The following is a 230,686-nucleotide window of genomic DNA, read 5'->3' on the forward strand; positions in this document are numbered from 1 at the left end:
GAGCGATAACGAAGACACACCGAAGCGCGAACGCAAGCCCCTTGGGCTGAAGCGCTCGGTCGAAGCGGGCGAGGTCAAGCAGACCTTCAGCCACGGGCGCACCAACAAGGTGGTGGTCGAGGTAAAGCAGCGCCGTAAGCTCGTGAAGCCCGGCGAGGCCGCACCGCCGCCTCCGCCTCCGCCGCCCCCTCCGCCGCCAGCCCCCAAGGCCGAGCCCGCGCCTAAGCCCGCGCCGCGCCGTCCGGCTGTGCCCGCTGGCGAGACCCCGCAGGAACGCGTGGCCCGCCTTCAGCGTGAGGCCGAGGAAGACCGTCTGCGGCAGGCCGAGGAAGCCCGCAAGCGCGAGGAAGAGCAGGCCCGTCAAGCAGCCGAAGATGAAAAGCGCCGCGCCGAGGAGAAGCGCAAGGCCGAGGAAGAGGCCGCCAAGCAGCGTGCCGCCGACGAAGCCGCGGCGAAGGAAGCGGCTGCCAATGCGCCGGCCGAACCCGAGGCAGAGCCCGAAGCTGAGTCCGCTGCTTCGACGAGCGATGCTCCGGCTACGCCGAGCCCGCGCCGGTTCACCCCGGTCAAGCGGCCCGAGATCAAGAAACCCGAGAAGCCCGAGCGCAAGGGGGCTGACAAGCCCAAGCGTGGCGGTGCCGCGCCTGCGCCCGCCGATCGTGGCGGCAGCAATGTCGGCGGCGGTGCGGACAAGCGCCGCTCGGGCAAGCTCACTGTCAACAAGGCGCTGAACGAGGACGAGGGCCGCCGCGCGCGCAGCCTCGCCGCGCTCAAGCGTGCGCGTGAGAAGGAACGCCGTATGCATGGTGGCGGCTCGTCCGCCCCGCGTGAGAAGCAGGTGCGCGATGTGATCGTGCCCGAGGCGATAACCGTGCAGGAACTCGCCAACCGCATGGCCGAGAAGGGCGCCGACCTCGTGAAGTCGCTGTTCAACATGGGCATGATGGTGACGGTCAATCAGACGATCGACGCCGATACCGCCGAGCTGCTGGTCGAGGAATTTGGCCACCGCATCGAGCGCGTGTCGGAAAGCGATGTCGATATCGACACCTCGACCGACACCGATCCGGAAGAGACGCTGCAACCGCGTCCGCCGGTGGTTACGATCATGGGCCACGTCGATCACGGTAAGACCAGCCTGCTCGATGCCCTGCGCGGCACCGACGTGGTGAAGGGTGAGGCCGGCGGCATCACCCAGCACATCGGCGCCTATCAGATCACCACCAAGGGCAAGGACAAGGTTACCTTCCTCGATACGCCAGGCCACGCCGCCTTCACCGAGATGCGCGCACGTGGTGCCAATGTCACCGATATCGTGGTGCTGGTGGTGTCAGGCGACGATGCGATCATGCCGCAGACGATCGAGGCGATCAGCCACACCAAGGCGGCTGGCGTGCCGATGATCGTGGCGATCACCAAGGCCGACAAGCCCGAGTACAACGCCCAGAAGATCCGCGAACGCCTGCTTGAACACGAGGTGATCGTGGAAGCCATGTCGGGCGACGTGCAGGATGTGGAAGTCTCGTCCAAGACCGGTGCCGGTCTCGACGAGCTGATCGACAAGATCCTGCTGCAGGCCGAACTGCTCGAACTCAAGGCGCGTCCCGACCGGATGGCCGAGGCGACCGTGGTCGAAGCCCAGCTCGACAAGGGCCGTGGCCCCGTGGCGACCGTGTTGGTCAACCGCGGTACGCTCAAGCGTGGCGACACCTTCGTGGTCGGCACCGAAAGCGGGCGTGTGCGCGCGCTGATCGACGACAAGGGCAAGCAGATCAAGGAAGCTGGCCCGGGTATGCCGGTCGAGGTGCTTGGCCTGGGCGGCGTTCCGTCGGCGGGCGACATGATGACCGTGGTCGAGAACGAACAGCGGGCCCGCGAAGTGGCGCAGTATCGCAAGGAAAAGGAAACCGAGAAGCGCACGGCCCTCGCGCCGACCAGCTTCGACACGATGTTCAACAAGAGCGACGTGATCGAATGGCCGGTGGTGGTGAAGGCCGACGTGCAGGGCTCGGTCGAGGCGATCGTCAACGCGCTGCACAACATCTCGAACGATCTCATCAAGGTCCGCGTGCTGCACGCCGGTGTGGGTGCGATCACCGAGAGCGACGTGTCGCTGGCCGTGGCCTCAAAGGCGCCGATCGTGGGCTTCAACGTCCGCCCGAACGCCAAGGCGCGCGAGCTGGTGAAGCGCGACGGTGCGCGGATGATGTATCACGACGTGATCTATCACCTCACCGAAGAGGTCGCGAAGGAACTGGCCGGCGAGCTGGGTCCCGAGAAGATCGAACACGTGGTGGGCCGCGCCGAGGTCAAGCAGGTGTTCCCGGCGGGCAAAAAGGACAAGGCTGCCGGTCTGCTGGTCATCGACGGTGTCATCAAGAAGGGCCTCTTCGCCCGTCTTACCCGCGACGATGTCATCGTTTCGGCCACCGTCATCCAGTCGCTGCGTCGGTTCAAGGACGATGTCGACGAGGTCCGCACGGGTCTCGAATGCGGTGTCGTGCTGGCCGACACCAACGACATCAAGCCGGGCGACAATCTCGAAGTGTTCGAGATTGAAGAGCGCGAGCGCGTGTTGTGATCGGATACCCCTCCCGTTCGCGGGAGGGGGCACTTGGCTATGGCAAAACACTCGAACCCTGATGATCCCTCGGTCCGCCTGCTGAAGGTGGGCGAGCGCGTGCGCCATATCCTGAGCGAGCTGCTCGCCCGCGGAGAGGCGCATGACGAAGTGCTCAGCGCACACAATATCGCTGTCACCGAGGTGCGGATGTCGCCCGACCTCAGGCAGGCCAAGGTCTACGTAAAACCCTTGCTCGGCGAGGATGAGAAGACCGTGGTGAAGGCCTTGCAGGTCAACACTGCGTTCTTCCAGCGCGAGGTGGCCCAGCGGCTGGGCCTGAAGTTCGCGCCCAAGCTGCGCTTCCAGGCTGACGAGACCTTCGACGAGGCGAGCCGGATTGACCAGTTGCTCGACGATCCGCGCGTCCGCCGCGATCTTGACGAGGAAGACGGCGGGGAATGAGCGTCGATCTAGCGCTTCTTGGCCAGCCCATGCTGGATCATGAATGGGAGCGCGGCCTGATCGATCTGTTGCCCTTGGCCGAAGCACATCGCGAGGCCATGCGCGCCATTTGCCTGCCCGACGATCCGGTCTGGCCGATCTATCCGGCCGATCTTTCGGGGGCCGGGTTCGATCCCTATTTCGATATCTTGCTGGCCGATCCTGCCCGCCGCGCCTTTGCGATCGTGCGGGACGGCTTGTTTGCAGGCACGACCAGCTTCCTGAACATCGCGCCGGGGCGTGAGACGCTGGAGCTGGGCGGCACCTTCATGGCGCAGGCCGAACGGGGCAGCGGCCTCAATTCGCGGGTCAAGCCGCTGGTGCTGGCGCGGGCCTTTGCCGCCGGTTTCCGCCGGGTGGAATTCCGCATCGACCAGCGCAACGAGCGCTCGCTGGCGGCGGTGCGCAAGCTGGGCGCGGTGCGCGAAGGTTTGTTGCGGGCCGAGCGGATCACCTGGACCGGCCATGTGCGCGATACCGTGATGCTTTCGATCCTCGCCGAGGAATGGGCGGAGCGCGACAAATCGCGACAGTGATGAACGCGTAAACTCCTGAAAGTTCATGATATGTTCAAGGCGTTTGCGATAGAACACAGTCATGAACGAAAGGAGTCCGATGACATGAAAAACCGCATTCTTGCCGCGCCGCTGCTCGCGCTTGGCCTCTTTGCGACTCCGGCGTTGGCCGAAACGCCCGCGCAGTCCACTGTGGCTGAGCAGCCCGAAGCGCGGATCAATTTCGTGAATCACGGCGGCATCCGAAACTGGCATGCCGAGGATCGCGATACGCTTTACATTCAGGATCGTCGCCGCAACTGGTACAAGGCGGAGCTGATGATCCCCTCGCACGAGTTGCCTTTTGCCTGGGCAATCGGTTTCGATACCGGTCCGATCGATCGGCTCGACAAGTTCTCTCAGATCGTGGTCGACGGGCGCAGCTATCCGATTGCTTCGCTGACCCAGGTCGACGGTCTGCCCGAACGGGACGGCTGAGGCTATCGCGCTCCGGCTGGGGTGTTCTGGGATAGCGCTCCTGGCGCTTCGATGAACACCCCGGCACCGGGGCCGAGCGGAAGGTCAAGCACCACCCAGCCTATCGTCAGCAGCAGGCCCGATGCCATCAGGCCCACCGAATAGGGCAGCATGGTGGCCGCCAGCGAACCAAGGCCGAAGTCTGCCTGCCAGCGCTGGCAGAAGATCAGGATCAGCGGGAAGTAGACCATCAGCGGGGTGATGATGTTGGTTGCCCCGTCGCCCACGCGGTAGGCAGCCGTTGCCATCTCTGGCGAGAGGCCGAGCAGCATCAGCATCGGCACCAGCACCGGCGCAAGCAGCGCCCACTTGGCGCTTGCCGAACCGACGAACAGGTTCAGCAGCGCGGATACTAGGATGATCGCGGTCAGCAGCGCCCAGGCGGGCAGGCCGAGGCCACTCAGGAAGTCCGCCCCGTTGACCGCGAGGATCAGCCCGAGGTTGGACCAGGCAAACATGGCCACGAAGTGTGCCGCCACGAAGGCGAGCACGAGATAGTAGGCCAAATCCTCCATCGCGCCCGCCATCATCTTCACGAGGTCGCGGTGGTCGTTGATGGCCCCCGCCGCCTTGCCGTAGGCCCAGCCTGCCAGCAGGAACAGCAGGAAGAAACCGGCCACAAGGCTCTGATAAAACGGGGTGAGCCGCGCCTCGGCGCTGGCGTCCTCGTCGATCAGCGGGGTGTCTGGGCCGAAGGTGAAGAAGGCCCACATCGCACAGACCGCCAGCACCGCGAGGCCTGCCATCTTAAGGCCTTTGCGCTCGGCCGGTGTCAGCTCCTTGTCGGGATTGCCGCCTGTGGGTGCATTGCCCGCGCGGGATGGGTCGAAGGTGCCGAGGCGCGGTTCGATCATGCGGTCGGTGACGAACCAGATCACCGGCAGGAACACGAAGGTCATGGCGGCGATGAAATACCAGTTACCTGCGATGTTGGCGGTGAAGTCGCCGAACACGGTTTCCACCGCCGCTTCGGTGATGCCGAACAGCAGCGCGTCGAGCTGGCCAGGCAGCAGGTTTGCCGAAAACCCGCCCGAAGTACCCGCGAAGGCGGCGGCTATGCCTGCCACCGGATGGCGCCCCGCAGCGTGGAACACGATCCCTGCCAGCGGAATGAGCACCACATAGGCGGCATCGGCGGCGAGGTTGCCCAACATCCCCACCAGCGTCACGAAAGGCGTGAGCAGGGCCTTGGGCGCATGGCGAACCGCGCCGCGCATCGCTGCCCCGAACAGGCCGGAGCGTTCCGCGACGCCCGCGCCCAGCATCACCACCAACACATATCCCAAGGGATGAAAGTGGGTGAAGGTGGTGGGCATATCGACCCACAAGCGACGGATGTTGTCGCCTGAAAGCAGGCTGGTGGCGGAGATCAGGCGGCTGGTGCCGGTCGCTTCGTCGATCTCGGTCGGGTGGAGCGCCTGCCACCCTACGAGCGAGGCGATCACGGAGAGAGCGACCAGCCCCACGATCAGCCAGAGGAACAGGAATACCGGATCGGGCAGGGCATTGCCGGCACGTTCGATCCGCCCAAGGATGCCCTTCTGGGTACCTGCTTGCTTCATCTGTCGTCCCTCGTCCTGCGAAATCAAGCCAAGCAACAAGGCTTACGGTCTTTACCGCAGGCCCGCAAACCCCCATGTGAGCCGTCCATGAGCGAAACCATCCTGCTGGCCCTGCTGCTGATCCCGTGCCTTGTCGTGGCCATCGTCTTTCACGAGGTGGCGCACGGCTATGTCGCGCTGCTGCTGGGCGATCCCACCGCAAAGGAGCAGCGGCGGCTGAGCCTCAACCCGCTGCGCCATGTCGATCCGGTGGGAACGCTGGTGGTTCCGGGGCTGTTGGCGCTGACCGGCGGGCCGATCTTCGGCTGGGCCAAGCCGGTGCCCGTTCTGAAGCAGCGGCTCGACAATCCGCGCTATGGAATGATGGCCGTGGCCGCCGCCGGACCGGGCACGAACTTCGTGCTGGCGCTGGTTGGAGCCGTTGTGCTTGGCCTTTCGCTGTCGCTGGGGATGTCGCTCGGCTATTCCGACGGGGGCACTCCGATCATCGTCAACGCCGATGGCAGCCTGAGCCTGCTCGCCACATTCGGCTTCTTCATGGTGCTGGTGAATGTGTTCCTCGCCGTGTTCAACCTGCTGCCGATCCCGCCGTTCGATGGTTCGCACATCGTGGAGGGCCTTCTGCCGCCGCGCGCCGCGCGCGCTTACGAGCGGTTGCGCCCGTTCGGAATGCTGCTGTTCGTGGGGCTGATCGCGCTCACCTGGCTGGCGCCGGGGCTGAACCTGCTCGGCAACACCATTGGCCTTCCGGTAGCCTGGGCTGTGGACCAGTACCTTGCTTTCGCTGACCTGATCGCCCGATGAGCCCGCACGGCTGGATTATCCTCGACAAGCCCGTGGGGCTGGGCTCGACGCAGGCCGTGTCGGCGGTGAAGCGCAACCTGCGCGAGGCGGGCTACGGCAAGGTGAAGGTGGGCCATGGCGGCACGCTTGATCCGCTGGCCGAGGGCGTGCTTCCCATCGCGCTGGGCGAGGCGACCAAGCTCGCCGGGCGCATGCTCGACAGCGACAAGGCCTATGCCTTCACCATCCAGTTCGGCAGTATGACCGACACGCTCGATGCCGAGGGCGAAGTGATCGAAACCAGCGATCACCGCCCGCCGCGCGCGGCCGTGGCGGCGATCTGCGACCATTTCACCGGCCCGATAGAGCAAGTTCCGCCCAAGTATTCCGCGCTCAAGATCGATGGCAAGCGCGCTTACGACCTCGCACGGGCGGGCGAGGAGGTGGAGATGAAGACCCGCGCGGTCACGATCCACTCGCTCCGGCCAGCTACGGGGGAGGGGGACGAGAGCGCGGAGGTGCCGCCGTCAGCCTTTGCCACCACCGTGGGACGGCCCGACCCCTACGATCCGCAGGCTCCTCTCGAATTGGCGGACAGCGTCACGCTCGTCGCCAATGTCTCGAAGGGCACCTATATCAGAAGCTTGGCACGCGACATCGCCCATGCCCTTGGCACCTGCGGCCATGTCACCTATCTGCGCCGCATCAAGGCTGGCCCGTTCACCGAGTCTCAAGCGATTTCGCTGGACAAATTGAACACAATCGGTAAGGGCGCGCCTCTTGAAGACATTATCCTGCCGCTTGAGGCGGGGCTGGACGGTATCCCGGCCCTGATCCTCGATCCCGAGAGTGCGCAGGCGGTCCGTCAGGGCCGGGTCATTTCGGGATTGCCCCATTCCGACGGGCTTTACTTCGCGAAACTGGCTAACGAGCCGGTGGCGCTGATGGAGCTTACGGAAGGTTCGGCCAAGGTCGTCCGGGGGTTCAATTGTAGCTGATACCGCGGAGTAGAATGAATGACTGTTACCGCCGAAAAGAAGCAGGAAATCATTGCTGACAATGCTGTCGCCTCGGGTGACACCGGCAGCCCCGAAGTGCAGGTCGCGATCCTCACCGAGCGTATCCGCAACCTCACCGAGCACTTCAAGGAGCACCACAAGGACAACCACTCGCGTCGTGGCCTGCTCAAGATGGTCAACAAGCGTCGCAGTCTGTTGGCCTACCTCAAGAAGAAGGATCTGGCGCGTTACAACAGCCTGATCCAGAAGCTGGGTCTGCGTAAGTAAGAGTTTCTCGAAGGGCGGCTCAAAAGGCCGCCCTTCGCACATTTGCCGGTCACAAACCTCCGGCAATAGAAAGCGGCCATCCCTTGCAATCCGGCGAGGGGGCCAGGGGCGTGAAATAGCCCCACACCGGACCGGGACGGAATCCCCGGCAGGAAACCCCGCCAAGCAATCTGGCTGGCGGGTATGATTGGATAATCCATGTTCGACACCAAAACCGTATCGATTGAGTGGGGCGGAAAGACCCTCACCCTCGAAACCGGCCGCATCGCCCGTCAGGCTGACGGCGCCGTGCTGGCCACCTATGGCGAAACCGTGGTGCTTTGTGCCGTGACCGCCGCCAAGTCCGTGAAGGAAGGGCAGGACTTCTTCCCGCTCACCGTTCACTATCAGGAAAAATTCTCCTCGGCTGGCCGCATCCCCGGCGGCTTCTTCAAGCGCGAACGCGGCGCCACCGAGAAGGAAACCCTCACCAGCCGCCTGATCGACCGTCCGATCCGCCCGCTGTTCCCCGAAGGGTTCTACAACGAAATCAACGTGATCTGCCAGGTTCTTTCCTATGACGGTGAGACCGAGGCTGACGTGCTGGCGATGATCGCGGCCTCGGCTGCGCTGACCATCTCGGGCGTGCCCTTCATGGGCCCGATCTCGGGCTGCCGCGTGGGCATGATCGACGGCGAATATGTGCTGAACCCGAAGCAGGAAACTGCGCTGGCCGATGGCACGCTCGACCTCGTCGTGGCCGGAACACACGATGCCGTGATGATGGTGGAATCGGAAGCCAAGGAGCTGACCGAGGAAGACATGCTCGGCGCGGTGATGTTCGCGCACGAAGCCAACCAGCAGGTGGTCAAGCTGATCGTCGAGCTGGCTGAGCAGGCTGCCAAGGAGCCGTGGCAGATCGACCAGTCGGACGACAAGGCTGCCATGAAGGAAGAGCTGCGCGGGATCGTCGGCGACGACATCGCCGCTGCCTATAAGCTGACCGACAAGTCAGCCCGTGCCAACGCCCTCAACGAGGCGCGCGCGAAGGCCAAGGCGCACTATGCCGAGGCCGATGGCCAGACGCAGATGACCGCCGGCAAGCTGGTCAAGAAGCTCGAAGCCGAGATCGTTCGCGGTGCCATCCTCAAGGACGGCCAGCGCATCGACGGCCGCAAGCTCGATCAGGTTCGCCCGATCGAGAGCATGGTGGGCTTCCTGCCGCGCACGCACGGTTCGGCGCTGTTCACGCGCGGTGAGACGCAGGCGATCTGCACCACCACGCTGGGCACCAAGGATGCCGAGCAGATGATCGACGGGCTTGATGGCCTGACCTATTCGAACTTCATGCTGCACTACAACTTCCCGCCCTATTCGGTTGGCGAAGTTGGTCGTTTCGGTGCTCCGGGTCGTCGCGAGATCGGCCATGGCAAGCTCGCCTGGCGCGCGCTGCACCCGGTGCTGCCGAGCAAGGAAGATTTCCCCTACACGATCCGCATCCTGTCGGACATTACCGAGTCGAACGGCTCGTCGTCGATGGCCACGATCTGCGGCGGCTGTCTGTCGATGATGGATGCCGGCGTTCCGATCGAGCGTCCGGTGTCGGGCATCGCCATGGGCCTGATCCTCGAAGGTGACGAATTCGCTGTGCTGTCCGACATCCTGGGTGACGAAGATCACCTCGGCGACATGGACTTTAAGGTGGCCGGCACCGAGGCTGGCATCACCACCATGCAGATGGACATCAAGGTCGCCGGCATCACGCAGGAGATCATGGGCAAGGCGCTCGAGCAGGCCAAGGCCGGCCGTGCGCACATCCTGGGCGAAATGCAGAAGGCGCTGGGCACCGCCCGCACCGAGCTTTCGGCTCACGCTCCGCGTATCGAGACGATGCAGATCGACAAGTCGAAGATCCGCGAAGTGATCGGCACCGGCGGCAAGGTGATCCGCGAGATCGTCGCCGAGACCGGCGCCAAGGTCGACATCGACGACGAGGGTCTGATCAAGATCTCGTCGAGCGACGTGACCCAGATCGAAGCTGCCAAGAAGTGGATTCAGGGCATCGTAGAGGAAGCGGAAGTCGGCAAGATTTACGACGGCAAGGTCGTCAACATCGTCGACTTCGGTGCCTTCGTGAACTTCATGGGCGGCAAGGACGGCCTCGTCCACGTCTCCGAAATGAAGAACGAGCGCGTCGAGAAGCCGACCGATGTCGTGTCTGAAGGGCAGGACGTTAAGGTCAAGGTGCTCGAGATCGACCAGCGCGGCAAGGTGCGCCTGTCGATGCGCGTCGTCGATCAGGAAACTGGCGAAGAGCTGGAAGACACCCGCCCGCCGCGCGAGCCGCGCGGTGACAGAGGCGACAAGCCGCGTGGGGACCGTCGTGGTCCGCGTAGTGGCGGCGGCGGCCGTGGTGGCGACCGTGGCCCGCGTCGCGATCGTGACGGCGGCGGCAACGGTGGCGGTGGTGAAGACCACATGCCCGCCTTCCTCAAGGACGACTGAGCTTAAGCCAGCTTAGCAGGCAAACACAGCAGGGGCCGCGTGGTGCGAACCGCGCGGCCCCTTTGCTTTTGGGCGATGCAGGTACTGATCGATGGAAACCGGGTTCGGATTGGCCGCTTACTTCTTGCTCACCGCCAGACGCGGAGTGTTCGTCGGGGGCGAGCTGGGATGTCGCCGGCTGGCTGCCTTCACGCAGTTGCGCCCGGCTTCCTTGGCAACATAGAGTGCTGCGTCAGCCATGGGCACCAGATCGCGCATGGTGCTCGATGTCTCGGGTACGCAGGCTACGCCGAACGAGGCGGTGACCGGGGTGCCGTGCAACTCGGACAGGCTCTCGATCCGGCTACGCAGGAGTTCGGCCTTCTTCAGGGCCTGGTCGAGACCGCAACCGGGCATGATCACCATCATCTCCTCGCCGCCGTAGCGCGACACGATATCGGTCGGCCGGACCGAGGCCGTGAGCTGCGCCGCGACATCGCGCAGCACCGCATCGCCCTTGCCGTGGCCGTGCGAATCGTTGATCTTCTTGAAGTGGTCGAGATCGATCATGATTACCGAGGTGGCGCTGCCGTTGCGCTCGGCGATCTGGAGGTGGCGTTCCAGCGCATCTTCCATGTACCGGCGGTTATAGAGCCCCGTCAGAGGATCTCGCAGCGACTGCGTACGCAGCTTCTCCTGCAGCGATATGTTGGCGAGCGCGAGGCTCATCGAATCGGCCAGTGCTTGTGCAATGCGCGCGATCTCGCGCAGCCGCTTGGCACCATCCTGGTCGTCGGACGCGAGCATAAGGAGCCCGTGAACCTTGCCGCGGGCGATCATTGGCACTTCGATGGTGGCGTTGCGGCCGCCGTTGTGTTTGCAGCACAGCTGGCTTTGCGAGTGCGGGTCGTTGATCTGAACCTTGCCGCGCTTCAATGCCCAGCAAGTGGCCGGCACCAGGGTCTTGATGGGATTTGAGATGCCATCTTCGGGCCACATCGAGGCAAGGTCGAGCCGGTCCTGCGAATTGTTGAAGATGTAAAGCGCGCCGCGCAAATCGGGGAGCAGTCGGCTGGCGGTGGCGGCAAGCACCTCGCCCGCATCCTCGCGGCTGAGTGCGCTTTGCAGCATGTCGGTCATGCCGAACAGTTGCTCGATCTGAGCGCGCTGTTCGTCAACCTTCATCGCAAGATCCTCCAGGTTTGCGATGCGCTTTTCGCTGATCGCACCAAGAAGAATGGAGATCGCAGCCTGTGCCAGCATGAACATCAGGCTGATTACAGCAGCGTAAGGCAGGTAGTCGCCACCTTCGATCAGCGCGGCAAGCAGAATTGCCGCCGACATGAGGTGCGAGCCACGCAGCATCCTGCGCAGCCAGGTCGGAGAGGCGCTCTCGATCACAATAGAGGTACGCTGACGAATCATTGCTTCCTTTTCGATCGCACGAATTAACTGGGTCTGGCCGAGTGAGCAGATGGCCTCGCCAGCCCCAGGGCACGATTCACGAGTACCCGGGCATTCGCTTGCCGGTTGACCGATGGTACAATCCAAATGCGAACATAATCTTACGAGGATTGGGAGAATGATGACACAAGGCGCTGATTCGATTGACTTTGAAAAGGTCCAGCAGGTGGCAGGCGGGGTGATGGCGCATGTCGCCGGTGCGGTCAGCCTGATGATGGCTTACATCGGTGACCAGGCTGGTGTGTTCGCGGCGATGGACGGAGAAGGCCCGATGACGCTCGACCAGCTTGCCGAAAAGACCGGGCTTAACGCCAAATATCTGCGAGAATGGCTCGGGTCGGTCTCCGCCGCGGGATATCTGGTGTTCGATCCCGTCGCACAGACCTTCGAACTCCCGGCCGAACACGCGATGGTCTTCGCGCGCGAAGGTCAGCCCGCCTGCATGCAAGGCTTTATCCAGGCCATCGTGGCGCAATACGACATGCACGAGAAGGCGGTCGAGGTGTTCAAGTCGGGCGAGGGGCGTGCCTGGTCCGAGCACTCGCCATGCCTGTTCTGCGGCACTGATCGCTTCTTCCGCCCAGTCTACGCCGCGCACCTGTTGACCGAATGGCTGCCCGCGCTTGATGGCGTGGTCGAACGGCTGGAGGCCGGGGGCAAGGTGGCAGACATCGGCTGCGGATATGGCACCTCGACAATCCTGATGGCGCAGGCCTTTCCGAACTCAACCTTCATCGGCTTCGACTTCCACCAGCCGAGCATCGACAAGGCGCGCGAACGCGCGGCCGACGCAGGGCTGGCGAATGTCAGCTTCGAACTGGCCACGGCGCAGGACTTCCCGGGACATGACTTCGACTTCGCCTGCATCTTCGACGCGCTTCACGACATGGGGGATCCCGTGGGCGCGGCGCGGCATGTGCGCAAGGTGCTGAAAGACGACGGCGTGTTCATGGTGGTCGAGCCGATGGCGGGCGACTCGATGGCCGAAAACATGCATCTGATGGGACAGATTTTCTACGGGTTCTCCTGCATGGCCTGCGTTCCGGCCAGCCTGGCGCAGCCGGTCGGTTATGGCCTGGGCGCGCAGGCGGGGCAGGCGAAGCTCGCCCGCGTGCTCGGCGATGGGGGCTTTACAATTATCCGCCGCGCCGCTGAAACGCCCAGTAACATGGTGCTGGAAGCGAAGCCCTAGGCTTGGCTCGTACGCATCACACCCAGATAGTCGAACTTGCCCAACGGCACACCGCCTGCGCGCAGGATGCCGTAGGCGGTGGTGGCGTGGAAGAAGAAGTTCGGCTGGCTGAAGCTGAGCAGAAAGTCCGTGGTGGTGAAGGGCACCTTGAGTTCCTTGAACTCGAACCGCATCGGGTCGTCGACGAGGCTGTCCAGCTCCTCGGGATCCAGCGCGCGCAGGAACTCCTCGGCTTCGGTGAGCTTGGCGTGAAGCCCTTCATAGCTGGTTGGCGGATCGGCCATGTCAGGCCCGAACACCCCTGCGCGCAAGCCCTCGATCGCGCCCTTTGAATGGTGCGCCATGCTTTTGATCTGATAGGCAAAGGGCAGCATGTCCTCGATCAGGCAGCCGCTGGCCAGCGCCTCTTCGCTCAACCCGTGAGCCTTGGCCTTGTCGATCCAGCCATGCCCCGCGCCCAGCACCTGAAGCATGGTCGGAACGACGGCTGAGTGAAGTGAAATTGGCATGGGAAACCCTTTCTCAAGAAAACAATTTTCGATCTGAAGCGAATGTCCGTGACATTTGCGGGAGGCTCGGCATGATTGCGATCACGCATAACAGAAAATACGCGAGGGAGTAGGACCCGCAATGGCAAGAAGTTTTACCGAGGCGCTTGACGCACAGCCGACCCGGGCATTCCAGTGGATGATCGCAGGGGTCTGTATGCTGGTGCTGGTCTGCGATGGGATCGACCTGCAATTGCTGGGCATCGTGGCTCCTCTGGTGATTGAGAGCTTCGGCACCGATGCCAGCACTTTCGGCATCGCCGCAGGCGCGGCGCTGGTTGGATTCGGGCTCGGTTCCTTTGCCGGGGGTGTGCTGGGCGATGCCATCGGGCGGCGCTGGACGCTTGTCATCGCCGCGCTGGTCTTCTCGCTGGCGACGGTCGGCGCGGCGACCGCTGGTGATGTCACTCAGATGGCCTTGTGGCGCTTGGCTGGGGGGCTCGGCTTCGGCGGGGCCTATGCCAATGCGCTGGCGCTGGCTGGCGAGTGGCTGCCAGAGCGTTGGCGTGGGGTAACAGTCAGCACCTTGTCGGTCGGCACTCCGATCGGCGGCACTATCGTGGGCCTGATCGGACCGGGCATGGCGGCGGATTACGGCTGGGACGGCACTTTCCTGCGCATCGGGCTGGCTACCGTGCTGGTGGCGGTTTTGATTCTCGTTGCCCTGCGCGATAGCCCGGCCTTTCTGCTCGCCCTGGGCAGGCGCGAGCAGGCGCAGAAAAATGCGCGCTTCGTGCTCGATACGGACGAAGAGCTGGCTCCCGAACGGCATGAGGCTGATGGTGTCGAAGGCCAGCGCACCAGCGTGTTCGATAAGCGCAACCTGCGGCTCAACATCGGGATCGGACTCGCCTTCACCGCCGCCGCAATGGTCGCTTACTCGATCCTGACCTGGACCACGACGATGCTAACCGCGCGCGGGTTTACGCTGGAGGCCGCGGGCGGGGCGGTTGCTCTGGCAGGCATTACCTCGATGATCGGTTCGGTTCTTGTTGGCCTTGCCATGCGGCGGTTCGGGTCACACCGGGTGCTGCTCGCGATCAGCATCGCGTTGACCTGTGTTTTGGTGGCGTTGGCGGTTCAGGTGGAAGCCCTTCCTGCCGCGCCCGATGCCATGGAACAGCAAGTGGTGACCTGGCTGGTCGGCGCGGCAGGCGGCTTTTTCAGCGCCGCTATTGCGGGGATGTATGTGCTGATGACCTTCGGCTACCCGCAGAGTTGCCGCTCGTCAGGCATTGGTTTCGGCATTTTCATGAGTCGAATCGGCGCGATCGGAGGCAGTGCGCTGGGAGGGGCGCTGCTGGAGATGGGCGGCGCAAGTACATGGCCGTTTTTTGCCATCCTGTTTGTCTGCGCGCTCATCATTTCGGGAGCTTCGCTCGTGATCGACCGTCACGTTCCTCCTCTGACGCGCAACTGAGCATGGTGAGGCGGTTGATCGGAGTGAAGATTCCCGATAGATATTGAGCAAAGGCAATAGTTTAGATTTTGCTTCTGTAACGGAATAATATTTACGGGCGCATATGTTCCGATCTTAGGGGACGTAGTATGCCCAGTATTGATGCTGCCTATTCGCGTGCACTTGGCGAAATCTCTGGCGCGAACGATGTGTTCGCTGTCCGGACGGCGCTTTCGGCAGCCTTGGCGCTTGAGGGTATGCCGGCGGCCTACTTTCTGGCGCCGCTGACGTCCGATGTGCGGCTAGGGCGAGTGCTCTCGTCTCTGGGGAACCCGCGCATATGGGAGCGCCACTACCGCAACACCCTGCATCGGTTCGATCCGCTGCCCAGCTTTGCCTTGTCAGTATCGGGCGCTTTCTTCTGGCTCGATGCGCTGGACGGCGTAGCGCTCACCAATCGCCAGCGGCGATATCTGAAGATCGCTGGCAGGTTCGGTCTCGGCCGTGGGATCGGCGTTGCCTGTTATGGACCGCAGGGGCGCAGCGGCTTTCTCGGCGCGGCCTGGCAGCGCAAGGAAAAACCTGCGGTGAGCGCGCTGCAGTGGGTCAACAACGTAGGGCAGACCTCTTTCCAGCGCTATTGCCAGGTGGTGCGCATGGATGACACCGTTCCGGCCTTGTCGAACCGCGAGCTCGAGGTGCTTAGCTGGATGTGCGAAGGCAAGAGCAATTCCGTGATCGCGCAGATTCTCGATATTTCGCGATCAAGCGTCGATATGTATGTGCGACGACTGTTCAGCAAGCTCAACGTGACGGATCGTACGGCCGCCTGCCTCCGTGGCCTCAGGCTGGGGCTTGCGCTCGGTCGTGACCATCAGGCGCTAGTCGAGCAGGCCCGCAGGCGCGAGCAGAGCAATATGGTCTGACTTCGGCCACACCTATGCAGTCAATCTGTCACGCAATTGCGTGACGTGCACGGGCGGGCGAGGGCCCCTAGTTGCCGCTGCGAAACATCGGCAAGCCATTCGGGTCGCTATTCGGATGAGCGGATGTTTTGTCAGTCCATACCCCACAATTGGACTTGGAACGTCCCGCGTCCGCCATCGCGGCGAATGAAGGGTCTTCCATGCGATTGGCCTCCGACACCCCCCGTCGGAGGCCAGTTTCCTTTTTTGGGCTATGGCATTGAAAACGCCGGGACACCAATGGTGCCCCGGCGTTTTCTTTGTTTCGCGATGCGTTGAGTTCAGCGAACGCGCGGCCCGCCGAACGGTAGTGGCGGCGGGGGACGGCGCGCGCCACGCGGCAGCTGCGCCTGATAGGCCCGCCCACAGTGCTCCACACAATAGGGGAAACCGGGATTCACCTTTTCGCCGCAGAAGTGGAAATCGGGCTCGCCGGGGTGGCCCATCGGCCAGCGGCACACGCGGTCGCTGAGGTCGAGCAGGCTCGTCTTGTCGGCGATCTCGGGGCTTGGCTTGGCCGGCACCAGCCGGCGCGGCGGTGCGGGTGGAATGGGGGCTTGCTGATCGCCGGGACCTTGCCGCAGGAAGCCACCGGGGCCGTATGACACGATCTTCGGCAAGTCTTCCTGCCGATCGGGAAGCGGCTGGCTCGGAGTTGCGTTTGCAGGAGCAGCGGGGCTGTCCTGCACTTGCGGAGCCGCCTGTTTCGCAGGAGCTGCAGGAGCCGAAGTCGTGCGGGGCTTGCTCTTCGGCGCGGAGGCCTCGGCTGCCGGCTTGCTTGCCGGGGCCTTCTTCTTCGCTTCCTTCTTGTCGCTTGCCTTTACCGGGCTGGGGCGCGCCTTGAGGCCGAGCCGGTGCGCTTTGCCGATCACGGCGTTGCGCGAGACATCGCCCAGTTCCTCGGCGATCTGGCTGGCGGTGGCGCCACCTTCCCACATCTTGGTCAGTTGCGCGATCCGTTCGTCGGTCCAGCTCATCGAATACCTTCGTTCATTGCCTTGTGCGGGAACAGGGTTTGCCGCCCCGAACCGCAGGTGATCTTGCCAGCCCGCCCGCTGACGGATAATCGCAGCTCATGCCCCAGACCGAACCTGCATCCGCAAACAGCAACGCTGCGCTTTCCGGCACCATCGCCGCGACGAGATTCCCGCCAAAGGGGGAGCCACAGATCACCGGGTTCAACCGGATTGGGCTGTGGAGCCTCTATATTAAGGAGATCAGGCGATTTCTCAAGGTGCAGACGCAAACTGTCTGGGCACCGGCGATCACCACGCTGCTGTTCCTGATCATTTTCACCGTCGCACTGGGGCGGGGCGGGCGCGAAGTGCTGGGCGTTTCGTTCGGAACCTTCGTGGCGCCGGGCCTCATCATGATGGGCATGATGCAGAACGCCTTTGCCAATGCCAGCTTCTCGCTGCTTTCGGGCAAGCTACAAGGTACGATCATCGACTTGCTGATGCCCCCACTGTCGTGGGGTGAGCTGATGCTCGGCATCGTTGCGGCCGCGATGACTCGGGCGGTGATGGTTGGAGCCACGGTGGCTTTCGCCATGTGGCTTTATCCGGGTGTCGAGGTCGGAGCGGCGCATGTCTGGGCGATTGTGTGGTTCGGTCTGAACGGAGCCGCGCTGCTCTCGATCGTGGGGCTGCTGGCGAGCTTGTGGGCCGAGAAGTTCGATCACAACGCGGCTGTCACCAACTTCGTGGTTGCTCCGCTGTCGCTGCTGTCGGGCACCTTCTACGTGATCGACAACTTGTCTCCTGCTTTCGAGGCGATCAGCCGGGTAAACCCGTTTTTCTATCTTATCTCGGGCTTCCGCTACGGCTTCCTTGGTGAAAGCGACATCGGAAACACCGACCACGCGGTTATGGGCGCGGCGCTGGGCGTGTTTGCACTCAACCTCGTGCTCGGCTTCTTCACCTACCGGGTGCTGGCCAGCGGTTGGAAGATCAAGAGCTAGGGGCACGGCCGGGCGGCCGCACTTTCCGTGGCCGGAACTGATTAGTGAGTTAGGCTGGCGCGCAGGCGATAGCGCCCACCCGCGAACTGTTCGAACAGCTGGTCAACGCCAGGATGGTCAACCGGGCCGCCATCTGTGTCGATCAGCAAATTTTGCTGGCTGACATAGGCGACGTAGCTCGTATCTTCGCTGTCGGCGAGAAGGTGATAATAGGGTTGGTCCCGGCTGGGGCGCAGATCGAGCGGGATCTGTTCATACCATTCGTCGGAATTGGCGAACACCGGATCGATATCGAAGATGACCCCGCGGAAATCGTGATTCTTGTGCTTCACGACATCACCAATGGCGAAGCGTGCGCGAGCATGACGAGGAGCCTGGATGCGCTTTCCGGCTTGAGCCGAATAGAACTCTGTATGTTCCATATAGCGGGAATATAGGCTGTTTGTGTGTGCGAACAAGGCGCTACGAGAGATAATCACCGGTGCTGGTGTGCGATGGGTCTTGGCAAGGCCGATTTCATGGGCTAACGGGCGCGCTTCTCAGAGCGACCGGGGCCTACGGCCTCTCACCTGACCGTGCGGAGAGGTGGCAGAGTGGTCGAATGCGCTGCACTCGAAATGCAGTATACGGGCAACCGTATCGAGGGTTCGAATCCCTCCCTCTCCGCCACGGCCTGATCCTCCCACAGCCACGATGAGCCGATAAAACCCAAAGGTTTCCATGGGTTATGGGTGATTCGCATCCTCTCACGTCCACGCTGGATCACCGGCGTCCGAATTGGAAATGTGGGAACGGGTGTGGGAAAATCGGGCTATGGGAAAGCTATCCAAGACGGCTGTCGCGGCAGCCACGCGGCCAGGTCGACTCTGTGATGGAGATGGCCTGATGTTGGTCATCCAGCCGAGCGGAACGAAGAGCTGGGTCTGTCGGGTACAGAAAAATGGCAACCGTCGGGACTTCGGGCTCGGCAGCGCCAAGACTGTGTCGCTGAAGCTCGCGCGTGAGCGCGCGCATGAAATCCGCACCTGGGTCGAGATGGGCCTCGATCCTGTCTTCGAGCGACGCAAGGCTGCTGGCATTCCGACTTTTCGCGAGGCGGCGGCCAAAGTGCTCTCGCAGCACCGCAAGACCTGGCGCAACGAGAAGCACGAGCATCAGTGGCTGCGGACGCTTGAAACGTATGTCTTCCCGCACATCGGCAATCAGCAGGTGAACGACATCACCGGGCCGATGATCCGCAATGTCCTGGCCGAGATCTGGCTCAGCAAGCCCGAGACGGCACGACGCGTACGCCAGCGGATCGGGACGGTGCTCGATTGGGCTTATGCCTCGGGCTATCGCGACAGCGAGGCGCCGATGCGGGCGATCAGCAAGGGCTTGCCGCGTCAGCCGAAGAAGGACGGGCACTTTGCAGCCATGCCCTACAGCGATGTGCCAGCCTTTATGGTCAAGCTGCGCAAGCGCGAGAGCTTCAGCAGGTTCGCACTTGCGTTCGCGATTTTGACCGCAGCGCGCTCAGGCGAGGTTAGAGGAGCAACCTGGGATGAGATCGATCTTGAGGCCAGGCTGTGGACGATCCCCAAGGAGCGGATGAAGGCTGCGCGCGAACACATTGTCCCGCTGACGCGTCCGGCAATCCGAATCCTGGAGCGCTGCGAAGAACTGCGCATCGCCGGCTGCTCGCTCGTCTTTCCGGGTATTCGCCGCAACACACAGCTCTCGGATATGACGCTGACCAAACTGCTCAAGGAGATGAAGGAGCCATATACAGCTCATGGCTTCCGCTCGGCTTTCCGTGATTGGGTCAGCGAGGAGACCGAGCATCAAGGCGAGGTGGCAGAAGCGGCACTTGCGCACGTAGTCGCCAACAAGACCGAGGCGGCCTACCGGCGCGGCAACCTGCTCGAAAAGCGCCGCCTGCTCATGGATGACTGGGCCAAGTTCTGCTCGAAGGCATGATCTGACTTCGATCGTGCTGGGCGGCCCGTCGTCATGTAGCAATGCGTAAGCGCAAGAGCACCTTCAGGTCGGCGGCTCGCCGGATGGGAGCATATCATTCGCGCTTGGCCACATACCGCGTCCGAAGAGGTTCGGGGGGCTGGCGGTACGACGCGGTTCCGGAAATCCGAACATGGGACGCTGCACCTTCCAATCGAGAGGGATGGGTGCCGATGCCAAGCGCTTATCTTCACGGGTGCATTCATGGCTTCGGCTTTCGACTTCCGATCTGTCAAAAACTGGTAGGTTTCGGGTGGTGAGGGATTTTAGAGTTACCCATCGGCACTACGTTGACACCGGTGCTTTGAGCGACACACATAGCGGCATGTGCAATCTTTACCGAACTCGCAGCTCTACCGCCGAGATTGCGCAGCTCTTTCGCGTCGAAGCTGACACCGGTGCGAACTTTGCCGTCGAGGTTTATCCGGGCTATTCCGGTGCAGTGATCCTTGAGGGGCAATTGCGCTCAATGGTCTGGGGCTTTCCTCTGGTCCTAAAGAGCAAGAAAACAGGCCAGCCCCTAAAACCCAAGCCGGTGAACAATGCGCGCACCGACAAGCTGGACAGCTTCATGTGGCGTTACAGTTTTGCCGAGCGGCGTTGTCTGATCCCCCTAACCGCCTGGGCCGAGGCGCAGGGGCAGAAGGGAGGCATGACCCGCACGTGGCTGAGCCTGCCCGATCAGGAGCTATTCGCCATCGCGGGAATCTGGCGAGACAGCGACGAATGGGGCGAATGCTACTCGATGGTGATGACCGATGCCGCAGGGGATGCCGCCCAAGTGCATAGCCGGATGCCTGTAATCCTCCATCCGTCCAACTACGCTGCGTGGCAATGCGGTTCACTCAACGAGGCGATGGCGCTTTGCGTGTCCTTCGACGGACCATTGGCGATCGACCGAACCGCGGAGCCGTGGGTGAAAGGCCGGTAGTTCGATCATCGCACGAACGTTTCGGATGGCACATTGAGCAAGAAGCGGCACGCCAATCACGCTTGCAGCGAATCGCTGTTCCTTTTACGTTCCAAAAGATGGCTCGTCGCTCAACACAACAATCCAAGCTGGACGACCTTGCTTTCCCGGTGCGCATAAAGGTTGCCATTCCGCGGCATGGCTTAGGTCCCTTGCTTGACCGAATGCACCAATGGCTCAATCTAGAGTTAGAGCCTGGCGAGTTTTCGTCAGGAAGCTCGCCGGGAATTGGGGCGTCAACTGCTGCTTTCCACTTTCGTGCATTGGAGCAAGCGCGACAATTTCTGACGGCATTCCCTGAAGCTGAATTGGCAGATGGCACCCTGTCGCCTGCTTTTACTTCGCCCACAAAGCGCAAGGTCTGATTGTGTTCGGGGCGACCGATGATCACTTACCATAGGCAGCATTAGCGCCACGATCCGTAAACCGCTCTCCCTCTCAGCGCCCGGATCGCGATCCATAGGAGCGATTGTAGCGGTTTCGGCATGAAGAAAAGCGCAGGTCTTCCCTGTGAGGTTGAGCGGAGGTAAGCGCATCGGGACCGCATTTTTCCTTCTGAAGCGACCACTTGGCATTGGAGCGGTTAGATGTTCCGGCTCCATGGCGGACTGGCGCCTAGGCAAGAAGTGGGCCGTAAGCCGAAGGTCGGCTTTGCATTCGGAGTTGTCTAAAACGGACCCTCCGCCCTGAGTTGACTTTCGATTAGTCAGACCTAGCCCTCGGATAGCATCACCTTGATATGCCGCAGCTTATCTGGGTTGCGCACGATGTAAATGGCAGTGATCTTTCCGTCGCGAACCTCGAGCGCCGTGGTCTGCAAAGCAGCACCCCGGTCGATGCTGACGAACCCGGGAAGTCCGTCGATCATCACGACGCGAAGCAATCGGGGCCGGTACGCGGCCTTGCGCGCCAGCCCGCGAAAAAGGCGCAGGACCCGGTCGACACCGCGCACGATATTGCGGAAGGCGAGGACTTTTCCGCCACCGTCGGAGTAGACCGCGACTTCGTCGGCAAGGATTCCGCTCAAGGCCTGGATGTCGCCTTTCGTACTGGCATCATGGAACGCTCGCACGAGATCGGCGGCGCTTTCCGGCGATAATGCAAAACGCGGGCGCGCATCCCTGACGTGGCGGCGGGCGCGGGATGCGAGCTGGCGAACCGCGGCAGGCTCGCGTTGCAGTACAGATGCCACCTCGATAGGCGGCGTGTCGAAAATGTCATGGAGCAGGAAGGCAGCCCGCTCCAGCGGTGACAGCCGCTCCATCGCCATCATCAGCGTCAGGGTTACGTCGTCGGCGATGGTCTCTTCATCAGACTGCTGCACCAGCGGCTCCGGCAGCCACGCCCCGACATACTCCTCGCGTCGCGCCCGGGCCGACTTCAACTGGTCAAGGCAGAGGCGCGTAACGATCCGGGTCAGGTAGGCCCCCGGTGCCTCAACTTCGTCCTCTACGGCCGCCCAGCGCGGCCAGGCGTCCTGGACGACATCCTCGGCCTCGCTCAGCGAGCCCAGCATACGGTAAGCGAGGCGCAGCAACCGCGGCCGCTGCGCCTCGAAACTGGACAGGCGCGTCTCACGCCGCATCGGCGCGCATCGCTGCACCACGCGGCGGGTGGGCAACGCGAAAGCCCACCTGAAGCCGGTTCCAGACGTTGATCGCGCCGATGGCGAAGGTCAATTGCACCCGCTCCTCCTCGTTGAAATGTGCAGCGAGCGCATCGTAGGCTTCGTCGCTCGCCCCGTCATCTGCCACGCGGGTCAGCGCCTCCGTCCAGCCCAACGCCGCCCGTTCACGGTCGGAATAGAGATAGGAGTCGTGCCAGGCGTTCAGAAGGTAAAGCTTCATCTCGTCCACGCCGCGCTTCCGCAAGTCGGATGTGTGCATGTAAATGCAGAAAGCGCAGCCATTGATTTGCGACGCGCGCAGCTTGATCAGTTCCAGCAGTTCCGGGTCGATAGCGCTGGCGAGCGCCTGCTCAAGCGCGACCATCGCCTTGAAACCGGCGGGAAAGAGTGCGGAGGGATTGTCGAGGCGGGGGGTCATTTTCGGTCTCCTGGTGACGAGCTTTGAAGGGCTCGAAACCAAGACGACTTAGCGCTGCCAGATGGGACATCGATCGGATATTTTTGCGCCAAAGGGGCCACCACAGGGAGCTTAAAGGGCTGCAAATGGGCCGATAGCCGACTGGCAGCTCTTTGAGCCAGAAGTCCGAAAAGCTGACGTCTGAGCGATGCCTCACGGTGGTCAATGATCGACAAGATAGCGGACCTTCGCGAGCGAGGGACCGGGCAACTCAGTATTTTGAATGACCGTTAGCGCCTTGTGAAAATGGTCCTCTACGCCCGCGACAACGCGCTTCCGGAGGTCTTCGAATATGTATGTCGTAGGTTAGAGAATCTGAGAAAAGCGAAGTGGCGGACACCGACGGATTCGATCCCCACAAATCGGAGAGTGAATATCAACCACTCTAATGCGTGAACTTGCCGCATTCACCACATAGATACGCGGGCTTTATCGACTAATTTTCGTGTAGAGTATCGGCCACTGATCACACGACTGCTAGCGCTTTCCGGACGCTCGGGTCCTCGGAGAGGTATCCGCGCAACTTTGTTCATACTGTGCAAGGAAGGTCAGTACTTGGGCGAAGCGCAGTCGGACGGGTGCTGTCTCCAGGGGTGCATATGCACTCACGGGCAAGCCTTCACTGTCCCTCACCGTCAGGTTGAGTCGTTGCCCCTGACGCGCTTGCAGCTGCTGCCAGGCAAACAGTTCGGCCAAATCCTCCGACGCGGCCGCCGTGGAGTAAAAGGACACGAAAGGACTGTCGCTCAACGACTGGTAGTAGGCTGGAGCATGGCGGGCCGGGACAGGGGGATGCCGCCGGAGGGGCGTGTGTACTGCCAGGCTGTCCGCGTGCGGCTTGGCTAGTGTCTGTTGGTTCTCCCAGATGCCCGCTCCGAAGCGATATGCCGGGTTGGCTGATAACTGAAGGACCTGGTCGACGACATGGCTGGTCTCGTGCAGCAATATGTAAGTCAGCGCATCGCGGTCACCGGCGTCGAACCCGACCGAGAACCCCGAGCCGTCGTCTTCGAAAAGCCGGCGTTCCTTGGTGTTGAGGAAGTCCGTCAGGCTATCGTGAAGCAGACTTGCCTTCAGGGTGATGTCGAATTGCAGACTTGCGTCGCCAGGATTCACTACCCGGGTTAACGCCGAACCTGAGCCGGGCTGCAGATCGAGGAAGCTCAGCCGCCGCAAGTGGCGGTGCAGGATGTCACGGTGCAATTGCGGGAGGCCCGCCAATGCTTCGCGCAGAACCGCGCTTTCCGACGGTGTAAGCCGATGATCGGTAATGTCCGATGCGCCGACACCCGCGAAGATATCCACCACTGGCTGATCAGCCGGGGCGATCCGTCCCATTAGCGCATCGACCCCTGCGCCTCGCACGGTGAGACAGGCTACTGGTTGCGGCGCAGGCTGCGTTAGTTGCGCAGGCGCCTGTCCCGATAAAGCCAAGGCGAATAGCGCGGCAGAGTCTGCGAACAAATCCATATCTCCAGCGATAGGCGCCCATCGAAGAAACCGATGGTGTTGCCAAGATTGATTGCACCCAGGTGTTTCAAGCGGTGGGCACCGTGCCCCCGTCGATGACGTATTCTGTGCCGGTGATCGTCCCGGCAAGGTCAGAAGAAAGGAACGCGATCAGGTTGGCGATTTCCGCGGGCTTGGATGGGCGCCCGATGGGAATTCCCCCTAGCGAATCCATGATCATCTGCTTTCCTTGTTCAACGTCCATATCGTGCTCCGCCGCCAGACGCTGGGCGAGCTCGACGGAGGCTTCGGTTTCGATCCAGCCAGGCGACACGCGGATGACGCGAACACCTTTGGGCGAGACCTGCTTTGACAGACTTTTGCTGTAGGTGGACAGGGCCGCCTTGGCAGCCGCATAGGCTGTCGTCGCTTCCGGGAGCGGCAGCTCGCGCTGGATCGAGGTGACATGGATCACCACGCCAGCCCCTTGCGCTTCCATTGCCGGCAGCAAATGCCGGTCGAGGCGCACGGCAGGGAAAAGGTTGAGGTCGAACTCCTTCCGCCACTCGTCGTCATCCAGCGCGGCATAGCCTCCCGCAGGTGCCGACGATCCTCCGAGCATGTGCACCACGATATCAACACCGCCGAGCCGTTCCTGCACGGCGGAAGCGACCGTCTCGCATCCGACCGTGGTGGTGAGGTCTCCTGCGACGAAAATCTCGTCCGGCATGGCCGCGGGCTGCGAGCGCGCCGTCGTCAGCACTCTGGCTCCGAGCTGCTGGAACAGGGCGACCGTAGCCGCTCCGGCACCACGGGTTCCGGAAGTGATGAGCGCGCGTTTCCCATTTAGTGTCAGCAGTTCCGTCATGGCACGATTTCCAGTTCGGCAATCTCGTCCCCGTCGAGGACGAAAAGATAGCGCAGGTCGACAGGGCTGCCGGGGAAATTGCCGACCAGGTGACTGGTTACCACCGTGCGGTCGCCATCCTGCGCGATTGCGAAAGGCTCCACCGTATAGGTGTACTGGGTGGAAGCATTCGCCATCCATTGGCGGATTGCGTCGCGTCCGGTGTAGGTATTGCCCTCGTCGATCACCTCGGCGTCTTGCGTGAAGCACTCGGAGATCGCTTGGGCATTGCCTCCCTTATCGGCGGAAAAATAGGCCGCGATCGGTGCAGGCAGTTCGATGGACATTTCGTGTCTCCTTGTTCTGGATTTGCAAATTACGCGCATGCCGGGGTCACCGGCGGCTGCTGATGGCGCCGCTTAAGCTCTTGGTCCGACTGGAAATCTCAGCCTTTGGCACGAAGGTCAGCGCAGCCACGGCGTCGACTTCCTCGGGCGGCAGGCCGGCGCCGCGGCCTTCGAAGGATGCGTCGAGCGGGATTCGCAGCGAGCGGTTGGGTTCCATCGGCAGGAACGAGATCATGCAAACCTCTTCGAGGGCAGCCGATTCAGCCACCTTGACCAGCTCTTCCTTCAGGTCCTCGCGGGTGTAGCTAATGATGTAGTTATAATCCTGTTCCAGCGTGAACAGCTTGTGTTCGCGCATGCCTTCAGGAACGTCACTATCTTTGAAGTTCCATAGGAATTTGGCCGGACCACCGACCACGGGGCCGCCGAAGACGAGTTGCTTGGCAATCAGCGCGTCGAGGATGCGGTGAGCCTGAACGGTCTGTTCGGCACTTATGAACACCTGATAATATTGCATTCGCTCTACTCCATTGCCCCTCCGCCAGAGATTTAGGCCATTGCCTTGGTCCCGATAAGCGGGATAAATCTGGACGTGATGTTCGGAGAAACAGGATAATGCGGAATTACAACCTCACCGACTTCGATGCAGTGCTGGCGATCAGTCGCAAGGGATCGTTCCGCGCCGCCGCACTGGAACTGGGCATGTCGACCAGCGCATTGAGCAACGCGATTGCCAAACTGGAAGGGCAGCTGGGTGTTCGGCTGTTCAACCGCACCACGCGCAGCGTCTCGCTGACGGGAGCCGGGAGAAGGTTTGTCGATCAGGTGACACCCGCGCTGACAGACATTCACCAAGCTCTCGACACGGTCCGCTCGCAGCAGGAGACGCCTTCGGGAACCCTGCGCATCAATACCTTTGCTACAGCGGGGCGCGAAATTCTGGCACCGTTGTTGATCGAATACACACGCCGCTTTCCAGCAGTGCACATCGACCTTGTTACCGAGGGAAATCTGGTCGACGTCGTGGCTGAGGGCTTCGATTTTGGCGTGCGCACCCAATCGCTCGTGCCTTCGGACATGATCGCGATTCCGCTTGGCCCACCCCGGCGCATTGCTGTCGTAGCCACGCCGGAATACGTAATGGCGCGCAACAAACCCGCCGTCCCTTCCGACTTGCTTGCCCATGCCTGCATTCGCACACGCCTGCCTAACGGTGCGCTCTATCGGTGGCAGTTCGAAGCCGAAGGGCAGGCGGTGCAGGTGGATGTTCAAGGACCAATCACCTTGGACGAGGCCAGCCTTGCGCGCATCGCAGTGCTGGAGTCCGTGGGTATCGGATATTTCATGGAATCCGACGTGCGGCGGGACCTTGAGGAGGGGCGGTTGGTGCGCATGCTGGAAGACTGGACACCCCCGCTATCGCCTCTGTGCCTCTATTATCCCAGCAGGCGCAATCCGCCTGCCGCCTTCAAGGTGTTCGTGGACCTGGCGCGCGAGCTCGCCAGAGCGTCGAAGCTCGGATAACCGACAGTACCTAGACTAGCTCGCGGCGGAAGCAGTCTTGCGCGTGATCATTGACGATGCCCACAGCCTGCAGCCAGGCATAGACGATCTTCGGCCCGACGAACTTGAAGCCGCGTCCTTTCAGCTCTTTCGACACGGCTTCGGACAGCGGCGAGCTTGCGATCCAGTCCATGCCCGGGTTCGTGATCACCTTGCCGTCGGTGAACGACCAGCAGAACTCGTCGAAGGCTTCGCCCCGATCGCGCATATCGCAGTAGATTTGTGCACCTGCGATCGTAGCGCGGATCTTTGCCTGGGCGCGCACAATGCCCGGATTGGCCATCAGTCTTGCGACATCAGCTTCATCGAAAGCAGCGACCTTCGCCGGGTCAAACCCGGCGAAGGCCTCGCGGAATGCATCGCGCTTGCGCAGGATGATAACCCATGCCAGCCCCGCCTGAAATCCTTCGAGCATGAGCGTCTCCCACAAGATGCGGGGATCATGCTGGGGGACGCCCCATTCATTGTCGTGATAACGGCGCAGATCTGCATCGCTGGTGGCCCATTCACATCGAACCACGTGTTCGCTTTCAGTCATCCGCCACGCCTCAGGTTGTCGCCTCCGCAAATCATCCTTGGATGAACGCCAGCAGATCGGCATTGATGACGTCTGCATTTACAGTCGCCATGCCGTGTGAAAAGTCCGGATAGATTTTCAGTTCGCCGCTGCTCAGAAGGTCGATCGCAAGCTTGGCGCTGTTCTCGATGGGGACGATCTGATCATCGTCTCCATGCATTATCAGCGTCGGCACTTCGATTGCCTTGAGATCCTCGGTGAAGTCGGTTTCGGAAAAAGCTCTGATCCCGTCGTAGTGGGCTTTCGCACCGCCCATCATGCCTTGCCGCCACCAATTGTCGATTACCGCTTGAAGCGGCGTCACGCCGGGGCGGTTGAAGCCATAGAAGGGCCCTGCGGCGACTTCGCGATAGAAGCTGGCGCGATCGGAGGCGAGCGAGGTGCGAAACCCATCGAACACCTCCATCGGCAGTCCGTTGGGATAATCGTCCGTCTTGACCATGATCGGGGGGACCGCACCGATCAGAACTGCCTTGCTCACTCGGGCTCGGTCAGCGCGTGCCACATAGCGGGCGACTTCACCGCCGCCGGTCGAATGGCCGACATGGATCACGTTGGTCAGATCGAGCGCATTGATGACGGCGGCAACGTCCGCCGAATAATGATCCATGTCGTGGCCGTGAGAAACTTGCGAGGACCGCCCATGGCCGCGCCGGTCATGAGCGATGACGCGGAACCCCTTGTTTGTGAAGAAGATGAGTTGCGCATCCCAGTCGTCTGAACTGAGCGGCCACCCGTGATGAAACATGATCGCCTGGGCGTCCTTCGGTCCCCAGTCCTTGTAGAAGATTTCGACGCCGTCATCGGTTGTTACGAAAGCCATGATGTTTGCTCCAATTGTAAAAGAATACGTCTGCGGCATTCAATTTATACGGGGTGCTCGCTGTAAGAGGCTGTCACGCCGGCGATGGCCGTTGGCTGGCTCGTTCCGGCTCGACCTCAGGTTCTCTTCAAAATCTGCCGACGTGCTTCATCCGCGATCGGGTGCAGGGCGTCGGCGACGTTGAGACCGCCGACAAGACTGTAGCCCATGCCGTCGTCTGCCCAGGCATATCCGACCACGTCGCCTTCGCGATGTTCTGCCATGGGGGCATTCTCGTCACGGCGCACCATAGGTCGCATCAGAATGGCGATCCGTGTGCCAGCCGCATCATCATACATCAGCAAGCCAGCAGGCCCATTCTGGGTGGCAACGACACGACCGCCGATGAACTGGTAACCGGCCCCGGAAAGGTCCGGCAACGAAATTGGTTCAGAGAGACGCTTCTCAAACCAGCCCAATAACGCGTCGCTGTCCGTCGCCGCAATCTCGACAGGACGACGGCTATCCGAACCGAAGACCGCATAGGCATAGGAGGCCTCCTGAGCGAGCGCGTTAACGCCAACCGGTTGCTCCATCGCCATTCCGCGAAGCATCCACCCACCACCTCCTCCGGCCAGCAAGAGGAGGCAGGCTGCTGCAGCCGCCTGCCAAGCCGACCGGTTCGGTCGGTGGTTGGAGACCATCAGGTGGCCCAGATTGAGGTTTGGCGGCACCGGTTCATCAGCAATGGGCCCAAGCGCCGAACGAAGTGCTTCGCGCTGCGCGCCGAACCGCGCAAAACGTTCGGCCACTTCGGGATTACTTTCGAGATAGGCTTCAACCTCCGCGCGGCGGCTGTCGGACAATGCCCCGTCGACGAATGCGTGAAGATCTTCCTCTGAGATTGGACGGCTCATTTAACCCTCCTCAGTACAGCACCAGCCGTTGCCGATCTGTCTGGGCCTTCGTCAATCAACTGCGCCAACCGATGACGGGCGCGGGAAAGCCGGGACATTACCGTCCCTATCGGAATGTCGAGCACCGATGCCGTCTCGGCATATGATAGGTCTTCGACCGAGACGAGTAGCAACACGCTGCGCTGGTCTTCGGGCAGCCACGAAAGCGCATCCACGATCGCTCGATGATGTAACCGGTCCTCCTGAGCCGGTGCCGTCGCGAATGCTGCCTCATCGACGTGCTCTACCGTGACGTGGACTCCGCGGCGAGCCGCCTGCTTAACCCGGTTGATCGCGAGATTGTGCAGAATGGTGAAGACCCACGTTCGTGTGTTGCCGTCAATTCGGCGTTGGTGCCAACGGCTAATTACGCGCTCGAGGCAATCTTGCACCAGATCGTCGGCAGCATTTTGATCCCGCAGCAAACTGCGCGCATAGCGCCGAAGCGACGGGATCAGCGGTTCGACAAGAGCCATCATATCCTGCACGGCCTTCTCCCTATCGTGTCGCTGTCACGACGCGCGCGATTGCACCTGAACGGGCGGCCCGTGTTCGGTCATAGAGCCTGGTACGATGACAAGGAAGCGCGATCGATCACCCGATGCATCACGCATGACCTGCCGGATCGGCCCGACGGCGTTGACCACGGCAGAGCCTGCCGGGTTTGTTACGAAGCTGGCAAGCGGCTCAATCGGGCCGCTGCCGTCTGGCTGCTCTGTCAGCGCAAGGACATAAGGCTTGCCCTGGTCCAATCCGGAGACTGCCGCTTGCAGCACCTGCGTCAACCCTTGGTCAAAGAGCGTCACGCTCGTCGACGAACTCGATGATGAGGCAACGGACTCAAGCGTGAGCTGAACGGCATGCGCTGCGAGGCCGAGAGGGGTCAGCCCTCCGGTTCCAGTGCCTGCGGGCACTGCATCGGGCACGTAGACGACAGCTTGGGGCGCTTGGCCGACCGGAATTTCCGCGACAACGCGATTGCTCGAGGTGTCAATCGCGGCGATCATGTCCGAGTTCTCCAGACCGACATAGATGCGACTGCCATCGCCTGAAGGCCAAAGGCCATGCGGCAGCTTGCCGACCGGGATCGTCGCCGTTTCCTCGAAGCTGGCGGTGCTGAACACCCTGACGGCATTCAGCCCGCCGACCGTGACATAGGCGAATATCCCCGCCGCGGTCTGCGCGAAGTTGACGTGGTTGGTGAGCGGGCCAGTGTCGATCGTGCGGATTACTTTGAAGGGTGGCCGCGCATCGAAGATCATGACGCGCCCGACGTCCTTCAGTGTCAGCCAGACCTGCGTCCCGTCCGGGCTTGCCGCGATATTCGGACAGAACGGCGAGTCCTGCCGGATCCGGCCGACGATCTGGTGATCGGCGAGCCTGATTGCTACCGTCTCGGCGGTGAACGATGAGCAGACATAGCCATAGTCGCCATCCGGAGAGAAAATCTGCATTCCGGGGCCCGCCGGCACGCGAATGCGCTTCGTTTCGGCAAAGGTCGTGGTGTCGATAACCGCGATATAGTCTTCGCCCCGGATCGTGACCCACAGCTCGCGTCCGTCGGGCGTAAAGAAGGCCTCATGCGGAGAGCGTCCGACATAGGTGGTGGCTTTCACCGCGTTGGTGGCGGTGTCGATGAAGGTGACCGAGTTGGAACCGATCGACACGACCGCGAGTGTCTTTCCGTCGGGTGAAAAGCCGAGACCGTGGACGAGAAGCTGGCCGCGATAGAGCGGGCTGAGATTGGCGGGCTGCGGATCGCCCAGCCGGATCACACCAAGCAGGCCGTTAGTCGCCGGATCGATAACCGATACGGTATTCGAGAATTGGTCGGCCGCATAAATCCGATCCCTCGCACTGATCGCAACATCCGGCGCTGTGTCGGAACGCGGCGGTTGTCCCGCGGTCGCCACCGACAAGGGCGCGAGGGCGGAGCCAGCCAAAAGAAGAAGGGCGTAAAAGGGGCGATTCATGGTCAGCGGCCCTGCCTTGTTGTGCTGCCGGTTGGCGACGCTGCCGGCATTGCGTGAATTCCGATCGCCAGCCGCATCGCCCGGATTTCGTCTTCCTGAGTGACGATGATTTCCTGCGCGAGACGCCTGACCGCCTCATTGCGGCTCGACCGCAGCACGGCGCGCGCCATGTCGATGGCACCCTGATGATGGGGGATCATCATGGTGACGAAGTCCTTGTCGATGTCCCCGGTCGGTGCCGCGTGCATCAACTCCATCATGCGCTCCATCGCCTGCGCGTTTTCGGCGAGGAAAGCGGTGGCTTCCGGCGATATCCGACTGGTCCATTCATCCGCTATCGCGGAATGATGACCGGCTTCCTTTGCCGAGGCCGGGGTGGACGCGGCAGCCATAATGCAGATGGCCAGTACGGCGCTGGCACCTCTTTCGAACGTCATGTCATGATCACCCCATGTTTAGCCATGGTGAGTAGACAGCGAAGGAGATCGATTATTCCAGGTGCCTGACAATTTTCTTTCGGTCGGCGAAACCGCGCGATTAAATTCGGGCCGAGGGAATAATTTCGCGCCTTGCTTGTCTCTCGTGGATCGCAACTACGAGAGACGTGACCTATGACTACCAGACCAATCATCGCGGCCATGCTTGCGCTTTCGGTGTCCACCGCTGCGCAATCGACAGAGAAATCCACTCCCGACGAGCCCCATAGTCAATCGCGCAACGTGGTTCTCGTGCATGGTGCCTTCGCAGATGGATCGGGCTGGCGCGGTGTCTATGACGAGCTGACCGCCCGGGGATACCGCGTGACAATCGTACAGAACCCGCTGACCTCGCTGGCCGACGACGTCGCTGCGACCAAGAGGGCACTGGACCGGCAGGACGGACCGACCGTGCTGGTCGGGCACAGCTGGGGCGGAACGGTGATCACCGAAGCAGGCGTACACCCGAAAGTCAGCGCTCTCGTTTACGTTTCCGCACTTTCGCCCGATGCTGGAGAAACGACCGCGCAGCAATATGACGGCTACACCACGCCGCCCGAATTCGTCATCGACACGCAGGCAGACGGCTTCGGTTACATCAAGGCCGAGAACTTCCGCGCCGGTTTCGCCGCCGATGCTACCGAAGCCGACGCCGCGTTCCTGCGGGATTCGCAGATTCCCATCAACATGTCGGTGTTCGGCACCGTGCTCGAAAATGCCGCCTGGCGCAGCAAGCCGAGCTGGGCGGTCATCGCCACCGATGATCGCGCGTTCGACCAGCGCATGCTGCACGACATGGCGGACCGCATCGGTGCGAAGGTGACCGAGGTCGCGGCCAGCCATGCGGTCTTCATGACCCAGCCAAGGGTGGTCGCCGACGTGATCGACGAAGCAGCCCGCCAAGCCCCGGCTGAAGCCAACTAACTTCCCCTGCCCCACGAACCATAATCCGGATTTCCGATGTGCGTCGGCGGGCTGTGCCGCCTTGCGCGCAATGGCGGAGCTTTGTCCGGTCGAAGGATAGTATCATGACCCATCAAGCCACCCCTACCGACATCGCCGATTTCGAACGCCGCGCTCGCGAGAACCAGCAACGGCTCAATGCCAGTTTGAAGCCGTCCTACGATTTCATCGTCTGCGGCGGCGGGTCTTCCGGCTCCGTCATCGCCCGGCGCCTCGCCGAGAACGCCGACTGCCAGGTACTCCTCATCGAAGCCGGCGGCGATGACGAGGATGAGAGCGTGCTCGACCCGGCGATGTGGCCGACCAATCTGGGCAGCAAGCGCGACTGGGGCTTTCAGGCCGAGCCCAACCCGCATCTCGATGGCCGCGCGCTGTCGATGTCGATGGGTAAGGGCCTCGGCGGTGGATCCAGCGTCAACGTCATGGTCTGGGCGCACGGCCATCGTAGCGACTGGGACGATTATGCAGCCGTATCCGGTGACCTCGAGTGGGGTGCCGACGCGGTCCAGGCGATCTATCGCCGGATCGAGAATTGGCAGGGGGCGCCCGACCCGCGCTACCGGGGCACCGATGGCCCCGTCTGGGTCCAGCCCGCTGCCGATCCCAGTCCCATTGCCGGTGCGCTCCTGGACGCCGCTCAGGAACTTGGCATCCCGCGGTTCAACAGCCCTAACGGCCGCATGATGGAGGGCGAAGGTGGTGCCGCAATTTCCGACATGCTGGTGCGCGACGGCCGCCGCCATTCGCTTTACCGTGCGTACCTTCGGCCTTTCGCGGACCGTCCCAACCTGACCATTCTCACGAATACGCTAGTCCGGCGAATTCTCTTCGACGGGCGCCGGGCATCGGGTGTCGAGATTGAGCGAGAAGGAAAGATTCGATCGATCGGCGTCGGCAACGAGGTGATCGTCTCTACCGGTGCAATAAACACGCCAAAGCTGCTCATGCTTTCAGGCCTGGGCGAGCGCGGCGAACTCGCCCGGCTCGGTATTCCTCTGGTTGAGCACATCCCTGGTGTCGGCCAGAACCTGCAGGATCACGTCGCCTTCTGCTGCACTTGGGAATACCGTGAGCCGCTGGCCCCGCGCAACAGCGGGAGCGAGGCCAAGCTGTACTGGAAATCACGGCCCGAGCTGGCCGCCCCCGACCTGCTACTGTGTCAGGTGGAGTTCCCCGTACCGAGTGAGCGCACCGCTGCCTTGGGTGTCCCAGAGCATGGCTGGACAATGTTCGGCGGGCTCGCCCATCCGAAAAGCCGAGGCCACGTGCGGCTTGCTTCGAGCGATCTCCACGCGCCACCGATCGTCGATCCCAACATGCTGTCTGATCCTGCCGATGTCGAGGCCGCGAGAGCATGCGTCCAACTTTGCCGCGATCTGGGCGCAGCGACTTCATTCGCGCCATTCGTCAAGCGAGAGGCGATTCCTGGCGAGGGTAACCCGACCGACTATCGCTTCCTGCGGGACGCCGCGGTCACTTACTGGCACCAGAGCGGCACAGCACGGATGGGCCGCGACGACTTGGCGGTTGTCGACGCGGCACTAAAGGTTCGGGGCGTGGAAGGCTTGCGGGTGGCTGACGCCTCGGTTTTCCCCAAAGTCCCGACGGGTAATATCCAAGCGCCCTGTGCCATCGTCGGGGAAAGGGCAGCGCAGTTCATTCGCAACACCTATCGACTGTGACGTCGGCGGGCTGTGGGGACCGGGCAGCCGGCCATCCTCCAGCCTGCGGGGGGCCAACGTTCGCCGGCGGGCCTAAACGTCGAGAGCATGTGCGCAGCCTCCCGATAAGGACCTCATCAGCTACGATTCTGATCCATCAATGCCCTTGATTGGAAGGCCCGTATGCCTGAGCGATGCTGTCGAATTGGTACTCGGGTGCATAATCGACCACAAAGGTCGGGGCAGCCGAAACAGCTCCGTATGAAGGGCAAACCTCCGCATTTGCTACCAATCAGGACGGTCCTGAATCATGGACGATGGTTCGCTGCTCCCGCACATTGGTGAACGAATACCAGCGATGGCAAATCTGCGGACCGAAGGAGACTTTTCGGACCGTCCACCAGTGCTGATGCTCGGAGATGATCGAACTGATGTCCGCTTTCAGGCGTTCTCCGTTCCGGGCGGAACGGCCGAAAAGGGCGCATTCCTGCCTGTCCGCTTAACAGCGTTCCATCCGCAGCACCGCTGCGGAGCGGCGTATATAGGTCGGCACCCGCCAACAATGCCGACGTTCAGCGCCTCAGATTGACCGCTGAAAGCTGCCGTTGGTTCAGGCCCACGGTGGCGCCAAAAATTGGGCCGTAGGCGGACCGTCCCCTTTCAGGGCGTTTTCCGCGAAAGTGGACGGTTCTGCTGCGACACCTATGTCTGCACGAGTTGGTATCCAGCCATCATGGGATGTCCATCAGCCCGCGTTGCTCGTCGGTAGTCATGGTCAGACGCAGGCGATCCCACCACTTCTCGCGCCAGCTACGCTCATCGTCCGATCGATTGAGCACGAGCCGCGCGATCGCGGGCAGGACGAAGAGCGTGAGCGCGGTCGCGGTGATCAACCCGCCGATCACGACAGTGGCCAGCGGACGCTGGACTTCCGCGCCAGTGCCGGTTGCAAGGGCCATCGGCACGAAGCCGAGCGAGGCCACCAAAGCTGTCATCAGCACCGGTCGCAACCTCGCCAATGCACCATCGGTGATCGCCTCATCGAGAGGCACTCCCTTGTCGAGCCGCTGGCGTATCGCGGTCATCATCACGAGCCCGTTCAATACCGCGACACCCGATAGGGCGATGAAGCCCACGGCGGCGGACACCGAGAACGGCATCCCCCGTAGGGCAAGCGCGAAGACCCCGCCTGCCAGCGCCATCGGGATCGCGCTGAACACCGCCAGCGCTGGCACCCATCCGCCGAGCGCCATGAACAGGAGCAGCAGCACCAGCGCGAAGCAGACCGGAACGACCAGGGCGAGCCTCGCCTGCGCCGCCTGGAGGTTCTGGTATTGTCCGCCCCATTCGATGAAGGAGGCGGCCGGCAATCCGACGTTCTCGGAGACGCCTGCGCGAGCCTCCTCGACGAACGAGCCGAGATCGCGCTCGCGCACGTTCGCCGACACGATCACCAGTCGGCGACCCTGCTCCCGGCGAACCTCCGCGAGACCATCTACCACTTGGAAATCCGCCAGTGTGCGAAGCGGAACCGTGACCCCGCTTTCGAGGACTATGGGAAGAGCTCCGAGCTGATCGAAATCGTCCCGGGTCGCATCCTCGAGCCGCACGACGACATCGAACCGGCGGTCACCCTCGAATACCAGCCCCGCTGGCCGACCACCCAGCGCGATGGCAACGGATTGCGCGACCTCCTCCACGGTCAGACCGTATCGGGCGATCGTCGGACGATCGAAGGCGATGTCCAGCGTAGGAAAGCCAGTGACCTGCTGGACCTTGACGTCTGCAGCACCCTCGACGCCGCGCAGCACCTTGGCCACTTCTCCGGCTGACCGGGTCAGCGCGGTCAGGTCGTCTCCGTAGAGCTTGACCGCCACGTCGCCGCGAACACCCGCGATCAGCTCGTTGAAGCGCAGTTCGATGGGCTGGCTGAACTCGTAGAGGTTGCCGACCAGACCGCTGAGCGATTTCTCCATCTGTGCGACGAGTTCTTCCTTCGACAGGTCGGAATCGGGCCACTCCTCGCGAGGTTTCAGGATCACGTAGGCGTCGGATGCGTTCGGCGGCATCGGATCGCTCGCGACCTCGGCCGTGCCGGTGCGCGAGAAAACCAGCTCGACTTGCGGGAAGGTCTCGAGCCTGTCCTCCACCTGTCTCTGCATGGCGAGCGATCGCTCGAGCGAGGTCGACGGTATCCGCAGTGACTGAACCGCGATGTCGCGCTCATCCAGCTGCGGTGTGAACTCGCTGCCGAGGAAGGTGAACACGGAGGCCGCTACGGCGAAGAGCCCGGCGCCCACACCGATCACCGGCCAGGGACGTGCGATGGCGCGGCGCACCGCCGAGCCATAGCGTTCCTTCGCCATCCGAACGGGCTTGACCTCCTTCTCGGTCAGCTTGCGATTGAGAAGAACCGCGATCATCGCTGGCACGAAGGTCAGGGACAGCACGAAGGCGGACGCGAGCGCCAGCATGACCGTGATGGCCATGGGCGAGAACGTCTTGCCCTCGACACCCGTGAAGGTGAGAAGCGGCGCATAGACCAAGAGGATGATCGCCTGACCGTATACGGTCGGCTTGATCATCTCCTGCGCAGCCAGCCGTGTCTCGGTCAGCCGCTCGCCGAGGCTGAGCAGCCTGCCTTCGTGGTGCTGCCTGGTAACGAGCCGCGCGACGCTGTTCTCAACGATGATGACCGCGCCATCGACGATGAGGCCGAAGTCCAGTGCGCCCAGGCTCATCAGGTTGCCGGAGACACCAAGCCTGTTCATTCCCACCGCTGCCATCAGCATGGATATCGGGATGACCAGTGCGGCGATGATCGCTGCCCGGATATTGCCGAGCATCAGGAACAGGACTGCGATCACCAGAAGCGCGCCCTCGACGAGGTTCTTCTCGACCGTGGCGATGGTCGCATCGACAAGCGACGAGCGGTTGTAGACGATCTCGGCGACGACACCGGCAGGGAGCGAGGCGCGGACTTCTTCCAGTCGCTCGGCCGAGGCGGCAGCCACGGTGCGGCTGTTCTCGCCGCTGCGCATCAGGACCGTGCCGACGACCGCTTCCTCGCCATTGAGCGAGGCAGCACCGGTTCTGAGATCGCCGCCGATGCGCACCGAGGCGACATCCCCGATCCGGATCGGAACGCCCTCGCGGGTCGCGACCACCGCCTGTTCGATGTCCTGGGTGCCCCCAAGCCGCGCATCGACGCGGACGAGCAGAGCCTCTCCGGCACGATCGACAAAGTTGGCGCCTTCGGCGAGGTTCGCCGCTTCCAAGGCCTCGATCAGGGAGTCGAACGACAGGCCGTAGCCGGTGAGACGAGCAGGATCGGGCTGAACGAGGAACTGTTTCTCATAGCCGCCGATCGAATCCACCCCGGCAACGCCATCAATGGAGCGCATGAGCGGAGCAACGACCCAGTCCTGCACCGTGCGAAGATAGGCTGTCTTGGCGACCTCGGTGTCGAGGCGATCACCGCGTTCGGTGATGAAGGTCCCGTCCGACTGCCAGCCTGTCCGACCACCCTTCGGCGCACCGCGACCTCCCGGATACTCGTATTCGATCGTATACATGAGCACCTCGCCCAGGCCGGTCGAGATCGGTCCCATCGTGGGCTCCGCTCCTTCCGGCAGCGACGCACCGATCGGGGCTAGCCGTTCGTTCACCTGCTGACGCGCGAAGTAGATGTCGGTGCCTTCTTCGAATATCGCGGTGACCTGGCTGAAGCCGTTACGCGAGATCGAGCGGGTCATCTCCAGCCCCTCGATCCCGGCAAGCCCGGTCTCGATGGGGAAGGTCACCTGCGTCTCCACCTGTGAGGGAGAGAGGGCAGGCGCGCTGGTGTTGATCTGCACCTGCGTGTTGGTGATGTCCGGCACCGCATCGATCGGAAGGCGCAAAAGGTTCATGGCGCCGTAGATGGCTGCGAAGACGGTGAGGACGATGACCGCCCAGCGGAACCGCACGGCGATGTCGAGGATGGCCCCGATCAAACCGTGTCGATGGCTGGTCGTATCGGTGTGGGTAGCCACGGCGGGCGCGTTCTGAGTCTCAGTGACCATGGGTCGCGCCCTCCTTCCCGAGTTCGGCCTTGAGCAGGAAGGCGTTGGCGACAGCGATCCGCCATCCCTCCTGAAGACCGGAAAGGATCGTCACGTTGCCAGCGGACCGTGTCCCAAGCTCAACGTCGTGAGTCTGGAAGCCGGTCTTCGTCCGGACGAAGACCACGTCGCGTCCTTCGACCACCTGGATAGCGTCTTCCGGCACTGCAATGCGCTCGCGGTCGATTTCGCCCGACGGCCTGATCCGTGCCTGAAGGAAGGCACCCGGCTGAAGCCCCGGAATGCCGCGTGATAATGACAGGACCGCAGTCGCACTGCGGCTCTCCGGATCGAGCGAAGGCGTCACCGAACGAACCCGGGCGCCGATTTCCCGACCGTCGCCGACCACCAGCACGGCCTCGTCACCAGGTTGGATACGAGAGGCTTCGGCCGAAGGCAGCGCCACCTCGATCTGGAGACCATTGGGATCGACCACGCGGTAGAGTTCCTCGCCGGCCTCCACGAAGGCACCCAGCACGATCGGTGCCGCGGTGATCCTGCCAGCCAGGGGAGATGAGACTGACAGCGAACGCCCGTCGCCACTGACGCCGGCAGCCGCTACCGCGGCCTGCGCCCGCTGAAGTTCCGAACGTGCCACGCTGAGGTTTGCCTGCGCGGCTTCCAGATCCTGGCGGGCGGTGACATTTTCCTCGAAAAGACGTCGTTCGCGCTCGTAGGCGGCAGACAGCTCGCTCACCCGCGCGCGCGCTGCGCTCACCTGGGAGGCGAGAGCAGCGGCATCCGCGCTTTCGATGCGGGCGACGGTCTCGCCGCGTGCCACATAATCGCCCAGCGTCTTGCCGACGGAGCGGACGACCCCCGAGGCCCGGGCATCGATACGAGCGGATGCAGTGGGGCTCGCCGCGACAGTCGCTGGGAAGACGAGCTCGATAGCGGCCCCAGACCGGACGGTGGCCAGCTCTATCCCGGCCTCGCTGATCTGCTCTTCGCTAAGGGTGATCACCCCTTCGGGTGTCTCGGCCGCCGATTCCTCCTGTGCATGGTCGTCGACTTCGGAGGTTGGCCAGAATATCAGCGCCATAGCGCCAACCGCGATCACGATACCGACGAGGATCGCCAGTTTTCTGCGTGTCATTGATATATCCTTCATTGCGCGGCCAGCCCGATCAGTTCGGCTGCGGCCAGGCCCCTCTGCTCGCGTGCGGCGATGAGCGCCTCGCGGATCGTGTCACGTGCCTCTGCGGCCGCGAGAACTTCGATCAGGGGAAAACGTCCGTTGCGATATCCGATGCGAACGAGGCGCAATGCCTCCTCCGCCTGCGGGAGCGATGTCTGCGACAGGGTTTCGACGCGCGCTTCGGCACCAAGATACCTTGCCCGGGCCGTGGCGACCGCCTGCTCGTAATCCGCGCGAGCCACCGCTTCACGGGCATTCGCTGCCCGCAACCGAGCCTCGGCAGCGGCGATGTTGCCCTGGTTCCGGTCGCGAAAAGGAAGGGGGATCGATACGCCGACGAGGAAGGCATTGTCGCCGCTCTCCCAGAAGCGCCGCACTCCCGCAGAGACCGTCGGATCGGGAATCCGCAGGCTCCGCTGTCGCTCGATCTCCGCTGCCGCAACATTGCTCTCGGCTTGCGCGACCCTGTAGGTAAGGCTTTCCTGCGCCTCGGACATAAGCGAATCGGGCGGAAGGATATCCGGAAATTCCGCCGGAACGAGCGGCGCTTCACCGCCGGCCCATAGAGCCGCGAGCGCTGTTCTAGCCGACAGGCTCTCCGCCTCTGCCTCGACCAGATGCGCGCGCGCTTCGGCAAGGGCCGCATCCGCCCTCAATGCGCGCAAAGGCGGCTCGCGGCCGACCTCCACAAGGACACCAGCAATGCGAGCCAGTTCCTCGTTACGCGCCACGACATCTTCAGCAAGTTCGACCCGCGCAGCCGCTGCAGCAGCTGCGAGATATCGCTCGCGCACCAGCTGTCCCAGTTCGACCGTGGTAAGGTCGGCCCTGAGAGATGCCAGTTCGGCCTGGGCTTCTGCCGCACCGATCCGCGCGGATCGCTTGCCGCCGAGTTCGAGACGCTGGCCGACGGAGAGCGTATATTCGGTAGACTGGAGACCCGAGAATGCGCCGCTGCCGGCGACGTTCTCGACGTCGAACGAGATCTCGGGGTTGGGGCTCAGACGAGCCTGATCGACAAGCGCGACCGCCGCGTCGGTTTCAGCGCGGGGCCCCACGAGGCGGGGGTTGGTGGTGGCGGTATCGGCCTCAGCGGCGACCCCGCTGAGTTCAAGGGCGTCGTCGAGCGTGACAACACGCGGGTCCTGCGCACTGGCAGGTCCCGTGGACAGGGCGAGTATCAGCCCCCAGAAGGGGGCTGCTCGCCACAATATGGCGAACATGGATGGGTATTCCTCTGCTGACGTTCAGTTCGGCGTCGGAAAACAGGTCCGACGCGCGGCGAACGTCAGGCGCGAGGAGGGGGTGTTGCCAGTTCGGTCAGGTTGGAAGCGAAAGAGGGCTGAGCACTAGCGCGCAGGACATCTGTGACCGTTCCGAAGGCAGAGGCTTCACACGACCGGCCGACGGCCTGCGAAGCATGATGGCAATGGCCATGAGCACAGGCGCCGTGCTTCTCCGGGCCACGGTCATCATCACCGGGCTCGTCGTGCTGCTCGAGCTGAGATGCTATCGGAGGCTCTCCCCCGCATTCGGCCGCTTCCGCTACCGGAGCCCACAGGACACCGAATGCAGTGCACAGCGTGATTAGCTGAAGCAAGAGGGAGCGGGCGAAGAGCCGGGTCATAGCCTGTCCGGTAGCATTAGCAGCTTGGCTGCGAAAGAACTATCGCGCGAAACGGAATGTGATTTCATAACAAAACCATCGATCTACTTCGAGCCATGAACATCTTGAGCTGGCGATTGACCAAGCACACGACTGATCTCCGGTTCTATTTCCATCCGAGCGAATGCGCTTACATTCGAACGACCACTGTTTCCTATTGGAAGTCTCCCGGTGATGTTGCCTATGGGGGCAAGGGAAAGTCGGAATATCTGACCTAAAAGTTCGCGCCAATCACGCGTTCTCCACGCAAGCTCCAGCATACGCCAATGCGAGACGCAGTGCGGTCCCAAGCGGTCCTGAGCAACTACGTGGGCCCGTTCGAGATGGTGCCAGGCTTCCTCGAAATTCTGCTCGTCCGAAGCCTCGGCTGCGCGTCGGTATTCTTCTGCGAGAAATGCATCCCTGCTGGGAATGGTATTGCTATCCATGGGAAAGCTCCCGGCGTGCCTGGCCGAACACCTCCGCACTGCCCCACAGGGCTAGTCCGGCCATGATCGAGGCGACGAGCAGGTCGGGCCACGCGTCGCCCGTTCCAAACACGCCGAGGGCGGCGCCAAGAACCGCAACGTTTCCGATCGCGTCGTTGCGAGAGCAGATCCATACCGATCGCATGTTCGAATCGCCTTCGCGGAACCGGAAGAGCATGAGCGCGACGATCACGTTCGTCGCCAAAGCCAGCGTGCCGACCACTCCCATTGTCTGGGGCTCCGGGTCCGAACCAGCGACGAGGCCGTAGATCGCGTAGCCGATTACCCACACGCCGAAAGCGAGCATGGTCGCGGCCTTCACTAGAGCGGCCTTGGCGCGCCATGCGAGCGCCATCCCGGCAACGCCAAGACTGATCGCGTAGTTCGCGGCATCCCCGAAGAAATCAAGCGCATCGGCCTGGAGCGAACGGGAATCAGCAGCTACACCAGCCATCATCTCCACCACGAACATGACTGCATTAGCGATGAGTGCGATCCACAGGACGCGGCGCCAGCGCGGATCGTTGTGCGCGGCGGTGTCAGGCTCCGGTGTCTGGCAGCAGGACTTCGCCATGCCACTCTCCTTGCAACGTTCGAGTCGCACGGACATATGCGCCTTATAGCAACTACAAGGTCAAGCGATGCGTATAGGCGAACTGGCAAGGGCCACCGGCACGAAGCCGGAGACGATCCGCTACTACGAGCGCGAAGGCATCCTGCCAGCAGCCGACCGGACGGACAGCAACTATCGCGACTACTCCACCGACCATTTGGCGACACTCACCTTCGTGCGCCGGGCGCGCGAGCTCGGGTTCAGCATAGCACAGGTTCGCGAACTGCTCGCCCTGTCCGATCACGACGAAAAGCCGTGCCTGGATGTCGACCTGCTGGTCCAGCAACAACTGGCCGAGGTCGAGCGCAGGATCGCCGATCTCTCCGCGCTGCGTGACGAGCTGAGACAGATGTTACGGTCCTGCCAGGCGGACAAGATCGGCGAGTGTCAGATCATCGGGAGCCTGGGGCGCCATGCCAGAACGTGAGGGCCCAACGGACGTCCGGTTTCGGGCGTTAAAGGGAAGGAGTAGAACGGCCTAAATTGGGGCGCGAAGCTGACACGCCGGTTCACCTTCCGGAACGTCGGCTATTCCAATCAGCGCTCCTGAAAGCCGTCATTCCGGATCGTCCGTCGTAGCGGTCGTTTGTCAGCCTTAAAAGAGCCCTCCTGAACCAACCGCAGCTTCGGGTCATTCAGCGCCGCATATGAGCCGTTCCGGACTTTCCAACATTGGCGACGTTCGATCGTCAGTCTAGGGATCGTTATCTCGGCCAAGATAGGCATTCCAAGACATCGCGATCATCGCCGTCAGTGTCGCGATCGAGGAGACCTTCCTTCATCCTCTCACCAACCCCGTTCCCGCCACAAACCGGAAGGTCTCTGCCTAAGCGCTCAGCTGCTATCGCGCGTTTTCCGAGAGCGTTACGACAGCAGGTGTAATGACGGCGCGAACCAAGCGGAGATGCAGGTCATTTCTCATCGCCCTGGCGCCCGCGCTCGATCAGCTTCCTGAGGCTGTCTGTAGGGACAAGCGTCATCGCTCCGATCTTGACGATCTCGACCTCGCCAGTGGCGATCAGTTCGTAGAATTTAGATCGGCCAATGCCGGTCATTCGGCAGGCATCCTTGATGCGAACGCTGATGACATCGGGGGAGGGATTGTTGCTCATGGTGGGGCTCCTTTGACGGGCTGTGTCTGCCCATCGACTATCGGTCTGCTGGAGCCACCAGCACAGCCACCTGACGACCCCTGATAGCCCCGTCCGTTCCCGTCCGCCCGTCGTGGCTGTCTCGCTCCTGTAAACGTGTCGGGCGCAATTCGATGATTGAGGTTCGCACGAAGTCATGAAGCTGCTTCCCAGATGTGCGCGTGAGAGCACTATCGAAGCCATGAATTTCCCGTGCCAGGTGATGCACACGGCTGCCACAGACAAAGTATCTGGCACGCACAGTCACACAGAATTTTGCAGACCTGAGATTTGAACGGACAGGCGCATCAGAACTGCGAGGGTTGCCGAACTGGCTCGGCCATTCGTCCAGCGCCAATCACGTCACGATTGCGGGCCTGACCACCGTTGGCGCCGTCAGAAAGCCCAGTTTTCTGCGGGTTTGAGCAAGGCATGGCGCTATGGCCGCACACATGGCGCCATCGCGGCTACAGAGGAAAAAGATGTGCAGACAATAGGTTCTGGCCCATCGACCGCAGGGCATGGTGCCATTTCTTTAATCTTGCCTGTGCCCCGGCCCCTTCCTGCGCTCTCAACCCTTGGCCATGTTCCTTCTATGTTCTATACAGCGATACGTTCGATTCTCCCCCCAAGGGCCAGCTTATGCCGATCACTATCCAGCCCAACAACAAAGCCGGATTGCAGCTGTCGAGCGATGTCGAAACGGTGATTGCGCTGCCTTCACGAGCGCTTCGCGAAGGGTTTGTGGTGGCACTTTCTGACGGCACATTGCTGCGCAGACACTACGATCCAAAACTGCGCGAGTGCAATTTTGTGGTTGCTGTTGAGGGCTCGGGAAGCATCTCGATCGTGCGCGGCTCGGGCGGCGATACGGTAAGATTGTCAGCGCAGATCGACTGGATCGTCATCGCTGCCGGTGACCACGCGCTGCACCCCGCAGACGATTGTGACAACGATTTGCAGCAGGAATTCCGCTTCGCGGATAAAGACAGAAGGGCGGCTTAAGCCGCCTTTGCGAGCGTCTCAATCCGCAGCTCGCACGCCTCGCGAACGCGGCTTTGCAGCAGTGCCACGCGCTCGGAAATCCACGCCAGTTCCTCAGGGCTGATGCGGTACGAACGCGAGTAGCGCGCCTTCACATAGGCGTCGCGCAGCAGCGAATAGCTGCGCTTCTGAAACCGGTTCTCTCGCGTCCAGATGTCACGCAATGACGGCTCCAGGTCCTCGGCCATCTCGCGCAGCCGATTCAGATTATGGGTCTTCGGGCTATACAAAGTGCGGACGAGAAACAGACAATGATAGAAGCGTTCGGTCGCCTGATGGAAGTCGAACGCAGCTTCGTTGAGATATCCCTTCGCCAGATCTTCTTGGGCAATTTCGAGGCGACGACGAGAGCTCTCGAACCACTCTTCGAAATACTCTCGCGTCTCCTGCAACGCCTGCTCGGGTGACAGCGGTTTCGGCTCGACAAACGGATAACCGTCCTCCTCAAACAGCACGATCCCGTCACGCAAAATGTCCATGAAGAAGTAGCGCCCGAGGCGCAGCTTCTCGTTCACATCGTCGAGACTGTGATAAATGAGGCTGACCGGCGTGCGCAGATGATGTCCCGCCGAAAGCTCTTCGAGCAGCCGCGCTTCGGCCTTGTCCCAATATTCCGAAACGTCGGTAAATTCCTCGCGATTGACGACAACGAGCAGGTCATAATCCGAGAAATAGCGCCCGACCGGGTCCTCGACCCAGTCGCCGCGCGCATAGCTGCCGAACAGGATGATCTTGAGGATTTTCCCGCCGCGCGTGTGCTCCTGGGTGCGGCGGCTCGTCGCAAATGCGAACCGGTCGCGCAGCAGTTCGACCACGTGCGCCAGCTCGCGGCGCTTTCCTTCGGGCAGATGATCGAGGCTGGTCTTCATGGGGTCAGGTTCGCGTCTTCGGCTGCAAATGCCAAGCAAATAGATGACCTGGCGGTGGGCTCAAGGCCCGCCGACCGGATCGGTGTGGTTCACAATATGCAGCATGGCGGCAGTAAAATGCTGCTCGACTTCGGCGACGGTGATGCCGAGTTCGTCGGCAATTTGCACATAGTCGAGGTTCTCAAGCCGCGCCCGTTCGAACACGGCGCGAGGCAGTTCGTCCATCGTCCTAAGCGCCTGTTCAATGCGGCGCAGAGCACGGCGGTGACGCAAGCGCATGAGCAGCCGCGCGATCATGACACGCATCCCTGCGCTGGCACCTCGACATAGCGAAGCAGCCAATCGGCGGCTTTGCTGGCAGCACTGGCGGCCCGGAAGATCGCCCGCTCATCCTCGCGCAGCACCGCGAGCCATGCGCCGACATAGTCGGCATGGCGAACACTCGGATCGATCGACAGCGCGGCACAGGTAAACGCGCTCGCCATCTCAGCAACCAGTTCCTCCCGGGCATAGGCGGCGCTGCCAAAGCTGCCCGATTGGTCACGATCAAGCCTGCTGTGATGTCCGGTCCAATGGCCTAGCTCATGCAGCGCAGTGCGATACCAGTTGATGGGATCGGGAAAGGCTTGCTGCTCTGGCACCGCGACAAAGTCACCCGCCGGAGCATAATAGGCTTCAACACCGCCCACGCGAAACTCGGCACCGCTGGCCCGAATAAGCGCATGTGCTGCGGGAACTGCCTCCACCTCCGGTAGCTGTTCGGGCACCTCGGTCAGTGCCTCAGGCAGCCCCTCGCACTGCTCCACATTGAACACCGTGAAGCGCTTGAGGAACGCGATCTGCCGTGCCTCGCGATCCTCGTCCCGCGCGCGCTCGGCCTCTTCTTTCGGGGTGAAGCGATCCGCATAGCAGATGCAAATACCTTTCTCACCCTTGCGGACATTGCCGCCCAGGGTTTGGGCTTGGCGAAAGGTAAGCCAGCGCTGCACGCCAAATCCACGCTCCATGACAGCCGCCCAAAGGATCAGGATATTGATCCCTGAATAGCGTCTTCCGGTCGCGCCATTCTCGGGCAGGGCACATCCGCATGCACTCGCATCCCAAGGCTGCACCCAGGGCAGTCGCCCCGCTTCAAGCTCTGCAATCACGCGATTGGTTACCTCGGCATAGAGGCTCTGCCGTACATGCCCGTTGCTCTGTTTCATGTCCTCACTCCTTCCTCAAACACCACACCGGCCCCGGAAGGGGGGGGGCGGCGAGGAGCGAACCGGCAGTCCCGCTTGAGCGGCGGGCTGCACCCGAAGGGCTGAAACGGAGTGGAGGACCCGCCAAAGGCGGGTTGCGGCACGTCGCGACGGGACTAGAGGGGAGCGTCGCCTACCCCCCTTCGCGCGGCCGGAAAGCCAGCGCCAGCGCGCGAGCGCTGACCGCATATTTTCGCTGCGCGCAGCGCTGCGCTGGCTCCGAAGGAGCCCTTCCAGCTTCGTGCTGGATACGTTGGAGCGGGCTCTCCACGACCGACGGCCAGTTCACCGGGGCGACTTAGTTCATCATAACGACCGTGGGTCGCAACACGTCTCCCCCAAGCACATCCAGCACCTCACTGGACCCGGCATCGAGCCGTCCATCGGCAGTATCGGCGATAGTTATGGCAACGCTTTGGCCGAGCCTATCAAAGGTCCCGTAAAGACCCTTTCGCGGGACTGCTCTGTCACAGCCAGAGGCATATTCGCCTGTGGTAACATCCGGACGTCTTAATTTGGGAGTGGACAGAAAATCTAGCGGAATCTATCGTATAAAAAGCAGATCAAACAGTGTGTTATTGAACGAGAGTGGTAATGCCTGTGGGAAATGATCAAGGCGCCTTACAAGAGTAGAGTGATTTCAGGTCGATATCATCGAACTTACAAATCCCTCCCTCTCCGCCACCGGGCCTTCCAACGCAGTCCGGCATTGTCCAGAAATCCCTGAAAAGCTTTACAATATCGTCGCTTGCGACTCTTGTGGTGTCCAACCCTGACCACCCCTAGCCAAGAAGCATGCGGGGGTAATTTGGGGGTAAGCTCTCCTGCGGTTTGGGGGTATTGGATGCTGACGGATAAAGCAGCGCGAGCGGCTAGCGCATAAGACAAGGCCTACAAACTGACGGATGCGCGGGGCCTCCACCTTTACGTGTCGACCAGCGGGCACAAAAGCTGGCGCTACAAATACCGGTTCGAAAACAAGGAGCGGTTGCTGACAATCGGCGCATCCCCCGAAATATCGCTCGCCGATGCCCGGGAACGCCGGGATGAAGCGAAGAAGCTCCTGCGCGAAGGTCGCGACCCTCGCCATGTAGCAAAGCGTGCACAGATGCTCGGCTTCGGAGATAAGGCGAGAACGCTCGAAGAGGTCGCGCGCGAGTGGCACAAGTTGCAGCTCGACCGGTGGAAGCCGGTGCATGCTGCCGATGTCGTCACGAGCCTTGAGCGCGACGTGTTTCCTCATATCGGCACCATGCCGCTGGCGGAGATCGACAAGCCGCTGCTGTTGTCGGTTCTTCGTAAAGTCGAGGCGCGGGGGCCATAGAAACCGCCCGGCGCATCAAGCAGCGGGTGGCCGCGATCTATCGCTTTGCCAATGCCGAGGGTGCGGGCCTCGCCAACCCGGCGACCGATATCACAACGATGCGCCAAAGCCGTTGCCACCCTCTCGCCGCTATCCTGCGCTAACAGATGTGGCGTCCATCAGAATGATGATCGGCGACATCGAGCGCGCAGGCGCGTCCCCCATAAATCGGCTGGCAGGACGGTCAATGCACTCAATAGGGGTATCAATGACGTAATCCTGTGCCGACAGGCGAGCCAGTCTTGGGAGGATGGCAACCACGTCTTCGCCACGATAACTGAACCGCGGATCGATCACCGGCGATAGCGGGGAGAACGTGTCCACTACGGTCAGGATGCGCAGCTTGCGACCGGTGGCCAACTGGTCGTGCACGAAGTCCATCGCCCAGACATCGTTCGGTCTGATAGCCGGTGCACGATCCTCCCGCAGCTTCGCCTTGACCCGCCGTTTGGGCGTCTTGTTGCGCAGTTGCAGGCCCAACTTCCTGTAAAGCCTGTAGGCCTTCTTCAGGTTCACATGCCAACCATCACGGCGCAGGATGTAACAAACCCGCCGGTAGCCGTAGCGGACATGCGTCTCGCAGATCTCCTTGATGCGCTTCTTCAGAAAGGCCGGATCGGTTTGGCGGGACTGATAGTGATAGGTCGAACGATCAAGCTGCAAATCCGCACATGCCCTGCGGATCGTCACCTGCCAGTCCTGCCGAACAGCGTCGATAATCTCGCGCTTGCGATCCGGCCCCAGAGCGTTGTCTCCGCTTCGCTCCGCCGTCTGATGACATCCTGCAGCATCTCGCGGTCCAGTGTCAGGTCAGCGAGGATCCGCTTCAACCGCCCGTTCTCATCTTCCAGATCGCGCAGTCGCCGCATCTCCGATGGCATCAGCCCCGCGTACTTCTTCTTCCAATTGAAGTAGGTCGCTTGGCTGATGCCTGCCTTGCGGCAGATCTCCGCTACCGGCGTCCCTTCCTCACCCTGCTTGATGACGAACGCCGTCTGCGTGTCCGTGAACTTCGATGCGTTGGCTACGCCTGCCTTCGGCTCATGCCGTAACTCCTTGCCCAGCCAGGAATATCTACGGCGGAAAACTCTAACCCGAAACGATCCAAAAGTCAGGTGGCAGAGCACAATCAGTTCAATGCCCTTGTTGTGAGTCTGGCCTCAAACTCCTTCAGCGCGCGCGCACAAGTCTTGAACGGAGGAATAATCTCTTCGTGATCGCCCCCGCACAACATGTCCTCGACGATGTAAACGTTCGCTTTCCTCTTGCGGTAAGGCCAATTGTATGAAATGACCTAACCAATAAATAAAAACCTATCATAACGGAGGATGTTGATGAGTTGGGGGAAAGAACCTAGGCTACTTTCTGGTGCATCGCGGATTTCCGCAGCAGCAGTCATCGGTTTTTGGCTGGCCGCTGTTCCGGCCTTTGCTCAGAGTGAGGCAGAATCGAGCGCTGTCAAAGCGGAGCAGGATAACGGCGCGTTTGATAGAGGCGTTATCGTGGTGACGGCCCAGAAGCGTGCGCAAGCTATCGACGAGATCACGACGGCTATTACGGCTGTCAGCGGCGAAGAGCTCGTAGCAAGAGACATCACCGATTTTGCCGACCTGCAGGAAATATCGCCAAGCCTTAGAATCACGGGCACGGGGGCTAACGGTAATATTTCCATTCGCGGTATTGGTACATCTGTCTTCAGCACGAGTGCCGAATCGGCAGTTTTGCCGGTCATTGATGACCTGGCAACTCTACAGTCCGGACAGGCGCTGGACGCTTTGAGCGATGTCGAGCGGGTTGAAGTTCTTCGAGGTCCCCAAGGCACTTTGTTCGGGAAGGGCGCTTCTGCAGGCGTCATCAACATCGTCACTCGCGGGCCGACGGATCGATTTCAGGCCAATTTCAACGGCCAGTATGTCGATGACGGTCGTCTTAACATCCAGCTTGGTGCTGGCGGTTATCTGACCGAAGGTGTGGGTATCCGGGTCGCTGGCTATTACAACGACAACAGTGGCCTCGTCCGCAATCGCGCTACCGGTACGATGCTCGGGGGGCTCCAAGGTTTCGGCTTCCGGACGAAACTTCGTCTGGAGCCCGTCGATAACCTCTCCCTCGACATCAATTACAGTCATGCCGAGACAGACGAAACTGTTGCGCCCTCTACCTATCGTTTGCTGCCCCCGAACACGAGGCTTCCATTCAACGTTGTGGCAAACGACTATCTCGGCGGAGTTCAGCCTGGTCCGAACAACCGCGAGGTCAATGCGAACTTCGATTCAACTCGTACAAGTAATACGGATGTTGTCAGTTTGCGGGGTGAGTACGATCTCGGCTTCGCATCCGTCCTGAGTATCACCGGCTGGCAGGACTGGCGGAACGTCACGTTTAACGATTTCGACGGAACTACTGCGCCGGTTTTTGGAAGCCCAACGGGCATCACCCAGGGCGGACCATACAAGGCGCAGTTGTTCTCGCAGGAATTCCGGTTGGTTTCGAACGGCCCCGGTCCGTTCCAATATATCATCGGAGCATATTATGCCGATGGCGAGACAGACCGGTCGTTCGAGCGGACTCTCGGTACGCCATTGGCTAGCCAATGGGATTCGACAGCAGGAACCACTACCAAGGCGGTTTACGCGAACGCATCCTACATGCTGCCGAGTCGCACTGAGATTTCTGGAGGAATTCGTTACAACAATGAAACCATCAGCGTCGAATTCCAGAATCTTCTGCCTTCCAACAATCCGCCGCCCAACAACCAAACCTGTCTGGACCTTTGCGTAGGCGAATCTTCTGATGACGTCGTGACGTACAAGCTGGCAGTTCGCCAGGAGCTGGATCCTGATAATTCCGTCTATGCCTCCTATTCGACCGGATACAAGGGAGGGGCATATGACATCACCAGCGGCTTCTCTCCGTCAAGAGCAGCAAACCCCGCGGCACCGGAGACAGTAAAGTCTTACGAGCTTGGGTATCGCGGCGTCATTATCGATGGACGCGCTACGGTTGCCCTGACGGGATTTTGGACGGACTATGACGACTTCCAGCGTCAAGCCGCAGTCGTTCCTGCTGATCCGGCCGATCCGCCTGAATTCCGGCTGACAAACGTCGGTGCATTGCGAACCAAGGGTGTCGAGCTCGAATTGCGCACGAACCCGTTCGATAATCTCCAGCTGAACGGCTTCCTCGCTTATATTGATGCCGTCATTCAGGAATACCCTGACGCGCCGTGCTACAACGGCCAGACCGAGGCGGAGGGTTGTGTAGATCCGGATGGTCCGGGCGGAAGCGATCCAATTCAGGATCTGGCTGGGACGCGACTGAATGGTGTGCCCGAGTGGAGCTATAATATCTTCGCTCGATATGATTTTGACACACCGTCAGCTCCGTTCGATCCGTTCATCCAGGCGGACTGGTCGTACCGGTCGAGCATCCTGAACGACTTCCTGGGAAATCCGGATGCGACCACAGAAGCACGTAGCATTCTGGATGCTGCGTTCGGTGCGAGCTTCCGCGATTCCAATCTGACCGTGACAGTATTCGTGAACAACGTTTTCGACAAATTCTACAACTCTACGGCCGGTGCTCCGACCTTCCACCCCACCACGGTGGAGGCGAACAATATCTCTCGTGAACAAGGCCGGTCGTTCGGGGCGCGGTTGAGCGTTCGGTATTGAATCATGGCCTTCAGCGGGGAGGAGCATTTTCGCTCCTCCCCGCTGAAACCGCTAAGCAAGGCGCAACAGCGCCGGCTATGTTCAAAGTGGAGAGTTAGATGACCTTGCGCTCATGGCGAGCTGCCTCCCGGCGTGCTGCCTCATTACCATCGATCGCGGCAGGATTGGCGGTGCTTCTTTCAGTCGGATGCACAACCGTGCCTCAAGAAAGCAGCTTTGCTGGGCAGGATCGAGTCCAGACCCAATCTGGTCTGGTTTCAGGCGTGCCGACCGATAGCGGGATGGTATACAAGGGTCTGCCTTACGCGGCGCCGCCTGTGGGGCAAATGCGGTGGCGTTCGCCTGAAGCGCCGAAACCTTGGTCAGGTGTTCGTGTCGCATCGGAATTTGGCGCACCTTGCGCCCAGGGTTCTCTTCGCGGCCGCACGCAAATTTCATCGATCAGTCGTGAGGACTGCCTTTATCTGAACGTCTGGACGCCAGAAAATTCGGCTGCCGGAAGGTTGCCGGTCATGGTCTGGATCCATGGTGGCGCGTTCGAAAACGGTATGGGCACCAGTCCGACTTATGATGGAACCGGGCTTGCGGGAAAAGGCGTGATCGTGGTTACGATCAATTATCGCCTGGGCGTCTTCGGCTTCCTCGCGCATCCCGATCTCGCCGCAGAATCGGCGCATGGTTCGTCGGGCAACTATGGACTGGAGGACCAACTGGCAGCCCTAAGGTGGGTCCAGTCCAATATCGCTGCCTTTGGCGGTGACCCCGATAACGTGACTCTCTTCGGACAGAGCGCGGGCGGTGCCAGCGTGAGGACGTTGATTTCCTCACCGCAATCGATGGGCCTCTTCGCCCGGGCCATTATTCAAAGTGGGGCTTCTGTCTCGGGGCTTTCTGCCATTCCCACTTCGCAAGCCGAGCAGCAGGGTGTGGCTCTCGCCGGAGACATGTCAATTGCGCAGATGCGGGCGCTCGACGTTGAGGATGTGATCGAGCGTTCGACTGCCGCGAAAGGCCGTGGCATCCGCTTTGCCCCCGCCGTTGACAACTATGTGGTCGCCGCTTCGGAGCCGACAGATGGGTTGCAGTTGCCTGGGGGAAACATTGAGCTTCTGGTGGGGAGCAACTCCAGAGAAGGTCTTTCGGCTCCATCAGATCAAGAGTTGGACGATGCCCTCGAGCGGGCATTCGGACCGAATGTCGCGCGGGCGAGGCAAGCCTATGGCCTTGACGGCTCTCCCCCGACCGCTGACCGGGTGCTCGGGACTGTTGCGCAGCAATTTGGCACCGACATCAGTTTCCGTTGCGGAGCTGTGGCTTTGGCAGAGGCGGCAGCGCAAGCCGACGTTCCAATCTGGCAATACCAGTTTGAGCATTTTGTGCCTGGGCGAGAAGCGCAGGGAGCGGGCCATTCCTTCGAGGTGCCGTATGTTTTCGGTAACCTTTCCTCGACTGGCTTTTCTGCAGCCGATTACGACGAAGACGATCATCGCCTTGCAGAGCTGATGATGAGCTATTGGACGAATTTCGCGAAGCAGGGCGACCCCAATGGCCCTGGACTGCCCGAGTGGCCGCGGTTCTCCAATGCCGACAAAGAATACCTTCGGTTAACTGCCGACCTGCCTGGCGATGCAGAAAGCGCCTTTGCCCTTAGCGGCGATATCTGCCCGCTTATTGTCGCACAAGAACGTCCCTGAAAGGAGAATGTCCGTGAAGAAAGCTACACGACTACGTAAACTTCTATCCGTTGCTGCCTTATCGCTGGTTGCAGTGGTTAATACCGGCGCCGCCCCTGCCGCTGCCCAGGATCGGTCCACCACTGCCGACCAATCGAGCAACGAAGCGGTGCCGGAGATGCGGACCCGCATGATGACATCGCTTACAGGCTGGGAAGTGAGCCAGTACCTCGAGAGAAACGACGTGATCTTCGTCCCGGTGGGGCCAACGGAAGTGAACGGGGGATCGCCGATCGACATCGAGTACGTCATTCCCCTGGCCTATGCGCAGGAGCTTGCGGAGAAAGGGGACGGTCTCGTTCTGCCGCATCTGACCTATTTCTATCCGGGTGGCACCACTACCAGCCCGGCCACGGTTTATGTCTCGACCTCGGAAAGCCTGCCTTATCTCAAGGCTCTGACACGGTCTCTGATACGCCAGGGCTTTCGCCGGATTGTTTTCCTGACCGCTCATGGACCGTCGGGGAATACGATGCTTCCGCTCGTACGCGAGATCTATGACGAGTATCATGTGCCAGTTCTGTGGATGGACACCGGAATGGTGCGCGAGCATATTCCAGGCGAAGGCCCCCCGGCTTTTGGCGATGGCCCCCCGAACGCTCGCCAACTTGTTACCTTCGGCTCGTACGAATTGGTCGGGCGCTTGGAGGATATTCCTGTCGGGCTGAGCCAGCCCCAGCATGAGATCGAACGGGACCCGAGCCAGCTTTCTCGGTACGTCCCGCCCTTTAATGGGACGCCGGCGGGCAGCTTCTTCTCCGACCCGGTGCTGCACGGTGGGTTCGTGCGGCCTATTACTGAGGAGCAGCGTGAGGAATGGGGCACCGATGGCGCCGAATACATCCGATCGCAGGTCGCTTCGTTTGATGTGAAGGGGATGCTCGAAGAGCTGCACAAACGCGACGAATATACCCGCGTACTCGAAGAACGTTACGGTGATCTCCTGCCTCGGTTTGACCGCTAGCTCCACAGCTCGAAAACGCCCTGAGGGTTTTCTCCCAACCAATTGCTCGGGGCGTTTTTCGCACGGAACACGGCAAGCCCTTCGGCAGGATGGGGGCGAGGGGTGACATGGTCGATGACTGCGTCATCTCTCCCCTCTTTCATTGAATATGTCAGTCTCCGCTCCAGCCTTGGAAGGCACCGGTTTGCCGTGCTGCCCGGGATATTCAACCCACCGAGCGCGCGGCAACCGGGCGTGCCTTAGACTTCGATGATCAGCACTCTGGCCTGCCCAGATCTCGATCTCCATCTCAACGGTCTTCATAATTGCAACGGCGTCGCTGTGGCGTTGTCGGATCCCACCGGCGCGACGCCTGTCGTAAAACGCCCCGTTGATGACCGTGGCTACCTCATCCCCGCGGCAACTTAGCGGGTGCGTGTGCAGAAAAGGACATTCAATCCAAGCGTAACGCTGCAACGGCTCTGAAAGGAATAAACAGACCCGCGAGCGAGAACGCCCGCCGTACCGAGAGGCTCAAGCTAAATGCATCAATTTGATTGATGATGCGCGATCACTCGAACTCATTTCTCTTGCGAACCAAGGGCGTCTAAGATTGGTCTGTCCGATCTGGCGATCGACATAATACATAAACTTGGGAGAGTTAGAGTGAATAAGGCCTGCCGCATGGTCATTGCTGGAGCTTTGGCCATGGCATCTGCATCACCTGCGATAGCGCAAAGCCACTCGGCTGACAAAGTAGAGACCGTCAGTGGTCCAGTCGACGGCGTAGCCCTTGCGACTGGTGTTGATGCCTATCTAGGGATTCCCTACGCAGCTCCCCCGGTGCGCGAACTGCGATGGCGCCACCCTGTTCTGCCAGAGAGCTGGTCCGAGCTTCGGCACGCGGATCGGTTCGGGCCGCAATGCATGCAGCCCCTGCGCGGCCCCATGACAAATCAGTACTCGGGCGCCGAAGTCATGAGCGAGGATTGCCTCTATCTCAACGTCTGGACGAAACCCGATCTGAGCGATGCGCCGGTCATCGTCTATATTCACGGCGGAGCATTTTTCGTGGGCGCCGCGAGCATGCCTCTCTACAGCGGCGAACACCTGGCCGAGCACGGCGTTGTCGCCGTCAACCTGAATTATCGGCTCGGCGCGCTGGGTTTTCTCGCACATCCCGAGCTTTCTGCGGAATCGGATCAGCGATCATCAGGCAACTACGGCCTTCTTGACCAGATCGCTGCTCTGGAATGGGTGCGCGATAACATCGAGAACTTCGGAGGCGACCCGGATAACGTGACGATAGTCGGCCAGTCGGCAGGTTCAATGTCGGTGCTCGCACTGCAAGCTAGCCCATTGGCGAAGGGTCTGTTCGATCGCGCGGTGGGCATGAGCGGTGCGTTGATCGGTGATACCGGCCCGATGGCTATGTCCTCGCTGACTGAGGCGGAGGCCGACGGCGTCCGTCTTCAGGAACTCTGGAATGCATCTTCAATAGACGAGATGCGCGGTCTGGCTGCCGATCGGATGCTCGATCTGCCCCGTTCACCCGGTTCGCCGCGGGTCGGGGTGATCCAGGACGGCTATTTCCTACCAAAATCGATCGATGAGGTGTTTGCGGCTGGCGAGCAGACCGATGTTCCGCTCATCGTCGGGTTCACGAAGGATGAGTCGTTTGGTGGACTTGGCCGCGTCACTGGTCTCGCGGACTACCGTGCGAAGGTGCAAGACAAATTTGGGGCAAGGGCGCAGGAATTTCTTTCGCTCTATCCGGCTTCCACTGACGCAGAAGCCGTCGCGCAAGCCAGACTGGCGGACCGTGACGGCACTATGGCGCTGGGAATGTACGAGTGGGCAACGTCGCAGCAAGAAACCGGATCGGCCGCAGTATTCGGCTACGAGTTTGCCCAAGCTCATCGCTATCCCGAAGGCTTGCAGATCGCAGGCCATGATGTCCAGAATGCCGGTGCCTATCACACGTCCGAGGTTCCGTTCTGGCTCGGCACGTTAGAGAGCTTCAACAAGTTCAGGCCTACGCGTTCATGGCAGGATGAGGACAGAGTGCTTAGCCTGGCAATGCAAGCCGCGCTCGTATCCTTTGCGAGGACCGGTACGCCGGACATTGCAGGATTGGACTGGCCAAGGTTCGACGAGAACGATCCGCTGCTGATCTCACTTGCATCCGATGATCTGAGCATAACGTCGTGGCCCTCGCCCGAGCGGCTCGACTTCTTTCATGCCGTCAATTCTGGCCAGTGACACTCGTCTTTATCTCAAGCGAACTATCAACCGGGGTGTCGCCGTAGGGCTTCGAGCATGTGGCGTTCAGAATGGTATGACCATGGTTGCGTCGAACCAATAACATGCAGTCGGATTGCAATTTACGAGAAACTCTGAATCTGAGATATTGAAAATAAAACATTGTTTAATCAATGTGATGGATGAATCGGATTGACAAGTCCAATTCAATCTTGTGGTAAGACCAATATTGTGGCAAGTGAAGCCAAAATCCGGACATCCGAAGATGACGGATATCACCAAGGGAGAGATTTCATGATTCGTACGGTTCGTCCAAATTTGAAGAATGCTGGATCGGCAATTGCCACGGCAGGCGTTCTTGCTCTTGCGGCAATGGCGGCCCCGGCTCACGCGCAAGATCAGGCCGCGGAAGCGGATGATAGCGTCATCCTCGTCACGGCCCAGAAGCGCGAGCAGAACATTCTTGAGGTTCCGGTTGCGGTCAGCGCAATCAGCGAGGATGTCCTTGATGCGGCCCAGGTCAATGAGTTCGAGGACCTGACCCTTGTCTCGCCGTCTCTCACCATCACCTCCGGCGGCAGCCAGGCTGGGCACTCGATCGCTCTTCGCGGTGTCGGTACCGTCAGCTTCTCGACCGCTGTGGAGTCTTCCGTTCTGGTGGTGGTCGACGATGTTGCCCTGCTTCAGGCCGGGCAGGCGTTTTCGAGCATCAGCGATCCTCAGCGCGTGGAAGTGTTGCGCGGCCCGCAGGGTACGCTGTTCGGGAAGAATGCATCTGCCGGTGTCGTCAACATCGTGACGCAAGACCCGACCGACTATTTTACCGGCTATGGCCAGTTTTCGCTCACCGATGATCAGCAGTACCGGGCTGAAGGCGCTATTTCCGGCCCGCTGAACGACAATGGCGGCTTCCGCGTGAGCGGCTATTTCTCCGATTTTGATGGCTATATCGACAACCTTACCACGGGTTCCACGCTCGGTGGCGAGAACACCTGGGGTATGCGCGGCAAGGTCCGTCAGGAGCTTGGTGATGTGACCTTCACGCTGATCGCCGACTACGGAGAGGCAACCGACAGCATGTTGCCCGACACCTATCTGCGGGTCGACACCACCGATGCCGGTGGCAACCCGGCGAACGAGGATTATGCCCTTGCCGGTATAACGCCGGGCTTCGGCAACAACGTAGTCCGTAACGACACCGACCGTTTCGGCGAGAGCAACCAGCTGATCACCGCCTTGAAGGCGGATATCGATCTGGGTTTCGCAACCCTGTCTTCCGTCACGAGTTTTCAGGACTGGACTTACAACTCGACCAACGATCAGGATGGCGAACCCGTACCCACGATCCGTCAGGACACCACTTACAACGCCAAGCAGTTCTCGCAGGAACTGCGCCTGACGTCGCCCACGGATGGTGTGTTCGACTACATTGTGGGCCTGTACTTCGCTGACGGTAGCACCGACCGCACCTTTATCCGGACCACTACGATTCCTCCCATTCGGCAGAACTGGGATTCGACGGCAGAGACGACCAGTTACGCGGCCTTCGCGCAGCTTGGCTACGACATCACTCCGGACACGCTCATCACTCTGGGCGGTCGTGTGAATCATGAAGAGATCGGGGTCTTCTTCAGAGACAATCGGTCGGCTACACCTATCGAATACACCGGCGACGACTCCGAGACAGCTGTTACGGGCAAACTGGCTTTGCAGCACTTCTTCGGTGGCGGCCTCATGGCCTTTGCTTCGGTAGCCACCGGCTACAAGGGGCAGGCCTATGACATTTCGTCGGGCTTCGATCAGCGCCGCGCCGATAATCCGATCGCTTCCGAAAGCAGCATGAATTACGAAATCGGCCTCTCCGGAAGCGCCCTTGGCGGCGATGCGCAGTTCCAGCTGGTCGGCTTCTGGACAGACTACGACGATTTCCAGGCGCAGGGCGTGAACGCGCAGCTTCTTGTCCCGCAGTTCGAGCTCACCAATGTCGGCAGCCTTCGTACTCGGGGCGTCGAGTTCGAAGGCGCTTACAGCCCTTCGGACAACCTGACGCTGTTTGCATCGGCTGCTTATGTCGATGCGCGGATCAGGGAATTCCCCGATGCGCAGTGCTACTTCGGGCAGACGGAGGAGCAGGGTTGCGTCGTGGATCCGGAGACCAACCAGCCGGTGCAGGATATCGCGGGCGAGAAACTCGGCAACTCGCCGGACTTCAAGTTCAACGTCGGGTTCAATTTTGATCAGCCGATCACGCCGAGCCTCGCACTGTTCTTGCAGGGTAACTATACCTGGCAGAGCGATGTGAATTTCTCGCTCTCGCAGAACCCGCGCACGGTGCAGGACTCCTATGGGATCGCCAATGCTGCGATTGGCATCCAGGATCCGGACGAGAACTGGCGCCTGTCGCTTTTCGTCAACAACCTGTTTGACAAGGCATATGCTTCGCGGATCATCGATGACACCAATCCGCGTAACGATCCCTTTGTCCTCACCCAGCAGTTGCCGCGAAATTACACGCGCTACATTGGCGTAAGGGCCCGCTTCGGCTTCTGATCTCTCCCTGGCGCTCTGCATCTGCTTCCATGATGCAGAGCGCCAAACATATGCGGGCCTGGTCATGTGGTAAACACGGCCAGGCCCGTAATGGCGAAAGAACTAACGGATAGGATGGCAACATGGTCGGCATGATCGCGCGCAACGCTCTCATCGGGGTGTCCATTATCGGCTTGGCGATTCCGTCATTGGCCGCTTCGCAAGAAAGCAGGCCCTCGCTACCGGCAGCGTCAGCCGACGAGAGCATTGCATCGCCGCAGCGCCAGCGGATCGAACTGTCGGACGGCTGGCAGTTCAATCTTGTTGGCCCTTATAGCGACGATGGTGCGCTGGATTCCCCGCAGGCAGACGAGTGGGAAACCGTTTCGATACCCCACTCCTGGAACCGCGTGGGCTATTATCTCTCAGACCCCGAAACCCATATCAACACTCCCGAGAACATCGAGAAGACACAGGGCGTAGGTTATTATTACAAGACCTTCGACGCACCGCAGCTGAATGACGGCCAGCGCATGTTCCTCGAATTCGATGCCGTGAGCCGGACCGGCGAGGTCTGGCTGAACGGGGAATATCTTGGCGGTCATCGCAACCCGTTCGGGCGTTTCAGGCTGGATGCGACAGCGCTCGTGAAACCGGGCGAAGCGAACGAGCTTTACGTCAAGGTCGACAACACCCAGCCAGCCGAAGGCAACAGCACGGCTGATGTCTTGCCCATGACCGGAGATTTCTTCGTGCGCGGCGGCATCTATCGTCCCGTCACCGTTGTGGTGACCGAACCGGTTCATTTTGACATGCTCGATTATGGTGGGCCGGGCGTTTACGCCGCTACTACGGACATTGTCGGTGGCGACGCCGAGATCAGCCTGAGCGGGCGCGTCACCAATTCAAGCGACTCCGATGCTGCCGTAACCGTGGTTGCAAGCTTGCTGGACGATCAGGGCGCGGTCGTCGGAAGCTGGCGGGATGAGGCCGTCATCGCGCCGGGCGCGACGAGCGAGCTGGAAGGATCGATGCGCGCCCGATCCCCGCGCCTGTGGGACGGGCTGTCGGATCCTTATCTCCACACGCTTCGTTACGAGTTGCGTGCCGCGGATGGCACTGTCCTCGACACGATCGAGCAGGCCTTCGGCATCCGCAAGATGGGGCTCGATCCTGAACGCGGGTTCCTGTTGAATGGCAGGCCTTATAGGCTGGTTGGTGCCGGTTTCCATCAGGACACCGAGGAATCCGATTGGGCCGTTTCGCCCGAGCAAGTGGATGAATCGCTGCGCATCATGCTCGATATGGGCGCCAACTCGCTGCGTCTCTCACACTATCAGCACGGCAGCCCCGTGCACGATCTGGCAGACAAGTACGGCATCGTCCTTTGGAGCGAAATCGGGTTGGTTACCGCCTGGACGAATGCGCGCGATCAGGTGGAAGCGCCGCAGGGCATCGTCGATAACGCCCGCCAGCAATTGCTCGACCTCGTTCATCAGAATTACAACCACGCTTCCGTTGCCGCCTGGGGCATTGCCAACGAAGTGGACTTCGGCCCCGGACGCCCCGATTTCCTCGGTCGCCCGCCCGAGGTGGTTGCCGACCCGATGCCATTGCTGAACGAGTTAGCCGACCTGTCGCGTGATCTCGACCCTCATCGGCCGGTAGTGCTGGCCAATTGCTGCGAGGATCGGGGCATGGTCGACGTGCCCGTAGTAGCCGAGGCGGTGGATGCCGTTGGTGCCAACCGCTATTACGGGTGGTATTATGGCGAGCCCGGCGAACTTGGTGAGCATCTCGACGGCCTGCGCCTGAAGCACCCCGATATCTCGCTTTCGGTGAGCGAATACGGAGCAGGCGGCGCGCCCAACATGCACACCGACGATCCGCTGGGCGGGCCGATCGATATGGCCGGGCGCACGCAGCCGGAAGAGTTCCTGACGTGGTTCCATGAGGAAAACTGGCGCGAACTTGCGGACCGCGACTACCTTTGGGGGATCTGGCTGTGGAATGCATTTGATTTCGGCACCACTGTTCGTGCCGAAGGCGATGCGCAGGACATCAATACCAAGGGGCTGGTGACCTATGATCGCGACATTCGTAAGGATGCGTTCTATTTTTACCGTGCCATCTGGTCTGACCAGCCGACCGTGCATGTGCAAGGTCGGCGTTATGTTGATCGTGCCTATCCCGTCACCGATGTGCGCGTGAATTCCAACGCTCCTTCGACGACCCTCATTGTCAACGGTTCCGAACTGGCCTCGCTGAGTGACTGCGACCAGAATGTCTGCGTGTGGCAAGACGTGCGCCTTGCTGCTGGCGAGAATGCCATCGTTGCACGCGGCAGTTTTGCCGGTGGACCGGTCGAGGATGCCATCACCTGGCAGTTGGATGAAGAGCAGCACGATGCCTTCCGCATCGACAGCGGCGCGGTGGTCGCGGCGTCGGCAGAGGTGCAGTTCGGCTCGGACGATTTCTTCGTTGGCGGAACTGCCGGCAGCACCGACCAGCGTGGCGGACGCGGGCGGCAGGCGGTTTTCGCGGATATCGAGAACACCGACCGCCGCGATATCGTCTCCAGCTTCCGCCAGGGCGACTTCAGCTATCGCATTCCCGCGGCCCCTGGGCGTTACCGCGTCACCCTGACCTTCGTAGAACCCGACCAGCCTGCTGGCGCGCGCATATTCAACGTGTCAGCGAACGGCCAGACCGTCCTTCCATCGTATGACATCAATCAGCGGGCGGGTGGCACGTTGAAGGCTGTCAGCGAAACCTTCGACATCGCAATTGACGACAGTGGTATCGAGCTAGGCTTCTCTCCGGTCGAAGGTCAGGCGCTAGTCTCGGCCATTGAGATCGTTCCTCAGGATTAGGACCGATCGTGATCCCGACGAGACTTAGCAGGCGCAAGTTCATCGTCGGGATCGCCGGGCTTGCGGCGGCGGGGTGCACACGGGATGCCCTGCCTCCCCGACTTGCGCGCCAGCCGCTGGGGCTGGCCCATCTCACCGTGGCAAGGGAACTGGGGCTCAATTACGCCGGGACGCTTCGCCGTGCGAGAGAGCTCGGATATACGCACTTCGGTTTCCCGCTCGGCGCGCAATCGCCGCGCCATGATGCGCCGCGCGATCCGGTAGAGGTTGCCGAACTTTGTAGGCATGCCGGGCTGGCCGTGGGCACCGTCCGCCTCGCCTACGCGCCGGATTATGGGCGGCAGATGCAGCTTGCGCGAAGTCTTGGCGCGCGCATCGTCGCACAGTCCGCGGCTGACGTGTTCTTCACCGGACCGACACCCGGTGAGACGACGCGCGCCGCATTCGAAGACTGGATGCTGCGCCTGGAATCGATGGCACAAGCAGCACGGGACGAGGGCGTTCGCCTCGTCTATCACAGTCACGACTGGGATCACGTGCCGCTGGACGGCAAGACGCCCCTGGAACTGATTGCGGAGGATTTCGCACCTGGAGAAGTCGACTTTGAAATCGATATCGGATGGGCGGCCGTTGCCGGTGTCGATCCGCTTGCATTGGTACGAGACCTTGGACCGCGGGTGCTGTCGCTTCACCTGAAGGATGTGGATCGAAGTTGCCTCGCAAACCATTGCAGGCGCTTTGTCGCTCCTGGCGAGGGTGACCTCAGCTACTCCGAACTCATGCCTCAGATTCGCGAGCTATCTCATGCCATAGGCTATGTCGAAGTAGACGATCCCGTCGACGGCTTGCGATCGGCCGCCCGCGCGGCGCAAACCCTTCGCTCGTCTCTTGCCACGCGATAGTGGGTCTGCTGTGCGCAGCAGCGGCCTTATCGATTATTACGCGCCAGTATAAGGCGCAGCGGAATCCAGCGGCGGAATGGCTCCTGCGCGCATGATCGTCCAGGCCGCCAGGGTATTGCCTCTGCGTGCAGCCTCGTGAGGATCGGCACCGCTGAGCCGGGCCGAAAGGTAGCCAGCATTAAAGGCATCGCCTGCGCCGCTGGTGTCTACAGGGCTAAGGATTGCATCGGGAGCTAGCAGTTCGCCATCGGGCAGTCTGCACCCCCTTGCTCCCAGCTTGACCACGACCTCCGTGCATCCGAGACCAACCCAATGCGCGGCGACCTTTTGCTCGTCGGTAGGGCCGCAGATCAGCGCTTCATCGTCCAGGGTGGGCAGGCCATGTGTCGCAACGGTGATGGCCTTGTCTCGCCAATTCGCAGCAGTCTGCGAATTGGCCCAGAGACTAGGTCGATAATTAGCATCGAAGACAACATTGGATCCGTTCTGTCGCATCCGCCTGGCAAGTGAGATGAGCGCTTCCTTCCCGGCATCAGGCAGAATGGCGAGCGAGATCAGCGAGAAGGCCAGCGTTGCGGACGCTTCGATCTGCTCAACCAAATCTGCAGTGCCGGGTAGGGCGAACACCTGACGCGCGGCGCTGTCGCTTCTCCAGTAGGTGAAGCTGCGTTCTCCCGCATCATCAACTGAAATTGCATAAAGACCGGGCTGGCGCGCAGAGTCGGTAAGGATGGCAGAGCAGTCGAGGCCTTCTTTCCGCCATGCGCACCGAAGACGCTCGCTGAAATTGTCCCCGCCCAGCGCGGTGGCGAACGCCACGTCATGGCCGGACCGTGCCATGTGAATAGCCGTGTTCAGCGTATCCCCGCCGTAGCCAAGCCGGTATTCATCGCCGTCGGCCTGGCGCAGTTCAACCATGCCTTCGCCGACGAAAGTGACGCGGCCCGTTGCCACCTTACCAGTTCCACATGCTGCCGTCTTCCAGCCGGGCGACCGGAAGGTAGGCAGGCTTGTAGGGATACTTCGCGGCCAGCTCCTCGTCTATGTCCACACCGTGGCCGGGCTTTTCGCCGCAGTACAGATGTCCGTCAGCGAAGCTGTAGTCGTGCGGGAAGACCTCGTCCGTCTCCTCGGTATGGCGCATGTATTCCTGAATACCGAAATTGGGCACCCAGGTGTCGAAGTGCAGCGCACAGCCCATCGTGATAGGCGAGAGGTCGGTCGCCCCGTGGCAGCCGGTGCGAACCTGGTACATGCTGGCAAGATCGGCGATGCGACGCAGATGCGTGAGGCCGCCAGCGCCGACCACCGTGGTGCGGATATAGTCGATCAGCTGGTTCTGGATGAGATCCTTGCAGTCCCAGATCGTATTGAAAATTTCGCCAACCGCGAGCGGGGTGGTGGTGTGCTGGCGCACCAGCTTGAACGCTTCCTGGTTTTCCGCCGGGGTGCAGTCCTCAAACCAGAACAGCTGGAACGGTTCGAGCATCTTGCCGAGATTTGCGGCTTCCTGCGGCGTGTAGCGGTGATGCCCGTCATGCAGCAGGTGATGGTCGTAGCCAAATGTGTCGCGCAATTTCTCGAACAGCTTTGGCGTGTGGTTAAGCGCCTTACGCGTGTCCCATCCGGTGACCGAAGGCAACTGCGCATCGGCCGGCTCGTAATGCAGGGTGCCGCGGCCTACGCCATAGGCGTCCTTGATGCCCGGCACCCCCGTCTGGGCGCGGATCGCCTTGTAGCCCATATCGATATACTTGCCGACGGCATCCACCGTAGCCTCGATGTCGGCACCGTTAGCGTGGCCGTAGACCATCACTCGGTCGCGGCTGCGGCCGCCCAGAAGCTGATAGAGGGGCATGCCGGCCATCTTGGCCTTGATGTCCCACAAGGCCATGTCCACTGCCGCGATGGCGCGCATCGTCACCGGGCCCCGGCGCCAGTAGGCACCGCGATAGAGATATTGCCAGATATCCTCGATGCGTTGCGGGTCGAGGCCGATTAGGCACGGGATTACATGGTCCTCGAGATAGGACACTACGGCAAGCTCGCGGCCGTTCATGGTCGCATCGCCGATGCCGTAGACGCCCTGGTCGGTCTCGATCTTGAGCGTGACGAAATTTCGTCCCGGACAAGTGACAATGACTTTTGCAGCGACAATTTTCATGCAAGACCCCGGAAGTTCGCGACAGACTGTAGGCAATCCTTGACGCTGCTGATTTGGTCTGTCAAGTTTCCAAAATCGGTAAGTCCAAAAGGTAGAGCTCAATATGAAGGCGCAAGCGAGTCCCCGTCTCTACAAGGAAGTGGCTGCGAAGCTGCTGCAGGAAATCCAGTCGGGCAATTATGCTGTAGGCGCCCGCCTTCCTGCGGAGAGGGACTTGGCCGTCGCGTATGATGTTAGTCGCCCGGTAATTCGGGAGGCCATTATCGCGCTCGAAGTGCAGGGCCTTGTCGACGTGCGCGTCGGCTCGGGCGTTTATGTGCACTCCGTCAGCGGTCAGAAAACGATCCCTGCCGGCGATGTTTCGGCAATCGAGCTTACCGAAGCGCGGCTCCTTGTCGAAAGTGAAGTGGCTGCGCTTGCCGCTTCACAAATTACCGGCGACGAACTGGCCGAACTGGAGGCGCTTGTTCGCCAGATCGAACAGGAGAATAAAACGCCGGGTGGAAAAGAAGAAGCCGATGCGGACTTCCACCTCGCCATTGCCAAGGCCACGAAGAACAGCGCTCTTGTCGAGTCCGTTGAGCGTTTGTGGGAGTTGCGCAATACGTCGCGCGAAGCGGTGTTGCTTCACGAAAAGGCGCGCCACGCGAATATCAAGCCAGTCGTGGACGAGCATACGGCTATCCTGAACGCGTTGCGGGAGAACGACCCCGCCGCGGCGCGCGCAGCGATGCGCGCCCACCTGCTCAAGGTTCTCGACAGCCTCCTCTTCGCGACCGAGCAGCGCGCCGTGGACGAAGCCCGCCGCAACGTGCAGGCCAAACGCGAACGCTATTCTCAGCTAACGGCCTGAATAATGTCGAGAGAGATTACCTGAATCATGCATGAGCTCAGTCTCCACCCTGACCGGCTATTGCCGGCGCACGATGCAACTCGCGCCATCGCCCGTGAACTGTACAAAAGCGTGCAGGGCTTGCCGATCATCAGCCCGCACGGACATACCGATCCCTCCTGGTTCGCCGACAACGCAAACTTCGGCAATGCGACTGATCTCCTGCTCGTCCCCGATCATTACCTGCTGCGCATGCTCTATTCGCAGGGCATCCCGATCGAGGCGCTCGGTGTGGCCGACGCATCGGGTGCGCCTCGTGCCGACCCACGCGAGGCATGGCGATTGTTCGCCAACAACTATCACCTGTTTCGCGGAACCCCGTCGCGTATCTGGCTGGACTGGGTGTTCAGTGAGGTGTTCGATCTCGACACATTGTTGTCCGGCGAGACGGCGGACAGCTATTTCGACACGATTACCGATGCCCTCCAGCGCGACGACTTCCGGCCACGCGCCCTGTTCGATCGTTTCGGGATCGAGGTGATCGCTACGACTGAAAACCCTCTCGACACCCTTGAAAGTCACGCGAAGATAAGGGCGAGCGGGTGGAGCGGGCGGGTGATCACCGCCTACCGCCCGGACCCGGTGATCGATCCTGAATTCGAGGGTTTCCGCAAGAATCTCGATGCTCTGAGCGATCTCACGAATACAGACTGCACATCCTGGGATGGTTACCTTGCCGCGCACCGAAAGCGCCGGGAATTCTTCCGTGAGATGGGTGCGACGTCCACCGATCACGGCCACCCCACACCGGCAACGGCAGATCTGTCGAAAGCACAATGTGAGGACCTGTTCCGCAAAGTCCAGGCAGACAAGGTCGATCCGGCAGATGCCGAACTGTTCCGCGCCCAGATGCTGACGGAAATGGCGACGATGAGCCTGGATGACGGGCTGGTCATGCAGATCCATCCCGGGTCTTTCCGCAATCACAATCCGGCTCTGTTCGATCGCTTTGGCAGGGACAAGGGAGCAGATATCCCGGTGCGCACCGAATATGTGCGAGCCTTGCAACCGCTGCTGGCAAAGCATGGCAACGATCCACGCCTGTCGGTGATTGTCTTCACGCTGGACGAATCCACCTATGCACGGGAACTCGCGCCGCTTGCCGGGCATTATCCCGCGCTGAAGCTGGGGCCTGCCTGGTGGTTCCATGACAGCCCCGAAGGAATGCGCCGCTATCGCCGAATGGTCACCGAGACCGCGGGCTTTTACAACACCGTTGGTTTCAACGATGATACGCGGGCGTTCCTCTCGATCCCGGCCCGGCATGATCTGGCAAGGCGGATCGACTGCGGCTTCCTTGCGGAGCTGGTGGTCGAACATCGGCTGGAAGAATGGGAGGCTGCCGAGCTGGCGAAGGACCTCGCGTACAATTTCGCCAAGACGGCCTACAAGCTGTGAGGCTCTCTGCAGAGAATGCCGGCCAGTTGCCCGGCGACGTTTCGCGTCCGGGCTACGACCGGGCCCAGCCCGTCGGTATCGTGCATTTCGGCATCGGGGCGTTTCATCGTGCACACCAGGCTGCCTTTACCGATGCCTGTATGGAGGCTGGCGAACCGGGGTGGATGATTGCCGGGGTATCAATGCGCTCGGCTGCCGTCGCGGAACAACTCAATCCGCAGGACGGGCTCTATACACTGACTGTGCGGTCCGCAGGTGAGAGCCGCACGCGCCTCGTCGGTTCGGTTGCGCAAGTTCTCGTCGCTGGATCCGACCGCGAGGAAATCGTCGCATGCCTTGCGTCCCCCGATTGCCATGTCGCGAGCTTCACCGTTACCGAAAAGGGCTATTGCCGGAAGCCGGACGGATCGCTCGATCTGGCAAAAGCGAAGGATGGGTTCTACCCGATCCTGAGCGACGCGCTGGTCATGCGGCGTGATGCAGGCCTGCCAGGCCTTTCGCTTCTCAGCTGCGACAACCTCTCGGGCAACGGCAAGCAACTCCGGCGTCTGATGCTGGAGTGGATCGATTCCGATGCGGCCGATCTGTGCGACTGGTTTCTCGGCAACTGCACAACGCCAGACAGTATGGTGGACCGGATCGTGCCTGCATCTTCCGGTGCCGATCTAGACGGTCTTGAGCAGCGCATCGGGATGCGCGACGAAGGTGCGGTGTTCACGGAAGCCTTTACCCAATGGGTAATCGAGGACGATTTCGCGGGGCGGCGGCCGTCGTGGCAGGATCACGGCGTCCAGATCGTTTCGGATGTCGCGCCTTTCGAGACAGCCAAGTTGCGAATGCTGAACGGCGCGCACTCGCTGCTCGCCTATGCCGGGCAGGACCGCGGCCATACTTTCGTCCACGAGGCGATTGCGGACGATCAGCTCCGCCGCCTCGTGCAGCGGCTCATGATCGAGGAAGCAGCGCCTACTATCGCGGCAGGCGATGGGCAGGATCTGGAAGCCTATGCCGAGGACTTGGTCGCGCGTTTCGAGAACCCTGCGCTGAATCACCGGCTGGCACAGATCGCGATGGACGGCAGCCAGAAGATCGGCCAGCGCTGGCTCGAGACGCTCGCGATCCAGCAGCAGCGCGGCAGCTCCTGTGAAGCGATCCTGACTGCGATTGCGCACTGGCTGAACCATATCAGCGGCGATGCGCGCGAGGTCGAGGATCCGCAGGCGGACGCCTTGCGCGAAGTGTGGCAGCGGCCAGGGCTTGATGGCATCGTCCATGCAATATTTGGCACGGGCGGCCCCTTGCAGTCCGACTGGACGCCGAGCCAATCTGACCTCGCATACATCAACGCGCAGTTGCAGAGCCTGCGATGACCATTGTCAGGAGGCATTCTTTGGCGGGTGCGACAACGTGCTTCGCCTGAACCGACGCACGGCTTTGCTGGCTGGAGGGGCTTTCGGCGCGTCCGCTTTGCTTGGCGGGTGCGGGCAGGCCAGTCGTGCCCTCCTGGCCGCGGACAGCCAGCCGGAAAACTATCCGACCGTCGCAGCACTGCGCTTCTTCGCGGCTGAGCTATCCAGACTTACGGGGGGCAGGCTCAATGTCGATGTCTATCCTTCCGAACAGCTGGGCAGCCAGAACGACACGCTGGAACTGGCGCAACTTGGCGGCATCGACTTCGTGCGCATCAATTCTGCGCCGTTGAATGTGCTGGTGCCCGAAACCCTTGTTCCCTCGCTGCCCTTCCTGTTCCGCTCCATCGACCACATGCGCGAAGCTATGGACGGCGAACCGGGGCGCGCGATCCTTGGCGCGCTGGAGGAGCACGGTCTGATCGGCCTGGCATTCTACGAAAGCGGCGCGCGCTCGATCTATACCGCCGACCGGCCTGTTCGCGAACCGCAGGACATGGCCGGCCTGAAGATCAGAGTGCAGACCTCGGACCTGTTCGTTTCCATGATCGAGGCCATGGGCGGCAATGCCACTCCGATGGCCTATGGCGAAGTGTATCAGGGCATGGTCCAAGGCGTTATCGACGGCGCGGAGAACAACTTTCCCTCCTACGAGAGTTCGCGCCATTTCGAAGTGGCTCCGATCTACAGCCTGACCCGGCACGTGATGGCCCCTGAGATTTTCGCCATGTCGAAACGGAGCTGGGACAAGCTTTCACCGGCGGACCGCGAAGCGGTGCTGCAGGCGGCGCGCGCTTCCGTTCCGGTCATGCGCGAGATCTGGGACCGGCGCGTTATCGAATCCCGCGAGATAATCACCTCGGCCGGAGTGCAGTTTATCGAAGACGTCGACCGGAACGCGTTCAGCGAACGGATGCAGCCTGTCTGGGATTTCTATGCCGATACGCCAAGGCTGAACAGGCTGGTGGAAGATATCCGCAACATGGGCGCAACCAATGATTGACCGAGCAATCCGCTGGGTGAGCCATTCGCTACTCCTAGCCTCCGCGCTATCACTGGCACTGATGGTGAGCATTCTCACCTGGCAGGTGTTCTCCCGTTATGTGCTGGATACCAGTCCGGCCTGGGCTGAACAAATGGCGCTCTTGCTGATGATCTGGATGACCTTTCTCGGCACGGCATCGGGCATTGCCGAAGGCTTCCATATCCGCATCGTTGAAGGTGTGACCAGCCTCGCCCAGCCATGGCGAGGGCGCGCCGTGGGTATCGCGAACCTCCTGATCATACTAGCCGGCATCCTGTTCCTCGTGCTCGGAGGCCAGCTTGTCGATGCGACTTGGAACAACGCGGTTCCCACCCTGCCGCTGACGCGCGGGATGGTCTATCTTGTCATTCCGCTTTCCGGCGCACTGATGGCCCTCTTCGCATTAGAAAAGCTGGTTAGAGGTGAGGAGATCACCGGAAGTGCAGGCAGCGCATGACACTGATCCTGCTGCTACTGCTGCTGCTGGCGGTGATGCTCTATCTGGGCGTGCCGGTGGCTGTATCGCTGTTTCTCTCAGCGTCGGCGATCCTGCTCGCGCTTGATATCCCGCTCGTCGTCGCTGCCCAGCGCATGTCGGCAGGGGTCAACGTCTTCACCTTGATGGCGATTCCCTTGTTCATCCTCGCGGGCGAATTGATGACCCAGGCGGGCATAGCCCGTCGTCTGGTGAACCTGTCGGAATCTACGCTCGGTTCAGCGCCGGGCGGGTTGGGGCAGGTCACGATCCTCTCCTCGATGCTGTTCGGGGCAGTCTCGGGCTCGGCGCTTGCCAGCGCATCTGCCATGGGTTCGGCAATCGGGCCTGAAATGCGCAAGCGTGGGTTCGACGCCGATTACACGGTGAACGTCTCTACCACCGCATCTATCACCGGCTTGCTGATCCCCCCGTCGCACAACATGATTATCTATGCCACGGCAGCCGGGACCGGAATTTCCATCGGCGATCTCTTTCTTGGGGGCGTCGTGCCGGGCATCCTGACGGGCCTGGCATTGATGGTGGTGGCGGCTATCGTGGCCATCCGCCGCGGTTATCCGCGCGGGACCTTTCCCGGCCTGCGACCGCTGATCCGCGCAGCGATCACGGCGACACCCGGTATCCTGACTGCCGTCATCATTCTGGTCGGAATTTTGGCCGGGATATTCACCCCCACCGAAAGCGCAGCAATCGCCTGTGCCTACACCTTGCTGATCGGCATCTTGGTCTACCGCGATCTCGATCTCAATGGTCTGCGTGCCGCCTTCATGAACAGCGCGCGAACCACCATCATGGTGATGTTCATCATCGCCACGGCGTCGCTGTTCGGCTGGGTGCTGGCGGTGCTCCAAGCGCCAACGCAGCTTGCCGAGCTGCTCGCGCCGGCAATGGCCAGCCCGTTGCTTACCCTGATCCTGATCGCCGTCATGCTGCTCGTGCTGGGCACTTTCATGGACATGGCCCCGCTGATCCTGATTACCACGCCGATCTTCCTGCCGATCGCCACCGAGGTTGGGATGGACCCGGTACAGTTCGGCGTCATGCTGATGCTGGCTCTGGGTATCGGGCTGCTGACCCCGCCGGTCGGTTCGGTGCTGTTCGTGGGTTGCGCGGCGCAGGGCATACAGATCGGTCAGGCGTTGAAGACCATCTGGCCGTTCTACATTGCTCTTCTGGTCGCGCTCCTGCTCGTGATTTGTGTGCCAGGGCTTTCGCTCTGGCTGCCCGCAGCGGTAGGCTAGGGCAGGGAGTTTGCCGAGGGTCGCGCACGTCAGAGCGTTGCGGCGGCCCTGCCAATCCTCTCACGCAGCCACAGAAGGCCGGGATCTGCTTCCCGCGTGGCATGGAACTGCATCATCTCGCGCATCGGTGGCATCGCAAAAGGCATCTCGAGCACGCGCAGCGGAAGGCGCGTGGCCATCAGCCGCGCCAATCTTTCGTGCATCACGCACAGCAGCTTCGTCTCCGGGACCAGGTGAGGCGCTTGGATGAACGAGGGGGCACGCACCACGATACGCCGCTCGATGCCCTGGCTCCTGAACCATTGCTCCGCGAATGTGAACTGACGGCCGACGCTGACCGCCACGTGGCCGGCGTCTTCGAAAGCCTGTTTCGAAAGAGGGGCATCGGTCGTGGGATTACCGGTCCAGCCCACGGTCACGTGCTGCTCCTCGAAAACCAGCTCGCACGGGTGATCGGGGTGCACGAACGCTTCCGGCGTCAGCAGCAGGTCCAGCTCTCCATTGGCAAGCGCAACTTGCTGAGCCGGGCTCGGTAGTTCGAAGCTGAAGGCAATGCCCGGCGCTTCCGACAGGAGCGTGTTCACCAGTGGTGCAAGCAGCACAGTCGTTACGTAATCGGACGCGGCAACACGGAAATGGCGTTCGGAGCGACCGGGATCGAACCGGCCCTGGCGGGCGATCAGGGCGCGCAGTTCGAAAATTGTCTCCGCGATCTCCGGCTGCAAGGCCAGCGCGAACGGCGTGGGGATCAGCTTTTTGCCGTATTGCGACAGAATGTCGTCCTGAAAGCTCTCCCGCAGACGTTTCAGCGAAGCGCTCATCGCCGACTGCGTGACGTTCAGCCGATTGGCAGCCCGTGTCACGCTCTGCTCCTGCATGAGGACATCGAACGCGACGAGCAAGTTCAGGTCGAAATTGTCGAGCCGCATAAACCATCGATATCAGTGATGGATTTCGATGAAAACAAAAAATTGGACTAAATAACCGCTCGGGTGAGAAACGTGGGCGACGAGGTGCTTCGAAGCAGCCTCACCGGGAGAGAGTCATGCAGAAATTTCTAGTCGCCACATCGGCGATAGCGATAGCGTTAACGAGCCAGATGGCCCTGGCTCAAGACACGCAGGCTGAAAGCGCAGGGGCGGAGCGCTCAGCCGGGCTTAACGTCATCACCGTGACCGCGCAGCGCCGTGAAGAGAGTCTGCAGGATGCGGCAATTCCAATCAACGCTGTAAGCGGCGATGAGCTGCAGCGGACCGGCGTCGTCGACGCGACCCAGCTGAACAAGGTCGCGCCCGCGCTTTACGTGCCCGAGGCGGGCGGCGCCAACGTCGGCTACTTCATCCGCGGCGTCGGCAACTTTGCCAACAACGGCTACACGAACCCGGCGGTCGCCTTCAATCTGGACGGTGTCTATATTGGGCGCCCGTCATCGACCGTGGCCTCGTTTCTCGACGTAAACAGGGTCGAAGTGCTCAAGGGGCCGCAGGGCACGCTCTACGGTCGCAACGCGACCGGCGGTGCGGTCAATGTCATTCCCAACGCGCCGCGCCTCGGTGTGCTGGAAGGTAGCCTGAGTGCGCAATACGGCAATTACGAAGCGATAGAGACGACCGGTGTCGTCAACCTGCCCGTGAGCGACCGGGTGGCCGTAAGGATGGCGACCACCTATTCGGAGCGGGACGGATATTACGACGACGGAACGGGCGAGAAGGAAGACTTCGCCTTGCGCGGACAGATATTCTTCGAAATCTCGCCGGCCGCCGATATCCGCCTGTCGGCCGACTATTCGACGCAGAAAGGCACCGGCCCCGGCGTCGATGTCGATGGCGTCTACACATTCGCCCCATTCACGCCCGATGCCACTGTGCCGAACTGGCAGTTCATCGCTGCCCCGCCTTCGGTGCGCGAGCCGTTCACTGGTCTTTTCTCACCGGAAACGCTTGAATTTATCGAGGACAACGCCACCGCTGCGCCGCTGTACTCGCCGGTGGAGGGGTATGATTACCCTTATCGGGACGATAAATACTGGGGCGTCAACGCCGAGTTCAACCTCGATCTCGGCGGGGTCGACCTGGTCGTCATACCGGCCTATCGTCAGTCGGAGCTCGACAACCAGTTCAACGGCGCGCCGTTCAAGTCTGGTCTCAACAAAGACAAGGCCGAACAGTTCAGCATCGAAGGGCGGCTTTCGGGCGATACCGGTCCGCTCGAATGGCTACTGGGTGCCTACTACTTCGACGAAAGCGTCGAGGGGCTGAATTCCTACAACCAGTTCTCGACCGTTTCCTTCCAGGATTTCGCCAGCACGACCGAATCCGCCGCCGTATTCGCGCGCGCGAGTTATAGCGTCACCGACGATTTCCGCGTCGTCGGCGGAATACGCTACACCGACGAAAGCCGTTCGATCGACGCGCTTTCTATCAGCACGACCGGCGTTTGCCTGAGGGAATCCGCGTTCGGACCGCCCAGTTGCCAGCAAGTGCCCACCATCCCGGTCGGCCTGACCTTGCGCGACAGTCTGGAGCAGCTCGATCCGGCGCTCTTCCCTGCGGGTTCTCCGCTAGACCGCCCCGTGCCCTACGGCGCTTTTCCCTACGGGCCGTTCGGCCCTACGGGTCCGCAGGCGCTGCTCATCAACACGCCGACCGAGATCGAGCGCACTTCGGGCGACGACGAGATCACCTGGCGCGCTGCGCTGGAATATGACGCGACGCCCGATAACCTCATCTACGCCAGCTTCGAAACGGGCTTCCGCGCCGGCGGGTTCAACCTCACTTTCGGGCAGGAAGAGTACGATCCGGAATATATCGATGCCTACACCATCGGATCGAAGAACAGCTTCTTCGACAATCGCCTGCAACTGAACTTCGAGGCGTTCTATTGGGATTATCGCGGACAGCAGCTTGCGGCCCTGGGCGTCGATGATCGCGGCAACAATTCGTTCTACACTCGCAATGTGGGGCAATCCTCGATCAAGGGGGCGGAGGTCGATTTCCAGGCCTTGCTGACGGAAACGACCCTGCTGCGCGGCGGTGTCCAATACCTCGACGCGACGTATGATACATTCGTCTATGATCAGGTAGATCTTTCCGACGATACCGATCCACCCAACTTCCTGACGCCGATCACCGGTTGTGACTACACCCAGAACCTGGGAGCGCAGCGCAGCTTCACCATCGATTGTTCGGGCAGGCCCGCTCTCAATGCGCCCGACTGGACGATCAACCTTGGAGTGCAGCAGACCTTCGAGATGCGCGATTTCGAGGTGATTGCCACGCTCGACGGGCGCTATCGCAGCGAGAGGGTGATCGGCTTCAACTATCTGCCCACGGGCAATGCGGGCGAAGACGTGACGATCGACGCGAGTATCTCGCTGGTGCCATACGACAAGGGCTTCACGGCCAGCGTGTTCGTGCGCAACCTCACCGACGAGGCCATGCGCTCGCTTTACCAGCTTGGTGCCGCCAATGTGGCCTCGCCGAAGTTTGAGCCGCCGCGCACCTTCGGTGTCCGGGTCGGGTACGATTTCTGATGATGAAAGGATTTACGCAACTCCTGGCGGCAACCGCGGCCCTGTCGCTGTCTCTCACTCCGGCGACAGCACAGGATGCGGTGCAGGATGGCGACGGCATCTGGATCACGCTCGGTACGGCGGCAGGACCGGTGACCAGTTCGACCCGCTCCCAGCCCGCGAACCTGCTTCGTTTCGGCGGGCGAGATTATCTCGTCGATGTCGGCGACGGGGCGGCCGGGCAGAGCGGCAAGGCTGGCGTGCAGACCAAGATGATCGACGGGATATTCATCTCCCACCTGCACTTCGACCACACGGCTGGTTTGATGGGGATTTTGGGATTGCGGTTCCAGACCAATGGCAGCGATCCGCTGACGATATACGGCCCGCCCGGAACGCAGCATTTGGTCGACGGCATCCTAACCGCAATGGAACCGGGCGCGACGGCGAATTATGGTGTTGCGGGTGCGGCGCCGGTCGATCACCGCGCTGGTATCCGCGTGGTCGAACTGCGGGACGGGGACAGTATCGAGACAGGCGGCATGACCGTGAACGTCCGGCAGAACACGCATTACAGTTTCCCCGAAGGGAGCGAGCTTGCAGATCGCTTCGAGTCGCTGTCCTATCGCTTCGACCTGCCGGACCGATCCATCGTTTACACCGGCGATACCGGGCCGAGCGATGCGGTGGAGCAGCTGGCAAGCGGCGCCGATCTTCTGGTCGTGGAAATGATGGACATCCCGCTTACGATCGAACGGATGCTGGAGGCCAATCCCGGCATTCCTGCAGCCGTTTCGCGTGCCATGCAATCGCACCTTGCCGATCATCACCTTTCGCCCACGCAGGTGGGCGATCTCGCCGCTCGTGCCGACGTCGGTTCGGTCGTCGTCACGCACTTCTCGGGCTGGGAAAAGAACCAGCCCGCACACATGCGCTATCTCGAGGAAATCGCAGAAACCTATGATGGGGCCTTCCTGATAGCCGATGACATGGATGCATTCTGAGTTATGAAAAACCTCGACGTACTAATTATTGGCGGCGGCATCGGCGGGTTGACCTCGGCGATTGCGCTGCGCCGCGATGGCCATTCGGTCACTGTGATCGAGAAGGATCCTGCGTGGGCCGTATACGGCGTGGGGATCATCCAGCAGAGCAATGTCTTGCGTGCCATGAAGGCGCTCGACTTGCTCGACGATTACATGGATGCAGCGGTCGGCTTCGATTTCGTTGCCATCCACGCGCCAGACGGAACGCAGGTCGCCAAGGTGCCGAGCCCGCGGCTGGTGGAGGGCTATCCCGCCAATGTCGGCATCGGTCGCCCTGCGCTGCACAAGGTGCTGGGCGCTCGCACGATCGCAGCAGGGGCGGACGTTCGCCTCGGTGTAACCGCCGAGAGTATCGATGACGATGGCGAGGGCGTCACGGTCCGCTTCTCCGACGGCAGCGAGGGGCGTTATGACATCGTGATCGGCGCCGATGGCGTCTATTCGGATACCCGGCACAAGGTCATGCCCGACGCCGAAAAGCCGGAATACACAGGGCAGGCTGTGTGGCGCTACAATTTGCCGCGCCCGGCCGATCTCGATTCACTGCATGTCTATAACGGTCCGACCGGGATTGGCCTCGTGCCGATCAGTTCGGAACTCATGTACATGTACGTGACAACGCCGGAGCCCGGCAATCCGTGGTACGACAAGCAGGGGCTGGCAAAGGTCATGCGCGAGAAGCTGGCAAATACTGCGCCCACGATCCGCGAAATGGCAGAAGCGATTACCGACGATGAGGGCGTGGTCTATCGCCCGCTCGAAGGCATGATGCTTTATGGCCCATGGAGCAAGGGCCGGGTGGTGCTGCTCGGCGATGCCGTCCACGCCACGACACCACATCTGGGCCAGGGCGCCGGCATGGCAATCGAGGACAGCATCGTGCTGGCCGAAGAGCTGGCAAAGGCGGACACGCCGCAACAGGCCTTCGAAGCCTACCGCGAGCGCCGTTTCGAGCGCTGCAAGTACATCGTCGAGAGCTCGCTTGCCATCTGTCACGGACAGCTGGGCAAGGGCCCGGCAGTCGATAACCACAAGGCCACCGCGGAGATGTTCGAAATCACCGCGGAGCCGATCTGAACTTCATTCTATCGAGGGACTTAGTAATGAGCCGAGTAACTGAAATCCGCTACGTCGGATATGGCGTCGAGAACTTCGACGCGGAGCGGAAGTTCTATGCCGAGGACTGGGGCCTCGTTGAGGTCGCCGACGCCGAGGGCATGGCCTGGTTCAAGACCCATGGGCATGATGAGCACCACGTCGTGCGCCTGCACGACACCGGCACCAATTGCATCGAGGTGATCGCGCTGGCGGCGGACAGCCGGGAAGATGTCGACAACCTGCACACCAAGGTTTCCGAAGCAGGCTGCAAGATCGTTCACGAGCCGCGCGCAATCGATGGGCCGGGCGGCGGCTATGGCTTCCGCTTCTTCTCCCACGACGGCCTTCCCTTCGAGATTTCGGCCGATGTCGAGAAGCTCGACAAGCGGGCGATGGAGCGGTGGGAAGGGCTGCCGGTGAAGATCAGCCACATCGTGCTGCATTCGCCCGATCATCAGGCGGCGGTGAAGTTCTTCACCGATGTTCTGGGTTTCAAGGTCAGCGACTGGCTGGGCGACTTCATGTGCTTCCTGCGCTGCAACAGCGCGCACCACCGCGTCGCTCTGCTGCCGGGGCCACCCTGCCTGAACCACGTTGCCTACGATATGCTGGGCGCGGATGACATGCTGCGCGGGGTCTCGCGCCTCAAGCAGCGCGACATCGACATCAAGTGGGGGCCGGGACGCCATACCGCGGGCGACAACACCTTCAGCTATTTCTGCACGCCGGGCGGGTTCGCAGTGGAATACACCGCCGAGCTGGAGGAGGTCGATTTCGAGACTTGGGAGCCGACCGTATACAAGCCGGAGCCGCGGGTCATGGACCAGTGGGGCATCGGCGTAGGTGGCCCGCAGACTATGCCCAAAGCGGCGCCCGATCCCTGTCTCTTCAAGCCGGCGGAGGTTTGATCGCGTGGCACTTTACTCTCCTTTCAAGAACTATATCTGGAACCTCAGCGTCGCCATCGCGATGGAAAGCGGCGGGCGCATCGGCGAGATCGTCGACATGTGCCAGCCGATCCTCGATGCGGCTGACAACGGCGCCGATGCCGGCACGCCCGAATTCATGCGGGCCTGGGCCGCAATGGGCCACAAGCTGCTCGAACTGGCGAAGGAGGACGAGGAGAAGGGCCGCGCCTTCTCTGCTTCCGACAAGATGGAACGCGCCTCGCTTTACCTGCTCGTGGCCGAGCGGATGCAGGGCCACGGCACCAAGGGCCGCGAGGAAACCTACGCGCTCGCTCGCGAGACTTTCGATCGCTCGACCCAATTAGGCAACATCAATCGCGAGCGCGTGGAAATTCCGCTCGAGAAGGGGACGATGTCGGCGCTGTTCACCCGCGCGCCGGGCGAGGGGGAGCGGCCCTGCGTGGTCTATTGCAACGGCCTCGATAGCTCCAAGGAGTTGCTTTACTGGTCTCGCTTGCCAGAAGCGCTGGCGCGCCGCGGTATTTCGACACTCTGCGTCGATCAGCCCGGCACTGGCGAGGCGCTGCGCCTGCAGAACCTGCCCGTCGATCCGCATTCCGAAAGCTGGGCCAGCAAGGCGGTCGACTGGCTGGAACAGCAGCCGGAAGTCGACAACGCCCGCATCGGTATGACCGGTATCTCGCTAGGCGGGCACTTTGCTCCGCGTGCGGTTGCCTACGAACCGCGATTTGCCAGCGGCGCCGTATGGGGCGCGAACCACAACTGGCGTGAGGTGCAGGACAAGCGGATGGAGCGCGAAGGCGAGAATCCCGTCCCGCATTACTGGGCGCACGTCCACTGGGCATTTGGCGCGAAGGATCAGGATGATTTCCTGGAGAAGTCGACCGACATGAACCTCAACGGTCACATGGACCGGATCAAGGTGCCCTTCCTCGTCACTCACGGCGCGCACGACCGGCAGATCAGGCCCAAATATGCCGATGATCTCTACGACCAGCTCGTCAATTCCCCGCGCCGCGAGAAGGTGATCTTCACCGAACGCGAGGGCGGGGTGGAGCATGTCGGCGCCGACAATATGAGCTATGGCTGCAGCCTGATTGCGGACTGGTTCGCCGAAACGCTGGGCGGCCATACCGCATAGCGCAATGGCTGGGAGAGGACCTAACGCCATGATCGACAAACACGAGGCGCGCGAGGCAGGAAAGCGCCAAGGCTTCATCCTGCTGGCAACCGCTGTGTTGCCGATCATGGCGATCGTGTCGCTGATCCCGGTCCTGCCGCTGTTGCTTGGCGAATTCGCGGGCGTGCCGGGGAATGAGTTCCTGGTGCCGATGGCGCTAACCATACCCGCGCTGTGCGTCGCCTTGTTCTCGCCTGTGGCAGGCTGGCTCAGCGACAGGATCGGGCGCAAACAGATGATGATCTGGTCACTGCTGCTTTACGCCGCGTTCGGCATCCTGCCGTGGTTTCTCGACGATCTGTTCCAGATCATCGCGGCCCGCTTCGCGCTGGGCATGGTGGAAGCTGTCATCATGACTCTCGCGACCGTCCTCATCGGCGATTATTTTGCCGGGGAGCGCCGGGAACGATGGATCGCACTGCAGATCGCAGTTGGCAGCGTCGCCGCGATCGTCTTGATCGCCCTCGGTGGCTTGCTCGGCGAACTGCTGGGATCGAGAGGACCGTTCCTGCTCTATCTGCTGGCCCTGCCGATTGCGTTGGTCGCGGCGATTGGCCTTTTCGAACCGGCGAAGGCGGCGATCGGACCCGCAGACGCACGGCAAGCCTTTCCTTACCGCGTGATCCTGCCGCTGGCCGTGATCACGTTCGGGGTCGGGATAATCTTCTACACCGTAAGCGTGCAGCTCGGACCCATCCTCGAGGCCTCCCGGCCAGTGTCCCCGGCGCAGATCGGCTTGTTCGGAGCCCTTTGCAATGTCGCGGTCGCGATTGGATCGTTTGCCTTTCACCGAAGCAGCAAGCGCGCCGGGCCGAAGTTGCTGTCGTTCGGGCTGGCGGTTGCGAGCGTGGGTTACGCGGGTGTCGTTCTTGCACCCGATCTGTTCCTCATGGCTGCCTTTGCCGCGCTTGTCTGCTTTGGCAGCGGCCTGATGCTGCCCAACATGCTCGCCTGGACTATGCGTTCACTTCCGGCAGCGATGCGTGGCCGGGGGATGGGACTGTGGACGGGATCCTTCTTTCTGGCACAGTTCCTTGCTCCACTGCTTCTCGCTGCCTTTTCGGGTCTCGCCGGTAGCCTGACGCAAGCGTTGATGATCTATGCCTTCGTCGCCGGCATCGGTGCGGTGCTGGCGATGTTCTCGGCCAAGTCGAAAGCAAGGCTGGCGACGTGAGCAGCAGCCCCCTTCTCTGGTTCGCCCCGCACACATGCGCGCGCGTAACGCTCACAGCGCTGGAAGAAATCGGTGAGCCTTTCGAGACACGGCTGATCGCTTTCATGGCGGGTGAGCATCGGCAGCCCGAGTTTCTCTCCCTCAATCCTTCAGGCAAGGTTCCGGCGCTGGAAACGGCGGACGGTGTGATCGTCCAGAACGGAGCCGTCCTGAGCTATCTGGCGGATACCCATCCCCACGCTAATTTATTGCCGCGGCCTGGCGATGCCCTCGGGCGCGCAAGGATATTGGCCGAGCTGTTCCGCTGTTCCAGCGACCTGCATCCCTTGGTGACGCGCTTCGTCATGGCGCCGATGATTTCCACTTCAGCCGAAGATTCGCCGCGTGTACGCGCAAAGGCCGCCGAAGGACTGGCGCTGCAACTCGCTCCGCTCGAAAAGCGACTGGACGTGCAGCCCTGGATGTTGGGGCATGATTGGTCGATCATCGACGCCTATCTCGCCTGGATATGGTTCCGTATCACCGGTGTCGGTTTCGACCATAGCGATTATCCGGGGTTGCAGCGGCATTATGCCAAGGCTTGCGAGCGCCCGAGCGCGCTCGCTGCGCTGAGGCGCGAGGAGAAGGCGCAAGACGAACTCAAGGCGCGCGGGTTGTTTTTCCAGCCGCGGGTGCCCGGCAAGACAGAGTGAGGAAGACTCAATGACAAAACTGACAGGACCAACCCGGCGCATCGTCACCGGACACAATTCCAGCGGCCAGGCGATCATCCAGGAAGATGGACCGGTGCGCCGCTACCAAAGGATCGGCGGCGAGAGCGGCCCGATGTTCCACGAGGTTTGGAACACGACCGACACGCCCGCGCATATCGATGCAGCCAGTGGCGAACCAGCGGAAGAGGGCATCAAGCTGGCTCCGCCGAAGAACGGCACGCGCATCCGTGTGCTCGATATCCCGCCAGACGATCCGAACATGGCGAACAAGACGCCGGAAGAAGCGCGTGCGCATTTTGAAGAAATCGGCGCCGCCGACGCATCGTCTCACACAGGTGCCGGTTCACGACACGCGCACATGCACCGCACGCAGACCGTCGACTATGGCATCGTGCTGGAGGGTGAACTCGTGCTGATCGTTGACGAAGGCGAAACTGTCTGCCGCGCAGGCGACATCATAATCCAGCGCGGCACCAATCACGGCTGGGCAAACCGGACCGACAAGAACTGCCGCATCGCATTCATCCTTATCGACGGCGCTTTCGAGGAGGGACTCGCATGAGGCTGGCCACGCGCGAAAACGGCAAACCTGACGGAGAGTTGGTGGTCATATCTGCCGATGGCTCGCGCTGTCTTGCGGCTGCCCCGCAGCTGCCGAGCCTGCTTGCCGCGATGGAGGATTGGAAAGCCGCTGAACCAACGCTCGCCATGCTGGCGCAGCGACTGGAGCAGGGGGAGGGCGAAACTCTCGATCCGGTGCAATTGCTGGCACCCATGCCGCGCACCTGGCAGTGGCTGGACGGCTCTGCCTTCCAGAACCACGCCGACCTGATGCAGATCGCTCTCGGTCACGATCCCATCGAGAACGACAAACCACTGATGTATCAGGGGATGTCTCACCGTTTCCTTGGTCCTACCGAGGATGTGCCCTTACCTAGCACCGATCACGGCATCGACTTCGAGGGGGAATTCGGGGTCATCGTCGACCATGTGCCGATGGGCACGACGCCAGCCGAGGCGATGAAGCACATCAAGCTGATCGTGCAGATCAACGATTGGTCGCTTCGCACTATCGCGCCTGTAGAGATGAAGACAGGCTTCGGCTGGGTGCAGGCCAAACCGGCCTGTTCGATGGCACCCTTCGCCATAACGCCCGAACACCTCGGGGCAGGATGGAAGGATGGCCGGGTCTGCCTCGATCTCGAGATCGACTGGAACGGCAAATGGTTTGGCAGGGCAAACGGCCGGGAGATGAGCGTGGGCTTCCACGATCTCGTCGCGCACGCCGCTTACACCCGTGATCTTGCCGCCGGCACGATTATCGGATCGGGCACGGTCTCCAACGCAAACTACGCCGAAGTCGGCTCCAGCTGCATTTCCGAAGTGCGCGCGATCGAGATGATCCGTGACAAGGGACCTGCTTCCACCTCCTTCATGACGTATGGAGACAAAGTTCGCATGGAAGGCCGCGGCGTGGACGGCAATTCCCCGTTCGGTGCGATAGAGCAGCAGGTCGTTGACGGCTCGGCTCGGTGAGCGCCGTTTTCGATCACGCGGTCGCATGATGCCAAACGGGGATCAGAGCCTAGATCCGAAGTATCGTATGCCGCGACACTTCGGTCCCGCGCCGGGTCCTCGCAATCTGCCGGCCGACCAGCGTCACAGACGGTACGAGAAGGAGGTCGTCTCATATACGATTTCCGCGCGCACAAAGGCGGAGCGGTTGGGTGCTTTCTTGCCTGATGGCCTGAGGCTGGATGGCGAGCCTCGCATCGAGGTCTGTATCATGAGCTTCTTCAAGATCGGCTGGCTCGCCGGTCGTGGCTACGACATTCTTATGGTCCGCATCCCCGCGAGGTGGATTGAGACAGAGACGCAATGCGCCGGTCATTTCGTACCGGTTGTCTGGGAGAATATGGCTGACCCCATCATCACTGGACGGGAAGAACTGGGCTGGCCCAAACTGTTCGCTGACATTTCGGTTTCGGATCCCTCAGATAGAAGCGCGAAGGTCACCTCGTCGTGGGATGGGCACTGCTTCTTCGACTTCCGCGCGTCCGGCTTCGAGACTTTGGCGCAGGCACCTGCGCCAGAGCCGATGGTGTTCGAAAAGTATATTCCTGCGACAGGTAAGCCCGACTACTCGGACGCGCATTACCTCACCATCACTGTTCCGGACGGTCCCGAACCGCAAGTCCAGTCAACCGAAATCGGGGAGGGGCAATTCGCCTTCACGCAGGCGAGCTGGGAGCAGATGCCAACCCAGTATCCGATTGTAAACGCTCTCTATGACCTTCCGCTGGACGATTTCAGCCCCGTTATAAAGACCGCTTCGATCTTTGGCGGAGACGGTAGCGCGCAGCGGAAACTGAGGATGTGAAGTTGGCGTGAGCGGGTTGTTGATTAGCCAAGATCAACAAAGCTTGGTGCAACTTAACGCAGACGCTGATCAAAACATACTTCTAGCCAAGGACAACTTCGCCGGAAACCTCTGCTGCGAATGGTCCAGTGGTCACATGTCTGTGCGAACTGGTAGCGATTGCCATGGCAGACAAGAATGTTGAGCGAAGACAATCATGACAGCGAGGTTAAAGAGAGCGACCACCGCCAAATTTTTGTCCTTTTGAGATCTCTCTAGTTAGAGTGAGGGTACTCGTGGAGGTACATGAAGTGACCTGGTCCCAAGAAAGTGCTCCATTTTGAGAGTTAGAGCCCTGGCTATAGAAGCTGGGCGTGGACGTTTGCTTGTGCCTTGGCCGAAACGTGCGACGACTTCGCGATGCGAAAAGGTTGGAGCCAGGAAGAGTATACCGACCGAGCGGCGATACACCGCACCTATGTCAGTGACATTGAGCGCTGGGCCCGAGTTAACTCGCATCAACCACCAGCCCGGTAACGAGCTCCGAACAGCTTGCGCTTGACCGGCATGCGCAGCGAGGCGCCATTCCCTTCCGCTTTCAGGAACACTTCCCAGATCCAGATAACTTGCAAACATCTCGCACACGATCCGACCATGATCCTCAGCGATCGCGAGGCTGCAGCCTTCGGGCCGGTATCCCACTAGCGGGATATGGCATAGGGGGGCACACTTTGCTGCACAAGCGCTCCCAAGCCATATTTGAATTTGACTCGCATTATCGAAGTTCATAGAGGCCCTCCCGTCCAGACCTCAGGGGGGAAAATGAACACAAATTGGTTGCTAACGTCGTCGCTACTCGCCGTCATGGCCTTCGCTCCCGCAGCGCTTGCGCAGGAAGTTGCGGCTCCTGAACAGCCAACGGAAATTATCGTCACGGGTGAGAAGGCTTCGCGCAGCCTGCAGGAAACGACGGCATCTGTAGCCGTTTTTACCGATGAGCGGATTGCCGATGAGAATATCCTGACCATCCAGGAAGTCTATCAGCGCATGGCCAATGTGTCCGAGACCTATGGCGCCTCAGGTTTCTCCATTCGCGGCATTGACCAGAACGGTGTTTCTGGCGGCGGTTATGCTGCGACGGCCACGGTGTTCGTCGACGGCGCACCAATCCAGCCGGATGTGCTCGCTCAAGGTCCGACCGATATGTGGGACGTCGCGCAGGTCGAAATCTTCCGCGGCCCGCAATCCACGATTCAAGGTCTCAATGCGTTGGCCGGCGCGGTGCATATCCGCACGCAGGACCCGACATTCTACTGGGACGCGAAGGGCCGCGCGCTCGTTTCTTCCTTCGACACAACCCAGTTTGCCGTCGCAGGCGGCGGGCCGCTCGTATCGGACGAACTGGCTTTCCGCGTCTCGGCGGAAAAGCGGGATTCCGATGGCTATATCTACAACACGACGCGCGAGGTGCCGGAAAATCCGGTGGATTCGATCTCGCTGCGAGGCAAGCTGCTGTGGAGCCCCTCGGCGCTGCCGGGGTTCGAGGCGCGGCTTAACTATCATCATTTCGAGACCCGGAGCGGCTATCTGTTCGCCTACGTCGATCGGTCGAACGGCGACTATTTCGATACGCGATCGAACCCGTCCGACTATCCCAACAGCAGCGATGTCAATAACGATCAGGTGACGCTGGACCTGCGCTACGATCTGGGTGGCGGCCTCTCGCTCAGCGCGCTCGGCACGTGGACCGACACCGATTTCATCCGCAAGTTTGACGGCGATTACTCGGCCGCCAGCAGGGCTTATAGCGACATCGCCGGAGGGAGCGAGACGGTCACGCAGGAATTGCGCCTCAATTATGAGGGCGATCGGCTGAGCGGTCTTGTCGGGCTGTTCTACTATAATCGCGATGAATATCGGCAGGCGCATCAGGTCACCCTGGTGCCGACACCCGAAGCAACGATCGCCAACCTGCTGGCCGGCAACCTGGGTGCAGAGACGGCAGCGCAGGTGGCTTCGCTCTATGTTGCCGCGCTGCCTTATATTCCGGTCGATTATACCTCAGACCTCCCCACCAGCGTCGAGACTATGGCCGTCTTTGCCGATGCGCGCTATCGCCTCACCGACCGGCTCTCGCTGCTCGGCGGCTTCCGTTACGACCATGAGCGCAACACAATCGGCGGTGACGCGATCGCGACCTTTGTCGGCTCCCTGCCGGATCCGGCGGCATTCGGCGCGAGTCTCGCTCCAGTCATCACAGCCGTGAACGGCGCCGTACTCGGGTTCGTTGCGGATGCCAACGGTTCCGCTCCGGCGGGCACGCGAAATTTCGATGCCTTCCTGCCCAAGGCCGGTATCGAAATGGCATGGACGCCCGATCTCGCCACTGCCTTCGTCGTGCAGCGCGGCTATCGCTCGGGCGGGAGCAGCTTCAACACGGCCCGCTCCGAACTGTTCGCGTACGATCCGGAATTTACCTGGAACTACGAACTGTCCCTGCGTTCGACCTGGCTGGATGGCCGGCTGACGCTCAACGCCAATGCCTTTTACATCGACTGGACCGACCAGCAGACCCTCGCCAACTTCGGTAACGGCACTTATGACCAGCACACGGTCAACGCCGGCAAGTCGCATGTCTACGGTTTCGAGCTGGAACTGGCGCATCGTGTCTCGTCCGCATTCGACTGGTATGCGAGCGTCGGAAACACGCACACGAAGTTCGACGAATTCGTGACCGATGTCGGCTCGATCACCGACCTCTCCGGCCTGGAATTCACCTATGCGCCCGAATGGACGCTGTCGGGCGGTGCCAATGTCCGGCTGGGCGGCGGACTCAACGCCAATGTCAACGCCAGCTATCGCAGCGCGGTGATGACGAACGTCCTGGTCCCGCAAACGAACAGCCGTGTCGGGGCGCGCACGCTCGTCAATGCGCGGATCGGCTATGAAGCGGATCACTGGAGTCTGTCGTTGTTCGCCAACAACCTGTTCGACGAGAAATACGATCAATACGTCAACGACTCAATCAACTTCGCCATAATCGGTGCGCCACGCAGCATCGGTGTGGTGCTGGAGGCCGGATTTTGAGTGACGCGGTTTTCCTTGGCGTGACGGCAGCAATCGCGGTCGGCAGCCTCGTTGGCATCTGGTCGCTGCGGCGCGCATGGCGCTTGAAGGGGGGCGAGGCCAAGGGTCGCTGGCGCTGGATCGGGCTCGCCCTGCTTGGCGCTACCCTGTTGTGGCCGGCATGGGTGCTGGGTGAGGCGCGCGGTCCCTTCATTGCCGTGACGCTTGTGTCCGTTGTGGCACTGGGCCTCGTTGCTTCGGGCTATACGCTTCGCCCGGCTCGGGCACGCCGTACCGGGCGGGAAGGGCTGGCCCCGGAACCGGCCGAACGGGCGTCAAGCAAATGGCGTACCGCGCTGCGCTGGTCGCTTGCTGGCCCCATCGGCATGGTGGCGGCGATGGGATTGGGGATCAGCTATGCCGTCTGGGCGCCCGGCGAAATACAGACGCGGCTGCTGATCGGCGGACTGATCGTGCCTCTGGCCTGGGGCAGCGCAATGGCGTGGACCCTGGCCGACAGCCGCATCCTGCGCGCGACGGCCGTGCTTGTAGGAACGGCCATCATCGGCTTCGGGACGGCCATGCTGAAAGGGCTGACATGACGAAGAGCAAAAAGCGGGCGGGCTTCCCGTCACCGGACCTCGTGCGTGCCGTGCTCAAGGGACATAGCGGGCTGGGCCTCGCCTTTGCCGCGCTGCTCTATCTCGTGTGCCTTACGGGGGCGACGGTCGTCTTCGCCAACGAGTTCTATCGCTGGGAAAATCCGGGCGTCGAGCGGATGGAGAACCTCTCCGCCGAGGCCGCTCAGTCGGCTTATCGCGAGGCTTTGACGCGCACCGAAGGGGCCGTTGAGCAGGTGTTCATCCTGATGCCGAGCGAGGACCGCCCCTGGCCGTCCGTGCGGGTGACTGCCGAGGATGGCACGCGGACAAACTGGATCGTCGACAGCGCGGGACGCATCACCGGAAAGCTGCGCGAGAGCTGGACGCATTTTCTTACCCGCCTGCACATCAACCTGCACTTGCCGCAAAGCTGGGGCATCCTGATCGTCGGGCTGAGCGGCGTTGCGCTGCTCTCCTCGCTGATCTCCGGCGTGCTCGCGCATCCGCGCATTTTCCGTGACGCCTTTCACCTGCGGATTGGCGGTTCGCGGCGGCTGCAGGAAGCTGATCTGCATAATCGCCTCGGCATCTGGGCGCTGCCCTTCCATGTCACGATTTCGCTGACAGGTGCGCTGCTCGGGCTCAGCACCATCATCATCGGAGCCGTCGGCATTGCCGTGTTCCAGGGCGATACGGCCAAGGTTTATGCCATCTTCACGCCGCCGCATCCGGCAGATGATATGCGGTCCGCTCCGCCGATCGACCTGCGGCCGCTTTTCGCCACTGTGGCCGAACGAGCGCCGGACGGCCGCATCAGCTACGTCATGGTCGAGCATCCGACCGAGCAAGGTGCAGCAGCGATGTTCGACATCGAGAGCAGCACATCCCGGATCGCCAATAGCGACACATATGCTTTCGACCGCGCCGGAACTATCTACTATGAACAGCAGGCGGCACAGAACAATGTCGGCCAACAGATTTTAGGATCGCTCGGCCAGCTGCATTTCGGCTGGTTCGGCGGCGGTGTCGTCAAGATCGCCTATGCGCTGCTGGGCTTCGGCCTGACTTATCTCGCGGCGGGTGGCGTAACCATCTGGCTTGCACGCCGACGCGACAAGGGCAGGCCCGCGCCGGGCTGGGAACGTATCTGGACGGCGACCGTGTGGGGGCAACCCTTGGCGCTGTCGACTGCTGCCCTCGTCGCTTTGTTCACCACATCGCTGATTGCCCCGATCTGGACGTGGGTCGCAGTCAGCCTCGCAGCGCTTGGGATGGCAGCTGTATGGTCACCCTCCGCGCTATCGCAAATTGGCCGGGCCGGAACGGGTGCACTGCTGATCGCCCTTGCCCTCGCGCATCCTATCGTGGTTGGCACCGGCGACGGCATGGCCTTGATCGTCGATGGTGCCATCGGGCTGATCGGCTTTGGCCTGCTGGCGAGCTCGGCGCCTTGGCGAAGGGCGACGACGGCGGCGGTGCAGACAGCGTAAACGGTTGTGTCTGGATCGACTAGAATCGCTGCTCGACAGTGCGAAACCGACCGTTTCTGCCAGCTTGCCGATCGGCTGGCCGTCGAACGGTAGCTTGCGGTGGTCGCCGCTGCGGGAGATATTCGCGTGGCGGAAGCAGCCTGGCTATGCCTGCAGGTGCTAATCTCGGTGCGATGGTGCCGCATCGAATGGTCATTTAGCCCAGACCGGCTCAAGGATGCTACAAGCGGTGCCCATCTCGCCTTTCGTTCGGATACGATAGCGAAGCACCGAGGCGTGCGGCATTGTCCCCCTCATTGAACGCAACCGCGCTTGCTTTCGGAATGCCGGGCTGAGTTGGCTCGAGCATCCTCTAGAGGAGTGGCCTTTGGGGCCAAGCGCCGCGTGTATTCCTTATCGAGCTTTTCGGCCCCGTGTGCGTCTGGATTATCGCGCAAAGTAGAAGTCTTCACTGGACCACTCAGGATTCGCTGCAGCACCAGTGACCGATAACCATGGGTGATTGTTCACCCACAGCAGCCACTCGAAAAGTTCCTTTCTCTGTTTGTCCGTCACGTGGCAGGTCTCACCAGCTTCGCGCCAGGCAGGCGTGCTGTGTTTGCATGTCGCCGGTCGAGGTTCAAAAGTTTAACCCCAAGTCGCGAGGAGATCGACATGGTGCGCTCTGCCTTTATAATGCTCTCTAGATGATACACTTGCGTGCGGCTTATGCACTTTGCTGATCGGCGATCGCCCGGTTGTTGGCCGCTTCGGCCATGCTTGCATTCTATAAAGCGTGTATTTGGTAAGTCGATTTCCATGGAGAGGAGCTAAATCGAGGATGTCCTTCCGCAAGTCCTTAATTGCCCTGGTGGCGATTTCTATCATGGGTTCTGCTCCGGCGACGAAATCTCAGGAGGTGGCCGCGCCGCAAAACGAAGCATTGGCCGCGCAACACGACAATGCTTTGCCGCTCACGCCTTTTTACGATCTTCAAGGCGCGGATATTTCGCATGCAGGCGATCTTGTCCGCTCCGAGCCCGGGACGGGCTACGAACTGCCCGGTGGCGTAACCGCAACCCGGATTGCCTATGCCTCGCGAAATGAAAGCGGCGAACCGGTCCTTACAACCGGCGTGGTGCTGGTTCCGCCGGGCGAGGCACCGGAAGGCGGCTGGCCCATCGTGGCATGGGCGCACGGCACTGCCGGAGTTGCGCGTGTTTGCGGGCCTTCGATGATGAAGGACGTTTACTACGGCTGGGAAGGTCTCTTCCTTTACCCACTGGCGGGTTACGCCGTGGTCGCAACGGATTACGCCGGTCTCGGTGGCCCCGGTCCGCATCAATATATGTGGGGCAGGGCGAACGGCAACGATGTCGCCTATTCGGTCCCGGCCGCGCGTGAAGCTGTTCCTTCGCTGGGGGAGAAATGGGTTGCGATCGGCCATTCTCAGGGAGGCTATGCCGCGCTGAGAGTGCAGCATATGGACGAAGAGGCAAAGGCGGGTTTCCTCGGCAGCATCCCGTTGGGCAGTGGTGCCAACGTTGGTGACATCTGGGCAGCTAGCGACCCGATGATGCGGACTGTCGGGGCGACTATCCCGATGATGGCACTGAGCATCAAGTCGGTGTACCCCGATTTCGATCTGACCAAGATGCTCGGGCCCGCAGCTCTCGAACGTCTCCCGACGATCCAGAACGAAACCTGCTACTTCGCAGCAGAAGAAGCGATGCGCGGCGTTACCCGCGAACGGGGCCGGGTGGAAGGCTGGACGGATGTATCCGAAGCGGTAGCGTTTACGGACAAGAACCGGATTTTCGATGCGCCTTATGATGATCCGATCCTGCTGATTGTCAGTGCAGGCGATTATTTCATGCCGATGCAGCTGCGCGAGAATATCTTTGTGGAACTGTGTCAGGTTGCCAGCCGCGCAAGCTATCTCGAACTGTCCGGGGTCGACCATGAAGGCACCATAAACGGTTCCTTTCATCAGCAACTCGACTGGTTAGCGGACCGCTTTGCTGGGCGTGAAGTGCCGCAAGGTTGCACCGCCGCGAAATAGTCATCAGGCCGATCAAACGGAGCCAAGACATCATGAAAAAAACGGGTTTGTTGACCTCCTTCGCCCTGGTGCTTGCGACGACCATGCCGGCAACGGCGCAAGAAAGCGTCGCTCCGCAAGGCTCGGCGCTGGAGGCGCAGCGCGCCAATGGCCTGCCGCTGACATCGTTCTACGACCCTGACGGGGCTGACCTGTCGGTGCCGGGAACGCTGGTCCGCACCGAAGCCGGCATGGGTTACGACCTGCCTCACGGGATTGTGGCGACACGCATTGCCTATGCCTCCCGCGATGCCAACGGCATTCCGGTGATGACCACCGGCGTGGTGCTGCAACCGCCCGGCGAGGCTCCCGAAGGTGGCTGGCCGCTCATCGCCTGGGGCCACGGAACGGCCGGCGTCGCGCGCCCCTGTGCGCCTTCGCTGATGAAAGACCTGTATTATGGTTGGGACGGCATCTTCATATACCCGCTGATGGGCTATGCGGTCGTCGCCACCGACTATTCCGGGTTGGGAACGCCTGGCCCGCATCAGTTGCTGTCTCTCGAAGCACAGGGACAGGATGTCATCAATTCGGTGCCAGCCGCGCGCGCCGCAGTGCCAACGCTCAGCGATGATTGGGTGATGGTCGGTCATTCACAGGGCGGGGCAACCGCCATCCAGGTGTCTGCCATGGAGCACGGGATCGACGACCCGACCTATCTTGGTGCCATCTCGATTGCGCCGGCGACGGATTATCACGCGATGTGGAAGCTGTTCCCGGATGGAATGGCAAGCGGCGGCATGGCGCTGGTCGCTGCGGGCATCAGGGCCGCCGATCCTTCCTTCGATCCAGAAACGATGGTGGGGCCACAGATTGCGGAAGTGCTGCCGGAGCTTGAGCAGGAAGCCTGCTTCGGCGCGGCGATGGAGCTTGTCGCCAGCCTGCCCGGTGCCCGCCAGCCCAGCAATTGGCCCGATGCGCCCGGCGTGCGGCGCTTCACCGACGCAAACCGCCCTTATCTGCAGCCGGGACGGGGGCCGCTGCTGGTGTTGCTGGGCGAAAACGACCCCGCAATCCCGCTGGACATCACCAAACGCGCAATCGGTGAGCGCTGCAAGCTTCAGGACGAGGTCTCGCTCGAGACCTATCCCGGCATGGATCATGCTCAGGTGATCCATGCCTCCTTCCCGCGCCAACTGGAGTGGATCGCTGATCGGTTTGCAGGGCGCCCGGCCGAGCGTAACTGTCCGGGCTGATCCGGGAAATCTTAGCAAGATCGTCCCCCTGTGCCTTTAACGGGTGGGACGATCTTGCTTCGCCTCAGCCTTCGACGGAGGAGCGGTGAAGGGCGTGGTTTATTGCAAGGACGAAGTATAGCGCTGTCTCGTCCTCGAACTGCTTTTCGGAGAGATCGGTCCCGGAATACGCGTGCGCGAGGCTCGTTGTCAGATGGCCATGTAGCCAGAGGAACACGAACTCAAGCCGCGATATCTCATCTCGTGATAGCGGGGTCTGCCGCTCGGCTGCGAGCCGCTCGAAATAACGACCGGATACATAGCGACCAAACGCGATGATGGGCTTCCAGATATCTTTGCCGGCGAGATGGTAGCGCATCGCCGTTCTTAATAGTCCAGCATGTTCGCGATAGTTGGCCAGCGCACCGCGGGCCATCGCTTCCGGTAAATCGGCCGTCGCGGTTTCTGCGAATGTTCGGTCCACCCCTTCGCGTCTTTTCTCCAGCATGTTGTAGATCAATGCTGCAAACAGCACGTCCTTGCTGCCGAAGCGGTGATAAAAGGAACCGATAGAGCATCCTGCCGCGTCGCTCAGTTCGCGGATAGAGATGTCGTCGAAATCCTTCGTCCGGGCTAATTGCGTGGCAGCAGACATGAAACGATCATGCGTTCGCAATCCGCGCTTTTGCACTGGCGGGCGAACGCAGAGCGCGCCTGCAGAGTCTGCGGAAAGCCGGGAAATTTCCATCGTGCTTTTGTAGACCATGGCAATCCGCAGCCGCAAGGTTCAGCGATTTGCGGCCGACTGGACGGGCAGATCAAGGCGCCCCCTTGTTACCGGGAACGGGGCTGAGGGATAGCTTCGGGAGCACGGCAGGCGCGCCCGCTATGGGTGTTTCAGTCATTCTTTTTCGCTCATGGAGGCGGCGGGACAGCGGCCTGACGGATTAGCTCATGACCGTCCTCGGGTTCGATCCATCGCTCGGCTACCAGAGATTCTACACTCTCCCGGAAACGTGAAAGATAAGCCTCTTGCGTGGGATAGAGCGCTTCGAGAACATCAGCACTGAATGGTTCCCTGTAACCCCAAAGCTCGCAAATGCCGGGGCCTGTCATCCGGTGATAATAACGAGCAACCGGCACGTCGAGCTGCGGTGTGCGCAAGCCGCCGAGGGCATTGCCAAATTCATCTGTCAGCACCTTCGCATCGCGCGTGCCGGGTTTCTCGACCTGCAGAGGTTCGGCGCGAGGCGGGGGCACGCCTTCGCGCGACCAGCGATCAAGGTTGCGGAACGCTCCGCTCAGCAGCATGGCGAAGGGTACATCGTTGCCGGGCATGTCCTGCTCTTCACACGCATTGGCGTTGTCGAAGGCGGCACCGCTGGTTTTCGCGGCATCAATAGGCGAGGGGCTTCCTGCTTCGCCGCCTTCGTGAATGTGCGAGGCGCCAGCCACCTCGTATCCGCGGAACAGATCGGGCGCCAGGTCGCTGTCAGGCCGACGACGCAAGGAACCGATTTCGGATTCAGACACCATCACGATGACCGGCACGCCCAGGTCAGCTACCTCCATTCGCGGGTCGTCGGTAGGCAACGGCGTTGCACACTGGTTCAGGGGAGTCCCCGGGTCACTGGCAACTGCTGCGAGATAACCATCGTAAAGTGGGGTTCGATTTTGATCGAGCGCATATTGATGGATGAAATTCGCATAGGTCAGAACAAAAGCACCCGACTGAGAATCGCCCGCCATGTAGACGCGCGAGACATCGAAACCGGATAGCGGCCCGCCCTGCTTTCCATCTCTTGCCAAGGCCGCCACCTGGCTAAGGATATCCCAGATGAGCCCGTTCTCCGTCGCAGGCGAGGATTCCGGCGGCAATCCGCCGCGTGGCAAAGGCAACCGATCCTGTGAGCATGTGAGCGCCGGAGGAAGAGGATTGGGAAACTCGAGCGCGCCATAGCGTTGGGAATCAAATTCTTTCAGCGTGGCAACCGCAATCGGCTTTACCGTAACGCCGATCCAGATATCGCCATTGCGCATGTAACTGGCATGAGATTCGCCCCACATGATCGGCAAGTCATAGCGGATCGATGGATTCAAAGGCTCCACCACCACGGAGCCGCTGAAATCTGCCGGGCGCGCGGGCCGACGCACCAGAATGCGTGTTGTGTAGGGGCCTTGGGCAAAGGTTGTCAGCGTGCCGGAATCGGGCATGTCGAAGACACGCGCCGTTCCCGTGACGAAAAATTCTTCCTCCACATAGCCGTGGGCCGCTAGGTCGATCGGAGCGAGCGCGCGATCCGCAGCGGCCCAGGGCCATGAACTTTCGGTGACGGGGATAGCATCGGTCACTGCGGGGAGCGGGGCGACAGCGGGAGCGACGCGGACCACCTCCTGCGCTGCGGGAGGCGAGCCTATGGCAGGCGTGGCGACTGCACATGCAATAGCTGCCGAAAGGGCCGGGCGCTTCAGGCCGCCTTTTGCTCGCTTGAAGATTTCCGCAAAATCCATCTTGTCCCCTTCCTGCTTCATTCCGCAGTCCGCCGGTCATTAGCGAGCTTGGTTGACGGATAACTAGAACATCGTACTAGTATTGCAATTGGATCTTGGTTTCCAGCGTCTGTTGCCGTGGCGTGGGGCAGGCGCGAGCAATCGGGGAGGAACACTGATGGCGAACCGTCGAGATTTTTTGGCCTTGGGGGTTGCGGCCGCAGCGTTGCCGGCCTTTTCAGCAGCCCGCGCTAATGGCTCCCTTGGCGCTCCGGTAGAAACAGCGACCGGCAAAATCCGCGGCTTCCTCGATGAGGGCGTGCATGTTTTTCGCGGCATTCCCTATGGTGTTGCGGAACGTTTCAAGGCGGCCGTTCCTGCACAGCCATGGACCGGGGTGCGCGACATGCTCGGCTGGGGCTTCGATGCGCCGCAAGGTCGGTCTGCGCCACATCAAAACGCCTTTTCGCTCGTCGCCTCGGACAAGTCGCTGCAAAGAGCGCAATCGGAGGATTGCTTAGCTCTGAACGTCTGGACATCCAGCCTCGATGCGAATGCCAAGCGCCCGGTGATGGTATGGCTGCACGGAGGCGGGTTTGTATCCGGTTCGGCTTCGACCGCCGTTCATGACGGGCGCAATCTGGCCCGCGATGCCGAAGTTGTGGTGGTGAGCCTCAATCATCGCTTGAATGTCTTGGGTTTCACCCACCTCGACGACCCCGAGTTTGCCGATTCAGGCAATGCCGGGGTGCTCGACATCGCTTTGGCACTGCGATGGGTACGGGAAAATATTGCCCGGTTTGGCGGCGATCCGGATAACGTCACCCTGTTCGGCTATTCCGGCGGCGGGCAGAAGGTTTCCACTTTGATGGCGATGCCCGATGCGCGCGGTCTGTTTCACAAGGCGATTGTGCAAAGCGGCCAGAATCCGCTGCTCTTGTCGCCTGACCAGGCCGCGGCAAACACCCGTGCCTTACACGCAGAACTTGGCCTTACCCAAGGCGATGCCCGAGGCCTGCAATCGGTGCCCCTGGCGTCGCTGATGGCCGCCTTTTCCCGTGTCTGGACCGCGCCGCCCCGGCAGGTGTGGGGCTTTCCGGCCCGCTTTTCGCCGGTGGTGGATGGCCACAACGTTCCGGCGCATCCCTATGATGCCTTGCATCTTTCGGCAGATGTTCCGCTCATCATTGGCAGCATGCGAGAGGAGATGGCTGGCTTCACGCTTATGGGAGATCCTGACGCCTACCGAATGAGCTTGTCCGATCTCACCGCAAGGCTGGCGCCATATATGGGTTCGGACACTAAAGAGATCATAGATGGCTATCGAGCGATCCACCCAGATTTTTCTCCCTGGGATCTGTACACACTGATCTCCGCTGACGCGCCGACCCGGATCAATTCGATACTCATCGCTGAAAAGCGTCATGCCTTAGGGCTCGCGCCTACATTCATGTATCGCGTCGATTGGCAGACGCGGGTTTTCGATGGCCTCATGAAGGCCCCCCATGGATTGGAAGTTCCTCTGATTTTCAGAAATGTTGTGGAGGATAGCGGCCTGAACGGAGGCGGCGAGGATGCGTTTGCTCTATCGCAGGACCTGAGCGATGCCTGGGTGAGCTTCGCGCATTCCGGTCGCCCCGACACGCCGCGCCATGCATGGCCAGCGTATAATTCCTCAACCCGGTCGACGATGCTGTTCGACCGGCAAACACGCGTTGAAGATGATCCAGGAGCGGTAGAGCGACGGATGCTTGACGGGTTTGCCCGGCGCCAGCTTGCCAAACGGTAGCCGCGCAACTTGATGTTCAAGCTTGCCAGTGTGGAATATCCACGAGAGCGGTATGAGTGGAGCATGCGATGATTTCCAAGGAAAACGAACAGCCGATCTACTATCAGACCGCCACGGACTTGCTGGAAAGGTTGGGAAGTGGCGCGATCAGCAGCGTCGAACTGACCGAGCAATTCATCGCGCGTATCGAGGCCTTGAACCCGGTTATCAACGCCGTCGTCGTGCAAACCTTCGATGATGCCCGAACCGAAGCTTGTGCGGCGGATGCCGCAAGGCATGAGGGCCGCCCGCTCGGCGCACTGCACGGTCTGCCGATGACCATAAAGGAGAGTTTCGGCCTTGCCGGGACGCCGACCACATTCGGCATCCCCGACTTTGCGCAGAACATCGCAGCCGCCGACTCCGAAGCCGTTGCTCGCTTGCGTGCGGCAGGGGCGATCATTCTTGGAAAAACCAATGTTCCTCCTGCTCTGATGGACGGCCAGAGCGTCAACCCGATCTATGGTCGCACGGTCAACCCTTGGGACATTGAACGCACGCCGGGCGGCTCTTCAGGTGGTTCGGCGGCCGCGCTCGCGACTGGCTTTTCAGCGCTCGACTATGGCAGCGACATCGCATCTTCGATCCGCAATCCGGCGCACTATTGCGGGCTTTATGGGCACAAACCAAGCTTTGGGGTGTCGCCTTCCCGGGGGCATACGCTGGCGGAACACGACCTTACGCCAGATATCGGCGTAACTGGCCCCCTGGCGCGCAGTGCCTTCGACCTGGAGTTGGCGCTCAGCGTGGTGGCGGGGCCCGAAGACCCCATGTCCACTGCCTACCGGCTTGAGCTTCCCGCCCCGCGTCGCGCCCGGCTCGAAGACTATCGGGTGGCGCTCGTGAGCAACGACGAATTTGCCGAAGTCGATCGGGAAGTTGGAAGCCAGATCGAGGCGTTGGGTGACTTCCTGGAGAAGGAAGGGGTCCACGTTTCCCGGAAGGCTCGTCCCGCATTCGATAGCCGGGAGCTCCATGCGCTCTATCTTGTCCTGCTTCGCGCCGCGACGGCCGATACCGTAAGCGATGAAGAGTTTGCTGCTGCGCAATCGGCTGCGGGCGGGGCAGGGCTGTATGCGCAGGATATGGCGACGCTGAACGCATATGGGGTATCGCTATCCCACCGTGATTGGTTGCGTCTGCATGCGGAGCGGGAGCGGCTGCGGCGCGCATGGCGTGAATTCTTTGCCGACCACGACCTGATGCTGTGTCCGCCGCTATCGACGGCGGCCTTTCCGCACAGTGATGTCGCTCCACAGGCGCGCACATTGCAGGTGAACGGGCGTGACCTCCCGTTCGAGAACCAGCTGTTCTGGGCTGCCTATGCCGGTCTGCCCTATCTGCCCGCCACCGTTGCGCCCATCGGCCTAACCCAATCCGGCCTTCCGGTCGGGGTGCAAATCATCGGCGCAGATTTCCGCGACCTCGAATGCATCCACTTCGCGCAGTTGCTTGAGACTCGCTATCGAAGCTTCGTCGCTCCACCGCGCTTTCCCTAGGCATGGTTGAAACGCGCGGTCGCGTTCGGCCTGATGCCAACTCGACGGTATTTTTGCCGTTAGGTCCGCTACGTCCGCGCTGCGGCGGGCTGGGTCATCGCGAAATTCCCAAATTGGCCTAAGATGCCAAGCTGCTAAAAATTTATGTACACAGGATGCTCATCGAGAAGTTCTTGGTCTCAAGTCCAAGACGTCGTTCGCAATCTGTGGACGATATTTGCGGCACGGCAAGGCTGGTTAGTTCCTTGCCTCATTGAACCAGGTTCTTCAGCTGCTCGGCTGGTCGAGATTATTCGATCGCCGAAGGGACTAACTTGAGGGGCTGGACCATGCATTTCAAAAGACTTCTTCTCGCTGGAATTGTGCCGCTGCTGGCGGTTCCCGCGCATGCACAATTCAACCAGCCCAATGACTATCCTCCCCCAAGCGCGGATTTGGTGATCGAGGATGCCAAGATCTACACGCCCGATGGCTGGGCCACTACAATGGCTATCGCGGATGGTGTGATCGTGGCTGTCGGAAGCGATGGCGATATCGCTCCGTTCCGCACTGTTTCTACGATGGTTCTGGACCTTGACGGCCGAATGGTCATGCCTGGTTTGCACGATATGCATGTGCATCCGATGGGTGCTGGCATGGCACAATCGGCCTGCGATATTCCTCACGGATCAGACGCTGAAGCCGCGCTTGCCGTGGTGCGCGAGTGTGCGGAAGCGGCGGAGCCCGGCGCATGGATAACCGGCGGCGGTTACGACAATAATTCCCTTGGGGTGCCGCCCACCCGGGAGTTGCTGGATCAGGTCTCGCCTGACAATCCGGTTTTGTTGCGGGATATCAGTGGTCACACAGCCTGGGCAAATTCTCCAGCATTGGCGATCGCCGGAATCGACAGCAGTACCCGTGATCCCGAGGGTGGGATCATCGAGCGCAATGCGAGCGGCGAGCCGACGGGGGTGCTGCGTGAATCGGCGGGCTCGCTGGTTTCCGGGCGCATCCCTGAGCCTTCGGTGGAGGAAGGTGCCGCAGCGCTGGCCTGGTCGCTCGGCGAGATGGCCTCTTTCGGGATCACGGCTTTCGACGACGCAGGCGTATCGGAGACGACGGCGAGGGCATACGATCTCCTTGCCGACAGAGGTGATCTGGACTTGCGGGTCCGCGGCTGCCTTTGGGGTGGCGATCAAAGCCTGCTTGGCCGACACATGGAGTTCGCGCGCGAGAACTTCTCGCCCACTTGCGTCAAGCTGGTGCTCGATGGCGTCCCGACCGATGGTCATACTGCGGCCATGGTGGAACCCTATGTCGATGCGGGGCATGCTCAACATGATCAAACCGCACGCGAACGCGGGCTGCTGCTGGTCCCGCAGGATGAACTCAACAACCAGGTGGCCGAGCTCGACCGGCGCGGCTTCACGGTGAAGTTCCATGCCGCAGGCGATGCGGCGGTTCGCGCCGGGCTGGATGCGATTGAGCATACGCGCGAGGTAAACGGCTTTTCCGGCCAGTATCACAATGTTGGCCACAACAGCTTCGTGCAGATGAGCGATATCGGTCGCGCCCGCGACATGTTCGCGAGCTTCGAGTTCTCGCCGTACATCTGGTATCCGTCTCCCATCATCGGAGACATCCGGCGCGCGGTTGGCGAGGAGCGTATGGAGCGCTGGATTCCGGTAAAGGATGCGCTCGATGCCGGGGCGCTGGTTGTGCCGGGCTCGGACTGGAGCGTGGTTCCATCAGTCAATCCCTGGATCGCAATCGAGACGCTGGTTACGCGTCAGGTGCCTGGCGGCGGGGGTGAGATGCTCGGCGCTCAGGAGCGGATCACGCTCGATCAGGCAGTCGACATCTTCACGCGCACGTCGGCGCAACAGATGAATTTCGGGCACGCGACCGGGACGATCGAAACCGGGAAGCTTGCGGATATTATCGTCTTGGATCAAAACATCTTCGACGTGCCCATTACCGAAGTGCACGAGACAAAGGTGCTCATGACGTTCGTCGGTGGGGAGATGGTTTATAAGGCCGAATAAAGGAGGCGCTTTGCCGCAATAGCGAGTGATTTTGACTGGCATTCAAGTTTGTGAAGGAAGCCCCGGCCGTGAAACTTAATAAGCTTTCCCTACTCGCTGCGACTGTAACTCCGCTCGCTTTCATGCCCCAGCTGGCGCTGGCGCAGTCTGCTTCGCAGGCTGACGCAAGCCGCCCTGATGCCAATGCAGGGCCGGGCAGCTCCGGTGCTCTTGGGCAGATCATCGTCACCGCAAACAAACGTGACGAGGACGTGCAAGATGTTCCAATCTCCATCACTGCTTACTCGGGAGATCAACTGAATGCCTTGGGCATAACCGATACAACAGGGATTACCGAGCAAATCCCAGCCCTGCGCGTAAATCAATGGTCGCCCAGCCTCACGATCTTCAGCTTGCGCGGCGTCTCGCAAAGCAACTTCACGGACAACCTGGAAGCGCCCGTAGCGGTCTATTTTGACAATGCCTATATGGGCTCGATCAACGGCGTAAGCGGACAGCTATTCGACATCGAACGTGTTGAGGTTCTGCGAGGTCCTCAGGGGACGCTGTTCGGTCGCAACGCGACGGGCGGGCTTATTCACTATCTGTCTCGCAAGGCGGATCGCGACGCAGCCAACGGATATGTCGAGGCTGGCTACGGTTCATACAATGACGTTTTCGTCGAGGCCGCTTTCGGTGGTGCGATCGCGGAGGGGCTGCGTGTGCGCGCCGCCGGGCGCTTTGAGCAGGCCGATGGCTACGTTGTTTCGACCGACACCGATGCGAGCGCGGGCCTTGTTGCGAGCGGGCAGGATCTGGGCGGCAAGGACGGCTGGGCCGGACGCGTCACGGCCCAGTGGGATGTCTCTCCGGATGTTCAGCTAAACCTGTGGTACAAGCACGCTGAAGACAACCGCGTCGATACGGGTGGCTATGTATTCGATAACTGCGAATTTCTTGCCAACGGCTATTGTTCGGTGGACCGTACAGGCCTGACCAATAGCCAGAACGGAGTGATCAACGGCATTACCGGAGAGCCGGCGTCGCCATTCCAGAATTTTTCCGATCGGGCGGGCTTTCTGGATCGGACCGTCGATATCTATCAGGCGGATCTGGAGGCCGGTCTGGGAGATGTGACTATCACGTCGATCACCAACTTTACGGATTTGTATAAAGCCTATGGCGAGGATGGCGATGCTATCCCTGCTCTCGTTATCAATTTTGACAATACCAACTCCTTCGAACAGTTCTCGCAAGAGTTGCGCTTGTCGGGCTCTGCGGACTTCATGAATTGGCAGGTCGGGGCATACTATCTCGACATGGACATGCTGGGCACGATCACCTTGCAGGGCGTGCCGGTTCTCGGTCTTGCGCTCGACGTCAATGGTGACGCGGTCGATCCGATTATTAATCAGACCTATGGCATTAATTCTGAAAACTGGTCGGTATTCGGTCAGGCTGATTTTTTCATTTCCGATGAACTGACTTTTACAGCCGGCCTGCGCTATTCAGAAGATAGCAAAAACCTCGATTACATGGCGGTGCTCAGCGACCCGACCGTCGCTGCCGATCTGATTACCGGGTCGAGCGCAATGTTCGAAGCCACCGTTCCCGGGGTCAATGATATCGCTTATGGCGATTGGGCTGCACGCGCGGTGCTGAGCTATGAACCAAGCGAGGATCTACTGCTGTTCGCATCCTGGAACCGCGGGATAAAGGGAGGCAACTGGTCTCTCGGCGCCGACGTGACAGCCACGGAAATCAAGCATGGTGCAGAGACGTTGAACAGTTTCGAAGCGGGCTTCAAGAGCACGCTTGCGAACGGCACTTTGCGGCTCAACGGCACGCTGTATCACTATATCTACGATGACTACCAGGCGTTCGCCCTCACAAGCGCCGTGCCATTTGTCAGCAATTCGGATGCACACTCGACGGGCGCCGAACTGGAAGCTTTCTGGTCGCCTTCACCGAGGTTTGATGCTGTGCTCGGCGCTACCTGGCAAACATCCTCTATCGATGAAGTAAGAGGGGTGGGGGAACAGGTCGGCCCTGAATTCTTCCCTGGGGCACCCGACGCCGAGTTCTGCACCAATCAGGGCGGTTTCTTCTATTGCGACTATCCGGACGACATCATCACGGACGCCGAATTTGCGAATGCACCCCGCTTCAGCTTCAATTATCTCCTACGCTACAATGTTGATGTTGCGGGCGGAAACCTCGCTGCGCAAGTCGATGGGGCGTGGTACGATGACCAATATCTCGAGGTGACAAACGGCCTCTCATCACTGCAGCCTGCACACAACGTCACCAACGCCTCGCTTGCATTTGAGGAGTCTTCCACCGGAATATCGGTAAAAGGATGGGTGAAGAACCTGTTTGACAAGGAGTACCGGGCTTACACGCTGAATCTCGGTATTCTCGGCACCACATCATTCTTCGCGCCGCCGAGGACCTATGGGGTGACAGTTAGAGTGCCTTTCGGGATCTGAAGCAAGATCGTTCGCACAGCCGATGACACCTCGCGTAGGCAACTCTGCGGGCTTTGCGGCTGCAAATCGATCGACCCTGCGGCAAAATAAGAGCCAATAACCGTTCGTTGGCCAAGGGCAGGATTGCTGGCAAATTTTGAATGCCACATGCAGATTGCCTAAGCGGTCATTCGAAACGAATTTTCACTGGCCATCTGGCCGCGATTGCAAAGCATGCAACGTATTTACGCGAAAAAGCGCATGGGAAAGATGGCGAAGGAACCAATCAATGCCTGAGAATGCAAGTCCGTCTGCAGCAATCGACTTTATCTATCTGAATGAAGCGCAGATGATTGAGGCTGGCGTGACCGATATGGCCAGCTGTGTGGATACGATGGAAGAGATGTTCGCCCTCTTGCACAGGGGCGATTATCGAATGCCTGGCGCGAACAACTCATCGCATGGCTCGATGATTACGTTCCCCGACGATAGCCCGTTTCCCGACATGCCCAAGAACACTGCCGATCGGCGCTTTATGGCCATGCCCGCTTATCTTGGCGGCAATTTCGGGACGGCAGGCGTCAAATGGTATGGCTCAAATATCGCCAACCGGGAGAGAGGCCTTCCCCGGTCGATCCTCATGTTCATTCTGAACGACACCGACACCGGTGCGCCGCTTGCGTTCATGTCGGCGAACCTGCTTTCCGCCTATCGGACTGGCGCAATTCCCGGCGTCGGCGCGCGCCATTTGGCGAGGCACGATTCGCGGGTAGTGGGTATATGCGGTCCGGGCGTCATGGCCCGCACGTCGCTCTCGGCCTTCATGGCAACCTGTCCGGCAATCGATACTCTCAAGGTGAAGGGCCGCGGGCAGAAGAGCCTCCAGGCCTTCCTCGAATGGGTCGGCGAAACCTTCCCTCAGATCACAACCGTGGAAACCGTCACCACCGATGAAGAGGTGGTGCGCGGCAGCGACATCGTGAGCTTCTGTCAGGCAAGCCAAACGGGCGATGTTTCCTTCTATCCCCGGATCGAACGCGAATGGGTGAAGCCCGGGACGTTTTTCGCGATGCCCGCAGCGGTCAACTTTGCCGACGAATTCCTCGAACCAGACGTCCGCAAGGTGTTCGATAACACCGGGCTTTATGAAGCGTGGATGGAAGAGGTGCCGCGCCCGGCGCACAACATCATCCCGCTGGCCGGTGTTCAGTGGCTCGATCAAGTGGAGCAGGGCAAGCTCGATCCGACCAGCCTCGAGGATCTCGGCGCGATCGTCGCCGGGGACAGCGTGGCACGTCGCAACGAGGACGAGATCATTATCCTTTCGGTGGGCGGAATGCCGGTTGAAGATGTCGCTTGGGGAACTCAGATTTATCGCAATGCGATCAAGCTCGGGATCGGCACCAAGCTCAACCTTTGGGATCAGCCCGCACTTAGGTGATGGAAAATCGTCCCAACACAAGCATTCATGGAAAATTTCACATGACGAAGATTACCAAGGTCAAGACCGGTTCTCCCACCGAACAGCACGGGAGCTATTCTCGCCTTGTTGCGGTGGATGACTGGATCTTTGTGTCCAACACTGCGGGCCGAAATCCGGAGACAAAGCAGATACCCGAAGATCTCGCGGAACAGACCAATCAGGTGCTCGACAACATTAGCAAGGCGCTTGAGGCTGTCGGTGCGTCCCTGGCCGACGTTGTATCCGCAAAGGTGTTTATCCAGGATCCCGACGACCTTCAGGAAGTGGTGACAGCATACGGAGCAAGGATGCGGGGCATTGACCCGACATTGACGCTTACATGTCCGCCACTGGGGTTGCCCGAATACAAGGTGGAGATCGAGGTGACAGCCTATCGTGGCGCGTCTGAGGCCGAGATCGTGAAGATCGATCTCAGCGCCAAATAGCGTGGCGCTTGAAGCGTTCCAAATCTATCTGAGGGGTTTTTGTGATTAGCCAGCCTCCTGCGATCGATCCGATCGAAACAAGCACGGCCATGCCAAAAGCCACGGAAGTCGTCGTGATTGGAGGGGGAATTATCGGCCTGACTGCCGCGCTCACTCTGGCTGAGCGCGGCATACCGGTAACGGTGGTGGAAAAGGGGAGATTGGCGGGCGAACAGTCCTCCCGCAACCTGGGCTGGGTGCGCAAGACAAACCGTGCTGCCTTGGACCTTCCCTTATCAATCGCAGCCGACCGCCTCTGGGCGGAGATGCCGCAGCGTACTGGCAGGGATGTCGGGTTTCGCCAATCGGGCATCATGTTCACTGCCCGGACGGAGGCAGAGCTTTCGCTCTATTCCCAATGGTATGAAAACGTGGGCCGCGAGAATACCGATGCGCGGATGGTGAGCGCGAAGGAGATCGCATCTCTGGTGCCGGGCGGCCGTGAAAACTGGCTCGGGGGCATCTACACCGCGTCGGATGCTTGCGCAGAGCCGACCATGGCGGCCAGCGCGATTGCCAATGCTGCTATCGCCAAGGGTGCCGTTATCCTTGAAAACTGCGCCGCCCGCGCGCTCTCGACGAGCGGAGGGAAGGTCTCGGGGGTCGTGACCGAACATGGCGAGATTGCCTGTCAGCAGGTTATCCTGGCCAGCGGCCTTTGGAGCCGACGGTTCCTTGGCAATATGGGAATTGATTTCCCGATGCTGCCCTTGTCCGTTTCCGTCTTGCGTACCGCGCCGATGACGGGGCCTACGGACATTGCCGTGGGAGGCCCGAACTTCTCGTTCCGCAAGGACTATACCGGCGGCTATACAATCATGCATCGCGCAGCGCTCGTGGCGCCGATCACGCTGGATAGCCTGTTGCTGGGCACAAAATACGTTTCTTCGCTCAAGGCCTTCTGGAAGGCGATGCGTCTGGAGCTTGGGTCTGAGCTTTGGAACGACATCCGTACGCCCCGGAAATGGCGAAATGATGCAGTGACGCCCTTTGAGGCGACACGCACGAAGAACCCGGACTATAATCCGAAGATCAACGCCGAAGCCATGCAGAATGTGGCGGCAGCCTGGCCGGTTTTTTCTGGCGCATCGATCGCGATGAACTGGGCTGGCATGATGGACATGACGCCAGACTCGCTTCCGGTGATCGACAACGTGGATTCCGTTCCCGGCCTTAGCCTGGCGACCGGATTTTCCGGTCATGGCTTCGGATGTTCGCCCGCCGCAGGGCAACTGGCGGCGGAAATCGCAACGGGGGTCAAGCCGATCGTCGATCCGTCCCCATATCGGTGGAACCGTTTCACCTGATCGATCGGCGCTAATGGCATAGCCCCGAAGCGCGCAAGGCTCCTTCGCTTGCATGTTTGATTGACGCGACGCCGCCGATGAAGCGTCGCGTCAATCGCCCCGCTATTTTGCGGCAACCACGGTCTGGTCGATGGTGCCGAAGATGGAATTGCCCTCGGCGTCATTCATGCTCACGCGGACCTTGTCGCCGACAGTCATGAACGGGGTCTTGGCCTCGCCGTCATAGATCGTCTCGATGGTGCGGATTTCGGCAATACAGCTGTAACCCGCTCCTCCTTCGGATACGGGTTTGCCTGGCCCCCCGTCTTCGCCCTTGTTGCTGATGGTGCCGCTGCCGATGATCGTGCCGGCACCAAGCTTGCGAGTTTTGGCCGCGTGGGCTACCAGATCGGCGAGGTTGAAGGTGGCGTCCTGGCCGACCTCAGCCCTGCCGAAAGGCTCGTCGTTGTAATCGACCATGAGCGGGTGATGGATGACATTATCACGCCAGGCATCACCCAGTTCATCGGGTGTCACCGCAACGGGGCTGAACGCACTCGCGGGCTTCGACTGAAAGAAGCCGAAACCCTTGGCAAGCTCGCCGGGTATCAGGCCGCGCAACGATACATCGTTCACGAGCATGAGCAGCTTGATGTGATCGGCGGCGTCGGCGGGAGAGCTGCCCATCGGCACGTCGTCGGTTATGCAAGCGACCTCGCCTTCCATATCGCAGCCCCAGGTGGGGTCGCCCAATGGGATGTCTTCATGCGGAGCAAGGAAGCCGTCGCTGCCGCCCTGATACATCAACGGGTCGCTATAGAAGCTCTCCGGAACTTCGGCATTGCGCGCCTGCCTCACCAGCTCGACGTGATTGATATACGCCGAGCCATCAGCCCATTGGAAAGCGCGGGGAAGGGGTGAAAGCGCCTGAGCTTCGTCGAACGGCTGGCACGCGGCGCTGCCGTTCTCGATCTCGGCGTACAGCGCTTCGAGCCGGGGGGATATCCTGTCCCAGTCGTCGAGCGCAATCTGAAGCGTTCTTGCGATATTGTCGGCCGCGATGCAGCGGCTGAGGTCCTTCGACACGACCACGAGTTTGCCGTCCCGAGTTCCGTCGTTGAGAGTGGCGAGTTTCATGGCGATCAGTTTTCCTTTGGGGTATCGGGTTGGTTGTCAGGATGTGCGGCAATGAATGCCGGCAATTGCATGCATGCGGCTTCGATGCGCATGATGTGCGGGGATTGGGAAAGGTCGTAGGCAAAGCGCCGCGCATTATAGACTTGTGGGATGAGCACAGTTTCGAACATCCCAGGGCGATCCAGCAGGAAGTCTCCCGTTTCGAGCTGCGCTAGTCGCTGTTCGACCGGGCCGAGCGTCAGGCCCAGCCAATGCCGATACCACGCATCGACCGCGTTCTGATCCTGTTCGAACTGCGTCTTGATGTATTGCAGCACCTTGAGATTGAGCGGCGCGTGCAGCTCCGTGGCGATCGCGCTGGTGAGTTCGCGCACCGTAAAGCGGGTTTCAGCGTCTTCAGGCAAAAGGGGGGCGGCGGGAAACCGATCCTCCAGCCACTCGAGAATCGCCATGCTTTGCGCCCTATCGCGCCCTTCGACCTCCAGCATGGGAACGCCCCCAAACGGGTTGCGCGCGCGATATTGATCCTCCTTCTGCTCGGAACGAAGGAGATTAACGGGCACAATATCGTAATCCAGCCCCTTGAGATTCAGCGCAATTCTAAGGCGGTAGGAAGTCGAGCTGCGGTAGTAACCGTAGAGCTTCAATGTCCGTGTTCCTTGCGGGCAAGTTCGTGCAGCCAGTCGGCATGGCGCGGCGCCTTCTTCGTCTGGCTCCATTCCTCCAGCATCAAGGGGGCTACACGTTTCAGCTCCGCATATTGTTCGTCGGTGCCTATGTCAGCCGCCAGCTCGATGCGGTGCCCATTCGGGTCGAAGAAGTAGATCGACTTGAAAATGCCGTGATGGGTGGGGCCGAGCACAGAGACGCCCTGGGCTTCGATATGCGCCTTGGCAGCCACCAATTCCTCTTCCGAGCCGACCTTGAAGGCAAGGTGCTGCACCCAAGCGGGCGTATTTGTATCACGGCCCATTTCGGGCTGGTTCGGCAATTCGAAAAAAGCCAGCACGTTGCCGTTTCCGGCATCGAGGAAGACGTGCATGTACGGATCGTATTCCCCTGTCGAGGGGACGTGATCTTCGGCAAAGGCAGTGGTGTAATCCATGCCGAGGACTTTCGCGTACCATTCGACAGTCTGCTTGGCATCCTTGCAGCGGTAAGCGGTGTGGTGAACCCCGGCGAGCTTTATAGGGGTGTCGGTTGTCTCGGTGGTCATCTCATGCCTCCGTCAAAAGCGCAGCGCGCTCTATTGCTTCGTCGATGACTTTCCTGTCACCGATATGGTTGATCAGCAGCAGGACGAGCCGCGCGCTGGCGCGCAGGGCCTTTTCCGGCTCATGGCTTTCCAGCATTGCGATCAATTTCTCATAGATTGCGTCAGGATCTTCTAGGTTGGCTTCCAGTGTCAGGCTCATGCCCGTTCTCCCCTTGCACGTGCGAGACCGTCTGCAATCGCAGCCCCGGTTGGCTGACGAAAACGCGCCGCGACATACTGATCGGGCCGCACGAGATAGGCACCGCCGCCCTGCAGATCATACCGTTCGCGCAGCAGACTGTTGGCGGGCTCCTGTGCGATGTCGAGCACGTCGAGCTCGGGGGGAAGGTCTGCGACAGGTGTGGTTGTCAGCAATACGAACCGACCTCCCAGCTTTTCCAAAAGCCAGCCATTGCCCAGAGGGGCATCCACCGCCGGTGAACCGGGTGCGATTCCGCCGCTCCATGCATCCGTGTCGGCCGTGCTGAGCAAACTGTCAGGGTAGCTGATGGCTGTCGAGAGCCGCCCGGAATTCACGAGAGCACGGGCGAACGGATGGTCTTCCGAAAGATCGAGCACTGCGTCGCGGAACGCGCGGCTGATCTCGCTCTTGGGGGTCAGGAAATCCGTCGAGCGGGTCGAATTAAGGATGTTTTCGTCGGCGGTGGTGATGGCTTCACGGTTGTAGCTCTCCAGCATATCGAGGGAAGCCTTGCCCTCAAACACCGCGTCGAGCTTCCAGCCGAGGTTATCGATGTCGGCGAAACCGCCGTTGCATCCGCGCGCACCGAACGGCGACACGAGATGCGCGCTGTCGCCCGCGAAGATGACCCTACCGTGGACGAAACGCTCCATCCTGCGGCATTGGAACGTATAGACGCTATACCATTCTTCCTCGAACTCGACGTCGTCTCCGAGCATCGCGCGCACGAGCGGGTTTACGTTTTCAGGCTTGATGCAGGCCTCTCGATCGATGTTCCAGCCCAGCTGGAAGTCGATCCGCCAAACATCGTCAGGCTGCTTATGGAGCAGAACGGACTGCCCGGGATTGAACGGCGGATCGAACCAGAACCAGCGTTCCGAGGGGCGATCCTCCTTCATCTTCACATCGGCGATGAGAAAATTGTCTTCGAAGATCCTGCCTTCGAAATCGAGCCCCATGAGGTCGCGTACGGTCGACTTGTTGCCGTCGCAAGCGATCAGCCATTCGGCTTCGATCCGATAGGCACCATCCGCACAGTCGACCGACATGGTTGCCGACTTTTCGCTTGTGTCGAGCGCCGTCACCTCGTGACCCCAGCGGATCTGGACGTTCGGAAGCTGCTTCAGCCGATCGAGGAGGATATCCTCCATGTGGTACTGCTGGATATTGATGAAGCCAGGCATCTTCTGGTTCTTCACCGGCAGCAAGTCGAACTGGTAGACCGGATCGCTGCGGTCCTTCCAGAACACCTTGCCGATGTTCCAGCTTACCCCCTTTTCCACCGCTTGCTCGCCGCAGCCTAGTCGATCGAGAATGTCGAGCGATCGCTTCGAAAAGCAAATCGCCTTCGATCCGGCGGGGACGAAATCGAAGCGACCCAGCACGATCACGTCGTGGCCGCGCTGGCCCAGATCGATGGCCATGGCCAGACCCACCGGACCAGTGCCAACTACGACGACCCTGGCTTGCTCGAAATCCGTTTCCGGCTTCGGGCTTGGCTCAAACGTACGCCAGACAGGTATTGTCTCGCGCCAGGCTGCTTTGCCAGTTTCGACATTCATGCCGTCTTCCCCCTCCGGGCCCCGCTCAGTCCTGCAACTGGTCCCAGACCTGACGGTCGAGTTCCATGGTCCAGATTTCGGGCCAGTCCTTGCCGTTAAACTCGTCCCACAGGCGCTTGACGTCGAAGGGGAGGCAATGCTCGAAGATCGGCCAGCGGCCATATTTCGGTTCGAGCGTGCGGTGGCAGGCTTCGAACGCTTCCTTCAGCGTCCCTCCGCGCTCGTGCACGGCCTGCGTTTCGCGGATCATTGTCTTGAGGAAATCGCGCGATTGTTCGATTGCCTTGTCGGTCGCCTCAACGCCCTTGGCGACTGCGCCGCGCCCACCAACGAGGTTTTCCGAACGGAATGCCTTGACGTTGTCGAGGGTGTGCTTGCTCCAGTCGAAGTGGAAGGCATCGCCTGTATAAAGCGCGGCTTCTGCCTCGACGAGGTCGCCGGTAAAGAGGGTTTTGGACTTCTCGTGCCACACCACGATATCGCCTGCGGTATGGCCGCGGCCGCAGAACTTAAGTTCGAGATGGCCACGGTCGCCGCCAAGTTCGATCCGCATTTCGTCCTTGAACGTGATGGTCGGTCGCGTCAGGCCGGGAATGCCGTCAGGCTCCTTGAACAGCCGCGGCATGCGACCGTATTCGCTATCCCAATCCTGCTTCCCGCGCTCCTCGACCAACTGGCGCGACACGTCCGACATAATGATGTTCTCTGCCTCGAAAGCAGCGGCCCCGAGAACGCGCACGGCGTGATAGTGCGTAAGAATAAGGTGCTTGATCGGCTTATCGGTCTTTTCGCGCAGCTTGGCGAGCCAGTCGCGCGCCGCAGCAGGCGTTGCGCGTGCTTCGATGCAGACGACAAAATCCTCGCCTTCGATCGCGCCGACATTCGGATCACCCTCTGCGGTGAGGGCGTAGACACCGTCGGCCAGTGTTTCGAGGGTCTCTGACTTTTCCGTCAGGTCGGCAGATGATGCGAAAGGCTTTGCCACACTGTTTCTCCAAGGCTCTATTTCGCGCACCAGGGGCGCCGAATCCGTTTCCGCACAGCGACGGTGGGACGTTCCCGGCATGGTGGCGACTCTCGCGATCTTTCTATGCGATCATCTTCTCATTTGCAACCGTTGCAAATGAGAAGATGATGCTCTTAGAGGTTATAGGGTAGTCGGTCGGGCAAAGTTCGTGCGGTCGTGGTGCACAAATGAAAGGTTCTTCTGGTTCGGAGGAACTCGCCGATTATGCTTGGGCGCTGCCGTTGCGGCGAGCGGCACCATTTGCGAAAGTAAGCTGCATGTTCGATCTGGAAGAATTCATCCCTTATCGCCTTTATCAGGCGACAGAAAAAAGCTCACAGAAGTTCCGGCAGGTCTACATCTCCGAGTATGGCATCACGCGAGCGGAATGGCGGGTCTTGTTCAACGTGGGGCTCTATGCGCCGATCGGTTCCGGTGAAATCGTAGAGCGCACGTCGCTCGACAAAAGCAAGATTTCCCGGGCGGTACAGCGTCTGGTAGATCGCAAATGGCTGACCCGCAGTGATCATCTTGAAGACCGCAGGCGCCACAGGCTGGAGCTGACGAAAGAGGGAGCGCGTGTTCTCGCCGACCTTTCGGCACGCGCATCCGAACACAACCAGGCGATTATTGACCGGATCGGCCATGAAAAGGCGCGCGTCCTTCTTCAAATTCTTTGCGAAATCGAAGCCATGGATTCGGGGGCCTCGCACCTTGCGGAGACAAGCCCGAACTAGGCAGCAGAATGGGATATGGATGGCATGACGCAGAACGAGCAACTTCACATGTTCGTAGATGGGCAGCACAGGCGCGCCGCAGAATCGCGCGAAGTGCGAGATCCGGCCACAGGCGAGGTGATCGGCCTCGCTCCGGTGGGAACGCGATCTGACCTTGATGCGGCTGTTGCCGCGGCGAGGCGCGCGCAGCCAGGTTGGGCGCAGCAATCAGACGAAGCCCGCGCGCAGGCCTGCCGCCAGCTGGCGGACATTATCGGCGTTCACAGCGGCGAACTGGCGCGACTGCTGACCAGAGAGCAGGGCAAGCCCCTGAAGGGTATCGGATCGGAATTCGAACTGGGAGGTTGCGCCGCATGGCTTAACGCTACTGCTGACCTTTCGCTTCCGGTCGAAGTTATCCAGGACGATGATACGGCGAGGGTGGAAAAGCACCACGTTCCTCTCGGGGTCATCGGTTCGATTACGCCTTGGAACTGGCCACTTCTTATTGCCATTTGGCACATCGCCCCTTCGATCCGGGCGGGCAACACCGTGGTCATCAAGCCATCGCCTTACACCACGCTATCGACATTGCGGATGGTCGAGTTGTTGGCCGCGGCGCTTCCCGAGGGCGTGCTCAATGTCGTTGCCGACGGGGAAGGTGTCGCAGAAGGGCTGACGACGCATAAGGATGTCGACAAGATCATCTTCACTGGTTCAACCGAGACCGGAAAGAAAATCATGGCCGCTGCTGCGCCAACCCTGAAGAAGCTCACGCTTGAAATGGGAGGCAACGACGCCGGTATCGTTCTGCCTGACGTGGACCCGAAGGCCGTGGCCGAAGGTATTTTCTGGGGCGCGTTCATCAACAATGGGCAGACCTGCGCCGCACTCAAGCGCTTGTATGTTCATGACGATGTTTACGATGAAATTTGCGCTGAGCTTTCTCACCTGGCTCAGACCATGCCGATGGGACCCGGTCTGGACGAGAGCAACGTGCTTGGTCCTGTCCAGAACGAAATGCAGTTTCAAAAGGTCACCCGCCTGGCCTCGTCATCTCCCACAGAGGGCGGGCGGGTGATCACGGGCGGGGCGCCACGGGAAGGGGAGGGCTTCTTCTTCCCGATCACTCTTATTGCAGATGCGCGGGAAGGCATGGCCTGCGTTGACGAGGAGCAGTTCGGCCCGCTTTTGCCGATCATTCGTTTCACCGAAGTCGATGATGCCATTCGTCAGGCCAACAGCCTTGACGTCGATCTTGCTGCATCGGTCTGGAGCAAGGACATCGATGCCGCTCGCGCCATTGCCGAGCGTCTTGTCGCGGGCACAGTCTACATCAACAAGCATGGGGAAGTTGCCCCGCACATTCCCTTCGGCGGTGCGCGCTATTCCAGCATGGGTGTGGAGTTCGGGATCGAGGGCCTGAAGTCCTGCACGAACATCAAGGTGTACAATATCGCCAAATAGCGCAGCAGCGGCGGTCGGCGGCGAGATCGGGGAAACCTTATCCTCGCCGCCGATCAGCTAGAGCGATGCGTTATTCGCAGCTCTTGCGGTAAATCTCGCATGCGGAACACGCCTGCTCGATCAGAAAGGGCGTCAATTCGCGCGCCGTTTCCGTTTCGCGGCGGGTGGATACCCAGCCAAGATATGTGGTGCCACGCAGCATCATGAAGAGCGGAAGGGCATCGACTTCGCTTTGCGGAAGCGGGCGTACCTCGCGATAGCCTGCGATCAATGCATCGCGCAGGCCCGGAAAGTCGGGTTGCCGATGATTGAAGTAGAGGGCAGTGGCAATGTCGAACATGTGCCAGCCGTGTCCAGCATCATCGAAATCGATCGGCTGAAGCCTGGTTCCGTCAACCATGACATTGTCGGCGATCAGGTCCGCATGAATCAAACCGGAATTGTCCCGGTTGCGTGGGTGCCGGGCGAGAGCTCGCGCTCCTTCTTCCCTTGCGTCGAGCATCAAGTTCTTCTGCTCTTCATCAAGGTCGGGCAACTCCCAGAACCGCCCCCAGATCGGATCGGGGCCGACCAGCGCATCTGTGTACCAGTTATGACGTTCAAAACCGGACGGGGTGGACCAGTCTGCGCCATGTTGATGCAACCGGGCCATCAGCGAGCCGAGGAGGCGGTAAAGCGCTATCCGTTCGCGGGAAGCCAGATCGCCCTGATCTTCCAGCTGGGACAAGGGCACGCCATCGACCCAGCGAAGCATATCGGCCCGGCGAACTTCCGGAACCTCGGGAGCGGAAGCCAGGGTGATCAATTCTCCCTTGGAGTTGCTGATCACCTGGGGAATGGGTAGCCCGTGCTTTTCGAGCGCTTCCATCCACGCAACCTCGGAATTCAGGGCAGCGTCGGAGTGATAGTTTGGCCGGTGGATGCGCAGGGCGAACCGGGTGCCGTCCGAATCCCGGACGGAGAAGATCGCATTCTCGCGATATTTGACCAATTCGGGAACGCCGTAAGCGCCCGGGTACTGCGCGAGAGCATCCTGAGCGAGGACGATCAGCGATGCGATCTGTTCTGCCTGCGAGGCGTCGTAAAAATTCGTCATTGGGCCAGTGTCCCGATTGTACTGGAAAGCGCGTCAGCCAACAGATCGACTTCTTCTGTGCCGAGACAGAGAGGCGGGCGGATCTTCAGCACATTATCGGCAGGCCCGATCTTGCTGATGAGGATCTGCCGGTTTCGCATTTCATTTATGACGGCCTTAGCGAGCCGGGCCTCCGGTTGCTTGCCATCCCCCACCAGCTCGACGGCGGCGAAAAGACCCCGTCCCCGCACATCTCCGGCACAATTGAACTTGCTTGCAACATCTTTCAGGCGTTCCTGCAGATATTGTCCCACGGTAGCGGAATGATGCACCAGGTCTTCGCGCTCGATCACGTCGAGGACGGCATTGCCGGCAGCAGCGGAGACGGGGTTCCCGCCAAAGGTATTAAAGTAAAGCGCATCTCCGGTGAAGGCGTCGGCAAGGGCGCTGCTCGTAACAACCGCCCCGACGGGGTGACCGTTACCCATGGGCTTGCCCATGGTCACGAGATCGGGCGTTACGCCCGTGCTTTCAAAACCCCACATCGCGTCGCCCATCCGGCCGAAACCGGGCTGCACCTCGTCGGCGATGAACAAGCCGCCGGCGTCACGAACTCTTTGCGCGACGCCCTGTACATAGGCAGGGGGAACGTCGAGCAGGCCTTCGGTGGAGAAGATTGTGTCGAAGATGACTGTTGCGACACCAAACCCGGCCTCGGTCAGGGACTCGATAGCGTCGTCAACCAAGGCGAGATGATGAGCGACCATCTCATCTTCTGATCCTTCCCAACGGTAAGGGTCTGGTATCTTCAGAGAACGGACGAAATCGGCCATTGGTTCGGGATGAGGCAGTCCTGTTGTCAATTCGGCAAAGCCGCTCGAATTGCCATGATAGCTGAAATCACTGACCAGAACGCCTCGGTTGCCTGAGGCATGGCGCGCTATCCTGAGTGCCAGTTCGTTGGCCTCTGTCCCGGTGCAGACAAACATTGCACGGTCGAGCTGCGGAGAAGGCAGCAAGCCTGTCAGACGCTCGGCATATTGAAGCACGACTTCGTTGAGATAACGGGTGTGGATATTCAGCGTGCTTGCCTGCTTGCACAAGGCATCGACCACATGCGGGTGGCAGTGCCCGACATGCGGCACGTTGTTGTAGCAATCGAGATAGCGGTTCCCGTCCGCATCCCACATCCAGCATTCCGAGCCGCGCACCATATGGAGAGGACGGTCGTAAAATAGCGGTGCGTTGGGACCAAACTGGCGCTCGCGACGCTCAAGTATGTCAGATGAAATCATCTCGCTGCTTTCGATTGTTCTGCTGAAGAGGTCCGTGGCAATCGGCTTATGAGAAATAAACCCGACGAAAGTCTAAGGGATCGATGTTACGGCCCACGCGAATCAGGCGGACATTCTTTGTGAGGGGTGTCTCCGGTACATATTCGGAGTCATCCCGGTCACCTTGCGAAAGGCACGGGTGAAACTGGAACTTTCCGAGTATCCGAGCATGAGCGCGATATCCACGATTGGGCGATCGGTTGCCAGCAACATACGTCGCGCGCGAACCATGCGCTCTTCTAGTGCGAGCTGGCGAAAGCTCTGTCCTTCTGCCTTAAGTCTGCGGAACAGTGTGGACACTGACATGCGAAGTTCTTCGGCAACATCTGCCTCCCTTGAAAGGCCGCCGCCTAGCAGCATCTGAACTCTTCCAGTCAAATCGCACAAAGTCTCCTCGTTGCGAGAGGAGCGCGCGAGGTGTTCGGCGATTAGCTCCGCCAACATCGGACGGCTCGCCGGGTTGCGTCGGTTGAAACCCTCGCGATCGTAGATCAGCCGGTTCGTCGGCTGGTCGAAGAACACGTCGCAGCGGAAGTAGTTCTGATAATCGGCGTAGGGTCCGTGGCAGCTGTGCTCTAGGTGAACCTCACGCGGTCTTAGTCGCCCCCCGGAGAACGCATCGACGAAACTCGCATTGGCAGCGATAGAAAACTCGGCATCCTGGCGCCTGGTCAGTATGCTGGCGTCAAGAACGCGATATTCAATCTCGGCTGTATCCCCGCAAAGCGTCAGGCGGTTGAGAGTGCTTTCCTGCATAACGTGCAGGTGCTGAGTGAAATAGTTCAAGGCATCGACCAGAGATGGGGCGCTCATGAACAAGGTACCCATCAGCCCGAGGTTGGCAGGATCCTCGATTTTCCCGATTCTCAATCCCAGATGTTGTATGCCCGTTGCCTCGGCGGCGCGCTCAAAGAACGCCACATAAGTCGCGAGCGGCACGAAACCTTGCGTTTCTTCGTGAAGGTGGGGAACGATGCCCGAGGCGTCGAGCAAGACGTCCACTTTGACATCGCGCGCGCGCAGCCAATCCACCACATGTCCAAATAGGCTATAGGATATGCGGGGAAGGGTATCTGTCACAAGCGGCCGAATACGGGTTCAAAAGCCGACCACGCGGTCATCATTGCCTCGCGATACACCGCGAAGGTACGCTTGAGGAGGAATCCCCATGCAGCGCGAAAAGGCCCGGCTGAAGGTGCTGTGTTCAGAATAGCCGAGCCGTAAGGCGATTTCCGAAATGGATACCGAGCTTTGCCGGGTAATTTCCAGCACGGCCTGGCGGATGCGGCATTCATCGACAATCGCCTGGAAACTTGTGTTGTCGGCTGCCAACCGCCGTCGCAACGTTCGATCCGAAAGCCCCAGTTCCGCAGCAACGACCGATTGGCACACCCTGCTGCGCCCAAGGCGACTGTAGACGGTCGCACGAACCTTGTCCTCGATAGGCTTGGCTCGGCGCTTTTCCTTCAGCGATCTGGCAAGGCCGGAAAGCTTTGGCGGCTCGAACGGTCTGCCCGGCCTCATCGGAAGGGCAAGGCAACTCGCCGGGAAGCGTATCATGTTGGACTCAGCGCCGGGATGGCACGTGAGACCGGATGCGCGTTCAAGTTGCTCAGCCAGCGTTCGGTCGGGCGTCTCGAGGAATATCTCCGCCTCGTTATGGGGAAAGTCGCAGGCGCTGAACATGATACGAGCCTTGATGGCCAGCGTGTAGATTGCGTCCTGATGGCGCGGCCAGATGGTAGGATCGAGGATGCGATAAGAGAGGGCAACAAACTCACCCTCGTCGATAAGCCGTAACTCCGTCAGATCCTGCAGCAGATCGAAGTAGGTGCACATCTGCCGCAGTGCGGCCCCAAGCGTCTGGGCAGAGCCCACCGCCCTGCCGATATCTCCGTAGTGAGGAAGATCGACAGCTTCGCCCACCTTCCACCCCAGCGCCTGTATTCCGGCCGAATGAGAGATAGCTTCGAGGGTGCCGACAAAATCGACCAATGCCATCGTTTCACCGAAATCGACAACCGGCGAGACAGGGCAGTTCTCGGCGATGTCGCGGTCCGCAAAGACCTGCTGCCAACCGTGAAGAGCGGAGCGTAGGACTTGCGGCTGACTCATTCGATATCGAACCCCTTTCTGCCAATGACAGATTAGAGACTGGATTGGTGCTGTATAGACATATTCCGTCAGAAATTGACACTTTATGTCACTAAGTCTGTTTGTTGAGCACAGTGACTTTCCTTGGCGGAGGCAGTCAAAATTTCGCGTGGCGTCGACATTCAGTCCGCAAAACAGGGAAGGGATCTCTGATAGCAGAAGGCGCTGCTCAGGGCATGAGCGCACTGTTCTCAGGGATAAGCGCGCCGCCATCGACCACGATGGTCTGCCCCGTCACGAAGGCAGCTTGGTCCGAGGCCAGATAGAGCATGGCATAGGCAATATCCTCCGGAGTCCCCAGCCGCTTGAGCGGGATCGATGCAGCCATATCGCGTGCCTGCTCTTCGTCTCCCAGAGCGTCCATTGCTTCCGTCGCAATAAGGCCCGGCTCGACGCCGTTCACTGTGATGAAATCCTTGGCCAGTTCCATGGCCGCAGCGCGGATAAAGCCGTTCAGGCCCGATTTTGATGCGGCATAGTGTGCAAGTCGAGGAAGTGCGACTCGCGGGCCTGTGACCGAAGAGGTGAACAGCAGGCGGGGTGAAGGAGCCTTTCGCAAGTGAGGCAGCGCAGCCTGAGTCAGCCAGAAAGCCGACATGAGATTGACCGACATTACCTCTTGAAGCTGCTCAAGGGTAATCGCCTCGATTTCGATTTGTGGAAATACTCCGGCGTTGTGGATGAGAATGTCCAGCTTGCCGTATTCGCTCGCCGCCTCGGTGACTGCCGCAATGCACGCGCTCTGGCTGGCGAGATCGGCGCATATCAGGCTGGCGCGTCCGCCCCGAGCGAGGATCGCGCTCTGCGTTTCCTTTCCGGCTTGTTCGCCCCGGGTTACGATAACTACGCTGGCACCCGCATCGGCGAAAACTGAGGCGATTGCGCGCCCGATACCTCTCCCTGCGCCCGTCACAACGGCGACGCGGTTTGCAAGAGTGAATGGCGCGTGGTTCGGTTCGATGTTCATAGAAGGCAACCTTCGCGTTCTTGGGGGCGATGCCAATGGCCGATTCGGCCAAGTTCGGCGTGCCAGAATCGATAGGTTGCCATCAACTCAGCGTGCGCCAATAAGGTAATCGTTCAATATCGGTGGGGTCATTAGTCTATGCAGAACATACCGTCGAAAGAGGCTGATTCCACTGTAGCAGCAATCATTCTTGGCACGATCGGTGTGCTTAGTTTTATCGTCCAGCCTGGCCTCGTGCAGGGGTTTGTTACCGAATATGGCTCGACCGAAGCGGTGGCGAATGGATTGGCATTCGCCGAGATGCTTGGCATCGCCTCTTCCACGATCCTGGCTGCTCTGATTTCAGACCGGTTCAGCTGGCGCTTGCAGTCCAGTCTGGCGTTGGTCGTCGCGGCTGCGGGATATGCTTTGTCCGGCCTTGCATCTGGCGGGGATATGCTCTCGATAGCCCGGTTCATCTCCGGTTTCGGTTCGGGCGTGGTGATTTCCATCAGCTTCGTCGTGGTCGGGGCTACCGCTCGCGCCGAACGCAACCTTGCGCTCTATCTCGTGCTGCTGCTGACCTATGGGGCGCTCGGGCTCTGGGCGATGCCGACCATCCTCGATACCGTCGGGCTTGATGCGGTTTTTTATGGCTGGGCTGTCATATGCTTGGCGGCCATCGCGGCTGCCCGGCAGTTGCCTGATCATGCATCGATTGTTGGCCAGGGCGATGCCCTGCAGTCCGAAATGTCATCCGGGCGAGCGCCATGGTCGGCTATCGTGCTGACCCTTGCAGGCATATTGGTCTACAACGTGTCGGTCGGCGTCGCGTGGGCAAATCTTTTCCTGATCGGCATTGATGCGGGGCTTGATGAACAGCCCATCGCCGATGCATTGCTTATCTGCCAGTTCACGGCCGTTGGTGGTGCGCTGGGCGCGGTTTGGTTTTCGGAACGGGTTGGAAATTTCTGGCCAGTGCTAATCGGGCTGCTGGGCGGGGCGGGGGCAATTGCCCTTACTCTTGGAATGCCCGACTATACTGCGTTCCTCGTTGCCCTGATCGCGTTCAACACCCTGTGGAACTTTGCGATGCCGTTTATTCTTGGTCTCGCCGCCAGCCTGACGCCATCGGGGCGTCTGATGTCGGCGGCCATAGCCTTTCAAATGCTCGGTCTTGCCTTCGGTCCGCTCGCCGCAAGCGAATTGCTTGGCGAAACATCCAGCTTCGAGCCGGTGAAGGAGCTCTCGATCGCCACCATGCTGATTCCCCTCGCGCTTCTTGCCTGGCCTCTTTTGCGGCGTGGGCGCGCCATCGGTGAGAGCAAGGCTGAACTCGTGAAGTGAGCGCTCAGCGGTAACAGAGCGACTTGGCATGAGCCCATGTCTCGCCGAGCATTGGATGAGAGGTGTGGAGCCGGGGTATTGGGGCTCACTAGGTCATTTGGGGCTCACTAGGTCCGAAGGTCTCTTTGCGTCTTATCGCCGTTGATCTGACGGTCCCTGGCGTAAGAATAATACTAAACAAATTTCAGTAATTGATATGTTTTCAGAGTAGACGAAACTTTGTCCGTTTTTGCAAAGCAGAAGACACAGGTCCGGACATTCTAACCCTTGCGTCGAACCCGTTGTAATCGACAATAGATCGAGCGGTGACGCGTGCCCGAATTAGCAGGAGGGCGCCACAGAGTTGGTTCAGGGGCCATCAGTTCCGGGTTTGGGCGTACCCGTAGTGAGGCCACTCTAAAATGGGGTGCGAAAATGACTTTCTGTACACATATCAAACCACGAATGCTAATGGCTGGCGTCGCGTTGACAGCAATTGGCTGGTCATCTCTGGCTTCAGCCCAAGACGGTGAGGGTGGAGCGAATTCGTCCGATGGCTTTGTCGGCAACGCAATCGTCGTCACGGCCCAGCGTCAGGCGCAGTCGCTTGATGACGTTCCGATAAGTGTGGCCGCATTCGACACTCGCGCAATGGACGAGCGCGGCGTCCGCAGTATTGACGATCTCTCGCAGATTTCTCCGGGCCTGGTCATCCAGCGCAGCGATACGCGTAACGCTTCGGCGGCGCGGATATCGATCCGTGGTATCAATTCGGCCGCAGGTGCAGCAACCACAGGCATCTATATCGATGATGTGCCGATCCAGGCCCGTAGTCTCGGCTATGCCAGCTATAGTGTTTTCCCGCAGGTGTTCGATCTGGAGCGCGTCGAGGTCTTGCGCGGTCCGCAAGGCACGCTGTTTGGTGCGGGTGCGCAAGGTGGCGCGGTGCGCTTTATCACGCCCGATCCGTCGCTCTACGACCTGTCGGTGTATGGACGGGGTGAGGTGTCGACCACCGAGAAGGGTGATGAAAGCTGGGAGCTTGGCGCTGCTGTTGGCGTTCCGTTGATCGAGGGGAAGCTCGCGCTGCGTGTCAGTGCCTGGCACCGCTTCGAGGGCGGCTATGTCGATCGCATGGTTTACGATCGCCCCAATGGTGGCGGACCCTACATATCATCCTTCTATCTCAATCACCCCTACTATCAGGCCACCTATCCGGGTTTGACGCCAGTTGACGGCACGCCTGAGCCCACAACAGGCACTATCGTCGAGAAAGATTCAAACTATCTCGAGACCGACATTGTGCGGGCGGCACTGCGATTTACGCCGACTGATGAGCTCGACATTACAGCTTCTGTTTTTTATCAAAACACTTACAGCAACGATTCGGCTACCTACTGGCTGAATCTTTCCGACGTCGAAAATCACGATTTCGTACAGGGCAATAATCAGGCTCAGCCTAGTAGTGACGAATTCTATATCCCTTCGTTGGAAGTCGAATATGATGCTGGGCCGTTCTCGATCGTATCGACTACTTCCTATTTCAAGCGTGATCAGGAAGCGTTCAACGACTACACGACGTTCGAGCATGCTATCTATTTCGGTTCGTATCTCTCCGATCTCGATGAATCGACGGACGCCTATCAGTTCAACGAACAGGAGAACTTTACCCAGGAACTGCGCTTCCAATCCAATGGGGGTGGGCCGGTAAACTGGGTGCTCGGCTTCTTCTACACCGATAACAAGCAAGAAGCGCGGCAATACAACGATATCAGCACATTGCCAGTGCCGTTCCCGGAGATGGGCTGCCCGCCTAGCCCGGTGCCTCCCTTCGTTGTGACTCCGCCGTTCTGCTATGGCGCCCCGGTGGAGGGAAGCGATCGTTCTCCGGTCGATGGGGCGGTGCTCGGCAATGCGCTCGACCCGATGACCCTCGACGAAACCCAGGCGGCGGTTTTTGCGCAGGTCGACTACGATATCACGGAACGGCTCACGCTGACCGCAGGTGTGCGCGTAGCAAAGACAGACGTCGATATTTCGGCGACCAACTACGGACCGATTGTTGGACCGGAACCCGTGATTGCCGAGGCTCAACAAAGCGAAACGCCGATTACTCCGAAATTTGGCCTGAACTATCAGATCAACGACGATACGCTCGTTTACGCGAGTGTTGCCAAGGGGTTCCGGACGGGAGGCGGCAATCCTGAAATTGGCCAGGGTTGTAACCTCAGCCTCTCACAGAATGGCTTGAGCTTCTATGACTCTGATAGCCTTTGGAGTTACGAAGTCGGTGCCAAGGGCGGGCTGTTCAATAACAGGCTGCAGATCAATGCCAGCGGCTATTATATTGAATGGGATAATATCCAGCAGAATATTGGCCTGCCTTGTGGCTTCCAGTTTGTCATCAATGGGGGCTCGGCGGTCAGCAAGGGCTTCGATGCGGATATAACCATTTGGCCAACCGATCAGCTGATGCTGAGCACTGCGGTTGGTTACAACCACGCCGAGTTCCGCGAAAATGTGCCCAACCCCGCAGGTGCAGGAAACCTGCTCTCGGCAGGAGACCGTGTCGCAGGTTCGCCTTGGCAGGTCGCCACCAGCGCAATGTACGAAGTGCCGATGGGATCGGTCGAAGGCTATCTTCGCGGCGATTGGAACTACGTTTCCGCGTGGCCGGACGAGCTGATCAACCAGAACCCCGCCAACACCAGCTATAATGCTGCCTTGCGTACGCAACCTGGCTACCATCAGGTCAATCTTCGCGCGGGGGTAAGGCTCGATACGTTCGATGTCTCGCTGTTCGTGCGCAACGTGTTCAACGATGCGCCCGAACTGGGATATGGCCAATCTCCCGCAGCGTTCAGCGCGGGAGGACCGGACCTGTATCAGGCAGTAACGGTGCGTCCGCGAACTTTCGGGCTGACGCTCGTCGGTCGGTATTGACCAAAAGAAGGAAGGGGGCGTCGCAAAGATGCCCCCTTTCTGCGTGTTAGAGCGCCGCACATTTTGTACGCTATTTGCAGGGTCTCCCATGACAAAGAACATTTCTTCTCTCGCCGCTACGCTGTGTCTCACTGTCTGCTGGAGCGGCTCTGCCGCGGCGCAACAAGACCTTGCGATCGATCCGAATTCGAGCCTGGTGATTGTCAATGGGCGCGTGATGACGCCCGGCGGGTTCGAAGAGGCAGTCGCGATCGAAAACGGAATTATTGTTTCGGTTGGTTCGACCGATGAGGTGATGCGGCAGGCTCAGTCGGGTGTGAGGGTGCTGGATGCCGAGGGTGGCGCGGTTCTGCCCGGTTTGCATGACCTGCATGTTCATTCCATCGGTGGCGGGATGGCGCAGACCTCCTGCGGTTTCAGGCCTGCCGCTCCGCCAGAAGAGATCCAGCAGGCCGTGGCTGCCTGTGTCGCGCAGGTCGAGGAAGGCCATTGGGTTCAGGGCGGCAACTGGATCGGCAATGTCTTTGCCGAAGGTGAGCAAACGAAGGCGCTGCTTGATGAGGTTTCACCGAAGAACCCGGTCTTGCTGTTCGACGAATCTCACCATAGCGCCTGGGTAAATTCCGCAGCGCTGGTAGCGGCCGGCGTGAATGCCGATACACCTGATCCGGTGAACGGGAAGATCGAACGCGGAGCGGACGGCGAACCGACGGGCGTTTTGCGGGAAGCCGCGATGGGGCTTGTCTCGGGAGTCATTCCTCCGCCAACCACCGCAGAAATGGCCGCAGCGCTGGGGATCGCTACCGACCTCATGCTGTCGTATGGAGTCACTTCCTATACGGACGCCGGGCTCGATCCCATTAGCATGCAGGTTATATCAGATGCGACCCGTTCGGGTGCCGTGAAGAACCGCATACGCGGGTGCATGATGTGGAACCCGAATGCGCCCGACGGCGGCCAGGCCGCTCTGGCCTTGATTGCGAGCCGCCATCGCTACGCTACCGACCGCTTCCAGCCCGATTGCGTGAAGACTGGTCTCGATGGTGTTCCAACGGAAAGCCATACGGCTGCGATGCTGGAACCCTATGCTCATTCGGAAGAAACCGGGATGAACAGCATTGCGCCCGATGTCCTGTTCCCCGCTGTCATCGATTTCGACCGGCAAGGGCTGCATGTGAAGTTTCATGCGGCAGGTGACGCCGCTGTTCGCAATGCGATCAATGCCATTGAGGCCGCCCGGACAACAAATGGATTGGGCGGGCCTTTCCATGACGTTGCGCATGCCAGCTTTGTTTCACCCGCCGACGTCGCCAGAGTAACCGAGCTTAATGCGAGCTGGGAGTTCTCCCCCTACATCTGGTATCCCTCCACAATCACGCGGGACATCGTCGTGGCGATTGGTCCGGAACGAATGGAGCGCTGGATCCCGATTGCGGATGCGCTGGACGCCGGAGGGCTCGTCGGGGCCGGTTCGGATTGGTCGGTCGTTCCCTCGATCGATCCGTGGCTGGCTATGGAAACGATGGTTACCCGGCAGTTGCCCGGCGGCAGCGAGGAAGCTTTGGGTGCCTCGCAAGCTGTGTCACTCGAGCAGGCTTTGCAGATTTTCACACTCAACGGCGCGCGCATCATGGGCCATGCGGATGAGGTCGGAACGATCGAGCCCGGCAAGTACGCTGACATTTTCGTAACGCAGCAGAACCCGTTTACGCTGCCGATTACCCAGCTTCACGAGGTGGAAGTGCGCTGGACCTTCGTCGAAGGCGAACTGGTCTATGATTCAGAAACGCCTCCCGCCTCGCTCGAAGGGGTGAACCGTTAATGGTGTAAGCCTGGTGCCCTCCCTCACAGGGAGGGCGGCAACCTGTGACGAAAGGAGACGGCAGTAATGGCATTCGATAGCATCACCCGCAGGTCCGCACTTATGGGTGTCGGCACGGCCGGGATGCTTGGAGCATTGCCAATTGCCGGAGCCTTCGCGGCGCCGCCCAATCCCGATCCTGCGGCGATTGTGGAGACAAGTGCCGGGAAGGTCAGGGGTGGGCTCGTTCGCGGGGTGCACCTGTTTCGGGGACTGCCTTATGGCGAACCGACTGGAGGAGAAAACCGCTTTCGCTTGCCCCGGCCGCGAAAATCCTGGGCTGGAGTGCGCGATTGCCTGACGTGGGGTGATCGGGCGCCTCAGGAGTTCATAACGCTGGACGCCGCTGGAGCCACCAGCGATCTTCGCCGCGATGTCGAGGATACCATGCCGACCTACCGGGATGGTATGAGCGAGGACTGCCTCAATCTGAACCTGTGGACCCCGACACTGGAGCGTGGTGCCGGGCTGCCCGTGCTCGTCTGGCTGCATCCAGGCGGTTTTGAGTTCGGGAGCGCAAACCTTGCCTTCAGCGACGGAACGAACATCGCCCGACGCGGAGATGCGATCGTTGTGGGGGTCAATCATCGCCTGGGCGCGTTGGGCTTTCTACATCTCGAGGATCTCGCTGGCGCCAATTCGTCGTTCGAAGGCAACCTTGGGCTTCACGATATCATCTTGGCGTTGAAATGGATTCAAGCCAACATTGAGGGATTCGGAGGCGATCCGGATCGGGTCATGATTTTCGGAGAGTCCGGAGGCGCGCGCAAAGTTTCCACTTTGTTGGCGATGAAGGAAGCAGAGGGGCTCTTCTCGCGAGCAGCCATTCAGAGCGGGCCTGGCATTCGCTTCCCGTCGAACGGCAGTCAGACCAGGCGCACGCAGTTCCTGCTTGAAGAGCTTGATCTTTCGGTGCGCGAGCTAGAGCGTCTGCGAGACGTTCCGTACGAACTGATCGTGCGCGCCGGAGTGCGGGCGGGGCAGCGCATTCGGGCCCAGCTCGAGCCAGGTGTGCCCTTTTATGAAACCTATGGTTTTGCACCTGTCACTGGCGGCGGACTGGAAGGGCCACCTTTCGATCCTGCCGCTCCTGCGACCTCGCATCATGTTCCGATCTTGATCGGCACCAACCGGCACGAAATGTCCCTGTCCTACACTGCGGACATGCGTTTCGACGTGGTTGATGACCAACAACTTGCCGTAGAGGCGGCAAAGATCGCCGGAAACCATGCCGACATCCTCTTGGCGGGTTATCGCCGGGGCTATCCTGAGGCCTCGAACCGCGACCTTCTGCTGATCATGACGGCCGATCATTCGCACCGGAAAGACTCGATTACATTGGCAGAACGCAAGCTCCAATTGGGGGGCGCGAACGTGTTCATGTACCGTTTCGACTGGGAGAGCCCGGTCTTCGGCGGGCTAATGAAGGCAGCGCATACCTACGAGATACCGCACGTCTTCGACAATACGCAGCTCTGTTCCGGGATGACCGGTGGAACAGTCGATGCCCTGGTCCTTGCCAAAAAAATGAGTGATGCCTGGGTCGCCTTTGCGCGTGACGGCAGCCCGCAAACGGCGGCCTTGCCGAATTGGCAACCCTATGACCTGAACAGTCGCACGACGATGATCTTTGATGACGACTGTCGTGTCGTTTCCGATCCGGGCCAAGCGGAAAGGTTGCTCTGGCGACAGATCGAACGCGACCAAGGCCTCTGGTCTTGAACACAACACCCCGGCGGCGCGTGGCGGCGAGCCTTCGCGGATCGTAATATCCGACGCCGAAAGCGTGGCTGCCTTCTGCCAGCAAGTCGATAGGCTGCGGGTTGAACGGATCAGGCCACTTCTTTGTCCTCATCTGACAAGTTCGTGCGTCCCTCGTGTCTACTCTTTGCCCTGGAGCGGGCGTCCGAACCGCTCACAGACAGCCACCAGATTGGGCGTCGGCAAATCAAGTAATGAGGAAATCAATGAGCAACAGTTTCTGTATCCGAAATCGGCTCGCTGCCGGAGTTGCGTTAAGTGTTCTAGCGATGCCCGTCGGAGCATTCGCGCAAGCTGGGGAAAATGCGCCAGATGGTAGCCGGGCGCGAGCTGCGCCAAGCAACGAAATCGTCGTTACCGCCACCCGCCAGGAGGAAGTCCTCAGCAGGGTGCCGGTCAGTGTTGCCGCGTTCGGAGAGGAACAACTGGACGAGCAGGGCGTGCGCAACATCGATGATATTGCCCTTATTGCGCCGGGCCTTCAGGTAAACCGGACCGACTTCCGCAACGCAGCTGCTGCACAGATTTCCATCCGTGGCATCAGTTCCACTGCTGGGGCGTCAACCACCGGTATCTACATCGATGACACGCCGATTCAATCGCGTAGCCTTGGCTACACCAGTTATTCCGTGTTTCCTCAGGTGTTCGATCTTGAGCGCGTCGAAGTCCTTCGTGGCCCCCAGGGGACGTTGTTCGGTGCCGGTTCGCAAGGCGGAACGGTTCGTTTCATCACGCCCACGCCTTCGCTTTACGATTACAGCGCATATGGCCGGGCCGAAATCTCGACGACCGAAAATGGCGCAGAAAGCTGGGAGGCCGGCGTCGCCGTGGGCGGCCCGATTGTGGAAGACCTTCTGTCGTTCCGTATCAGCGCGTGGCATCGCCGCGACGGGGGCTATGTCGATCGTGTGAACTACGATCGGCCCGGCGGCGGCGGACCCTATGTGTCGGCTTTTTACCTTCAGTTTCCCAATTTTCAGGCCACCTTCCCCGGCCTGACCCCCTCCGATACCTTGTCGGAGCCGACCACGGGCACCGTGGTGGAGGAAGATTCGAACTATCAGGAGGTGGATGTCTTGCGCGGCGCCTTGCGGTTTGCGCCCAGCGAGAATCTGGACATCACCGCCTCGGTGTTCTGGCAGGACATTTATAACAACGATTCCGGCTCCTATTGGCTCAATCTCTCAAACCCAGACGAGAACGAATATCGTCAGGGCAACAACCAGGCCCAGCCAAGCCACGACGAGTTTATCTTGCCGTCGCTGAAAATCGAATACGATGCCGGTCCGGTAACGATCGTCTCGAACACATCCTACTTCGACCGCAAGCAATCTGCTGTTAATGATTATACTGCGTTCGAGCGGGCAATTTACTACGGATCGTATCTTAGCGATCTGGACGATACCACCACATCATATGTGTATAACGAACAGCAGAACTTCACTCAGGAACTGCGTGCCGAAGCCAGCGATCTGGGCGGTCTCGATCTTGTGGTTGGACTGTTCTACACCAAGAACGATCAGCTTGCCCGCCAGTTCAACGACATCTCGACGGTCGATGCTTCATTCCCTGATGGCGGGTGCCCGGCAGGACTCACCCCGCCGATCTGCTACGGCGCACCGGTGACCGGTGGCCCCAACGCACCGCTCGATGGCGCGGTGTTTGGTAATGTGCTGGATGCAGCCACTCTCGATGAAGAGCAGCTGGCCGGTTTTGTTCAGGCGGACTATGAGATTGCCGAAGGTGTCACGCTGACGGCAGGCCTGCGGGTTGCCGATACCAGGGTGGAAATCGGCTTCGACAACTATGGTCCGATCGTCGGGCCGGTTCCTGTCATCGCCAGTGCCGTTCAGGAAGAGACGCCGGTTACCCCAAAGTTCGGTCTCTCCTGGCAGGTTAACCCGGATCATCTCTTTTATGTCAGTGCCGCCAAGGGCTTCCGGACCGGTGGCGGTAACCCCGAGATCGGTCAGGGTTGCGGCTTCTCGCTGAATGCCAACGGCCTTGGTACTTACGATTCCGACAGTCTCTGGAGCTATGAGGCCGGTGCGAAAAACAATCTGTTCGGTGGTCGCCTGCGTGTGAGCACCAGCGCCTACTATATCGACTGGCAGGACATTCAGCAGAACATCCTGCTGCAGTGCGGCTTCCAGCTCGTGGTCAATGGTGGCTCGGCCATCAGCACAGGCTTCGACAGCGAGATTGCGCTGGAGGTCACCGACTTCCTGACCCTGTCCAGCGCCATCGGTTACAATCACACCGAGTTTCAGGAGGACGTGCCAAATCCCACATTGCCTGGAACAAACCTGATTTCCGAAGGCGATCAGGTGGCGGCTCCCAGCTGGCAGATCAGTTCCAGTGCCGCCTTCCGGTATCCGGTCGGTGCCAACGACGCCTACTTCCGGGCGGATTGGCAATACGTTTCTGACTATCCGGACGATCTGACTTACCTGAACCCGCAGAACGCTGCATCGTTCAATCGTTCGCTCGGTGTCGTTGGGGACTATCACATCGTCAATCTGAGGGCGGGAATTGCTCTCGAGAATTTCGATGTTTCCGTCTTCGCCAAGAACCTTACTAATTCGAATCCTGAATTGGGTAGGTTCGAATCTGTGGACGCGTTCAGTGGAGCCGGGCCGAACCTGGTCTCCGGCTTTACCTTGCGTCCGCGAACCTTTGGTTTGACGGTAACCGCCCGCTATTGAGCCTCGTGTAGGGGGGCAGGGCGGAGCGACGCCCTGTTCCCCATGTACGTTAGCCGACCGAAGGGCCGAGGTGGCATTCGCCACCTCGGCCTTTTTCGCGCCGGCTTTTACGACTGAGACCGAGTGGTATTTCCGGTTTCGGCATGCGCCCAGGACTGGGCAACAAACAAACAAAGGCCTGCGCTTGGAAACCAAGCGCAGGCCTTTTTGTGGTAAGTGTTGTCAGACCTATAGTCTGACTAGCGTGCCTCTTATTCGCCCCCGTTGAGGTTTGGGTCGCCCATTACGAATTCGCCTGCGAGCATTGTCGCCAGGACCTTGGTGCTGTGAACCGTTTCGATGGGAACCTCGAAAATGTTGCGATCGATGATGATCAGGTCAGCGATCTTTCCGGGCTCCAGAGTTCCGACCTTGTCGGACCGGTACATGTGCCGGGCTGCATTGATCGTGAACATGTCGAATGCCTCTTCGATCGTAATCGCTTCGCGGCCGCCGACCTGGGGCCCATCGGTGACGCCGGGTGGGCGGCGGGTTACAAGCGTTTCGAGCGCCAGCCAGGGATTGACCGAAGGCACAACGTTCCAGTCAGAGCCTGCCACGGCGAAAACGCCAGCATCGAGCGCCTCGCGAACCGGGGTGAAGCGCTCGACGCGCTCCGGCCCCACCGCCTTGGTAATGCCATCGACAATGGGTGAATCGAACCAGATGTATGGTGAGAACTCGAGCACCGCGTCGATCTTTGCGGCGCGAACGAGGTCTTCCGGAGCCACGAAGCTATTGTGCGAGACATCGTGGAGAATGCCGGTCAGGCCGTTGGCTTCCCTTGCCGCCGCGATCGCGTCGAGGCTCTGCCGGACGGCAGCGTCCCCCGCTGCATGGAGCTTTACCGTAAGGCCCATCGCATCATAGCGTATCATTTGCTGCTCAAGCGACTCGGTTTCCACAAAAAGCATTCCGCGATCGCTGCGTTCGCTGTGGCCGGCGTGGGTATCGGCATAGGATTCGAGCATGGCCGCGGTGTGGCTATCTGTCGGAACGCCATCGGTGATGAGCTTGACGCAGGAAGGCGAGAAGCGATCACGCGCGTAGACCTGCCTCATCGCGATCAGCTCCTGATCGCCGCCAATCATACAACCCCGGACATAGGGGAGCATATGACGGCTATCCGCAAGGTCGGCATAGGCCTGGGCGACACTGCCCGAAACGAGTGCATCTTCCATGGAAGTGATGCCAAATCCAAGGATGTAATCCAGAGCGGCACCCAATGCCTGGGCACTCTGTTCACGCGTAGCCGGTGGGACCAGCCGGGCCACCAGTTGACTGGCGGATTCCCGAAGAACGCCGGTCGGATCGCCATTCGCGTCGCGCTCGATAATGCCCCCTTCGGGATCGGGCGTGTCGCGATCGATGCCGGCCATTTCCAGCGCCAGACTGTTGGCCCAGGAGCTGTGAATGCTGACGTCAGTGAGCAGCACCGGGTTTTCGGGGGCGACACGATCGAGCATTTCCTTGGTCGGCGTGACCCCGAGCGCGGCCGGTTCGTAGGCACGACCGGTAATCCATTCTCCCGGAGACTTCTCCGCTACGCACCCGCTCACGGATTCGAGGGCTTGGTCGATCGTGCTATCGGGATGGACCTCACACTGCATCGAAGCCATGCCGCCACTAAGCGGATGGACATGCATGTCGTGGAGACCCGGGAGGACCGTACGACCCGCAAGGTCGATCACACGCGCGCCAGGTGCAGCCGCAACCCGGACAGTTGCCTCGTCTCCCATTTTGAGAATGACTCCGTCCCGGAGCGCCATCGCCTCGACCCAGGCGTCGTCCATTCGGATTTCGCCGTTGATGAGGATCATGTCGGCACTCGGGGCTTCGATCGAACCACCCCCAAGCTGAGCCTGTGCCGGCATCGGCAAGGTCAAGGACAGAACGGATGCCGTACAGGCGAGAAGCAACTTACGCGGGATCATTGGACAGTACCTCCAGAAATACTAGGGACTTATTCGCCGGAATCGAAAACCTTCTCACCCTCGATGTAGACTTCGAGAACGGTGGTCTGGTGCACCTGGGAAATCGGAACCTCAAAAATGTTCTGGTCGAGGATGAGGAAGTCGGCCAGCTTTCCGGTCTCCAGCGTTCCAAGAAATGCTAACTCGCCGCGGCTTCTGGCCGCATCATGGGTGAACAGGTCGAACGCATCCTTCAGGCTAATACGCTCGGCCTCGCCCAGAACGGGGCCGCCACCGCCCGGCGCTTGTCGGGTGACCAGCGTCTCGATTGCCAGCCATGGGTTGGCCGAAGGCGTTACGGGCCAGTCCGAGCCCGGAACCGAATTGGCGCCTGCTGCCAATGCATCGCCAACCGGCACCCAGCGCTGCATGCGTTCGTTACCCACCGCACGCTCGATATCGACCGTGATTGGCGAAGGGAACCAGATGTACGGCGAAAATTCGAAGGTCGCGCCGACTTCGCGCGCGTGTTCGATATCGGACATTTGCGCGAGGCTCGTGTGACCCACATTATGCATATGCGGCGTAAACCCGTTCGCATCGCGAGCCGCCGCTATGGCGTTTACGCCGGCGCGCACTGCGGCATCGCCAGCAGCATGAAATTTGACGGTCAGCCCGTCCGCGTCGAGTTCCGTGACTAGATCGGCCAGTTCGTTCTCGGGTATCATGAGCAGGCCGCGCTCGCGTCCTTCGAAGCCTGCCTGACCATGTGGCATGTACGGTTCGACCAAGGCTGCGGTATGGCCGTCCGTGGGCACTCCATCGAGCATGATCTTCACGCACGACGGATCGAACCGGGCGCGCTTGAACAGCGCGCGGTCGGTAATGAGGCTCGAATCTCGCACCATCATGCATCCACGCACGCGTTGCTTAAGCCGCCCTTCGTCGGCGAGCTGGGAATAGGCCAGGGCGCCCGCACGCGACACGCCTGCGTCGTCGAAGCTGCTGATCCCGTAGGCGAGCAGGTGATCCAGCCCCCAGGCGAGAGCCTCTTTGTTCGCCTCCAACGTCGGACCAGGAATCTGTGAGAAAACCAGCCGTGAGGCGCTTTCCCGCAGGATGCCCGTGGGTTCCCCATCGGGACCGCGTTCGATCACGCCCCCTTCAGGATCGGGCGTATTCCGATCGATACCGGCAATCTCCAGCGCGCGCGAGTTCGCCCAGGTGGAATGGCCGCTGATATCGAAGAAGAGCATCGGCTGGTCGCTCGAAATTTCGTCGAGCATATGGCGGTTCGGCGGGGTGTCTCCGAACGAGGCATTGTCATGACCGTTGCCCACCACCCACTGGCCTGCTTCCTTGGAGGCCGCACAGGCGCGGATCGTAGCGAGGGTTTGATCTTTGCCACCGCCCTGGACAATCGCGCAATTTTGGGCGTTGAGACCAGCGCCCATGGGGTGGACATGCATGTCATAAAGCCCCGGAACGACAAGGCGCCCGGCTGCATCGATTATTTCGGTGTCAGGAGCCAGGAAAGGTTCGACATCCGTCCGCGACCCGATGGCAATGATGGCGCCTTCCCGAATCGCCATAGCTTCGGCCCAACCGTCCGCCGACAAGATGCGGGCATTGCTGACCAACATTTCGGCACGTGGCGTTGGAACGGCTTCGCCAGGACCGTGAAACTGCGCCGAAGCGCCGCTCGCCATCAACATCGCGCAACTGGCAGCAAGGTATCGTGGCGCTCTCATTTTCTGGTCTCCTGCTCTACAGACGGAGGGAAGTTTGCAGGCATCTTGCCGAGCGACTACTCGACCAAAGACTTAGGTTGCGGCGGCCTCAGACTTTGGCCGGATATACAAAGCACTGAAGCGCAGTTTGCCGGTAACCCCGATTTCGCAGGAAGCATAGAGGACCCATGGTGCAGCCAATACCAGGAACAGTCGTTGATCAGTTGCTTGCTGCTATCCGCAACCTCATGCCCATCGCAGGAGCTAGCTGCTACTTTGTGGATGAGCAGGGGCGCCCCTTTGGCCATCGCCTCAATGGTCTCTCGCGGGAACACTTGCAGGAATACCGGCATGATTTCTGCGAACGTGATCCCTTTTTTCCGGCCCTGCATCAGCCGTCCGGAAAAGACATTGTCTCCCTCGAAGACATCTCAAGTCAGCGCGATACTGCAGGCTACCTAGAGGGGTTCCTGCATCGCTACGGCTATTGTGATGAAGTAGAAATGTTCTTTAGGAGATCGGACGGACGCATTGCCATGGGTGTCGGAATGATCCGCGATGAACGGTCGGGTAGATTTCGCACTAGTGAGCTTGAGCTAATCGCAAAGGTAAAGCCCTTTCTGCAACTGACTCTCGCTGCCTACCTCAATACCAATACCGAAGGCATGCAATGGCGGACTTCCTCATTCGCGAGCCAGCTCACGACGCGCGAAGTTGAGGTTGTGGAACATCTGCTCGGCGGAGCAAGCAATCGGGAAATCGCCAACCTTTGTAACGTTACTGTCGCTACAGTGAAGGCCCATTTCTTCAATATTTTTGACAAGACCGGGGTCACATCGCGTACGGAACTGGTGGCACGAATACTTACTCAGTAGGCTGACCCTATAAGCTATATGGAGTTAGCACCTCTGGAATAACCATGCTGTAGGGCGCACACCGAACCGAGCGAGCTTTTCCTTATTACATTCGCGATTTAAGTGCGAATTGACGAAATATATTTTCGCCGTTCTTGTCAGTGGATCGCAAGGTCGCCACCATCTTTTGTAGGTGGCGCCTGAGCGCCATGACCTCGTCAAGTTCGAGCTCCGACATAGCAAAGCTTGCGACACGGCGGGATTCGGGCCGCATCTCTTCCGCAAGCTCCATCCCGGCCTGCGTTAGTCTGAGCGGTCGTCGGCGACGGTTTGCTTCATCTTCCCTGGCAACAATCCGGCCTTGCTTCTTCAGCTTCGTAACCGCCCTATTGATGGTCATGATACTGACGCCAATCGTGTTGGCCAGTTCACCGGCGGTGACCTCGCCTAACTCACTTATCATCAGGAGCGTCCGATGCTCGTTCAGCGTCAGGTCGTGCCGTATTCCCAGATGCTCGCTGTATGGGGCGGTGAACAGATTGCTAAGTTCGAGCACCAGAAAGAGCGTCTCTTCCGCGATCCGTGCAGGATCTTCCGTATCGGCTGAAGCCATCAGAATGGGATCTTCCATCGTATCAAACACCATAAAAGCCTTCCATTAGACCAATCTCAAGGCTTGGCAAACGGGGGGCTGCCGCCAGCACATGTAACATGTGATATGTTAATGGCGAATTTTCCCTCTAGACTCTCGCGTTTTTTGTCTCATAATGCATATCAGGCGATATATAAAAAGATTGCTTGGGAGATGATGATGAACAGACCGATCCAGAAAGCCGTCACCCTGCTCCTGGCGACCACATCAGTGCTCGCAGCGGGTGAGGTTTCAGCACAGACATCCGACAGCTCGGTCGGGCGGGCTGAAAGCGAAGACCAAATCGTCGTCACCGCGCAGTTCCGTGAGCAGGCGTTGCAAGATACCCCGATCGCAATCACGGCGATGAGCGCTGACTTGCTTGAATCCCGAGGCCAGGAAACGGTCGCGGATATTGGTAACTTCACTCCCAATGTGAAACTTTCCCAGTCATCTTCGCTGGTCGGAAATTCGCTGATCGCCTTTATCCGCGGTGTGGGCCAGTTTGACTCGAATTTCGCGCTCGAGCCGGGAGTCGGAGTCTATGTCGACGATGTCTATTACGGGACGACCTTCGGTGCCGTTTTCGATCTAAGCGATCTTGAGCGTGTCGAGGTATTACGCGGCCCGCAGGGCACTCTCACAGGCAAGAACTCGCTGGGCGGGGCGGTTCGCCTGATTACGCAAAAGCCTGATGGCAATGACAATGGCTACGTCGAAGCTACATATGGCGCATATGACCGGATGGAGCTGCGCGCTGCTGGCTCGATAACGCTGGCCGAAGGGCTCTATGCGCGGGTTTCGGGCCTAATGAAGCGCGCCGACGGCTACATGACCTTGCTTGATTACGGGTGTGCCAACCCTGGCTCGGGTATCGCGCCGAGCCCTGCGGCGGGCAATGGGTGTGAAATGGGCACCGAAGGCGGCCAGGATGTAAAAGCGCTGCGTCTGAACGTCCGCTATGCGCCTGCTGGCGCACCAATCGAAATCAACCTGTCGGCTGACATCGCCAGCGATACTTCCGAATCCGTAGCCACGAAGCTGCTGTTTGCAAGCAATCCCGGCGTGCGCTCTTATGATGCCGATAACCTGGCCGGTGGTGTCCCGTTCGACGATCGCTTCATTACTGGTCCGGAAAGCTACATTTCCTATGCCGATTATTCGAGCGGCGGTAACTACACGACCAATTTCGGCACTCCTCTCCAGGTCCTGCCTGGAACCTTCGATGCAGAGCCACGCAGCGAAGCCAACAGCTTCGGCGTTTCGGCCAATATTGTTTATGAGATGTCAGAAAATATCAGCCTGACGTCGATCACCGCCTATCGCGAAGCCGACGGCTATGCCGGTATCGACATCGACGGCTCGCCGCTTGCTATCCTGACGCAGGCCTACGATCTTTCGCACAAGCAATTCACGCAGGAATTGCGCATTTCGGCCGCAATCGGGGATGCGGCGGATTTGACGGTAGGCGGTTTCTACTACGAAGCGGACGACCTCCTGGCGAACCGTACCAAGATTCCAAGTGTGCTGTTCGACTTCCTGAGCAACGATCCTGTCGAGACGACGAGCAAGTCTCTCTTCGCGCACGTCGAAGTTCGTCCGGCTCCCGATCTCACTTTGATCGGCGGGCTTCGCTATACCGATGATCGCAAGACTTACGAATTCAGCCGGCGCAATCCGGACGGTTCGCTTCCTTCCGGAATTCCACTGACCACCAATTTCCTTGTGGCGGGGCTGGACGGCGAAGTGGGTGTATTTGACGATGATCGGCTCGATTATCGCATTGGCGTGAACTATCGTTGGAGCGATGCGCTGATGACCTATGCGCAGGTCGCTACGGGCTTTAAGGGCGGTGGGGTCAATCCGCGTCCCTATGTTGCGGATCAGGTTGTGCCGTTCGGTCCTGAAACGCTGACCAGCTACGAAATTGGCTTCAAGAGCGATATTGGCGGACGTGTGCTCCGTTTGAATGGAGCCGCTTTCCTGAACAAGTTCCAGGATATTCAGATCGCGCTGCTGCAATGTCCGTTCAGCGCGAGCGTGATTTGCGGTTTGCCAGCAAATGCTGGCGATGCGGATGTCAAAGGCCTTGAGTTGGAAGCTGTCTTGCAGCCCGTTGCCGGGCTCCGCTTCAATGGCGCGCTTGGTTATCTGGATTTTGAATACACGGACGTCGATCCGCTGACCGGCGTGACCGAAGATATGGTCGCCCCGTTCGTAAACGAATGGCAGCTATCAGCCGGTGTGGAATACGAAGCCGCTCTGGGCAGCGGATATCTCACGCCGCGGCTTGATTGGACCTATCAGTCGAGCTTTTATTTCAATGCGGTTAATAGCTCGGACAATCTGGTGGACGGCTACAGTCTGTTCAACGCCCGCCTTTCTTATGAAAGCGGGAACGGCAACTGGACCGTGTCTGCGGCGGTGACCAACCTGTTCGATAAGTTCTACTATATCGGCCTGAACGAGAACATTGCCGCCTACGGCGTGTCTACGGGGATCGTGGGACGTCCGCGCGAGTGGTCCATATCGCTGCGGCGCAACTTCTGAGGCAGGTGAACATGCAACCTTCCAACTCCCCCACTGCTTCAGCCCCCGCTTCCGAAGAGATACAACGGCTCCGCCGGGCGGTTTTCGAGGACGAGAACAACCTCTTGCTCAACCGCTCGATCGAGCACCTCTTCAACGTCTCGCCAGTAGCTGCCGGTGATAATGTCTGGACGTTGCCGCGATATGATGGGCCCGCTGATTTCACATATGAATACGATGGGGAAGTGCACCCGGCGCATGATGTGATCGAGAACACCTTTACCGACGCGCTCATCGTTATCCGGAACGGTCGCGTGGCGATGGAGGAGTATGCCAACTTCGCGCGGGAAGACACCCGGCTGCTGTCTTTCTCGATGGGTAAGATTCTCAATGCGGTGCTTGTCGGGCTGGCCATTGCCGATGGCGCCATCCAATCGGTTGACGACGAGATGACCAAGTATCTGCCGGAATTTCGTGGCACCGACTGGGATGGAACCACGCTTCGGCATATGCTGCTGTTCCGCACCGGGATGGAATGGGACGATTACCCCTACAAGCCTGGCGAAGCGCGGGATTCACACGAGAACTCTTTCATTCGGACCGTCGCGCATTATCATGCGCCGGCCCGCAACTTGCGCCGCGCGCATCCTCCGGGCAAAGTTTTCAATTACAGCAGCCTTGAGACTTCGCTGATGGGCGCGTTGCTGGAAAATGCTTTGGGCGAGCGGTTGAACGGTTACTTTTCGCGAAGGCTTTGGCAGCCTGCGGGAATGGAGGCTGAAGCGTTCTGGGTGCTTGATGGCGACCCTGAAATGGGCGGACGCGAAATCACCGGTGGAACCTTCAATGCTGTTCTGCGTGATTACGGGCGCGTGGCGCTGATGCTTGCCCAAGGCGGAAAAGCGAACGGCAAACAGATCCTGCCGCAGGCGTGGGTAGAAGACATGATGAGGCCAGGGGGGACGGAAACGTTCGAGATGAACCCGGGCCACAATTACGGGTATCAGACCTGGACGATCGACGGGACCAAGGCGATTGCCAGCATCGGTTCGGGTGGCCAGTTCCTTTATGCCGATCCCGAAAGCGATACGGCGATCGTGAAGATGAGCCACGCGCCCCAGGCCTATCCCGATTTCAAGCCATCAGCGGAGGAGACGCAGGCATTTCTGCTCGCAGCCTCCGCCTGGCAACCCCGATAGACACGCAAGGTTTCCCTATGCCCAATCTCTCAAAAGTCGAAATAAGCGAACAGAAGAACCAGCCCGCTCCGCCTGCATTGCAGGAATTGCGACGCCGGATGTTCGATCCGGACATTGCCACTCTCACAAACCGCACGGTGGAACTGGTTTTCGAAACGCGTCGCGTGGAAACCGGGCAGGACGTCTGGGAACTCCCCTATGCGTTGACCGAGCCGGACTTCACCTATGACTATGCAGGCAAGACCTGGAATGCGGCAGATTTCTACGAGAATACGGCCACAGACGCGCTGATCATCCTGAAGGATGGCGCAATCGTTTACGAAAAATATTTCAACATGGTCCAGCCCCACACGCACTGGATTTCCTATTCCATGGGTAAGTCGTTCAGCGCCATGATGCTCGGGGCGGCCTTGAAGGAAGGCTTGGTAAAATCGATCGAGGAACCGATCGATCGATATATTCCCGAGCTTGAGGGCAGTGCGTACGAGGGTATGGCGATCCGCCATGTGCTCCAGATGCGTTCCGGGACGGACTGGGTCGATTACCCTTACGATCCGGGCCCGGCACGCGACATCCAGGATGCCGCCTTCATGCAGAATGTCGAGCGCTTCTATACACCGACTTTTACCGCGACGAAGAAGCATGAGCCGGGAGAAGTGTTCAACTACAACACGCTCGAATCGTCGCTGATAAGCCTCCTGTGTGCTCGGGTTTCGGGCAAGACCTTCAGCGAGTTTATGAGCGAGAAACTCTGGAAGCCGGCCGGCATGGAGAGCTATGGCTTCTTCGTGCTCGATGGGCCGCCGGACGTCGGATTCGAATTCACAGGCGGTGGCTTCAATGCCGTACCGCGCGATTATGCCCGGGCCGGGCAAATGATGCTGAACGGCGGCGTTGCCAATGGTCATCGCATCATGGACGAGGACTATGCGCGGGCCTGTGGCATACCCGGCTCTTCCGACACCTGCGAATGGAACCCGGGCTACAATTACGGCTATCAGTTCTGGACTCTTGACGGCACAAACGCCTTCACGGCCATCGGCGGCGGTGGCCAGTGGATATTCATCGATCCCGATACCCGAACCGTCCTCGTCAAACTAAGCCATACGCCGGGGACCATGCCGGAACATCAGGAGACGGCGGACGAGACCCACGCGTTCTTGCTGGCGGCATCGGCATGGTCGCCGACCTGACTTCGGAGCGCATAAGGCCTTTTTCGGGCTGGAGAGTGTTGGCAGCGCTGTGGCTGCTAATGATCCTCAACGAGGCCTTGCCGCTCATCACGCTGACGAACCTTGCGCCCTATATTACCGAAGAATTCGCGTTGCCGCGCAGCCAGGTGGGGCTGATATTTGCCTTCTACAGTCTGGCCCTGGGGCTTTCGGGGCCTTTCTGTGCCTATTTCATCGCGCGGATAGGTGTTCGCTGGACACTCGTGATCGGCAATATTGTCCTGCTCGGCGCCGCCTTGGCGATCACGACCCTCCAGACAGGGTCGGCATTGCTGCTTCCGGTATTGGTTCAGCTGATCGGTATCTCCGCCGCATTCGGCAGCGCCATTCCGGGGCAGACCGCGGTGACGCGCTGGTTCGTTCGCCACCGTAGCTGGGCTATCGCGATCTTCCTGGCAGGTGGGACAGTCGGCGGGCTCATTTCGCCGCACATAATTCGCTTGGTCGTGGAGGCCGAAGGCACCGGCTGGCGGGCAGGGTGGATGGTGGTGGCCGCAGCAGCGGCAGTGGCGATTTTCGTGGCGGTTTTCCTGGTCATCGACGATCCGGAAAAGGTCGGGCAAACTCCCGATGGTGGCCGTGAGGCCGACGCCTCCCCGGACATCGCCGCGGCCGCCTGGGAGAGCGAGTGGACTCTTCGCTCCGCCTTTTGCAATCCTGCCATGTGGGCGGTGTTGATAGCTGGCTTCGGCTTCATCGTGATCTACCACACGTTCAACAGCCACGGGGCGCTGCACATCCGTGATCTCGGGTTTTCGCAATCCATGGTGGCAACGTGTTTTTCCGTCGCGATTGCAGCCGGTTTCAGCGGGCAGATGCTGGCCGGGTGGGTTGGCCAGAAGATCAGTCCGCGCTTGATTTGGGCGATAGCCTTGATTGCCGAGGCTGCCGGAATCGTCCTGTTCTCATGGGCCACAAGCGCTCCGACCTTGCTTGTGGCCGTTGCGCTGATCGGCGGCGGGGGTGCCACCTCGATGGTGTCGATGATTACGACGATTGGCAACTGGTTCGGTCGGGTCATCTACCCGGCGGTCTATGGAACGGTGAATGCCATTCTTTCCATAGCGGGTGCGCTCGCGCCCATCCTTGCCGGCTCATGGTTCGATGTGGCGGGAAGCTACCAGACGGTCTTCTATGCTTTTGCGACCATCTGCTTAATCGGCGCTCTGGTCATCTTCAGGGTCTCAAGGCCCGAGCCGCCAGCAAAACGGAGAACAAGCGGGGAGGGGCAGGAATAGCCACCGCACGTAGCCGCAGGCGCACATGGCAAAGCAATTGACCAGTATTGCCAAGTCTTTCGCGTCCTCGCCCTCAAGGTAATCTCCCGCCATGGTAAAGGAGTCTCTCGATGCCGTCTCCGAAGCCGGGTCTGTGCGACGGATCAAGTGTTCTGGACCTGAGCGATTTCGCTCCACACACCCGCACGCTCGCGTGGAAAGGGCGGGTTGAGACAATCTTTCCCGGGCTGTCGGTTGAATCGATCTCGAACGCCAGTCACGGAGAGGTCCGACTGACGCAAACCGCTTGCGGGTCTGTGTGCTCGATCAAATCTTCCCCCGCCTTCGTCCGATATTGCCCGAAGCCTCATGGGCAGGTGGAACAGATCAGTGTGATGCTACAGGTTCTTGGAACCACAAAACTGATACAAAAAGGGCGCAATTGCGAAGTACCAAGCGGCTGCATCAGCATGCTGGATGAAACCGAACCCTTTGCCATCGACGGACCGGGCGACAGCGAGATCCTTTTCCTCCGCCTTCCGCGCAGCGCCGTGGCGAGCCGTTATCCCAGACTTTTGCCCAAAACGGCGATGACCTGGGACTCGGCGCACCCCGGTGCGAGCCTCGTGCGTTCCAGTTTGTCGGAGATATTGGCCGTTATGCCAAAGCTCGCAGAACATGAACGCGGCGTGGTTCTTTCCAGCTTTGCCCAATTGCTAGGCGTTCTGGAGCCGGAAGCGGAATGTTCGAACGATTGGCGGGTTACGGCGGCATTGCAGTATATCGAAGCCCATTTCTACGATCCCGAACTGCGCGCGGTACACGTGGCTTCCGCCCAGCGCATCAGCCGCAGGCGCCTTGATTCACTCATGGTGGATGCCACTGGAATGGCGGTTGCGGCGCAGATTTGGCAACGTCGGCTGAAGCAGGCCGCCCAAGACCTCAGAGATATGCGATATCGCGATCGCTCTATTGCACATATTGGCCATGCCAACGGCTTTAGCCAACCCGCTCATTTTACTCGTGCTTTCAAGGCTCGCTATCTGGTCACGCCGCTGCAGTATCGTCAGGCAAACTGAAGTTCGTCCACCTCAATCAAGCCAATAGTCCGGCAGGAATAAAGCATCGCCATCCTTAGGGATGTACTGAAAGCATTCAGCTTCCAGACGAGCTCAGCCCCAATATCACGGGCAAGTCGGTAGCCAGTTTCGGCCCTTGCCAAGGGTAAAATAGAAAGTGGGACAGGAGACGCGAGATCTCGCCTTGCCGCCATGCGCGGCGACTCGGAGGCGATATCCAATTCCTGATTCCGCGAAAAAAAGGAGAGGTATGGCATGAGGAACTCAGGTTTCGGGAACGTCCGCTGCGCTCTGCTATGCGGCGCCGTCTTGCTTCCGGGCCAGGCGTTAGCGCAGACAGAGCAGGGCAGTGGTACGCAGCAAACGGCAAGCGCCAGCGCCCCTGACGAGATCGTTGTTACTGCGACGCGGCAGGTCAGTTCGATCAACAGCGTGCCGATCAGCATTTCTGCATTCGACACGGAGTCGCTTGATAAGCAGAATGTTCGGCAGGTGGATGATCTTGCCAGGATATCTCCCGGAGTGACCTTCAACAGATCTTCGGGCGGCAACGGAAACCAGACGAACATCGCCATCAGAGGCATCAGTTCGACCATCGGAGCGTCGACTACCGGCATCTATATCAACGATACGCCTATTCAGGTCCGCACTATTGGGGTCACGGCTGCTACGGCCTATCCCAGAATCTTCGATCTGGAGCGCATAGAGGTTCTCCGTGGTCCGCAAGGCACGCTCTTTGGCGCCAGTTCGCAGGGTGGCGCGATCCGCTTCATCACTCCTCGACCGGATCTGCGTGTTGCCTCGATCTACGGCAGGTCGGAAATCTCGGTGATTCAGAGTGGGGGGATGAACTACGAGCTTGGTCTGGCAGGCGGGGCGCCTGTCGTCGAGGACGCGCTGGCCTTCCGTGTCAGCGGCTGGTTAAGGCATGACGGCGGGTGGGTGGACCGGGTCGGCCCTTTGACCGAAAGCGGGTTTGACCCCGGAAAGATCGACACGAACATCAATAGCCAGCACGCTTACGCGTTGAAAGCAGACCTGTTGTGGGAACCTGCGGCCGGGATCAGCTTCCTTCCTTCGGTCTACTACCAGAAGGTCGAGAGCGACGACATTACCCAGTTCTTTCGCCGCACTTCAGACCCTGATCAACTTGAATACAACACGCCTAACCAGCTCGAGCTACCGTCCGATCAAACCTTCTTTCTCGCCAGCCTGACCAGCGAAGTGGAACTTGGGAGCGTAGAGCTTATATCGAACACGGCTTACTTTACGAGCGAGCTCAACCAACTGTTCGATTACACCTATCAGTCCGCCGAACAGAATAGCACTCTTGTTCCGTACATAACGATTCCAGGTCAGAACGAATTTGCCGTTCATTTCGACGAGCAGAAGTCGTTCACTCAAGAGGTGCGGCTTCAATCTCGCAGAAACGAAACATTCAACTGGGTTCTGGGTGCATTCTACATGCATTCGCGGCAGACATCGGCTCAGGACATAGTTTCCCCATTTGTCGAGCGACTTATTCAGCAAGTCACTGGCAACCCCAATATAACCATAGCCCAGATTTTCGGTGGTCCACTGCTTCCGGGAGACAGATTTCTCACGGCTACGACAGAGGCTGTCGATGAGCAGATCGCAGCGTTTGCCCAGGTAGATTACAATATCACTGACAAGCTAACACTCACAGCTGGGCTGCGGGTGTCGAATACAAGCTACGATGCAGAAATTGTCGCGGACGGTCCTCTCAACGGGGGGCCGACCCGGCGCGAGGTGGATCAGCAGGAAACCCCGCTGACGCCCAAGTTCGGCCTATCCTATCAGGCAGATCCAACTTTCTTGCTCTACGCCTCAGCGTCAAAGGGATTTCGGCCCGGCGCCTCTCAACCGGAGAACAATTCTCCACGCTGTGTGCCAGACCTCGATGCGCTGGGGTTGGAAAGGACGCCCACCAGTTATGGTTCCGACAGCCTGTGGTCTTACGAGATCGGTGCGAAAAAGCGGATTGGGGCCGTCAATATCCAGGCGAGCGGATATTTGATCCACTGGGATGACATCCAGCAGCGCATTGTTCTCCCGACCTGTGGCCAAGCGTTCATTGTCAATCTCGGTTCCGTCACGTCGCGTGGTTTCGATCTGGCTGTCTCCGCGCAGGTCACGGATGGCCTCTCCTTGAGCACTGCGCTCAGCTATACAAAGGCCGACTTCGACGAAACAGTATACTCCGTGCCCCCTGTGGTCGTGCGCTCCGAGGGGTCAGATTTGCCGATTGTGCCATTTTCGGTGACAGCGTCGGCACAGTACGACATTCCCCTTTCGGCCGGATCGCATGCTTACATCAGAGGCGACCTGCAATATCTGGCTGAAAGCCCACGAGGGAGTTCACAGGATTTCGGCTACGACCCCTTAGTCGATCCCATTCCTGAATCGACCAACGTCGATCTGCGGCTGGGATGGCAGGATGGCAGTTTTGACGTCAGTCTTTTTTCGACCAACGTTTTCAATCAAAAGCCACTCCAGTATTTCAGAGTGGCCCGCACTTCGGAGCTGTTCCGGGCGCAGGCGCCCCGACCGAGGACGATCGGGCTCAACATGACTTTCCGGCATTGAGGCTGTCATGGACAAGGATTCGCAGATGCGCCGAAAGATGCCGCGCCGGCGAGGGGAAGAGGACATGAAAGTGATAAGAGATAACGCTTTGTGGTCGGTCGCCGCAGTTGCACTTGCGGTGGCATTGCCTGCTCATGCGCAGGTAAGCGAGGTGGAAGGCCCGATCCCGTTCGGTGAAGACAACCCGATGTTCGGGCCAGCCGATGCGGAAGGCGCGAATGTCGGCGTCAACCTCAAGAGCTTCGGCTACATTGAAGAGGAGTATTTCGTTACTGGCAGCGCCGCGGCCTATGAACACTCCCCAGACGGCCCCCGGCAGCGCACCAATAAACTGCCTTATGTGACGCGGATTGTCATACGTCGACCAGCGGATCCTTCTGAGTTCAGCGGGGTGGTTCACTTCGAACCTGCCCATCCAACGCATGGGTGGAACGGGCATTGGCTGGTGCTTCGCAACTATGCGATGTCGCGTGGCGACATCTATGTCTTTGCCAATGTCGGCGACGCCAGCCAAGGCTGGTCCGGAAGCCCGCAATACGATCCTCCTGCGAGCCCGACCGGAGCGAACGTGATTTTGAAATGGTTCAATCCTGAGCGGTATGAGCCGCTAGAGTGGCCGGACGAAGAAGGAATCCGCTATGAGATGATGGCCGATATCGCCCGAATGCTGCGCAGCGATGATGCCGAAAATCCGCTCAGGCAATTCGATATAGAGGCGATGCTCGTGGGCGGCTGGTCCTATACCGGCAGCATTCAGAGAACTTTCATCAACGAGGGCTTTCACGAGCAGCTGCGGCTTCCCGATGGCGGGCCGATCTTCGATGGCTACCTGATTGGTGTCTCGTCTGAACTGAATGAGCCCGGGTACTTGCCGCTGTATAACGATGAGCCCTTCGTGCCGATAGACAGCCCGCGCCGTCGCCCGCGTGAAACGGACGCCAAAATCATCGAATTCCTGACCGAGAGCGAAGTTGAATTGGCTGACAACACCCTGCCTTATGCTCGTCCTGAAGTGGAGGGGCGGCGGGTGTATGAGCTTGCCGGGGTCGTACATACCGACAACCTTTATGGCCCGACCTTGGCGCGCAAGCAGCCCCCGATCATGGCGCAGCTTGCCGCCAATGGATACCAATTCGCTACGGTGTCGACCGTTTCCGTCGACCAATGCGATCTTCCCGCGAGCGACATTCCGGAGGATGCCTTCGTCCGCGGCGCAGTGAACGCTCTCAGGCAATGGGTAGTCGACGGCACTGCACCGCCTGAAAGCGTTTTCCTGGAGCAGCAGGACGGTGACCTTGTCCGCGACGGTGTGGGAAATGCCAGAGGCGGCATACGCGCCGCTGAATTCGAGGCGCCGCTGGCGCGTTATGGCCGCTACGACGGGACGCAATATCCCGGCTGCCGTGCCGATAATCTCTATCCGAGTGTCTTCATGGTTCGCGACGATCTGCCGACCGAAGAACTCGCGCGGCTTTATCAGTCCCCACAGGACTATCTCCAGCGATATGACCAGCAGATCGACCAACTTGTCGGCGAACGACGGTTGTTGGAAGAAGACGCGCTGCGCCTGAAGGCGATAGCGAGGGAGAGGGCGGCAAACGGGTTCTGATCAAGCAACGTGCGGCAGACCGTAGGGGCAGGCATAGACATGCTTCGTGCCGACGGTCTGCGGCAGTGTATCGCCGGGAGCAAAGGCTCCCGGCAAGATCAGTTGGAAAGCGATGGTGGCGGCGAGGCTGCGTCGTAGACCTTTTCGCCCTCTATGAAGGTCATCACGACCTTGGTGTTGTGAATCTCATTTTCCGGCACTTTGAAGGGATTGCGCTCGACCACCACCAAATCCGCCATCATGCCCGGCTCTATCGAGCCGACCAACTGGCGGTGTTCCATGATCTGCGCCGCATTTGACGTAAACATGGCAATGGCTTGTTCGAGAGAGATCTTCTGGCCTTCGCCCAGAGTGTCTTCGCTGCCGCCCGGCTCCTGCCGGGTCACCAAAGTCTCTATCGCCAGCCAGGGATTGATCGAGGGCACAACGGACCAATCCGATCCGGGACCGGCGAGGCCGCCGGCTGCGATTGCATCGGCCACCGGGATCCAGCGCTCCATACGTTCTTCGCCTACGGCGGCGACGATATCGCGTGTGATCGGGGAGGGGTACCAGATATAGGGAGAAAACTCCCAAGCCATGGCCAGTTGCGGCACGCGCGCAATATCTTCGGGGCTGACGAAGCTGTTGTGTCCGACATCGTGCGCAGGGCCGCCAAAGCCATTGGCTGCACGCGCTGCCGCAACAGCGTCGATCGCCTGCCGCACAGCGCTATCGCCAGCCGCATGGAATTTTACATGCAGGCCCTGCCGGTCAAACTCGGTCACGGCAGGAAACAAAATCTCGTCGCTGACGATTGTCATGCCGCTTTCGCCCGATCCCACATAATGATCGAGCATGGCGGCGGTGTGGCTCTCGGTCGGCACACCGTCGAGCACAATCTTCACGCAATCGGGATCGAAGCGTTCCGTGCGGTACAAGGGGCGCATAGCGATCAGAGCTTCGGCTTGCGCACGCGCATCTGGCGGCGACCCTGCCCAACGGATGCAGCCGCGCGTTCGCTGCTTCATCAATCCTGAAGCTGAGGCCTCCGACATGATCGCGAGACTTCCTTTCGTCAGACCAGCATCGGTGAAGGAGGTGATGCCGAAGGACGACATCAGGTCGGCTGCGTAATGCAGCCCTTCTAGCATGGCTTCCTCGCTGGTCGGCGGCATGGCCGCGCTCACCAAGGCTGTGGCGGTTTCCCGGAACACGCCGGTGGGGCGTCCCGCAGCGTCACGGTCGATGATGCCGCTTTCAGGATCGGGTGTTTGCGCGTTGACGCCAGCGGCTTCGATTGCCGCGCTGTTTGCCCACAGGCTATGGTGCGATTCATCGGATAGTATCACCGGATTGTCCGGAGCCACGGCATCAAGAAATTCGCGCGTCTGCTGGCCCGGCTCGAACACAGCGGCTATCCAGTTGCCGCCGCGGATCCATTCTCCGGGTTCGGCATCGGCAACGCAACCGGCAATTGACGTCCTGATTTCGTCGGGAGTGGCGCCCGAGCGAAATGTGCAGCTTTGCTGTTCCAGTCCGCCGCCGATCGCATGTACGTGGAGATCGTGCAGGCCGGGAAACACCGCAGCGCCTTGCAGATCGACGGTTTCGGTTGAAGCGCCAATGAAGTCACTAACATCCTCGGCGCTCCCGGTAGCGATGATTGCTCCGTTGTCCACGGCCACCGCCTGCATCCAACCGTTGGGCGTGTAGACTTCGCCATTCAGGAGAACGAGATCCGCCTCTGCAGCCGATCCGTGATCCACCTCTTCCGGGAAGAACTGAGCCGAAGCCGGCACTGCCACGAGGGTTGCCGAAGCCATGAGAATTCGCTTGATCATTTGCCGATACGTCCTTTCTCGTCAGCTCCAAGACTGCGCACTCCCACGTCCGCAGGCTAGGCATTTCCGGCCATCCGTGGCGCTCCGACCAATCAACAATGCCATTGGTGGTATGCTTTGCAGCAAGCGCAGGCCTGCGCTTGCGAGGTCTTGATGCACCTGGCTCCCGACGAATTTAGTGCGGTAATGCAGCCAAATTGAAATGCTCCTGGAGGAAGCGCACGGGGTAAACGGGGAGGCGTGCGTTGTGGTCTGAGCCCGAAGCTTCTAGCAGCTACGGGTAGAGCCTTGGGCCGTTCGACATTGCGCTCCTTGCTCCAGCGCAACCGCCACCTGCTCGCTGCGAAGATTGCGGAAGCTGCGAAAGGAAATCTCAAGAAGGTTTCGCTGGAACTGGGCGGTAAGTCCCCCATGATCCTGTTCGCCGATGCCGATCTAAATGTGGCCATTCCCGCCATCGCATCGGGCATTTTCTATAACATGGGGCAGACCTGCACTGTCGGCAGCCGACTCTATGTCGAGGAGAGCCTCTCCGATCATACGCGGAGTCTGCGGATCGGGCCGGGTCTCGATCCTGCCCTTCCGTTCGGTGGTTTCCGTCAGTCCGGCTGGGGCGGGAAATGGGTTGGAGCGCGATAGAGCTCTAAACCGAGCTGAAATCTGTGGGGGTGGCTCTGAAAAGCCGCTAGGTTTCGCGACGGCTACCGCGTCCAGCTTCGCTCAATTCGGCGACGTTCCAGGCAGCGAGGGAAATGTACGGTGTTGCTATCTGCAGGCCAGCTGATGCCAACGTTTCCAGCGCATCGGCGCTTCCCAACGTGAGCGATTGCTAATAGACTTGGCGCACGATGTCGCGCACGTGATCATGACAGGACAGGCATCCTCTTCCGGACTTGAAGCAGCGTTCCTCGATAATCGGGAGCGCCTGTTGCGATTCCTCGTCGCGCGCGGGGCGGGGGACGAGGCGGAGGACGTGCTGCAGGAAATCTGGTTGCGCATATCGCGGCGGCAGACCGGGCCGGTGGCCTCGCCCCTATCCTATATGTTTCGCACCGCCGACCTCTTGCTGATCGACCGTTACCGTGCCCGGCGGCAGGCAGAACGGCGTGACCGGGCGTGGAGTGAGGTGCATTCGGGCACCACGCCCGGAGTATCCGACGAGCCTTCGGCCGACCGGAAGCTCGCCTCGCGCCAGCTGGCGCTGCTGGTCAAGAAGCTGCTCGACGAAATGGAGCCGCCGCGCGTTGGCGCAGTTTTTCGTCGCCACCGGATCGACGGGATTGCCCAACGCCAGATTGCGGAGGAATTCGGCGTCAGTATCAGTACGGTGGAGAGCGACCTACGTCGTGCCTACAAGGCTCTGGCCGGCTTACTGGAGCAGATCGATGAGGCTTGAGGCATTTGACTCCGTCTTGGGATCAGGAGGACTGCAAGATGCAGCATAGCGATCCGATCCTTGACCAGGCTGCGCATTGGGCGGTGCGCACGGGTGATCCCGCTTTCGTCGATTGGGATGCCTTTACCGCCTGGCTCGAACAGGACCCGGCACATGCCGAGGCCTATGAACGGATCACCGCCTCCGTTGCAGATGCGGTGCAGGCGGAGCGTGACTTCGTGCCAGCCGTGAACGACGAAATGCCTGCGGCGCCAAGGGTGACGCGTCGCTGGGTTTCATCGGCAGTGGCAGCGGTGCTGCTTGTCGTCGTCGCAATCGGGCTGTGGTGGGGCACAGGCGGTGTACAGACTATCGAGACCGCACCGGGCGAAACCCGGCTCATCGCACTTGAAGGCGGCGGGTCGATCCATCTTGCCGCCGACAGCCGCATTGCTCTTGATCCCGACAATCCGCGCCTTGCCTCGCTCGAAAAGGGGCGCGCGCTGTTCACGATTGTTCACGACGAAGACAATCCCTTTGTGCTCGACGTGGCCACTGATCGGGTGGTCGATGCGGGCACGGTGTTCGACGTGCGGTTGAGCAAGGCGGAGCTGGCGGTCGGCGTTGCGGAGGGGCTCGTGATCTTTAATCCGGCTGGGCAGAACATACAGATTGCGCCCGGACAGTTGCTCGAAAGCCGGCTGGGTTCGGACGATGTGACGCTGCGTGACATCGCGCTCGAACAGGTCGGAGAGTGGCGCGAGGGCCGGATCACCTTCGAAGGCATGTCTATCGCCGAACTGGCTGTCGAGCTTTCCAGCATGTCGGGCGTGACCTTCCGCGCCGCACCGGCCAGCGCGCGCAATGAGGTTTCGGGCAGCGTGTTGATCGACCCGATCCGTGCCGATCCGGCCTCGCTCGGCCCGCTGCTGGGTTTGAGCGTGCGCAAGGCGGGCGATGGCTGGTTGATCGAGGCACGCTGATCGTGCGTCCGATCATCTGGAGTCTTGCCCTGATGGGCTTGTCGATGGCTGGGCCACTTCTGGCCCGTCCAGTCATGGTCGACAGCGCCGCTGGTACGGCTGGCCGCGCGGCGATCGCCATTGCGCGGCAGACCGGCACCAGCATCGTTATCGCCGATGCCCCGATTGCCAGCCGCCGGGTGCCGCCTATCCGCGGACAGATGGAGCCTGAGGAAGCTGCGCAGCGGCTGGCGCAGGCGGCCGGAGGACGCGCGGTGCGGGCGGGCTCTGCCGGCTGGCGCATCGTTGCCATGCCAAAGTCGTCACAAGCCGCGCGCGCGCGACGGGCAGGTCAGCGCCATGCGCCTTCCGCCGCGCCAGCATCCGCTCCGGTCCAACGGCTCGAACCGGCTGAAATCGTCGTCTCGGCCAGCAAGCAGGACGCCATGCTGAGCGAGTTCGCGGGCCATGTTACGATCATCGAGGGCGAGGATATCGCGCTCGGCGGCATTGGTGGGACAGAGCGAATCTCCGAGCGGATCGCTACCGTGTCGTCGACCCATCTGGGCAGCGGGCGTAACAAGCTGTTCATTCGCGGCATCGCCGATTCCAGCTTCACCGGCCCCACGCAGGCGACGGTGGGGCAATACCTTGGCGACCTGCGCCTGAGCTACAACGCGCCCGATCCCGACCTGAGATTGTCAGATCTGGAGCGGGTGGAGGTGCTCGAAGGCCCGCAAGGGACGCTCTATGGCGCGGGGTCGCTGGGCGGGATCATCCGGCTGGTGCCCAACGCACCGGAGCTGGGCGTGGTGGCCGGGTCGGCGCAGATCGGCGGTTCGCTAACCCAGCATGGCGCGGGCGGCGTGGATGCGAGTGCGATGGCCAACCTCCCGCTGCTGGGCGATAGCGCGGCGCTGCGGATGACGCTCGATGCCGCGACGCAGGGCGGCTATATCGACAAGCCGCTGCTGGGCATGGAGAACGTCAACCGTACCAATATTCTGGGCGGCCGTGCCTCGATGCGCGTGGAGCTGGCCCCGGAATGGACGGTCGACCTGATCGGCGTGGCGCAGACCATCGAGGCCGACGACAGCCAATATGCCGACCGTGATGGCCCGCCGCTGGTCCGGTCTTCGCAAGTGGTGGAGGGCTCCAAGGCGGATTATCGGCACGGGCAGGTCGTGGTGTCCGGATGGCTCGGCGACATCAGGTTGCGCTCGACCACTGGCGTCGCCTCGCAGGATCTGCGCGAGCGCTACGACGCGACCTTGCCTGAGAGCGGCCCTCGGTTGTTCGTGCAAACCAACAACACCGAAATGATCGCCAATGAGACGCGGATATGGCAGCCATTGGGCGAGCGCATCGGCTGGCTGGCGGGTTTCTCCTTCACGCATAACACCACCCGGCTGACACGGGCGCTGGAGGCGGCATCGCTTGTCGAGAACACGACCGGCGTCACCAACACGGTCGATGAGACGGCGCTTTATGGTGAGGTACGGGTAGCTCTGGTCGAGGGGCTGATCGCAAGCGCAGGTGGGCGGTACACGCATTCGCGCCTTGGCGGTGCGCCCGAGAATGTGTCAGAGCTTGTCAGCGCCATGCTCAGGCAGGAAACGGCCAAACGCAGCGAAAAGGCCTTCCTGCCCTCGGCCTCGCTGCTGGCGCGGCTAGGAACGAAGGATAGCCTGTTCGTCCGCTATCAGGAAAGTTTTCGTCCCGGCGGCCTTGCGGTCGAAGGGATACTGGTGACCCGGTTCGACAACGATCACACCTCCACTTTCGAACTGGGGGTCCGGCATGGACAGAGCGGCAGCGGCCCGTTCGACCTTGTCGCCAGCCTCTCCTACACGCGCTGGACGGATATTCAGGCGGATTTCATCGACAGCGAGGGATTGCCCAGCACCGCCAATGTCGGCGACGGGAATGTCTGGTCGGCCAGTCTTACGGGCGGGGTCCAGCTTGCGCCGGGTCTGCGTGTTGAGGGAGGCTTGGTGTTCAACCACAGCACGGTCGACAATTCCGACCTCACGAAGATTTTGGAGAGGATGTGCGAGCAAGATCTGTCCCCGGAGTATAGGCAATCTGTTGAACGTTGGGCGCAGACAGTAATGACCCAGGTGCCGAACATCGCCCGTTTCTCCGGTCGGCTCGGGCTCGACTATCGCCGCCCGATTGGTTCGAGCCTCGAACTGACCGCGCGGGGCTGGGCCAGCTATGTCGGAAAATCCCGGCTGGGTGTCGGGCCTGAACTGGGCGATTTGCAAGGCGACTATCTCGATAGCGGCGCGACCGTGCGCATTGGCTCTGCCAGCCGAGGCCTGACGCTGAGCGTGACCAATATCGCCGACGTTGAAGGCAACCGCTTTGCGCTGGGCACGCCCTTCGCCGTGTCGCGCGAACAGGTGACGCCGCTGCGTCCGCGCACTATCCGGCTCGGCTTCGACGCCGTTTTCTGAATTTTTTGCAAACCGCGCCAAGGCATTTGGCGGTCGGCTCCGTCTTCCCAGGCATAGGCATTCGGGAGGACATTCTTACATGCGCAATACCCTGTTCGTTTCTACCGCCGCGCTCGCCCTTGTCGCGTCGCTTGCCGCACCGGCTATGGCGGAGGATATCGGCACCGCGCGAACCACGCCGATCAGCACTTCGACCGCCAACAACGGCGCACCCGACGCGATCAAGATCACCGACAAGGGCTCGATCACATTGACCTCGGGTACCGCGGTGACGATGGACAGCAACCACGCGGTTGCCAACGAAGGCGCGATCAAGATTGCCAATGCCAATGGCGCGGCCGGGATCGTCGCTGAGGCCGGTACAAATGGTGCAATCGTCAATTCGGGCACGATCGCGATCGACGAGCCCTATACTCCGACCGACACCGACAACGACGGCGACCTCGACGGACCCTTCGCGTTGGGCAACAACCGTTTCGGCATTCGCATCGATGGCGCTCACACCGGCAAGATCGAAAACAGCGGCACGATTACCGTCGAAGGCAACGATTCCGCCGGCATCCAGGTTAGCGGACCGCTCGATGGCGCGTTCACGCACAACGGCACGACCAAGGTGCTCGGCGATCGCACCACGGCGATCAGGCTTGATTCGGTCACCGGCGATGTGCGGCTGGCAGGCACTGTCAGCGCGCAGGGCGAGGACGCGGTCGCGGCACGCCTTTCGGGTGACATAACGGGCGCCTTGGTGGTGCAAGGCAGCATCAGCGCGACCGGCTACCGTTATCCCAGCGCGCCGAAAGACCCCTCGAAGCTTGATGCGGACGACCTGCTGCAAGGCAGCTCCGCATTGGTGATCGAGGGCGACGTGAGTGGCGGGATCGTTCTCGCCATCGCGCCCGAGGATACCGACACGGAGAACCCCGACGAAGATGCCGACGGCATTCCGGATGAGAAAGAGGGATCTGCCAACGTCTTGGGCTACGGCGCGGCTCCGGCCATGGTGATCGGTGCGCAGGGGCGCGACATTGCAGTCGGGCCGGTCGCTGCCACGGCAAGCAAATTCGGCTTGCAGATCGATGGTGTCGTGCGCGGAGTGGGCGTCTATGCTGACGTCGATGCCAACGGGCTGCTGATCGGTGGTCGCGGCGGGGCCGTCTCCATCGCCAACGGCGCGGCGGTGGCCGGGAGTGTCACCGCAGTCTCGATTGGTGCAAATGCCACGGCGCTGCGGTTCGGTGCCGGGGCAACCACGCCCGAATTGCGCGTATCGGGCACGGTCCAGGCAACCGGCGCCGACGCTGCAGGTGAATTCGCCACCGCCTTGCAAATCGATGGCGGTGCCTCGCTTCCCGCCTTGCGCAACAGCGGCACGATCAAGGCTGTGTCCAGCGGCGCGAACGGCAATGCAACCGCCATCGTCGACGCCAGCGGGACGCTCGCCCTGATCGAGAACAGCGGCAAGATCGAAGCCAGCGGCGCGAAAACGGACTCGACCAGCAATATCGCCATCGACCTGCGTGCGAACACCAGCGGGGCGACCATCCGCCAGACAGTGGTCGGCAACGGCTACGATGCGCCGAGCATTGTGGGCGACATCCGGTTCGGTTCGGGCGACGACGTGCTCGACCTCGCGGACGGGACAATGACAGGCGCGGTTTATTTCGGCACGGGCACGGCGCAGATGACGCTGTCGGGAGACGCCAGCTATAAAGGCAACGCCTATTTCGCAGGCGGCGCCGATGTGCTCGCGCTTTCGGGCAGCTCGGTATTCAACGGGCTGGCCGATTTCGGCGGCGGTTCCGATACCTTGACGCTGACAGAAAGTGCCCGCTTCTCAGGCGTGTTGGCCAATGCCGGCAATCTGGCGGTGACTGTAACTGGCGGCACGCTCGATCTGACGGCCCCCGCGTCGATTGCCTCGCTCGACATGGGCAAGGACGGCAGGCTGGTGGCCACGCTCGACAAGACAGCAGGGCAGGGTTCGTTTTACGATATCTCGGGCACGGCCAGCTTTGCCGACGGTGCCAAGCTCGAACTGCGTCTGGCCAGTATCGAAGATGCTGAAGGACGCTACGAGATTCTCAGGGCCGGCAGCTTGCAAGGTGCGGCTGACCTCGACCTGGGCGAAACGCTGATCCCGTTCCTGTTCAAGGCTACACTCGCCACCAATGCCGCGCCCAATACGATCACGGTCGACATCGCCCGTCGTAGCGTGGAGGAACTCGGCCTTAACGGTGCGCGGGCCTCGGCCTTCGATGCGGTCTTTGCAGCCCTCGGCAATGATGAGGATATCGAAGACTATTTCATGGGCATCACGAAGGGCGAGACCTTCCGCACGGCGCTGGGCCAGTTGCTGCCGGAACATGGCGGAGGCGCTTTCGAGGGAATCAGCATGGGCACGCGCATCATGGGCCGTCAGGCTGCCGAAAGCGTGGGGCCGACCTATTCGCTGGGTGGGATCGATCTGATCTTCAACGCCGCCGTGTGGACCAGCTCCAAGGACGAGCAGGCCACCGCTTCCTACGATGTGGACGGCATGGGCTATTCGGTCGCGGCCGAACTCGACACAGAGAAGTTCGGCTCGATCGGTCTCTCGCTCGGATATCTCTACAACACTTTCGATCAGGGCAACGACTTCGCCCGGGCGCAGTCCAATACGATTGAAGTGGCGGCCTACTGGCGCGGGAAATGGGGCGGATTTAGTGCTTTCGGGCGCGGATCTTATGGCTTTGTCGATTTCGGCGGCACGCGCACGCTCCAGATTGGCACCGGGAGCACCGCCGAGAAGTTCGAATCGCGAGGCGATTGGGGCGGCAACCTCACGACGCTCAGTGGTGGCGCGGCCTACGAGACGGACGGCTGGCTGTTCGTCCGGCCCGCTGTTTGGGCTGATTTCGTGAAGCTTTCCGAGGACGGCTACACCGAAAAAGGCGGTGGCAAGGGCATGGACCTGATCGTCGAGGAGCGCGACAGCGATGAGTTCGCCGTCAACGGCAGTGTTACAGTTGGCATCGACTTCTACGGCAAAGGCCCGCGCGACAGCAGCTGGCTGCGCGTTGAAGGCGAGGGCGGCTGGCGCGAAGTGGTTGGCGGTAGCCTCGGCGAGACCACGGCGCGGTTCGAGGACGGCGAATCCTTCACCATCGCACCGGAGGAACAAAAGGGCGGCTGGTTCGCGCGGGCCCGGGCTGTCGGCGGCAGCGAGGTGTTCGAGTTCGGCGGCGAAATTGGCGCCGAAGAGCGCTTCGACAAGACCGCGTTCTCGCTCAAAGGCACCCTGCGCATAGGCTTGTAATTAGCGCCGTCTGACCAGCTCCCCACTGGAATGCGGCGTTGCGAGGGCAGGGCACTTCGGTGCCTTGCTCTCGCATCCTTGCCACCCGCCTCTTTGCCGGCGATGGGAGAAGGCTGCGCGTCTTGTCTGGCTGATCCATCCACGGACGCTTCCTGCAAGCGCTTGCAATGCAATTTGCGATGGGCATTCGTCGCATACCGAGGTCGATCTTGCCCTGCGCAACCGGATCGAGGCGCCGTTTTCGCTAGCTGAATACGTAACGCTGACGCTCGATGTGCAAGACCTGTTCGATAACGATCCGCCCTACATGCAAAACGGCAATCTCGCGTCCGATCCCATTGCGCATAGCCGCCCCGTCGGACGCATTGTGGCGATGAGGTTCAGGGCGGGCTTCTAAGCCGGACAAGAGCGACCGCGGTGCAGGTATGCCCCGCCGTCCTGCGGACGCGTGCTTTAGGGCTCTTGAACTCCCGCGCGCAAGCGCCCGATACAGAAGACAAGCGCAAACGATCCCGCCACTCGGCCACCAGGACCGGCTGGCGGAACGCGTTGGCCTAAGAAAAGGCCGAGGCAATCTCTTGCCGCGTCCCTAGCCGGCGAGGGTTACGTCGATGAAGTTCTTGTGGGGCTCATAGTCTGCAACTTCGCAAGAGTATGAGGTTGAACCGTCATCCTGTTGTTTAGAGGCGGGAAATCCAAGCCGCGTGTAGAAGTCCGCAACCATTCCGTTCCGATCGGTTGGAATGTAATGCGAATGGATCGTCTTTACGCCTGCCTTTGCCGCTGTTTCGAACAGCATGTTCATCACACATTGCTCCACGCCGCGCTCCAGCACGCGGCACGACTGCAGCCATGTGTCGATTGTCCACTCGGTCTCTTGCTTGCGCACGATGACAACGCCGATCATGCCGTGCTGGGCGAACTTGTCCGCCAGCCGAACCTGCCATCCCATCATGTCGGGATCTTGCTCGATCTTCCGCACGTCCTCTTCACCATAGCGACGGGTAGTGAGATTGAACTGATTGGACTTGTTGATCAGCTGGGTGATGCGGCTGCGTCCAGCATCGTCGAACGGCTCGATCTCCATGCGCATATCGAGCGAGGTCAGATAGTCGTCGTAGTTGCCGATTTTTGCTCGTATTTCCGCCGCTGCTGCCCGCCCGCCATAGCTTTCTGCTCGCGCGATATCCTCCTGGTTCAGGGGGAGGTGATCGAACAGGCCCGACTGCGCGATGCGCTCAATATAGAACGAGGGATCGTCACCGACTTCGATTGTCGACACGAGCGGTAATTCCTGCCGTACACGTTCGCGCTCGGCCGCATTGTCGTCGATGAAGGCGAATGATTCGAGACCGAGACTCAGCGTTTCGGCGATCGATGTGATGTTTGTTGCCTTGTCGTTCCAGTTGGCCTGGAACACGGCGACATGATCTTCCTTGATGAGCATTTCGTTGTGGTTGCGAAACGGCTCGCGCGCTATTTCATCGGTGTTCTTTGAACAGACCGCCAGCACCACCCCACGGTCGCGCAAGCTCAGGATGAAGTTCTGGAATGCGACAAAGGCTTCGCCTTCGGGCGAGTTCTGGCCGAGCCTGATCCCTGCCAGGCCATCGTCACCGATTACGCCGCCCCACAAGGTGTTATCGAGATCCAGAATAAGGCCCCGGGCGGTTTTCCCTTTCATCGCCGCCAGCACGGATGCGATACTGTCGGCGGCCAAGGGGCATACGTCGACACTGAACGGAATCTTCGCGGCGTGATAGCGGACAGGGTCGAGCCATGTCTCCAGACCGACCCGGCTTGCAAGGGCGGCCTGATCCCACAGGAGCCACTGGCCCTTCATCGCACCTTCGGCGAGCATGAGGTTCACGCGATGCCGGAAACGCGCGCTGGTGCCGGGGGTCGCCAGCTCTGCGGATGAAACCTGAACGGCACCGGGAAGCGTCGCGATAATGGCCTTGCAGCCGGACTTTTCCTGCGCCGCAGCAGCAAGCGCGGTGGCGAGATTTTCCGCATCCGCGAGCGCTTCGTCTTCGGCCGCCTGGTCGAGCATCGGACGCTTGCTTGCAAATGCGCTTTCGTCGAGCACGACCAGCACCGCGTCCAACGAACGCCCGAAACAGTCCGCAGGCGAATAGGCGAAACTTGCCACGCTGTCGTAAGGCGCTTCGATGGCGGATATCTTCAGCCCACGTGCGAGCCCGGCGGCGGCGAGGGGATCGGGAAGAAAGCTCAAGGTACGATTGCCCAGCAGGCCGATCGTAACCTCCGCAAATCCGGCGACGGGCGAGGCGGCCTTGGAGAGCTTCTTGGCCAGTCGCTCTATTCGTAGCTGCTCGCGCATGCCCAGTTGCTGATTGGCGAGCGCCTTGACCGCAACATATTCCGGCGCGCGACCCTCAGCGAGAGCGCGCTCTATTTCGGCCAGTTGCTCGTCCCAATCCTGGACCAGCGGACGCCGCCACGGGAAGTTGCCTTGTGTCATCCCTTATGCTTCGCGGCCGCATTCACGAGATCGCCGAGGTTCTTGAAGCTCTGCATTTCCGACGTGCTGAAGTGAACGTCCAGCTCCATTTCGATCATCACCATAAGCCGTACGTGAGACAGGCTGTCCCATTGCGGGACATCGTTCGCCGTCGTTTCCATGGTTATTGGGCCATCATATTCGTCAAACAGATCCCTGATGACTTCGGAGACCTTTTCGAGAATGGCTTCTTGGTTCGACATCTTGCTTGTCCTTTGAATCGCGTGGCTAGGAAGTGCTGGACTTTGACGCGGCCTGCTCGGTCTCCGAGCGGGCCGCCACCATATCCAGACGCGTGTTGGTTGTTTGGTAGTTCTCGACTGCCGATCGAATGGCGTTTTCGTGGCGTGGGAAATTTTTGCGGGTCAAGCGACCCTTCCCGGTCGTTATCGCACTGATGAAGTTGCTCAGGATAGCCGGGTCATAGAGGTGCCCGACTTCGCGAAAATTCGCCAAGTCCCCGGCAATGGCGGGATCATCGTCAAATGCGAAGATCGAGACGTGAGGGATGTCACTGGCCGCGTTCACCAGGCAACGCCGCGCGACCATCATTTCGTCGAGCAAGGTCGGGCTGATGTCGTTCCGGCGGACGTAATAGAAAGCATAGGACGAAATCGGGATCATTACGTCCACTTTCACACCCTTGTCGGAGAGCGCCTTCAGATTAGGAACAAGTTGCTCGTTTATCGCCTGGAAACTGGCGCAGTCCCTGCCGCTTGAAGCCCCGATTTGCGCTCGGTGCCGCTCAACCTCGCGCTGGATCCTGGCCATTTCCTCCGGACGCTGGAAACTTGCATACATCCCATCGACATAGCGCTTGTACCTCGCATCGTCGTCATTGCTGTAGAAGCGCTGTCCGCCCAGAACGCTGAACGTCGTCCGAATGGTCGGGAAATTCACCATCCGAAGATCGTTGGCGATGTCGTCATCGTACAGGAACGCCGGAAAGCTGATGTTGGTGACATCGGGATCGCGAATATAGGTCCACTCGAAGGACACGATGACATGCTTGACCGTGTCGCTTTTGACCAGCTGATCGAGAACCAGATCCCGGTCGCGAGGACGCGGGCCGCCGTAGCTCAGATTGATCACCTTCGCGTCCGGGCCCAGTATACCTTTCAGATACTCCGGGGTGTACATCTCGGTAACCGAGCTGCCGACGAGGAAGGTGTCGTAGGACGAATCCTTTGCCGCAACATCGATCCAATCGATAACGACGTCCCTGGGCGTGTTGCCTGGCTCGATGCGAGGCTGCGGGCCCCAGCGGTAAACATTGTGGGGGTCGACGGCGATCACGACCGCTGCCAGCGACAGATAGATCACGGTCAACAGTGCCGCCGCCATCACCATCGGACGGGCCGCTCGCCAGCGCACTGCGGAGAGCGAGCGTTTCTGGGGTGAAGGCAGATCGGAAGCTGAGCTGGTGATCGACTTGGTCGCGTGCGTCATCACGTCAGAATCCCTGGTAGAGGAAAGGCGGCTGGCGGGACACGTAGTAAAGCGAGGCGACGACGAGGACCGAGATGTAGCCCGCCTGTACCCAGCCGGGACGCCAAAGCCCGCGCAGGATGGGGAGCCCGTAGCTCTTGTTCTCGTAGGTCATGATGGCGGGCCGATACCGCCGCATCAGTTCAACGCTGTTCGGGCAGCAATAGATGATGAAAAAGGCGCCCATGAGCATCAGTACCGGCTCTTTCATGTCGAAGAGCGACCGCGCGTCGAAGGCCAGCCCAAACATCTGGCTATACAGGTGGAAGCCGCCGCTCACGCTTTCCGCCCGGAACATCGCGAGGCTGAGAAGAAGCGGCAGGAAGAACACTGCGCGTTCGATTGTGCCCACGACAAGCGGGGATGTCGTCTTCTTGTATGATTTGTACCATTTTGAAGCCCGGATCTCGGTTTCCAGCGCAATGAAGAAACCGTGCATCAGCCCGAATACGACGAAGGTCCACAAGGCGCCGTGCCACAGGCCGATGATCTGGAAGTTGATCAGCATCGGCAGCCACAGGCTGACGAGGTGAGCGGGTATGGGGGCGAGCCGGTTGAACATCGCGTAGCGCGTTCCGGCAACCGATAGCGGCGTATAGAGAAAGCGCGCGATCACGCGGGTCAGCGTCATATGCCAGCGGCGATAATAGTCGATGAAGCCGTTGGCCTTGAACGGTGAGAAGAAGTTGATCGGCAGCCGCAATCCGAACAGGCGGGCGAGGCCCAGAGCCATGTCGGAATAGCCGGAAAAGTCGAAATAGAGCTGGCCCATATAGGCCAGGGCACCGATCCATGCCTGGATCGGGCTGATCTCCGCACCGATATCCGCTGCGCCGAAAACGATATCGACCGTCGGCGCAAGATTGTCGGCGACGACCACCTTCTTGAACATGCCGATCGAAATGAAACCCAGCCCGACTGCCAGATCGATCGGGTTCAGGCGAAGAAATCGCTTGGACTGAATCTGCGGATTGAACTCGCTGATATAGGTGATCGGGCCGATGACGAGCTGCGGGAAGAAGCTCACAAAGGCGCCATATCGACTGAATGCTCCCAGAACTGTTCTGGACGAGGTCAGCTGACCGAGAAACTGACTGACGTTTTTCTCGCGCGAATAGGCGTCCGCGAGGAAGGCAGCGCCATGAAACGTGTAGAACGATATGCCCGCCGGGATCGCCAGACCCGCAATGTCGATGCCGAATCCTGCGCTCGGGCCAAATAGCACGGTTACGATCTTATACTTGAAGTAGCACAGGGATATGAGGTTATATGCCTGTCCAGACAAATAAATCGTTCTCCTGCTCTTGTTGCTGTCACTCAAGTAAGTGATGGCGACGGCGACGGAGAAGTTTACGATCAGCGCCAGGACCAGAAGGATAGCGGAGGCCGTGCCGAAAGGGATGTAGAAGATGACAGACGCAATGAACAATATTGCGAGAGCCGAATTTTTGCCGCGGAAATAGGCAATAGTATAGAAAACCGCCAGCGTTATGGGCAGGAGTACAAACAGAAAAAGGGGATCGGTGAAGATCAATTCTGTTTTCCTTCAGTCTTCATCGAAAAGTTCACTGTGACGGGCGTGCCACATGGTTCCAGGGTAAGATGCCTAAGCAGGGGGACAGTACAAAGCTCGTTCTCACGCTGGAATTGGGCATTGGTATATTCTGGTGCCAGCTAGGAGAGGCAATTACTCAAAATGGGTATCGCAAAAAGCGAATTGAGTGGGGAGGCGGTCTGTTCGTTGCTTGCCAATAGGCTGCTTCCGGAGTTCCAAATCCAATGGCGCGCTGTTTGCCGTCCGCCCTATGTGTCGCCTGGCGTGTCGGGCGGCGTCCGCAAGCCTGCATCCGGCCACCTGCGCTGGCCCCGTCACTCTTTTTCTGCCTATAATCAGCCAAGCAAGGGCCGACGGACTAGGCTGGGCAAAGGCGGACTGGGGGCGGAATGAAGTTTGATGGCAATCTGGATATGGACAAGTGGGCGACCCGTTTTCACGAACACTATGGCCGCGACAGTCGACTTGAGAAGGAGTTCCTGCTTACCCGCGGGCTCGTGATCGCTGCGCGGCGCTGGACCAGCTATGTCGATGGCCTCGTCAAGCAGCGTACCGGGATTTCGCGCGCGCAATGGCAGACCTTGTCGTCCCTGATGCATTGCGAGGGCCCGGTGACGGTCGGCGACCTTTCGCGCAACATGCACGTGAAATGGCCGACCGCGATCCGGGTGCTGAAGGAACTGGAGGCGCTTGAACTGATCAGTAGCGAGCCGGACCCTGCCGACGCGCGGGCCAGATTGATTGCCATCACGAAGGAAGGCGAGCGCATCATGGAGGAAGTGCGCGAGGTGCTCGATCCTACCCGAGCGAGAATTCTGGGCGCGCTTTCCGATGAGGAGCTGGTGGCCTGTACGCGCATGCTCGGGGTGCTGATGCGAGAGATTGGCGAGGCAATGGAGGGCGGCAACGCGGGCGAGTGAGGCACGTCTTGCACCCAATTATGTAGTATGCGACATAATTGCAAAACCGCTTGGGAGAGAAAGACCATGAAACTACGCAGCCTTGATGCCAACAGCCCCGGTCGTCGCGCGAACTGGAAGGCACTTGGCCTGTCCAAGGAGGACATGGAAAAGCCCAAGATCGCGGTGGTCAATTCCTCCAGCGAACTGGCGATCTGCTATGCTCATCTCGATGGCATCGCCAAGCTGGTGAAGGAAGCGATCCGTGAGGCGGGCGGGGTGCCGTTCGAGGTCCGCACGGCTGCGCCCAGCGACTTCATCACCGGCGCGGGCAAGTCCGGTTCCTACATCCTCGCGGGGCGGGACATCATCGCCAACGATATCGAGGTTCAGGTCGAGGCTGCGTTGCTCGATGGCATGATCTGCCTGACCTCCTGCGACAAGACCCCGCCGGGCCACTTGATGGCGGCAGCGCGGCTCAACATCCCGACGATCCTCGTGATCGGCGGCTACCAGCAGGCGGGCGAGATCGACGGCGAGCCGGTCGACGTGGAAGACGTCTGGTCGGGGCAGGTCGGGGCCATCTTCGGCAAGAAGCCGAAGTTCCCGATCCCCGACATGGCCGAAAATGCCATTCGTGGCCCCGGCGTCTGCGCAGGCATGGCAACGGCCAATACCATGCACTGCGTGGTCGAGGCGCTCGGCATGGCGCTGCCTGGCCATGCGCCGGTGCGCGGCAATTCGCCCAAGATGCAGGCCAATGCCAAGGCTGCGGGCAGGCGCATCGTCGAAATGGTGATGGAAGACCTGCGCCCGCGCGACATTCTTACGCCTGCCGCGTTCAAGAATGCCGTGGCGACGGTGCTGGCGGTCTCCGGCTCGATCAACGCGATCAAGCACTTGCAGGCGACCGCGATCGAGGCCGAGAACGGTGTCGACGTTTTCGCACTGTGGGAGGAGATGAGCGATGTTCCTGTCCTCTCGCCGGTGCGACCGACCGGGCATATCCGCATCGAACAGTTCGAGGATGCGGGCGGCGCTCGCGCCACTTTGAAGCGCCTGTTGCCGATGATTGACGGCAGTGCACTAACCGTCTCCGGCAAGACGCTGGCGGACAATCTCGCCGATTACGAGATCGAGGGGCCGGACGTGATCCAGCCGCTCGATAATCCGGTGGGCAAAGGCCCTGCCATCGCCATCCTCAAGGGCAATTTTGCCGATACGGCAGTGGTGCGCCTCGGCGTGCGCGACGGCTCGCGGCCCGAGGAATTTACGGGCCCGGCGCGGGTGTTCGAGGATACGGCCACCTGTATGGATGCGATTAAGACCGGCGTTATCAAGGAGGGCGATGTGATCGTCAGCCGCAATCAGGGACTCAAGGGCGGCCCCGCAATGGGCGGCGGCGCGTCGCTGGTCCTGTTTGCGCTCGATGCGGCGGGGCTCGCCAAGACCACCGCCTTCGTCACCGACGGGCAGCTTTCGGGGCTGTGCCTCAAGGGGCTGACCGTGGCCGAAGTCTCGCCCGAAGCGGCGACCGGGGGGCCGATAGGGAAGGTGCGCGATGGCGATGTGATCACGATCTCGGTTGCAAACCGCAGCATCGATGTGGCGCTTACGGCGGAAGAGCTGGCCGCGCGCGAAGGTGTTGGGGTGCGGGTGCCGGCCTCGGGCTATCTCGACAACTTCCGCCAAGCGGTGCGTGGTATGGAAACCGGTGGCGTGCTCCTGCCCGAGAAGAGCTAGAGTCTCCTGATCCACCTTACTCCCTTCCCATCGGGGAGGGGCTGGGGGCTCAACGCTGGCGTGGAACCCCCATCCCACCCCTTCCTCACAGGGGAAGGGCTTTGTCAGTCGATACGATCAGGCGACCGTAGCCGCCTCGCTACGGGCTTCTTTCACCGCCGCATCGTCGTGCAGGTGTGCGCCCTGATCGCGCAGCGTGCGGCGAATCTCGTCGACGTTCACCGCGCGCGGTTCGATCCCGGCATTGGCCGCCAGCGCCGCGCCGACACCGGCGGCATGGCCGGTCAGCCAGCACTGCGGGATCTCGCGCATGAAGCCGTGGCTGTTCGCGTCGCAGCTGATGTGCCGCCCGCCCACCAGCAGCCCGTCAAGCGCGCGCGGCACGAGGCTGCCATAGGGCACTGACACCACCGGGAACTTGGGGCTGATCGAGGGCGACACGCCAACCTCGTCGGCCGCAGGCGTGCCCTTGGGCCAGTCCGCCCGCTCGATCCGGCCTATGCCGCCGAGCCTGCGCGTATGGCGCACGCCCAGCTGGCTTGCGCTTTGCAGCGAATAGACGTTCTCGAAGCCCGGCGCGTGCTTGCGGAAGAACTGGCAGTGCCCCTCCATCAGGCGGTGGCTGCGGATTTCCACTTCAGTCATATCGTCGACATCAAGCGCGCTGAGGCCCGACTGCCTCGGCCCGAGGAACAGCGCGATGTCGGGCCGCCAGCTGACATAAGGCGTCTGGAAATAGCCCAGTTCCTCGCGGCCTCGGTTCATCAGCTCGGTGAGCTGTTCGGGATAGAGCACCTTCCAGTTGATCCAGCGGTCCATGTTGACCCCGCCGAGCACCCAGCCGGTGTTCATCGAGTGGTGGACGTCGCCTTCCTCGATATCGGTATCGAATTCGGCCCCGGCGCGGGCGAACATGTCACCATCGCCGGTGGTGTCGACCACCACCTTGGCCTTGATTGCCTGCCGACCCGCTTTGCTCTCAAAGATCACGCCGCGCGCGGCCCCGTCTTCGATGATCGGGCGCGCGGCCCAGGCGTGGAACACGATCCGCACCCCTGCTTCGAGCAGCATCTCCTGCGCGTTCAGCTTCATCCGCTCGGGGTCCAGCGTGGGAGCCCATTGCACGATGCCGTGGAAGGCGGTGGTGCGGTGGCTCCAGTAGGCGACCTTGGCCTCTTCGCGCGCCCCCCAGTCCTCCATCGGCGGACCGGCGACGCCTTCTTGGGGCATGCGGTCGATGAATTCGCGGGCAAAGCCACGGATTACATGGTTGCCGCTCCAGTCGGTCATGCGGTCGATCCACATGACGAGTCCACCGGTGGAAAGCCCGCCGAGGCAATTGTACCGTTCGACCAGCGTTACATCGGCCCCGGTCTTGGCCGCCGCCCATGCAGCCGCACAGCCGGCCGGGCCGCCGCCGACCACGACCACGTCGGCCTTATGATAGACGTCGATATCGCGCGCATCTTCGCGAATCGTTCCGCCGCGGGCGGGTGGGGGCAAGTTGCGCTCTTGCGAACGGAACACATCCGAACCGAGGAAGCGTTCTTCGGAATGGCCTTTAACCTGCTGTAAGTCTGGTATTTGTGGTTTTTTGGTTTCGCTCACGACTTGCCTCTTCCTGTCGCTCCAATTGGCTGGAGCTGATCTGATCTCTCACCATGTCTGGTGGATTGATTGCATGCGCTCCGCATAGGCTCTTGCGCGATAATGTACCAACCTACATAATGTCTGTGGCTCTGACTACCCGGTCAGGGGCTGTCAGAGCATCGCCCAAGCAAGGGCGGCATCAGGATGAGGCACTGCAGAAAGGATAACCAGCTATGATTGAGGCAAAACCCCTTTCGCCGCGCTTCGGGGCCGAGATCACGGGCGTCGATATCAGCAAGCCGCTGGATCCCGAGACGATCCAGCAGATCATCGCGATGCAGGACAAGTGGGGCGTCACCGTCTATCGCGATACCGGCCTCGACGACGAGGGCCAGGTCCGGTTCGCGGGCTATTTCGGCTATCTCGAAAGCTTGCCCCCGCGCGATGGCCGCCCGCGCCAGTTCCTGTTCAACGCGGGCAACCTCGACAAGGACGGCGAGATCAACCGCGCGCCCAGCGCCCTGACCTATCGCAAGGGCGACATGATCTTCCACACCGACAGCTCGTTCATGGACCTGCGCACCAGCTATTCGATGCTGCGCGCGGTGGAAGTTCCCCCCAGCGGCGGGCCGACCTGCTTCGTCGACGCGCGCACCGCCTATGACGATCTGCCCGAAGACGTGAAAGCGAAGATCGCCGACCTCGAATGCGAGCATTCCTTGTGGTGGTCGCGCAAGCAGGGCGGGGCCGAGATCACCCGCGAGATGATCGAGGAGCGCCATCGCCCGGTGCACAAGCTGGTTCACATCCACGCCGGATCGGGCCGCAAGATGGTCTATGCCGGCGCCCATTGCTATCGTGTGGTCGGCTGGGGCTGGGAGGAAAGCCGCGAGCTGATCGACTATCTCAATGCCCATGCGACGCAGGACAAGTACATCATCTCGGTCGACTATGCGGTGGGCGATATGGTGATCTGGGACAACCTCGCCTGCCTTCATCGCGGCGCCGGGTTCAACTGGGATGAGCGCCGCGACATGCGCCGCGCCACGGTGCGAGAGGCCGACGCACCTGAGCAGCCTGACGATCCCTTCGGCGAGCTGTTCAGCAACGCCCCGCCGATGTCGCGGCTCGACAAGGTCGGCTAGATCGCGGCGTCAGGTCTCGGGCGCCATCGTCACCGCGTTGGCGATCAGCCGGTCAAGTTGTGCGCGCAGGCGTTCGAGGTGAACGGGCCGCAGCCCCTCGATCATATGCGCATTGCGTTGTTCGGAATCGGTCAGCATCAGCCGGTAGACGCGCCGCCCCTTCGCGGTGAGGTCGAGGCGGCGCGGGCCGCCGGAGGCGTCCTCGGTGCGCACGACCAGACCCGACTTTTCAAGCGCGTTGAGTGTTCGGCTGAGTTGCCCCTTGTCCACGCCGATATGCTGGACAAGGCCAGCAAAAGGAATAGCGGGTCGTTCGGCCATATTGACCAGCACGCGCCATTCGAACTGAGAGGCGCCAGCCAGCCGCTTGAAGGCGGCGGTGGCCGTGCGCAGCACTGTGTTGGCAAGATTGGACAGCAGCGGATGTACGCGGGTTGCAAACTCGGTCTGCGCGGCGGGCAGTTCTGACGGTTCGCCTTCAGACCGTGCCAGAGCCAGCTCTTCAGCGAGCAGCACATTGGCCCGCCCTTGCAGGTGAATGAGCATGGCCACCAGTTCAATGATCTCGCCTGTTTCCAAGCCGCGCAACAGGCGCGCCTCGCGCTGTTCGGCGATGACGAACAGCTGCTTGCCCAGCTTCTCGCCCTCAGAGGTCAGAGTGTAGGGATCGCGCTGGCGCCTGGTGTTGACCAGTCCATCCTTGCGCAGCGTGGCAAGCCCGCGACTGACCTGGGCCATATCGCTGCCCAGCGTATAGGCAAGTTCGAACACGCGACTCTCGCGATTACGAAAGAGCGCGAAGAGGATGCGTCGGGCGAAGGCGTTTTCAGGTTCGAGCCCGGCAAAGTCGGTGCGGGCGCTCTGTTCGAGGAGCCGTTTCAACACCAGGATGCGCGGCGAGAGCAGGTCTTTCTGAATCCCTGCCAGCAGCGCATGGTCGCCATTCTTGTCGCCAGCCATTCGCTCGTTCATCCCTCATCGCCCATGGATCTTGCGCAGTTCGGATATTCGCAATTGGCGGGAGGAGCAAATCACCGAACCGGCGCCAGCAGCTCTTCTTCACGAGCTGCTGGCGCCGCGCACCGGGGAGGACGGTGCAATCCGATCAGAACCGGGCGCGGGCCCCGAAGGTGAAATAGCGGCCGATGGTGTCGAAATAGACCGGGTTGGTCGGGAACTGGAATTCCGGCACAATCGGCGGATCCTTGTCGAGCAGGTTGTTGATCCGGGCGAACAATTGCAGCCCTTCGCCGTCTTCCCAGTTGGGGCCGACATTGAAAGTGCCAAACAGGTTCAGGTAGAACCGGCTCGGCACCGAGTTGTCGGAAATGCTGTTGCGCTGGGTCGGGCCGTAACCGTCCTGGCCGGGGCCGGTGTAAAGCGCGTTGAGCAAGCCGCTGGCGATGTAGCGCCCCTGCAAGGTTGCCGTGAAGCGCGGGTTGACCAGCGTGACGAAGGTGTTGGCGGTCCAGTCGGCCGACGCATTGCCCGCCGACCCGCCCGTCTGGCCCGAGCGGTCGATGAGCTGGCCGAACGAAAGCGTGGAAAGCTCGTCCACATAGGTGGCGAGCGCGCGCAGGATCAGCTGGTTCCCGCCGCCAAGGTCGGAGCGATACTCGGCTTCGAAATCGAACCCAGTGGTGCGCAGCTCCTCGAGGTTGAGCGAGACGTTGCGGACTTCGGTCAGCGCATCGCCGGTGGTGATGGTGCCATCGTTGATCAGCGCGCAGGCCGCCTCGCGCCCGCCGAAGCACTCGTTCACGATGTTCTGTGCGCCGCCGGGCGGGCTGGAGATGTAATCCTTTACCGTGATGTCGAAATAGTCGACCGAAAGCCGCAGGCCTTCCAGCGCGCCGCCGGGGCTGAGGATTGCACCCGCGCCCCAGGTGTCGGCCTTTTCCGGGCGCAGGAACGGGCTGCCGCCGCTGAGCAGCGAGGGGTTGTTGCCAGCGCCACCCTGGAATGGGTTGGAGATGGTGCTGAAGGCGGAGGCCGAGGACAGGAACAGCTCGGCGAAGTTGGGCGCACGGATATCGCGCGAGCGGCTGAGACGGAAGCGCAGCCAGTCGGTCGGTTCCCAGTTGGCGCTGAGCTTCCACGCCGTTGCATCGAACGAGTTGGAGACATTGGTGCGCAGATAGCTGCCGAAGCCGTCGATCTGGTAATGGGTCTGCCGGATGGCTGCGTTGAAGGTCAGCGCTTCAGCCATCGGCACATCTGCCAGCAGCGGCACCTCGACCTCGGCAAAACCCTCGATCACCTCGGTCTTGCCGTTGTAGTCGGCACCAAAGTTCTGGAAATAGGCGTAAAGGTTTGAGAGGTCGTCGTGCGTGACATCGATCTTGTCGATCCGGTATTCGGCGCCGAAGGCAATGCCGACGTTGCCGCCCGGAGCCTCGAACAGGCTGCCGCTGACACTGGCCGCGACCACGTGCTGTTGCAGACGGATATCCTCGATCAGGTCGCCGTAGATGTAGTCTTTCGCCGCAGGGTCGTAATTGTTCTCGCCGAACAGGTTGAGCGGCACGCACCCTTGCGCGGCGGCCCTTAGCGCGGGATCGTCGCTCAGCAGCGCGCGGCAGGTCGGCTGGCCGGTTGACGGATCGACCACAGCGTCGGCGGCGAAGTAGAAATAGGCGTTCGACTGGGCGATGGTCGCCGGATCGGTGACCGGATAGACCGCGGCGCCGACGACGAGATTGTCCTGCACCACCTGCAAACGGTCGGTCCGGCTGTACTGGTAGTAGCCGTTCCAGTTCCAGCCGCTGCCGAACTCGCCTTCGAGCCCGCCCGTGATGCGATAGGTGTCGGCATCGGAGGTGCTGTACCCGCGTGCCAGATCGTTAAACAGCCGCGCCATCGTGAAGGCGGCAGTGTTGTTCGCAGGGCGGGTCAGCGAGGCGGGACCGGTCGGCGGAGCCGTGTTGGTAAAAGTGTTGCGGATCGCGTCGGGGATGAATGGATTGTCGGCAAAGATCGGGATCGCGGTGTTGAAGAACGAGGTCTGCAACAGTTGCCCGTCGACATGCCCATAGGTGCCATCGATGAAGGCTGTGAGCCCCTCGCTCAATTCGTAGTCGAAATGCGCGTTCACCGAATAGCGCTCCACGGGAACGGTGATGTTGGCGTCGATATAGGCGGGCACGATGTCGCCGCCGACCTGGAACAGCGCGAAACTCGGGCTGCCGACGTTGAATGGTACGGGATCGCCGTTGGCATCGAAGGTGATGCCGCCAGTGCCGAGCAGCCCGGCATAGGGCCCGCGCGTCACCACGCCGCCGCTGTTGAAGTTCAGCCCCGCGTTATCGTTGCTGCGCACGTAGTTGGGCTGGCCATTGCCGGCTGCGTAGCCAAGGTTGGTGACGACCGCGCCGGGCGTACACCAGTCGCGCTCGAAGCAGTTGCCGATGCCTTCCTGCTTCGACCATTCGCCGCCAATCACGAAGTGCCCGCGATCACCGACGCGAGTGCCGAAGGCGGCGGCGGCGTGATAGCGTTCGCCGTCGCCGCGCTCGGACACGCCGACATCGGCTTCCAGCTTCAGACCTTCGAGGTTTTCGTTGAGGATCACGTTGACCACGCCGGTGATCGCGTCCGAGCCATAGGCCGCCGAAGCGCCGCCCGAGACGATTTCGGTCCGCTCGATCAGGATCGAGGGCACAAAGTTGAGATCGACCGAGCCTTCGCGCGTGGTCGGCGCAAAGCGGCGGCCGTTGACCAGCACGAGGTTGCGCGTGACGCCAAGTCCGCGCAGGTTCACGATCCGCGCGCCGACGTTGAAGCTGCCAAAACCCTGCGTTTGCGGCCCGGTGGTGTCGCGGAACGAGGGCAGTTCGGTGATCGCTTCGGCAATGTTGGTGACGCCGCGGCGTTGAAGGTCGTCTGCGCCCAGCGTGGTGACGGGGGCGGGGCTGTCGAAGGTGCTTCGCGCGATGCGCGAGCCGGTCACCACGATGGTGCCGTCCTCCTCGCGGTTCTCGTCCTGTGCGAGGGCGGGGGTGGCGGCGCATGCCGCGCAGGCTGCCAGCAGCGTGGCACGGAATTTGGGTGCGGTTCGGCTAGTCATCTTTGTTCCCTCCCACATCGGCACCGCATGGATCGCGGGAGGGTATCGAGACGCAGGTCGCAGGTTTCCCTCGCGGACCACGCGCACCCCCAATGTCGGACGAAAAGCCCGTCTCCCCCGTTATTGACACCTGCAAGCGCCATTTTTCTCAAGGACTTGAGTCCTCGTTGGAATCATCTTATTTGATTTAATCAATGTCAAGTGGCATTTGCTTAGTGAAGTTTGAATGGGATTATGGCGTGATATCAGCAAAAACCCACTATAAAGGCGCAAATATGTTCAGATAATAGCTGCATTATATGAATGATCTACATGTTTGCACGTAGCTTCTTCCCACTTGAGATTGACTAGATCAACAAATCCTTCTAGCGAAGAATAGCGAATCCGGCCCGGTAACAGATGGGGTCAGATGCGGGGCGAGGATAGAGAATTGCGTTTTATCAGAGTCTTGGATGTCGCAGTCGGGTCTGCTTTGGTCATTGCGGGAACCGCCTCTGCCCAGACAATCACGGAGCAGAGCCGCGAGTCGGCATATGCTGAGATCGCGGGGCTGCCAGCCTTCGAAGGCGTGTGGCAGCCTGACTGGTCTGCCATCACCAAGCTGCGCGCCGCCGAGGGAGAGGCTCCGCTCACCCGGCAGGCGCGTGCAACCATAGACGCCTTCAACGCCGCCAAGGCCAAGGGCGAAAACATCCAGACCGAAGGCGCAAACTGCCGACCGACCGGGATGCCGGGCGTCATGCGCTATCCTTATCCGATCGAGTTCATTTACTCGCCCGGAAAGGTGAACATCGTGATCGAGACTCACAGTCAGCTGCGCCAGATATTCACCGACGGGCGCGCATTGCCCGCCGACCCGGATTTTCTCTTCAACGGCAATTCGGTCGGCCACTGGGAGGACGATGTTCTGGTGGTCGACACCATCGGTTTTTCACCGCTGATCTCGTTGATGTCGGGCCTTCACCCGACGCAGCAAACGAGGATGCAGGAGCGCATCTATCTCGAGAATCCGGAAAAGCTGGTGATCGACACCACGATCACCGATCCGGAGCTGTTTACCCAGCCTTTCACCACCACCGTCTCCTACCGGCTTGAGCCCGATTGGGACCTGCGCGAGTACATTTGCCAGGAAAACAATCGCGACGCGGCCGATGAAGACGGTCGCCCCAGTATGAATCTCGGGTTCGATGAACTCGACTAACCGATCAGGTCCAGGAGCCATCATGAAACGTTCAGCTATCGCACTCGCCACCGCCGGACTTCTTGCGCTTGGGGCGACCACGTCGTCGGCGCATCACTCCACTGCCATGTTCGAATGGGGTAGCGCGGTCCCGCTCAAGGATGCGACTGTAACCCGCTGGGAGTGGACGAATCCGCACACCTTCCTTTACGTCACCGCGAAGGATGGCAGCGGGCAGACAAAGCGCTGGGCCTTCGAGGGCATGAGCCCGAACCACCTCAGCCGTGCAGGCTGGTCGCGCAGGACGCTAACGCCGGGCGATAAGATCGACGTGACCTATTACCCTTTGCGCGATGGCCGCAATGGCGGCTTCAACGTGACGGTCACCTTTCCCGACGGGCGCACGCTGAACCAGCTCGAGTTCTAGTCTGCGTCGGCCGCCTCTGTTCCGGCTTCAGGCTCTGGCGCAGGTGAGGGCGGTCTATCCTGCCACGCAACTTGCCGCCCGCGTTCGAGGCCGTAGGCGTAGAGCTCTCGCATGAAATCCTGGTCGAAGAGGTCGTGGTCACGCTCGTCGTAGTCCTGGCCGATATAGGTCAGGCGGAATGTCGCGCCGACCGCCTGGCTCCAGACATAGGCCGAGTTCACCCGGTCTTGCAGGCTGGCAAAGAGTATCACATCGATCGTGCGCGCAGCGATATCGGGAAGCGAGCCATTGATCATCTCGAAGTCACCGGCCATCTTGCCGTTCACCAGCAAGTAGAGTTCGGCTTGCGGCCCGGCCCGGCCGGTCTGCCCATCGGCAATCGAGGGCGTCGCGAGCAAGGTGGCGATGGTGCTGCCGTCGACATGCAGTTCGCTGATCACGCGGCCCTCGATCTGTGTTTCGATCAACACGGGCGGGAACGCCACCGGAACCGAACTGCTCGCGAGCATGATGCGCCGGAACAGGTCATAGCGGTCGGGTGCCTGGCTGGCCGCGATTGCCCCCATGTCCCAGATGGCATTGCCGGGACGATCGAGGTTGACGGTCCCCACGTACAATCGCCGCCCCAGGCGATGCTGTTCGGCCACTGCGTCGATCAAGGCATTGGTGGCGAACCGCGCAATCAGCTCTTCGAGCGGACCGGTGGTCGCGGCGCTAGAGGAAAACGGGATCGCCAAAGGAAAGCGCGGTTCGTAGATATCGTCGGGCGTGATCTGGGTATAGGCGGCGGTCAGCTTGTCGTCGTAGTCGGGGCCGAGTAGCGCGAAGGGCGCGATCAGCGCTCCGGTGCTGACACCGGTGACGATGGAAAACTGCGGGCGCTCGCCCGACTGGCTCCAGCCGTTGAGAAAGCCTGCGCCATAGGCACCCTTATCCCCGCCGCCCGACAGCGCCAGCAATCGCCGCGGTTCGCCCTCAGGTGGGGCGGGAATGGCCATCTGCTCGATCAGATCGGGCGCGTCAGCCCAATAGCGGACCTGCGGCATCTCGGGCAGCTGCGCGGCTTCCAGTTGCGTCGCGGTGAAAGGCTCGCGGTCGAGACTGGCGCAGCCGCCGAGCAGCAACAGGGGGACGAGCAGAAGCAGGGCAATCCGCTGTCGCAGCCAAGCGTGCGAGGCATATGCGACAATCATCGTGGTATTGCGCCGCGCCATTCCTGTCTCCGCCGTCGCCACTGTCAGCGGTAATGGCCTGCTGGCCTATCTGCAACAGGCTGGCTGGCGCCGTCCCCGCTCTCAGGCAGGGGAGAGCCGGTGCGTGCCTCGCGCTACGGCCAGCCGATGGGTTCCAGCCACCTCGCGCGACCGCTCGAAGCGCGCGGGCACGAACAGCCATTCGTTGACGACGCGATCGGGAGTTACGTCCAGCACCATGTAGCCGCGCTGACTGGTGTCGCACCAGGCAAGCTCGTCGCAGGCGGCAACGAAACTGGCGGCGATGTCTGACGGGTCACCACGCACCCGCTTGTCGATCCCGAGCGATGACACGCCCGGCACGGCGAATTCGACGCCAACGGGGCGCCCCTCGTGGTCCAGCTCGAAGGCCCAGGCATTGTGGCTGTCGCCCGCGAGCACCACCATGTCGGCACCGGCGGCCTCTGCGGCATCATAAAGGCGCGCGCGCGCAGCGGGATAGCCGTCCCACTTGTCCATGCTGGAAGGAATTTGGTGTTGCGCAAGGCGCGCGCCGAAGGCCATTTCAGCCAGATCGTCGGCATCGGGTGCATTGTCTGCGGTGAACCACGAGGAATAGTCCTGCGGCGTCATCATCTGTCCCATGATGACCTGTTGCGCCACGATCTGCCACGGCTTGCCCTCCGCCACCGAAGCGGCGAGCCCATTGGCCAACCATTGCTCCTGCTCGGCACCGAGCATCGAGCGGCTTTGATCCGCCAGTGGCCCATCGCGGAAAGCGATGGCGGCCTCGTCGAACGAGCCGCCGTGCTGCTTCATCCATTCATGCAGCCTGAGCTGCTGCGAACGGCCCACCAGCCGGGTTTCAAGGCGGAACAGCGTGGCAAGATCGCCGATATCATAGCGCGTATAGGGGCTCGGCCGCATGGGCAGCCATTCGTGGAAGGCCTGGACGCCCGCAGCCATCCGCGTGCGCCACGGCCCTTCAGTCGCCTCATCGTGGTTGTCGGCGCCGTCGATCCAGCTGTTGTTCACCGTTTCGTGATCGTCCCACATCACGATGATCGGATAACGCCGATGCAGTTCCTGCAAGGCGCGGTCCTGGCGATAGCTGGCGTAGCGCTGGCGGTAGTCTTGCAGGCTCACCGTCTCGTGCGGCGGTTCGATCCCGCGTGCTTCGGCCATGCCTTCCACCGCGTCGGACCGGGTTAGGCGCGATTCGTAGATGTAGTCGCCCAGATGGATCAGCAGGTCGAGATCGTCGCGTTCGGCTGCATGGGCATAGGCGTTGAACCAGCCAGAGGTGGCGTTCGAGCAAGAGAACACCGCGATTTTAAACTCATCGAGATTGCCGGTTGGAAGGGTGCGGGTGCGGCCGACCGGCGACATATCGCCGTTGGGAGCGAGGAAGCGGTAAAAATACCAGCGGCCCGGTGCGAGATCGTCGGGCCGGGCGTGGCAGCAGTAGTCTGCATCCGGCGTCGACAGCACCGCTTCGCGCCCGACGATCTGGGCGAAGTTTTCGTCGGCCGCGATCTCCACCGTGAGCCAGGTCGCTTCCCGGTGCGGCGCGACATAGCGCGTCCACAAGGTGACGCTGCGCTGTTCCGGATCGCCGCTAGCTACCGAATGGGTGAAGCCCGAGGCCTCGGCGGCTTGCAAACCGTGAGGCACCAGCAGCGCTGGCCCCAGGGCCGAGGCGCGCAGCAGCGAGCGGCGTGAGATTCCCTGAATGGACGGCAGGGGGAAAGGCGTGTTCATGCGGGGCGCCTAACAGCCTCGCATGACACTTTGGTTGCCGCAGGTGGGAGGCAGGGCGGCGACGTAAGAAAAGATAAACAAAAGGGTAATTCGCTCGTCACGAAGGCCGCCTAGCGGGCGCTCCGGAACACACGGTTCGCACAAAAAGATTTCCACGGAGTAGTAGACATGAGGCTTTCCCGCAGCGCCCGTCCGGGCCGCGCCCTTCGCATTGCCCGCGCCACCCTGCTTGCCTGCGCCTGCATTCCCGGCGCAGCGATGGCCGGTGACCTTGGCGGCACCGTGGTCAGCAGCTCGCTAGACCGCCCGGTGCGCGGCGCGCGGGTGATGGTAGTGGAGACCGGCCAGTCGGTCTCGACCGATGAGGATGGCCGCTATTCGATGCTCGGCCTCAACGCCGGCCGCTACACGCTGCGCATTTCGCAGCCCGGTTACGAGCCGGTCCAGTTGCAAGTGCAGGTGCCAGAGACTGGCGCCATCACCGCCGATGCCAGCATCGCCCTGCTTGGCGCGGCAGCGGGCGACGAGATCGTGGTGACCGGCGCGCGCACTTCGCGCCTGCTCTCGATCGAGCGCAAGCGTTCGCTGTCGGTGGTGTCGGACATCGTGTCGTCCGACGGCATCGGCAAGCTGCCCGACTACAACACCGCCGAAGCCCTGCAGCGCCTGCCGGGCATCTCGGTCGAGATCGACCAGAGCGAGCCGCGCTATGTTGTCATTCGCGGTGTCGATCCGAACCTCAATCAGGTGATGATCGATGGCAATGTGGTCGGCATTCCCGAGGCCGAAGGCCGCCGTGTGGCGCTCGACACTATTCCCTCGGATTTGGTCGGTGCCATCGAGGTCGTGAAGACCGTCACGCCCGACTACGACGCCAATGCCATCGGCGGTTCGATCAACATCGTGACCCCCACAGCCTTCGATCAGTCCGGCCCGTTCACCTATGTCTCGGGTCGAGGCATTTACAACGAGGTTGCCGACAAGCTGGGCTTCGGCGCCAGCGCCATGCACGGACAGGTTCTGGATGCCGAGGGCACCTTCGGGGTGGTCGCCGGGGTGAGCTACTCCAAGCGCTTCATCGACACCGAGCTGGTCGATCCGCGGAGCTGGGAAGAGGTCGACGACGGCTTCTGGGCTCCCACCGGCATGCGCTATTACGACTACTCGATCATGCGCGAGCGGATCGGAGCGATCCTCAACCTCGACTGGCAGCCGAGCGACAATGCGCACTTCTACCTGCGCAACATCTACAATGAGTTCACGGACCACGAAGGCCGCGACCAGTTCGACTACGACATGTATCGCGGCGACGCGGCGTTCCCGTCAGCCAATGAAGTGACCTACGACCGAGGCCGCGCGTCGCGCGAGTTCCGCCAGAACAACCAGACGCAGAAGCTGTTCAACATCTCGCCCGGCGCAGAGCTGACCTTCGGCAACATCGAGCTGGACCTCAACTACACCTTCGCCCACGCCGAGGAACACACCCCGGTTCGCGACGACATCGAGTTCCGCACCGGCAGCAGCAATGTCTCGACCATTCGGGTGGGCGAGGGCCTGCCCACTTTCACCTCGATCGACGAGGGCCTGTTCGATCCCGAAGCCTATCCGCTGCGCCGGATCAGGCTGCGCCGCGAAACCATCGACGAAGACCTGCATGCAGCCAAGGCCGACCTGACCTACAATTTCTCCAATGCCAGCGACAGTTTCCTGAAAACGGGCGTGAAGTTCATCGACCGCACCAAGGATCGCGACAACTATCAGGAGCAGTGGGAGCCGACGCAGGACGTGACCTTCGGCGACACCGGCGGCGTGCTGCCGGAAATCGAGGGCTACTATGACGGGGATTACCGTTTTGGCCCGGCGATGGATTACCAGGGCGTGCTCGACTATTTCTACACCCAGAATCCGGGCCTTCTGGAGCTGGACGAGGAGCGGACCGGCTTCAACGACCGCGCCTCGGACTATCACATCAACGAGCAGATCTATGCCGGCTATGCGATGGCCAGCCTTGAACTGGGTTATCTGACCGTGGTCGGCGGCGTACGCGTTGAAGTGACCGAAGGTCGCTACGATGCCTTCGCCATTCGTGACACCGACGGCAATGGCGATATCGAACTGTCGGACATCGCCCCCCTCAGCTTCAAGAAGAGTTACACCCATGTGCTGCCGAGTGTGGTGATGAACTACCGCCCGTCGCCTGAAGTGGCGCTGCGTGCGGCTTGGACCAACACCATCGGCCGGCCCAACTATTCGGATGTCGTGCCGACCTTCGAGGAAGAGGACGGCGACGGCGAGGCGGGCAACCCGAACCTGCAGCCCTATACCTCGATGGGTCTCGACCTTTCGGCCGAATACTATCCCGACGTCGAAAGCGTGTTCTCGCTGGCAATGTTTTATAAGCGCATCGACAACCCGATCTATCGCCAGCGCATCCTCGATACGAGCTTTGCCGGGGTCGACCTTCTCAGCCTGTCGCAGCCGCAGAACGCCGATGCGGGTGAGCTGTTCGGGGTGGAGGCCAATGTGGTGCGTCGCCTGACTTTCCTGCCGGGGCCGCTGGATGGGCTCGGGGTCTCGGCCAATGTCACCTTCGTGGACAGCGAAGTGACCGTGCCGGGCAGGGCGGACAAGCTGCCGTTCTTCCGCCAGTCGAAATGGATCGCGGGCGGCGCGCTGTTTTACGAGAAGGGCCCGATTGAGGCGCGCGTCGCGCTCAACTACCGCGATGACTACCTCACCGGCGTCGGCTCGACGCGGGACAGTGATGCCTACACCGGCGCCCGCACCGTGCTCGATGCGCGCATCGCCTATCGCGTCATGGAGGGGATCGAGTTGTTCGGCTCGGTGTCGAACATCGGCAAGGAGCCGCTGGTTGAATATCAGTCGGTTTCCGACCGCATCATCGCGCGCGAGGCCTATGGCGTGAACGTCGACTTCGGCTTCAGCGCGAGCTTCTGATGGCGCTGAAGCACACAGACGAGATCGGGCTGGGCAGGGCCGGTCGCCGCACTTTGTGTGCGGGATTCGGCCTCGCCTGTCTCGCCCTGTTTGGCACCAGCGCCGGGGCGACAAGCTCCGATCCGTTGCCCGCCCCCGCGTTAACGGTCGAAACCGCGCCGCATGGTGGCGAACCGTGCCAGCTCGAGGCGGAAACGGTGCAGGTCTGGCAGGCACCGGAAGCCGATCAGGGCGTGGCGGTGGACGAGCGCTATTTCTACGCGATCGATAACTCGGTCATCGCCAAATATGCACTGGCTGACGGCTCGCTGGTCGCAAAATGGGAAGACCAGACCGGCAGGATCGGCCATCTCAATAGCTGCTATGCCGATCAGGGCCTGCTGTGGTGCGCCAATTCGAACTATCCGCACGCGCCCATGGGCTCGTCGGTCGAGGTTTTCGACGCCGAGACGATGGAGCATCGCGACAGTCATAGCCTTGGCATGATGGAGGAAGGCTCGCTCACCTGGTTCGTGCCACTGGGCGAGGGCTATCTGGCGGCCTTCGCGCACTACGATAATCGCGGGGTGGACTATAAGGACCACCGCTATTCCTCGGTCGTCACATTCGACAAACAGTGGCGGCGCACCGGTGGCTGGCTGTTCCCGCCCGCGCTGGTGGAACGTATGGCCCCTTATGCCGCTTCGGGCGGCGCCCTCGGGCCGGACGGCAGGCTCTATGTCACCGGGCATGATCGGCCTGAGATGTACGTGCTGGAGGCGCCCGTGGCTGGGCCTTATCTGGTGCACGTAGCGACGATATCGCTGGAGATCGAAGGCCAGGCCTTCGCCTTCGCTGCCGATGCCCAGCCGACGATCCTTGCGGTGGATCGCGACAAGGGGCTGGTGCGGCGCATCGCCCTGCCGCGCTAGCCCCAGCGAACCTCTCCGGCCGTTCTCGCCCGCCCCGCCGTGCGGCAAGCTCGCATGGGTGCGAATGGCAATTGCATCTCGCAAAGAATAAAACTAACGGGCGTTACAGTAGCCGTTTTGTAACGATCGTTAGGAAGCGAGAGGTCTCGTCAGGAGCCTCCGCTTCGAGGAGAGGATAGAGAAGCCGTGGGTGTGTTTCCCCATCGCTACAGCCTGGTTTTCCGGCAAGCTGCATGAGTCTTGCGCGTAGGCGTAGGCCGTCAGTTCGCGCGGGGGACCGCCTTGTGTACCTGCCGGGCAGGCACCTCTTCAACAAAATGATCATCGATTTGGAGCCGACGGCGGGGAAGCCGTTTCGTGCTCCGTTATGAGTTCGTCCGCCTGGCGGACGAATGCATGAAGGGAGAAGCTAGCTTGCTGAAATCTATGACTGGAATCAACGTCACCTTTGCCGGCGCATCGATGCTGGCCCTGTGTGCCGCCTTGCCTGCCCACGCGCAGGACGCCGATGCTTCGGCGGAGCGCCAGGCCAACAACACCATTGTCGTCACCGCCCAGTTTCGTGAGCAGAATGTGCAGGATACGCCAATCGCTATCACGGCGATGACCGGCGAGATGCTCGAATCACGCGGCCAGACCAACGTGGCCGATCTTGGCGACTTTGCGCCCAACGTTGCGCTCGAACCGGCGACCGGTCTTCAGGGCAATTCGATTGCCGCCTTCATCCGCGGCGTGGGTCAGTCCGATGCCAGCTTTGCGCTTGAGCCGGGCGTTGGCATCTATATCGATGATATATACTACGGCACCACCTTCGGCGCGGTCATGGACCTCACCGATCTTGAGCGCGTCGAAGTCCTGCGCGGGCCGCAAGGAACGCTGGCGGGCAAGAACTCCGTTGGCGGTGCGGTGAAGCTCTACACCTCGAAGCCAGATGGCACCGGAGGCGGATTCGTCGAGGCGACCTATGGCAGCTATGACCGGCTCGACCTGCGCGCCAGCGCCAATTTTGCGCTGACCGAAGAGCTGTTCGCGCGCGTTTCGGTGGTTTCCAAGTCATCCGACGGCTATATGAAGCGGCTCGATTATGGCTGCGTAAACCCCGGCGAGGGTATCCCGGCAACGGGCGATAGCGATGCCGATTGCGTACTCGGCACCGAAGGTGGCCGCGATCTGCAAGCGGTGCGGCTGGCGCTGCGCTATGCGCCGATCGATGCGCCGTTCGAAGTGACGCTGCGTGCCGACTATGCCAACGACAAGTCGGAGATTGCTCCGGCAAAGCTGCTTTACGCCGACAATCCGAATGTGCGTAGCTATGTCGAGGGCGATGCTTCGGCCGGTATCCCGTTCGATGAGCGCTTCATCACCGCGCCCGACAGCTACACCACCTACGCGACTTATTCGAACGGCGGCAACTATACGACTCCGTTCGCCGGCCTCACCACTCAGGTCCAGCCGGGCACCTTCTCGGTCGATCCGCAGGGCTCGGTCGAAAGCTGGGGGGTGTCGGGCCATGTCGATATCGACCTTGCCGACAACCTCGTGCTGACCTCGATCACTGGCTATCGCAAGGCCGAGGGCACCAGCGGCATCGACGTCGATGGTTCACCGCTCGCGATTCTGTTGCAGCAGTTCAACTACAGCCACGAACAGTTCACGCAGGAGCTGCGCCTTTCGGGCCAGTTCGCCGATGGCATGGTCGATGCAACCGTGGGTGGTTTCTACTATGACGCCAACGACATTCTCACCGGGCGCAACCAGATCGGCACGCTGCTGTTCGACTTCCTTTCCGACGATCTGGTGACCAACCGCTCGGTGTCCGCCTTCGGTCATGTCGAAGTGCATGTGACCGATGCGATCAACCTCATCGGCGGGCTGCGCTACACCGATGACAAGAAGGTCTACAACTACACGCGCGTGAACGTCGATGGCAGCGAACCGAGCGGGGCTTTCTTTACCCCGAACTTTCTGCTCGCCGGCCTCAACGGCGAAAGCGGCACGTTCAAGGGTGACAATGTCGACTATCGCATCGGCTTCAACGTTACGCCGATTGACGACCTGATGCTCTATGCGCAGGTCTCGACCGGCTTCAAGGGCGGCGGCATCAACCCGCGTCCCTCGGCGCCCGATCAGGTGCTGAGCTTCGGGCCGGAAAAGCTCACCACTTACGAGGCAGGCTTCAAGTCACAGCTGGTTGACGGGCGCGTGCGCCTCAACGGTGCGGTGTTCCTCAACGAATACACCGATATCCAGTTGGTGCGCTATCAGTGCCCGGATAGCGTGGTGAACTCGTGCTCGGTGCCGTCGAACGCGGGCGATGCCGAGGTGCTGGGCTTCGAGTTGGAAACCTTCCTTGAGCCGGTCGACAATTTCACCATTGACGGATCGCTCGGCTATCTCGATTTCGACTACACCGAGATCAAGAACCCGGCGACACTGGTGACGCTCGATATGATCGCGCCGTTCATCAGCAAGTGGCAGCTTTCGGCCGGTGCGCAGTACCGTGTCGAATTGCCCGGCGGTGCGCTGCTTACGCCGCGAGTGGACTGGAGCTATCGTTCGGACTTCTTCTACAATTCGATCAATAACGACTTTAACCTGATCGACGGTTACAGCCTCGTGAACGGGCGGATTACCTTCGAAAGTGCCGATGGGAACTGGTCGCTGAGTGGCGCGGTGTCCAATATCTTTGACAAGTTCTACTACACCGGAAAGTCCGAGAACGTGGGCAGCTTCGGTGTGGTGACCGGCAATCCGGGCCGTCCGCGCGAATGGTCAGTGACCCTGCGTCGCAACTTCTGATCGACTGGCTGATCAAAAACGGGCCGGGCCAGCGCATCTGCTGGTCCGGCCCTTTTCTTATCCGGAGATGGCTTGGGGCCGAACGGCACCGCGTCGGGAGCTAGCCTTGCAGGTCTTGCTCGGTGCCGTCGCTCGTCTCGCTTTCAAGCACTGCAGCCGCAGGGCCGGTGCGTGGCAGGCCGACGAAGGGTTGCTGGTCTTCGGCTGGCACGGGCGAGGCAATCGCGCTGCGCCACAGGCCGAACAGCGCAGCCAGCAGGGAGACTGCACCGATCGCCGCGAACAGTCCGGCCGGCCCCAGCAGCCCCATGGCGAGCGAGCCCATCAGCGGGCCGACAACGGCGCCTGCCGAATAGACCAGCACCAGCCCGCTGCTCGCGCCGATCCGCTGGCTTTCGTCCAGATGATCGTTGGCGTGGGCCACGCACAGCGGATAGAGCGCAAAGGCGAACCCGCCGAACAGCGCGCCCGGCACGAACACCGCCAGCCGTCCCTCGGCAAAGGCCAGTGCCGCGCAGATCGCGGCCGTCGCCACCATCGAGCCCACGATCACGCGCCGCCGGTCGAACCGGTCGGACAGGATGCCGAGCGGATATTGCAGCACGACCCCGCCCGCGATCACGCTCGAGGTGAAGAGCGCCACCAGCGCCAGCGGCAAGCCGATGCGCTGCGCGAAAACCGCACCAAGACCATAGAACGCGCCCATCATTAGCCCGGTGGCGAGCACGCCGACAAACCCCAGCGGCGATGCAGCATAGAGGCGCCGCAAGGTAAAAGGGGAGATATCCTCCATCACCGGCTGGGCAATGCGCGTGAGCACAACCGGCAGGATCGTCAGCGACAGCAGGATGGCCGACAGCATGAAAGGTAGCGAGGGCGCATTGTCCTGCAAATTAAGCAGGAATTGCCCGAGCGCCTGCCCCGAATAGAGCGCAATCATATAGGCGGCGAGGATGGCGCTACGGTTGTTGGGCTGTGCCACGCGGTTGAGCCAGCTTTCGAGGCAGACGAAGACTCCGCTCATCACGAACCCATCGGTGAAGCGCAGCACGATCCAGATTGGCCAGTTGTCCACCAGCGCATAGGTAAGGCTGCTGGCCGAATAGACCGACACGAAGGCGGCAAAGGCTCTGATATGCCCGACCCGCGCGATTAACGGCGTCACCCGCAATGCGCCGAGCATCAGCCCGGCGAAATAGGCCGTGGCGACAAGGCCGATCACCAGCGCCCCGGCGCGCGCCTCCTCAAGCCGGATGGCGATTAACGTCGCGAGAAAGCCGCTGCCTGCCATCAGCATGAAGATCGCCACCAGCAGCGCGCGCACGGAAAGGAGCGAGGCGAACATGCGCACGGCCATAGGCGCGCAGGCTGGCTCAGGCTAGTTTATGTCGGCCGAAATCGCGCACAGATGCGCGCCTTTGGGCACCGTCTGGACGGCTCGCTCAATCAATGCTGAAGATGCTGCGCGCGATATGACGGACGCCGCCATTGGCCGGGATTGGATCGTTCTTGCCCGGTCTTGCGCATGGTCCTGCTCCTACAGCCCGGCGTGGCAGACGTATTTGCGGTTGAGATATTCCTCGATCCCGTGGTGCGAGCCTTCCTTGCCGACACCCGACATCTTCACCCCTCCAAATGGCGCATGGGGGGTGGAGATGAGCCCGGTGTTGATGCCGACCATCCCGCTTTCAAGCTTGCTCGCAACGTGGTCGATCCGGGCGGGATCAGAGGAGCACAGATAGGCGGCAAGGCCGAACTCGGTGTCGTTGGCGAGCGCGATTGCCTGCTCGACGGTGTCGAAGGCGATAACGCCTGCGAGCGGGCCGAAGGTTTCCTCGTGCGCCAGCTTGGCATCGGCCGGTACGTCCGCCAGCAGCGTGGGCACAGACAGCCGCCCGCCCGGTGAGCCACCACCGGCAAGCAGCTCAGCGCCGCGCGAAAGCGCATCTTCGCGGTGTTCGTCGATCTTTTCGAGCGCTGCCGCGTCGATCATCGGGCCGATATCGACGCTGTCGTCGAACCCGTCGCCCGCCTTCATGTCGTCGACCTTGGCGGCGAAGGCATCGAGGAAGGCATCGCGCAGGCCTTGCTGCACATAGATGCGATTGGCGGCGATGCAGCTTTGTCCGCCATTGCGGAACTTCGCGACCATGGCGGTTTCCACCGCCGTATCGAGGTCGGCATCGTCGAGGATAACCAACGGCGCATTGCCGCCCAGCTCCATCGAGATGCGCTTCATCGTGCCCATGCACTGCTCGGCCAGCATCACGCCGATCTCGGTCGAGCCGGTGAAGCTGAGCTTGCGCACCACCGGGCTTTGCGTGAGCACCTTGCCGATCGCGGAGGCCGACCCGGTGACGATGTTGAACACACCCTTCGGAAGGCCCGCTTCCTCGCCCAGCTTGGCGAAGGCGAGGGCGGTGAGCGGGGTCTGCGATGCGGGCTTGGCCACCATGGTGCAGCCCGCCGCCAGTGCCGGAGCGGCCTTGCGCGTGAGCATGGCGAGGGGGAAGTTCCACGGCGTGATGGCCGCAGCGACACCAAGCGCTTCGGGCCGGGCATAGAGGCGGCGGCCGGAAACGGGGGCGGGGATGATCTCGCCCAGAACGCGCGTGGCCTCCTCGGCATAGAAGTGCATGAAGCCGTTGCCATAGGCGACCTCGCCATGGGCTTCGCGCAGGTGCTTGCCGTTTTCGCGGGTGATCAGGCGGGCAAGGTCGTCCTCGTGCCGCTCGATCAGCTCCGCCCAGCGGCGCAGGATCGCGCCGCGCTCCGCCGCCGGGCGCGCCGCCCAGGCGGGGAAGGCATCGCGTGCGGCATCGACGGCGGCCTGCGCCTCCGCTGCGCCCACGCTGGTGACTTCGGCCACCAGGTCGAGTGTGAACGGATCGTCGACAGCGATGGGCGTGCCCTTGCCTGATATCCAGCTGCCGCCAACAAGATTGCGAGTGACGAGAAGGTCGCTTTCGTCGAGCTGGCCGCGCGTATCAGGCATTATTTGGCATCTCCATCGAGATTGGGATTGGTGACCGGGGTGTCGCTTTCGAACAGGTGTTCGAACCGGCGATAGGTGCAAAGCCACTTGCCATTGCGTCGCACGAAGCGATCGGTGGCAAGAGAGATAGTCACCGGAACATGGCTCGGCTGAGGTTTAACGCCGTCCTTGGCATAAAGGAACAGGAAGTTGGTCGCCTCTGCGCGGTCCTCTTCGGTGTAGCGGGCGCGGTAATTGGTGAAGGCGTGGACCGACAGGCGATCTCCGCGTTTGGCCCTCCAGTCGTAGAACTGCTGGATTTTCTCTACTCCGATGTAGCTCGCAAACTGGGCGGGAAATTCGGCGTCCTCGGTGTAGTATTCACTCGCCGCCGCGCCGCCGTTGAAGTCGATTTCGCTGCGCAGGAGGAGTCCGCAGAACTGCTCGGGCGTGGGCAGGTAGCGTCTCGGAACTGAAAGTCTGCATGGCGTCCTGCCCCGGCGCGTTTCTTGGCGAACATCGACCGATCTTTTCGTTCTCCTCCAAATGGCGCGCTTGAGCAAGGGAAAGCCGCTCAGGCTCCGCCAGCCACCGCGAGATTGGCTGCGGTGACATAGGAGGCCTCCGGCGAAGCGGGATAGAGCACGGCGCTGGCAACCTCCTCGGGCGTGCCGACGCGGCCCATGGCGACGGCCGCCGCGCCTTTGGCCTGGCGTTCGGGAGAGAGCATTTCGGTCGCCACCGGGCCGGGCGATACGCAGTTGACGCGAATGCCCTCGGCAGCGACTTCACGCGCAGGATGCCCGCCGCATAGACCATCGCGCCAAGCGGGCCAGTCCGGGCCGCAGCTTGGAACAGGGCAACGATGTCGGTTGTGCTGTCGCAGGCGAGGGCGAGGGCGCTGGCCTTACTGCCCGCCGCCGCGATGTCCTCGACCAGCGCTTTGGCTTCTGCCTCGCCGCTGCGATAGGTTAGCACGACATGCCAGCCGCGCGCCGCGGCCATGCGCGCCGTGGCGGCACCGATACCGCCACTGCCGCCGATAATGACCATGACAGGCGGTTCGCTCATGCGCCGGGCCTTTCCTCATCCATCAGCGAAGGTAGAGCGCGTCCGACCGTCTCCGGCAAGATCAGCGTGGGAATCAGCGCCAGCGCGATCCCGACGATTCCAAGCGTCACCATGGCGGCCGAGAGCGACATGAACTGCGCCACCAGTGGCACGGCGAGGATGAACAGCGACGCGCCCGCCCGGCCCGAATTGTAGGCGAAGGCCTGCCCGTTGCAGCGCATCTCGGTGGGGAACAGCTCGGTGAAGCAGGGCCTGAAACTGGCATACATGCCGAACTGGAAGAAACCATAGACCATGCCGATCGGCACCAGCAGCCGAAAAAGCCGCCCGCCGAATTGATCGTCACCATGACGCCCGCCACCGATTGCTCGAGTCCGCGTTCGGCGGTCATGAAGGTGGTGAGATAGTTGGCCACCGAATAGGCTGCCCCTTGCACGCCGAGCGAAAGCATTGAGGCAAGCGCCGTGATCCCCAGCACCTTTGGGGTGAAAATCGAGGCCAGCGAAGTGGTGTGGTTGGCCGCCTTCTGCTTCGCCTTCGCTTCCTTGTAGACTGCGGCATCGTCCGAGCTGCGGCGGAAGAAGATGAGCAGTGCGGGCAGCAGGCCGACCCGGAACGCAATTCGCCAACCGGTGTCCGGATCGAAGCTCGCCGCGACTGGCCCTGCCAGCAGCGCGGCGATGGCCGAACCGATCGGAGCGCCCGTCTGTACCACCCCAGAGACTTACCGCGATGCTTGGGGCTGATCATCTCGCCCAGCTGTGCCCACCGTGCCGTGCTGCCGACGCAGATCGGGGAGGACGCCCTGATCGGGCACATGGCCTTGTTGCACGGATGCACGGTGGCCGACCGTGGCTTCGTGGGGATGGGCGCAATCGTTATGGACGGCTGCGCTATCGGTTCGCAGGCGATCCTGGCCGCAGGTGCCCTTCTGCCGCCCGGAAAGGCCGTGCCCGCAGGAGAGCTATGGACCGGCAGGCCAGCCCTCCAAACCAGAGCTCTGAGCGAGCAGGAAATTGCCGGGATGGCCTCGCAGACCGCGCACCATCGCGATGGCGAGCCATGACGGTGCTTGAGTCCAGCGCTTTGCTTAGCGCGGCGAGAGCAGGTTTGGATCGAGGAACTGGCGGACGATCCCCGGCCCCTGGAACCACGCGCCCACCCAGGCACCGCCGCCGCCGTTGAACCACTCGGCCCGGAAAGCATGGCGGCCGGCTTCGAGCTGGGCGCTGCCCGCCTTCATGATGACGCCGTGATCCCCGTCGTTATCGACCACCGTTTTCCCGTCGATATAGAGCTTGCTGCCATCGTCGGAGGCGAGATAAAAATCGTAGGTGCCGGTGGCGGGGATATCGATGAACCCGTCGAAAGTGACAGCAATGGCGTTATCGCGTGGCAGGTCGAGTTCCGAAAGCGAGACTTCGTGTGTCACACCGCTAGCCACGGGTTCGAGCTCGTCGAACACAGGCAGGCGTACCGGGTCTTCGGGCAGAAGATACGCGTTCCAGCTGAGTCCGCGCGGCTCGTCGGAAGGTTCGAGCACGCGGAAATAGCCGGTGGTCGGCATGCTCGCCTGCGTACCGTCGATGTAGAGCGCGCTTCGCACTATGGTACTTTGCGTGATTGCCACAGGCCCCTGATAGAGCGGCGATGTGGCAGTGGGGTTCGTGCCGTCGAGCGTGTAGCGCACCTCGCCAAGTGGATTGGGGTTGGCGATGGTGAGTTCGGCCCGGTCCTCTACAAACAAGCCGCCCGCCGGATCGTTGCCCTGAGCAAGCGGCGAAATGACCGGCGGAGCGTAGAAGCTGCTCACCTTGTAGGTCTGCTTGGGCAGCTCCTCGCTGGCGAGCGCGGCGCGGACCGGTCGGCCGATCCAGGCATAGGGCCGCTCTATGCCGAGCAGCCAGGCGACGGTTGCGGGCAGATCATAGGTGCTGATCGGCATTTCAAGCTCGCGCCCGCGCGCGACACCGGCCCCGGCCGCGATCCACGGGATTTCCAGTTCAGCGAGCGATTCCCCTCCATGGCCCTTGCCAACGCCGCCATGGTCGGAGCTGACGATGATGACCGTCTCCTCGGCGATACCTGCCTGTTCGATCGCCTGCCGGATCAGCCCGATTTCGGCATCGGCGCTTTCGACGGCAGCATAATACTCGGGGGTGCCGTGACCGTCGGCGTGGCCTGCGTGGTCAGCCTGATCGAGGTGTACGAACAGGAACTGCGGCCGCTTGGTGCGGATATAGTCGGCGGCGTGGGCGGCGGTTTCGGCATGGCCGTCGGCATCGACATCGAGATCGACGAAGCGATGATCGTAAAGATTGCCGAAGCCATCCCAATCGTAGATCGAGCCGACCTCCCATTCCGGGTGCTGGTCGTGCAGGATCTGGAAGATCGAGGGGAAGAAGTTGCCAGAGCCGGTAACCGAGGCGGGGATGGTGAAGTCGCCCACACGCCAGTCATTGCTGGTTACACCATGCTGTGATGGGTCGACACCGGTGAGCATCGAGGCCCAGTTCGGCGAACTGGAGGTCGGCAGTACCGAGCGGGCATGCATGGTAGAGCCGCCCTCGGCGATCATTTGGTCCATCACCGGTGTATCGGCATTGTTGATGCCGTCCGGGCTCATCCCGTCGACGCCCACGAAAATGACATGACGCACCGGCGGCTGTGCTGCGCCGTTCTGGGCCAAGGCCGGGCCGGCAAGACCGACAGCGGCGACGGCTCCAAGGAGCTTGGCAGCGAGGTTCAGGCGCGGGGAGGGCATGATCGACTTCCTGTCTGGCAAATTGGTATAGACCAAATAACGCCCGTTTTTTACATTTTGGGGACGAAGCGGCCTCTATTCGGCCACGAGGTGTTGCAACACACGCTTGTGCAGCACCAGCATCGCGTCCGCTCCGTTGGTTCGCATCACCAGGCCAAGTGCGAGAGGCCTGGCCCCTTGCGTGCAGGCTTCGGCCATGCCGGTGAAGGCGGGGCGGGCGCGTGGATTATCGCCGTGCATGGCGCAAAGCTGACGCCAGTCGCGCACGAAGTCGCGCATGTGGCCGGCTAGGGCAGCGATCTGCGGTGTGGCTTCGGGCGAGGAGGGGGCCAGTTCACCGATCCAGTCATCGACCAGCCATTGCACCTCGGCAGGCGGCATGATCGCGGGGCGCAGGTTTGTCTCGGTAAGCAATTTGGGATTGGCCTTGGGGCGAAAGGCCAGCTTGCGCCATTGCTCGCGCGGCGGCGGCGGTGAACAGGCGAAATTCCAGAAGGCCGAAGTGCCGGTGGTGTCAGCGACGAGGTGGATACGCTCGGCGGGGGAGGGGTTCTCGACATGGTGGCGGCGCCAGTTGTCGAAGATCCACGCTTCGCCTGCGCCCATGTGGACGCTCTCGCCGTCGCAGTGGAAGCGCACTTCCTCGCGGGTGATGACGGGCACATGCAGGCGCACGCGGGTGTGCCAGTGATAGTTGATGTCGGCATGTTCGGGCACCTCCGCGCCGGGCGCGAGCCGCATCAGCCGCGAGCGGCTCCATACCACGCCGAAGCTCGCCAGAACCTGCCGCGCATAGGGCATCTGAGCCAGCCAGCGTGTGGGGAGCATCTGGCCATAGACGCCGTCGTTCTCCGCGCCGTGGGCTGTTATGAGGCGGGCGGCGGAATTGCCCGCCACATGGTCGGGGTGGGGTGCCCATGCTTCCGGTGGCAGAGCGGCAACCTCCTTCTGCAGGCGATCCGCGTCGAACAGGATCGGCAGCTGGTAGAAGCGCTCATCAAGCCGCATCGCTCAGCTCCCGGTGCTGGTGAGGGCATCGCCGAGCGCGGCACGCAAGGGGCTGAGGTGGGGCGCATAGTCGTCCACCCGCTCGATTCCGGCGCGGTTGAGCGGCTGGCGCACCTGCTCGGCAGAAGGGGTGCGCACGCTGCGCTCGGTGCGGTGGAAGGCGAGGCAGGCCGGGTCGAACGGAAGATCGCAATGGGCGAGCAGGCGGCTCACTTCGCCTTCAAGGTTGGTTACGAGGTCTTCGTAATGGATGCGCAGCACGCGTCCCGGCAACGCTGCGTCCCAGTGTTCCATCATGGCGAGATAGGCGCGGATATGGCCCGCGATATGGTCGACGCCATAGGTGAATTCCTGATTGGAGGTGCCGAACAGCTGACGCAGGTTGGCAAGTGCACAGGAGAGCGGTTCGCGCCGCACGTCGATGATCGTGGCGTGCGGCAGGATCGTGTGGATGAGGCCCACGTGCCAGAAGTTGTTGGGCATCTTGTCGATGAAGAAGGGGCGCCCTAGCCGGCGGTGGACGCGCGTTTCGGCCATGTAGCGTTCGCCCAGCTGCGTGGCCTGCGCGCGGGTGATGGTGGCCAGTGCTTCGGGTGCTCCCGGCAGGCCGCAGGCGGGGTCTTGCCCAAAGAGTTCGGCGGCGATGCGACCGAGAGTGGTCAGCTCGTGCGTGCCTTCCACTGCGGGATGCGAGGCGAGGATCTGCTCGACGAGCGTTGAGCCCGAGCGTGGCAGTCCGACTACGAAGATCGGTGCGCGGTCGCGGTGGCCCCAGCCTTGGCGCTTGGCGAACAGGGCCGGGCCTTGCGCCTTGGCGATGGCGGCGGCGCGTTCCTGCGCGGTGCGGGGGCAATAGCTGCTGGCGCGGCGGCGCAGGTCATTGCCGCGTTCGAAGTGGCGCCATGCGCGGGCGAAGTCGCGCGCGTCCTCTGCGGCCTTGGCGAGTGCGAAGTCGAGGTAGACGCGGTCCATGTCGGTGGTGTCTTGCGCGCCGTGTAGCTGCTCCATCTGTGCGATATCGCCGGGCGTGAAGCGGACTGTCTTGAGGTTGGCGAGGCTGAACCAGGCGACTGCATAGCCGGGCCTTGCCGCCAGCGCGGCGCGGTAGGCGGCCACGGCTTCGTCCAGCCTGCCGACTGTCTTGAGGGCATTGCCGCGAAACAGGTGAAGTTCGGCAGGCTCCGCCCCCTCGGCGGGCACTTCGGCGAGAAGCTCGGCATAGAGGTCGATCACCGCATCGTGATCGCCCAGAGCGACCGAGGCGGCGGCATATTGCTTGCGCCAGTTGCGATTGGTCGGCTGGTGGCGCAGCAGGACTTCGGCGTGGAGGCGGGCCTCCTCGGGGTCCTGCCGTCGCAGCAGCAACACCGACAGGTCGAACCGCGCTTCGAGGAAAGCACCATCGCGCGAGACGAGCGCGCGCAGGATGCGCTCGGCCTCGGCGTCGTCCTGGCCGCCTTCCATCAGTACGCGCGCGAGCAGGTGTGCGGCGCCGAGATTGCCCTCGTCGCGTGCCAGGTAGTCGCGCAGGATTGCGGCGGCAGGGGCATGGTCGCCATCGGCATGGAGCGCGTTGGCCATGACGATCTCGCGCGGCAATTGCGCCAGCTTCTCGGCGCGTTGGCGTGCCTGCGCTGCGCCGCCTTGGTCACCTGTGCGGTGGAGCAATTGCGCCAGCATATCCCAGCAGGCGGGGAGCGCCGGGTTGAGGCGTAAGGCCTCGTGAAGCGCGGCGATGGCGCCCTGTCCGTCGCCGAGGCGAAGGAGGCAAAGCGCGCGCTCCTGATAGAGGCGGCTGAACTGCGGGTGCGCCTGTGCGATCCGCTCCAGCAGGCGCAGCGCTTCGCCGCAGCGACTCTCCTTGCGCAGGCCTAAGGCCGCGCGCAGTATATTGTCGCGAGCGGCGCTCATCGGTTGGCTCCGCTGGCGAGGAACCCTGCGAGCCAGTCCGGTTCGGGCTGGTCGGCATCGTAATATTCGAAGATCAGGTGAACCCGCTCGCTCGCGCCCTCGTTGCGGACCCAGTGCGGGGCGAGGTTGTTCACCTCCACCGCCTCACCCACCGCAAAGCGATGCTCCGCCCCGCCGAAATGCGACACAACCTGCGGATTGGTCAGCAAGGGAACGTGGATCTTGTGCGGCCACTTGGCGGCAACAAGCGCATCGACATGCGGCTGGATCACGCCTCCTGCCGGCATCCGCGCCAGCATCACCCGCGGAAACACCCCGCGCGCATAGCCATAGGGCGCCACCGCCGCGGCCAGCACCGGGGCAAGCACCCCGCGCCAGTAGCCCCATGCCGGCCGATCGTGCGAGAAACGCCAGTCGCGCCCAGAATCGACGAAGCGGAACACGATGTGCTGCGTCGCGTCGAGCGCCTCGAAGCGGTTGGGCTTGGCCGCGTTTTCGGCCGCCCATGCCGCCTCGGGCACCTGCCGCACGGCCTGCACCAGCCGCGTCACATCGACCGGGCCGAGCATGCGCACGCCCGAAGTCTTGCGCGGATTGGCGGCGGGCACGCTCATCGCAGACCGTCGAAGGTATAGCCGAACAGCGCGAGATCGGCGGCATAGCGGCGCGCGACGGCCTCGGCGAGGCGCTGATCGTAATAGCGGCGATAGTCGCCGTGCTTGCTCGCATTCACGCGCTCGAGCGCCTGTGAGGCAATCCCGATCCGCGCGCAGATCGCGTCGTAGGAGCCCTGCATATCTTCCACCCGGCCGATCTCGTCTGCGAGCAGGCTTTGTCCGTCGTCATCCACAAGCAGGCTCGCCTGCGGGCGGAACAGGATGTGGTCAGGGTTCGGATGGGCAAGGGCGAAGCGGTACATCGCCTCGCGGGGATTTTTCTGAAAGAGGTCCGTCTGCCGCAGCATGAAGGCGCAGTAGGAGACAAATCGGTCAAACGGATTGCGCACAAAGGCGAATTTCACATAGCCTGCGAAGGCCTCTTCTCCGACAAACGGGCGCACCTGCCGCAAGGCGAAGTGGCCATGGCCGACCGCCGCCAGCTCGGGCCAGGGAAACCTTCGCTCCACGAACAGGCCCACCTGTTCGCAGTCCTCCTCGCCTATATGCTCGCGCAGCGCGCGGCGCACCGCATGGGTGCCGGTTTTCGGCACGGCGGCGAAGATGAAGCGGTGGCGGTGCGAAATAATCATCGGTGGCATTCAAACGGGGTGAGCGCGGCCCTGCCGCAAGGGGCAAGGCCGCGCTCCGCCGGTCATCCAGATGCGATCAGAACTTGTAGTTCACGCCGCCCAGAATGGTCGTGCCGCTCTGGTTCTGGTTGTAGAGGTAGCGGTTCTGGCCCCAGAACTGCGTATCCTTCTCATTGGTCAGATTGATGGCATTGACGTTGATCTGCAGGCGATCGGTCACGTTGAAGAAGGCCGAGGCATCGAAGTAGGTAGATCCCTCGAAGCCGCGTGTGCTTGCACTCATCACCGTGTCGTTCTTGCCGGTGTACCAGCGGCTGCGATAGCTCATCGAGCCGCGCAGGCCCCAGCGATCGGTTTCGTAGTAGATCGTGCCGTTGGCGCCGGTGTCGGAGAAGCCGGTCAGCTCTTCATCGGCGTCGATGTAGGTGAAGTTGGCGATGACCCCGAAGCCGTCGAGCGGAGCCGGCAGGAACGACAGCTGCGACTGTGCGGCCAGTTCGATCCCGGTCAGCGAGCGATCGCCCTCGATGTTCACGGGCATCGTGAACTCCGTGACGATCGTATCGGCCGTGGCGCCCGGAATGGTGGAGAAGGGCACGCCGGTTTCGCTGAACGGAATGTTTTCGAGCAGATCACTACCGATGAAGTTGGTGATGATCTTGTGGAACACGCCCGCCGACAGCAGGCCTACGTCGCCGAAGTAGTATTCCACGGCAAAGTCGAAGGTGGTGTCGGTGTAGGGCTTCAGGTTCGGGTTGCCCCGACGCACGGTGATCTCGCCGCTGTCCTCGTTCAGGAAGGCGGTGCCTTCGGCTGCCATCGAGCCGAGGCTCGGACGGTTGAGGTTCTTGGTGGCGGCGAAGCGCAGCAGCACGTCGTCGGTCACTTCGAGCACGGCGTTCATCGCGGGCAGAACACCTGAATAGCTGCCCTCGACCTCGGAGGTGCCCAGATAGGCATAGCTGTCGCCCTGGATCCAGCCCACGCTCTTGGTGTCGGTGCTGTAACCGCGCAGGCCCACGTTGCCGCGCAGGCGCATGCCGCCGACTTCAGTGTCCCAATCGGCCTGCAGGTAGCCCGAGATCGTGTCTTCGGTCGTCTCGTAGACGTTCTCGATATCCTGCAGCGCGCCGCCGGTGCCGTCGGTGTTCGGCTCGAAGCGGTGATATTCGTCGTAGCGGTCGAAGGCCTCGGCATAGTCGCCAATCAGCCACGAGCCGAACTCGTTGCTGAATACATCGCTCACGCCGGTCACCGGATCGCCGCGCATCTTGTCGGTCGTGCCGTTGACGTTGGCGTCGTAGAACAGGTCGATGCCCTGCTGGCGGAACGAGTGGTAGGCACCGCCAAGACGGATCGTCCACACGGGGCTCGCTTCCCAGGCGAGATTCGCTTCGCCTTCGAGGAGCTCGCTCTCGTTGTTGAAACCGCGATAGTAGAAGTTGTCGAGCGCGTAGCTGCTGGGGTCGGTGGAATCCCAGCCGGCATAGCTGAACGTGGCCGAGCGGCCATCGGGTCCATAGTCGGCGATCATGTTGCCGCGCGCGCGGATGTAGAACTTGTCGTCATAGGGCGTGTCGTAGGTCGACTTTTCCCAGCCGACGTGGCCGTCGAAGGTGAGCGTGTCGGTGACGTTCCATTCGTTGGTCAGCGCGACCTGCCAGAAGCGGTTCTCGTTGTGCGAGCGGCGGTGCTCGGTGCCGAAGCCGACGCCGGTGACATCGGCATAGGTGACGTAGCCGAACTCGTCCCAGGCAATGTCGTTCACGACCGAGCCAGTCTGGAAGTTCGCGGGCCAGATTGGGTCGGCAACGCCACCGACAATGATTGAGCCGCGCGAATTGAGCGGGCGGGTGGCGAGGTGCAGCTCGCTACGATCGGTGGTGAACCGGCCATGGAGCGCGTCGATGGTGAACAGCACGTCGTCGCTCGGTTGCCACTGCACCGCGGCGGTGATGCCGAGGCGTTCCTGCTCGGCATTCCACGAGGACAGGCGGTTACCGTCTGCAAAGTAAAAGGTGTTGTCCGGGTTGAGCAGGTCGGCCTGTTGCGAGGCCGAGAGATTCGACAGATCGACGCCCTTGTCGACCAGCGCCTGCATTTGTTCGCCGTTCACCGTGGTGTAGTTGTAAGTGTTGTGACCCTGCTCGGTGGTGTTGCGCTTGCTCCAGGCAACCGAAACGGCGATGCCGAAAGCGTCATCCCAGTTCTGGCTCAGCAGGGCGGCGACGCGCGGTTGGGCATCTTCTGTGTAGGTGTTGGTGCCAAGGTTGAGAGAGATCGCGCCGTTGATCCCATCGTTGTAGTCGAACGGTTTGGCGGTGAAGAGGCCCACGGTGCCGGCCATACCGCCTTCTTTCTGCGCGGCCTGAAAGGTCTTTTCGACCTCGACCCGGCTGAACAGTTCGGAAGCGAAGATGTTGAAATCGAAGGCGCGGTCGCGCGAACGCTGGCCGCGGCTATCCTGCGCCGAGTCGACGTTGCCGAGCACTTCCATACCGTTGAGCTGGACGCGTGCGAAATCCGGGCCGAGGCCGCGCAGCGAGATGCGGCGGCCTTCGCCGGCCTCGCGGTTGATCTGCACGCCGGGGAGGCGTTGCAGCGATTCAGCAAGGTTGAGATCGGGGAACTTGGCCATGTCTTCGGCCACGATCACGTCGATTCGGATATCCGAATCGCGCTTGGCATCGAGCGCCTCGGACAGCGACTGGCGGAAGCCGGTGACGACGATGGCGTCATCGTCGCTGGCGGCGCTATCCTGCGCAAAAGCCGCAGCCGGGCACAGCAGAGCCATGGCCGATGCGGTGGTGAACAGGACTTTTCGGAAGCTCGGGCGGGTGGCCCGAGAGGCATTGCAACCGGTCATGAGAAACCCCTCTTGTTGGTAAACTGGTCTGAACCAGATGCGCGAGTAGCGGGGCTAGATAACAGTTGCGTGACAGGATGACGGTCTGATGCTGCGTTGCAGCTATTTTGTGCAGGTGCGGCGAATTGGCCGCAGCGGTGGCCGCGGGAAATCGCGCGGTTGAATCGATTGTGCGCCCGTTGTGGCGAGCCGTGGGGCTAGCGAACGCGCAGGTCCACGGTGATTTGCACGGCGTCGTGGCGCCAGTATTCGTGGTCGTATTCGACCACCCGGCCATGGCCGTCATAACTTACGCGTTGCAAGGCGAGGCCGGGCAGGCCCGACTTCTGACGCAGGTCGACCGCCTCGTCACCGGTCAGCGCGCAGGGCTGCATCGAAATCTGGTTGCGGGCGACGGTGATTCCGAAATTGCGCTTCAGGATCGCGGTGAGCGAGGTGTTGAGATCGAAGTCGAGCAGGCCTGGTGTAATCGCGGCGTCGACCACCAGCTTCTCCACCAGCACTGCTCGTCCATCGACCGAGCGCAAGCGGCGGATATGGTGTAGCGGGGCGCCGAGCGGGCGCGAGAAAATGTCCGAAAGCAGCGGGTCTGCGGGGATTGTGGCGGTGCTGATGGTGAACGTGGTGGGTACGCGGCCCTGCGCCTCGACGTAGGACATGAAGCCTTCCCAGCGGGTCGGATCATAGACCACCGGCGGCGGCGAGACGTACCAGCCGCTGCGGTCGCGCCGAAAGATCGCGCCTTCGGCTTCGAGCAGGAACAATGCCTCGCGAATCGTGCCGCGAGCAAGGCCGAATTCGCCTTGCAGCTGGCGCTCCGAGGGAAGCTTGTCGCCCGGCTTGAGGTCGCCTGTGGAGATGCGCGAGGCAATCCCGTCGCGCAGGCCCAGATATTGGCGGCTTTCCGCACTTTCGGTAGGGCCAGTCCCGTTGGTATCTGCCGCTTTTTCCATGGTTCCTGTTACTCTCACTACCGTGACCCGACAACCGGCACAGGGCCTGTCTTCGCAACTTGGAACGCCGGAATCGCGAGAAAATTGCCGGACTTGGGAAAAATGGATGCGTCGCGCCGCATTATCTGCAATTGGTCTAGACCATGACTATGACAAAGACAGACCGCGCCTCCGTCGCTGCGGAGGCTATTGCCTTGTTCACGCGCCTTGGCACCCTGCATTACGGCGAAAAGGTCAGCCAGCTCGATCACGCGCTGCAATGTGCGCACAATGCGCGGCTCGCGGGTGAGGGGGCGGCGATGATCGCGGCCGCTCTGCTGCATGATATTGGCCACCTGTTGCACCACGAGGGTGAAGACGCTGCGACACGCGGGATCGACACTCGCCACGAGATCACCGGCGCCGACTGGCTGCGCGAACGGTTCGGCCCCGAGGTGAGCGAGCCGGTGCGCCTCCATGTCGATGCCAAGCGCTATCTCGCACTGCGTCAGCCGACCTATGTCGCGAGCTTGAGTCCGGCTTCGCTCGAAAGTCTGGAATTGCAGGGTGGAGCGATGGATGAGGCTGAAGCCACGCGGTTCGAGCAGGAGCCCCACCATGCCGCGGCCTTGCGGCTGCGCGACTACGACGACCTCGGCAAGAAGGACCGCGACGATCTTCCGGCTTTCGAAAGCTATCACGATATGCTGGTTCGGCTGGCGCGGCAGGGCTGATCGGCTCGCCGCGCCGCCACAGGCTCAGCCGCGCCGCGCCACTTCCGCTTCGAGCGCCTGAATAAGATCGGCCACCGAATCGATCACCAGGTCGGCCCCTGCGGCCTTGAGGCGTTCACCCGCCGCAGCCACCCGGTCAGCGCGGTCGGCAGGGTCGAGCGCGGCCAGTTCCTCGACGCTCAGCCCCACAGCATTGCCCGAGGCCGCCACGCCGACGGTGAAGCAGCCCGCATTGCGCCCTTCGGCCATGCCGACTTCCGCATCGTCGACCTTGACAACGCGCTCCAGCGGCCAGACGCCGAGGTCGGCGCAGGCCTTGTAGATCATCAGCGGCGAGGGGCGGCCCTGCGCGGTCTCGTTGGCGCAGACGACCAGATCTGGATCGTAGCCCTCGGCCTTGGCGGTGGGCAGGATCGCCTCCATCATCTCGCGCGAATAGCCTGTGCACGAGGCGATTGTGATCCCCTCTTCGCGCAGACGGGCGACGGTTTCGGCAGCGCCGGGCACGAGGTGTGCGGTCTCGCGGGCAAGGCGGATCATCGGCTCCTGCAGCGTTTCGAGCACTTCGGCGGTTGCGGCTTCATCGGGCGCCTTTCCGCGCGCCTCTTCCCAGGCTGCGGCAAGCCGGGGCTGGGCCAGCATGGCGCGGATATGGTCGGCCTTGGCGCGGCCCATGTCGGCGCGCGCCTCGCTCTCTTCGGCGGGCACGCCCGATAGCCGAAACGCCTCGATCAGCGCCAGCACGGGGGCGCGGCTGCCGAAATCGACCATGGTGCCGGCCCAGTCGAACATCACCATGTCGAAGGCAGAATGTATCTTGGGGCGGATCTCAGTCATTGGGGGTGTTCTCCTCGAACAGGTTGGCCAGCACTTCTTCTGCGAAGGCGAAGGCGGTGGATGCGCCGTTTCCGGCAGTGATCAGCGCGAGCCTGACGCGCGCGTGCGGAGCGGCGATGAGGCTGGGTTCGGGGCCGCGAGCATAGGTACCGGTCCAGCGTTCGAGCACGGTCGGGGCAGGCTGTCCGGTGGCGGCACTCCACTCGGCGAGGATGAGCTGGTTGACCGCTTCGCTGGCGAAGGGATCGGGGGTGGTGCGCTCATGATGGCTGTCGCCGACGACCAGCGTGCCATCGGCGCTCTGCACCGCGATCAGGTGGACGCCGTTGGCCAGTTCCTCGCCCTGTTCCTCTTCCAGCCGGACGCGCAGCGCAGCGGCGGCGGGCAGCTCGCTGTAGCCGTCATAGCGCACCAGCCCGAGGTCGGACATGATCGGCGCGGGCAGGGTGACGCCGGGGGCGGCCAGCCGGAGCATCTGCAATTTGGACCGGATGAGGCCGGCGTTTTGCAAGATATCGGCACCGAGACCGGAGAAGTCATCGCCGGGGCAGATGATCGCGCGATCAGCAAGGACTTCACCGCGTCCGGTGAGAATATGGGGCGGTTCGACAGCAAGGGCGGCGGCTTCGCGCAGGAAGGTTACGCCATGCTCTCTTTCGAGATAGCGCGCGAGCAGGGGGATGGCGCTGCGCGATTCGACGCGGAGGTCGTGCGGGCTCCACAGGGCGGCCTGTGTCTTCGGGCCGGTGACTTCCGGGGCGCGGGCGGCGGCTTCGCTCGGTGTGAGCAGTTCGCAACCGTGGCCCATTTCGGTCGCCATGAATTCTTCGAGCACGCCCACCGCTTCGGCGCGGCGCACGGGCATGAACAAGCCGCGCTGGAGCACCTCGATCCCCGCCGGTGCGGCGATCTCGAGCCACAGGTCGCGGCTGCGGCGGGCGCGGTTCCAGACCAGCCCGCGCTGCTGGCCGGTCACGGTTACGAAGCCGAAGTTGCGGATCGACGCTCCGTCGGCCTGGGCGTTGCGGTCGATCACGATCACACGCAACCCGCGCTTCGCCGCCGCCAGCGCGCAGCCTAGCCCGACAATTCCCGCCCCGACGATCGCCAGATCATAGTGTTCGCTCATGCTCTCAAGGCCTCCGTTCCGGTTGACCTCAAGCTTTCATCGATGGCTGGCACAGGCGCCCTTTCGTCATTCCACTGTCGCATATGTGGTCTAGACCAGCCTTGCATGACAGGAGCAAGTCAGATGATCGGCAGTTTTCGCAGTTGGCTTTCCCGAGCGCAGCCCGCGATATTCGTGCTGTTCGCGGGGATGGCCGGCTTCTGCGCCTATTTCTCGATGTATGCGTTCAGGAAGCCGTTCACCGCCGCGACCTTCGAACACGTGGCAGGGTGGGGCTTCGTGCTCGATTACAAGATCGCGCTCGTGCTGGCGCAGGTGGCCGGATATGCGCTGTCGAAACTGATCGGGGTGAAGGTGATCGCCGAACTCGCGCCCGAGCGGCGGGCCTTGGCGATTCTCCTGCTGATCGGCTCCTCATGGCTGGCGCTCGTCATGTTCGCGCTGGTTCCGGCGCCGTGGAACGTGGTGTTCCTGTTTCTCAACGGCCTGCCATTGGGGCTGATCTGGGGGCTGGTGTTCGGCTTCATGGAAGGCCGTCGGGTGAGCGAGGTGCTCGGCGCGATCCTGTGTGCGAGCTTCATTCTCTCTTCGGGCGTGGTGAAGTCGATCGGCAAGGCGCTGATGCTGGACTACGGCGTGAGCGAATTCTGGATGCCGGCGGCGACCGGGGCGGTGTTCATGCCCTTGTTGCTGGTCTCGGTGCTGGGTCTGGCCGCGCTGCCTGCGCCCGATGCGGCTGACGAGGCCGAGCGGGTGGCGCGCCGCCCGATGATGGCGGCGCAGCGAAGGGCTTTCTTACGAGCGCACTGGCCGCTGCTGGTGCCGCTGGTCGCATCCTATGTGCTGCTGACCGCCTTTCGCGACCTGCGCGACAACTTCGCTGCCGAGATCTGGCAGGCGCTCGGCTATGGCGAGGCCTCCAGCGTGTTCACCGCCAGCGAGGCACCGGTGGCGATCATCTCGCTTGTCGCGCTGGCGCTGCTGGTGCGGGTGCATGACAACACGAAGGCTATGGCCTGGATGCATGTGGCGGTGGGGCTTGGCTTTGCCGTGCTGGGACTGTCGACGCTGGCGTTCCAGCAGGGGCTGCTCTCGCCGATCGCGTGGATGGTGGCGAGCGGGGCGGGGCTTTACCTTGCCTATACCCCGTTCAACGCGATGCTGTTCGACCGGCTGATCGCCTGGTCGGGCACCGTGGCGACGGCGGGCTTCCTGATCTATGTCGCCGATGCCAGCGGCTATGTCGGCAGCGTGGCCCTGCTGCTGCTGCGCAACTTCGCTGGGCTCGACCTGCCGTGGCTGACCTTCTTTATCGGTTCGGCCTATGTTACCAGCCTTGTGGGCGTTGTGCTGGTCGGCATCGCTGGCGCGCAGTTCATTCGCACCAGCTTGGCAGGGCAGGGTGCGGATCGGCACGGCTTTGGCAGAGTTGCCAGCCCTGCCCGCTCTTGAGCAGGTGTGCATCCCGGCAACTGACACAAGAGAAATTGGCGGGTTCACGTAATCGTCATCGACTTGCCGCGAACCCGTCATTCACTTTGAATAGGCGCGCTTCTGTTCAACCATAACGGGATTCGCCAAATGACTATTCGTTCGTCGCTCAAGCTTACGTTGCTGGCGGGCACCACGCTTGCCGCCACCCCTGCCTTCGCGGAGGAGGCCCAGGACGTCGGCAACAGCATCGTCGTGACCGCGCAGAAGTTCGAACAGCGCGTGGAAGACGTTCCGATCACCGTCACCGCCACCTCGGGCGAACGGATGGAACAGCTGGGCGTGTCGGACCTCGATGAGCTTTCGAACTACGTCCCCGGCCTCAACATTCAGGAGCAGAGCGCCAACAACCCCGGCATCGTGATCCGCGGGATTACTTCGGATTCGGGCTCGTCGCAGCAGGGGCCGCGCGTCACGCTCTATTACAACGGCGTCGACATCTCGCGCTCGCGCGGGTCGTATCAGGCGATCTACGATCTTGACCGGGTTGAGGTGATCAAGGGCCCGCAGGCCACGCTGTTCGGCACGGCCTCGGCGGTGGGCGCGATCAGCCTCGTGTCGGCGAAGCCGCAGCCGGGCGTCTCGGCGGAACTGACCGGCGGATATGGCAACTACGATTACACGCTGCTGCGCGGGCACCTCAATGCAGGCAATGAGGTGATTGCGGGCCGTCTCGCCTTCGAGTGGAAGAACCGCGACGGCTATGTCGAGAACCTCGCCGAATCGCAGGACGATGAGCTTTATGCGCTGGACAACCTCGGCCTGCGCGGCTCGCTGCGCTTTACCCCGAGCGACGACCTGACCGTCGACCTGATCGGCACCTTCGACCGCCAGCGCAACGGCGGCACGCCCTTCATTTCGGGGAACTTCCCCACCGCCGCCGGTGCCGCCGATCCCTTCGGTGATGCGCAGCTCGGTGGATCGCCGCTGTCGGGCAGCGTGCTCGGCAAGGACCAGCTTGGCCTCGATCGCGAGGTCTATGACGTGAACCTCACTGCCGAGTGGCAGTTCGCCGACAACTGGACCTTCACCACGGTCAACGGCTACCGCGAGTTCGACAGCCTCGAGACCTTCGACGCCGACGGCTCAGCGGCCTGGTTCCTCGAATTTGCCGAAGACGCCTCGGGCTGGCAGTTCAGCCACGAAGGCCGGTTCGCCTACGAGGGCATGAAGGTGCGCGGCTCGTTCGGATGGAACTACTTTACCGAGGATGGCCGCCAGTCGGTTCCGTTCTCGGGCGAGGAAGGCACCTTCCTGCAATGCCTCGCCGGGATCGCTGCCGCTGCCGGGCTCGACCTGCCGTGTACCGCGCCCGATGGCTCGGTGCCTGCTTCGCAGCTCACCGGCCTGCTTACCGGCGGTGCGATCACGCAGCTTCCTTATCAGTCGCTGTTTCGGAACGAAGGCCAGAACGACAGCTACTCAGTCTTCGCCGATGTCACCTGGATGCCGACCGATGCGCTCGAACTGACCGCGGGCCTGCGCTATCTGTGGGAAGACCGCCAGTCCGGCTACTTTGCCGAGGTGCCGGTGCCGGTGCTGCCGGGCCTGCTGCCCGCCAGCCTGCGCACGCCGCTGTTGACCGCGCTGCCGAGCCTCGCCTTCTCGCTTGTCCCCGGCCAGTTCGACACGGGCGGTCAGACCTTCACCGCCGAAGACAGCTTCGATGCCTGGCTGCCGCGTTTCAATGCGCTTTACCGGATTACCCCGGACGTGAATGTCTATGCCACCGTTTCCAAGGGCCGCCGCTCGCCGGTGGTGCAGCTTTCCGCTGCTTTGGACAGCACTTTTGCCACCGTGCCGCGCTTGCAGCTCGTGCCGGAGGAGGTTGTCTGGAACTACGAGGGCGGCATCAAGTTCGCGACCGGCGCGGTGCAGGGTTCGCTCGGCGTTTACTACCAGAACTATTCGGGCTTCCAGGTCAGCGTGACGCAGGATGACGGTTCGACCCGCACCGAAAGCGCGGGCAATGCCAAGAACATCGGCGTCGAGGCCGAGCTGTTCGTGCAGGCGACCGACGCGATCAGCCTGTTCGTCAACGGCGCCTATGCCAATGCCAAAATCGACGAGGACAACACGCTGGCGCCTGCCTACTCGGGTGCGCGCTTCCGTCTGCAGCCGAAATTCCAGATGGCGGCGGGCTTCACCATCGATCACATGGTCGCCAACGATGTACGCTTCTTCGCCACCCCGAGCGTGACCCACCGCAGTACGATCTTCTTCGAGCTGCCCAACTCGGCGGCGATCTCGCAAGGTCCGGTCACGCTGCTTAACCTGCGCGCCGGTTTTGCCTTCGCCGACGACATGATCGAGGTGGCGGGCTTCGTGCGTAACCTGAGCAACGAGGACTATCTGCTCGATGCGGGCAACACCGGCGGGGCCTTCGGCTATCCGACCTTCATCCCTGCCGAGCCGCGCTTCTACGGCATCGAACTCACCGCGCGCCTGCGCTGATTGTAACGACGAGAAGGAGACTTCCCATGCAGATCAATCGTCGTGGGCTTCTGGCCCTGATGGGCGCGGGTGGAACCATGGGGGCGGCGAGTGTTGCGGTCGCCCAGCAGGCACCGGCAAAGGTGAGCTTCGATCATGGCGTGGCGAGCGGCGATCCCGCCGCCGATGGCGCCGTGATCTGGACCCGCGCTTCGGTCGGCGAGGACTTCGGCGGTGACGTTGCCCTGCGTTGGTTTGTCGCAACCACCGCTGAAGGCGCGCCAGCCGTCGAAGGCGATGTGACCGCGCGTGCCAGCGCCGATCACACCGCCAAGGCCGAAGTGGCCGGGCTCGAGCCGGGCAAGGACTATTGGTACTGGTTCGTCGCCTCCGATGGCACCGTTTCGCCGAAGGGGCGCTTTCGCACCCTGCCGGTCGGCGCGACCGACGAGGTGGTCTATGCGGTCGCCTCGTGCCAGCTGTGGGCGGGCGGCTTCTTCAACGCCTATGCCGATATGGCCGCGCTCGACCGGCTCGACGCGGTGATCCACCTTGGCGACTATATCTACGAATATGGCGCCGAAGGTTACGGCAACGAGGTGGGCAGGGCGATCGGCCGGCTGCCCGATCCGCCGCACGAGATCGTGTCGTTGGCCGACTATCGCCGCCGCCATGCGCAGGTGAAGAGCGATCCCAACATGCAGGCCGCGCACGCCCGCGCCGCCTTTATTTGCGTGTGGGACGATCACGAGACTGCCAACGACAGCTGGATCGGCGGGGCCGAGAACCATCAGAGCGAGGATGGGGATTGGGCCGCGCGCAAGGCGGTTGCGATGCAGGCCTATTTCGAGTGGATGCCGATCCGCGATCCCAGCCCGGTGCGGGCGCGCGAGGCGATCTTCCGTTCGTTCGAGTTCGGCGATCTGGCCACGTTGGCGATGGTCGAGACGCGTCTACTGGGGCGCAGCAAGCAAGTGCTGCCCAAGGGAGATGTCCCCCCTGCCGAATCGCTGGCTGCTATCTTCGCCGAGCTGGGCGACGAGAGCCGCGAGATGCTCGGCACAGACCAGAGCGCTTGGCTCGAAGGCGTTCTTTCGCAGTCCGTCCAGGCGGGCAAGCCGTGGCAGGTGCTCGGCAATCAGGTGGTGATGGCGAAGGTCGCCGGGCCTGATCTCGAAGCTCAGCTGGGGGCCGAGGTCTATGGCCAGATGCTCTCCGCCATGCCGGAAGGCTATCGCACTCAGATCGCCACTGCGATGCAGGCGTTCCGCGCCGGCGTTCCGTTCAACCTCGATGCCTGGGACGGCTATCCCCATGCGCGCGAGCGGCTCTATGGGCTGTTCGAGCGCGCCGGGTCGCGGCCGCTGGTGCTGGCGGGCGACAGCCATGCCGCCTGGACCAACAACCTGCACGACAATGGAGGGCGTCTCGCCGCCGTCGAGGTCGGCTGCACCGCGATTACCAGCCCGTCTTACGGGTCGCTGCTGCCGGGGCTGGGCAAGTACCTCGCCGCGCGCAACGAGGAGGTCGTATTCTGCGATCAGGACCGCAAGGGCTATGCGCTGGTGCGCCTGACCTCCGAACGCGCCGTGGCCGAACATGTGGTCGTCTCGACCGTGACGCAGCCGGAGTTCGAGCGGTCCGTGGCGGCGACCTTCGTTGCCGATGCGGGCGTTGAAGGCGGGGGCTTCCGCCCGGCCTGAGCCGATCTGTACTGCACGGTCGCGCGGCGTCTCGAAACAGGTTCCGCGCGACCGGCGGACACTACGTTAAATGGTATCCTCTGGAACCGGATTGCCTTGTGCACTGCAATGCGGCAAGGTCGCCGCAAAAGTCGCGCAAGGATATTTCATGACCAGACCAGTTCTTGCAGCCAGCGTCGCACTGGCTGCTTTCGCCGCTTCCGCCGTTCCTGTTCAGGCGGACGAGGGCATGTGGACCTTCGACAATTTTCCCGCCGACAAGCTTGAAGCAGCCTATAGCTGGGCGCCCGACGCGGCCTGGCTTGAGCGCACGCGGCTTTCTGCGGTGCGCCTCACCGGCGGTTGCTCAGCCAGCTTCGTTTCGGGCGAGGGGTTGATCCTCACCAACCACCACTGCGTGGCAAGCTGCCTGTTCGATAACTCGACCGGCGATAACGATCTGCTCAAGAACGGTTTCATCGCCGACCGGCGCGAGGACGAGAAGGCCTGCCCGGGCCAGCAGGCCGAGGTCGTCATGTCGATCACCGATGTGACCGACACCGTGAAGAGCGCCTTCGCCGGGCTCGAGGGCGAGGCGCTTACCCGCGCGCGCGATGCCGCGATCGCCCGGATCGAAGACGAAGGCTGCACCGACCGCGAAACCATGCGCTGTCAGGTTGTCACGCTGTTCGGCGGCGGGCAGTACAAGCTTTATACCTACCGCAAGTATTCCGATGTGCGCCTCGTCTGGGCCCCGGAAGACCGCGCCGCGACCTTCGGCGGCGATCCCGACAACTTCAACTTCCCGCGCTATTCGCTCGATGGCAGCTTCCTGCGCGCCTACGAGGACGGCAGGCCGGTGACGCCCGAGGCGCACCTCAGCTGGAACCCGCGCGCGCCCGAGGAAGGCGAACTGACCTTTGTGGTCGGCAACCCCGGATCGACCGCGCGCCTTATGACCGAAAGCCAGCGCGCCTTCGAACGCGAAGTCCGCCTGCCGGTCACGCTCGCCACGCTGTCGGAGCTGCGCGGCCGTTTGATCTCGGCGATGGAGGTGAGCGAGGAGCGCGAGCGCGAGGGGCTGGACCTGCTCAGCGGCGTCGAGAATTCGCTCAAGGTCTATATCGGTCGCACCACTGCGCTGAACGATCCGGAGTTTACCGGAAAGATGGCCGCAGCCGAGGCCGAGCTGCGCGAACTAAGCGCCGACAATGCCGCCATCGGCGACCCGTGGGCCGAGGTGGATGAGGCGGTGCAGGCCTACCGTGCGCTCTATCTGCCCTATCGCTTCATCGATCCTTCGGGCGATCTCTACGGTTACGCCCAGGCGCTGGTGATGGCCGCGCAGGAGCGGGAAAAGCCCAATGCCGAGCGTCTGCCCGGCTATACCGACAGCGCGCTGCCGCTGCTCGAAAAGCGCATCACCGATGAACGCCCGGTCTACCCGTGGCTTGACGAGCTTTACATGGGGTGGAGCCTGTCGAAGGCGCGCGAATATCTCGGTGTGGACGATGCCGATTCGCAGCTGCTGCTGGGCAAGGAAAGCCCCGAGCAACTGTCCGAGCGGCTGGTGACGGGCACACGGCTGGCCGATCCGGACTATCGCCGCCAGCTGTGGGAAGGCGGGATTGCTGCCATCGAGGCCTCGGACGATCCGATGATCCAGTATGCGCTCACTCTGTTGCCCCGCCAGCGTGAGCTGCAACAGCAGGTCGATGAGGCCTATGCCGGGCCGCTCGCCGCTGCCGGTGCCGAGCTGGCCGATGCCCGCTTCGCCGCCTATGGCGACAGCCTCTATCCCGATGCGACCTTCACCCTGCGTATCTCCTATGGCCAAGTGAAGGGCTGGGTCGAGCGCGGCAACCAGGTGCCCATCGCCACCACCATGGGCGGCACTTTTGAGCGCGCGACGGGCAACCCGCCGTTTGACCTTGCGCCCGCCTTTGCCGCAAACCGTGACGAGATCGACCCCGATGTGACCTACGATTTTGTCACCACCAACGACATTATCGGCGGCAATTCGGGCAGCCCGGTGATCGACCGCAACGGCACCGTGATCGGCGCGGCCTTCGACGGCAATATTCATTCGCTTGGTGGCAACTATGGCTACGATGGCACACTGAACCGCACGGTGGTGGTCTCCGCCGCAGCGATTCAGGAGGCGCTGGAGACGATTTATCCGGCGCCGGCGCTGGTCGCGGAACTGGAGGCGCGTTGATGCGGAACGAGCGCGGCCTGAAAGGCATCGTCTTCCTCGCCGCGCTCGCTTTGGCCGGGCCGGTTGCAGCGCAGGGCATCGAGCAGACGGTAGGCGACTACGAGGACAAGTTCCGCCAGCTCGACGAGGTGCTGCCCACGGCCAACACCTATCGCAATGCCTCGGGCGCGCCCGGGCATGAGTACTGGCAGCAGAAGGCGGATTACCGCATCGAGGCGCGGCTCGATGAAGAGAAGCGTCGGCTCACCGGCAGCGAGACGATCCGCTACACCAACAATTCGCCCGACAGCCTGCCGTGGCTGTGGTTGCAGCTCGATCAGAACATCTTTCGCCGCGATTCCATCGCCGAGCTGACCGACGACTTCAGCGGCACGGCCAGTTCAACCGATGAGCCTGCCCGGCTGTCGCTGCGGCAGCTGCGCCAGCAGCAGTCGATGGCCGACAACGACTATGGCTACGAGATCGGCGCGGTGACGCTGGGCGATGGCCGTGCGCTCGATCACACCATCGTCGGCACGATGATGCGGATCGACCTGCCCGAAGGTCTCGCACCGGGAGAGAGCATCGAGTTCTCGATCGACTGGGCTTTCCAGATCACCGACCAAAAGGCGATTGGAGGACGCGCGGGCTATGAGCATTTCCCCGAAGATCCGCGTTCGGGCGGCAACGACATCTTCGAAATCGCCCAATGGTTCCCGCGCATGGTGGCCTATTCGGACTACGAAGGGTGGCACAACAAGGAGTTCCTCGGCAGCGGCGAATTCACGCTCGAATTCGGCAATTACGACGTCTCGCTGACGGTGCCGGACGACCATATCGTCGCCTCGACCGGCATGTTGCAGAACCCCGAGGAGGTGCTCACAGCCGCCCAGCGGCAGCGGCTGGAACAGGCCCGGACCGCGAGCGAGCCGGTCATGGTCGTGACCCAGGCCGAAGCCGAGGCGAACGAGCGCAGCGGTGCCAGCGGCACCAAGACCTGGCGCTTTGCGGCGCAGAATGTCCGCGATTTTTCATGGGCTTCGAGCCGGAAGTTCCTATGGGATGCGCAGGGCCACCAGCAGCCCGGCGCCGAGAACGAGACCGTGATGGCGATGTCGTTCTGGCCCAAGGAAGGCGGTGACCTGTGGGCGAAATATTCGACCCCGGCGGTGATCCACACGCTGAAGGTCTATTCGCGCTTCAGCTTCGACTATCCCTATCCCGTGGCTCAGTCGGTCAACGGCCCGGTGGGCGGGATGGAATATCCGATGATCACCTTCAACGGTCCGCGCACCGAACTTCAGGACGATGGCCGCCGCACCTATTCGCTGTCGGAGAAGCTGTTCCTCGTGGGCGTGGTGATCCACGAGGTCGGTCACATCTATTTTCCGATGACGGTCAACTCCGACGAACGGCAGTGGACCTGGATGGACGAGGGGCTGAACTCCTTCCTCGACTCTGTTGCTGGATACGAGTGGGATCCGGAGATGCCGTGGAGCGGCGGGATCGCGCGTGATGTCATCCCCTATATGGTCTCGAACCAGCAGCAGCCGATCATGACCCAGTCGGATTCGGTCGTGAATCTGGGGCCGAACGCCTATTCGAAGCCTTCGGCGGCGCTGCATATCCTGCGTGATACTGTGATCGGGCGCGAACGGTTCGACTTTGCGTTTCGAGAATATGCGAGGCGCTGGAAGTTCAAGCGGCCGACCCCGGCGGACTTCTTCCGCACCATGGAAGAGGCATCGGGCACCGATCTCGACTGGTTTTGGCGCGGCTGGTTCTACACCACCGACCATGTCGATATTTCGGTCGACTCGGTCTATCGGCTGCGGATCGACACCGAAGACCCGGACATAGACCTGCCGCGCCGTCGGCAGGAGCTGGCCGACGAGCCCGAGCGGGTCGGCGTGCGCCTCAACCGCGAGCAGCAGGTGCCGATCTGGGTGCTCGAAAACCCGGGCGTGACCGACTTCTACGACGATAACGACCAGTTCACCGCCACCCCCAAGGACCGTGAGGACTTTGAGAGCTTCCTCGATAACCTTGAACCTTGGGAACGCACGGCATTCGAGCGGGCCGTGCGTGAGGATGCGAACTACTATGTCCTCAACTTCACTAGCAAGGGGGGACTGGTAATGCCGATCATCCTCGGCCTCACCTTCGAGGATGGCAGCATTGACCGCATGGTGATCCCGGCGGAAATCTGGCGTCGCAACCCGCACGAGGTGAGCAAGCTGCTGGTCTTCCCCAAAGGCCAGATACTGGAGCAGGTGGTGGTCGATCCCGATTGGGAGACAGCCGATGCGGACATCGAAAACAACTACTATCCGCGCCGCATCATCCCGAGCCGGATCGAGGCCTATCAGGCCGAGCAGAGCGGTTCGCGGGTGTCACGCGATCTGATGAACGAGGCCGCGCAATGATCCGCAAGCTTCTCGCCGCGCTGGCGCTGATGGTGCTGGCGCAGCCGGTCTGGGCGCATCAGCAGAAGATCGTCATCACGACCATGTCCAACAATCCGCGCACCGGGATGCTCGAAGTGAGCCACCGTGTGCCGATGCACGATGCCGAACACGCGCTGCACGACATGAAAGAGGCCGATATTGCCCGCAATCAGGCGAGCCGCGATGCTTTTGCCGTCTATGTCGGCAACCACTTCGCTCTGACCGCCGATGACGAGCCGGTGGAGCTTGAAATGCTCGGCAACGAGGTTGATGGGGCCTACCTGTGGATTTACCAGATCGCTCCGGCCATTCCCGAAGACACGGTGCTGGCTGTCCGCTCAAGCATCCTCACCGATATCTGGCCGAGCCAGGAAAACCGCGTGAACCTGGGCGAGGGGACCTCCGTCGAAACGCTCATCTTCCATGCTGGCGATGGCTTCAAGCAGAGGCGCTTGCCCTGATCTGGTCAGCTTAGCGCCTTGCGCAGGGCCTTGAGCGCGGCCGCCTTGAGCTGGTGGACCCGCGGCACGGACACCTCCAGCACTTCGGCGATTTCCGCAAGGTTCAGCTCTTCAAGAAAATAGAGCTGGATCACCAGCTGATGCCGCTCCTGCAATCCGGCAATGGCAGCGGCAAGCTCGGTGCCGCTTTCGGCCTCGATCAGAAGATCTTCGGCGTCCATTTCCTCGCTGGCAAAGGCGGCGCTGCTTTCATCATAGGCCCCCTCCATGTCGACGTGGTGGATGGGGGCGCTGCGGCTCTGCTTGTCGGAGAATTCGGCAGGCGTCAGGTTCATCAGGGCTGCGATCTCCGCATCGGTTGGCTGGCGGCCATACTGCACGGCCAGAACCGAGCGGGCCTTTTCGATCCGCTTGCGATCCTGGCGCGCGCTGCGGGTCTCGTTCTGCATCTTGCGGATCGCGTCGATCATCGCGCCGCGCACGCGCAGCTTGGCATAGGCGGCGAGGCCGTCGTCGGTAGGCCGGTCGTGCCGGCGCGCGCATTCGGTCAGCGCGATCAGGCCGATCTGCATCAGGTCGTCGGCGTCCATCGACGGACCAGCGGACGAGGCCAGATGCCAGGCAAGCTTGCGCACAAGCGGCGTGAACTGCTTGATTAGTCGTGCATCGCCGCCACCATAGGCGCTTTTCGGGTCGAACTGGCGTTGATCGTGGATCATGCGGCAAGGGCCTCCTGCCCCTGATGATCGAGCGCAGGCTGCGCGGGTTGCTGGACTTCACCGCCGATCACCGCGATCACTTCGATCGGCTGTTCGGGCGGCAGTTCGGAAATCGAGAGCACCGCGCATTGCGGCGCGCGCAGCTTCAGCAGCGCGGCCAGCGGACGGCGCGCGCGGGGCTGCACGATCAGCGCGGCAGGGCCGGAGCCGGGCGGTCGCTGTGCCAGCACATCGGCCAGCTGCGCGCCCAGCGTGCGGGCAAGGTCGGGGTCGATCACGGGCTGTCCGGTGCTGGGGTCGACGAGCCCGCCGACGACCATGTCTTCCAGCTCGGCGGCAAGCGTGATGACCGGCAGCTTGTCGTTCGGACCGCAAATCTGGCCGATCAGCTGCCCGCCAAGCTGCGTGCGCATCATGTCGACCAGCATATCGTGCTCGGTCGTTATCTGCACGCATTGGGCCAGAGCATTGAGCACGGGCAGCGGGTGAGCCAGCGTAATCCCGTCATCGAGCAGCGAGCGCAGCAGGCGGGTGAGCGCGCCAAGGCTCATCGGCTGCGGGGTGATCGCCTCGACCAGTGCGGCATTGCGGACCTTCACGTTGTCGAGCAGCTCGCGCAGTTCGTCTGGGCCGAGCAACAGGTGCGCGCGGGCCATCAAAAGCTGGTTGATATGGGTGGCGATGACATTCTCGGGTTCGACCACCAGATAGCCTTCAGCGACCGCCATTTCGCGCTGGCGAGCCTCGATCCACTTGGCCGGGCAGCCGAAGCTGGGGTCGATGGTATCGTCGCCATCGATAAAGGCGTGGGGGCTGACGTCCCCGGCGTCGATGGCCAGCAGCCGGTCGGGCCGCACCATCGCGCCGCCGAGCCGCGTGCCGCCAAGCCGGACGCGGTATTCGCCGGGCTGGCATTCGAGGCTGTCGCGAATGCGGATTTGCGGGACGATAAAGCCAAAGGTCTCGGACAGCTGACGCCTGAGGCCGGTGAGGCGGGCCACCAGCGGCGCGCCTTTGCGCTCGTCGGCGAGGTGGACGAGGCCATAGCCCAGCTCCACGCTGACCAGCGCATTTTCGGAAACGTCCTCGATGGTGATGGCAGAGGGGTCGGGTGCGGGCTCGACTGCGGCCGCAGCTTCGGCCACCGCGCGTTCGGCGGCGCTCTTGCGCAGCTTGTGCCAGAGGAAGAAGCTCACGGCGGCGAAGGGCAGGAAGATCGACTGCGGCATGGCCGGGATCACGCCGAGCAGCAGCAGGATTACGCCCACCGGCAGCCAGGTGCGATGATCGGCAAACTGGCCGCCGACCTGGCCCGAAAGATCGCGGGTGTCCGAAACGCGGGTCACGATCATGGCGGCGGCGATCGAGAGCAGCAGCGAGGGGACCGAAGCCACCAGCGCGTCGCCAACGGCAAGGGTGATATAAAGCTCGCCCGCTTGCCCTGCGCTCAGGCCATGGGTGACCATGCCGAGGATAAGCCCGGCGATCACGTTCACCGCCAGGATCAGCAACGCGGCGATGGCATCGCCTTTCACGAACTTGCTGGCACCGTCCATCGAACCGTAGAAATCGGCCTCGGTGGCGATTTCGCGGCGGCGGGTCTTGGCTTCGGTGGCGGTGACGAGGCCGGCGGCAAGGTCGGCGTCGATCGCCATCTGCTTGCCTGGCAGGGCATCGAGCGTGAAGCGCGCCGAAACTTCGGACACACGGCCCGCGCCCTTGGTCACCACCATCAGGTTGATGATCATCAGGATCATGAACACGAACAGGCCGACCACGAAGTCGCCGCCGACAAGGAAGGCCCCGAAGGCTTCGATCACCTTGCCCGCCGCATCGCCGCCTTCATGCCCGGCGATCAGCACCACGCGGGTGGAGGCGACGTTGAGCGCAAGGCGCAGAAGCGTGGCGAACAACAGCACGGTTGGGAACGATGAAAAGTCGAGCGGCTTGTTGACGTTCATCGCCGTCATCAGCACCGCCAGCGACAGCGCGATGTTGAGCACGAAGAACACGTCGAGCATCATTGCCGGGATCGGCAACACGAGCAGGAAGATGACGATCAGGATCGCCAGCGGCATGGCCAGCGACGGGCTGAGGTAGGCTTTCAGGGCGTTCACAGGCCGAATCTCGCGATCTTGCTATAGGCCGAGGCGACATGCGCCGGGGCGGAACCGGAATTGGTGTCGGAGCCGAAGGTGCTGGTCAGCACCTGCGCCATGCTCGGGCGAGCGGCGGGTGCGGCAGGGGCCTTTGCCGTGGCTGTCTGCATCACGGGTGCGCCCCAGCCGCCGGCGTGCGAGGGGAGGGGGCCGAAGCCACCCTGTCCGCTGCCTGCGTTCTCCAGCTTGGCGGCGAACATGTCGCGCACCTCGCCCAGCGAGCGGGCGCGGCCATTGTCATAAAACACACCGCGGTTGGCTCCGGCAGCGCGGGGGAACATGCTTGCCGCCTCCCGGCCAGGATCTGCCGCATGGGCGGCAATGAACTCGCGCGCACCGGCAGCGCCAAGGAAGTGGGCGAGATAAAGCTCTGTGTGATCGGGCGTGCGGCCGAAGGTCTGCTGGAGATAGGAAGCGTTGTCGCCCGCCAGTTCGCCCGCCATCAGCGAGGCAGCCTCGGGATTGTAGCGCAGCTCCATGATCGCGCTGGCCATCGAAGGATCGGTGATCCGCGCGCGGCCACCGGTGGAGGAAATGGCGTCTGCCGCCCAGCCCAGACCGTGGGCGGAGCCGTGGCGATCCAGCGTGTTGAGCCAGGTCTGGTTGGTAAACTGGTAAAGCCCGGCGGCAGAGGAAGTGCGCGCCTTGGCCGAGGGGTCCATCGCGCTTTCGACCTGCGCCTGGGCCATAAGGTAATCGAAATCGATCGAGGTGCGTGTCGAGGCTTCGGCAATGGCCGCCTGCACTCGCGCGTTGCGCGGAGCCGGAGCAGCAATTGCGGCCTGCAGGCCCGATCGCTGGATTGTCGACACTTGGCTTATCTCCCCGTGGGTAACGGGGATTAGTAAGCAAGCCTCGTGCCAATTTGCGTGCTAGGCTCTTGTAACAACGTTCCTACGCGACTGCAGGGGCAGCGTAGAGGAAGCTGTTGCCGGTGAGTGCGCCGAGACGGGCCTGAACATTGTCGGCAATCATGTTGCGCAGCTTGCGGTTCACCTCGTTCAGGCGGCGTACGGCGTTAAGCAGGCCTTCGCACTCTTCATCGAGCGGCTGTCCGGCGATGCTTTCCAGCTCGTTGCACAGGCGTTGCTTGCCGTCGGCACAGGTGATGATGCGCTCAAGGTCGAGCCCGGCGAGGGCTGCGCGCTCGCTTTCGAGGATGGCGAGCATCTGCCGCAGGTTTTCTGCAAGGTGCATTACGAGTCCTTCTTACCCTCGATGAGAATAAAGCGAGAGGCGATCATGGCGTCGGCTACGCTGGCGGGAACGAGCGGGTAGGTGCCCTCCTTCAGCGCTGTGCGAATCTGGCTTACACGGTCGGTATCGACCGGCGGGGTCGAGCCTGCGGACAGGCTTTCGGACCGGGTGACCATTTCGGCTTCCGTCCGCGGCGCGGGCGCCGGGGTGGGGGCCGAAGGCGTGGGAGCGGACGAGACTGTCCGCTGCGGTTCGCTGCCAAGCGGGCGGCTCCTGGCAACAGAGTTGATCTCGATCGGCTTCATGACTGGTCCTTTACAAGGGGTCTACGTAAAGCAGAACGGTCGTCTTATGCCGGCTTTAAGGCCTCGGTAAAAAAATTTTGCCAAGGCCCTGATCTTGGAGCCTAGCGTACCGCAACGCGGACCAGTCCAGCCTCGACCACACGCGCCATTACCACGCGTCCCTGGCGGGTGCCATCGTCGATCTTGACCCGGATGGCCTCGCCCACCTGGCCTTCTTCGAGCGCTTCGCCGCTGCGGCTGACGCGGAAACCGGCGCCCCCGGCTTCCACGCGCAGCAGATCGCGTCGCGAGATGGCCGGGGCCTCTTCAACAGCGGCCACGCTGGCGCGGGTGCGCATGATCGGCACGAATATGTGCCAGCTGCCTGGGCAGGTAACACGCACGGCGGTCTCGCCGGCACCGTACCAGTCGAGCGCGAGGGGGGCCGCGCACCGGGCGAGCCGCATTTGCCGGTCGACCGGAGACTGGGCACCGCCCGACTGGCCGATCTGCGCCCCGGCGAAGCGGGCAACGGCGGTGTCGATAGTCGCCAGGTCATGAAAGTTGCTGGCGGCAACGGAGGTAGTTGCAAGGGTGGCCAGCGTCGTGGCGGCGGCGATAAGGTAATGGCGGCGCATGGCGGGCTCCTTTGATTGGAAAGGTCTCATGCCCCCGAATATGCAATAAGTGGGCCAAATGCTTGTCAGCGCCGCTCGGGCTGTGGAGGGTCGTCCTGCACGAGGCTCACCATGGTGCCGGTTCGCTCGCCCTCGGCAATGGTAATTCGCGCCCGGCTGCCTGCCGCGCCGCTCTCTGCACGCAGGGCTGACGCGGTCGCGAGCGCCTCATCGAAGCCGCCCTTGGTATAGGTAATGACAATGGCAAGCCGATGGCTTTCATCGGGCGTCTGCTCGGCGAGCCAATCGGTAAGCGGCGGCGCGCCGTGCCCGGGGCGCCACATGGTGAGCGCAATGTCGGCGGTCTCCCCAGTCGCGACTTGCGCGGCTTCGGATGGCGCGCGGGTCGCGGCGGCAACGGGGGCGGGGCTTTCGTCGAGCGCGGCGGCTGCCACAAGGAACAGGATAAGAGAGAGATCCGCAATCACTGTTTGCCATCGCGCGTTGGTGGCGGAAAAGATCATGCTACATCCTGGTGATAGACCGTCAGCCTTTCCTCATCGCGCAGCCTCGGCACCGCGACATGGGCATGCATCTCCAGCCATTCGAACACTTCCTCGCGCGCATTGTCCTCGCTGCGCGAGCGTCGTTCAATCAGCCCGCCAAGCGGAATGAAGACGAAGTTGCCAAGTGCAAGGCCGGTCAGCGTGGTGCCAACTGCCATCCCGATGGCCGCGGTCAGCGAGGCAGCACCGGCGCCGGTGGGAGCCATCGTTGCCAGCGAGATAAGTGTGCCGCCAAGGCCCATCATCTGCGCGAGGTCTGCGGCTTGCTGGCAGACTTGCCGCGCGGTGGCGGCCTGTGCGAACCGGCGCGAGCGGCAGGCCTCGTGCTCCGCCATCAGCGCCTCGACCGAACGCGCCCTGATCATGGCGTTGGTTGACCTGTCGAATTCGACATCGCCGCTGACGGCGGCGCGCGCGCGCACGAGCCCGTCCTTGCGCAGGTCGCCGATTTGCTGCGCCAGCTCGGCGCGTGTGTGTGCCGGGTCGAACGGCTTCTTCAACAGCGCCGCACACTGCGAAAGGCAAATCCGACTGTTGCGCACGCCCGCCTGCAGCAACGTCGCCAGCAGAGTCAGGCTGACGACGATGGCAATAGAAGTCAGGTCGGGCAAAGTGCGGGCTCCTGCGATGCACGTGGTGATCCTGCTTCCAGTACGGCAGCCGGCTGCAGTTCTTCAGGGGAGGCGGCGAATAATTGCCGCTTTGCGGCGAGTGATTGCCGGATCGCCTCTGCCGCCTCCCGCAGCGGTTGGTTTTTTGCGCCAAACAGCAATTGGCACAGTGCTTGCTAGATCGGTGGCGGATCGTAATCCACTACGGGAAGACTATCATGAGCGATCGCCTGTTCGGCATCCACGGCACGGCACTTCAATTGCGCTCTCAGCGCATGGAGATGCTTGCCTCGAATATCGCCAACGCCGCCACGCCCGGATACAAGGCGCGCGACATCGACTTCAGCGCCGCGCTCGCCGCAAGCGAGAGCGGGCAGTCGATCGACCAGGCTCAGGCCGGTGCCATGCGCTATCGACGTCCGGTCATGGCCAGCCTCGATGGCAACACGGTCGAGATGGGCGTCGAGCAGACCGCCTTTGCCGAGAATGCGCTCGGCTATGCAACAACGCTCGAACTGGTGCGCGGACGCGTCGATACCGTCAAGCGCGCGCTGCGGGGCGAATGACGATGGGCCCTGCAAACATCTTCGAACTCGCCCAGCGCGCGATGTCCGCCCAGACGGTGCGGATGAATGCGGCCGCTTCGAACATGGCCAACGCCGGCAGCGCCGCTGCCACCGAGGAAGAGGCCTATCGCCCGCTGCGCCCGGTCTTCGCCGAGGAGCTGGGTGCAGTCGAAAGCCTGCGTGGTGTTTCGGTTCAGGCAGTGCGCCGCGCAGATGTCGCGCCAACCAAGATGCACCAGCCCGGCCACCCATTGGCCGATGAAAACGGCGATGTCTGGGTCAGCCCGGTCGATGAGACCGAGGAGATGGTCGAGATGCTCGAAGCCAGCCGACAGTATCGCAACATGGTGGAGGCACTCTCCACGGCCAAGCAACTGATGCTCGAAACGATGAGGATGAAATGACCGTAACTTCCGCGACGGCGTCAAACAGCGCCAGTGCCGCCAACCAGAACACCAACGCCGCAGGGCGCGGCTATGCCGATCTGGGGCAGGGCGATTTCTTTCGTCTGCTCACCACCCAGCTCATGCAGCAGGATCCGACCGACCCGGTCGATAACACCGAAATGCTGGCGCAGATGGCGCAGTTTACGGCCATGTCGAACAGCAGCGAGATGAGCGACACGCTCAAGGAAATCAGCAGCAAGCTCGACATGCTCAACGCGACGCAGTCGGCCGCCGCGGCTGCTGACGCCGCTCGCGATGCTGCGGCTGCCGCCAGCGACGCCTGATCCAGACAGTTTCAAGACGGAGTAAGTTTCAATGTCCTTCTACACCTCGCTTAGTGGACTCAAGAATGCCCAGGTCGATCTGGGCGTTATCAGCCACAATATCGCCAACGTGGAGACATACGGCTTCAAGCAGTCGTCCACCCAGTTCAGCGACATCGTGGTCGGTTCGGCCTTCAGTAACCCGAAGCTCACCCAGGGTATTGGCGCCTCGGTCGAAGCGATCGTGCAGAACTTCAAGCTCGGCCCGATTGAGCAAACCGGCGCTGCGCTCGACGTTGCGATCGCCGGCGATGGCTTTTTCTCGACAGTCAGCGCGGCTAGCGGCAACACACTCTATACCCGCAATGGCTCGTTCCAGATGGACGCCAACGGTTTCATCCACGACGGCAGCGACAACCGGTTGCAGGTTTTCCCGACCGATACCGCCGGCAACGTCACCTCGACCACCCCGGTTTCGGCGCAGGTCCCGCAGACCAACGGCGCTGGCTCGGAATTCGTTTCGGTGACCGTGGAAGAGAACGGCAATGTCAACGCTGGCTATGCCGATGGTTCGGTGGAAGTGATCGGCAAGATCGCGCTGGCCAGCTTCACCACGCCGACCGGTCTGAAGCAGGTCGGTTCGTCGAACTGGCAATCGTCCGGCCTTTCCGGCCCGGCGAATATGGGTGAGCCAGGCGCCGGTCTCTTTGGTGGCCTGCGGTCGGGCTCGCTCGAACGTTCGAACGTGGATATTGCCGAAGAGCTGGTCAGCCTGATCACTGCCCAGCGCAACTTTCAGGCCAATGCCAAGGCAATCGATACCGCGACCCAGATCGGCCAGACCGTCATCAACCTGCGCACCTGAGGCTAACCGATGGACCGCCTGATCTACTCCGCGCTTTCGGGCATGCGCTCTTCGATGGAGAAGCAGCGCGTGCTCGCCAGCAACATGGCGAATGCCGAGACGATCGGCTTTCGCGCCGAACTGATGGATGCGCGGGCGGTCACCGTGGAGAGCCGCAACGGCTCGCTCGAGACCCGCGCGATGCAAAGCAGCGCGGTGCGCGGCGCCGATATGAGCCAGGGCGAGATGACCCTCACCGGTCGCTCGCTCGATATTGCGATTGATGGCGAGGCGCTGATCGCCGTGCAGGCCGAAGATGGTTCGGAAGCCTATACCCGCCGGGGCGATCTGACGCTTACCGGTGCCGGGCTATTGGTTAACGGGGAGGGCCGTCCGATCCTTGGCGAGCAGGGGCCGATTACGGTTCCTCCCGGAGGTGTCATGGCTATCGCACCCGATGGCGTGGTGACTGTCACCAACCCTGCGACACCCGAGGCTCCGCCAGCCGAAATCGCCAGAATCAAGCTGGCTAACCCGGTGGGCAGCCAGGTCACCAAGGGGCTCGATAACCTGTTCCGGGTTGAGGGTGGCGGGGTCTTACCTGCTGACCTCTCGGCTACGGTAAAAACCGGATATCTCGAACAATCCAACGTGAAGCTGACGGAAGTATTGGTCGAACTGGTCGACCAGCAGCGTCTCTTCGACATGCGAACCAAGCTGGTAGCGACCGCCAAGGAGCTCGACGAGAGTGGCGCGTCGCTGATGCGTCTGAGCTGATCCGGCCAGACTGACTGACGACAAGAGAGGATTCAAGCAATGCCAGTTTCCGCACTACAGGTCGCACGCACCGGGCTCGAGGCTCAGGATGCACGCATGCGGGTCATCGCCAACAACCTGGCGAACGTCGGCACCACCGGCTTCAAGCGCGATCGCGCGAACTTCGCAACGCTCGCCTATCAGGACGTGCGCGTGGGCGGTGCCCGCAGCTCGGGCGAGACCGCCTATGCCACGGGCCTCAACCTGGGCACCGGCGTGGCGATCCAGTCGACCAGCCAGATCATGACGATGGGGTCGCTCAACGGCACCGGCAACGGGCTGGACTTCGCGCTCGATGGCGATGGCTACTTCGAAATTCAGATGCCTGGCGGCGAGCTGGGCTACACCCGTGCGGGCAATTTCACGCTGTCGTCCGAGGGGCAGATCGTCACCCAGCAGGGCTATCCGCTCCAGCCGGCGATCCAGATCCCCGAAGGCGCACAGGCGGTCACCGTTTCGCAGGACGGCATTGTTTCGGCGATGCTGCCCGGGCAGAATGAAGCGCAGGAACTCGGCACGATCCAGGTCGCGCAGTTCACCAATCCAGCTGGCCTGCGTGCGATTGGCGACAACTTCCTGCAACCGACCGCCGCCTCGGGCCCCGCGCAGCTCGGCGCCCCCGGCGAGAACGGCCGCGGCAGTGTCCGTCAGGGCATGCTCGAAGGCTCCAACGTCAACGTGGTGGAAGAGCTGGTCGACATGATCGAGGCGCAGCGCGCCTACGAAATCAATTCCAAGATGGTCAGCGCGGTCGACGAGATGCTGCGCAACGCCAACCAGACGCTGTGAGGCGACAAATGAAAAAGATTGCACTTTCCGCTGTTTGCTGCGCCACCATGGTGGCAGGCTGCACCACGTCGCGTCCTGGCGGCTATTCGGCTACGCTGGCCCCGCCGCCGCCGGTGGAGCAGATCGTCGCGCCTGCCGATGGTGCGATCTTCTCCAGCTATTCGGGCTATGCGCCGCTGCACTATGGCCAGCGGGCCGCGCGTGTCGGTGACTTGGTTACCGTGGTGTTAACCGAACGCACCCAGTCCAGCAAAGGCACTTCGGCCAGCTCCGACCGTCAGGGCAGCTTCAATATCACGCCGCCCGCAATCGGGCCGTTCTCGTTCGACCCCGGCAACCTTAATTCGGGCGCTACCGGGTCGTTCTCTGGTGGGGGCGATGCCAGCCAGACCAACTCGCTGTCGGGCACCATCACCGTCACCATTGCCGAGGTGATGCCCAATGGCGTGGCGCGCATTCGCGGAGAAAAGCTGATGAACTTCAGTCAGGGTGAAGAATGGGTCCAGCTTGCTGGCCTTATCCGCCTGGCCGATGTCGATGCCGACAACCGCATCGCATCGAGCCGCGTTGCCGACGCGCAGATCGCCTATTCGGGCAGCGGCCACTTCCAGCGCGCCTCGCGCCCCGGTTGGCTGAGCCAGTTCTTCACCATGGTGAGCCCGTTCTGATGGCCCGCCTGTTTGCTTTTGTCGCTGCCACCTTTCTGGCGCTGGGTCTTGCCACTCCCGCTCAGGCCGAGCGCGTGCGCGATCTCGGCACGTTCCAGTCGGTGCGCTCCAACCAGTTGACCGGCTATGGCATCGTCGTCGGCCTCGATGGCACGGGCGACGATGGCTTTGCCTATCTCACCCAGGCCATGCGCGGCGTTTCGGGCCGGTTCGGCCTGCAACTGCCGCCGGGTGTAAACCCCTCGCTCAAGAACGCGGCGGCGGTGATGATCACTGCCGATCTGCCCGCCTTCGCCAAACCCGGCCAGCGCATCGACATTACCGTCTCCACCATCGGCAAGGCCACGAGCCTGCGCGGTGGGGCGCTGGTCATGACGCCGCTTTATGGTGCCGATGGCGAGATCTACGCCATGGCGCAGGGCAACCTCGCTGTTGGCGGCCTTGGTGTGTCGGGCGCGGATGGCTCGCGCCTTACCGTGAACGTGCCGACCGTTGGCCGCATCCCCGATGGGGCCAGCGTCGAACGCGCGGTGGCGAGCGGCTTCAATGTCGATCCGATCCTGCGCTTCAACCTGCATCAGGCCGATTTCCTTACCGCCTCGCGTGTGCGCGATGCGATCAATTCGCGCTATCCCGCCATCGCTTCGGTGGAAGACGGCGTGACGTTGGCACTTCGCTTGCCCGAGGGCGCCGATGCGCGCGCCTCGTTGATGGCCGATATCGAGATGATCCCGATCTCGCCCGCCGAAGCGGCGGCACGGGTGGTCGTCAACTCGCGCACCGGCACGGTGGTGATTTCTTCGGCGGTGCGTCTTGCGCCTGCCGCGATCAGCCATGGCTCGCTGGTGGTGCGGGTGGAGGAAGATCCGATGGTGGTCCAGCCCGCGCCCTTCGCCAACGGCCAGACGGCGGTCGAGCCGGCTACCGACATCAGCATCGAACAGCCGGGCAACCATATCGCCATGTTCGATCCGGGCGCTTCGCTCGCCGAGGTGGTCGATGCGCTTAACGCCCTTGGCGCTTCGCCGGCCGATCTGGTCGCGATCCTCGAAGCGCTCAAGCAGGCCGGCTCGCTCAAGGCCGAAATGGTGGTGATCTGATGGATATCTCGCCCGCAACCGACTTCTCGCTTCCAACGCTCAAGGCGCAGTTCGCGCTCAATCCCTCCGGCGCGTCCGCGTCAGGGGACGATGCCGAGCAGCTGCGACAGGTCGCCGAGGGCTTTGAGGCTGTGTTCCTGCGCCATATGCTGGCATCGGCCGCCCAGGCTGATTTCGGCGGAGAAGACCTGTTCGGTTCGTCGGGCGAAGACACCTTCCGCGAAATGCGCGACGCGCGCTTTGCCGAAATCGCCGCTGCCACCGGCACGATCGGGCTAGCCACGCAAATCGAAGCCCAGCTGGCGCGCCATCTCAATCCAGACGCCGCGGGCGAGGAGGGCTAAGCCATGGCAGCCGACATGCTCACGGTGGGTCTCTCGGGCGCCAAGGTTGCGCGCGGCGCGCTGGAGATCACCGCCAACAACATCGCCAACGCCTCGACCGAGGGCTATGTCCGGCGGTCGGCGGTCGCCTCCGAGGTTTCGGCCTCAAGCATCGCCATGCGGCCGGGCGATATCTCGCTATCGGGCGCGCGCATTTCGGCTATCCACCGCAATGCCGACATGTTCCGGCAAGCCGAAGTGCGTCGGACATCGAGCGACTCGGCGCGCGCTGCCGCCGAACTGAACGGGTTGGAGAACATCGAAAGCGCGGTCGAAGGCGCGCGCGTATACGACCTGCTGGTCGACTTCGAGGCATCGCTCAGCGAGCTTGCGGCCGATCCGACCGATCCCTCGCTTCGCGCGGCGGTGATGTCCGCCGCCAGCAATATGGCTGGCAGCTTTCGTATCGCCAACGATAGCCTCGATGCCGCAGCCAAGGGTTTGCAATTCGAGGCCGATGGCGAAGTCGAGGAACTCAACGTCATGACTGGCGAGCTGGCGCGCATCAACCTGCGCATTGGCCGCACAGCCGAAGGTACCAGCGAGCGGGCAACGCTGCTCGACCAGCGTGATGGCCTGTTGGAGAAGCTCTCGAACAAGGTGGACCTGCAGACCACCTTCAACGCTATCGGCCAGGTCGAGGTGCGCGCGGGCGGCGCATCAGGCGAGCTGATCGTGCAGGGTGGCAGCACCTTTGCGCTCGGCACGACAACCGCTGCCGATGGCACGCTGACTTTTGATGTCGGCGGCACGGCCGTGGCGCTGAATGGCGGTTCATTGGCGGGCAAGGCGCTTGGCCTGCAGGCGATTGCCGACACCCGCTCCAGCCTCGATACGCTGGCGAACGACATCATGAGCACGGTGAATACCGCGCAGGGCAACGGCGCCGCGCTCGACGGTTCGGGCGGCCAGCCTTTGTTTGCGGGCACCGGCGCTGGCGATATGCGCCTCGCCTTCACCAATGGGGACGGGCTGGCGACGGCTCCTTCCGGGTCGGCTGCGGGCAGCACCGATGCAAGCAACCTGGTGGCTCTGCGCTCGGCCTTCGAAAACAATGGTCACGCTCAAGGCGTGAGCAATCTCGTCTTTTCGGTTTCTGCCCAGGTTGCTGGCAAGAAAGTTACCAGCGAAGCGCTCGACGCTATCTCTTCGTCCGCTCGCATTGCGCTTGAGCAGCAGAGCGGCGTTGATCTCGATCAGGAAGCAGCCAATCTCGTGCGCTTTCAGCAGGCCTTTCAGGCCTCAAGCCGCGTGATGCAGGTGGCCTCCGATATCTTCGATACCTTGCTGGGAATTCGCTGATGGTTACCGTGAGCACCTCCGCCTTTTACGAACGCGCCAACCGGCAGATTTCGTCGCTGCGCAAGGAGTCCGAAAAGCTGCAAGAGCAGGTCGGCTCACGCGAACGGCTGAGCCGCTCCTCGGATGATCCGTTGGCTGCGGCCAAGCTGCGGAGTCTGTCAAGGCGCGAGCGCATGACCGAGATCGATCAGCGCAACTCCGACCGTGCCAAAACCAGCCTGAGCCTCGCGGATTCCGCACTCAGCTCTGTAACAAGTTCGATCATCCGTGCGCGTGACCTCGCGCTGCAGGCAGGATCGAGCACGCTGACGCTGGAAAACCAGAAGGCGATCGCGACCGAACTCGAGGTGCTGCGCGACAATCTGTTGGGGCTCGCCAATACGCGTGATGGCGAAGGCGAAAGCCTGTTCGGTGGCGCTATCGCAGGGCCCGCCTATGTCGAGACGGCGGGCGTTGTGTCCTATGTTGGCAACGCAAGTGCGCAGGTAACCGGGCTCGGCGATGGACAGTCGGTAGAGCGCTCGGTCACCGGACCTGACGTGTTCTCGTTTAACGGCCCTTCCGGGGCGACCGACATCTTTGCGGTGCTGGGGGCATTTTCCGCTGCGCTGAATGTAGGCGGTGCGGGTGTTGCTGCGGCCGCCGATGCGGCGCTGGCCAGTCTCGACCCTGCGCTTGAGAAGGCGACCACCGCTCAGACTGTGGTGGGCACGCGGATGGCCTGGGTCGAAACCATGGATGATCGCCGTGTGGCGTCTGAAGAAATGATTGCGCAAGAGCGCGAAACCGTGGGCGGCGCCGATTTCGCCATCACTTATGCGCGTCTGCAGGAAATGATGACCGTACTCGAAGCGAGCCAGGCCAGTTTTGTGAAGTTGAGCGGCCTTTCGCTGTTCGACCAGCTGCGCTGACGCCGCGGGTTCGGGGACAAAGGGGACCGATGAAATGAATGCAGGTATCGGGATTGCTGTGCTGCTGGGCTGCGTCTTCGGCGGGTTTGTTCTTGCCGGCGGCTCGATGGGCCCGGTGCTGCACGCCCTGCCGTTCGAGGGGCTGATGATCGGCGGCGCTGCTATCGGCGCGCTCATCATCGGCAACTCGATGCACGAGGTGAAGGCTGTCGCCGGATCGTTCTCCAAGGTTTTCAAGGGTCCGCGTCACACCAAGAAAGATCATATCGACGCCATCGCGCTCACCAGCAAGCTGATGAAGATGCTGAAGACCGAAGGCCCGGTGGCACTGGAAAGCCATGTGAACGATCCGTCGAGCAGCACGATCTTTGCCGAGTACCCTGCGATCGTCGCGAACAAACCGCTGACCGACCTGATCTGCGACACGCTGACGCTGATCGTGGTCTCCTCGGGCACGCTCGATGTGAATGCGGTGGAAGACGTGATGGACAACGCCATGAAAAGCACGTTCCACGAGATGAACGAGCCGCAGCACAACCTTCAGACCACGGCCGATGCGCTGCCCGCGCTGGGGATCGTCGCGGCCGTGCTCGGCATCGTGAAAACCATGGGCTCGATCAACGAACCGCCGGAAATCCTTGGTGGGATGATCGGATCGGCGCTGGTTGGTACGTTCCTTGGCGTGTTTCTCGCCTATGGCCTCGTCGGCCCGATGGCGAGCCGGCTGAAGCAGGTGATCGATGCCGATCAGCAGATTTTCCAGGCGGTGAAGCAGGTGATTATCGCCAGCCTCAACGGACATCCGCAGCCGCTGGTCGTTGAAAGCGCACGGTCGGGCCTCGGTCACGATTTCCGCCCCGGCCTCAGCGAATTGCTCGACGCCCTGAGGGGCAGGTAAGATGGCGCGCGGCAAGGCGGAAGAACCGGTCCGCCCCATCATCGTCAAGAAAGTGACGGTGGTCGAGGGCGGCCATCATGGCGGCGCATGGAAAGTGGCCTATGCCGACTTCGTGACCGCAATGATGGCGTTCTTCCTGATGCTGTGGCTGCTCGGCGCGACGACCGAGGAACAGCGCAAGGGCATTGCCGACTATTTCACTCCCACGCTCGTGAACTACCGCGAGAAGTCGGCAGGGTCCGATGGTCTCATGGGTGGCGAATCGCTCACGTCGGTCGACAACTATCCTAATCGTGCCGGGCAAACCGGAACCAAGTCGCTGACCATTCCGCGCGATGCGACGGGAGGTCCGAAGGAGGGCGGGGCCGCGACCAAGAACACCGCCAGCGCCATGCGCGCCGAGCTTGAGGAAAAGCTTGCCGAACAGCAGAACGCTCGGCGTCTGCTCAAGCAGGTGCGCATGGTCGACACGACCGAAGGTGTGCGGATCGACCTTGTCGATGATGCCGACTTCTCGATGTTCTCGCTCGGCACTACGGTTCTGAGCCCCGACGCGCGTATGTTGATCGATGCTCTGGGCGATGTCGTGGCTGGCAGCAGCGGCGAGTTGGTGGTGCGCGGGCATACCGATTCGCTGACGTTCCGAGACAGCCGCCAGGTTAACAACTGGACGCTGTCGGCTGGCCGCGCCGAAGCCACCCGCCAGGCTCTGCTGCGCGAGGGCGTGCCGCAAGGGCGCTTCCGCCGGATTGAAGGCGTGGCTGATCGTGAGCCGCTGATCGCGGACGACAAGAGCGATCCGCGCAACCGGCGTATCTCGATCACTGTGGCGGACTAACACCCTCGAAACGTCTTTCTGCGGGCGTTGATGGCCCGCATTCAGCCTCGATGCTTCAGCGTCCGCTTATGCACGCACAGCCCTTCGCATGGGACGGGCGGCCTTGGCTGCGGCCCGAGCCCGATGGCGGGTCATCCGCTGCAAGCTCGCGCGCGGGTGATGCTGCGTGAGAGGACGTTGCCGAAGCGCCTGTCGCTTGGATCTCAGCTCAAACCAAGACGAGGCATGGGGGCATCTCTGACCTCTGGCAAGGTCGCTCGATGCCCGCACTTTCCTACATATGCTTCAACGGAAGTGATCGCGGGCAATAGGCGCGTGCCTTGGCGAGGATGTCGGAATGCTCGATCGCAGGCAGCCATGACCGTCCCGTGCCAGCGTTTGGAGCATCGCTTCTCTAACCCAGATCTTCCATTGATCTCAGCGGGCTTCCGGGCACGGATCTGGAGAGAGTCCTTGCGTGGTCTCTTTAGCGCAGCGGCCCCCTGTTTGCCTGTTGCCCAACCTGCGATGGTTGAGGCTGCTCCGCCGGGTTGTCAGCTTGCTCGCCAGGGTGGCAGCTTAGGAGAGGGAAGAGGTTGCGGCTCAGGCGTGCGGCGGGGAGATGGCGTGGGCCTGTCGATGTCTTCGCTCAATGCAACGAAAAAGGCCCCGACATCCGGAAAGGATGTCGGGGCATTGGAATTCACCGCCCTTGGATAACGGTGAACGGGTTCGATATTAGCGCAGCAGCGAGAGGACGTTCTGCTGCGCCTGGTTGGCCTGGGCCAGCATCGCGGTGGAAGCCTGGCTCAGGATCTGGGCCTTGGCGAGCTTGGTCGTTTCGACCGAGTAGTCGGCGTCTTCGATGCGGCTGCGCGCTTCGGACAGGTTGGTGATGTTGTCGTTGAGGTTGTTGATAACGCTCTCGAGACGGTTCTGCCCAGCACCCAGTCCAGCGCGAGTGGAGTTGATCGAGACCAGGGCCGCATCGACGTTGTTGATCGTCGTGCCTGCCAGGGTCGTGCTGCTCACGTCGAGGGCCGAGGCGTCGATCAGCGCGCCGTCAATTCCGTTCGAGGTCAGGGTGATCTGCTCGCCCGAGTTGGCGCCGGTCTGGATGTCGAAGGTGAGGTCGGTGCTCGATACCTTCGAGAACAGGTTGTTGCCGTTGAAGCTGGTGCTGGTCAGCACGTCGTCGATCTGCGAGGTCAGCGCGGAGACTTCCGACTGCATCGCGTCACGGTCCGACTGCTGGTAGGTGCCCGAAGCCGCCTGGATGGCCAGCTCGCGAACGCGCTGCAGCATGTTGGTAACTTCGTTGAGACTGCCTTCAGCGGTCTGGGCAAGCGAGATACCGTCGTTGGCGTTGCGAATACCCTGGCTCATGCCGCGCACCTGCGAGGTCATGGTGGTGGTGATGGCGAGGCCGGCGGCGTCGTCCTTCGCGCTGTTGATGCGCTTGCCGGTCGAAAGGCGCTGCATGGCCGAGCCGAGCATCGTGCTCGCCGAGGTAGAAGCATTGGTCGCCCGGATAGCGGCGATATTGGTGTTGATGACGTTCATGACTGATCTCCGCAAATCTTGTGTCGATTTCGCCGCCCCAACTTTTCCACGGCAGCTTGTTAACCAGACCGGCATTTCGGGGCGGAATTTAAGATCGCCGTGAACGATCTGGGGCAGAGAATCGACAAGTGCCTAAATTGCCATGGATATTTTTGGAATTAATTTTAAGTCTTGGAATTAAAACGATTTTATCCGGCAAAATGCGGCAAGGCCTTGCCGCCCGAGCGGCAAGATTTTGCCGCATTTTGCCGGTTTGCCAATCTGTCCAAATATTTCCCTGCCTGGTTAACTTCCGCGGCTCTATGCAGTCCCCCACATTGGCCGCATCATCGCGGTGAAACAGCTGCTCTATAAAACGGGCTGCATGGAAAGGACCCGAACCAAGCCCTGTCCCCAAACCAAAAGGCCCCGGCATCCAGGTGGATACCGGGGCCCCGTTGGGGCGCCGTTTGCGGAACGGCGGTGGAAAGTATTAGCGCAGCAGCGACAGGACGTTCTGCTGGCTCTGGTTGGCCTGGGCCAGCATCGCGGTCGAGGCCTGGCTCAGGATCTGCGACTTCGCGAGCTTGGTCGTTTCAGCCGAGTAGTCGGCGTCTTCGATACGGCTGCGCGCTTCCGACAGGTTGGTGATGTTGTCGTTGAGGTTGTTGATGGCACTCTCAAGACGGTTCTGGCCGGCACCCAGCGAAGCGCGGGTGGCGTTCACCGAAGAAAGCGCAGCGTCGACGTTGGTCATCGTGGTGCCGGCGGCGGCGGAGGAGGTCACGTCGAGCGCCGAAGCGTCGATCTTCGTGCCGTCGATGCCCTTCGAGGTCAGCGTCACAGTCTCGCCCGAGTTTGCACCCGTCTGGATCGAGAAGGTCACGTCGGTGCCCGAAGTCTTCGAGAACAGCGCGTTGCCGTTGAACTGCGTGTCGGTGAGGGCAGAGTCGATCTGCGAGGTCAGCGCGGTGACTTCCGCCTGCATCGCGTCACGGTCCGACTGCTGGTAGGTGCCCGAAGCCGACTGCACAGCCAGCTCGCGAACGCGCTGGAGCATGTTGGTGACTTCGTTGAGGCCGCCTTCAGCCGTCTGGGCGAGCGAGATGCCGTCGTTGGCGTTGCGGATGCCCTGGCTCATGCCGCGCACCTGCGAGGTCATGGTCGTGGCAATCGCGAGGCCGGCGGCGTCGTCCTTGGCCGAGTTGATGCGCTTGCCGGTCGACAGGCGCTCCATCGCACTGCCGAGCATCTTGCTCGCCGAGGTCGAGGCGTTGGTGGCGCGGATGGCGCCGATATTGGTGTTGATGACGTTCATTTGAGGTTCTCCGGTAGGTATGAACTCATGTGCCGCCCCGACGATCTGCGCGGCAGGCAGAGCACAGACCGGCCTGAACCCTGGGATTTTAAGCTCGGTGAGGCCGCCTGACGGTTTACGGATATACGTAATACTACGTGGTCTTAAGTAACGCGTATTTGGACGTCCGCCCGGCAAATGGTGACCGGACGGTTTGGTTAATGTGCTGGGGGTTTCGTGAGCAAACTTGGTGTTTCACAAGGGTTCGAAAAAATTCATCCGTCGCTTGCCGGACGGCTGGCCGGGGTGCGCTCGTCGCTCTTCCTCGCCAACCCGGTCCTGGTTTGCGACGCAGATGAACCCGAAGCAGCGGCGGCTGGCAGCATTGCCGTGGCCCGTGCTGACCTGGCGATTATCAAGGACATGAGCCGGAACGGCTCGTTCGTTTATAACGATCCTTCGAGCGAACTGGCGCTGGCGGGGCTGATTGCCCGCATCGCTGCTCACGGGATGCGTTCGCCGATTGCCGCCGATCCCCATTCGCTCTCGATCTTCGCGCTCGCAGATCGCCTTGCCCGGACCGACGTTCCCGCCTTGCTGACCGGCCCCACCGGTGCGGGCAAGGAAGTGCTTGCTCGCTTCATCCACGATTCCAGCCCGCGTTCGGGCAAGGCCTTTATTGCCGTCAATTGTGCTGCGATTCCCGAAACGATGCTCGAGGCCATGCTGTTCGGCCACCAGAAGGGGGCTTTCACCGGCGCGAGCGCGGGCGGCAGCGGCCTGTTCCGCGAGGCGGACGGCGGCACCCTGCTGCTTGACGAGATTGCCGAGATGCCGATTGGCCTTCAGGCCAAGCTGCTTCGCGCGCTTCAGGAAGGCGAAGTTCTGCCCGTGGGCGCGACGCGTCCGGTCAAGGTCGATGTCCGCATCGTCGCTTGCGCCAACCGCGACCTGCCGACCGAAGTTGCCGAGGGCCGTTTCCGCGAAGACCTTTTCTATCGTCTCAATGTTTTCCCGATCAATCTGGCGCCGCTGCGCGAGCGTCCGGGCGATATTGCGCCGCTTGCTTGCGCGATGCTGCTGCGCCACTCGCACCCCGAGAACGGCCCGCACCGCATCGGCACCGGCGCGCTTGCGATGCTGCGCCTGCATAACTGGCCGGGCAATGTTCGCGAGCTGGAGAATGTCATGCGCCGCGCGCTGGTGTTGGCTGGTGGTAGCGACGAGATCGGGCCCGAACACATCGTGTTCGATGCGCCCGCCCGCCTTGGCCCGGTGCAGGAAGCGCCTGTCATTCCTGAAAGCCAGGAAGAAGATCCGAAGCTCTCGAACATCGTCAAGCTCTCCGAAGCACGGGCGATCATTGACACGCTGCAGGAATGTAATGGCAAGCGGATCGATGCGGCCCGCAAGCTGGGCATTTCGGAACGTACACTGCGCTATCGCCTTGCCTCCTATCGTGAGGCCGGGATGGATATGGGAGCCGTCTCATGAACCCAGTCGGTGGTGGAGGTGGCGCGAGCGTCCAGCAGGTTATCGCCATGCGCGATGCCATGCTGGAAAAGTCGCGCCTGCTCAAAGAGCTTCAGCAAGGACAGCAGGCCCAGAGCACGGTTCCGACCGATGCTCCGGCACAGGGCGGCGGCTTCGGCGATTCGCTCAAGGACGCGCTGTCGTCGGTCAACGACGCGCAGCAGCGCTCTTCGGCGGCTTCGGAAGCCTATGCTCGCGGCGAAACGCAGGACGTGGCCAAGGTGATGCTGGCGCGGCAAGAAGCGGGTGTTGCCTTCGAGGCCACCCTGCAGGTGCGCAACAAGCTATTGAGCGCGTACCAAGAAATCATGCGCATGGGGGTCTGAACTAGATGGCTGATCTCGTTCCCGCCACGCCAAACGCTTCGCTGACCATGGAACCGGGCGCCGGACCGATGGCCCAGGTGAAGGGTTTTGTGGCCCA

Annotated in this window: 186 protein-coding genes, 1 tRNA gene and 5 pseudogenes (2 of these 192 only partly in view); 110 read left to right on the top strand and 82 right to left on the bottom strand. The window is 61.5% G+C overall.

What is annotated here, in order from left to right:
• From infB to ABDJ38_RS05540, 4 genes are all read left to right on the top strand, one after another.
• Window positions 1-2,581: the 3' portion of a translation initiation factor IF-2 gene (infB, locus tag ABDJ38_RS05525; RefSeq protein ID WP_346784084.1), read on the top strand. The gene continues 2 nt to the left of window position 1, outside the view; 2,581 of the gene's 2,583 nt are visible here — the last part of the coding sequence; its start codon straddles the left edge of the window (only 1 of its three bases is visible, at window position 1); its stop codon occupies window positions 2,579-2,581.
• Window positions 2,582-2,620: 39 nt separating this feature from the next.
• Window positions 2,621-3,025: a 30S ribosome-binding factor RbfA gene (gene rbfA, locus ABDJ38_RS05530; protein WP_346784085.1), complete on the top strand. Its 405-nt coding sequence runs from the start codon at window positions 2,621-2,623 to the stop codon at window positions 3,023-3,025.
• A complete protein-coding gene (locus tag ABDJ38_RS05535; protein WP_346784086.1) occupies window positions 3,022-3,600 on the top strand; it encodes a GNAT family N-acetyltransferase in 579 nt (192 codons plus the stop codon). The genes rbfA and ABDJ38_RS05535 overlap by 4 nt, the downstream gene beginning before the upstream one ends.
• A gap of 84 nt (window positions 3,601-3,684) precedes the next feature.
• Complete coding sequence (locus ABDJ38_RS05540; protein WP_346784087.1) at window positions 3,685-4,056, top strand: DUF6491 family protein; 372 nt, start codon at window positions 3,685-3,687, stop codon at window positions 4,054-4,056.
• Window positions 4,057-4,058: 2 nt separating this feature from the next.
• Here ABDJ38_RS05540 and ABDJ38_RS05545 read toward each other — a convergent pair whose 3' ends face one another.
• Window positions 4,059-5,657: an AbgT family transporter gene (locus ABDJ38_RS05545; RefSeq protein ID WP_346784088.1), complete on the bottom strand. Its 1,599-nt coding sequence runs from the start codon at window positions 5,655-5,657 to the stop codon at window positions 4,059-4,061.
• 87 nt (window positions 5,658-5,744) lie between these two features.
• Here ABDJ38_RS05545 and ABDJ38_RS05550 point away from each other — a divergent pair, with 87 nt between their 5' ends.
• The 4 genes from ABDJ38_RS05550 to pnp all read left to right on the top strand — a co-directional run bounded on the left by ABDJ38_RS05550 (window position 5,745) and on the right by pnp (window position 10,210).
• Window positions 5,745-6,461 (top strand): site-2 protease family protein, encoded by a 717-nt coding sequence (locus ABDJ38_RS05550; protein WP_346784089.1) that lies wholly within the window; start codon window positions 5,745-5,747, stop codon window positions 6,459-6,461.
• Window positions 6,458-7,438, top strand: a complete 981-nt coding sequence (gene truB / locus ABDJ38_RS05555; protein WP_346784090.1) for a tRNA pseudouridine(55) synthase TruB — start codon at window positions 6,458-6,460, stop codon at window positions 7,436-7,438. The genes ABDJ38_RS05550 and truB overlap by 4 nt, the downstream gene beginning before the upstream one ends.
• An 18-nt stretch (window positions 7,439-7,456) precedes the next feature.
• Window positions 7,457-7,726, top strand: a complete 270-nt coding sequence (gene rpsO / locus ABDJ38_RS05560) for a 30S ribosomal protein S15 (RefSeq protein ID WP_346784091.1) — start codon at window positions 7,457-7,459, stop codon at window positions 7,724-7,726.
• A 198-nt stretch (window positions 7,727-7,924) separates the two neighbouring features.
• A complete protein-coding gene (gene pnp / locus ABDJ38_RS05565; RefSeq protein ID WP_346784092.1) occupies window positions 7,925-10,210 on the top strand; it encodes a polyribonucleotide nucleotidyltransferase in 2,286 nt (761 codons plus the stop codon).
• A 117-nt stretch (window positions 10,211-10,327) separates the two neighbouring features.
• Here the strand turns inward: pnp and ABDJ38_RS05570 are convergent, their stop codons facing one another.
• Window positions 10,328-11,614, bottom strand: a complete 1,287-nt coding sequence (locus ABDJ38_RS05570; protein ID WP_346784093.1) for a sensor domain-containing diguanylate cyclase — start codon at window positions 11,612-11,614, stop codon at window positions 10,328-10,330.
• A gap of 157 nt (window positions 11,615-11,771) precedes the next feature.
• On the opposite strand from ABDJ38_RS05570, the gene ABDJ38_RS05575 reads away from it, so the two are divergent.
• The gene (locus tag ABDJ38_RS05575) at window positions 11,772-12,845 is read left to right on the top strand and encodes a class I SAM-dependent methyltransferase (RefSeq protein WP_346784094.1); all 1,074 of its coding nucleotides are present in this window, start codon (window positions 11,772-11,774) and stop codon (window positions 12,843-12,845) included.
• On the opposite strand, the gene ABDJ38_RS05580 is transcribed toward ABDJ38_RS05575, so the two are convergent.
• Window positions 12,842-13,354 (bottom strand): DUF1993 domain-containing protein, encoded by a 513-nt coding sequence (locus ABDJ38_RS05580; protein ID WP_346784095.1) that lies wholly within the window; start codon window positions 13,352-13,354, stop codon window positions 12,842-12,844. The genes ABDJ38_RS05575 and ABDJ38_RS05580 overlap by 4 nt on opposite strands.
• A 121-nt stretch (window positions 13,355-13,475) precedes the next feature.
• On the opposite strand from ABDJ38_RS05580, the gene ABDJ38_RS05585 reads away from it, so the two are divergent.
• Together ABDJ38_RS05585 and ABDJ38_RS05590 are read left to right on the top strand one after the other, a co-directional pair.
• Window positions 13,476-14,813, top strand: coding sequence for an MFS transporter (locus ABDJ38_RS05585; protein ID WP_346784096.1), 1,338 nt, complete (start codon window positions 13,476-13,478; stop codon window positions 14,811-14,813).
• A 128-nt stretch (window positions 14,814-14,941) separates the two neighbouring features.
• Window positions 14,942-15,718 (top strand): helix-turn-helix transcriptional regulator, encoded by a 777-nt coding sequence (locus ABDJ38_RS05590; RefSeq protein WP_346784097.1) that lies wholly within the window; start codon window positions 14,942-14,944, stop codon window positions 15,716-15,718.
• A 320-nt stretch (window positions 15,719-16,038) separates the two neighbouring features.
• Here ABDJ38_RS05590 and ABDJ38_RS05595 read toward each other — a convergent pair whose 3' ends face one another.
• A complete protein-coding gene (locus ABDJ38_RS05595; RefSeq protein ID WP_346784098.1) occupies window positions 16,039-16,734 on the bottom strand; it encodes a GcrA family cell cycle regulator in 696 nt (231 codons plus the stop codon).
• A 98-nt stretch (window positions 16,735-16,832) separates the two neighbouring features.
• On the opposite strand from ABDJ38_RS05595, the gene ABDJ38_RS05600 reads away from it, so the two are divergent.
• On the top strand, window positions 16,833-17,717 hold the full coding sequence (locus tag ABDJ38_RS05600; RefSeq protein ID WP_346784099.1) for an ABC transporter permease: 885 nt from the start codon (window positions 16,833-16,835) through the stop codon (window positions 17,715-17,717).
• Between the two features lie 41 nt (window positions 17,718-17,758).
• On the opposite strand, the gene hspQ is transcribed toward ABDJ38_RS05600, so the two are convergent.
• Complete coding sequence (gene hspQ, locus ABDJ38_RS05605) at window positions 17,759-18,139, bottom strand: heat shock protein HspQ (RefSeq protein WP_346784100.1); 381 nt, start codon at window positions 18,137-18,139, stop codon at window positions 17,759-17,761.
• 157 nt (window positions 18,140-18,296) lie between these two features.
• Here hspQ and ABDJ38_RS05610 point away from each other — a divergent pair.
• The 4 genes from ABDJ38_RS05610 to ABDJ38_RS05625 all read left to right on the top strand — a co-directional run bounded on the left by ABDJ38_RS05610 (window position 18,297) and on the right by ABDJ38_RS05625 (window position 21,050).
• Window positions 18,297-18,386, top strand: a tRNA-Ser gene (locus tag ABDJ38_RS05610).
• A 144-nt stretch (window positions 18,387-18,530) separates the two neighbouring features.
• Complete coding sequence (locus ABDJ38_RS05615; protein WP_346784101.1) at window positions 18,531-19,676, top strand: tyrosine-type recombinase/integrase; 1,146 nt, start codon at window positions 18,531-18,533, stop codon at window positions 19,674-19,676.
• Window positions 19,677-19,878: 202 nt separating this feature from the next.
• A complete protein-coding gene (locus ABDJ38_RS05620) occupies window positions 19,879-20,646 on the top strand; it encodes an SOS response-associated peptidase (protein ID WP_346784102.1) in 768 nt (255 codons plus the stop codon).
• Window positions 20,628-21,050 carry a hypothetical protein gene (locus ABDJ38_RS05625; RefSeq protein WP_346784103.1) on the top strand — a complete coding sequence of 141 codons (423 nt, stop codon included), beginning with the start codon at window positions 20,628-20,630 and terminating at the stop codon, window positions 21,048-21,050. The genes ABDJ38_RS05620 and ABDJ38_RS05625 overlap by 19 nt, the downstream gene beginning before the upstream one ends.
• Window positions 21,051-21,397: 347 nt before the next feature.
• On the opposite strand, the gene ABDJ38_RS05630 is transcribed toward ABDJ38_RS05625, so the two are convergent.
• From ABDJ38_RS05630 to ABDJ38_RS05655, 6 genes are all read right to left on the bottom strand, one after another.
• Window positions 21,398-22,270 (bottom strand): sigma-70 family RNA polymerase sigma factor, encoded by an 873-nt coding sequence (locus tag ABDJ38_RS05630; RefSeq protein WP_346784753.1) that lies wholly within the window; start codon window positions 22,268-22,270, stop codon window positions 21,398-21,400.
• On the bottom strand, window positions 22,260-22,730 hold the full coding sequence (locus tag ABDJ38_RS05635) for a carboxymuconolactone decarboxylase family protein (protein ID WP_346784104.1): 471 nt from the start codon (window positions 22,728-22,730) through the stop codon (window positions 22,260-22,262). Before ABDJ38_RS05635 ends, ABDJ38_RS05630 begins: the two co-directional genes overlap by 11 nt.
• A 516-nt stretch (window positions 22,731-23,246) precedes the next feature.
• A complete protein-coding gene (locus ABDJ38_RS05640; RefSeq protein ID WP_346784105.1) occupies window positions 23,247-24,107 on the bottom strand; it encodes a hypothetical protein in 861 nt (286 codons plus the stop codon).
• Window positions 24,108-24,306: 199 nt separating this feature from the next.
• Complete coding sequence (locus ABDJ38_RS05645) at window positions 24,307-25,086, bottom strand: SDR family oxidoreductase (RefSeq protein WP_346784106.1); 780 nt, start codon at window positions 25,084-25,086, stop codon at window positions 24,307-24,309.
• On the bottom strand, window positions 25,083-25,412 hold the full coding sequence (locus ABDJ38_RS05650; RefSeq protein WP_346784107.1) for a nuclear transport factor 2 family protein: 330 nt from the start codon (window positions 25,410-25,412) through the stop codon (window positions 25,083-25,085). The genes ABDJ38_RS05645 and ABDJ38_RS05650 overlap by 4 nt, the downstream gene beginning before the upstream one ends.
• A gap of 46 nt (window positions 25,413-25,458) precedes the next feature.
• Complete coding sequence (locus ABDJ38_RS05655) at window positions 25,459-25,929, bottom strand: hypothetical protein (protein WP_346784108.1); 471 nt, start codon at window positions 25,927-25,929, stop codon at window positions 25,459-25,461.
• Between the two features lie 98 nt (window positions 25,930-26,027).
• On the opposite strand from ABDJ38_RS05655, the gene ABDJ38_RS05660 reads away from it, so the two are divergent.
• The gene (locus ABDJ38_RS05660; RefSeq protein ID WP_346784109.1) at window positions 26,028-26,936 is read left to right on the top strand and encodes a LysR family transcriptional regulator; all 909 of its coding nucleotides are present in this window, start codon (window positions 26,028-26,030) and stop codon (window positions 26,934-26,936) included.
• Between the two features lie 10 nt (window positions 26,937-26,946).
• On the opposite strand, the gene ABDJ38_RS05665 is transcribed toward ABDJ38_RS05660, so the two are convergent.
• The 6 genes from ABDJ38_RS05665 to ABDJ38_RS05690 all read right to left on the bottom strand — a co-directional run bounded on the left by ABDJ38_RS05665 (window position 26,947) and on the right by ABDJ38_RS05690 (window position 31,720).
• A complete protein-coding gene (locus ABDJ38_RS05665; RefSeq protein WP_346784754.1) occupies window positions 26,947-27,513 on the bottom strand; it encodes a DNA-3-methyladenine glycosylase I in 567 nt (188 codons plus the stop codon).
• Between the two features lie 31 nt (window positions 27,514-27,544).
• Complete coding sequence (locus ABDJ38_RS05670) at window positions 27,545-28,375, bottom strand: alpha/beta fold hydrolase (protein WP_346784755.1); 831 nt, start codon at window positions 28,373-28,375, stop codon at window positions 27,545-27,547.
• 116 nt (window positions 28,376-28,491) lie between these two features.
• Window positions 28,492-29,220 carry an anti-sigma factor family protein gene (locus tag ABDJ38_RS05675; protein ID WP_346784110.1) on the bottom strand — a complete coding sequence of 243 codons (729 nt, stop codon included), beginning with the start codon at window positions 29,218-29,220 and terminating at the stop codon, window positions 28,492-28,494.
• Between the two features lie 47 nt (window positions 29,221-29,267).
• Complete coding sequence (locus tag ABDJ38_RS05680; protein WP_346784756.1) at window positions 29,268-29,789, bottom strand: RNA polymerase sigma factor; 522 nt, start codon at window positions 29,787-29,789, stop codon at window positions 29,268-29,270.
• A 33-nt stretch (window positions 29,790-29,822) separates the two neighbouring features.
• Window positions 29,823-31,283: a YncE family protein gene (locus ABDJ38_RS05685; protein WP_346784111.1), complete on the bottom strand. Its 1,461-nt coding sequence runs from the start codon at window positions 31,281-31,283 to the stop codon at window positions 29,823-29,825.
• A gap of 2 nt (window positions 31,284-31,285) precedes the next feature.
• The gene (locus tag ABDJ38_RS05690) at window positions 31,286-31,720 is read right to left on the bottom strand and encodes a DUF305 domain-containing protein (protein WP_346784112.1); all 435 of its coding nucleotides are present in this window, start codon (window positions 31,718-31,720) and stop codon (window positions 31,286-31,288) included.
• 174 nt (window positions 31,721-31,894) lie between these two features.
• Between ABDJ38_RS05690 and ABDJ38_RS05695 the strand changes: the two genes are divergently transcribed.
• The gene (locus tag ABDJ38_RS05695; RefSeq protein ID WP_346784113.1) at window positions 31,895-32,683 is read left to right on the top strand and encodes an alpha/beta fold hydrolase; all 789 of its coding nucleotides are present in this window, start codon (window positions 31,895-31,897) and stop codon (window positions 32,681-32,683) included.
• A 104-nt stretch (window positions 32,684-32,787) separates the two neighbouring features.
• The gene (locus ABDJ38_RS05700; protein ID WP_346784114.1) at window positions 32,788-34,404 is read left to right on the top strand and encodes a GMC family oxidoreductase; all 1,617 of its coding nucleotides are present in this window, start codon (window positions 32,788-32,790) and stop codon (window positions 34,402-34,404) included.
• A gap of 710 nt (window positions 34,405-35,114) precedes the next feature.
• Here the strand turns inward: ABDJ38_RS05700 and ABDJ38_RS05705 are convergent.
• The 5 genes from ABDJ38_RS05705 to ABDJ38_RS05725 form a co-directional block, all read right to left on the bottom strand.
• Complete coding sequence (locus tag ABDJ38_RS05705) at window positions 35,115-38,378, bottom strand: efflux RND transporter permease subunit (RefSeq protein WP_346784757.1); 3,264 nt, start codon at window positions 38,376-38,378, stop codon at window positions 35,115-35,117.
• Window positions 38,379-38,436: 58 nt separating this feature from the next.
• The gene (locus tag ABDJ38_RS05710) at window positions 38,437-39,582 is read right to left on the bottom strand and encodes an efflux RND transporter periplasmic adaptor subunit (protein ID WP_346784115.1); all 1,146 of its coding nucleotides are present in this window, start codon (window positions 39,580-39,582) and stop codon (window positions 38,437-38,439) included.
• Between the two features lie 11 nt (window positions 39,583-39,593).
• Window positions 39,594-40,847, bottom strand: coding sequence for a TolC family protein (locus ABDJ38_RS05715; protein ID WP_346784116.1), 1,254 nt, complete (start codon window positions 40,845-40,847; stop codon window positions 39,594-39,596).
• 487 nt (window positions 40,848-41,334) lie between these two features.
• Window positions 41,335-41,718: a DUF3703 domain-containing protein gene (locus ABDJ38_RS05720; RefSeq protein WP_346784117.1), complete on the bottom strand. Its 384-nt coding sequence runs from the start codon at window positions 41,716-41,718 to the stop codon at window positions 41,335-41,337.
• Complete coding sequence (locus ABDJ38_RS05725; protein WP_222823982.1) at window positions 41,711-42,331, bottom strand: cation efflux transmembrane domain-containing protein; 621 nt, start codon at window positions 42,329-42,331, stop codon at window positions 41,711-41,713. The genes ABDJ38_RS05720 and ABDJ38_RS05725 overlap by 8 nt, the downstream gene beginning before the upstream one ends.
• A gap of 67 nt (window positions 42,332-42,398) precedes the next feature.
• On the opposite strand from ABDJ38_RS05725, the gene ABDJ38_RS05730 reads away from it, so the two are divergent.
• Window positions 42,399-42,797, top strand: coding sequence for a MerR family transcriptional regulator (locus ABDJ38_RS05730; protein ID WP_346784118.1), 399 nt, complete (start codon window positions 42,399-42,401; stop codon window positions 42,795-42,797).
• A 484-nt stretch (window positions 42,798-43,281) separates the two neighbouring features.
• Here the strand turns inward: ABDJ38_RS05730 and ABDJ38_RS05735 are convergent, their stop codons facing one another.
• Window positions 43,282-43,482 carry a helix-turn-helix domain-containing protein gene (locus tag ABDJ38_RS05735; protein ID WP_346784119.1) on the bottom strand — a complete coding sequence of 67 codons (201 nt, stop codon included), beginning with the start codon at window positions 43,480-43,482 and terminating at the stop codon, window positions 43,282-43,284.
• A 660-nt stretch (window positions 43,483-44,142) separates the two neighbouring features.
• On the opposite strand from ABDJ38_RS05735, the gene ABDJ38_RS05740 reads away from it, so the two are divergent.
• Entirely contained in the window at window positions 44,143-44,505 is a 363-nt protein-coding gene (locus tag ABDJ38_RS05740) for a hypothetical protein (RefSeq protein WP_346784120.1), read from the top strand.
• Here ABDJ38_RS05740 and ABDJ38_RS05745 read toward each other — a convergent pair.
• Genes ABDJ38_RS05745 through ABDJ38_RS05755 form a run of 3 tightly spaced genes read right to left on the bottom strand, consistent with a single transcriptional unit; the run spans window position 44,502 to window position 46,618 of the window.
• Window positions 44,502-45,413: a HEPN domain-containing protein gene (locus ABDJ38_RS05745; protein WP_346784121.1), complete on the bottom strand. Its 912-nt coding sequence runs from the start codon at window positions 45,411-45,413 to the stop codon at window positions 44,502-44,504. The two genes, ABDJ38_RS05740 and ABDJ38_RS05745, sit on opposite strands and share 4 nt — an antisense overlap.
• A gap of 60 nt (window positions 45,414-45,473) precedes the next feature.
• A complete protein-coding gene (locus tag ABDJ38_RS05750) occupies window positions 45,474-45,710 on the bottom strand; it encodes a sigma factor-like helix-turn-helix DNA-binding protein (RefSeq protein WP_346784122.1) in 237 nt (78 codons plus the stop codon).
• Window positions 45,707-46,618, bottom strand: a complete 912-nt coding sequence (locus ABDJ38_RS05755; RefSeq protein ID WP_346784123.1) for an ArdC family protein — start codon at window positions 46,616-46,618, stop codon at window positions 45,707-45,709. Before ABDJ38_RS05755 ends, ABDJ38_RS05750 begins: the two co-directional genes overlap by 4 nt.
• Window positions 46,619-46,829: 211 nt before the next feature.
• On the opposite strand from ABDJ38_RS05755, the pseudogene ABDJ38_RS05760 reads away from it, so the two are divergent.
• Together ABDJ38_RS05760 and ABDJ38_RS05765 are read left to right on the top strand one after the other, a co-directional pair.
• Window positions 46,830-47,102 (top strand): annotated as a pseudogene (locus tag ABDJ38_RS05760) (IS3 family transposase); the annotation flags it as partial.
• A gap of 483 nt (window positions 47,103-47,585) precedes the next feature.
• Window positions 47,586-48,124 (top strand): annotated as a pseudogene (locus ABDJ38_RS05765) (tyrosine-type recombinase/integrase).
• A gap of 127 nt (window positions 48,125-48,251) precedes the next feature.
• Here ABDJ38_RS05765 and ABDJ38_RS05770 read toward each other — a convergent pair.
• Window positions 48,252-49,084: pseudogene (locus ABDJ38_RS05770) on the bottom strand (IS3 family transposase); the annotation flags it as partial.
• 270 nt (window positions 49,085-49,354) lie between these two features.
• Between ABDJ38_RS05770 and ABDJ38_RS05775 the strand changes: the two are divergent.
• The 7 genes from ABDJ38_RS05775 (at window position 49,355) to ABDJ38_RS05805 (ending at window position 62,936) form a co-directional block, all read left to right on the top strand.
• Window positions 49,355-51,694 carry a TonB-dependent receptor gene (locus ABDJ38_RS05775; RefSeq protein ID WP_346784125.1) on the top strand — a complete coding sequence of 780 codons (2,340 nt, stop codon included), beginning with the start codon at window positions 49,355-49,357 and terminating at the stop codon, window positions 51,692-51,694.
• Between the two features lie 98 nt (window positions 51,695-51,792).
• Window positions 51,793-53,388 carry a carboxylesterase/lipase family protein gene (locus ABDJ38_RS05780; RefSeq protein ID WP_346784126.1) on the top strand — a complete coding sequence of 532 codons (1,596 nt, stop codon included), beginning with the start codon at window positions 51,793-51,795 and terminating at the stop codon, window positions 53,386-53,388.
• Window positions 53,389-53,401: 13 nt separating this feature from the next.
• Window positions 53,402-54,391 (top strand): creatininase family protein, encoded by a 990-nt coding sequence (locus ABDJ38_RS05785; protein WP_346784128.1) that lies wholly within the window; start codon window positions 53,402-53,404, stop codon window positions 54,389-54,391.
• Between the two features lie 687 nt (window positions 54,392-55,078).
• Complete coding sequence (locus ABDJ38_RS05790) at window positions 55,079-56,632, top strand: carboxylesterase/lipase family protein (protein ID WP_346784758.1); 1,554 nt, start codon at window positions 55,079-55,081, stop codon at window positions 56,630-56,632.
• Window positions 56,633-56,824: 192 nt separating this feature from the next.
• Window positions 56,825-59,182 (top strand): TonB-dependent receptor, encoded by a 2,358-nt coding sequence (locus ABDJ38_RS05795; RefSeq protein WP_346784129.1) that lies wholly within the window; start codon window positions 56,825-56,827, stop codon window positions 59,180-59,182.
• A 122-nt stretch (window positions 59,183-59,304) separates the two neighbouring features.
• Window positions 59,305-62,034, top strand: a complete 2,730-nt coding sequence (locus tag ABDJ38_RS05800; RefSeq protein ID WP_346784130.1) for a glycoside hydrolase family 2 TIM barrel-domain containing protein — start codon at window positions 59,305-59,307, stop codon at window positions 62,032-62,034.
• 137 nt (window positions 62,035-62,171) lie between these two features.
• Window positions 62,172-62,936 carry a sugar phosphate isomerase/epimerase family protein gene (locus ABDJ38_RS05805; RefSeq protein WP_346784131.1) on the top strand — a complete coding sequence of 255 codons (765 nt, stop codon included), beginning with the start codon at window positions 62,172-62,174 and terminating at the stop codon, window positions 62,934-62,936.
• Window positions 62,937-62,972: 36 nt separating this feature from the next.
• Here the strand turns inward: ABDJ38_RS05805 and ABDJ38_RS05810 are convergent, their stop codons facing one another.
• Entirely contained in the window at window positions 62,973-63,854 is an 882-nt protein-coding gene (locus ABDJ38_RS05810; protein WP_346784132.1) for a sugar kinase, read from the bottom strand.
• A gap of 37 nt (window positions 63,855-63,891) precedes the next feature.
• Entirely contained in the window at window positions 63,892-65,100 is a 1,209-nt protein-coding gene (gene manD, locus ABDJ38_RS05815) for a D-mannonate dehydratase ManD (RefSeq protein WP_346784133.1), read from the bottom strand.
• A gap of 103 nt (window positions 65,101-65,203) precedes the next feature.
• On the opposite strand from manD, the gene ABDJ38_RS05820 reads away from it, so the two are divergent.
• The 6 genes from ABDJ38_RS05820 (at window position 65,204) to ABDJ38_RS05845 (ending at window position 71,560) form a co-directional block, all read left to right on the top strand.
• Complete coding sequence (locus ABDJ38_RS05820) at window positions 65,204-65,953, top strand: FadR/GntR family transcriptional regulator (protein ID WP_346784134.1); 750 nt, start codon at window positions 65,204-65,206, stop codon at window positions 65,951-65,953.
• Between the two features lie 27 nt (window positions 65,954-65,980).
• Entirely contained in the window at window positions 65,981-67,390 is a 1,410-nt protein-coding gene (gene uxaC / locus ABDJ38_RS05825) for a glucuronate isomerase (protein ID WP_346784135.1), read from the top strand.
• Window positions 67,387-68,760: a mannitol dehydrogenase family protein gene (locus ABDJ38_RS05830; protein WP_346784136.1), complete on the top strand. Its 1,374-nt coding sequence runs from the start codon at window positions 67,387-67,389 to the stop codon at window positions 68,758-68,760. The genes uxaC and ABDJ38_RS05830 overlap by 4 nt, the downstream gene beginning before the upstream one ends.
• A 37-nt stretch (window positions 68,761-68,797) precedes the next feature.
• On the top strand, window positions 68,798-69,802 hold the full coding sequence (locus ABDJ38_RS05835; protein ID WP_346784137.1) for a TRAP transporter substrate-binding protein: 1,005 nt from the start codon (window positions 68,798-68,800) through the stop codon (window positions 69,800-69,802).
• Between the two features lie 61 nt (window positions 69,803-69,863).
• On the top strand, window positions 69,864-70,280 hold the full coding sequence (locus tag ABDJ38_RS05840) for a TRAP transporter small permease (RefSeq protein ID WP_346784138.1): 417 nt from the start codon (window positions 69,864-69,866) through the stop codon (window positions 70,278-70,280).
• On the top strand, window positions 70,277-71,560 hold the full coding sequence (locus ABDJ38_RS05845; protein WP_346784139.1) for a TRAP transporter large permease: 1,284 nt from the start codon (window positions 70,277-70,279) through the stop codon (window positions 71,558-71,560). The genes ABDJ38_RS05840 and ABDJ38_RS05845 overlap by 4 nt, the downstream gene beginning before the upstream one ends.
• Before the next feature lie 29 nt (window positions 71,561-71,589).
• Here the strand turns inward: ABDJ38_RS05845 and ABDJ38_RS05850 are convergent, their stop codons facing one another.
• On the bottom strand, window positions 71,590-72,489 hold the full coding sequence (locus ABDJ38_RS05850; protein WP_346784140.1) for a LysR substrate-binding domain-containing protein: 900 nt from the start codon (window positions 72,487-72,489) through the stop codon (window positions 71,590-71,592).
• Window positions 72,490-72,659: 170 nt separating this feature from the next.
• On the opposite strand from ABDJ38_RS05850, the gene ABDJ38_RS05855 reads away from it, so the two are divergent.
• The 15 genes from ABDJ38_RS05855 to ABDJ38_RS05925 all read left to right on the top strand — a co-directional run bounded on the left by ABDJ38_RS05855 (window position 72,660) and on the right by ABDJ38_RS05925 (window position 92,004).
• Complete coding sequence (locus tag ABDJ38_RS05855; protein ID WP_346784141.1) at window positions 72,660-75,092, top strand: TonB-dependent receptor; 2,433 nt, start codon at window positions 72,660-72,662, stop codon at window positions 75,090-75,092.
• Complete coding sequence (locus ABDJ38_RS05860; protein ID WP_346784142.1) at window positions 75,092-76,075, top strand: MBL fold metallo-hydrolase; 984 nt, start codon at window positions 75,092-75,094, stop codon at window positions 76,073-76,075. Before ABDJ38_RS05855 ends, ABDJ38_RS05860 begins: the two co-directional genes overlap by 1 nt.
• A gap of 3 nt (window positions 76,076-76,078) precedes the next feature.
• Complete coding sequence (locus ABDJ38_RS05865; protein WP_346784143.1) at window positions 76,079-77,194, top strand: FAD-dependent oxidoreductase; 1,116 nt, start codon at window positions 76,079-76,081, stop codon at window positions 77,192-77,194.
• Between the two features lie 26 nt (window positions 77,195-77,220).
• On the top strand, window positions 77,221-78,123 hold the full coding sequence (locus ABDJ38_RS05870) for a VOC family protein (RefSeq protein WP_346784145.1): 903 nt from the start codon (window positions 77,221-77,223) through the stop codon (window positions 78,121-78,123).
• Between the two features lie 4 nt (window positions 78,124-78,127).
• Complete coding sequence (locus ABDJ38_RS05875) at window positions 78,128-79,285, top strand: alpha/beta hydrolase family protein (protein ID WP_346784146.1); 1,158 nt, start codon at window positions 78,128-78,130, stop codon at window positions 79,283-79,285.
• 28 nt (window positions 79,286-79,313) lie between these two features.
• Complete coding sequence (locus tag ABDJ38_RS05880) at window positions 79,314-80,498, top strand: MFS transporter (protein WP_346784147.1); 1,185 nt, start codon at window positions 79,314-79,316, stop codon at window positions 80,496-80,498.
• Complete coding sequence (locus tag ABDJ38_RS05885; RefSeq protein ID WP_346784148.1) at window positions 80,495-81,190, top strand: glutathione S-transferase family protein; 696 nt, start codon at window positions 80,495-80,497, stop codon at window positions 81,188-81,190. The genes ABDJ38_RS05880 and ABDJ38_RS05885 overlap by 4 nt, the downstream gene beginning before the upstream one ends.
• A gap of 10 nt (window positions 81,191-81,200) precedes the next feature.
• Window positions 81,201-81,773: a cupin domain-containing protein gene (locus ABDJ38_RS05890; protein WP_346784149.1), complete on the top strand. Its 573-nt coding sequence runs from the start codon at window positions 81,201-81,203 to the stop codon at window positions 81,771-81,773.
• Window positions 81,770-82,747 carry a fumarylacetoacetate hydrolase family protein gene (locus ABDJ38_RS05895; protein WP_346784150.1) on the top strand — a complete coding sequence of 326 codons (978 nt, stop codon included), beginning with the start codon at window positions 81,770-81,772 and terminating at the stop codon, window positions 82,745-82,747. Before ABDJ38_RS05890 ends, ABDJ38_RS05895 begins: the two co-directional genes overlap by 4 nt.
• Window positions 82,748-82,814: 67 nt before the next feature.
• Window positions 82,815-83,591 (top strand): acetoacetate decarboxylase family protein, encoded by a 777-nt coding sequence (locus ABDJ38_RS05900; protein ID WP_346784151.1) that lies wholly within the window; start codon window positions 82,815-82,817, stop codon window positions 83,589-83,591.
• An 801-nt stretch (window positions 83,592-84,392) separates the two neighbouring features.
• Window positions 84,393-86,657, top strand: a complete 2,265-nt coding sequence (locus tag ABDJ38_RS05905) for a TonB-dependent receptor (RefSeq protein ID WP_346784153.1) — start codon at window positions 84,393-84,395, stop codon at window positions 86,655-86,657.
• Entirely contained in the window at window positions 86,654-87,238 is a 585-nt protein-coding gene (locus ABDJ38_RS05910) for a hypothetical protein (protein WP_346784154.1), read from the top strand. Before ABDJ38_RS05905 ends, ABDJ38_RS05910 begins: the two co-directional genes overlap by 4 nt.
• Entirely contained in the window at window positions 87,235-88,728 is a 1,494-nt protein-coding gene (locus tag ABDJ38_RS05915) for a PepSY-associated TM helix domain-containing protein (RefSeq protein ID WP_346784155.1), read from the top strand. The genes ABDJ38_RS05910 and ABDJ38_RS05915 overlap by 4 nt, the downstream gene beginning before the upstream one ends.
• Window positions 88,729-89,548: 820 nt before the next feature.
• Window positions 89,549-90,769: an alpha/beta hydrolase gene (locus tag ABDJ38_RS05920; RefSeq protein WP_346784156.1), complete on the top strand. Its 1,221-nt coding sequence runs from the start codon at window positions 89,549-89,551 to the stop codon at window positions 90,767-90,769.
• Between the two features lie 50 nt (window positions 90,770-90,819).
• On the top strand, window positions 90,820-92,004 hold the full coding sequence (locus ABDJ38_RS05925; RefSeq protein WP_346784157.1) for an alpha/beta fold hydrolase: 1,185 nt from the start codon (window positions 90,820-90,822) through the stop codon (window positions 92,002-92,004).
• A 64-nt stretch (window positions 92,005-92,068) separates the two neighbouring features.
• Here the strand turns inward: ABDJ38_RS05925 and ABDJ38_RS05930 are convergent, their stop codons facing one another.
• Both ABDJ38_RS05930 and ABDJ38_RS05935 read right to left on the bottom strand, forming a co-directional pair.
• On the bottom strand, window positions 92,069-92,749 hold the full coding sequence (locus tag ABDJ38_RS05930) for a TetR/AcrR family transcriptional regulator (protein WP_346784158.1): 681 nt from the start codon (window positions 92,747-92,749) through the stop codon (window positions 92,069-92,071).
• A 149-nt stretch (window positions 92,750-92,898) separates the two neighbouring features.
• The gene (locus ABDJ38_RS05935) at window positions 92,899-94,515 is read right to left on the bottom strand and encodes an alpha/beta hydrolase domain-containing protein (RefSeq protein WP_346784159.1); all 1,617 of its coding nucleotides are present in this window, start codon (window positions 94,513-94,515) and stop codon (window positions 92,899-92,901) included.
• A 136-nt stretch (window positions 94,516-94,651) separates the two neighbouring features.
• Between ABDJ38_RS05935 and ABDJ38_RS05940 the strand changes: the two genes are divergently transcribed.
• The 7 genes from ABDJ38_RS05940 (at window position 94,652) to ABDJ38_RS05970 (ending at window position 105,528) form a co-directional block, all read left to right on the top strand.
• Window positions 94,652-96,262 carry a carboxylesterase/lipase family protein gene (locus ABDJ38_RS05940; RefSeq protein WP_346784160.1) on the top strand — a complete coding sequence of 537 codons (1,611 nt, stop codon included), beginning with the start codon at window positions 94,652-94,654 and terminating at the stop codon, window positions 96,260-96,262.
• Window positions 96,263-96,330: 68 nt separating this feature from the next.
• The gene (locus ABDJ38_RS05945) at window positions 96,331-97,800 is read left to right on the top strand and encodes an amidase (RefSeq protein ID WP_346784161.1); all 1,470 of its coding nucleotides are present in this window, start codon (window positions 96,331-96,333) and stop codon (window positions 97,798-97,800) included.
• A gap of 314 nt (window positions 97,801-98,114) precedes the next feature.
• The gene (locus ABDJ38_RS05950) at window positions 98,115-99,827 is read left to right on the top strand and encodes an amidohydrolase (protein WP_346784162.1); all 1,713 of its coding nucleotides are present in this window, start codon (window positions 98,115-98,117) and stop codon (window positions 99,825-99,827) included.
• 68 nt (window positions 99,828-99,895) lie between these two features.
• Window positions 99,896-102,295, top strand: coding sequence for a TonB-dependent receptor (locus ABDJ38_RS05955; RefSeq protein ID WP_346784163.1), 2,400 nt, complete (start codon window positions 99,896-99,898; stop codon window positions 102,293-102,295).
• 268 nt (window positions 102,296-102,563) lie between these two features.
• On the top strand, window positions 102,564-103,715 hold the full coding sequence (locus ABDJ38_RS05960; RefSeq protein ID WP_346784164.1) for an ornithine cyclodeaminase family protein: 1,152 nt from the start codon (window positions 102,564-102,566) through the stop codon (window positions 103,713-103,715).
• A 41-nt stretch (window positions 103,716-103,756) separates the two neighbouring features.
• Window positions 103,757-104,182, top strand: a complete 426-nt coding sequence (locus ABDJ38_RS05965; protein WP_346784165.1) for a RidA family protein — start codon at window positions 103,757-103,759, stop codon at window positions 104,180-104,182.
• A 41-nt stretch (window positions 104,183-104,223) separates the two neighbouring features.
• Window positions 104,224-105,528 carry an NAD(P)/FAD-dependent oxidoreductase gene (locus ABDJ38_RS05970; protein WP_346784166.1) on the top strand — a complete coding sequence of 435 codons (1,305 nt, stop codon included), beginning with the start codon at window positions 104,224-104,226 and terminating at the stop codon, window positions 105,526-105,528.
• Window positions 105,529-105,630: 102 nt separating this feature from the next.
• On the opposite strand, the gene ABDJ38_RS05975 is transcribed toward ABDJ38_RS05970, so the two are convergent.
• The 6 genes from ABDJ38_RS05975 to ABDJ38_RS06000 are packed head-to-tail and all read right to left on the bottom strand — an operon-like array spanning window position 105,631 to window position 110,648.
• A complete protein-coding gene (locus ABDJ38_RS05975; protein WP_346784167.1) occupies window positions 105,631-106,644 on the bottom strand; it encodes a fumarylacetoacetate hydrolase family protein in 1,014 nt (337 codons plus the stop codon).
• Between the two features lie 5 nt (window positions 106,645-106,649).
• Window positions 106,650-107,291 (bottom strand): maleylacetoacetate isomerase, encoded by a 642-nt coding sequence (gene maiA / locus ABDJ38_RS05980; protein ID WP_346784168.1) that lies wholly within the window; start codon window positions 107,289-107,291, stop codon window positions 106,650-106,652.
• Complete coding sequence (locus ABDJ38_RS05985; RefSeq protein WP_346784169.1) at window positions 107,288-107,860, bottom strand: VOC family protein; 573 nt, start codon at window positions 107,858-107,860, stop codon at window positions 107,288-107,290. Before ABDJ38_RS05985 ends, maiA begins: the two co-directional genes overlap by 4 nt.
• A gap of 1 nt (window position 107,861) precedes the next feature.
• Window positions 107,862-108,059 carry a DUF2783 domain-containing protein gene (locus ABDJ38_RS05990; RefSeq protein ID WP_346784170.1) on the bottom strand — a complete coding sequence of 66 codons (198 nt, stop codon included), beginning with the start codon at window positions 108,057-108,059 and terminating at the stop codon, window positions 107,862-107,864.
• Complete coding sequence (locus ABDJ38_RS05995; RefSeq protein ID WP_346784171.1) at window positions 108,056-109,663, bottom strand: FAD-dependent oxidoreductase; 1,608 nt, start codon at window positions 109,661-109,663, stop codon at window positions 108,056-108,058. The genes ABDJ38_RS05990 and ABDJ38_RS05995 overlap by 4 nt, the downstream gene beginning before the upstream one ends.
• A 25-nt stretch (window positions 109,664-109,688) precedes the next feature.
• Complete coding sequence (locus tag ABDJ38_RS06000; RefSeq protein ID WP_346784172.1) at window positions 109,689-110,648, bottom strand: MBL fold metallo-hydrolase; 960 nt, start codon at window positions 110,646-110,648, stop codon at window positions 109,689-109,691.
• Between the two features lie 209 nt (window positions 110,649-110,857).
• On the opposite strand from ABDJ38_RS06000, the gene ABDJ38_RS06005 reads away from it, so the two are divergent.
• Window positions 110,858-111,406, top strand: coding sequence for a MarR family winged helix-turn-helix transcriptional regulator (locus tag ABDJ38_RS06005; RefSeq protein ID WP_346784173.1), 549 nt, complete (start codon window positions 110,858-110,860; stop codon window positions 111,404-111,406).
• Between the two features lie 24 nt (window positions 111,407-111,430).
• Entirely contained in the window at window positions 111,431-112,852 is a 1,422-nt protein-coding gene (locus tag ABDJ38_RS06010) for an aldehyde dehydrogenase family protein (RefSeq protein ID WP_346784174.1), read from the top strand.
• Window positions 112,853-112,922: 70 nt separating this feature from the next.
• On the opposite strand, the gene ABDJ38_RS06015 is transcribed toward ABDJ38_RS06010, so the two are convergent.
• The 5 genes from ABDJ38_RS06015 to ABDJ38_RS06035 form a co-directional block, all read right to left on the bottom strand.
• On the bottom strand, window positions 112,923-113,948 hold the full coding sequence (locus tag ABDJ38_RS06015) for a phosphotransferase enzyme family protein (RefSeq protein WP_346784175.1): 1,026 nt from the start codon (window positions 113,946-113,948) through the stop codon (window positions 112,923-112,925).
• A complete protein-coding gene (locus ABDJ38_RS06020) occupies window positions 113,945-115,222 on the bottom strand; it encodes an aspartate aminotransferase family protein (RefSeq protein ID WP_346784176.1) in 1,278 nt (425 codons plus the stop codon). The genes ABDJ38_RS06015 and ABDJ38_RS06020 overlap by 4 nt, the downstream gene beginning before the upstream one ends.
• Window positions 115,223-115,324: 102 nt before the next feature.
• On the bottom strand, window positions 115,325-116,293 hold the full coding sequence (locus ABDJ38_RS06025) for an AraC family transcriptional regulator (RefSeq protein WP_346784177.1): 969 nt from the start codon (window positions 116,291-116,293) through the stop codon (window positions 115,325-115,327).
• 66 nt (window positions 116,294-116,359) lie between these two features.
• Entirely contained in the window at window positions 116,360-117,376 is a 1,017-nt protein-coding gene (gene qhpR / locus ABDJ38_RS06030) for an AraC-like transcriptional regulator QhpR (RefSeq protein ID WP_346784178.1), read from the bottom strand.
• Between the two features lie 208 nt (window positions 117,377-117,584).
• Entirely contained in the window at window positions 117,585-118,382 is a 798-nt protein-coding gene (locus ABDJ38_RS06035) for an SDR family oxidoreductase (RefSeq protein WP_346784179.1), read from the bottom strand.
• Window positions 118,383-118,520: 138 nt separating this feature from the next.
• Between ABDJ38_RS06035 and ABDJ38_RS06040 the strand changes: the two genes are divergently transcribed.
• The 5 genes from ABDJ38_RS06040 to ABDJ38_RS06060 all read left to right on the top strand — a co-directional run bounded on the left by ABDJ38_RS06040 (window position 118,521) and on the right by ABDJ38_RS06060 (window position 128,957).
• Window positions 118,521-119,708 carry an MFS transporter gene (locus ABDJ38_RS06040; RefSeq protein ID WP_346784180.1) on the top strand — a complete coding sequence of 396 codons (1,188 nt, stop codon included), beginning with the start codon at window positions 118,521-118,523 and terminating at the stop codon, window positions 119,706-119,708.
• A 414-nt stretch (window positions 119,709-120,122) separates the two neighbouring features.
• The gene (locus tag ABDJ38_RS06045) at window positions 120,123-122,630 is read left to right on the top strand and encodes a TonB-dependent receptor (RefSeq protein ID WP_346784181.1); all 2,508 of its coding nucleotides are present in this window, start codon (window positions 120,123-120,125) and stop codon (window positions 122,628-122,630) included.
• Window positions 122,631-122,718: 88 nt separating this feature from the next.
• Window positions 122,719-124,452, top strand: a complete 1,734-nt coding sequence (locus tag ABDJ38_RS06050) for an amidohydrolase (RefSeq protein ID WP_346784182.1) — start codon at window positions 122,719-122,721, stop codon at window positions 124,450-124,452.
• A gap of 66 nt (window positions 124,453-124,518) precedes the next feature.
• Entirely contained in the window at window positions 124,519-126,213 is a 1,695-nt protein-coding gene (locus tag ABDJ38_RS06055; RefSeq protein ID WP_346784183.1) for a carboxylesterase/lipase family protein, read from the top strand.
• Between the two features lie 245 nt (window positions 126,214-126,458).
• Entirely contained in the window at window positions 126,459-128,957 is a 2,499-nt protein-coding gene (locus ABDJ38_RS06060; protein WP_346784184.1) for a TonB-dependent receptor, read from the top strand.
• A gap of 251 nt (window positions 128,958-129,208) precedes the next feature.
• Here the strand turns inward: ABDJ38_RS06060 and ABDJ38_RS06065 are convergent, their stop codons facing one another.
• A complete protein-coding gene (locus ABDJ38_RS06065) occupies window positions 129,209-130,870 on the bottom strand; it encodes an amidohydrolase (protein WP_346784185.1) in 1,662 nt (553 codons plus the stop codon).
• 89 nt (window positions 130,871-130,959) lie between these two features.
• Window positions 130,960-132,660: an amidohydrolase gene (locus ABDJ38_RS06070; RefSeq protein WP_346784186.1), complete on the bottom strand. Its 1,701-nt coding sequence runs from the start codon at window positions 132,658-132,660 to the stop codon at window positions 130,960-130,962.
• A 167-nt stretch (window positions 132,661-132,827) separates the two neighbouring features.
• Between ABDJ38_RS06070 and ABDJ38_RS06075 the strand changes: the two genes are divergently transcribed.
• Window positions 132,828-133,514, top strand: coding sequence for a helix-turn-helix transcriptional regulator (locus ABDJ38_RS06075; RefSeq protein WP_346784187.1), 687 nt, complete (start codon window positions 132,828-132,830; stop codon window positions 133,512-133,514).
• A gap of 85 nt (window positions 133,515-133,599) precedes the next feature.
• Here ABDJ38_RS06075 and ABDJ38_RS06080 read toward each other — a convergent pair whose 3' ends face one another.
• The gene (locus ABDJ38_RS06080; protein ID WP_346784188.1) at window positions 133,600-134,139 is read right to left on the bottom strand and encodes a MarR family winged helix-turn-helix transcriptional regulator; all 540 of its coding nucleotides are present in this window, start codon (window positions 134,137-134,139) and stop codon (window positions 133,600-133,602) included.
• 78 nt (window positions 134,140-134,217) lie between these two features.
• Here ABDJ38_RS06080 and ABDJ38_RS06085 point away from each other — a divergent pair, with 78 nt between their 5' ends.
• From ABDJ38_RS06085 to ABDJ38_RS06115, 7 genes are all read left to right on the top strand, one after another.
• Entirely contained in the window at window positions 134,218-136,674 is a 2,457-nt protein-coding gene (locus ABDJ38_RS06085) for a TonB-dependent receptor (protein WP_346784189.1), read from the top strand.
• 11 nt (window positions 136,675-136,685) lie between these two features.
• Window positions 136,686-137,852 carry a serine hydrolase domain-containing protein gene (locus ABDJ38_RS06090; protein WP_346784190.1) on the top strand — a complete coding sequence of 389 codons (1,167 nt, stop codon included), beginning with the start codon at window positions 136,686-136,688 and terminating at the stop codon, window positions 137,850-137,852.
• A gap of 98 nt (window positions 137,853-137,950) precedes the next feature.
• Window positions 137,951-139,045, top strand: a complete 1,095-nt coding sequence (locus ABDJ38_RS06095; protein ID WP_346784191.1) for a serine hydrolase domain-containing protein — start codon at window positions 137,951-137,953, stop codon at window positions 139,043-139,045.
• Window positions 139,030-140,322 carry an MFS transporter gene (locus tag ABDJ38_RS06100; RefSeq protein ID WP_346784192.1) on the top strand — a complete coding sequence of 431 codons (1,293 nt, stop codon included), beginning with the start codon at window positions 139,030-139,032 and terminating at the stop codon, window positions 140,320-140,322. The genes ABDJ38_RS06095 and ABDJ38_RS06100 overlap by 16 nt, the downstream gene beginning before the upstream one ends.
• A 110-nt stretch (window positions 140,323-140,432) precedes the next feature.
• Window positions 140,433-141,380, top strand: a complete 948-nt coding sequence (locus ABDJ38_RS06105) for a helix-turn-helix domain-containing protein (RefSeq protein WP_346784193.1) — start codon at window positions 140,433-140,435, stop codon at window positions 141,378-141,380.
• 255 nt (window positions 141,381-141,635) lie between these two features.
• Window positions 141,636-143,987 (top strand): TonB-dependent receptor, encoded by a 2,352-nt coding sequence (locus tag ABDJ38_RS06110; RefSeq protein WP_346784194.1) that lies wholly within the window; start codon window positions 141,636-141,638, stop codon window positions 143,985-143,987.
• A 7-nt stretch (window positions 143,988-143,994) separates the two neighbouring features.
• Entirely contained in the window at window positions 143,995-145,596 is a 1,602-nt protein-coding gene (locus tag ABDJ38_RS06115; RefSeq protein WP_346784195.1) for an alpha/beta hydrolase domain-containing protein, read from the top strand.
• Between the two features lie 98 nt (window positions 145,597-145,694).
• On the opposite strand, the gene ABDJ38_RS06120 is transcribed toward ABDJ38_RS06115, so the two are convergent.
• Window positions 145,695-147,401, bottom strand: a complete 1,707-nt coding sequence (locus ABDJ38_RS06120) for an amidohydrolase (protein ID WP_346784196.1) — start codon at window positions 147,399-147,401, stop codon at window positions 145,695-145,697.
• A gap of 306 nt (window positions 147,402-147,707) precedes the next feature.
• On the opposite strand from ABDJ38_RS06120, the gene ABDJ38_RS06125 reads away from it, so the two are divergent.
• The 5 genes from ABDJ38_RS06125 (at window position 147,708) to ABDJ38_RS06145 (ending at window position 155,510) form a co-directional block, all read left to right on the top strand.
• Window positions 147,708-148,058: an aldehyde dehydrogenase family protein gene (locus ABDJ38_RS06125; RefSeq protein ID WP_346784197.1), complete on the top strand. Its 351-nt coding sequence runs from the start codon at window positions 147,708-147,710 to the stop codon at window positions 148,056-148,058.
• 226 nt (window positions 148,059-148,284) lie between these two features.
• Window positions 148,285-148,815: an RNA polymerase sigma factor gene (locus ABDJ38_RS06130; RefSeq protein ID WP_346784759.1), complete on the top strand. Its 531-nt coding sequence runs from the start codon at window positions 148,285-148,287 to the stop codon at window positions 148,813-148,815.
• Window positions 148,816-148,853: 38 nt separating this feature from the next.
• Complete coding sequence (locus tag ABDJ38_RS06135) at window positions 148,854-149,777, top strand: FecR family protein (protein WP_346784198.1); 924 nt, start codon at window positions 148,854-148,856, stop codon at window positions 149,775-149,777.
• A 44-nt stretch (window positions 149,778-149,821) separates the two neighbouring features.
• On the top strand, window positions 149,822-152,215 hold the full coding sequence (locus tag ABDJ38_RS06140) for a TonB-dependent receptor (protein ID WP_346784199.1): 2,394 nt from the start codon (window positions 149,822-149,824) through the stop codon (window positions 152,213-152,215).
• Window positions 152,216-152,294: 79 nt separating this feature from the next.
• Entirely contained in the window at window positions 152,295-155,510 is a 3,216-nt protein-coding gene (locus ABDJ38_RS06145; RefSeq protein ID WP_346784200.1) for an autotransporter outer membrane beta-barrel domain-containing protein, read from the top strand.
• 589 nt (window positions 155,511-156,099) lie between these two features.
• On the opposite strand, the gene ABDJ38_RS06150 is transcribed toward ABDJ38_RS06145, so the two are convergent.
• The 4 genes from ABDJ38_RS06150 to ABDJ38_RS06165 form a co-directional block, all read right to left on the bottom strand.
• Window positions 156,100-157,608, bottom strand: a complete 1,509-nt coding sequence (locus ABDJ38_RS06150) for an HAD-IIIC family phosphatase (RefSeq protein WP_346784760.1) — start codon at window positions 157,606-157,608, stop codon at window positions 156,100-156,102.
• Window positions 157,609-157,991: 383 nt separating this feature from the next.
• The gene (locus ABDJ38_RS06155) at window positions 157,992-158,237 is read right to left on the bottom strand and encodes an acyl carrier protein (protein ID WP_346784201.1); all 246 of its coding nucleotides are present in this window, start codon (window positions 158,235-158,237) and stop codon (window positions 157,992-157,994) included.
• 25 nt (window positions 158,238-158,262) lie between these two features.
• A complete protein-coding gene (locus ABDJ38_RS06160; protein ID WP_346784202.1) occupies window positions 158,263-159,486 on the bottom strand; it encodes a prefoldin domain-containing protein in 1,224 nt (407 codons plus the stop codon).
• A 1-nt stretch (window position 159,487) separates the two neighbouring features.
• On the bottom strand, window positions 159,488-161,056 hold the full coding sequence (locus ABDJ38_RS06165; RefSeq protein ID WP_346784203.1) for an MBOAT family O-acyltransferase: 1,569 nt from the start codon (window positions 161,054-161,056) through the stop codon (window positions 159,488-159,490).
• Between the two features lie 410 nt (window positions 161,057-161,466).
• Between ABDJ38_RS06165 and ABDJ38_RS06170 the strand changes: the two genes are divergently transcribed.
• Both ABDJ38_RS06170 and ABDJ38_RS06175 read left to right on the top strand, forming a co-directional pair.
• The gene (locus ABDJ38_RS06170) at window positions 161,467-161,997 is read left to right on the top strand and encodes a MarR family winged helix-turn-helix transcriptional regulator (protein ID WP_346784204.1); all 531 of its coding nucleotides are present in this window, start codon (window positions 161,467-161,469) and stop codon (window positions 161,995-161,997) included.
• 66 nt (window positions 161,998-162,063) lie between these two features.
• The gene (locus ABDJ38_RS06175; protein ID WP_346784205.1) at window positions 162,064-163,719 is read left to right on the top strand and encodes a dihydroxy-acid dehydratase domain-containing protein; all 1,656 of its coding nucleotides are present in this window, start codon (window positions 162,064-162,066) and stop codon (window positions 163,717-163,719) included.
• A gap of 117 nt (window positions 163,720-163,836) precedes the next feature.
• Here ABDJ38_RS06175 and ABDJ38_RS06180 read toward each other — a convergent pair whose 3' ends face one another.
• Window positions 163,837-165,327 (bottom strand): FAD-dependent oxidoreductase, encoded by a 1,491-nt coding sequence (locus ABDJ38_RS06180; RefSeq protein WP_346784206.1) that lies wholly within the window; start codon window positions 165,325-165,327, stop codon window positions 163,837-163,839.
• A gap of 215 nt (window positions 165,328-165,542) precedes the next feature.
• On the opposite strand from ABDJ38_RS06180, the gene ABDJ38_RS06185 reads away from it, so the two are divergent.
• On the top strand, window positions 165,543-166,454 hold the full coding sequence (locus ABDJ38_RS06185) for a TauD/TfdA dioxygenase family protein (protein ID WP_346784207.1): 912 nt from the start codon (window positions 165,543-165,545) through the stop codon (window positions 166,452-166,454).
• 9 nt (window positions 166,455-166,463) lie between these two features.
• Here the strand turns inward: ABDJ38_RS06185 and ABDJ38_RS06190 are convergent, their stop codons facing one another.
• Window positions 166,464-167,414, bottom strand: a complete 951-nt coding sequence (locus ABDJ38_RS06190) for a MarR family winged helix-turn-helix transcriptional regulator (protein WP_346784208.1) — start codon at window positions 167,412-167,414, stop codon at window positions 166,464-166,466.
• Between the two features lie 145 nt (window positions 167,415-167,559).
• Window positions 167,560-170,520: a TonB-dependent receptor plug domain-containing protein gene (locus ABDJ38_RS06195; RefSeq protein WP_346784209.1), complete on the bottom strand. Its 2,961-nt coding sequence runs from the start codon at window positions 170,518-170,520 to the stop codon at window positions 167,560-167,562.
• Between the two features lie 568 nt (window positions 170,521-171,088).
• Here ABDJ38_RS06195 and ABDJ38_RS06200 point away from each other — a divergent pair.
• Together ABDJ38_RS06200 and ABDJ38_RS06205 are read left to right on the top strand one after the other, a co-directional pair.
• A complete protein-coding gene (locus ABDJ38_RS06200; RefSeq protein WP_346784210.1) occupies window positions 171,089-171,721 on the top strand; it encodes a hypothetical protein in 633 nt (210 codons plus the stop codon).
• A 22-nt stretch (window positions 171,722-171,743) separates the two neighbouring features.
• Window positions 171,744-172,127, top strand: coding sequence for a DUF6152 family protein (locus ABDJ38_RS06205; protein WP_346784211.1), 384 nt, complete (start codon window positions 171,744-171,746; stop codon window positions 172,125-172,127).
• Here ABDJ38_RS06205 and ABDJ38_RS06210 read toward each other — a convergent pair.
• A complete protein-coding gene (locus tag ABDJ38_RS06210) occupies window positions 172,124-173,341 on the bottom strand; it encodes a patatin-like phospholipase family protein (protein ID WP_346784212.1) in 1,218 nt (405 codons plus the stop codon). The genes ABDJ38_RS06205 and ABDJ38_RS06210 overlap by 4 nt on opposite strands.
• An 81-nt stretch (window positions 173,342-173,422) precedes the next feature.
• Window positions 173,423-175,081, bottom strand: coding sequence for an alkaline phosphatase D family protein (locus tag ABDJ38_RS06215; RefSeq protein ID WP_346784213.1), 1,659 nt, complete (start codon window positions 175,079-175,081; stop codon window positions 173,423-173,425).
• Between the two features lie 168 nt (window positions 175,082-175,249).
• On the opposite strand from ABDJ38_RS06215, the gene ABDJ38_RS06220 reads away from it, so the two are divergent.
• The 3 genes from ABDJ38_RS06220 (at window position 175,250) to ABDJ38_RS06230 (ending at window position 181,749) form a co-directional block, all read left to right on the top strand.
• Complete coding sequence (locus tag ABDJ38_RS06220; protein WP_346784214.1) at window positions 175,250-178,039, top strand: TonB-dependent receptor; 2,790 nt, start codon at window positions 175,250-175,252, stop codon at window positions 178,037-178,039.
• A complete protein-coding gene (locus ABDJ38_RS06225) occupies window positions 178,039-178,950 on the top strand; it encodes a hypothetical protein (protein WP_346784215.1) in 912 nt (303 codons plus the stop codon). Before ABDJ38_RS06220 ends, ABDJ38_RS06225 begins: the two co-directional genes overlap by 1 nt.
• Window positions 178,951-179,364: 414 nt before the next feature.
• Window positions 179,365-181,749 carry a TonB-dependent receptor gene (locus ABDJ38_RS06230; RefSeq protein ID WP_346784216.1) on the top strand — a complete coding sequence of 795 codons (2,385 nt, stop codon included), beginning with the start codon at window positions 179,365-179,367 and terminating at the stop codon, window positions 181,747-181,749.
• A gap of 100 nt (window positions 181,750-181,849) precedes the next feature.
• On the opposite strand, the gene ABDJ38_RS06235 is transcribed toward ABDJ38_RS06230, so the two are convergent.
• The 7 genes and pseudogenes from ABDJ38_RS06235 to ABDJ38_RS06260 all read right to left on the bottom strand — a co-directional run.
• Window positions 181,850-183,094 (bottom strand): MFS transporter, encoded by a 1,245-nt coding sequence (locus ABDJ38_RS06235; protein ID WP_346784217.1) that lies wholly within the window; start codon window positions 183,092-183,094, stop codon window positions 181,850-181,852.
• A gap of 192 nt (window positions 183,095-183,286) precedes the next feature.
• Window positions 183,287-184,744 (bottom strand): NAD-dependent succinate-semialdehyde dehydrogenase, encoded by a 1,458-nt coding sequence (locus tag ABDJ38_RS06240; protein ID WP_346784218.1) that lies wholly within the window; start codon window positions 184,742-184,744, stop codon window positions 183,287-183,289.
• The gene (locus tag ABDJ38_RS06245) at window positions 184,744-185,286 is read right to left on the bottom strand and encodes a hypothetical protein (RefSeq protein ID WP_346784219.1); all 543 of its coding nucleotides are present in this window, start codon (window positions 185,284-185,286) and stop codon (window positions 184,744-184,746) included. Before ABDJ38_RS06245 ends, ABDJ38_RS06240 begins: the two co-directional genes overlap by 1 nt.
• Window positions 185,287-185,297: 11 nt before the next feature.
• Complete coding sequence (locus ABDJ38_RS06250; protein WP_346784220.1) at window positions 185,298-185,453, bottom strand: SDR family oxidoreductase; 156 nt, start codon at window positions 185,451-185,453, stop codon at window positions 185,298-185,300.
• A 104-nt stretch (window positions 185,454-185,557) separates the two neighbouring features.
• A pseudogene (locus ABDJ38_RS16945) lies at window positions 185,558-185,794 on the bottom strand (SDR family NAD(P)-dependent oxidoreductase); the annotation flags it as partial.
• Complete coding sequence (locus ABDJ38_RS06255; protein ID WP_346784769.1) at window positions 185,791-186,090, bottom strand: MFS transporter; 300 nt, start codon at window positions 186,088-186,090, stop codon at window positions 185,791-185,793. The pseudogene ABDJ38_RS16945 and the gene ABDJ38_RS06255, both read right to left, overlap by 4 nt.
• 62 nt (window positions 186,091-186,152) lie before the next feature.
• A pseudogene (locus tag ABDJ38_RS06260) lies at window positions 186,153-186,509 on the bottom strand (MFS transporter); the annotation flags it as partial.
• A 21-nt stretch (window positions 186,510-186,530) separates the two neighbouring features.
• On the opposite strand from ABDJ38_RS06260, the gene ABDJ38_RS06265 reads away from it, so the two are divergent.
• A complete protein-coding gene (locus ABDJ38_RS06265; RefSeq protein ID WP_346784221.1) occupies window positions 186,531-186,860 on the top strand; it encodes a gamma carbonic anhydrase family protein in 330 nt (109 codons plus the stop codon).
• A 24-nt stretch (window positions 186,861-186,884) separates the two neighbouring features.
• On the opposite strand, the gene ABDJ38_RS06270 is transcribed toward ABDJ38_RS06265, so the two are convergent.
• From ABDJ38_RS06270 to ABDJ38_RS06300, 7 genes are all read right to left on the bottom strand, one after another.
• Complete coding sequence (locus tag ABDJ38_RS06270; protein WP_346784222.1) at window positions 186,885-188,558, bottom strand: alkaline phosphatase family protein; 1,674 nt, start codon at window positions 188,556-188,558, stop codon at window positions 186,885-186,887.
• A gap of 75 nt (window positions 188,559-188,633) precedes the next feature.
• Window positions 188,634-189,566 carry an aspartyl/asparaginyl beta-hydroxylase domain-containing protein gene (locus tag ABDJ38_RS06275; protein ID WP_346784223.1) on the bottom strand — a complete coding sequence of 311 codons (933 nt, stop codon included), beginning with the start codon at window positions 189,564-189,566 and terminating at the stop codon, window positions 188,634-188,636.
• A gap of 3 nt (window positions 189,567-189,569) precedes the next feature.
• Window positions 189,570-191,477 carry a sulfotransferase gene (locus tag ABDJ38_RS06280; RefSeq protein ID WP_346784224.1) on the bottom strand — a complete coding sequence of 636 codons (1,908 nt, stop codon included), beginning with the start codon at window positions 191,475-191,477 and terminating at the stop codon, window positions 189,570-189,572.
• Window positions 191,474-192,091, bottom strand: a complete 618-nt coding sequence (locus tag ABDJ38_RS06285) for an aspartyl/asparaginyl beta-hydroxylase domain-containing protein (RefSeq protein WP_346784225.1) — start codon at window positions 192,089-192,091, stop codon at window positions 191,474-191,476. Before ABDJ38_RS06285 ends, ABDJ38_RS06280 begins: the two co-directional genes overlap by 4 nt.
• Window positions 192,088-192,726 (bottom strand): sulfotransferase family 2 domain-containing protein, encoded by a 639-nt coding sequence (locus ABDJ38_RS06290; RefSeq protein ID WP_346784226.1) that lies wholly within the window; start codon window positions 192,724-192,726, stop codon window positions 192,088-192,090. Before ABDJ38_RS06290 ends, ABDJ38_RS06285 begins: the two co-directional genes overlap by 4 nt.
• Window positions 192,727-192,802: 76 nt before the next feature.
• Window positions 192,803-195,592 carry a TonB-dependent receptor gene (locus ABDJ38_RS06295; RefSeq protein ID WP_346784227.1) on the bottom strand — a complete coding sequence of 930 codons (2,790 nt, stop codon included), beginning with the start codon at window positions 195,590-195,592 and terminating at the stop codon, window positions 192,803-192,805.
• A 197-nt stretch (window positions 195,593-195,789) separates the two neighbouring features.
• A complete protein-coding gene (locus tag ABDJ38_RS06300) occupies window positions 195,790-196,545 on the bottom strand; it encodes a UTRA domain-containing protein (RefSeq protein ID WP_346784228.1) in 756 nt (251 codons plus the stop codon).
• Between the two features lie 149 nt (window positions 196,546-196,694).
• On the opposite strand from ABDJ38_RS06300, the gene ABDJ38_RS06305 reads away from it, so the two are divergent.
• Window positions 196,695-197,258, top strand: coding sequence for an HD domain-containing protein (locus tag ABDJ38_RS06305; RefSeq protein ID WP_346784229.1), 564 nt, complete (start codon window positions 196,695-196,697; stop codon window positions 197,256-197,258).
• A 24-nt stretch (window positions 197,259-197,282) separates the two neighbouring features.
• Here ABDJ38_RS06305 and phnX read toward each other — a convergent pair whose 3' ends face one another.
• Both phnX and ABDJ38_RS06315 read right to left on the bottom strand, forming a co-directional pair.
• Entirely contained in the window at window positions 197,283-198,095 is an 813-nt protein-coding gene (phnX, locus tag ABDJ38_RS06310; protein WP_346784230.1) for a phosphonoacetaldehyde hydrolase, read from the bottom strand.
• The gene (locus tag ABDJ38_RS06315) at window positions 198,088-199,224 is read right to left on the bottom strand and encodes a TIGR03364 family FAD-dependent oxidoreductase (RefSeq protein WP_346784231.1); all 1,137 of its coding nucleotides are present in this window, start codon (window positions 199,222-199,224) and stop codon (window positions 198,088-198,090) included. Before ABDJ38_RS06315 ends, phnX begins: the two co-directional genes overlap by 8 nt.
• Before the next feature lie 123 nt (window positions 199,225-199,347).
• Here ABDJ38_RS06315 and ABDJ38_RS06320 point away from each other — a divergent pair, with 123 nt between their 5' ends.
• The 6 genes from ABDJ38_RS06320 to ABDJ38_RS06345 all read left to right on the top strand — a co-directional run bounded on the left by ABDJ38_RS06320 (window position 199,348) and on the right by ABDJ38_RS06345 (window position 209,935).
• A complete protein-coding gene (locus ABDJ38_RS06320; RefSeq protein WP_346784232.1) occupies window positions 199,348-200,676 on the top strand; it encodes a DUF5690 family protein in 1,329 nt (442 codons plus the stop codon).
• A 129-nt stretch (window positions 200,677-200,805) separates the two neighbouring features.
• The gene (locus ABDJ38_RS06325) at window positions 200,806-203,169 is read left to right on the top strand and encodes a TonB-dependent receptor (RefSeq protein WP_346784233.1); all 2,364 of its coding nucleotides are present in this window, start codon (window positions 200,806-200,808) and stop codon (window positions 203,167-203,169) included.
• Between the two features lie 26 nt (window positions 203,170-203,195).
• Entirely contained in the window at window positions 203,196-204,851 is a 1,656-nt protein-coding gene (locus tag ABDJ38_RS06330) for an alkaline phosphatase D family protein (protein ID WP_346784234.1), read from the top strand.
• 148 nt (window positions 204,852-204,999) lie between these two features.
• A complete protein-coding gene (locus ABDJ38_RS06335) occupies window positions 205,000-207,048 on the top strand; it encodes a S46 family peptidase (protein WP_346784235.1) in 2,049 nt (682 codons plus the stop codon).
• Entirely contained in the window at window positions 207,048-209,453 is a 2,406-nt protein-coding gene (locus tag ABDJ38_RS06340; RefSeq protein ID WP_346784236.1) for a M1 family metallopeptidase, read from the top strand. The genes ABDJ38_RS06335 and ABDJ38_RS06340 overlap by 1 nt, the downstream gene beginning before the upstream one ends.
• A complete protein-coding gene (locus tag ABDJ38_RS06345; RefSeq protein WP_346784237.1) occupies window positions 209,450-209,935 on the top strand; it encodes a DUF6702 family protein in 486 nt (161 codons plus the stop codon). Before ABDJ38_RS06340 ends, ABDJ38_RS06345 begins: the two co-directional genes overlap by 4 nt.
• A 5-nt stretch (window positions 209,936-209,940) precedes the next feature.
• On the opposite strand, the gene ABDJ38_RS06350 is transcribed toward ABDJ38_RS06345, so the two are convergent.
• The 8 genes from ABDJ38_RS06350 to ABDJ38_RS06385 all read right to left on the bottom strand — a co-directional run bounded on the left by ABDJ38_RS06350 (window position 209,941) and on the right by ABDJ38_RS06385 (window position 216,088).
• The gene (locus tag ABDJ38_RS06350) at window positions 209,941-210,654 is read right to left on the bottom strand and encodes a sigma-70 family RNA polymerase sigma factor (RefSeq protein ID WP_346784238.1); all 714 of its coding nucleotides are present in this window, start codon (window positions 210,652-210,654) and stop codon (window positions 209,941-209,943) included.
• Window positions 210,651-212,732 carry a flagellar biosynthesis protein FlhA gene (locus ABDJ38_RS06355; RefSeq protein ID WP_346784761.1) on the bottom strand — a complete coding sequence of 694 codons (2,082 nt, stop codon included), beginning with the start codon at window positions 212,730-212,732 and terminating at the stop codon, window positions 210,651-210,653. Before ABDJ38_RS06355 ends, ABDJ38_RS06350 begins: the two co-directional genes overlap by 4 nt.
• A 35-nt stretch (window positions 212,733-212,767) precedes the next feature.
• Window positions 212,768-213,625: a transglycosylase SLT domain-containing protein gene (locus ABDJ38_RS06360; protein ID WP_346784239.1), complete on the bottom strand. Its 858-nt coding sequence runs from the start codon at window positions 213,623-213,625 to the stop codon at window positions 212,768-212,770.
• A gap of 82 nt (window positions 213,626-213,707) precedes the next feature.
• Window positions 213,708-214,010: a hypothetical protein gene (locus tag ABDJ38_RS06365; RefSeq protein WP_346784240.1), complete on the bottom strand. Its 303-nt coding sequence runs from the start codon at window positions 214,008-214,010 to the stop codon at window positions 213,708-213,710.
• The gene (gene flgM / locus ABDJ38_RS06370; protein WP_346784241.1) at window positions 214,010-214,315 is read right to left on the bottom strand and encodes a flagellar biosynthesis anti-sigma factor FlgM; all 306 of its coding nucleotides are present in this window, start codon (window positions 214,313-214,315) and stop codon (window positions 214,010-214,012) included. The genes ABDJ38_RS06365 and flgM overlap by 1 nt, the downstream gene beginning before the upstream one ends.
• Window positions 214,316-214,416: 101 nt before the next feature.
• Entirely contained in the window at window positions 214,417-214,932 is a 516-nt protein-coding gene (locus tag ABDJ38_RS06375) for a flagella basal body P-ring formation protein FlgA (RefSeq protein ID WP_346784242.1), read from the bottom strand.
• A 65-nt stretch (window positions 214,933-214,997) separates the two neighbouring features.
• Window positions 214,998-215,435: a hypothetical protein gene (locus ABDJ38_RS06380; RefSeq protein WP_346784243.1), complete on the bottom strand. Its 438-nt coding sequence runs from the start codon at window positions 215,433-215,435 to the stop codon at window positions 214,998-215,000.
• A complete protein-coding gene (locus ABDJ38_RS06385) occupies window positions 215,432-216,088 on the bottom strand; it encodes a MotA/TolQ/ExbB proton channel family protein (protein ID WP_346784244.1) in 657 nt (218 codons plus the stop codon). Before ABDJ38_RS06385 ends, ABDJ38_RS06380 begins: the two co-directional genes overlap by 4 nt.
• Window positions 216,089-216,306: 218 nt before the next feature.
• Between ABDJ38_RS06385 and flgB the strand changes: the two genes are divergently transcribed.
• From flgB to ABDJ38_RS06450, 13 genes are read left to right on the top strand one after another with little or no spacing between them, the layout of a single operon-like run.
• A complete protein-coding gene (gene flgB / locus ABDJ38_RS06390) occupies window positions 216,307-216,654 on the top strand; it encodes a flagellar basal body rod protein FlgB (protein WP_346784245.1) in 348 nt (115 codons plus the stop codon).
• 2 nt (window positions 216,655-216,656) lie between these two features.
• Window positions 216,657-217,058: a flagellar basal body rod protein FlgC gene (flgC, locus tag ABDJ38_RS06395; RefSeq protein WP_137681366.1), complete on the top strand. Its 402-nt coding sequence runs from the start codon at window positions 216,657-216,659 to the stop codon at window positions 217,056-217,058.
• Entirely contained in the window at window positions 217,055-217,384 is a 330-nt protein-coding gene (locus tag ABDJ38_RS06400) for a flagellar hook assembly protein FlgD (RefSeq protein WP_346784247.1), read from the top strand. The genes flgC and ABDJ38_RS06400 overlap by 4 nt, the downstream gene beginning before the upstream one ends.
• Before the next feature lie 31 nt (window positions 217,385-217,415).
• Complete coding sequence (locus ABDJ38_RS06405) at window positions 217,416-218,228, top strand: flagellar hook-basal body complex protein (protein ID WP_346784248.1); 813 nt, start codon at window positions 217,416-217,418, stop codon at window positions 218,226-218,228.
• A gap of 9 nt (window positions 218,229-218,237) precedes the next feature.
• Window positions 218,238-218,984, top strand: coding sequence for a flagellar basal body rod protein FlgF (locus tag ABDJ38_RS06410; RefSeq protein ID WP_346784249.1), 747 nt, complete (start codon window positions 218,238-218,240; stop codon window positions 218,982-218,984).
• Between the two features lie 39 nt (window positions 218,985-219,023).
• Window positions 219,024-219,812, top strand: coding sequence for a flagellar basal-body rod protein FlgG (flgG, locus tag ABDJ38_RS06415; protein WP_346784251.1), 789 nt, complete (start codon window positions 219,024-219,026; stop codon window positions 219,810-219,812).
• Window positions 219,813-219,820: 8 nt separating this feature from the next.
• Entirely contained in the window at window positions 219,821-220,480 is a 660-nt protein-coding gene (locus ABDJ38_RS06420; protein ID WP_346784252.1) for a flagellar basal body L-ring protein FlgH, read from the top strand.
• Window positions 220,480-221,580, top strand: coding sequence for a flagellar basal body P-ring protein FlgI (locus tag ABDJ38_RS06425; protein WP_346784253.1), 1,101 nt, complete (start codon window positions 220,480-220,482; stop codon window positions 221,578-221,580). Before ABDJ38_RS06420 ends, ABDJ38_RS06425 begins: the two co-directional genes overlap by 1 nt.
• On the top strand, window positions 221,580-221,924 hold the full coding sequence (locus tag ABDJ38_RS06430; protein WP_346784254.1) for a rod-binding protein: 345 nt from the start codon (window positions 221,580-221,582) through the stop codon (window positions 221,922-221,924). Before ABDJ38_RS06425 ends, ABDJ38_RS06430 begins: the two co-directional genes overlap by 1 nt.
• 3 nt (window positions 221,925-221,927) lie before the next feature.
• Window positions 221,928-223,265 (top strand): flagellar hook-associated protein FlgK, encoded by a 1,338-nt coding sequence (gene flgK, locus ABDJ38_RS06435; RefSeq protein ID WP_346784255.1) that lies wholly within the window; start codon window positions 221,928-221,930, stop codon window positions 223,263-223,265.
• A complete protein-coding gene (gene flgL / locus ABDJ38_RS06440) occupies window positions 223,265-224,176 on the top strand; it encodes a flagellar hook-associated protein FlgL (protein ID WP_346784256.1) in 912 nt (303 codons plus the stop codon). The genes flgK and flgL overlap by 1 nt, the downstream gene beginning before the upstream one ends.
• Window positions 224,177-224,210: 34 nt before the next feature.
• The gene (motA, locus tag ABDJ38_RS06445) at window positions 224,211-225,074 is read left to right on the top strand and encodes a flagellar motor stator protein MotA (RefSeq protein WP_346784257.1); all 864 of its coding nucleotides are present in this window, start codon (window positions 224,211-224,213) and stop codon (window positions 225,072-225,074) included.
• Between the two features lies 1 nt (window position 225,075).
• Window positions 225,076-225,912 (top strand): flagellar motor protein MotB, encoded by an 837-nt coding sequence (locus tag ABDJ38_RS06450; protein WP_346784258.1) that lies wholly within the window; start codon window positions 225,076-225,078, stop codon window positions 225,910-225,912.
• 717 nt (window positions 225,913-226,629) lie between these two features.
• On the opposite strand, the gene ABDJ38_RS06455 is transcribed toward ABDJ38_RS06450, so the two are convergent.
• Window positions 226,630-227,454 (bottom strand): flagellin N-terminal helical domain-containing protein, encoded by an 825-nt coding sequence (locus ABDJ38_RS06455; protein WP_346784259.1) that lies wholly within the window; start codon window positions 227,452-227,454, stop codon window positions 226,630-226,632.
• Window positions 227,455-227,926: 472 nt separating this feature from the next.
• Entirely contained in the window at window positions 227,927-228,751 is an 825-nt protein-coding gene (locus tag ABDJ38_RS06460; protein ID WP_346784260.1) for a flagellin N-terminal helical domain-containing protein, read from the bottom strand.
• A gap of 216 nt (window positions 228,752-228,967) precedes the next feature.
• On the opposite strand from ABDJ38_RS06460, the gene ABDJ38_RS06465 reads away from it, so the two are divergent.
• The 3 genes in view from ABDJ38_RS06465 to fliF are tightly spaced (at most 5 nt apart) and all read left to right on the top strand, a layout consistent with a single transcriptional unit that may run on beyond the window.
• Window positions 228,968-230,224, top strand: a complete 1,257-nt coding sequence (locus ABDJ38_RS06465; protein ID WP_346784261.1) for a sigma-54 interaction domain-containing protein — start codon at window positions 228,968-228,970, stop codon at window positions 230,222-230,224.
• Window positions 230,221-230,589, top strand: a complete 369-nt coding sequence (gene fliE, locus ABDJ38_RS06470; protein ID WP_429771091.1) for a flagellar hook-basal body complex protein FliE — start codon at window positions 230,221-230,223, stop codon at window positions 230,587-230,589. The genes ABDJ38_RS06465 and fliE overlap by 4 nt, the downstream gene beginning before the upstream one ends.
• A 5-nt stretch (window positions 230,590-230,594) precedes the next feature.
• Window positions 230,595-230,686, top strand: the 5' end (the start) of a protein-coding gene (fliF, locus tag ABDJ38_RS06475; RefSeq protein WP_346784263.1) for a flagellar basal-body MS-ring/collar protein FliF. 1,597 nt of this gene lie beyond the right edge of the window; only the first 92 of its 1,689 coding nucleotides appear in the window; the start codon lies at window positions 230,595-230,597; the stop codon falls past the right edge of the window.

This window comes from Aurantiacibacter flavus (assembly GCF_039710615.1).
Classification (GTDB): domain Bacteria; phylum Pseudomonadota; class Alphaproteobacteria; order Sphingomonadales; family Sphingomonadaceae; genus Alteraurantiacibacter; species Alteraurantiacibacter flavus.

Coding starts and splice junctions, on each gene's coding strand:
- rbfA (WP_346784085.1), top strand. CDS start 2,621: ATGGCAAAACACTCGAACCCTGATGATCCCTCGGTCCGCCTGCTGAAG.
- ABDJ38_RS05535 (WP_346784086.1), top strand. CDS start 3,022: ATGAGCGTCGATCTAGCGCTTCTTGGCCAGCCCATGCTGGATCATGAA.
- ABDJ38_RS05540 (WP_346784087.1), top strand. CDS start 3,685: ATGAAAAACCGCATTCTTGCCGCGCCGCTGCTCGCGCTTGGCCTCTTT.
- ABDJ38_RS05545 (WP_346784088.1), bottom strand. CDS start 5,657: ATGAAGCAAGCAGGTACCCAGAAGGGCATCCTTGGGCGGATCGAACGT.
- ABDJ38_RS05550 (WP_346784089.1), top strand. CDS start 5,745: ATGAGCGAAACCATCCTGCTGGCCCTGCTGCTGATCCCGTGCCTTGTC.
- truB (WP_346784090.1), top strand. CDS start 6,458: ATGAGCCCGCACGGCTGGATTATCCTCGACAAGCCCGTGGGGCTGGGC.
- rpsO (WP_346784091.1), top strand. CDS start 7,457: ATGACTGTTACCGCCGAAAAGAAGCAGGAAATCATTGCTGACAATGCT.
- pnp (WP_346784092.1), top strand. CDS start 7,925: ATGTTCGACACCAAAACCGTATCGATTGAGTGGGGCGGAAAGACCCTC.
- ABDJ38_RS05570 (WP_346784093.1), bottom strand. CDS start 11,614: ATGATTCGTCAGCGTACCTCTATTGTGATCGAGAGCGCCTCTCCGACC.
- ABDJ38_RS05575 (WP_346784094.1), top strand. CDS start 11,772: ATGATGACACAAGGCGCTGATTCGATTGACTTTGAAAAGGTCCAGCAG.
- ABDJ38_RS05580 (WP_346784095.1), bottom strand. CDS start 13,354: ATGCCAATTTCACTTCACTCAGCCGTCGTTCCGACCATGCTTCAGGTG.
- ABDJ38_RS05585 (WP_346784096.1), top strand. CDS start 13,476: ATGGCAAGAAGTTTTACCGAGGCGCTTGACGCACAGCCGACCCGGGCA.
- ABDJ38_RS05590 (WP_346784097.1), top strand. CDS start 14,942: ATGCCCAGTATTGATGCTGCCTATTCGCGTGCACTTGGCGAAATCTCT.
- ABDJ38_RS05595 (WP_346784098.1), bottom strand. CDS start 16,734: ATGAGCTGGACCGACGAACGGATCGCGCAACTGACCAAGATGTGGGAA.
- ABDJ38_RS05600 (WP_346784099.1), top strand. CDS start 16,833: ATGCCCCAGACCGAACCTGCATCCGCAAACAGCAACGCTGCGCTTTCC.
- hspQ (WP_346784100.1), bottom strand. CDS start 18,139: ATGGAACATACAGAGTTCTATTCGGCTCAAGCCGGAAAGCGCATCCAG.
- ABDJ38_RS05615 (WP_346784101.1), top strand. CDS start 18,531: ATGGGAAAGCTATCCAAGACGGCTGTCGCGGCAGCCACGCGGCCAGGT.
- ABDJ38_RS05620 (WP_346784102.1), top strand. CDS start 19,879: ATGGGTGCCGATGCCAAGCGCTTATCTTCACGGGTGCATTCATGGCTT.
- ABDJ38_RS05630 (WP_346784753.1), bottom strand. CDS start 22,270: ATGCGGCGTGAGACGCGCCTGTCCAGTTTCGAGGCGCAGCGGCCGCGG.
- ABDJ38_RS05635 (WP_346784104.1), bottom strand. CDS start 22,730: ATGACCCCCCGCCTCGACAATCCCTCCGCACTCTTTCCCGCCGGTTTC.
- ABDJ38_RS05640 (WP_346784105.1), bottom strand. CDS start 24,107: ATGGGACGGATCGCCCCGGCTGATCAGCCAGTGGTGGATATCTTCGCG.
- ABDJ38_RS05645 (WP_346784106.1), bottom strand. CDS start 25,086: ATGACGGAACTGCTGACACTAAATGGGAAACGCGCGCTCATCACTTCC.
- ABDJ38_RS05650 (WP_346784107.1), bottom strand. CDS start 25,412: ATGTCCATCGAACTGCCTGCACCGATCGCGGCCTATTTTTCCGCCGAT.
- ABDJ38_RS05655 (WP_346784108.1), bottom strand. CDS start 25,929: ATGCAATATTATCAGGTGTTCATAAGTGCCGAACAGACCGTTCAGGCT.
- ABDJ38_RS05660 (WP_346784109.1), top strand. CDS start 26,028: ATGCGGAATTACAACCTCACCGACTTCGATGCAGTGCTGGCGATCAGT.
- ABDJ38_RS05665 (WP_346784754.1), bottom strand. CDS start 27,513: ATGACTGAAAGCGAACACGTGGTTCGATGTGAATGGGCCACCAGCGAT.
- ABDJ38_RS05670 (WP_346784755.1), bottom strand. CDS start 28,375: ATGGCTTTCGTAACAACCGATGACGGCGTCGAAATCTTCTACAAGGAC.
- ABDJ38_RS05680 (WP_346784756.1), bottom strand. CDS start 29,789: ATGATGGCTCTTGTCGAACCGCTGATCCCGTCGCTTCGGCGCTATGCG.
- ABDJ38_RS05685 (WP_346784111.1), bottom strand. CDS start 31,283: ATGAATCGCCCCTTTTACGCCCTTCTTCTTTTGGCTGGCTCCGCCCTC.
- ABDJ38_RS05690 (WP_346784112.1), bottom strand. CDS start 31,720: ATGACGTTCGAAAGAGGTGCCAGCGCCGTACTGGCCATCTGCATTATG.
- ABDJ38_RS05695 (WP_346784113.1), top strand. CDS start 31,895: ATGACTACCAGACCAATCATCGCGGCCATGCTTGCGCTTTCGGTGTCC.
- ABDJ38_RS05700 (WP_346784114.1), top strand. CDS start 32,788: ATGACCCATCAAGCCACCCCTACCGACATCGCCGATTTCGAACGCCGC.
- ABDJ38_RS05710 (WP_346784115.1), bottom strand. CDS start 39,582: ATGACACGCAGAAAACTGGCGATCCTCGTCGGTATCGTGATCGCGGTT.
- ABDJ38_RS05715 (WP_346784116.1), bottom strand. CDS start 40,847: ATGTTCGCCATATTGTGGCGAGCAGCCCCCTTCTGGGGGCTGATACTC.
- ABDJ38_RS05720 (WP_346784117.1), bottom strand. CDS start 41,718: ATGGATAGCAATACCATTCCCAGCAGGGATGCATTTCTCGCAGAAGAA.
- ABDJ38_RS05725 (WP_222823982.1), bottom strand. CDS start 42,331: ATGGCGAAGTCCTGCTGCCAGACACCGGAGCCTGACACCGCCGCGCAC.
- ABDJ38_RS05730 (WP_346784118.1), top strand. CDS start 42,399: ATGCGTATAGGCGAACTGGCAAGGGCCACCGGCACGAAGCCGGAGACG.
- ABDJ38_RS05735 (WP_346784119.1), bottom strand. CDS start 43,482: ATGAGCAACAATCCCTCCCCCGATGTCATCAGCGTTCGCATCAAGGAT.
- ABDJ38_RS05740 (WP_346784120.1), top strand. CDS start 44,143: ATGCCGATCACTATCCAGCCCAACAACAAAGCCGGATTGCAGCTGTCG.
- ABDJ38_RS05745 (WP_346784121.1), bottom strand. CDS start 45,413: ATGAAGACCAGCCTCGATCATCTGCCCGAAGGAAAGCGCCGCGAGCTG.
- ABDJ38_RS05750 (WP_346784122.1), bottom strand. CDS start 45,710: ATGATCGCGCGGCTGCTCATGCGCTTGCGTCACCGCCGTGCTCTGCGC.
- ABDJ38_RS05755 (WP_346784123.1), bottom strand. CDS start 46,618: ATGAAACAGAGCAACGGGCATGTACGGCAGAGCCTCTATGCCGAGGTA.
- ABDJ38_RS05775 (WP_346784125.1), top strand. CDS start 49,355: ATGAGTTGGGGGAAAGAACCTAGGCTACTTTCTGGTGCATCGCGGATT.
- ABDJ38_RS05780 (WP_346784126.1), top strand. CDS start 51,793: ATGACCTTGCGCTCATGGCGAGCTGCCTCCCGGCGTGCTGCCTCATTA.
- ABDJ38_RS05790 (WP_346784758.1), top strand. CDS start 55,079: ATGGCATCTGCATCACCTGCGATAGCGCAAAGCCACTCGGCTGACAAA.
- ABDJ38_RS05800 (WP_346784130.1), top strand. CDS start 59,305: ATGGTCGGCATGATCGCGCGCAACGCTCTCATCGGGGTGTCCATTATC.
- ABDJ38_RS05810 (WP_346784132.1), bottom strand. CDS start 63,854: ATGGTTGAACTGCGCCAGGCCGACGGCGATGAATACCGGCTTGGCTAC.
- manD (WP_346784133.1), bottom strand. CDS start 65,100: ATGAAAATTGTCGCTGCAAAAGTCATTGTCACTTGTCCGGGACGAAAT.
- ABDJ38_RS05820 (WP_346784134.1), top strand. CDS start 65,204: ATGAAGGCGCAAGCGAGTCCCCGTCTCTACAAGGAAGTGGCTGCGAAG.
- uxaC (WP_346784135.1), top strand. CDS start 65,981: ATGCATGAGCTCAGTCTCCACCCTGACCGGCTATTGCCGGCGCACGAT.
- ABDJ38_RS05840 (WP_346784138.1), top strand. CDS start 69,864: ATGGTGAGCATTCTCACCTGGCAGGTGTTCTCCCGTTATGTGCTGGAT.
- ABDJ38_RS05845 (WP_346784139.1), top strand. CDS start 70,277: ATGACACTGATCCTGCTGCTACTGCTGCTGCTGGCGGTGATGCTCTAT.
- ABDJ38_RS05850 (WP_346784140.1), bottom strand. CDS start 72,489: ATGCGGCTCGACAATTTCGACCTGAACTTGCTCGTCGCGTTCGATGTC.
- ABDJ38_RS05855 (WP_346784141.1), top strand. CDS start 72,660: ATGGCCCTGGCTCAAGACACGCAGGCTGAAAGCGCAGGGGCGGAGCGC.
- ABDJ38_RS05860 (WP_346784142.1), top strand. CDS start 75,092: ATGATGAAAGGATTTACGCAACTCCTGGCGGCAACCGCGGCCCTGTCG.
- ABDJ38_RS05865 (WP_346784143.1), top strand. CDS start 76,079: ATGAAAAACCTCGACGTACTAATTATTGGCGGCGGCATCGGCGGGTTG.
- ABDJ38_RS05870 (WP_346784145.1), top strand. CDS start 77,221: ATGAGCCGAGTAACTGAAATCCGCTACGTCGGATATGGCGTCGAGAAC.
- ABDJ38_RS05880 (WP_346784147.1), top strand. CDS start 79,314: ATGATCGACAAACACGAGGCGCGCGAGGCAGGAAAGCGCCAAGGCTTC.
- ABDJ38_RS05890 (WP_346784149.1), top strand. CDS start 81,201: ATGACAAAACTGACAGGACCAACCCGGCGCATCGTCACCGGACACAAT.
- ABDJ38_RS05895 (WP_346784150.1), top strand. CDS start 81,770: ATGAGGCTGGCCACGCGCGAAAACGGCAAACCTGACGGAGAGTTGGTG.
- ABDJ38_RS05900 (WP_346784151.1), top strand. CDS start 82,815: ATGCCGCGACACTTCGGTCCCGCGCCGGGTCCTCGCAATCTGCCGGCC.
- ABDJ38_RS05905 (WP_346784153.1), top strand. CDS start 84,393: ATGAACACAAATTGGTTGCTAACGTCGTCGCTACTCGCCGTCATGGCC.
- ABDJ38_RS05915 (WP_346784155.1), top strand. CDS start 87,235: ATGACGAAGAGCAAAAAGCGGGCGGGCTTCCCGTCACCGGACCTCGTG.
- ABDJ38_RS05920 (WP_346784156.1), top strand. CDS start 89,549: ATGTCCTTCCGCAAGTCCTTAATTGCCCTGGTGGCGATTTCTATCATG.
- ABDJ38_RS05930 (WP_346784158.1), bottom strand. CDS start 92,749: ATGGTCTACAAAAGCACGATGGAAATTTCCCGGCTTTCCGCAGACTCT.
- ABDJ38_RS05935 (WP_346784159.1), bottom strand. CDS start 94,515: ATGAAGCAGGAAGGGGACAAGATGGATTTTGCGGAAATCTTCAAGCGA.
- ABDJ38_RS05940 (WP_346784160.1), top strand. CDS start 94,652: ATGGCGAACCGTCGAGATTTTTTGGCCTTGGGGGTTGCGGCCGCAGCG.
- ABDJ38_RS05945 (WP_346784161.1), top strand. CDS start 96,331: ATGATTTCCAAGGAAAACGAACAGCCGATCTACTATCAGACCGCCACG.
- ABDJ38_RS05960 (WP_346784164.1), top strand. CDS start 102,564: ATGCCTGAGAATGCAAGTCCGTCTGCAGCAATCGACTTTATCTATCTG.
- ABDJ38_RS05965 (WP_346784165.1), top strand. CDS start 103,757: ATGACGAAGATTACCAAGGTCAAGACCGGTTCTCCCACCGAACAGCAC.
- ABDJ38_RS05975 (WP_346784167.1), bottom strand. CDS start 106,644: ATGAAACTCGCCACTCTCAACGACGGAACTCGGGACGGCAAACTCGTG.
- ABDJ38_RS05985 (WP_346784169.1), bottom strand. CDS start 107,860: ATGACCACCGAGACAACCGACACCCCTATAAAGCTCGCCGGGGTTCAC.
- ABDJ38_RS05990 (WP_346784170.1), bottom strand. CDS start 108,059: ATGAGCCTGACACTGGAAGCCAACCTAGAAGATCCTGACGCAATCTAT.
- ABDJ38_RS05995 (WP_346784171.1), bottom strand. CDS start 109,663: ATGAATGTCGAAACTGGCAAAGCAGCCTGGCGCGAGACAATACCTGTC.
- ABDJ38_RS06005 (WP_346784173.1), top strand. CDS start 110,858: ATGAAAGGTTCTTCTGGTTCGGAGGAACTCGCCGATTATGCTTGGGCG.
- ABDJ38_RS06010 (WP_346784174.1), top strand. CDS start 111,431: ATGACGCAGAACGAGCAACTTCACATGTTCGTAGATGGGCAGCACAGG.
- ABDJ38_RS06015 (WP_346784175.1), bottom strand. CDS start 113,948: ATGACGAATTTTTACGACGCCTCGCAGGCAGAACAGATCGCATCGCTG.
- ABDJ38_RS06020 (WP_346784176.1), bottom strand. CDS start 115,222: ATGATTTCATCTGACATACTTGAGCGTCGCGAGCGCCAGTTTGGTCCC.
- qhpR (WP_346784178.1), bottom strand. CDS start 117,376: ATGAGTCAGCCGCAAGTCCTACGCTCCGCTCTTCACGGTTGGCAGCAG.
- ABDJ38_RS06035 (WP_346784179.1), bottom strand. CDS start 118,382: ATGAACATCGAACCGAACCACGCGCCATTCACTCTTGCAAACCGCGTC.
- ABDJ38_RS06040 (WP_346784180.1), top strand. CDS start 118,521: ATGCAGAACATACCGTCGAAAGAGGCTGATTCCACTGTAGCAGCAATC.
- ABDJ38_RS06045 (WP_346784181.1), top strand. CDS start 120,123: ATGACTTTCTGTACACATATCAAACCACGAATGCTAATGGCTGGCGTC.
- ABDJ38_RS06050 (WP_346784182.1), top strand. CDS start 122,719: ATGACAAAGAACATTTCTTCTCTCGCCGCTACGCTGTGTCTCACTGTC.
- ABDJ38_RS06055 (WP_346784183.1), top strand. CDS start 124,519: ATGGCATTCGATAGCATCACCCGCAGGTCCGCACTTATGGGTGTCGGC.
- ABDJ38_RS06060 (WP_346784184.1), top strand. CDS start 126,459: ATGAGCAACAGTTTCTGTATCCGAAATCGGCTCGCTGCCGGAGTTGCG.
- ABDJ38_RS06065 (WP_346784185.1), bottom strand. CDS start 130,870: ATGCCGGCACAGGCTCAGCTTGGGGGTGGTTCGATCGAAGCCCCGAGT.
- ABDJ38_RS06070 (WP_346784186.1), bottom strand. CDS start 132,660: ATGAGAGCGCCACGATACCTTGCTGCCAGTTGCGCGATGTTGATGGCG.
- ABDJ38_RS06075 (WP_346784187.1), top strand. CDS start 132,828: ATGGTGCAGCCAATACCAGGAACAGTCGTTGATCAGTTGCTTGCTGCT.
- ABDJ38_RS06080 (WP_346784188.1), bottom strand. CDS start 134,139: ATGGTGTTTGATACGATGGAAGATCCCATTCTGATGGCTTCAGCCGAT.
- ABDJ38_RS06085 (WP_346784189.1), top strand. CDS start 134,218: ATGGCGAATTTTCCCTCTAGACTCTCGCGTTTTTTGTCTCATAATGCA.
- ABDJ38_RS06090 (WP_346784190.1), top strand. CDS start 136,686: ATGCAACCTTCCAACTCCCCCACTGCTTCAGCCCCCGCTTCCGAAGAG.
- ABDJ38_RS06095 (WP_346784191.1), top strand. CDS start 137,951: ATGTTCGATCCGGACATTGCCACTCTCACAAACCGCACGGTGGAACTG.
- ABDJ38_RS06100 (WP_346784192.1), top strand. CDS start 139,030: ATGGTCGCCGACCTGACTTCGGAGCGCATAAGGCCTTTTTCGGGCTGG.
- ABDJ38_RS06105 (WP_346784193.1), top strand. CDS start 140,433: ATGCCGTCTCCGAAGCCGGGTCTGTGCGACGGATCAAGTGTTCTGGAC.
- ABDJ38_RS06110 (WP_346784194.1), top strand. CDS start 141,636: ATGAGGAACTCAGGTTTCGGGAACGTCCGCTGCGCTCTGCTATGCGGC.
- ABDJ38_RS06115 (WP_346784195.1), top strand. CDS start 143,995: ATGGACAAGGATTCGCAGATGCGCCGAAAGATGCCGCGCCGGCGAGGG.
- ABDJ38_RS06120 (WP_346784196.1), bottom strand. CDS start 147,401: ATGGCTTCGGCAACCCTCGTGGCAGTGCCGGCTTCGGCTCAGTTCTTC.
- ABDJ38_RS06130 (WP_346784759.1), top strand. CDS start 148,285: ATGACAGGACAGGCATCCTCTTCCGGACTTGAAGCAGCGTTCCTCGAT.
- ABDJ38_RS06135 (WP_346784198.1), top strand. CDS start 148,854: ATGCAGCATAGCGATCCGATCCTTGACCAGGCTGCGCATTGGGCGGTG.
- ABDJ38_RS06140 (WP_346784199.1), top strand. CDS start 149,822: ATGGCTGGGCCACTTCTGGCCCGTCCAGTCATGGTCGACAGCGCCGCT.
- ABDJ38_RS06145 (WP_346784200.1), top strand. CDS start 152,295: ATGCGCAATACCCTGTTCGTTTCTACCGCCGCGCTCGCCCTTGTCGCG.
- ABDJ38_RS06155 (WP_346784201.1), bottom strand. CDS start 158,237: ATGTCGAACCAAGAAGCCATTCTCGAAAAGGTCTCCGAAGTCATCAGG.
- ABDJ38_RS06170 (WP_346784204.1), top strand. CDS start 161,467: ATGAAGTTTGATGGCAATCTGGATATGGACAAGTGGGCGACCCGTTTT.
- ABDJ38_RS06175 (WP_346784205.1), top strand. CDS start 162,064: ATGAAACTACGCAGCCTTGATGCCAACAGCCCCGGTCGTCGCGCGAAC.
- ABDJ38_RS06185 (WP_346784207.1), top strand. CDS start 165,543: ATGATTGAGGCAAAACCCCTTTCGCCGCGCTTCGGGGCCGAGATCACG.
- ABDJ38_RS06190 (WP_346784208.1), bottom strand. CDS start 167,414: ATGGCTGGCGACAAGAATGGCGACCATGCGCTGCTGGCAGGGATTCAG.
- ABDJ38_RS06195 (WP_346784209.1), bottom strand. CDS start 170,520: ATGACTAGCCGAACCGCACCCAAATTCCGTGCCACGCTGCTGGCAGCC.
- ABDJ38_RS06205 (WP_346784211.1), top strand. CDS start 171,744: ATGAAACGTTCAGCTATCGCACTCGCCACCGCCGGACTTCTTGCGCTT.
- ABDJ38_RS06210 (WP_346784212.1), bottom strand. CDS start 173,341: ATGGCGCGGCGCAATACCACGATGATTGTCGCATATGCCTCGCACGCT.
- ABDJ38_RS06215 (WP_346784213.1), bottom strand. CDS start 175,081: ATGAACACGCCTTTCCCCCTGCCGTCCATTCAGGGAATCTCACGCCGC.
- ABDJ38_RS06220 (WP_346784214.1), top strand. CDS start 175,250: ATGAGGCTTTCCCGCAGCGCCCGTCCGGGCCGCGCCCTTCGCATTGCC.
- ABDJ38_RS06225 (WP_346784215.1), top strand. CDS start 178,039: ATGGCGCTGAAGCACACAGACGAGATCGGGCTGGGCAGGGCCGGTCGC.
- ABDJ38_RS06235 (WP_346784217.1), bottom strand. CDS start 183,094: ATGTTCGCCTCGCTCCTTTCCGTGCGCGCGCTGCTGGTGGCGATCTTC.
- ABDJ38_RS06240 (WP_346784218.1), bottom strand. CDS start 184,744: ATGCCTGATACGCGCGGCCAGCTCGACGAAAGCGACCTTCTCGTCACT.
- ABDJ38_RS06250 (WP_346784220.1), bottom strand. CDS start 185,453: ATGCTCTCTCCCGAACGCCAGGCCAAAGGCGCGGCGGCCGTCGCCATG.
- ABDJ38_RS06255 (WP_346784769.1), bottom strand. CDS start 186,090: ATGGTCTATGGTTTCTTCCAGTTCGGCATGTATGCCAGTTTCAGGCCC.
- ABDJ38_RS06270 (WP_346784222.1), bottom strand. CDS start 188,558: ATGCCCTCCCCGCGCCTGAACCTCGCTGCCAAGCTCCTTGGAGCCGTC.
- ABDJ38_RS06275 (WP_346784223.1), bottom strand. CDS start 189,566: ATGCGGCTTGATGAGCGCTTCTACCAGCTGCCGATCCTGTTCGACGCG.
- ABDJ38_RS06280 (WP_346784224.1), bottom strand. CDS start 191,477: ATGAGCGCCGCTCGCGACAATATACTGCGCGCGGCCTTAGGCCTGCGC.
- ABDJ38_RS06285 (WP_346784225.1), bottom strand. CDS start 192,091: ATGAGCGTGCCCGCCGCCAATCCGCGCAAGACTTCGGGCGTGCGCATG.
- ABDJ38_RS06290 (WP_346784226.1), bottom strand. CDS start 192,726: ATGATTATTTCGCACCGCCACCGCTTCATCTTCGCCGCCGTGCCGAAA.
- ABDJ38_RS06295 (WP_346784227.1), bottom strand. CDS start 195,592: ATGACCGGTTGCAATGCCTCTCGGGCCACCCGCCCGAGCTTCCGAAAA.
- ABDJ38_RS06300 (WP_346784228.1), bottom strand. CDS start 196,545: ATGGAAAAAGCGGCAGATACCAACGGGACTGGCCCTACCGAAAGTGCG.
- ABDJ38_RS06305 (WP_346784229.1), top strand. CDS start 196,695: ATGACAAAGACAGACCGCGCCTCCGTCGCTGCGGAGGCTATTGCCTTG.
- phnX (WP_346784230.1), bottom strand. CDS start 198,095: ATGACTGAGATCCGCCCCAAGATACATTCTGCCTTCGACATGGTGATG.
- ABDJ38_RS06315 (WP_346784231.1), bottom strand. CDS start 199,224: ATGAGCGAACACTATGATCTGGCGATCGTCGGGGCGGGAATTGTCGGG.
- ABDJ38_RS06320 (WP_346784232.1), top strand. CDS start 199,348: ATGATCGGCAGTTTTCGCAGTTGGCTTTCCCGAGCGCAGCCCGCGATA.
- ABDJ38_RS06325 (WP_346784233.1), top strand. CDS start 200,806: ATGACTATTCGTTCGTCGCTCAAGCTTACGTTGCTGGCGGGCACCACG.
- ABDJ38_RS06330 (WP_346784234.1), top strand. CDS start 203,196: ATGCAGATCAATCGTCGTGGGCTTCTGGCCCTGATGGGCGCGGGTGGA.
- ABDJ38_RS06335 (WP_346784235.1), top strand. CDS start 205,000: ATGACCAGACCAGTTCTTGCAGCCAGCGTCGCACTGGCTGCTTTCGCC.
- ABDJ38_RS06340 (WP_346784236.1), top strand. CDS start 207,048: ATGCGGAACGAGCGCGGCCTGAAAGGCATCGTCTTCCTCGCCGCGCTC.
- ABDJ38_RS06345 (WP_346784237.1), top strand. CDS start 209,450: ATGATCCGCAAGCTTCTCGCCGCGCTGGCGCTGATGGTGCTGGCGCAG.
- ABDJ38_RS06350 (WP_346784238.1), bottom strand. CDS start 210,654: ATGATCCACGATCAACGCCAGTTCGACCCGAAAAGCGCCTATGGTGGC.
- ABDJ38_RS06355 (WP_346784761.1), bottom strand. CDS start 212,732: ATGCCGCTGGCGATCCTGATCGTCATCTTCCTGCTCGTGTTGCCGATC.
- ABDJ38_RS06365 (WP_346784240.1), bottom strand. CDS start 214,010: ATGCACCTTGCAGAAAACCTGCGGCAGATGCTCGCCATCCTCGAAAGC.
- flgM (WP_346784241.1), bottom strand. CDS start 214,315: ATGAAGCCGATCGAGATCAACTCTGTTGCCAGGAGCCGCCCGCTTGGC.
- ABDJ38_RS06375 (WP_346784242.1), bottom strand. CDS start 214,932: ATGCGCCGCCATTACCTTATCGCCGCCGCCACGACGCTGGCCACCCTT.
- ABDJ38_RS06380 (WP_346784243.1), bottom strand. CDS start 215,435: ATGATCTTTTCCGCCACCAACGCGCGATGGCAAACAGTGATTGCGGAT.
- flgB (WP_346784245.1), top strand. CDS start 216,307: ATGAGCGATCGCCTGTTCGGCATCCACGGCACGGCACTTCAATTGCGC.
- flgC (WP_137681366.1), top strand. CDS start 216,657: ATGGGCCCTGCAAACATCTTCGAACTCGCCCAGCGCGCGATGTCCGCC.
- ABDJ38_RS06400 (WP_346784247.1), top strand. CDS start 217,055: ATGACCGTAACTTCCGCGACGGCGTCAAACAGCGCCAGTGCCGCCAAC.
- ABDJ38_RS06405 (WP_346784248.1), top strand. CDS start 217,416: ATGTCCTTCTACACCTCGCTTAGTGGACTCAAGAATGCCCAGGTCGAT.
- ABDJ38_RS06410 (WP_346784249.1), top strand. CDS start 218,238: ATGGACCGCCTGATCTACTCCGCGCTTTCGGGCATGCGCTCTTCGATG.
- flgG (WP_346784251.1), top strand. CDS start 219,024: ATGCCAGTTTCCGCACTACAGGTCGCACGCACCGGGCTCGAGGCTCAG.
- ABDJ38_RS06420 (WP_346784252.1), top strand. CDS start 219,821: ATGAAAAAGATTGCACTTTCCGCTGTTTGCTGCGCCACCATGGTGGCA.
- ABDJ38_RS06425 (WP_346784253.1), top strand. CDS start 220,480: ATGGCCCGCCTGTTTGCTTTTGTCGCTGCCACCTTTCTGGCGCTGGGT.
- ABDJ38_RS06430 (WP_346784254.1), top strand. CDS start 221,580: ATGGATATCTCGCCCGCAACCGACTTCTCGCTTCCAACGCTCAAGGCG.
- flgK (WP_346784255.1), top strand. CDS start 221,928: ATGGCAGCCGACATGCTCACGGTGGGTCTCTCGGGCGCCAAGGTTGCG.
- flgL (WP_346784256.1), top strand. CDS start 223,265: ATGGTTACCGTGAGCACCTCCGCCTTTTACGAACGCGCCAACCGGCAG.
- motA (WP_346784257.1), top strand. CDS start 224,211: ATGAATGCAGGTATCGGGATTGCTGTGCTGCTGGGCTGCGTCTTCGGC.
- ABDJ38_RS06450 (WP_346784258.1), top strand. CDS start 225,076: ATGGCGCGCGGCAAGGCGGAAGAACCGGTCCGCCCCATCATCGTCAAG.
- ABDJ38_RS06455 (WP_346784259.1), bottom strand. CDS start 227,454: ATGAACGTCATCAACACCAATATCGCCGCTATCCGGGCGACCAATGCT.
- ABDJ38_RS06460 (WP_346784260.1), bottom strand. CDS start 228,751: ATGAACGTCATCAACACCAATATCGGCGCCATCCGCGCCACCAACGCC.
- fliE (WP_429771091.1), top strand. CDS start 230,221: ATGAACCCAGTCGGTGGTGGAGGTGGCGCGAGCGTCCAGCAGGTTATC.